Source organism: Streptomyces sp. NPDC051286 (assembly GCF_044455345.1).
Taxonomy (GTDB): Bacteria; Actinomycetota; Actinomycetes; order Streptomycetales; family Streptomycetaceae; genus Streptomyces.
The window spans coordinates 1-178,851 of sequence record NZ_JBITER010000012.1 but is presented as its reverse complement, the minus strand read 5'-3'; the positions used below and the strand labels follow the sequence as shown (position 1 = coordinate 178,851).

The following is a 178,851-nucleotide window of genomic DNA, read 5'->3' as shown; positions in this document are numbered from 1 at the left end:
ACCCGGCTCCGGGGGGGGCGACTGCAACCGCCCGGCGGGGCAACCCGCCCGCCACACCGACGTCCCGTTGGACGCCGCCCCCTTCACCGGCCCCCGCCAAAACCCGGAACTTCGATGCGTTTGGGCCGGGCTGGCCAGACATCGTCATACCGCCATGACCTGCATGTTCACGTATTCACCAGGACTTTACAGTCACCCCGGGAACCGATACCTCGTGGGGGAATGTATTATTAAATCCTATTTTGCTGCCTTGATTTGCCGCCGATTGGGGAGACCCGTTGCAGCCTTGGAAGTTGATCGGTAGGATCAATTCCCAAGATTGTGAAACTGGAGGTTATTCATGGGTTTCATTCGTAAGTGTGCAGCTGTGGCAGTATCCCTGCCGCTCATAGCTGCCGCTGCAGTTGCGACGGCTTCTAATGCGGCAGCGGCTTCAGGAAACTATTGTGGCCCCAATTGCCTTGCCTTCACTTACAACAGCAACACAGCGGGCTCGCGCATCTACTTCTGGGGCACTGATGTTCCAGACCTGGCGCCTTACAAGTTCTTGACCTCAGGTGCCGGGCAGGGGCAGGCGCTTAAGAATAATGCGGCTTCCGCGTTGAATGATTCACCCAACCCTGCCACTATTTTCTACAACAGTAATTATGGCGGATCTTGCGACACCATTTCATGGTTCGGAATCGCAGACCGACTGCACAATACTTACAATAATAACGCGTCCTTCAAGCTCGGCTACAGCAATTCTAAGTGCTACCAGTTCTAACGGGGTTGCCGCAGCCATGCCTACGCAATTTTAGCGTAGGCATGGTTATCCGTGCATTGAAATATTTTGCGGGTAAGTACTGGAGTGGTTCACGGGTGAAAAATCACAATGCCGCGATTAGGCTGCACAGATTCTGGACGCCTGCGGCGTATACACTCACCTTCGCAGCCCTTGCCAGCTGCACCGCCGAGCCCAGTTTCCCTGAGGCCAGTACGGTCAAACCCAGGCCATCCATGAGTGCGACCAATTCAGTGGAATCCAACGCTTCGGTGGGCTATACGTTCAGACTTCCCATCGCGAAGTATTCCTACTCCGACTTGCAGATTGCCGAAATTAACGCCGCTGAGAATCTATTGACAGAGCGGTGCATGCGGAAATTTGGAATTGAGTATCGAGTTCCGCCAGCGCCTCGACAGACGTCGGGTTCCGACCGGAGGTACGGTCTGTCGAGCGCTGCTGACGCGGATCGATATGGCTACCACCTACCACCGAATCTCCCTGCGTACAATCCGGCACAGGATCTTGGTGTAGATGAAGCCTCCGTACTTCTCGGGGTGTCGGGCGGGACCGCTAAAACTAAAAAAATCACCTACCACGGAACGGAAGTTCCGGCGGGAGGTTGCTGGCGGACGGCCGCACGCTCACTGGCGTCAGGACATGAGGACAAAAACGCTGCCCAAGTGGCAAGCGATATCGCGTACCGCAGTTACCAGGAATCCGCCAATGACGCGCGAGTCCAGACTGCTGTCAGTGAATGGTCCTCTTGCATGAAGATCCATGGCTTTGATTACTCCAGCCCGATGGCCGCTCTGGGTGACTCGAAGTTTTTCGAGAAAAGGCTGTCCGCTGGCGAGATAAAGACAGCCAAGGCGGATATGGGATGCAAAAAGGAAACAAACTTGCTAAACGTCTGGTTCTCTATTGAATCGAGCATCCAAAGGGGAATGATCGTCAAGCAATCAAAAATACTGGAAAGACTTCATAACCTTCACTTGTCGAAAGTTGCCGCTGCCCAGAAAATTACATCCGGCAATCATTGATCAGAAGCTCAAATGGTTCTCTTCGGGGGTGTAGCGGGCGTGGGGGCCGCCGAAGTAGCCGCAGACGATCTGGGGCTGGCGTTCAGGGCTGATTCAGTCCGAGTGATCAGGTATGGCCGCTGGTCAGGGCATCGTGAAGGTGTCGTCGGTGCCCGTCACGAACGCATCGGAGCTCAGGTTGAACCAAGTCACGGTCTACCGGCCCGACGTGAATCTATGAGTTGCTGCTAGCGTCCTGCGCCGGAGATCCGTCGTTAGTTCCCGTACGGGCGATTCTTCGAGTGTGCCCGCACCGCGTCGTGGTCCGAAGCTGGAACCTTGGCCGACCACGCGTGGTCAAGGAGGCCGCCGCACCACTCGGTGCGGCGGCCCTCGCCGTTTCCACAGTCCCGTACGGCAGGATGTGCGGCATGCCAAGCGCAGAACACACGAGCGTGCATCAGGAACGGGCCGTCGTTCGGCCCACGCACCAGGACGAGGTCGCCGCGGCCGGCAGCGAGCTGATCGGCGGGCGGTCGGGGCTCTGGGCGCGACTCGGCTCCGGCCCCCTCACGCCTGTGCGTGTCGTTGCCCTGGTGGCGATCGGCATGTTCGCGCTCGGCATGGTGCAGAAAGTGCCCTGTTACAACTGGGCGTGGTTCAGGGGCGCCAGCTCGCAGTACACGCATGCGTGCTACTCCGACATTCCGCATCTTTTCGTCGGACGTGGTTTCGCGGACGGTCTCGTACCGTACTTCGACCGGCTGAGCGACACCATGCAGTACCTGGAGTACCCCGTCCTGACCGGGGTGTTCATGCAGGTCGCGGCCTGGCTGACGCCCGGCGGCTCCATCCAGTACCGCGAGCAGATGTACTGGATGGTCAACGCGGGCATGCTGATGATCTGCACCGCGGTCATGGCGGTGTGTGTCGCCCGTACGCACCGGCGCCGTCCGTGGGACGGACTGATGGTCGCTCTCGCGCCGGCCTTCGCGCTCACCGCGACGATCAACTGGGACCTGCTGGCCGTCGCGCTGACGGCCGCGGCCATGCTCATGTGGTCCCGGCAGCGGACGCTTGCCTTTGGCATCCTCATTGGCCTCGCCACAGCCGCGAAGCTCTACCCCGTACTCCTGCTGGGGCCAGTCTTCGTGCTCTGCTGGAGGGCCGGCAAATGGCGGGAGTTCTTCGTGGCGACACTCGGCGCGGCCGCATCATGGCTGGTGGTGAACCTGCCGGTGATGGTGTTCGCGCCCGAGGGATGGAAGAAGTTCTACACGTTCAGCCACGACCGGCCGCTCGACTTCGGCTCGTTCTGGCTGATCATCTCGCAGCGGACCGGCATTTCCATCCCGGTCGACACGGTGAACACCGCATCGACGCTGTTGATGCTCTTCTTCTGTGTATGCATCCTGGTGCTGACATTGATGGCTCCGCGCCGGCCCCGCTTCGCGCAGCTGGCCCTTCTTGTCGTCGCGGCGTTCATTCTCACCAACAAGGTCTACTCGCCGCAGTACGTGCTGTGGCTGATCCCCCTTGCCGCGCTGGCCAGGCCGCGGTGGCGGGACTTCCTGATCTGGCAGGCGTGCGAGGTCCTGTACTTCCTCGGGATCTGGATGTACCTCGCGTACACGACCAGCGGTGACAAGCACCAGGGGCTGCCGACCGAGGGCTATCAGGTGGCGATCGCCCTGCACCTGCTGGGCACGCTCTACCTCTGCGCCGTCGTCGTACGGGACATTCTGATGCCGGAGCGGGACGTCGTACGCAGGGACGGTTCGGACGATCCGTCGGGCGGGGTGTTCGACGGTGCCAAGGACGTCTTCGTGCTGGGGCATGCGGCGGCGCATTCGCCGAGGTACCCGGCACCCGCGGTCGAGGGGCCGCGGGTGGAGTGGGGTGCGGCGCACGGGCCGGTCACCGAGCGAACAGGGGCACATGGGCCGGCCGCGGACTGAACAGGGCCTCGCCAAGGGCGCGAAACCCTTGGCGAGGCCCGGTTCCCATCGGTCGTGGGGGCCGGTCGTGGTGCCGTTTGGCTTGGTGTTTAGTGCCCCTCCCGGCAGGCTTTGCCCCTCGCGCCGCCCAGCACGCCCGCTCGCCGCGTTGGCCGAAAGCCCTGGTAGCTCCCTCTCAGCTTCGTTCGAGCAGGGGAGACCCCATCCAAGGACGTCCGGCCGCCTGGCGATCGCACGCACTGGACGGCGCTCCTCATGGGGCACACATGGCCGGTCACGGCACTAGCGGTCGACGAGGCGGTCGAACTGGGTGGTCGTGTGGCGCAGATGGGCCACCAGCTCGTCGCCGACCTTCGGTTCCTGTGCGTCCGCGGGCACGAACAGGATCGACACCTGCATGTGGGGCGGCTCGGCGAACCAGCGCTGCTTGCCCGACCAGACGAAGGGCGACAGATTGCGGTTGACAGTGGCCAGGCCCGCGCGGGCGACGCCTTTGGCGCGCGGCATCACGCCGTGCAGCGCCTTCGGGGCCTCCAGGCCCACGCCGTGCGACGTGCCGCCGGCGACGACCACCAGCCAGCCGTCGGAGGCGGCCTTCTGCTGGCGGTAGCCGAAGCGGTCCCCCTTGGCGACGCGCGTGACGTCGAGGACGGCACCCCGGTACTCCGTCGCGTCGTGGTCGCCGAGCCACAGTCGTGTGCCGATCCGGGCGCGGAAGCGGGTCTGCGGGAACTGCTGCTGCAGCCGGGCCTGTTCCTCGGCGCGCAGATGGCTGACGAACATGGTGTGCAGCGGCAGTCGGGCGGCGCGAAGGCGGTCCATCCAGCCGATGACTTCCTCGACCGCGTCCGAGCCGTCGGTGCGGTCCAGCGGCAGGTGCAGCGCGAAGCCTTCGAGACGTACGTCCTCGATGGCGGCGTGCAGCTGCCCCAGCTCCTCCTCCTTGACGCCGTGACGCTTCATCGAGCTCATGCACTCGATGACGACCCGGGCGCCCACCAGCGCGTGCACGCCATCCACGGAGGAGACCGACCGGATGACGCGGTCGGGCAGCGGCACGGGCTCCTCACCCCGCCGGAACGGGGTGAGGACCAGCAGATCGCCGCTGAACCAGTCCTTTATGCGGGCTGCCTCGTAGGTGGTGCCGACGGCGAGAGTGTCGGAGCCGAAGCGGGTCGCCTCGTCTGCGAGTCGCTCGTGACCGAAGCCGTATCCGTTGCCCTTGCAGACCGGGACAAGCCCGGGGAACTGATCGAGGACGGATTTCTGGTGCGCCCGCCAGCGCGCGGTGTCGACATAGAGGGAGAGCGCCATGGCCGGTCCGGAACCTTTCTGGTGGCTGCGGTGTATCAGAGGTATGTGGAGCTTGTCGAAGTGTCTGAGCCTGTCGGCCTGCTTGCCGGCGGGCCTGCTGAAGCGCTCATTGAAACGGGTGATGCCGGTTTCGTCAGCGGCGCGACATATACATGTCCAGCGCCTTGTGCAGCAGCTTGTTGAGCGGGAAGTCCCACTCGCCGACGTACTCGACGGCTTCGCCGCCGGTGCCGACCTTGAACTGGATCAGGCCGAAGAGGTGATCGGTCTCGTCGAGCGAGTCGCTGATGCCGCGCAGGTCGTAGACGGTGGCGCCCATCGCGTAGGAATCGCGCAGCATCCGCCACTGCATGGCGTTCGAAGGCCGCACCTCGCGTCCGATGTTGTCGGACGCGCCGTACGAGTACCAGACGTGCCCACCGACGACGAGCATCGTCGCCGCGGAGAGGTTCACCCCGTTGTGGCGCGCGAAATACAGTCGCATGCGATTCGGGTCCTCGGAGTTGAGGACAGTCCACATGCGCTGGAAGTAGGAGAGGGGACGCGGCCTGAAGCGGTCGCGCACAGCGGTGATTTCGTACAGCCGCTGCCATTCGGCGAGGTCCTCGTAACCGCCCTGGACCACCTCGACGCCGGCCTTCTCAGCCTTCTTGATGTTGCGCCGCCACAGCTGGTTGAAGCCCTTGAGGACGTCTTCGAGCGAGCGGTTCGCCAGCGGCACCTGGAAGACGTAGCGCGGCTGCACGTCACCGAAGCCGGCGCCGCCGTCCTCGCCCTGCTGCCAGCCCATCTTCCGCAGCCGGTCCGAGACTTCGAAAGCGCGCGGCTCGATGTGCGTGGCCTCGACGTCGCGCAGCCGCTTCACGTCGGGGTCCTGGATGCCGGACTTGATGGCGGCTGCATCCCAGCGGCGGATGACGACCGGCGGGCCCATCTTCACCGAGAAGGCGCCCTGCTGCTTGAGATGCGCGAGCATCGGCTGCAGCCACTCGTCGAGGTTCGGCGCGTACCAGTTGATGACCGGCCCCTCGGGGAGGTATGCGAGATACCGCTTGATCTTCGGGAGTTGGCGGTACAGCACCAGGGCGGCGCCCACGATCTCGCCGCTCTTGTCGAACCAGCCAAGGTTCTCCGAACGCCATTCGGTCTTCACATCCGCCCACGCCGGGACCTGGCAGTGACTGGCCGACGGCAGACTCTGGATGTATGCCAGATGCTGCTCTCGGCTGATGGTCCTCAGGGTCAGGCTCATGCGGGGCGCTCCTCGGCAGGTGTGTCCCCATCGGTCAGGGGCTCCGGCTCTCGCGCCGAAGCCTACTGCGACCGGGGAGCGCGTCGTCTGGCCCTGTCGGACCTTGTCGGCCAGGTGGGTCCCGGCTGTCCGCCCCTGGAGGGCCTGGACGACCCCCTGAGAGGGTGCGGGTGGACTTGCCGGGACCGGCGACCGGAGGCGTTCGGGACAGGCGCGGCTATAGGCCGCCGAAGAGACCGCCGTGGGCCATTCCCAGGTAGAACCCGACGGCGGACGCGCCTATACCGAGGATCAGCGGGAACCTCTCGCGGGTGGTCACCGAGATGTACTGCCCGTATGCACCTGTGAGGATCCCGATGAGCCCGGCCCATGAGCTGAGCAGATGCAGGCTGTGGAACATCGCCGTCACGAAGGCGATAAGACCGAGGGCCACGGTTACCGCCACCAGAGTGTCCTGGAGCGGATGGGGTCTGCCGTCCGTGGCGAGAAGGGAAACGGGAGGGCGGGTTCGCATTGTCTGTGCCATGGAGTACCTCCTGGCCGAAAAGGCGGCGCATCGTGGCGTCGCTCACACCCGATGTGTACAGATTGCGTCTCCTGAGCACTGGATTTCAACCGGAAGCCGGTCTGCGGGTACTCTGTACGGTCTGCGGCGGTGTCTGCCCAGGCCAGCACGGCAGCCCTCCTCGGAAGGGGGCGTTGTCAGTGGCGGCTGTTTTACTCGGAGACACTGTTGCTTACGCATCACGACCCTCCTGCCACGGAACGACCGTGGCCGCTGAGTCCAAAGGAGGTGGGTTCCACATGCGTCACTACGAGGTGATGGTCATCCTCGACCCCGATCTCGAGGAGCGCGCTGTCTCCCCGCTGATCGAGAACTTCCTCTCCGTCGTCCGTGAGGGCAATGGAAAGGTTGAGAAGGTCGACACCTGGGGCCGTCGTCGTCTCGCTTACGAGATCAAGAAGAAGCCCGAGGGCATCTACTCGGTCATCGACCTGCAGGCCGAGCCTGCGGTCGTCAAGGAGCTCGACCGCCAGATGAACCTGAACGAGTCGGTCCTCCGGACCAAGGTCCTCCGTCCCGAGATCCACTGAGCATCTAGCTCAGCGGTCATCGGGTTCGAGTAGCAGCAAGCAGCCAGAAGCAATCCCCGCCGAGAGGTTCACCCATGGCAGGCGAGACCGTCATCACGGTCGTCGGCAATCTCGTCGACGACCCCGAGCTGCGCTTCACCCCGTCCGGTGCAGCGGTCGCGAAGTTCCGCGTCGCGTCCACTCCCCGCATCTTCGACCGGCAGACCAATGAGTGGAAGGACGGCGAAGGCCTGTTCCTCACCTGCTCGGTCTGGCGGCAGGCGGCGGAGAACGTCGCCGAGTCGCTCCAGCGAGGCATGCGCGTTGTCGTGCAGGGCCGGCTGAAGCAGCGGTCGTACGAAGACCGCGAAGGCGTGAAGCGCACGGTCTATGAGCTGGATGTCGAGGAAGTCGGCCCCAGCCTCAAGAACGCCACGGCCAAGGTCACCAAGACCACCGGTCGCGGTGGCCAGGGCGGCCAGGGTGGTTACGGCGGTGGCCAGCAGGGCGGCGGCAACTGGGGCGGCGGTCCCGGTGGCGGCGGCCAGCAGGGCGGCGGCGGTGCTCCCGCTGACGACCCGTGGGCCACCGGCACGCCGGCCGGGGGCCAGCAGGGCGGCGGAGGCGGTTGGGGCGGAAGCTCCGGCGGCTCCGGCGGCGGCTACTCGGACGAGCCTCCCTTCTAGGGCAGCTCGTACCCCCACTTCTTGATCACACAGGAGAAACACCATGGCGAAGCCGCCTGTGCGCAAGCCTAAGAAGAAGGTCTGCGCTTTCTGCAAGGACAAGACCCAGTACGTGGACTACAAGGACACGAACATGCTGCGGAAGTTCATTTCCGACCGCGGCAAGATCCGTGCCCGCCGCGTAACCGGCAACTGCACGCAGCACCAGCGTGACGTCGCCACGGCCGTCAAGAACAGCCGTGAGATGGCGCTGCTGCCCTACACGTCCACCGCGCGATAAGGGAAGGGTGACCGAATAATGAAGATCATCCTCACCCACGAGGTCTCCGGCCTCGGCGCTGCCGGCGACGTCGTCGAAGTCAAGGACGGGTACGCCCGTAACTACCTGGTCCCGCGTGGCTTTGCCATCCGCTGGACCAAGGGTGGCGAGAAGGACGTGGCGCAGATCCGCCGCGCCCGCAAGATCCACGAGATCGCGACGATCGAGCAGGCCAACGAGGTCAAGGCCAAGCTTGAGGCCGTGAAGGTTCGTCTGGCTGTTCGCTCCGGCGACGCCGGCCGTCTCTTCGGCTCCGTCACCCCGGCCGACATCGCTTCGGCGATCAAGGCTGCCGGTGGCCCGGACGTCGACAAGCGTCGCGTCGAGCTCGGCTCTCCGATCAAGACGCTCGGCGGTCACCAGGTGTCCGTGCGTCTGCACCCCGAGGTTGCGGCGAAGCTCGGCATCGAGGTCGTTGCTGCCTAAGGGCATAGCTCACCAGAGCAACTGAAGGGCCGCACCCCACGGGGTGCGGCCCTTTGTCGTTTCACGTGAAACAGGGTCGACGGCCGATGCTCAGCGGGTGGCTCCGGTGACGATCCACTTACCTGAGCGCGTGCGCAGCCAGAGCGTCACCATGCGGACCGTCATCATCAGTGCCATTGCCCACCACAGAGCATTCAGGCCCCCGCCGTAGGTGGGCACGAGCAGGGCGACCGGGGCGAAGACGGCCAGGGTGATCAGCATGGCCCAGGCGAGGTACCGACCGTCTCCGGCGCCCATCAGCACGCCGTCCAGCACGAAGACCACACCGGCGATCGGCTGGCACACGGCCACCACCAGCAATGCGGGGAGCAGGGTGCTCTGCACGTCCTGGTCGCCGGTGAACAAGGGGATGAACAAGGGACGCGCGAGCACGATCAGAGCCCCGAGCATCACACCTGAGGCAATGCCCCACTGCACCATTCGGCGGCATGCCTCGCGTGCGCCCTCGGTGTCATTGGCTCCCAGGTAGCGGCCGATGATGGCTTGCCCAGCGATCGCAATGGCGTCGAGAGCGAAGGCCATCAGGCTCCACAGGGAGAGGATGATCTGGTGGGCGGCGATATCGGTGTCGCCCAGGCGTGCAGCAACGGCGGTGGCGATCATCAGGACGGCACGGAGCGACAGCGTACGAACCAGCAGGGGGACGCCTGCCTGGGCACTGGCCCTGATCCCTGCCGTGTCGGGGCGCAACGACGCGCCGTGCCGGCGTGCTCCCCGCACCACCACGACCAGATAGGCCGAGGCCATGCCGACCTGGGCGATCACGGTGCCCCAGGCCGATCCGGCGATACCGAGACCGGCGCCGTAGACAAGCCCCGCGTTGAGGGCTCCGTTGGCCGCGAAACCGCCGATGGCGACATACAGCGGGGTTTTGGTGTCCTGCAGGCCGCGGAGCACGCCGGTAGCGGCCATGACGATGAGCATGGCGGGGATGCCGAGGCTGGAGATCCGTAGATAGGTGGTGGCGTACGGCGCGGCGGTGTCGGAGGCGCCGAAGACATCGACGAACCAGGGGGCTGAGGGCAGGGCCACGGCGATGACAGCGATACCGAGGAGCAGTGCCAGCCAGATGCCGTCCATGCCCTGCCGTATTGCGGAGGCGAGATCGCCCGCACCTACGCGTCGCGCGACCGCTGCCGTGGTGGCGTAGGCGAGGAAGACGAAAATGCTCACGGCAGTGGTCAGCAGAGCCGCGGCGACGCCCAGGCCGGCCAGTTGCGGTGTGCCGAGATGGCCGACGATGGCGCTGTCGACCATGACGAAGAGCGGCTCGGCGACGAGGGCGCCGAAGGCGGGGACGGCGAGTGCGACGATCTCACGATCGTGCCGTCGACGGTTGGAATATGAGGTCGCGGTGGCCTGGGGCATGGGGGCCAATCTAATCTTCCACAGGTAACAGATGCAATGTCATATCAGTCCTTACATTTACTGGCGCTGAGTGTTCTCCTGTGTGCGGTTTGCCGTGATTTTGTGCTGGCTCGGAAAGTTTTTCTCCCCCACAGGCCGTGGATGGAGAAATCCCAGGTCAGGGCTGTGGTCGGGGCGACGTTATGAGTTTGTCCACAGTGCTGTCCCCTGCTCCGTGCACAGGTTCTGCGGGGTTCTCCACAGCATCTGGTCCGTCGTCCACATGCCCTGTGGATAACCAGATTGGCTGACGGTGCGGCGAGGCCTACCGTGGACCGGCGCCCACACCCTGTTTCAGCCCTGGAATCCCGCAGAACTCGACGTGCCGGAACCGGAGTCGAGCGTCTTGTTGTCGGTGCTGTGCCGTAAGAAAGAGTGGCACGGCGAAGGTCCGCGGAGCGGACGGGAGGAGGTGGCACGGTGAGCATTCCCGAGCCTTTGGACGACCCCTGGGCCGACACCGGTCCCGGTGACCGTCTGCCCGTTACCCGCCAGCGTCGCGGCGAAGGCCGGGACCGCGGTGAGCAGCACGACCGCGGCAGGGAGAGCGGCGGCTGGGACGGCGGCTCGCCCGGATTCGAGCGCGTGCCCCCTCAGGACCTCGACGCCGAGCAGTCGGTCCTCGGCGGCATGCTCCTGTCCAAGGACGCCATTGCCGACGTCGTGGAAATCATCAAGGGGCACGACTTCTACCGCCCCGCCCACGAGACCGTTTTCCAGGCGATCCTCGACCTCTATGCCAAGGGCGAGCCCGCCGACCCGATCACGGTCGCGGCCGAGCTGGTCAAGCGCGGCGCGATCACCAAGGTGGGCGGCGCCCCCTATCTGCACACCCTCGTCCAGTCCGTGCCTACGGCGGCCAACGCCTCGTACTACGCGGAGATCGTCCACGAGCGAGCGGTCCTGCGACGGCTTGTCGAGGCGGGCACGAAGATCACGCAGATGGGATATGCGGCCGACGGTGACGTCGACGAGATCGTCAACTCGGCACAGGCCGAGATCTATGCCGTCACGGAGCAGCGCACCAGCGAGGACTATTTGCCGCTGGGCGACATCATGGAGGGCGCGCTCGACGAGATCGAGGCGATCGGTTCGCGCTCCGGCGAGATGACGGGCGTACCGACCGGCTTCACCGACTTCGACGCCCTGACCAACGGGCTGCACCCGGGTCAGATGATCGTCATTGCGGCGCGTCCGGCCATGGGTAAGTCCACGCTGGCCCTGGACTTCGCGCGGGCCGCGTCGATCAAGAACAACCTCCCGAGCGTGATCTTCTCCCTCGAAATGGGCCGCAACGAAATTGCGATGCGACTGTTGTCCGCCGAGGCGCGGGTGGCTCTGCACCACATGCGTTCCGGCACGATGACCGACGAGGACTGGACGCGGCTGGCCCGCCGGATGCCGGACGTCTCGGCCGCGCCGCTCTACATCGACGATTCGCCGAACCTGTCGATGATGGAGATCCGGGCGAAGTGCCGTCGGCTGAAACAGCGGAACGACATCAAGCTGGTGATCATCGACTATCTGCAGCTGATGCAGTCCGGTGGCTCCAAGCGTGCCGAGAGCCGTCAGCAGGAGGTCTCGGACATGTCTCGAAACCTTAAGTTGCTGGCCAAGGAGCTGGAGCTCCCGGTCATCGCGCTGTCCCAGCTGAACCGTGGTCCGGAGCAGCGGACGGACAAGAAGCCGATGGTCTCCGACCTCCGTGAATCCGGCTCCATCGAGCAGGACGCCGACATGGTGATCCTGCTGCACCGCGAGGATGCGTACGAGAAGGAGTCCCCGCGGGCGGGCGAGGCGGACCTGATGGTGGCCAAGCACCGTAACGGGCCGACGGCGACGATCACCGTGGCATTCCAGGGCCACTACTCACGCTTCGTGGACATGGCGCAGACCTAGGAGGGCACTGAAGATCTTGGCCGGGCTCCCGACGCCTTGCACGCACATCTGCGGCGTTGCCAGAACGGCCTGATAGCTCCGCTATGAGGCCGCTTCGGCGCCTTGTAGCCGCACGCACCAGACGCCGCTCGCTGATCCGGCCAAGATCTTCAGCACCCTCCTAGTACTGACATGTTGGAGGATCTCAAGTTTCGTGTCGGAATCTCACGGCGGATGTCGGATTGCTGTCGGATACGACATCAGCTGTGAGAAAGCCCAGGTCAGATATCCCGTCGCAACCGCGGCTTGTCGCATTGATCTGCGCGCCGGGCTTGCGTGCGAGGGCCGGGGACAGGTTTGCGTGAGACGGTGTCCGCTTTGGGGCGGCTCTTGTCTCATTGCAGGTGGCATGTCTCAATCCAGATGCGGTGATCGCCCTCGCTGCCTGTCCGTGGTGATCGCCATCATGGGGATATGGCCAACCCGAACCTGACCACCGGCAGTATCTGGCGGCTCCACCACAGCGACCAGGAGATTGCCCGGCTGACCGTGACCGGCGCCGATATGCCCTGGACTCACGCCGAAGTCGAGACACTTCCTGGCTTTGAAGACTTTCGTCCCCTCTTTACTGAGCAAGAGCGGGCTGTCGACGAGGAGGACTGGGAGCGGGCCGACGCCTGCTACACCCAGATCCGCAGTGCGCTCGCCCTGACGTTTCCCGACGGCAGCCCGGTCGCTGAGTTCATGCTGCACATCCACGACGACGGTACCGCCGGCTGGCGCTGGCACGACGAGCCCTTCGACGCGGTGAACCAGTGACGCGCTGGGTTCGCTGCTTCTGGGACGAGGAGGCTGTTTGGTTCTCCTTCGAGCTGGACACCGATGGCTACGTGATCCGGCAAGTCGAGTTCCAGGAGCCCGGAAGCAAGGCTTTGGCTGCTGCCTCGCTCGCCGAGTGGCAAGAAGCCCAAAGTGCCGGTCGGTTGGCTGAATACGAGAGTGTCTACGGTCTGACCGCGGAACCGCCTATCTCTGAGTGGGAGGGGCACGAACCGCCGTGGTTGTCGGCCGATGAGTTCGAGATCGTTTGGTCGACCGCCCGTCGGCAGCTTCAGGATCGTCAGCGGCGACATCCTTCCTGAGCGCGTCCGCTGCTGCGGCCTCTGGCTAGGAAACTGCCATCTTCAGTGCGAAACCGGGCGTCAGGTGTCTCGCCATCCTGACAAGGCCCTGCTCAGGTGGCATCGCTCTCGCCATGATCAATGAGACGCGCCATCGGCACCGTCCGCAGGTCTGTCGCGGCGCCTTGCCATGTCCCCAGCAAGTCGCGGTTCAGCCTGTCACCCCGCTGGTCAACGGCCCCGCCTCTGCAAGATCTAATGAGACGGGACATCAGCTGTGAGACAGCCCAGGTCAGAGGCCCGACGGCCCGAGCCACCCATTGTGGAGGGCCGAGCAGATGCACTGCGACAGGACACAGGTCGCCACCATTAACGTTCAACCCCAGATGCATTCCGTCCTCTCGTCGTGGCCATCGTTCGGAAGGCCCACGTAGACGCGCAGAGCCGCCCGGGTGTCGGGCATCTGCCGGCTTCGAAGGGTCTCTTCGAACTTCTTCCCGTACGCGCCCCAGGGCCCGGCCTTCACCAATGCCTGGAGAAGGCGTTGTTGCCCCTCGGTGAGTTCGGCGAACGGGGGGGTGCCGTTGTGGAAGGGCTCGGCGAAGGCCACAGCTATTGCGGTCTTCGCTGTCCACCCCTTGTGGTTGCCGGGCATCGCTGTCAGGCAGTCGGCCACGCCGCGGAGCACGGATTCCCGGTCGTGGTTGGAGAGCGACAGAAGAGAGCGACTGATGTAACCGGGGGTGTCGCCTTCGTTGTAGTCGATGTCCGGCTTCGGGGTGTCGACCGCCGCCGCGGCGAGTTCGGCGATCACGTGCTCAGTCAGGTCGGTGCCGAGCCCGGTGGCGCCCTTGGTGCTGCCGATCCGGGCCAGAGCGGTCGCCGCCGCCCAGCGGATCAAGGGCTCCGTGGCGTCCAGGTGAGGGCTGAGCCGTGACGTGAGAGTGATGTCGCCGAGCAGGCCGACCGCCACCAGGGCGGTGGCGGTCACCGTCACTGAGTCCTTGACCCGGAGGCGGTCGAGGAGAAGGGGCAGGATGGCGGCCGCTTCTTCGGGGAACCAGGCCGACAGGTAGGCGGTTTTGGTCCGGATGGCGGGGTCGGGATCGTCGAGGAGTGGGAGCAGGCCGGGCAGTTCGGCGCGGACCGCGTCGTAGGAGAGCAGGGCGCTCGCCCGGGAGTCCATCAGCCGCCCAGCGGCCCACTCCGCTCGGATCTCCCTGATCCTGTTGCGCTTCTCCTCGTCCGGCTCGGCGGCTATTTGCTCGTCGTACCAGGCCAGTGCCTCATCCATGCTCAGTTCAGCGGCCGCCGCGCGCCAGGCCTTGATGTCGATGCCGCGGGGAAGGTCGTATTCGTCGTGCCAGTCGATCGCGAGTCTGGTCAGCAGCGACAGCACCCCGTCGCGGACTGTGTGGGGGCCGGCCAGGGCGATTCGGGCCAGGAAGGGCACCGCGTACGGTGACGCGGAGTATCGGGTGCCCTGGTGAAAGATGTTGCCGAACAAGGACCTCAAGGCACCCTCACGGGCGGCCTCGTCATGACTGCACAATGCGGTGAGCTGTTCGGGGACGTCCTGCGCTCTCCCGTAGGCGTGGCCCAGCTCGGCCCAATCCACCTTGTGCAGGCCTTCCAGGAGGCCGCGTTCACTGTTGATCACCGCCCGACTGTCACACACGCCACTGATAACGAGTTGGGCGAAAGCCCATGCCTGTGCTCCGTACGTCGGCCGGTCGGCCGAGGCCGTGAGGAAATGACACGGCTGGTGAGACTGAAGCCGCCCGACACGGCGTGAGACAGCTAGAGAAAGCGCAGGCCACAGCTTCTCGTGCAGTTCATCGCCGCGCAGCCGTTCCTGCTGGAGGCGACGGTCGATGGCGGGCCTTGCAGGCATGTCCCGGACTACCTGCTGATCACGGGCGAGGGACTGCCAGTGGTCGTGGACGTCAAACCGCGCGAGCGGTTGACCGACCAGAAGGTTGCCTTCACCTTCGACTGGACGGGGCGCGTTGTTGGAGTGCGGGGGTGGCGGTACGAGGTGTGGAGCGAACCGGCTGCCGCGGAACTGGAGAACGTGCGCTTCTTGTCGGGCTTACCGGCGGGGCTGGCTGTTCGACTCCACCCTGCTCGACGAGCTCCGCCAAGTCGACTTCGACGGCCTCGCCTTGGGGGATGCCGCCCGGCTCATTCAGCATCGCCCAGAGCCCTGCGTGTGGCCCCGTGGACCACTGCCCCGGTCGAACCGCCGGGTAACGGGTTGACGAAGAAAAGCATGAGTGATTAAGTACTCACATGAAGAGCGAACGCCCCCGCCAGCTGTCCACTGCCGAGGAGCGCCGAGAGACGGTGCTGCGCACCGCGATCGGCGCCTTCGCCGCCCGGGGCTACTGGGGCACCACCACCACCGAGGTGGCGAAGGCGGCCGGCATCTCACAGGCGTACGTCTACCGCCTGTTCCCGAACAAGGAACTGCTGTTCACGGCGGTGGTCGAGCACTGCTTCGTACGGGTGAGGGCCAGCCTGGAGCGGGCCGCGGCCGATGCGACGGGCAGCTCGGCGGAGGCGGTCCTGGGGGCTATGGGGGACGCGTACGCCCAGCTGATCAGCGACAACGACCTGATGCTGATCCAGCTCCACGCCCAGGCGGCGGCGGTGTCCGAGCCGGCCGTGCGCGAGGTGGTCCGACAGGGGTACGCCCGGCTGGTGGAGTACGTACGTGGCGCCTCTGGCGGGACGGAGGCGCAGGTCCAGGAGTTCTTCGCGCGGGGCATGCTGTGCCATCTGATCGTTTCCATGGGGGCCGACGAGGTGGACGCCCCCTGGACCCGGACCCTGACGGCCGGCGTCCGGCACTACTGACGCCCACGCGACCGCACGACCGCACGACCGAGCTCACGGGCGGGGCACTGGCCCCGCCCTCTCTTGGACATCAAATGTGAGTGGTTGACCACACAGGGAGCGTGTTATGAATTCCACCGGCGCCCGCCACAGCCCTGGTGCCACGCTCGCGGCCCTCGCCGGGGCGCAGTTCACCGTCATGCTGGCCACCTCGATCGTGAACGTGGCCCTGCCCCAGATCCGCGCCGGTGCGGACCTGTCGGACAGCGGCACCACCTGGGTGGTCAACGCCTACGGCCTTGCCTTCGGGGCGTTGCTGCTGGCGGGAGGCCGGGCGGCGGACCTGCTGGGGCACCGCCGAACGCTCCTGGCGGGACTCGCGGTGTTCGGTCTCTCCTCGCTGACGGCGGGCCTGGCCACCTCGTCCGCCGTGCTGATCGCGGCCCGCGTGGTCCAGGGACTGGGCGCCGCGGCGATCGCCCCCGCGGCGCTGGCCCTGGTGATGGGACTGTTTCCGCCCGGCGCCGGCCGAGGCCGGGCCCTGGGGGTGTGGGGGGCCGTGTCCGGCGCGGGAGGCGCGGCCGGAGTCCTCCTCGGTGGCGCCCTGACCCAGGCGTGGGGCTGGCCGTGGATCTTCTACGCGGTGGCGATCGGCGCGTTCGCGGTCCTGGCCGCCGCTGCCGCGACCGTGCCGAAGACGCGGGTCACCGAGGGCGGACGGTTCGACACACCGGGCACCGTCACCGTCACCCTCGCGCTCACCGCCCTGGTGTGGGGACTGACGTCGGCCCGCCGCTCGGGCTGGACCGACACCACGGTCCTGTCGGCCTTCGCCGTCACGGCCGTCCTGCTCACCGCGTTCGTCCTGGTCGAGCGCCGCCACCCGAACCCGCTGCTGCCGCCCCGCCTGTTCCGTACGGGACGGGTCGCCGCCGGCAACCTCCTGATGGCGCTGCTCGGCTCGGTGTGGATCGCCCTGTTCTTCTTCCTCCCTCTCTACCAGCAGCAGGTTCTCGGGCTGAGCCCGCTGGTCACCGGCCTCGGCCAGCTCCCGCTGGCCTTCGCCAACATGCTCGGCTCCACGCTGGCGCCGAGGATCTCCCGCCGCATCGGCTCCACCGCGACCGTCACCGGCGCACTGCTGACCGAGGCCGCCGGACTGCTGTGGCTGTCCCGGATCAGCGCCCACGGCAGCTTCGCCGCCGACGTCCTCGGCCCCAGCGTCCTCATCGGCCTGGGCCTGAGCATCGCCTTCGTCCAGCTCACCGGCCTGGCCGTCGAGGGCGTCCCCAGCCAGGACTCCGGGCTGGCCGGCGGCCTGGTCAACACCACCCGGCAGGTCGGCGGCGCGATCGGCCTCGCGGTCCTTGCCACCCTCGCCGGCACCACCACCGCCCACTCCGCCGGCCGCCAGCCGCACCTGGAAGCGCTCACCGCCGGCTACCGCACCGCGTTCGGTGTCTCCGCCGCCGTTCTCGCGGCCGCCGCCGCCCTCGCCCTGCTCCTCTCGATCGCAACACGCCGGACCGCACACCAACCGAAGGGAATCACCGACATGTTCACCATCGACGCGACCGCACCGGTCATCGTCCGCCTGTCCACCGTGATCGACGCCCCGCTGGAGCGGGTCTGGACCCTGCACACCGACATCGACTCCTGGGCCTCCTGGAACACGGACATCGACCAGGCCCAGCTCGACGGCCCGCTGCTGCCCGGCAACTCCTTCCACTGGAAGACCCACGGCCTGGACATCACCTCCACCATCCGCGAGCTCGTCCCCTGCGAGCGCCTGGTCTGGGGCGGCCCGGCGAACGGCATCGACGGCGTCCACGTGTGGACCTTCGAGCGGTCCGGCGACCAGGTCACCGTCCACACCGAGGAGTCCTGGAGCGGCGCCCCCGTCGAGGCCGCCACCGACGAACTCGGCCAAGCCCTGAACGCCTCCCTGACCACCTGGCTCGCCGCCCTCAAGGCCCGCGCCGAGCAGACCGCCTGACCCCCCGCCACCCCAGCCATCCGCGCCACGACACCCTTCACGGAAACGAGGTTCCACCCATGACCACCACCGAGAAGCCCTTCCTCGTCGGCCACTACACCCCGGCCGTCGACGAGATCACCGCCACCGGCCTGACCGTCGAGGGCGCCCTGCCGACCGAGCTGACCGGCCGACTGATCCGCAACAGCCACAACCCCAAGCCCGGCGTCACTCCCACCCACTGGTTCAAGGGCAGCGGAATGGTCCACGGCATCCGCCTGCGGGACGGCCGCGCCGAGTGGTACCGCAACCGCTGGGTGCACACCCCCGCCCTGAACGGCGCCCCCTACATGACCGAGCACGGCCCGGACCTGACCGCCAGCACCGCCGGCACCCACGTCATCGAGCACGCCGGACGCCTGCTCGCCCTGTGCGAGGCGAACTTCCCCTTCGAGCTCACCCCGGACCTGGACACCGTCGGCGCCTACGACTTCGACGGCAAGCTGCTCAGCGCGATGACGGCACACCCCAAGACCGACCCAGTCACCGGGGAGCTGCACTTCTTCGGCTCCTCGCCCTTCCCTCCGTACCTGATGTACTACGTGGCCGACGCCAAGGGCCGAATCACGCAGAGCGTCGAGGTGCCCGGCGCGACCGCCTCCCTCAAGCACGACTTCGCCCTCACCCGCAACCACATCGTCTTCGTCGAGGGCACGGTCACCTTCGATCCGACCGAGCACTCCGGCATCCCCTACGGCTGGAACGACGCGCAGCCCGCCCGGATCGGCGTGATGCCTCGTGGCCCGCAGGGCGCCGAGAAGATCCGCTGGTTCCCCATCGAGCCGGGCAATATGCTGCACACCGGCAACGCCTACGAGGATGCCCAGGGCCGCATCGTTCTGGAAGGCCCGACCGTGGACCGGGAAGGCTTCCAGCTCTCCTGGAACTGGTGGGTCGGCGCCCCCGGCCGCGGAACGGAGCCCAACGCCCGTTCCTACAATCGCCGCTGGGTCATCGATCTGGCTGTCGGCCGCGTCGACGAGCAGATCATCGACGACCTCGCCGTCGAATTCCCCACCCTCAACGAGGACTTCCTCGGAACCGAGAACCGCTACCAGTACGCGGTCTCCTTCCCCGACCAGAACGGCTACGGCGGCTACGGCGTCGTCAAGTACGACCGCACCACCGGCGCCCGTCGCATCCACCAGGCCGGCGACGCCCGCCTGCCCAGCGAGGCCGTGTTCGTACCCGCCGCCGGCGCCACCCGCGAGGACGACGGCTACCTGCTCACCGTCGTCTCCGACCTCAAGCAGGACGCTTCCCAGCTCCTGGTCCTGGACGCCTCCAGCCTCGACCGGATCGCCACAGTCCACCTCCCGCGCCGGGTCACCGGCGGCATCCACGGCTCCTGGATCCCCGACGCCGACGCATCCAGGAGCTGAACCCGCCTCCGGGCCGGGGGGCTGGACTCAGCTCCCCCGGCCCGGCCCTCGCACGAGACCATCCGCTCCCTGAAAGGCCAAGCATCATGCGTATGTCGACCCTGGCGAAGTTCGCCGCCACTACCAGCGCACTCCTCATCGCCGTCTCCGGCACCGCCTACGCCGTCACCGACGAAAAGCCCGCCACCGCCGGCACCATCCATGCCGCGCACACCGGTGACGTGCAGATCGACGAGAGCGCGCCGGTCATCACCCGCAAGAGCATCCTCATCCACGCCCCCCTGCACACCATCTGGAAGATCCAGACCGAAGTCGAGAAGTGGCCCACCTGGCAGCCCCATGTCGAGACAGTCGTCAAGGACACCCCAGGACGCCTGCGCCCCGGCTCCGTCTTCCGGTGGAGCACCGAGGGACTGGACATCACCTCCACCGTCAAGCAGACCGACCACGGCAAGCGCTTGGCCTGGGGCGGACCCGCCCAGGGCATCACCGCGATCCACGTGTGGACCTTCACCCCGACCCGCGACGGCGTCCTCGTCCACACCGAGGAGTCGTGGACCGGAGCGCCGGTCGTCGCCAACCAGGCCGCCCTGCAGGCCGCCCTCGACAACTCCCTCCACAACTGGATCAACAACCTCAAGAATCAGGCCGAGACCCAGGACCAGACCGCGGATTAGCCCCCCGGCCGGCGGTCTGGCGGAGCAATTCTCCGACACAGGGTCATCCCGTTCCTGCCACGCTCCCCGCCCCCGCGCACCAGGACGGAGATCCGCGTCCGGAGCTCCGTCCCGCGCCTCGCGGAGAGAGGAAGCAACTCGGGTGAAACATCCCGCCGCCCCCACCGCATCTAAATGGTGTAGGCGACGAGGCAAGGGGAGAGCGGCGGATGAGACGGTCCCAGGAGAGCGCCTTCCGGGAGTTCGCGGCGGCCCGCATGGGGCATCTCTTCCGTTCGGCGTGCCTGTTGACCAGCGGCGACACCTATCTCGCCGAGGATCTGGTGCAGGAGACGGTCGGGCGGATGTATGTGGTGTGGGGCCGGTCGTCGAAGCTCGGCAATCCGGCGGCGTACGCGCAGACCGTCCTTGTGCGTGTCTTTCTGGCGCACGCGCGGCGGCGTTCGGCGGGAGAGCGGCCGAGCGACGAGATTCCCGAGATCTCGGAGACGGCCGCGCAGGGTGACGCCTCGCTGCGGCTCATGCTCCTGGACGCGCTGCGGAAGCTGCCGGCGAAGGACCGGGCGGTGGTCGTGCTGCGGTACTGGGAGGACCGGTCCGTCACGGAGACTGCGGACGTCCTCAACGTCAGCTCCGCAGCCGTACGCACCCGCAGCACCCGTGCACTCGCCCGGCTGAGGGTGCAACTGGGCGGCAGCATCGGAGAGTTCGCCGCGCACTGATCAGTCCGACTGACTATTACGAGAAATGGCGGTGGTGAGGCATGTCTGGAACGCAGGAGGACCTGGACACGTTCGAAGGCGGGCTCGGTGACGCGCTACGCCGCACCGGAGAGGTCTTCTCCGTGGAGGGGCGCCCGCTGGTGGACGGCGGCGTCGTGCGCGGCCGGCGGGGGTTGCGGCGCAGGCGGGTCGCGGCCGTGACCGGCAGCGTCGCGGCGCTCGCCGCCGTGGGGTTCGGAGCGTCGTACACCACAGGGGCGTTCGGCGGCGGCTCGGGGCAGGGCGGGACGGGCGTGGCTGCGCAGCCGAAGGTGCAGGAGACCGGTCCTTCGACGAAGTCGGCGCCCGGCAAGGGGCCGCAGTTCTCGGCGCAGCAGGTGATCGAGAGGTTGGAGGGGCTGCTGCCGGAGGGTAAGGTCAGCGGGCAGACCGGGCGCGGTACGGCCGACCGGTTCGGGCCATCAGCGCACCTCGTCTTCGACGATGGCGAGGGCAAAGCTGCGATCGGCGTGAGCGTCGGCGCCATCGACCCGGACAGCACGGGGGCGGAGCAGCAGCTCGAATGCCCCGACAAGACCTTCGTGCTGTACGACTCCTGCCGGAATGAGACGCTTGCCGACGGTTCGCGCCTGATGGTGTTGCGCGGGTACGAATACCCTGACAAGCGCGTGGACACCAAGTGGTGGCACGCCTATCTCGTGACCTCCGATGGATACACGGTCGATGCCAGCGAGTGGAACGCGCCCGCAGAGAAGGACGCCGCCGTTTCACGGCCCGAGCCCCCGCTCACTGTTGGGCAGTTGAAGGGACTCGTCATCTCCGACGAGTGGCGGCCCGTGATGAACGCTCTGGGAAAGGCGGCCCCGGAGCCGGTACAGCAGCCGCCGGCGCAGAGGCAGGACGGCCAGGCGATCCTGAGAAAGCTCAAGTCGTTGCTGCCCGTGTCCGCGAAGGCAGCCTCCGAGCGTGGTGACGACGGATACGCGTACGTCGTCGTGAATGACGGCAAGGGCGCGAGCCTGGTGCAGATCAACGTGCAGCCGAGCATGTCGGACGTGGAGGGGGAGCTGTTCGGGTCCGGTGCGGAGGTGCTGTCGGACGGGACGAAGGTCGTCACGCGTCAGGGCCCGGGCGAGAAGGGCGGCGCGGGCGTGGTGATGTGGACCGCCGACACCATCCGTACGGACGGCCTCCGGGTCGTGGTGTCCGCGTTCAACTCCGGGTCCCAGAACGCGAAGGCCACACGGCAGACGCCCGCGCTGACCATGCAGCAGCTGAAGTCGATCGCCACGAGCGGTAAGTGGGCCGGAAAGTAGGTCCGTAGGCAACGCGCCTGCGCCTTGCGGTAGTTGGTGAGGCGGTTCACCCTTCGAGGTGGCCGCCTCCCTCTTCGTTTTGCGTAGGTGAGCGTTGGGCGGCGCTGTTACCTTGCCCGGGCGTCCTCGCAGCCGCTGTCGCAAACCGTCGCCACCCTGCTGGACGACATCGGAGCGCCCGCAGTTGGTACACCCGCGTGTACGCCGGCGTCCAGGAACGCCACCAGCTCGGCCGGCAGCAGGCGTCCGCCCGCCCGACGTCAGGAGCTCGTGAGGATGACGAGTTGCTGGGTGGCTCGGGTCATCGCGACATAGCGGTCGACCGCTCCTTCGATGCCCTTACCGAACGCCTCTGGGTCGACGAGGACGACCAGGTCGAACTCGAGCCCCTTCGACAGCTCCGGGGTCAGCGACCGGACGCGGGACGTCGTCCGGAATGTGGGATCGCCGATGACGCAGGCGATCCCGTCGGCATGTGCGGCGAGCCAGGTGTCGAGGATCGAGCTCAGATCCGAAGCAGATCCGTGTACGACGGGGACGTCGCTGCTGCGGATGGAGGTCGGCACGTTGGCGTCCGGGAGCACGGCCCGGATGACCGGCTCGGCTTCCGCCATGATTTCTTCCGGCGTCCGGTAGTTGATGCTCAGGGAGGCCAGGTTGATCCGGTCGAGCCCGATCCGCTCGAGCCGTTCCTGCCACGACTCCGTGAACCCGTGCCTGGCCTGGGCGCGATCCCCGACGATGGTGAAGCTCCGGGACGGGCACCGGAGCAGCAACATCTGCCACTCTGCGTCAGTCAGTTCCTGAGCCTCGTCCACGACGATGTGCGCGAACGGGCCGGCGAGCAGATCCGGTTCGGTGCCGGGCACTGCGGTCTCGTCGACCAGAGTGTTCTGTATGTCCTGTCCCCGCAGCATCGTCACTGCACCTTCACCGTCGTCATCGGCCTCAAGCAGGGCGTCGACGACCTTGGCCATGTGCTCGCGTTCGGCGGCGACAGAGGCGTTGTGCCGACGCTTACGCCGCGACGCCTCCGGGTCGCCGAGCCGCTGCCGCGCTGCGTCCAGAAGCGGCAGGTCGGACACCGTCCAGGCCTGGGCGTCCCCGCGCTGAAGCTGCGACACGTCCTCGGGGCTGAGCCAGGGAGCGCACTTCCGCAGGTAGGCGGGTACCGACCACAGGTCTCCGACGAGGTCAGCCGCTTCGAGCAGCGGCCACGCGCGGTTGAAGGCCGTGAGCAGCTCCCCGTTCTGCAGCAGCGACTTGCGGAGCAGGTCGGCCGAGACGTCGCCGTCGTGCTTGTCCACCAGGATCGTGAGCAGCTCCTCCCAGATCTGGTCGCGCGCCTCGTTGTGCGGAGTGCCGGGTTCTGCCGCTTCGAACGCCACGGCCCAATCGTCGGCGTCCAGCCGGATGTCGGACCAGTGGGTCGTGATCGTCATCGCCTTGGTGGGCGGCTCCTCGTAGAACCTGACGGCCGTCTCGATCGCCTTCACCAGGTTCGCGGACGACTTCAGGAGGGCCACGTCCGGGTCGGCCTCGATCGCTGCCGCGGCTCCCTCGGCCACGAGATCCCGCAGGGTGCAGGTCTGCACGCCCTCCTCTCCGAGGCTGGGGAGGACGTCGGCGACATAGCCCAGGTAGGGCTGGTGCGGACCGACGAACAGCACGCCGCCCCGGCGGTGACCGAGGCGAGGGTCGGAGTAGAGGAGGTAGGCGGAGCGGTGCAGAGCGACGACGGTCTTCCCCGTACCCGGACCGCCGTCGACGACGAGAGCCCCGCGGGATCCCGCGCGGATGATGGCGTCCTGGTCGGCCTGGATGGTGCCGAGCACGTCTCGCATCCGTGTCGACCGGTTGCTGCCCAGGCTGGCGACGAAGGCGGACTGGTCGTCGAGCGCGGCGTGCCCGGCAAACCCGTCCGAGGTGAACACCTCGTCCCAGTAGTCGCTGATCCGGCCGCGGGTCCAGCGATACCTGCGGCGGCTTGCCAGCCCCATCGGGTTGGCGTGGGTGGCTCCGAAGAACGGCTCGACCGCGGGGGAGCGCCAGTCGAGCAGCAGCCGACGGCCCGCGCTGTCCGTAAGGCCGAGTCGTCCGACGTACACGGGCTCGGGGTCGTCTGCGCTGACCATGTGTCCGAGGCACAGGTCCAAGCCGAAGCGGCGCAGTGCGCGCAGGCGAGCGGTCAGCCGGTAGACCTCTGTGTCCCGGTCCATTGCCTGCCGGCCGATGCCGCCGGGTGCCTTGCGCTCGGCTTCGAGGCGGTCGGTCAGCTCGGCGATCGACTGCTCGAGGCACTCCGCGATGGCTGCGAAGTGCTGCTCATCGCCGGCGATCAGCGTCGGATCGGCCTTGGGGGAGAGGCGGTCGGGAAGGTCGAACGCGCTGGTGGTCAGGGGGTTCACTCATCAGCTCCGATTTGAGGTCGCTTGCGACCATTGCGCGCGGCAAAGGGTCTGGTCCGGCGTGACGAACCTGGTGGCCATGACGAGCAACGCTCCGCCTGACGTGGGCCCCGTGGCCGTTGTCGGTTCAGGTCGCCAGGGCGTGCAGGTTCTCGTGTCTGGGTCCTCGCTCGATGATCCGGTGCGGTTCACGCGGACATGGGCGGCCTTTCTCGGCTGACCGAGTCGAGCAGCAGCTTCGCGGCCACCGTTGTCCCGTCGGTGCGGATCGTGCCGGCCACAGCCGTCGCTCGTGCGCGGGTCTCGGGGGTCAGGGCCGTCTGGAGCGCGGCCGACAGGGATTCGAAGGTCGGAGTCGGACCGTCGTGTGCCGCGCCGATGCCCAGGTCTGCCACCCGGCCGGCCCAGTACGGCTGGTCCACCATCTGGGGTACCACCACCTGGGGCGCGCCGGCCCGGGTGGCCGTCGTCGTGGTGCCCGCGCCGCCGTGGTGTACGACGGCGGCCACCCGGCCGAACAGTGCCTGCTGGTTGATCTCGCCGACGGTGAAGCAGTCGTCCTGGCCGTCGATCAGGGCCAGGTCGGCCCAGCCGCGCCCGATCAGTGCGCGGCGGCCCTGCGCGCGGATCGCCTCGACGGCCGCCCGGGCGATGTCCGTCGAGTCGCGCATGGGCATGCTGCCGAAACCCACGTACACCGGTGGTGTTCCGGCGTCCAGGAACGCCACCAGCTCGGCCGGGAGCGGGCGTTCGTCCGGCAGGATCCACGCGCCGGTCTGTACGACGTCGAGGCCCGGCGTCTCCTGCCACGGGTCCAGGACCGGGTCCGTCGCCAGCCACGGCTGGTCGCCGATGACGTAGTCGCGGACGTCGTCCACCGGTGGCAGGCCGATCGACGCCCGGTTCGTGTTGAGCGCCTCACCGAACAGCGCGTTGATGCTCTGGGCGTCCAGGTCCCACAGCACCCGGTTGTCGGTCACCTCCGGCGGGAACGGCCGGCCCGGATACGCCAGCGGCGGGTGGTGCGGCGACGGCAGGGTGAGCTGCTGGAAGGTCACGGACACGGAGCGGATGCCCAGTTTCTCTGCCACCGATCGCGCGCCGGCCGTGGCCGGCAGCGCGCCGGTCGCCACCAACACATCGCATCCCTCGGCCGCCGCGGTGACCGCGTCGAACTGGCTGGCGATCAACTCGGCCGCACGCCGGGGCAGGGATGACGGCGGCGCCGCCGCAGTCATCAGCGCGCGTGCCGACTGGCCGGCCGGCACCAGCGGCACGCCGACACCGGCCAGCAGCTCCGCGAACTCCTCGTCCGGCGGCGCGCACACCCGCACCTCCGCGCCGAGTGCCCGCAACCGCACTGCGAGTCCCACCATCGGTTCGACGTCCCCGCGCGACCCATACGTTGACAACAGCACACGCACTTCGCGACTCCCATTTCCTCAAGTTCTGGCTTCGGTCGGCGATTTTGCGGCACGACCCGGGTCTTGCCGCAAGCCCCCCGGTGCGCTATACGTTGAGAGTGGAAAGGAGTGGGTACTCCCCCTTTCCCTTTTGTCGTCCGCTGTGGACGGACAACCTCCTCGCGAAGCGGCGGCGCGCCGCGTACGGCGATACCGTCGACCCGGGTCGATTTCCCCATGGGCCTACGGATGCAGCGGGGGAACGAAAAGTTCTTCACCCTCTTCAGCAAGGCCGGCTCGAACATCGTCGAGAGCGCCGCCCTTCTCAGGTGGTTCGTCGCCGCGCCGCACGAGCGCTGGGCGGAGCCCGCCAAACGCCGGTGATCCTCGGCGGCGGTAGGAGGATCTTCCCCGGCGACGGCGAGCTGCGCCCGCCGGAGCTGGTCTCCACGCGGTCACCAGCGGGACGGGGGTACACGTCTGCACCTACCGGCCGGTCGCCGAGGGGTAGGTCGGGCGGTGGGGCGCCAGGGCCTTGCGCCGGGCCGACCCTGGTGCCGTAACGGTTCCGGGGCTTGCAGGTTCGCCTCGTTCGACCCGTCCGTCGGCGCGGCGGTCATCCGCCGGTTGCGCCGCTGCCGGCGCCGAGGTCTTGGGGGGAGGGCATGGCCGGCCCGGTGGTGCGCAGCGTCATGCGGCCAATTCCTGCCCGAATCACTCCAGGGCCGCCGGTCGGTGCCTGAGCACGACGGGGCGGGGAGCCCTCTCGACCTCGCGGGACGCCTTCCAGGGAGCGAGCCCGCTTCAGTCGGTGCGACCGACAGCCACGCGGTCAATCGTTCTTCGTTCACCCGAGCCGCAGGCCGGAACCCATGCCGACCGGACGTGCCACGGCGGGTTCGGCGACCGATAAACGCCGTTGTTGCGGACCCCGGCGATGGATACGGTTGCGCTGGGTCGTTCCTCACGCAGAGCGACGTCATCGACAGGAGGTGTGCAGCACATGCGCAGGAGCCGTCAGCACCCGAATCCGTGCACTGCCATGCCACCACTCATGACGGAGACATCTTGTCGATTCGCATCACCCCGCTGACCGACCCCGACAGCGGCCCGGCCGGCCACCGCCTGGCGTGGCTCGCATCCGGTCCCACCGGAGCTCCGACCGGATCAGCTTTTCTGCGTCTTTTCACCACCACCGGTCAGGATCACCTGGCCGAGCTCGAACTCGCCGTCCATCCGTCGGAGAGGCGGAACGGCATCGGCTCACGGCTGCTGGAAGCGGCTGTGGCCACTGCTCGAGCCGATGGCCGGAGCTGCGTCACCGCTCAGGCGGACGAGAGTTCACCCGGTGACCTGTTCCTTTCGGCGCGGGGCTTTCGCAAGGTCCTCACCCTGACCTTCGCCCGGCTCGCGTTGGCGCGGGCGGACCTCGCCTCTCTCACCGAGATCATCGGGAAGCCGCACCCCGGCTACCGGCTGGCGTCATGGGCCGGAACCGTCCCCGATGAGCTTGCCGAGACTTTCGCGGCTTCGCGGCGGGCCATGGACGACATGCCGATGGACGACACCGATTACGGCACGGTGAGCTGGGACGTGGACCGGGTCCGGGCAGTGGCACAGGTCATCGAGAAGCGCGGCGACCTTCTGTACACGGTCGCCGCCATCGACGTGTCGAACGGCACGATCGCCGGTTTTACCGAGTTGGTCGTCCCCGGCGCCGGCAGGGGTGACGGCCAGCACTACGGCACCGGTGTCCTGCCCGAGCACCGCGGACATGGCCTCGGCCGATGGATGAAGGCCGAGGCGATCCGGCAGGCCGTCGAGTATCACCCGGATCTCGGCGGTCTGCTGACCGACACGGCCGACAGCAACCGGCCCATGCGCGCGATCAACGACGCGTTCGGATATCTGCCGACCCATAAATCGCTTCTGTACCAGCTCGATCTGTAGACGCGATGCCGCAGGGCCGGGGTTGCTCCGTCGCCCGGACAGGGCTGCCCCGGCCATGCGTTGCCCTCCCCGAGCGGGTCACCCCGCAGGGATGATGCGGGTGACGACCGTCTCCACAAGCCGGTCCAGGACGGCATCGGTGTGGGGAGCGTCGACGGTCTCGCTCCCGGTGAGCACGTCGGGCAGTGTGAGGTGCTCCAGCAGCAGGCCCGTCATGGCGAGATACAGCACGAGAACGGCGTCGGCATCGCCCGGCAGCCCCGCTTCCCGGTGGAAGCGGACGCTCTCATCCAGATTGGCGCGGATGGTCCGGTTGAGCCGGTCGCGGAGGGCGGGGCGCCGGGTGGCCTCCAGGCGCAGTTCCAGCATGGCGAGGTAGCTGGTGCGATCGGCGGCCATGCGCTGCATCAGCCATCGCATCAGTTCGGTGACCAGCTCGCGCGAGGGAGCCGGACGCATCGCCTCCTCGACTCCGACCGGGTCCGGTGTCATCCGGTCGGTGATCCGGGTGCAGGCTTGCATGAACAGGTCGTCCCGGTTGGCGAAGTAGTTGGACGCCGTCCCGGCCGGTACGCCCGCCCGTGTGTCGACCGCGCGGAAGGTGAGCCCTCGCGCACCTTCGTGCGCCAGCACCTCGATGGCGGCATCGACGAGTGCCGTTCTGCGCTCCGGGTTCCTGACCATGTGTGTGTCTCCTCCTCCTTCGGCCCCTCTACGGAAAGGGGTTGCGCAACCACTACATGTGAAGCACTATAAATGAAGTAGTTCGCATGTCCGAGCCAACACCACATTGAACGGGGATCTTGTGCGAAAGCTGACCTACTTCATTGCCTGCTCCATCGACGGCTTCATCGGTGACCCGAGCGGTGATGCGTCGTCCATGTTCCGGTTCCTGGATGAGGAGTTCCTCGACTACCTCAAGTCCCAGTATCCGGAGACTGTTTCGACCGCAGGCCGCCGGCAGCTGGGATTTCACGGCGTCAGGAATCAGAAGTTCGACACCGTGATCCAGGGAAGGGCCAGCTACCAACTGGCCCTGGACGCCAACATCACCAGCCCGTATGCCCAACTGCGCGAGCTTGTGGCATCCCGGACCATGAAGGAGTCGCCGGACCCGAACGTCGAACTCGTCTCCGGCGACGTGGTCGGCAGGGTGCGGGAACTCAAGGCGGAGGAGAGCGGCCTCGGAATCTGGCTCTGCGGTGGCTCACAGCTCGCTGGGGAGCTGCTCGACGAGATCGACGAGCTCGTGATCAAGACGTATCCGCTGGTCTACGGCTCGGGTATGCCGATGTTCGGATCGGATTTTGCGGCCACGGAGTTCATGTTGGATTCGGTGGCCGCCTTCGACAGCGGAGTACTGGTCAGGACGTACAGCCGCAAGCGCTGACCCCCAGGCCCGTGGGCCGCGAAATCGGGTCGCCGCCGAGTCGATGTGCCGGTACTTGTTGACCATGACCTATTCCTCAGAAGAGTTGCTTCCTGGTACGCAGCGGGCGCTGTTGCACCGCATTGCCTCCGCACAGGTCGAAGGCCGTACGCCCTCGCTCGTCGCTGCGGTGCAGCGCCAGGGCCGGATCGTCTGGAACGGATCGCGCAGTTGCGTTGACGGTCACGCCCCCGACTCCGATACGCAGTTCAGGATCGGTTCCCTGACCAAGACCTTTACAGCCGTGCTGGTCCTGCGGCTGCGTGACGAGGGGCTGCTCGATCTCGACGACCCGCTGGAAAAGCACCTCCCAGGGACAGGCGTCGGCGGGGTCACCGTCCTGCAACTACTGGGCCACAGTGCGGGACTGAGCGCCGAGTCGCCCGCGCCCTGGTGGGAGCGGACGCCGGGGACTCTGCGCCCCGAGCTTGCCGATGTCCTCGGCGAGCAGACACGGATGCATCCTCCCGGCCGTCGTCACCATTACTCGAACCCTGGCTACTCAGTGCTCGGAGCGCTGATCGAGGCGGTGCGCGGCGCATCGTGGGCGGAGGTGCTGCAGCGCGAGATCCTGGAACCGTTGGGCATGCGTCGTACGAGCACCCAGCCACAGGCGCCGCACGCGGGTGGCTGGGCCGTCCACCCGTGGGCCGATGTCTTGCTTCCCGAACCGGCGGAGGACCTCGGTCTCATGGCACCGGCCGGGCAGCTCTGGTCGACCACCACCGACCTCCTCCGGTTCGCCGCCTTCCTCGTCGAGGGGGATGACCGTGTGCTCGGTGCCGCCTCCGTGGAGGAGATGCGTGCTCCGTCGGTGCCGTCCGCGTCCGGTCCCGGGGAGGGCGCTTACGGTCTCGGCCTGCAGGTCGTACAACAGAACGGCCGCACCCTGCTCGGGCACACCGGCTCGCTGCCGGGGTTCCTGGCCACGCTCTGGTTCAGCATCGAGGACGATGTGGCCGCCGTGGTGCTCACCAATGCCACTTCTGGGCCGCCCGCCGCAACGATCGCCGCGGACCTCGTGGAGATCGTCGCCAAGGCCGAGCCACGCATCCCTGAGCCCTGGCGCCCGCTGCCCGAGGCCGACCCGGGACTCCTCGCGCTGACCGGACTCTGGTTCTGGGGCACACGCCCGAATGTCCTGCGCCTGACTGCAGACCGGGGGCTGGAACTGGGGCCGCTGCGTGGCGACGGCCGCGGTGCCCGATTCGTCGCGCAGCCGGACGGCACCTGGACCGGCCTCGACGGTTATTACGAGGGGGAGACGCTCCGTGTCGTCCGGGACTCCGACGGAAGCGTGAGCCACCTCGACCTGGGGTCGTTCGTCTTCACACGTGAGCCGTACGATCCCGCGTCGGCCGTTCCCGGTGGGGTCGACGCGGAAGGCTGGCGGGGCCTCGGCGCCTGAGCGTCACGGCGTCCGGCGTCTCGTTTCACGTGAAACGAGACGCCGGAGCCCACTTATGCCGTCAACTCCCTCTCCAGCGGCGTGCGGAAGCGTGGAGTGATCCGTGTTTTCCCCACCCACTCCGACAGTCGGGATGCCTCAGCCTCGATCGCGCCGGTGGCATCCCGGCCGATGTCGGACAGCAGCCGCCAGACCGGCTCGCCATCGGCTCGCTGTGCCCAGCCACCCACGATCTCGCCGTTCCACCACACTGTCGGGCCGATGTTGCCGGCCCGGTCGAAGAGTGCCGCCCGGTGCTCGGCCGGAAGATGGAAACCGCGATCGGCCCAACCCATCGCGCTCGGGTCGAGGGCGGGAAGCAGTGCCGCCGACGGCTCGAGGGACGGTTCGGGCTCCGTGTCCCCCGGGGAGACCCAGCCCGTCGCGCCGCTGTCGAGCCGCACCTCCTCGGCCCCGGTGGCTGCCAGCGCACTGCGTACCTGGCCGAGGCCCCAGCCCGTCCACCACTTCAGGTCGGTCTCGGTCGCGGGGCCGTACGAGCGGAGATAGCGCAGGGCCAGTTCCGCCTGTGCCTCTGCGGGCTCCCGGGCGGGCCATGGCTCGCCTGCCGTCCAGCGGAACTGGCTGGAGGTCCAGGAGCCGCGCGGCCGGTCCCGGCGGATCAGGCCTTCGGCTGCCAGTACCCGCAGGACACGGGTGGCGACTCCCTGAACTGTCTCCTGTTTCTTGCCGGGGAAGATCGTGATCTTCGTGCGCAGCGCCGGCACGGCGGCGGACAGCTCGCTGCCGGTGGCGGAGCCGCGCGCTGTGAGGGCGGTCAGGGTCGCCTTTTCTGTCTCAATGAGCCAGCTCTCGTCCAGTCCGTTCCCGTCGGCCTGCAGGTGCTTGAGGAAGGTCCGGCGCTCCTTGGCGGCCACGGCTCGGGCGTTCGACGCATCGACATACGGGGCGAGCCTGCTCGACACCGTGAAGAGGGTGTTGCGCATGGAGAGCAGCCGGACCAGCGAGACGTCCTCGTAGAGAGCCCGCTCCACCGTGTCCACGTCTGCCTCGGCGAGCCGGGCGCAGGTGGAAACAAAGACAGTGGCCGCGTCGGTGGCATGCAGGGCAACGACCGCGTCGGCCACGGCCACCGCGGATGCGGCCCGCACGGAGGGCGCCAGGAGGTGACGTCGGCCGAGTCTGATCCGGCGCTGTGTGTCGCTTATGGCGTGCATCGAGCGCTCCTTCGGTCCGTCGGATCCTGTCGATTCCGGGCTGCGGTCACAGAGCGAGCTTGAAACCTACGTGACTGGCGGTGAAGCCGAGCCGCTCGTAGAAGCGATGGGCATCAGTCCGGGTCGCATCGGACGTCAGCTGGACCAATTGGCAGTTCTGGCGTCGGGATTCGTCCACGGCCCACTGGATCAGCCGGGTGCCGAGGCCGCTGCCGCGCTCGTCGGCATGGACGCGAACACCCTCGATGATGGAGCGGGTCGAGCCGCGCCGGGAGAGCCCGGGAACCACTGTCAGCTGCAGAGTCCCGACAACACCGCCTTCGCGGACGGCGACGACCAGGTGCTGGTTCGGGTCATCGGCGAACCGCTGGAACGCGGCGTGGTAGGGGGCGAGATCGTCCGGCGACTCGCGCTGCGCGCCCAGCGGATCGTCCGCGAGCATGGCCACGACGGCCGGGATGTCGGTGGGAGCCGCCGGGCGTATTTCCAGATTGCTCATGACCGGCAGACTACGCATTTCAGGTGGCCTACGCGGGGACCTTCAGCTCTTCGACCGCCGTGACGAGCGGGGCCAACTCGGGGTTCCTGGCCGCCTCGTCGAGGGCGGCGCGCAGAGAGATCCCGGCAGCCGTCACCATCGGCGCCTTCAACCTCGGCAACGCGCTGTCGGCGTGGCGCGGCGGCCTCGTCATTGCCGCCGGTCTCGGTTACACCGCAGCCAACTGGGTCCGTGCCGCGCCGGCTGCTTCGCTCTGGTCCTCGCCGTCCTCTCCAGCGCCCTGGAGCGCCGGACGCCCGTAGCCACGACGGCCCCCCACCCCCGTCGGCATGGGGCCTCCGGGCTTGGGATCAGCCCAGGTCCGGCGCGTGCATCGCCCGGACGCCCTCGATGTTGCCGTCCAGGTAGTGCCGCAGCGACAGCGGCACGAGATGGACGGCGGCGATCCCGATCCGGCTGAACGGCACCCTTACGACGTCGTACTCGCCGCACGGATCGTCGATCTCGGGGCCGTGCCGCCGGGAAAGGTCCATTGAGTCCAGCCGGCAGACGAAGAAGTGCTGGACCTTGACACCCTTCACCCCACCGCCCTCGATGTGTTCCACGGTGTCGACGAAGCAGGGGACCACATCGGTGATCTTGGCGCCGAGCTCTTCGTCCACCTCGCGGTGGAGTGCGTCGACGACGGTTGCGTCCTCGGGCTCGACCCCGCCGCCCGGCGTGAGCCAGTACGGATCCACCCCCGGCTTGGTGCGCTTGATGAGGATGAGGTCGTTGCCGTCGAGCAGGATGGCGCGTGCGGTGCGCTTGACCACAGGACGTTCGGTCATGGCAAGAGAGTGGCCCACAGAACCCTTTCTGAAACACCCGCCCTGCCGTCGGGTCACCAATCGACGGCGGCGCGCACCAGCCACTCGTGCGCCCGCGCGATATGCGACAGCGCGAGTGTGCCGGTCCGCGCGGCCAGGAAGTAGGTGCGCAGCGGTGGCACGGGCGGGTCCAGGAGGGCCACCACCTCGCCGCGCTCCAGTGCCCCCTCGCACAGATAGCGCGGCAGTACAGCGAGTCCGGCGCCCGCCACGGCGCACTCCAGGACCGCGCGCAGATCCGGCGCGATGACGGTGCCCGCTGCGGCCGGCCGCCCGTCGAACACGGCGGCCCAGTAGCGGAAGACGAGCGGAAGGCTCTCATGCACCTCCACCACGGGCAGCTGCTGAAGCAGCACCGGACCCTTGTGCCGCAGCGCTCCGGGTCCGAGGCGTGCCGCCCAGCGCGGGGCGGCGACCAGCACATGCTCTTCGTCGCAGAGCGGAGTCGCGGTGAGCAGATCACCGCGCGGACGGGCCGTCGCAATGGCCAGATCGTGATGTCCGGCGGCGAGCCCCTCCAGCGCCTCCTCGGAATGGGCGAGGAACGTGCTGCGCAGGGCGAGGCCCTGGGAGACGAGGGGGGTGAGCGCGGGCAAGGCTCGCAACGAGGTGAATTCCGGCGGACCGGCCAGATGCAGCGTCCGTACGATCGACTCCTCGTCGAGGCCCGTCTCGGCGATCTCGACCAGTGCGTCCAGATGGGGAGCCGCCCGGTGCGCGAGCTCGTCGCCCATGGTGGTCGGGGTGACGCCGCGGGCCCTGCGCAGGAAGAGCGGACGGCCCAGCTGCCGTTCCAGCGTGCGTATCTGCGAGGTGACCGCGGGCTGGGAGAGACCGAGCAGCGCGGCGGCCCGGGTGAAGGAACCGGCCCGGTGCACCGTGACGAATGTGCGCAGCAGGGCCAGGTCCATGTCCGGTTCCCTCCCGCCCTTTTGACGTGTCCGACCCGAACAACCATAAATACGTCGATAGGTCGCTGTCGCTACCGTGATTGGACTCTGACGTAGAGTCAATTACCCTTGTCCGGACGGTTCTTCGCGCGTGGAACCGGGACGGTCCGAGCCACGAGGGGGGAGGCTCGGACCGTCCGTACCGCTGGTTCTCCGCTGTCCTGACCCGGCCCCCAGGTGCCCCTCCCGCCCTAGGGCCTGTTCTGAGTTCCCCGCCTGCGCCCCGACGCCCGGCACGCACGCTCGCCGCACGGCCCCGCAGGACAGGTGGCTCCGCCACATGACCTGCGACACCGCACGCCGATCGCACGCACCGACCACCGCTGCGCCCGCGCTTCGCGCGAACGACGGGGAACTCAGAACAGGCCCTAGCCCATCGCCTCGTCCAGGGCCCGCTCCACGTCGGCGATCAGATCGTCCGCGTTCTCGGCCCCGACCGAGAATCGGATGAAGCCCTCCGGTACGGCGTCGCCGCCCCAGCGCGCCCGACGTTCGGCGGTGGAGCGCACGCCGCCGAAACTGGTGGCGTCGTCGACCAGCCGCAGCCCGGCAAGGAAGCGCTCCGCGATCTCGCAGTCGGGCAGCACGAACGACACCACGGAGCCGAAGCGTCGCATCTGTCGCGCGGCGACAGGGTACGAGGGGTCGGTGGGCAGCCCGGGATACCGCAGTCCGGTCACCTCCTGCCGTTTGCCCAGCGCCTCGGCGAGAGCCAGCGCGGTCGCGCACTGCCGGTCGACGCGCAGCTCCAGCGTGGCCAGCGAACGGTGCGCGAGCCAGGCCTCCATCGGGCCGGGGATCGCTCCGGCCACCTTGCGCCAACGCCGGACACCCACCGCGAGCTCCGGATCCCGGCACGTCACATGGCCGAGCAGGATGTCACCGTGCCCGGTCATGCCCTTGGTGTCACTGGCCACGGAGAAGTCGGCGCCCCATTCCAGAGGGCGCTGGCCGAGCGGAGTGGCGAGCGTGTTGTCCACGGCCACCAACGCGCCGGCCGCGTGCGCGGCGTCGATGACCCGCCGCAGGTCGCAGACGTCGAGTCCCGGATTGGACGGCGTCTCGATCCACAGCAGCCGGGCCCCTTCCAGGACCGCAAGCTGTCCGTCGCTCCCGGTCGGCGCGGTCCGCACCTCGACCCCGTACGCCTCCAGCTGCTCACGTACCAGAGGCAGCGCCTGATAGCCGTCGTCGGGCAGGACGACGGTGTCACCGGTACGCGCCCGCGACAGCAGCACTGCCGATATCGCTGCCATTCCGGAGGCGAACACCGTGGTCTCGACGGCCTCTCCCGGCGCTTCGAGCTCGCCGATGGCCCGTTCCAAATGGGTCCAGGTCGGATTGGTGTCCCGTCCGTAGGTGTACGGACCGGTCGGCTCGCCGGAGAGATGGAAGTGCGCGGCGAAGACCGGACCGGGCAGGGTGGGTTCGTACTGCTCCGGTTCGGGAAGGCCTGCCCGTACCGCCCGGGTGCCGTCGCCCATGGTGCTCATGTTGCTCTCTCTGTTCTCTCTGGCCTGCGCGGCTTCGGATCAGTCCTCGTCGGGCAGGACCACGTTCAGTGCCCACGACACGATCGAGATGATGAGACCGCCGAGCACGGCGGTCCAGAAGCCGTGGACATGGAAGCTGAGATTGAACTGGCCCGCCAGCCAGGAGGTCAGCATCAGCATCAGTGCATTCACCACGAGGGTGATCAGCCCCAGTGTGAGGATGAACAGCGGCAGGGTGAGCACCTTCACGATCGGCTTGACCACGAAGTTCACCAGCCCGAAGAGCAGGGCGACCAGGATCAGGGTGAGTACCTTGCGACCGGTGCTGCCGCCCGACAGCGTGATGTCGTCCAGCAGCCAGATGGCCACGGCCAGCGCACCCGTGTTGGCGATCGTCTTGACTACGAAATTCTTCATGTGTCTGATCGTGGCAGACACGATCGGTGGCGGACACCGGCTGAACAGAAGCAGGGAGCGGACGGGCCATGAAGGCATTCAGGCTGGACGAACTGGAGGCGGAACGTGCCGCCAACGACGGCGCGTATCTGCAGTTCCTGCGGGAGCGGAACATGTCCGTCGGCCTGTACGCGCTGGACGCCGGCGAACTCGACCCCCAGCAGCCACACCAGCAGGACGAGGTCTACTTCATCGTCAGCGGTCGTGCCTCGATCACCGTGGGCATGGAGACCACGCAGGTGGGCAGGGGAAGCGTGGTGTACGTACCGGCCGGGGTGGCCCACAAGTTCCACCACATCACCGAGGATCTGCGGGTCATGGTGGTCTTCTCTCCACCCGAGAGCTGAGCCCGGCTCTCAGGGATCCCTCGGGGTTCGATCAGGGGACATCAAGGGCTGCGGAGCCCCCGCCGGCGACCCCCGCGCCTCTAGCATCGAGTCAGGTACTCACAGGAATGAGGTAGGGACGATGGCTGTGCGGGAGATATTCGCGGGGATGCCCTGGTGGGTGAAGTGGGTCGCAGTGCCCGTCATCGCGATCGTGGTGTTCGGCGGTCTGATCGCCAGCGTGATCGGGTTCGTGATCGGTCTGCTCTTCAAGGTCCTGGTGTTCGTCATCCTGGTCGGTGGCCTCGTTTTCGTCGTACGGAAGTTCATGTCTTCCTCGTCCTCGCGCGGCGACTGGTAGGAGCGGGCGGTCACCAGCCGGGCCAATTAGCCCAGCTGAGCTAAGCGCAGGACGAAACGACGCCCCCTGCTTATGCGGCCTATACAGTGGCAGTCCGCTGCCGCCGCCTGGGAATTAACTGCCCGTCACCGCTGTGCCCAGTGGTTTGTGCATACGTCCGGTCTCCGGACCTCAGGTTTGCGGCAGGACCGTGGGGGCGGCCCCCACGGACGGGCCGACCGCCCGTCGCCATGCCTGGGGGTGACTTTTGACCACGGCATCGAGCACCGCTGTTCCGACGTTGATCGGTTCGGTTCAGCGGGCGTTGAGGCTGTTGGAGGCTGTGGGCGCCCATCGGGACGGGGCGCCCGCGAAGCAGCTCGCACGGGAAGCGGGACTTCCTCTTCCTACCGCCTATCACCTGCTGCGCACCCTCACCCATGAGGGCTACCTGCGCCGCGCGAACGGTGTTTTCCTCTTCGGTACTGCCGCAGAGAGGCTCGTCGACGACGGCTGTCTGCAGAATCGTCGCAGCAGAATGACCCAGTCGCTGGCCCGCTGGCGCGACATCATCGGCGCACCGGTCTACTGCGCCGTCTACCGCGACGGTGAGATCGAACTCATCGCGGTCGCCGACACTCCTGCGGCTCCCGCGGTGGACGAGTGGGCCTCGTTCCGGGAGACCGGACATGCCCATGCGCTCGGACAGTGTCTGCTCAGCCAGCTCGACGAGAAGGCCCGTGAGGACCATCTGGACCGTCACCCCGTGCGGCCTCTCACCCGCTATTCGGTGCGGGACCGACCGGCGCTTCTTGAGCGTTTGAGGTCGTTGGAGCGGATGGAACCTGTCGTCGAACGACAGGAGTACGCCCTGGGGACGGTCTGCGCGGCCATCCCGATCACGGCCGGATTCACTGCAGCCGCCATGGCGATTTCCATGCCTCTCGAGCAGGAAGATCGATTGCTCCCCGCAGTCGAACGACTACGCGGCGAAGTGGCAAGCCTCTTGCGTTCGTTCGTGTTCTCTATCAGTATCTGAAAAATCACTCCTTGTGATCTGCTATCGCGTGCACCACGATGGCGTCAATAGGGCCATGGGGGATCATTCCTGGCCAGATTCAACTACTGCGGGGTTGGACGATGCGCGAGTCGGTTCAAGCTGAGGTCATGATGAGCTTTCTCGTTTCCGAGGAGCTCTCATTCCGTATCCCGGTGGAACTCCGGTACGAGGTGTGCGATCCGTATGCGATTCGGATGACCTTCCACCTGCCCGGCGACGCCCCCGTCACCTGGGCTTTCGGCCGTGAGTTGCTGCTGGACGGCCTCAACAGCCCCAGCGGCGACGGCGATGTGCACATCAGTCCCACGGAGCCCGAGGGACTCTCCGACGTACACATCCGGCTGCAGGTCGGGACGGATCGCGCCCTGTTCAGGGCCGGTACAGCGCCACTCGTCGCGTTTCTCGACCGTACGGACAAGCTCGTGCCCCTCGGGCAGGAGTGCACGTTGAGTGACTTCGAGGGCAGCCTGGAAGAGGCGCTGGGCCGGATCCTGGCCAAGGAACAGAACGCCGGCTGAGGAAGAACTGCGCGGACGGCCTACTGGCCGATCGAACGCCGTATCTGCCGAACGGGTGATTTGTGCTTCGCGTCGAGGTGCTCAATGCCTCGCCCTGCGACGCCGGCCCCTCCCGCCCCGTACGGGTGCCGAAGCTCCTGCTTCCGCGCCGAGCCCTGTACGGTCCGCGGAGACGACCAGTGCCGCGAGCACCGTCGTCACCGGTACCGAGGCGACCAGTCCGATCGAGCCGACCAGCGTCCGGACGATCTCCTCCGCCACGAGCTCGCTGTTGGCCACCGTCCCCACGCTGCTCTGCGCGATCGAGAACAACAGCAGCAGGGGAAGCGCGGCGCCTGCGTAGGCGAGCACCAGCGTATTGACCACCGAGGCGATATGGTCGCGACCGATCCTGATCCCTGCCCGGTACAGCTTTCGCGCACCCATGGTCGGGTCCGCCTGGTGCAGCTCCCAGACCGCCGACGTCTGGGTGACCGTCACGTCGTCGAGCACACCGAGCGAACCGATGATGACACCGGCCAGCAGCAGGCCGCTCATGTCGATGTGGGGGTAGAGGCCGTGGATCAGGCCGGTGTTGTCGTCGGTGTTCCCCGTCAGGCTCGCCCAGCCGATGAAGAGTGAACCGAGCAGGCCGATCAGCAGCAGTGAGATCAGAGTGCCGATGACCGCGACCGAGGTACGTGCGGTCAGGCCATGGCACATGTAGAGCGCGATGAGCATGATCGCGCTGGCCCCGACGACCGCGACGAGCAGCGGATTCGACCCCTGAAGGATCGCGGGGAGGATGAACAGGGTCAGTACGGCGAACGACACCGCGAGCGCGACCAGCGCCATCAACCCACGCATTCTGCCGACGACGACCACTGCGAGAGCGAAGATCCCGGCCAGCAGCGCCATCGGGAACTTCCGGTTCACATCCGTCACGGAGTACTGCAGGTCATGGGGCGCGTCAGGGGCGTACGCCACGACCACGCCCTGATCCTTGCGCAACTGCCGAGGGGCGTCGGGCTGAACGATCTCGACGAATGTGCGCCCCTTGTCGTGCCCGGTCGTCACCTCGACCGTGACCCTTTCGCACAGTCCCGGTTCCTGACCGGCGCCCCCGTCCCCCAATGGCGTCGTGGCGCCGCCCGTGACCGGCGTCTGCGAGGCATTCACGTCCTTGCAGTCGACCTTGTCGACACTCACCACCTTGCCCTGCTGGGTCTGCCGGTCGAAACCGACACCGGTGCGCTCGTGCGCGGGCGCACCGCCCGGCCAGAGAGCCACCAGGCCGACAACGACCGCGGTGGCGAACGGGATCAGCACGGCCGCGATGACCTTGCGCAGATGTGCGGAGACCGGCGCAGCAGGGCCGTGGCTGTGCGAATGCCCGTGCTGATGGTCCTGCGATCCGGGGGCGCTCTGTAGGGACGTCACCAGGCGATCATCGCAACAAGGAACAGGCCCTCTGTCCAGCACGCCGGAACAGGCGCTAGCGTGGTGGCACCTTTGCACACGCGGGAGCTCGGAGCACCGGGCTGAGAGGGCGCTGATATCCGTACATCCGTACGGGACAGGCTGCGCCGACCGCCGAACCTGTTACCGGGTAATGCCGGCGTAGGGAGTAGGTCTCATGACCACATCGGACGCACGCACGCCTGCCTCGAACCAGAGCGACGAGGCCGGCACGTCCATCGGCTGGCACAAGGGATACGTCCAGGGCTCGCGCCCGGACCTCCAGGTGCCGGTCCGAAAGGTGCACCTCACCAACGGCAAGGACGTGACGCTGTACGACACGTCGGGGCCGTACACCGATCCCGCCACCGAAACCGACGTACGGCGCGGTCTCGCACCTCTGCGGGAGAACTGGATCACCGCCCGCGGCGACACCGAGGAGTACGTCGGCCGCCCCGTCCGCCCCGAGGACGACGGGCTGGGGCACACCTCGCCGCGCGGCGGACTGCGTAACCTCGACGCCGTTTTCCCTGGCCGTCCGCGCCGTCCGCGCCGCAGCCGCGACGGGCAGCCCGTCACCCAGCTCACGTACGCCCGCCGCGGCGAGATCACCCCGGAGATGGAGTACGTGGCGATCCGGGAGGACGTCGAACCCGAGGTCGTACGCGAGGAGATCGCGGCCGGCCGGGCGGTCCTGCCGGCCAACGTCAACCACCCGGAGACCGAGCCGATGATCATCGGCAAGCGGTTCCTGGTGAAGGTCAACGCCAACATCGGCAACTCCGCGGTCACTTCCTCCATCGAGGAGGAGGTCGAGAAGATGACCTGGGCGACGCGCTGGGGCGCCGACACGGTCATGGATCTCTCCACCGGCCGCAACATTCACACCACCCGCGAGTGGGTACTACGCAACTCCCCTGTGCCGATCGGCACCGTGCCCCTCTACCAGGCCCTCGAAAAGGTCGACGGCAGGGCGGAGGAGCTGACCTGGGAGATCTACAAGGACACTGTGATCGAGCAGGCCGAGCAGGGCGTCGACTACATGACGGTCCACGCCGGCGTGCGGCTGCCGTATGTCCCGCTCACCGCCCGGCGCAAGACCGGGATCGTCTCCCGCGGCGGGTCGATCATGGCCGCGTGGTGCCTGGCGCACCACAAGGAATCGTTCCTGTACGAGAACTTCGAGGAGCTCTGCGAGATCCTCGCGACGTACGACGTGACGTACTCGCTGGGCGACGGACTGCGCCCCGGCTCGATCGCCGACGCCAACGACGAGGCGCAGTTCGCCGAACTGCGCACGCTGGGCGAGCTCAACTCGGTCGCCAAGCGGTTCGGCGTCCAGACCATGATCGAGGGCCCGGGCCATGTCCCCATGCACAAGATCAAGGAGAACATCGACCTCCAGCAGGAGATCTGCGAGGAGGCGCCGTTCTACACGCTCGGCCCGCTGACCACCGATATCGCCCCGGCCTACGACCACATCACCTCGGGCATCGGCGCGGCGATGATCGCCTGGTGGGGGACGGCGATGCTTTGTTACGTCACGCCCAAGGAGCACCTGGGCCTGCCCAACCGGGACGACGTGAAGACGGGCGTCATCACCTACAAGATCGCGGCCCACGCTGCGGACCTCGCCAAGGGGCACCCAGGGGCGCAAGACTGGGACGACGCACTGTCGGACGCGCGGTTCGAATTCCGCTGGGAGGACCAGTTCAACCTGGCACTCGACCCGGACACGGCACGGGAGTTCCATGACGAGACGCTGCCGGCCGAGCCGGCGAAGACGGCCCACTTCTGCTCGATGTGCGGCCCGAAGTTCTGCTCGATGAAGATCAGCCGAAGCATCTCGGAGCAGTTCGGCGGCGACGAGCCCTCGGCGACCGAGGCCGAGATCGCCGAGGGCATGATGAAGAAGTCCGCGGAGTTCGCGGCTGCGGGCAACCGGGTGTACCTCCCGCTCACCGACTGAGTACGCCGTACTGGAACGGCCCGCGCCCCCGGAAACCGCCGGGGGAGCCGCGGGCCGCTCCACCGGCCACCGCCGGGTGTCGGCCTGCGCTGTCCGGCGGGCACGGACATGCGGCAGGCCACAACTCCTGGTGAGCCGAGGGGGCTGATCCCACGGCCCATGGCGCCGCGGCTGGTGATTCCCCACCACTCACGAGGCATGCCGGGCCGCGGCGGCCGGTCAGTCCGGTTCGTGTTCCGGGCCGCCGAAGTCCGGGCTGGTGAAGTCCGGGCTCGTGAAAGACGGGCGGGGTCCCGCCGCCGGACCCTCGTCCGGCCCCGTGAAGTCCGGTCGGCTGTAGCCGATTTTTGGGATGCGGTGGGCCGATGGGTGCGGTGTACGCGGCGCGGCGCCTGCGGTGGGATCGGCGAGTGCATCGCGCAGGAACGGCAGGATGCCGCGCTCCAGCAGCGCATGGCGCCAGGCCTCCCGTGCGCGCGCAACCTCCTCCGGCAGCTCGTCCTCGGCGTCCTCGGCGGGCAGCGCGGTCGATCCGTTGCGCAGGGCCGTGATGAGCAGCCCGACGGCGGCGGCCAGTATCGCGGCCGCCGTCGCCGCCGCGAAGAACCACCCGGCGGTGACCATGGTGTCGGCGAACGAAGGGGGCCGGCTGAGCATCTTCAGTAGATAGCCGACCAGCAGGAAGATCAGTGCGGCGGTGCCCGCGAGCATCGGCGCCAGGACCGTGACGACCGCCCCTATCCCGGCGCCCGGCCGGTCCGGATCGTCCGCGTCGGAGCCGAGGCCCGAGCCCTGGGCGGAGTCGGCAGCCGGTCCGCGCAGCTCTTCGCGGGCCTTCACATAGTGGTCGTACTCGGTGGCCGCCGCCGTGGTGATCAATGCCGTGGCGTTCAGTGCCATGGTGCGCAGCTGTTCCGCGTTGAGCCGTTCGCCGACTCCGGCGAGATCCGGTCGTTCGTGAGCGTGACGCAGCGCGTCGCCGAGGATCCGCTCGTACTCGGGTCGGTCCTCGGCCAGCAGGTGCGGAGCGCTGTTCATGTGCATCCCCCGATGCTCCGTTGGGCCTGACTACCCGCACTGGCCGGGCAGTTGGGCGGAAACGGAGGAGATCCTGCTACTGATACGCCGATGGTAGAGCGCCCACGGCACGGGGTGACAGGGGGTTTCCGTAAATAGGCCCAGCGGTCGGCGTGGTCAGGTCGTTGATGCGTCTTCCCCGAAGACCGTCAGTCATGCAACGGCAGCTGGACGACCAGTAGCTTTCCGGCCATGGTCACGCCGCCGTCCATGGCGATAGCGAGCCCGTCCGCGTATACGTGCGGGCCCTCCACCACGGGGCCGGCGCTGTCCTCGCCGTCCTCCGAGCCGACCTCGCCGAGGAGATACGGAATCGGGCTGTGACCATGGACGATGCGCTGTCCGCCGTAGGCCGCCATCAGTTCCTGGACCGCTTGCGGACCCGCCTCGTCGCGGAAGGCGAACCGCTTGGTGAGCTTACGGAAGAGGTCCCAGCACTCGTCGGCGTCGTTACGCGTGAGAATGGCGTGCACAGTGTCATTGACGTCCTCGATGGTGGAGCCGTAATCGAGGTACGCCGTCGTGTCGGAGTGCAACAGCAGATGCCCGTCCTCCTCGACGACCGCGTCGAGCCGGGACATCCACTGGAGGTGGTGGTCCTGGAGCCGCTCCATGTCGTTCTTCTGGCCGCCGTTGAGCAGCCAGGCAGCCTGGAACGTGGCGGTGCCGGCCCCGGAGTTCACCGGTGTGTCGCCGAACCGCTTGGCGCCGATGAGCAGCAGTTCATGGTTGCCCATCAGGGCCTTGCAGTAGCCGCCTGCGGCCGCGGCCTCGGCGGACAGGCGCATGACGAGTTCGATGACGCCGACGCCGTCCGGACCGCGGTCGGTGAAGTCGCCGAGGAACCAGAGCCGGGTGTTGCCCGCGGCCCACTGCCCCTCCGCGTCGATGAGCCCCTGTTCGGCCAGGGCGGCGTGGAGTTCGTCCAGATAGCCGTGTACGTCGCCGACGACGTACAGCGGTCCGAGCCCCGGGTCCTGGGCGGGCCGAGGGTCGGGGCCGGTCTGCACCTGGACGGTGTCACGGTTGATCACGGGAAGATCGCGCGCGGTGGGCGTGTAGCCTTCCGGCTCGTCCGCCGGAACGGCACTGTCCGGATGCGGCGCCGTGGGCGGCACCGGAGTCTGCGCATAGGGCGGCACGCGGAAGTCACGCAACGTCGCCGTCCGCACCACGGGTTCCTGACCGGCCCCCTGTGTCATCGACCCCTCCACCACCGTCGCGCCGCCGTACACCTGACGGGCCCTGCTGGTGGGGTGGTCCGCGGTGTCGTGCGCCCATCATAGGAATGCGCATCGTGTTGTGTGACGCACCAGGGGTGGTGAATCCGGGCGCACGCGGGGTTCACCGGTTGATTTGTCTTAATTGCGCTGATCAGTCCCCTGACGGGGACCGCGGGGCGCTGACCGTGGTGCGGGGCGGACGGCGTTGCGAGGACGTCCGCACGATGAGTTCTGTCGGTATGACCTGTTCCACCGGGCCGTCCTGGTCGACGCCTTCGATGGCGTCGATGAGGAGCTGGACGACCGCCGTACCGATCCGGCGCGGTTTGAGCGAGAGCGTGGTGATGGGCGGTTCGGTCGTCGCGTACACGGTGGACTCGCTGCAGCAGACGAGCAGGAGGTCCTCGGGGACGCGCAGACCGTACCGGCGGGCGGCCGCCAGCAGATCGGTGCCATTGGGATCGAAGAGCCCGTAGACGGCGTCGGGCCGGTCCGGGCGGGCGAGCAGACGGTCGGCGGCGACCGCCCCCGCGCACGGGTCGTGGGCGGGATAGGACTCGTAGACCGGGTCCTGGCCCACGCGCTCGCACCAGTGGAGGTATGCGGTGGTGGAGAGGCGGGTGTACGTGTCGGTGGTGGTGCCGGTGAGCAGGCCGATGCGGCGGGCCCCGGCGGCGGCGAGATGGTCGAGGAGGTCGAGCACGGCGGCTCGGTGGTCGTTGTCGACCCAGGCGGTGACCGGGAGGGTCCCGGCTGGGCGGCCGTCCGAGACGACGGGCAGCCCCTGCCGGACGAGTTCGGTGACGACCGGGTCCTGGTCGGAGGGGTCGATGACGATAGTGCCGTCGAGAGCGACGTTCGACCAGACGTCATGGCGTGAGGTGGCGGGGAGGATGACGAGGGCGTACCCGCGGGCGAGCGCGGCGGAGGTGGCCGCCCTGGCCATCTCCGCGAAGTAGGCGAATTCGGTGAAGGTGAAAGGTTCATCCCCGTACGTCGTCACGGTCAGGCCGATGAGGCCGGACTTGCCGGTACGGAGGGTTCGGGCCGCGGCGGACGGGCGGTAGCCCAGGCGCTCGGCGACCTCGCGGACATGGCGGCGGGTGGCGTCCGGGAGCCTGCCCTTGCCGTTGAGCGCGTCGGAGACGGTCGTGATGGAGACCCCCGCGGCGGCGGCCACATCCCGGATTCCCGCTCGTCCCTGCCGGCCGCCGCGCCGGGGGGTCTCCGTCCGGCTCACCTGGTGCTTCCCTGCTGCTGTCATGGCGAGCCGATAGTAGGGCTCGCGCGGACGGTTGGTCCGGTCGCATATTCACACCTCCACAGGCACGTTTCTGCATGGTCACGTGGCCGTAAATGCCTTGCAAAACAAGGGTGTTGGCGGTGTGGGCCGTAGCGTGTCATGCACTGAGGAGGATGGGCCTACTCAACGGTCGATGTTTCGAAGACGTCTCAACTCACCTCTTCGAGGGATGCGCGCCACGGAGTGAGCCACCGGCGCGCGCCGGTACGAGGAACGCTCCCCCCATTCCTGAGCCCACCGGACGATTCCTCCGCTCAGCCATTCGCAGCAGCGCGCAATCCTCATAAGGTGAGCAGTATTGATGTGTGCGACGGTCGAGGAGGACCTGCGGTGAGCGAGACGAGCCCCAAGCTGCGCGCCGAGCTGGACGGCGTCCCTGCCTATGTGCCGGGCAGGCCGGCGGCGGCCGGCGGACCGGTCGCGTTCAAGCTGTCCTCCAACGAGAACCCGTATCCGCCGCTGCCCGGGGTGATGGACTCCGCGCTGGCCGCGGCCGCGAACTTCAACCGCTACCCGGACATGGCGTGCACCGGTCTGATGAACGAGCTGGCCGACCGGTTCGGTGTGCCCGTCTCGCATCTCGCCACCGGCACCGGTTCCGTCGGGGTGGCGCAGCAGCTACTCCAGGCCACCTCGGGCCCGGGCGACGAGGTCATCTACGCCTGGCGCTCCTTCGAGGCGTACCCGATCATCACCCAGGTCAGCGGAGCTACCTCGGTGAAGGTTCCACTCACCGACGGCGAGGTGCATGACCTCGACGCGATGGCGGACGCGATCACGGACCGCACGCGGATGATCTTCGTCTGCAACCCGAACAACCCGACCGGGACCGTGGTGCGCAGGGCCGAGCTGGAGCGGTTCCTGGACCGGGTACCGGGCGATGTGCTTGTAGTGCTGGACGAGGCATACAAGGAGTTCATCCGCGACGTCGACGTGCCGGACGGCATCGAGATCTACCGGGACCGGCCCAATGTGGCGGTGTTGCGGACGTTCTCCAAGGCCTACGGTCTGGCCGGTCTGCGGGTCGGGTTCGCGGTGGCCCACGAGCCGGTGGCGGCGGCGCTGCGCAAGACGGCGGTGCCGTTCGGGGTCAGCCAGCTGGCGCAGGACGCGGCGGTCGCCTCGCTGCGCGCCGAGGACGAACTCCTCGGCCGGGTCGGCTCGCTGGTCTGCGAGCGCGTCCGGGTGCACAAGGCTCTCGTGGACCAGGGCTGGACCGTTCCGGAGTCCCAGGCCAATTTCGTCTGGCTGCGGCTGGGTGACCGTGCGGTCGACTTCGCCGGGTTCTGCGAGCGGGCCGGCGTGGTGGTCAGGCCGTTCGCGGGCGAGGGCGTGCGGGTCTCGATCGGTGAGGACGAGGCGAACGACGTGTTCCTGAGGGTGGCGGAGGCGTACCGCAAGGAGTTGTAGCGCGGCGCATCCGGCCCGGGTGTATCCGGAAGGCCCCGTACCTCTCGTTTCTCGGAGGTGCGGGGCCTTCGCGTGGAGCGTCCCGATAGGGGACCCCCCTCGAACATCCCGAAAGCCTGTGCGTCATAATGCTTGTGAATGTGAACGCGTTCACAAGCGTGTCCTGTTCCTCCAGTCATCAGTCGGATTAACAGGGCAAACTGCCGCTGCGGTTACGGCGATGTAAGGAGAGACGACGTGGAGCTGGCTCTGGCGCCCGAGACCCTCGCGCGATGGCAATTCGGTATCACCACCGTCTACCACTTCCTTTTCGTTCCTCTGACGATCTCGCTCGCCGCGCTCACCGCCGGCCTGCAGACCGCCTGGGTGCGGACTGACAAGGAGAAGTACCTCAAGGCCACCAAGTTCTGGGGCAAGCTCTTCCTGATCAACATCGCCATGGGCGTCGTCACCGGCATCGTCCAGGAGTTCCAGTTCGGCATGAACTGGTCCGACTACTCACGGTTCGTCGGCGACATCTTCGGCGCTCCGCTCGCCTTCGAGGCGCTGATCGCCTTCTTCTTCGAATCCACCTTCATCGGACTGTGGATCTTCGGCTGGGACAAGCTGCCGAAGAAGATCCACCTCGCCTGCATCTGGATGGTCTCGATCGGAACCATCCTCTCCGCGTACTTCATCCTTGCGGCCAACTCCTGGATGCAGCACCCGGTCGGCTACCGGATCAACAAGGAACGCGGCCGGGCCGAGCTCACCGACTTCTGGCATGTGCTCACCCAGAACACCGCTCTCGCCCAGTTCTTCCACACCATCACGGCGGCCTTCCTGGTCGGCGGCGCGTTCATGGTCGGCATCGCCGCCTTCCACCTGGCGCGCAAGAAGCACATCCCGGTGATGCGCACCTCGCTCCGGCTCGGACTGGTCACCGTCGTGATCGCCGGTCTGCTCACCGCTGTCAGCGGTGACCTCCTCGGCAAGGTCATGTTCAAGCAGCAGCCGATGAAGATGGCCGCGGCCGAGGCGCTGTGGGAGGGGCAGCACTCGGCACCCTTCTCGATCTTCGCGGTCGGAGACGTGGCCAAGGGCCACAACACCGTGGAGATCTCGATCCCGGGGCTGCTGTCCTTCCTCGCGGACGACAACTTCACTTCGTACGTCCCCGGCATCAACGACATCAACAAGGCCGAGCAGGAACAGTTCGGCCCCGGCGACTACCGGCCCAACATCCCGGTTGCCTTCTGGGGCTTCCGCTGGATGATCGGCTTCGGCATGGCGTCCTTCGGCCTCGGCCTGCTCGGACTGTGGCTGACGCGGAAGAAGTTCATGCTGCCACCGGGGCTGCGGACCGGCGAGGACGAAGTGCCGCACCTGGTTCTCTTCAAGAACAAGGCACTGAGCCCGAAGCTCACCAGGCTCTACTGGATCGTCGCCCTGTGGACGCTCCTCTTCCCGCTGATCGCCAACTCCTGGGGCTGGATCTTCACCGAGACGGGCCGCCAGCCCTGGGCCGTCTACGGGGTGCTGCAGACGCGCGACGCGGTCTCCCCCGGCGTCTCGCAGGGTGAGGTAATCACCTCGATGATCCTCTTTACCCTTCTCTACGCGGTGCTCGCCGTGATCGAGGTCAAGCTGCTCGTGAAGTACATCAAGGCCGGACCGCCGGAACTCACGGAGTCCGACCTCAACCCACCCACCAAGATCGGCGGCGACCACGACGACGCCGACCGGCCGATGGCCTTCTCCTACTGAGAGCAGAGGAGCTGAGAGATGGAACTCCACGACGTCTGGTTCGTACTCATCGCCGTCCTCTGGATCGGCTACTTCTTCCTGGAGGGATTCGACTTCGGGATCGGTGTCCTTACCAAGCTGCTGGCTCGTGACCGCAAGGAACGGCGGGTCCTGATCAACACGATCGGGCCCGTCTGGGACGGCAACGAGGTGTGGCTGCTCACCGCGGGCGGCGCGACGTTCGCCGCCTTTCCCGAGTGGTACGCGACGCTGTTCTCCGGTTTCTACCTGCCGTTGCTGATCATCCTGCTCTGCCTGATCGTGCGCGGTGTCGCCTTCGAGTACCGGGCGAAGCGGCCCGAGGAGCGGTGGCAGACCAACTGGGAAAACGCGATCTTCTGGACCTCGCTGATCCCCGCCTTCCTCTGGGGCGTGGCCTTCGGGAACATTGTCCGCGGCGTCAAGATCAACGCCGACATGGAGTACGTGGGCAACTTCTGGGACCTGCTCAACCCGTACGCGATCCTCGGTGGACTGGTCACGCTCTTCCTCTTCACCTTTCACGGCGCGGTGTTCGCGGGGCTCAAGACTGTCGGGGACATCCGGGACCGGGCGCGGACGCTGGCACTCAAGCTGGGGCTGGTCACCGCGGTGCTCGCCCTCGGCTTCCTGATCTGGACCCAGGCCGACCACGGCGACGGCTGGAGTCTGCTCGCGTTGATCATCGCCGTGGCGGCGCTGGTCGGAGCGATCGGTGCCGTCGCGGCGGGGCGCGAGGGCTGGTCTTTCGCGCTCTCCGGGCTGACCATCACGGCCGCGGTCGCGATGCTCTTCCTGGCGCTCTTCCCGAACGTCATGCCGTCCTCGCTGGACGACGCCTGGAGCCTCACGGTCACCAACGCCTCGTCCACCCCGTACACCCTGAAGATCATGACCTGGTGCGCGGGGATCGCTACTCCCGTGGTGCTGATCTACCAGGGCTGGACGTACTGGGTGTTCCGCAAGCGGATCGGTACGCAGCACATCGCCGAAGCGCACTGACGCACCGAGGACGCGTCCCGGCGGATCACGGCCGGGCCCGATCCTCCGGACACGTCCTGGGGGCGGTCCGACACGTCCCGCCTGGTCCACCGCCCGAGCTCATTGGGGATGTTTCACGTGAAACCGATCGACCCGCGCCTCCTCCACTACGCCCGCGCCACCCGCCTCTTCCTGGCGGCCGTGGTAGCACTCGGAGTGGCTGGGGCGGCGCTGGTCATCGCCCAGGCCATGCTCATCGCCGAAGTGGTGGTGGGCGGGTTCGAGGACGGGCTGACCGTTGGCGAGCTGCGGACCCCGCTGATACTGCTGGCGGTGGTCGCGCTCGGCCGGGGGCTGGTCACCTGGTTGACCGAGCTCGCCGCGTACCGGGCCAGTGCGGCGGTCAAGTCCGAGCTCCGCGGCCGGCTGCTCGACCGCGCCGCGGCGCTCGGACCGGACTGGCTGAGCGGGCAGCGCACCGGTTCTCTGGTGGCGCTCGCCACCCGCGGTGTCGACGCGCTGGACGACTACTTCGCGCGCTACCTGCCGCAGCTCGGGCTCGCGGTCGTCGTGCCCGTGGCAGTCCTCGCCAGGATCGTTACCGAGGACTGGGTCTCGGCCGCGATCATCGTCGTCACGCTGCCGCTCATCCCGCTCTTCATGATCTTGATCGGCTGGGCCACCCAGTCCCGGATGGACCGCCAGTGGCAGCTGCTCTCCCGGCTCTCCGGACACTTTCTCGACGTGGTCGCCGGACTGCCGACACTGAAGGTCTTCGGCCGGGCCAAGGCCCAGGCCGAGTCCATCCGCACCATCACGTCGCAGTACCGCCGGGCCACTCTGCGGACTCTGCGGATCGCGTTCCTGTCCTCCTTCGCCCTGGAACTTCTCGCCACCCTGTCGGTGGCGCTGGTCGCCGTCACCATTGGCATGCGGCTCGTGCACGGCGAACTGGACCTCTACACCGGCCTGGTGGTGCTGATCCTCGCGCCCGAGGCATACCTGCCGATCCGGCAGGTCGGGGCGCAGTACCACGCCGCCGCCGAGGGGCTCTCGGCCGCGGAGGAGATCTTTGCGGTCCTGGAGACCGAGGTGCGGGCGGACGGTACGGCGGACGTCCCGCAGTCGCTGAGGCTGGAGCTGGAGGGGGTGACGGTACGGCACGAGGGCCGTACCGCTCCGTCACTGGACGGGGCCTCGCTGGTGGTCGAGGAGGGGGAGACCGTCGCCCTGGTCGGCCCGAGCGGTGTCGGGAAGTCCACACTGCTCCACGTGGTGCTGGGGTTCGCGGAGCCCGACGCAGGGCAGGTGCGGGTCGGCGGCGTGGATCTGGCGGCACTGGCGCCCGAGCGCTGGCGGGAGCGGATCGCCTGGGTTCCGCAGCGCCCGCATCTCTTCGCGGGCACGATCGCGGAGAACGTACGGCTGGCCCGACCGGACGCGGACGACAGCGCGGTCACGGCGGCGCTGCGGGACGCGGGGGCGTACGACTTCGTGGCGGACCTTCCCGACGGTGCGCAGACACTGCTTGGCGAGGACGGCGCGGGACTCTCCGCCGGCCAGCGGCAACGGCTCGCGCTTGCGCGGGCGTTCCTCGCCGACCGGCCGCTGCTGCTGCTCGACGAGCCGACCGCGAGCCTGGACGGCGAGACGGAGGCCGGGATCGTCGACGCGGTACGGAGGCTGGCAGCGGGGCGGACCGTGCTGCTCGTCGTGCACCGGCCGGCGTTGCTCGCGGTCGCCGACCGGGTGGTGACACTGGAACCGCGCGTGGCGCCGGAACACGCGGCGGCCACGGAGCCGGTCGGGATGGACGGACCGACGCGCGCCTCCGACGCCGTACCCCAGGGAACCCGGGAACCCGAGACACTGCGGGAGACCGCGGCACGGTCCGGCCAGGTGCTCGCCCGGGTCCGGGAGGCCGCAGGGGCACACCGTGGGCAGCTGGCGCTCGCGCTCCTGCTGGGCAGCCTCGCCCTGGGCTCGGCCGTCGGGCTCATGGCCGTCTCCGGCTGGCTGATCTCCCGCGCCTCCGAACAGCCCCCGGTGCTCTATCTGATGGTCGCCGTGACCGCGACCCGTGCTTTCGGGCTCGGCCGCGCCGTCTTCCGCTACGCCGAGCGTCTCGTCTCGCACGACGCGGTGCTCAAGATGCTCGCCGAGCTGCGCGTCGCCGTGTACCGCGGACTGGAACGCATCGCGCCGGCCGGGCTGGCCCGGACCCGGCGCGGAGACCTGCTGTCCCGGCTCGTCGCCGATGTGGACGCGCTGCAGGACTACTGGCTGCGGTGGCTGCTGCCCGCCGGGACCGCGGCGGTCGTGGGAGTGGCGGCCGCCGGGTTCACCGGCTGGATGCTGCCCCAGGCGGGCGTCGTGCTCGCTGTCGGGCTGCTGCTGGCCGGGGTCGGGGTGCCGCTGGTGACCGGCGCCTGCGCCCGCCGCGCGGAACGTCAACTGGCGCCCGCGCGAGCCGACCTGGCCACCCGGATCACCGACCTGCTCGGCGGGACCGCCGAACTGACCGTCGCGGGGGCCCTGCCCGCGCGTTCGGCGCGGACCCGCGAGGCCGACGGCGTGCTGACTGGGATCGCGGCCCGGGCGGCAACGGCCACCGCGCTCGGGGGCGGGCTCTCCGCCGCGATCTGCGGTCTGACGGTTGTCGCTGCCGCACTCGTCTCCGTGCCGGCGGTTCTCGACGGGCGGCTGGCCGGAGTGGAGCTCGCAGTGGTGGTGCTCACGCCGCTCGCCGCGTTCGAGGCCGTGACCGGCCTGCCGCTCGCCGTGCAGTACCGGCAGCGGGTCAAGCGGAGTGCGGAGCGGGTGTACGAGGTGCTGGACGCCCCGGTGCCGGTGCTCGAACCTGCCGCCCCGGCCGATCCACCCGCCTCTCCCTTCCCGCTGGAGGTACGCGGGCTGGCGGCCCGGTACGCAGGAGCGCCGCGGGACGCCCTGGGCTCCGTCGACCTGACGCTGACCGCCGGGCGGCGCATCGCCGTCGTCGGCGCTTCGGGCTCAGGGAAGACCACCCTCGCGCAGGTCCTGCTCCGCTTCCTGGACGCGCGGTCGGGGACGTACCGCATCGGTGGTGTGGAGGCCTCCGCACTGGACGGCGACACTGTCCGGCGTTTCGTCGGGCTTTGCGCCCAGGACGCCCATGTCTTCGACAGTTCCATCCGGGAGAACCTGCGGCTGGCCCGCACCGGCGCGACGGACGACGACCTGCAGGGCGCCCTCGCGCAGGCACGGTTGCTCGACTGGGTGCAGGCGCTGCCCGACGGGCTCGACACGCTCGTCGGCGAGCATGGCGCCCGCCTCTCCGGCGGGCAGCGTCAGCGGCTCGCGCTCGCCCGGGCGCTCCTCGCCGACTTCCCCGTACTCGTCCTGGACGAGCCCGCCGAGCATCTCGACCTGGCGACGGCGGACGCCCTGACGGCGGATCTGCTGACCGCGACCCGGGGCCGCACAACGGTTCTGATCACCCATCGGCTGGTGGGGCTCGAAGCGGTCGACGAGGTGGTCGTGATGGACGCGGGCAGGATCGTGCAGCGCGGTCCGTACGCCGATCTTGCGACGGTGGAGGGACCGTTGAGCCGGATGCTGGAGCGCGAACAGGAGACCGTACGGATCCCGGCTCCCGCAGGACGGGCGTAGAAGCACTCGGGCAGGCCCGTCGGGCAGGGGCCGGAGCGGTGTGCCGGACCATCGGCCGACTTTCCTCCCCAAAAGGGGCTAATTAGGCTCTGGGTATGCCAGAGCCGGACCCGAAGGACTCACTCGAAGCCGCAACGCAGGCGACCCGCAGCCTGCAGGGCCTGTCCACCGAGCTCACCGCCCGCGTCCCGCAGCTGCTGGAAGCCATGCGCTCCGTCGGCACCGGTCTCGAACTGCACTCCACCCTCGACCGGATCTGCGAGACCGCTGCCGAACTCGCCCACGCCCGCTACGCCGCCATCGGCGTGGTCGACACCCAGGGCAAGGGACTCTCCGACTTCCTCACGTATGGGGTGCCGGAGGCGGTGGAAGCCGAGATCGGACACCGGCCCGACGGTCAGAGGGGACTGCTCGGCGCACTCATTCACGACCCGGCACCGGTGCGGCTCGCAGATCTGACAGCCGATCCGAGGTTCGCCGGATTCCCCGCCGGCCATCCATCGATGCGGACTTTTCTCGGGGTCCCCATCCGCGTACAGGGAGAAATCTTCGGCAACCTCTATCTGGCCGAGAAGGAGGGTGGGCGCGAGTTCAACGACTACGACCTGCACATGGTGCGGGTGCTCGCCACGGAGGCAGGGATCGCCATCGGCAACGCCCGGCTCTACGAGGCGGCGCGCCACCGCGAGCGGTGGATCGACGGATCGGTGGCCGTGACCACCGCGCTGCTCTCCGGCGGGGACGCGGACGACGCGCTTGCCGTCGTCGCCGAACAGGCCCGCCACCTCGCCGCATCCGCTGCCGGGATCGTGCTTCTGCCGGCGAAGGAGGGCGGTCTGGAGATCGTTGCCGTCTCCGCCGACAGCCCGTCCGCCTCGCTCGGGATGATCATCGGTCCGGAGAGCCCGGTGGCAGCGAAGCTGCTGGCCGGCGAGGCGGTCCTCATAGACGACTCGGCCACCGACTCCCGCGTGATCACCAGGCTGGCCCACCAGTTCGGCCCGAGCATGCTGCTGCCGCTGCACAGCGGTGGGCGGGTGCTCGGTGCGCTCGCTACCCCCCGCGCCCGGGGCGACCGGCCGTTCACCGAGACCGAGCGGACGCTGGCCGCACAGTTCGCCTCGCAGGCCGCACTCGCGCTGATCATGGCCGAGGCGCAGCGGGACCGGGAGCGGCTCGCGGTCTACGAGGACCGCGACCGAATCGCCCGCGATCTGCACGACCTGGTCATCCAGCGGCTGTTCGCCACCGGGATGATGCTGGAGAGCGCCCAGCGCGGGTCGGTCGTACCCGAGGTGCAGGCCGGAGTGGGGCGGGCCGTGGACGAACTGGACGTGACGATCCAGGAGATCCGCACCGCGATCTTCGCGTTGCAGCAGGAACCGGCCGAGGCGCCGCCCGGGCTGCGGGCCCGCGTCCTGCGCGAGATCAATATGGCGGCCGTCCCGCTGGGCTTCAAGCCCTCGCACCGCTTCCTCGGCCCGGTCGACTCGCTGGTCGGCGAGCTGACCGGCAAGAACCTGATCGCGGCGCTGCGGGAGGCGCTCTCCAACGCCTTCCGGCACGCCGAGGCGTCCTTGATCGACGTGGTCGTCGACGCGACCGTCACGCTGCCCGACGGACGCGACGCGGTGCGGCTGTCGGTCGCAGACGACGGCGTGGGCATTCCGGAGGGCGGGCGGCGCAGCGGGCTGCGGAACCTGGCGCGCAGGGCGGAGTCGCTGGGCGGGTCGAGCTGGTTCGGGCCGGGCCTCGGCGAGGACGGGGGCGGTACGACTGCGGTGTGGGAGGTGCCGCTCTGAGGTCCACGTCGGAGTTCGGGCCGGGGATCGTTCAGCTCTGGCTGAGGTACTTCCGGCGCTCGGCCACGAGCCGCTCGATGACGATCGCGACGCCGTCCTCCTCGTTGGTGACGGTCCGCCCGGAGGCGGCGGCGACCGCGGCCGGGTGGGCGTTGCCCATCGCGTACGAGGTGCCCGCCCAGCTCAGCATCTCCACGTCGTTCGGCATGTCCCCGAAGGCGACGACCTCGGCGGGCGAGATGCCACGCTCGGCGCAGCACAGCGCGAGGGTGCTGGCCTTGGAGACACCGAGTCCGCTGACCTCCAGCAGGGCCGTCGGGCTGGACCGGGTGAGGGACGCCCGGTCACCGGCTGCCGTGTGTGCGACGGCGAGGAAGTCGTCCGGGGCCAGTTCGGCGTGGTGTGCGAGGAGCTTCAGTACAGGGGCTCCGGCGCCCGGCGTCTCTTCGTGGAGGAGCTTCTCGGCAGTGGCGACGGTGGCGCCCGGGTCGAGATGGAACGGCGGGTAGGCCGGTTCGTAGTGGATGCCGGTGGCCAGCTCGACAGCGAACGAGGTGCCCGGAGCGGCCGCGCGCAGGGCGTGGACGACATCGAGGGCGGCGGCGCGTTCCAGCGGGCGGACCTTGAGCAGCCTGCCGCCCGCGTGCAGGTCGGCGATCGCGGCGCCGTTCGCGCAGATCGCCAGGCCGTGGCCGTGGACATGGTCGCTGACGACGTCCATCCAGCGGGCCGGGCGGCCGGTGACGAAGAAGACCTCGATCCCGGCCTCCTCGGCCGCGGCCAGCGCCGCGACCGTGCGGTCCGAGACGGTTTTGTCGTCGCGCAGCAGAGTGCCGTCCAGGTCGGTGGCGATCAGCCGGGGAGCGGCAGGCAGAGGCGAGTCGGTAGCTGAGGTCACCCGGCCATTCTCCCGTACAGGGGTGCACGGGTGTGCGGAGGGGCGCGCATTTGAGGGTGCGCGCCCCTGACCAGGAGAACACCCCTGACGCCATATGTCAGGGGTGATGAGAGGGCAGCCGGTGGTGCGCGCGTGGGTGCGCGGGTCAGCCGAGCTGGGACAGCCCCTCGATGGCGATCCGTTCGAAGACCTTCTCGTCCGCCGCGAAGTCGGAGTCCGGGATCGGCCAGTGGATGACGATCTCCGTGAAGCCCAGCTCGAAATGGGTGCCCGCGAAGTCGACGAACGCGTCGAAGGACTCCAGAGGGCGGTCCGGGGTGAATCCGGTGAGCAGGATCTTGTCCAGCTCGGCGACATCCCGGCCGATGGCTTCGCAGGCCGTGCCGAGCTTGCTGATCTGCCCGCGGATGGCTGCCACGGACTGCTCCGGGGTACCCGTCTCGAACAGTTTGGGGTCGCCGGTGGTGACCCAGGCCTGACCGTACTGCGCGGCGAGCTTCAGCCCGCGCGGACCGGTCGCGGCCACCGCGAAGGGCAGCCGGGGCAGCTGCACACAGCCGGGCACGTTCCGGGCCTCGTTCGCCGCATACAACTCGCCCTCATAGGTGACGGACGGCTCCCGCAGAAGCTGGTCGAGGAGCGGTACGAACTCGGCGAAGTGGTCGGCCCGCTCGCGCGGCGTCCACGGTTCCTCGTCGCTCCTGCGCAGCGTGGTGGCATCGAAACCGTTGCCGCCCGCGCCGATGCCGAGGGTGATCCGCCCGTCGGAGACGTCGTCCAGCGTGATGAGGTCCTTGGCCAGGGTGACCGGGTGCCTGAAGTTGGGGGACGTCACGAGCGTACCCAAACGGATACTCTGCGTCACCGCTGCCGCGGCCGTGAGCGTGGGGACGGCACCGAACCACGGCCCGTCCCGAAAGGTCCGCCAGGACAGGTGGTCGTACGTGTATGCGGCATGGAAGCCGAGGTCCTCGGCCCGCCGCCAGATCTTCTGTCCTTCGACCCACCGGTGGATGGGGAGGATCACCGTGCTCAGACGCATGCCCCCGACCATACGCGGGCTTCTCGCTGCCACGGATATGCCGGCGGAGCAGATTCGGGAAGCCGCGCCGACGTCGCGATGGGGGCCGCTACCGTGGCGTCATGGGCACGTTGGGTAGGGCCGAGCTCGAGACCATGATCGAAGAGGCGACGGTGGACGCCTATGGCGAGGACGAGCAGCGGACCGGTCTGTTCGCCATGCTTGAGGAGCACCTCGACCTGCCCTTTGCCACCGCGGTTCTGGGCGTCGAGGTAACTGTGAGCGGCATCGACCTCACGCCGGACGGCAGGATCGTCGCCCTGTGCTCTCGTGGCCGCGTCCGGCAGTCGATCGGCATCCTGGAGCTGCCGTTGCCCAGCCCGGCGCCCGAGGGGGCGGAGTGGATCGAGGCGTACCGCCACTGGGCAGGTTGAGGCCGGGTACCTCTCATTCATGCGGAACCGGCTCGTACGAAAGGACTGAACGTGGCTGAGGCCGTACAGCGCGCGCATCAGGGTGCTGCTGAACCGGCGCTGACCGATCTCATCGAGCGTAGCGCCGAGTTGAAGGGGAAACTGGTCACCTTCGCTCAGAGCGCGCGCTTCGACCGGTGGTTGACGCCCCTCCTGCTGGAGGCCGCTGGGCCTGCACGGCAGCTGGACGAGGGTGAGGCGATCCGGATCACCGACCGATTCATCCTGCGGTACCGGTTGCCGGACGGTTCGACGGTGGTGGACCGGTTTGTTGCCGGGCGGAAGGGCTTGACCACGGCCGACCGGGAGATGTTGCTCGGCTGGCGTGACCCGGTCGAGGGCATCTTCGAGATCCAGCGCAAGGACGGGGATGCCGTCGTCCTGCTGAACCTGGTCGACGACCTGGAGTACCGCACCTACTCGAATGTCGGGCGGGCGGCGTTCCGCGGAGCGTCCAAGGGGGGATTCCTCCACACCTGCCTGGTGCCCCTCCGCTCGGCCGACGGGGCGTGGCTGGTGTCCGGGGCGATGTCGTACTACCCGAGGTCCAGTGCCGCCGACATCGCACAGGCGGCACTCGAACTGGCCACCAGCCAACCCGAGCTGGTCTTCCGCAACCCCCAGAAGATCGAGCAGGGGTGGCAGCGGATGCGGGAGGACCGGGCCGCGTTCGTCGAGTTCTGCGGCGGCGACGAGTTGGTCCTTCCGCCTGCCGAAGCCGAGGACCTCCTCAACGCCTACTACCGCCACTGCCAGGAGGCCGCCGTCGCCGCACAGCCCGGCCGTGCCCGGCGCAAGCGGCTCCCTGGCCTGGACCTGCCCTTCTTCGAGTTTCCGCCGGAACTGGTGGACTCGGACACCATCGGTGTCATCTACGACCAGGTCGACGGGCTCAACTTCTACGCCGACTACGGGATGCTGCGGGACCTCTTTGCGGACCCCGCCCGCACGGGCCGCAGGCGGCACCAGGATCTGCTGCGCACCTACCTGCGCGAGGAGTCGATCGCGCCACTGCCGATTCGCCGTCTGGCCGCCGCCCACCCGGAAACCGCTGATGAGGTGTTCCGGAAGCTCCTGCGGAAACCCGGATTCACCTGGAGCGAGCACGGTGAGACGCTGCTGCGCCGACGCAAGCCCTGGTACTACGAGAACGAGCCCCGTCCGGGCGTCTCCGTGATCGGCGACCGCCTCGGCGCGCTCCTCACCGGCCGTCGGTAGTCACCATTCACACGGGCAGCGACTGCTGGCAACACTGCGCAGCCGCGCGGGGCCGCGCCAGTGGCGATCCGGCAGTGGCATCGGCAATGATCAGCGCTCGCGGTAGCGTGCGATGACGCGGGCACGCTCCTGCTCCCAGGACCAGTCCGCGCCCGTCCGGTAGAACGGTGCCCCTTTGGCCAACTCGAAGAACTGGCCGGCGGGCCTGCCGGTTGCCTTGAGGATCACGAGGGACGAGAGCATGGGCTCAAGCCCCTGGTTGCCCCGGCGGCAGGTGTCAGCCAGTAGGAGGCTGATGATCGGGCAGCGGTAGTGGACGTTGTGCCCCTTCGCCCTCAGTTCTTCGCTGAGGGACCTGGACCGGCAGTCGGTGCGGCCTTCTCGCGCCCAGCGCCGAAGGATTTCGATCGTCTCGTCCAGCGCGGACAGGTACACGGCATCGCCCTGCAGGAACCGCAGAGCAGTAGACCCGGGCGTGCGCATACCGCAGTATGCTCAAGGTATGGCGGAAACGACACGCATCACGGTTACGCTGCCGACGGACCAGGTCGCCGAGCTGAGGAAGCTCACAGACAACGTCTCCGGGTATGTCGCCGAGGCGGTGGCACGGCAGCTACGGCACCAGTTGCTCGGCGCCGACCTGCTGCGTCACCAGGAGGAGCACGGGGAGTTCACCGAGGAGGAGCTGGCCGAGGCCCGCTCAAGGATCTTCGGTATGGCGCAAGTCGGCGGATCGGCGAGCGCCGCGTGATCGAGCACGTCGAGACCGTCGTCCTGGACTCGGAGGGGCTCTCCGCCTGGATCGCTCAGGACCGAAAGATCCTCGCGATGTTCCAGGTGTTCCACACCTTGGGCGCCGACTGCGTCATCAGCGCCAACACCATCGTGGAGGTCAGCCATGCGCGGGTGAACATGCCTCGACTGCAGTGGGTGCTCTCCCGCGTCAAGGTCGAGCCGGTGACCGAGAGCGCAGCGAAGGCGTCTGCGGAACTGCTCAAGGCCGCCGGTCTGCACGGCCACAAGTACGCGATCGACGCGACCGTCGCCGAGGTGGCACTGCGCCAGCCGGGCCCGGTGGCCATGCTGACCTCAGACGTCGACGACATGGCCCGGTTGTGCGGCGACCGCGTCCGGCTCATCGGCATCTGAACGGTCAACCGCGCTCTCCGGCCAAGGGGAATCTTCGCAGGTCAGGACGCGATAGGTGAAAAAGGCTTGACCGAGGTGACGAGGGTGCCCAGGCGCAGCCGCTCGGTGGCGGCCGCCGCGGCGGTCAGGGTCGGCACCGCGCCGAACCACGGCCCGTCGCGGAAGGTCCGCCAGGCCAGATGGTCATACGTGTACGCGGCGTGGAATCCCAGTTCCTCGGCGTGCTGCCAGACCTTCCGGCCCTCGCTCCAGCGGTGAATCGGCAGAATTACAGTGCTCAGACGCATACATACGACCATACGGCGGGAGAGCTGCGGAGCAGAGGCGCGTCAGCGGCCGCTGCGGCCGGGCCGCAGCGGCCGTGTGCCGCGCGGGACGAGCGTCTTGTACGTCCTGTCGCCGGGCAGAGGCAGCCACCAGCAGGGCGGGAAGATCGCGCCCTTCGCATGAGCCGTGCCGGGCGGCTCGGGTTCAGCCGGGAAAGCGGAGGAACTCCGGCGGTACGGAGTCGGTCAGCCAGACCCCGTTCGCGCTGACGTAGAAGAGGTGGCCGGCGCGGTGCATCGCGCCCGCATCCACGGAGAGGATCACGGGCCTGCCGCGGCGGGCGCCGACGCGGGTAGCCGTCTCGCGGTCGGCCGAGAGGTGGACGTGGAGCCGGTTCATGGGGCGCAGCCCCTCGGTGCGGATCGCGTCGAGGGCGCGGCCCACCGTGCCGTGGTAGAGGTACGCGGGCGGCTCGGACGGAGACAGACCGAGGTCCACCGGGACGGTGTGGCCCTGGCTCGCCCGAATACGGTCGCCTTCGATCGCGTAGCGCTGTTTGTCATTGGCGGCGACGACATGGTCGAGCTCGGCACGGGTGATGGGGAAGCCGTGCCGAGCCGCGGCCCGGAGCAGCTCGTCGATCGTCACCCAGCCGTTTGGGTCGAGACGGATCCCGATCCGCTCGGGCTGGTGCCGCAGATACTTTGCGAGGTACTTGGACACCTTGACGGTGCGTCTCTCATCCATCCGGACAGAGTGCCTGTGGCGATCTCGCCGGCGCACCAGAATTTGCTCACGCTTCACACCGACGATTTTCGTCCACAGGTTTGATCCACAAGCAACTGCAGTTATACACAGGCTAATTGGCGAATCTGTGGACAAGTAGCGCCACAATCAACCCATTTGGTCAAATTGCTTTGATTTGCGGGGTGATGTAGCAAGTGCGTCCAATGTCCTTTTCTTTAGCTCGCGTTCAGTGGCGGCGGCGACAAAGGCGGCGACGTTCTGTGGACCAACCAGACGCTGTACGGCCTGCATTGTTTCCTGCGGCAGTGGTACGGAATGCGGCCGGCTCGTCGAGGGGCCCGGAGTGAGCGATGTGTCCGCGACGAGATGGTGCTGCAGATGACGTGTGGCGAACGTCCGCATGGCTCGGGCCAGTTCCGCGTCCACTGTCTGCTGGGCGAGCGGGCGGAGCCGACGGACCAACGAGGCGGCCTCGGCCGCATCAGCGTCCGTCGGTGGACGATGGCCGAGGTAGCGCGCGAACACATGCTCCGTGGTGAACTCCAGGAAACGGGAGGCGATGTGCTCGACCTGGCCGCGAAGTTCCCGCAGATGTCCGGAGATTGCAGTGATGGGCACCCCTGCGGCATGCAACTCGACTGCTACGGCGAGCTCTTGTGGGCTCGGGACCAGGAACTCGTCGTCCCGGTCCGGGATGCACTCCAGTACGCCGAGCTCGACGGCCTCGGCGACCGCCTGATCGTCCTGCGCGCCGCCGAACTTCGCATGCAGCTCGTCCCGGGTGATCCGGTCGGCCTGCTCGTCCGTCCACGGGCCGTGCACCTCGGCGACGAGCCCGAGCACTCCACCCAGCCCGCGTCCCGCGTCCCACGCCTCCAGCAGTTCCTTGATGCTGGCCAGCGTGTAACCGCGGTCCAGCAGGTCGGCGATCTGCCGGAGCCGGGCGAGATGCGTGTCCCGGTACACATTGGCCCGGCCGCGCCGCTCCGGCGTCGGCAGCAGCCCCCGGTCTTGATAGGCCCGGATCGTGCGGACCGTGGCACCGCTCGCATGTGCCAGGTCCTCGATCCGGTACTCGGCGGCGGAGCGCGTCGTTGCCGCGGACGGTCCGGTCCCGCTCACAGCGGCGGCTTCAGCCGGGCGATCCCGCGCAGCGCGCCGGGACTGAGCCGGGACAGGAACCGGGCGGCTCGTGCCTCCGGCGTCACCGGCACCACGGCCCGGTTGTGTGCCACGGCCGCGAGGATTGCGTCGGCGACCTTCTCCGGTGGGTAGTTGCGGAGCCCGTACAGCCGGCTGGTCCGCTTCCGCAGACGCTTCTCCTCATCGGCGTCGGCCCCGGCGAAGTGCGTGGTCGCTGTGATGTTGGTGTTGACGATGCCGGGGCAGATGGCGCTGACCCCGATTGACCGCTCGGCCAGTTCGGCCCGCAGGCACTCGCTGAGCATCAGCACGGCCGCCTTGGAGGTGCTGTACGCGGGCAGCGCCCGGGACGGCTGATACGCGGCGGCGGAGGCGGTGTTGACGATATGGCCGCCCTGGCCGCGCTCGGCCATCTGCCTGCCGAAGATCCGGCAGCCGTGGATGACACCCCACAGATTGACGTCGAGGACGTTCTTCCAGTCCTCGCTCGTGGTTTCCAGGAAGGAGCCGGACAGACCGATCCCGGCGTTGTTGACCAGGACGTCGACGATGCCGTACTCGGCGGCGACCTTCTCGGCAAGCTTCTCCATCGCCTGCTCGTCGCTGACGTCCACCGCCTCGCCCCAGGCGGCGGGCGAGCCGATCAGACGGGCCATCTCCGCCGTTCTGGCCGCCCCTTCCGCGTCACGGTCCACGGCCACCACCCGGGCCCCCGCCTCCGCGAACGCGAACGCGGTGGCCCGCCCGATCCCGCCCGCCGCGCCCGTCACCAGGACCAGCTGACCGCCGAACCGGTCGGCGTACGCACCGGTCGGTGCGGTGTCCGGTGCAGGCCGCCCGTCTTCCATCGCCGACTCATTGGCGGCGACGAACTCGCTGATCCAGGAGGCAAGCTGGTCCGGGCGAGTGCGCGGCACCCAGTGCTTGGCCGGCAGGGATCGCTGTACCAAGTGCGGCACCCACAGCTCCAGTTGGTCGTACAGCTTCTCCGAAAGGAAGATGTCACCCGTCGGCGTGATCAGCTGGACCGGCACATGTGCGTACGCGTCGGCACGCGGTCCGCGCAGCCGGGCGCGGACGTTGTCCCGGTAGAGCCAGGCGCCGTGCACCGCGTCGTTCGGCAGGGACGGCGTCGGGTAGTCGCCCGCAGGCACCTTCTCCATCCGCTGGAGTATCCGCGGCCACTGCTTGCCGAGCGGGCCTCGCCAGGCGAGCTCCGGCAGCACCGGTGTGTGCAGCATGTACACGTACCAGGACTTGGCCCCCTGGCCGAGCAGCTGACCGACCCGGCGCGGGGTGGGCCGCGTCATCCGCTGCTTGATCCAGTGACCGAAGTGGTCCAGGGAGGGACCCGACATCGACGTGAAGGAGGCGATCCGGCCCTCGGTGCGTCTGACCGTCGCGAACTCCCACGACTGGACCGAACCCCAGTCGTGCCCGACCAGGTGCACCGGCCGGTCCGGACTCACCGCATCGACGACGGCAAGGAAGTCGTCGGTGAGCTTCTCCAGGGTGAACCCGCCGCGCAGCGGCTCCGGAGCCGTTGACCGGCCGTGGCCGCGCACGTCGTACAGGACAACGTGCCACTGCTCGGCCAACTGCGCCGCGACCTGCGTCCAGACTTCCTTGCTGTCCGGATAGCCGTGCACCAGTACGACCGTCGGACGCGTCTCGTCGCCCAGCTCGGCGACGCACAGCTCGATCCCGCCCGTACGCACCCGGCGTTCGCGGAACCCCGGCACATCCTGCAGCCTCACGCCGCCACCCTCTCCTCGGCCCAGCGCCGCACATGCGGCAGATCGTCGTCCAGCCAGAAGGCGCTCTGCCCGGGGTCCTTGGAATCGGTGACGACCAGGATCTCCTCGAACTTCGCGCCTGTACACCGGAATCCGAGATGGGGCTCGACCGCCCACAGCCCCGGCTGCGGTGGGTGGTCGGAGAAGCGGTACGGACTCCACAGCGGAGACCAGCCGGCCCGGTGGCCGTGCACCGCATCGCTGACGAGGCCCTTGAGCGACTGCGTACCGAACCCGAACACCTGCGGTGACCAGCGGCGCTCAGCCACGCGGTCGACCTTGTGGGCGATGACGCCGAAAGGATAGGCGCGGTGCCTGTTGGCGTACCCCTGCTTGATCATCAGGCGCTCGACGTCCTCATAGATCTCGCGCAGCGAGCGTCGCTCGCGCACCTCGTCCAGGATCAGCGCGCGGTGGACCTCAAGATCGGCAAGGAGCCTGTCGTGCAACGGGTTGAGCCCGAGACAGCCGGAATATCCGATGTCCGCCGTGAACCCCTTGTACACCGGAGCCATGTCGAGGATGAACGGCATCCCGGGCTCCAGCTTCCGGTTGGTCGGGAAGAACTGCAGCGGCACTTTGAAACCGGCGAACGCCGTGCGGTCCCCGAACCAGGCGAACGGGAGATGGAACCAGTCACGGACCCCTCGCTCGCGCAGCCACTCCCGCTGCATCCGGGCCGCCTCGCGCTCCGTCACCCCCGGTTCGAGCCGTGCGGCGACCGCCTCCGCGCAGGCGTACGCGAGGCGTTGCACCTCTCTGAACCCCTGGAGCGCCTGGGGCAGTCCTTCCTTCACCGGTGAGGCCATGCCACCGTCCGTCCCATGCCGTGTGCGGTACGTGCTCGTAACGTGACACTGATGAATGTGACAATGGCCGGCGGCTGCGTCAAGAGGTGCGCAAGACCTGTGGACAACTCCCCGAGCTCTCCCCTCCGGCCCTGCTCCCGGCCACCACCCCATACCTTCGTCGTCCTCCCTCGCGGGGTTCCCCTACGGGGCCGTACGACTGAAGACTGACGCGGATCCAACCGCCTGGTCTGACGACCGGTGTGGCCCGCGCCACTACCGTCGAAGATGTGACTGTGATCGCGACCGAAAGCCTGAGCAAGCGGTTCCCCCGGGTGACCGCGCTTGACCGGCTCTCCCTGGACATCGGGCCTGGTGTGACCGGCCTGGTGGGCGCCAACGGAGCCGGCAAGTCCACACTGATCAAGATCCTGCTGGGTCTGTCCCCCGCCACGGAAGGCCGGGCCTCGGTGCTCGGGCTGGACGTCGCCACCAGTGGTGCGGCCATCCGGGAACGGGTCGGCTACATGCCCGAGCACGACTGCCTGCCGCCGGACGTCTCGGCCACCGAGTTCGTCGTCCACATGGCGCGGATGTCCGGACTGCCGCCGACGGCAGCGCGCGAGCGCACCGCCGACACGCTGCGACACGTCGGTCTGTACGAGGAGCGCTATCGCCCCATCGGCGGCTACTCGACCGGCATGAAGCAGCGCGTGAAGCTGGCCCAGGCGCTGGTCCACGACCCGCAGCTGGTCCTCCTCGACGAGCCGACCAACGGCCTGGACCCGGTCGGCCGCGACGAGATGCTCGGCCTGATCCGCCGCGTCCACACCGACTTCGGCATCTCGGTCCTGGTGACCTCCCACCTTCTGGGAGAACTGGAGCGCACCTGCGACCATGTCGTCATCATCGACGGCGGCGCGCTGCTGCGCTCCAGCTCCACCAGCGACTTCACCCAGACCACCACGACCCTCGCGGTCGAGGTCACCGACAGCGACGCCCACCCCGACGGCACGGACGCACTGCGCCGGGCGCTCACGGCAGCCGGTGTCAGCCTTCTGGGCCGCGACGGAATCGAGGCGGACGGTCTGCCGGGCGCCGGTCACATCCTGCTGATCGAGGCCACCGGCGAGGAGACGTACGACGTCGTCCGCGACAGCGTCGCCGGGCTCGGACTCGGTCTCGTACGGATGGAACAGCGACGCCACCACATCGCCGAGGTCTTCCGTACCGAAGGCACCGCAGAGACCGCAGAGACGGTCCTGACCGGAGCCGCACAGCAGAAGGGGAGCGGTCGCGATGAGCACTGAGACCGGGGCCGTGACCGGGGGCGACAACACCCGGATCCACAACATCGGGTACCGCGCCTACGACGGCCCGCGCCTGGGCCGCGGGTATGCCCGCCGTTCCCTCTACTCGCAGTCGCTGCGGGGCTCCTTCGGACTGGGCCGTTCCGCCAAGTCCAAGGTGCTGCCGATGCTGCTCTTCGGCGTGATGTGCCTGGTCGCGCTGATCATCGTGGCCGTCGCGATGGCCACGCCCAACGCGACCAAGCTCGCGATCAAGTACACGGACTTCGCGATCTATCTGCAGGCCGTCATCGGCCTCTTCATCGCCTCGCAGGCACCGCAGTCCGTGTCCCGGGATCTCCGTTTCAAGAGCGTGCCCCTCTACTTCTCGCGCCCCATTGAGCGGGTCGACTACGTGGTCGCCAAGTACGCCGCCATGGCATCCGCCCTGTTCATCCTCACCGTGACGCCGCTGCTGGTGATGTACGTGGGCGCCCTGCTGGCGAAGTTCGACTTCGCCGACCAGACCACGTCGTTCGGGCAGGGGCTGGTGTCGGTGGCGCTGCTCTCCCTGCTCTTCGCCGGGCTCGGCCTGGTCATGGCCGCACTGACTCCGCGCCGCGGTTTCGGCGTCGCCGCGGTGATCGCCGTCCTGACCATCTCGTTCGGAGCGGTCTCCACGGTCCAGGCCATCGCCTGGGAGACGGGCTCGGCGGGCGCCGTGCAGTGGCTGGGGCTCTTCTCCCCCCTCACGCTGATCGGCGGCGTCCAGAGTGCGTTCCTCGGTGCCACTTCCCACTTCCCCGGAGGGGAAGGACCGGGCGCCGGGGCAGGTGTGGTGTATCTGATCGTTGTTCTCACGCTCGTCGCCGGCTCGTACGCCGTACTGATGCGCCGCTACCGGAGGGTCGGGCTGTGACCACCATCGAGATCGACCACACCTCGCGCTGGTTCGGCAATGTGGTCGCCGTCAACGACGTGAGCATGACCGTGGGACCCGGCGTGACCGGGCTGCTCGGCCCCAACGGTGCGGGGAAGTCCACGCTGATCAACATGATGGCCGGGTTCCTCGCACCGTCGACCGGCAAGGTCACCCTCGACGGAGCGCTGATCTGGCGCAACGAGGAGGTGTACCGGCAGATCGGCATCGTCCCGGAGCGGGAGGCGATGTACGACTTCCTCACCGGCCGCGAATTCGTCGTCGCCAACGCGGAACTGCAGGGACTCGACGAGGCTGCCGCGCAGAAGGCGCTGGCCACGGTCGAGATGGAGTACGCGCAGGACCGCAAGATCGCCACGTACAGCAAGGGCATGCGGCAGCGCGTGAAGATGGCGTCCGCGCTGGTCCACGAGCCGTCCGTGCTGCTGCTCGACGAACCGTTCAACGGGATGGATCCCCGCCAGCGGATGCAGCTGATGGAGCTGCTGCGGCGGATGGGCGCCGAGGGCCGTACGGTCCTCTTCTCCTCCCACATCCTCGAAGAGGTCGAGCAACTCGCCTCGCACATCGAGGTGATCGTGGCCGGACGGCATGCAGCGTCCGGTGACTTCCGGAAGATCCGCCGGCTGATGACGGACCGTCCGCACCGCTATCTCGTCCGGTCCAGTGACGACCGCGCCCTCGCCGCCGCGCTCATCGCCGACCCGTCGACGGCCGGGATCGAAGTCGACCTGAGCGAGCAGGTCCTGCGCATCCAGGCGGTCGACTTCGGACGGTTCACCGCGCTGCTGCCGAGGGTCGCGCGGGAACACGGCATCCGTCTGCTGACTGTCTCGCCGTCCGACGAGTCCCTCGAATCAGTCTTTTCCTATCTCGTAGCGGCCTGAGTAGTGGCCTGAAAGGAGCTGTGAAGCGTCATGTACAACCCCACAGTCGCCCGGCTCACCTACCGGGCCCTGCTCGGCCGGCGCAGGGCTGCGATCCTCTTCGTCCTGCCCGCCCTGCTGATCGTCATCGCCGTCGCGGTACGGGCGTTCGCCGGGGCCGATGACCAGGTCGCCGCCGATGTGCTGGGCGGTTTCGCCATCGCCACGATGGTGCCGCTGATCGGTGTGATCGCCGGTACGGGGGCCATCGGCCCCGAGATCGACGACGGTTCGATCGTCTATCTGCTGGCCAAGCCGGTGAAACGGCCGACGATCATCTTCACCAAGCTGATCGTGGCGATCGCCGTGACCATGGTCTTCTCCGCCCTGCCGACTTTCGCCGCAGGCATGATCCTCAACGGCAACGGCCAGCAGATCGCGGTGGCGTACACGATCGCGGCGCTGGTCGCCTCCATCGCGTACAGCGCGCTGTTCCTGCTGCTCGGCACGGTCAGCAGGCATGCGGTGGTCTTCGGCCTGGTCTACGCGCTGGTGTGGGAGGCGCTCTTCGGCAGCTTCGTGCCCGGGGCGCGCACGCTCAGCGTGCAGCAGTGGTCGCTCGCGCTTGCCGAAAAGGTCGGCGGGGAAGGTGCGATCACCTCAGAGGTCGGACTGCCGCTCGCGACGGTTCTGCTGGCGGCTGTCACGGTGCTCGCCACTTGGTACGCGGGTCAGAAACTGCGCACGCTGAAGCTCGCCGGCGAGGAGTGAGCCGAAGGGCTCTGCTGTCCCCTGCGTCTGTCAACCCCTGCCCGTCGGGCGGGGGTTGACGTATGAATGGACAGTCGTGCGCGTAACTGTACGTTTATCGGCTCGTTGTTCAGGGTGCGTGGAGGCAATTGGGATCCGTGGCGTCGTAGCGTTCGTGAAATTTGGGGATTGCCGACTCCGGCGAGACAGCGCCGGCCGGGTCGGTCATTGGGTGAGTGGCAACCGTGAGCGACCTCCGCCCCTGAAGCCCGGGGAGAGGGCCGTTCATCGTCGTTTTCGCGAACGGAAGACATGCTCATGCCCACGGAAGTCGCCCTGCTCGAATCGCGCGCGCTGCGCGTCGAGCAAATGGGGCGCGTCGATGTCCTCGACAAGGTGAAGAGCCTTGTCATGCTCCCTGACGGAATTCACGTCCGCACAGAGGACGTGGTTCGTTACTTCGAAGTATCCACAGCCTCTGTCAGAAGGCTGACCGACCGGCACCACAAGGAGTTCGCGGAGAACGGCATGTGCGTGCTACGCGGTGCTGAGCTGCGATCTTTCCATAGCGACATCGAGTCGCTATGGGGCGGCGAGAGGTGAAGAGTTATCCACAGGCTGCCACTCAGCTGAGACTGTTCACCCGTAGGACCGTACTCAATGTCGCGATGCTTCTTCGCGATAGCGACATCGCTCGATGTGTCCGCACCCATCTGCTCGACGCGGAGGAGGATTTGCGGGCGGGGTACGCCTCGCTCGATCGGCGTGTCACCCGGGTCGAGTGTTGCCTGGCCGGAGTCGGCGTGGCGCTCCAGGAACTTGGACCGGTGCTCAACCGGATGTCGCACCGGCTCGACAGTCTCGACCGGAGGCTCGAGGCCACGAACCGGGTTGTCGGGGCCATGAGCGTCCGGCTCGGAGACATGTCCGAGGACATCGTCCGTATCGATGCCCGGATGGACGACTTCGTCCTTCAGCTCAAGGATCTGCGACGCCGTCGTAAGCGCCGCTGGTCCCTGACCTATGCTCGCGGTCCGCCCCGCCCCGGTCCGAACGGGCGGTCGTGGGCCGCGAGCAACCACGTCGGCCGGGGCCCTGGTCGACGCTCGAAATAATGGGTGGCGGACAAGGGCCGCCCCGGGCACAGTGGTTGAGGAAGTGCACGCCACAGGGACCGGGAGAGGAGCGCGACGATGACCGAGAGTACGAGTCCGTCGAGTTCTCACCAGGGCGGCCCGGAGCAGGCGCCGGAGTAACCATCACCTCACTCCGCTGAGCCGCTCCCAGCAGGACGCCCGGGGCGGCTTTTTTGCGCGCATCGCGCGGCCGCCCACCCGGAGGATTGGCCGAGTGGTAAGGCAGCGGCTTGCTAAGCCGTGGTCGGGGCCGTTGACCCCGCGCGCGTTCGATCCGCGCATCCTCCGCACAGATACGCAGACGACTCCGTGCGCTGAGGCCGCACACGATCACGGGCCCGGTGCATGCCTGCACCGGGCCCGTGATTCTCCGCATGCGCGTGGCCTGCGGCTGCCTAGAGCAACTGCTCCAGCACCACAGCGATGCCGTCGTCCTCGTTCGAGGCGGTGATCTCGTGCGCGACGGCCTTCAGGTCGTCATGAGCGTTGGCCATCGCGACCCCGTGCTGCGCCCAGGCGAACATCGGAATGTCGTTCGGCATGTCACCGAAGGCGAGTGTGTCCGCCGCCTTCACACCCAGCCGGCGTGCCGCCAGCGAGAGCCCGGTCGCCTTGCTCAGCCCCAACGGCAGGATCTCCACCACGCCCGGGCCTGCCATGACCACGTCCACCAGGTTGCCGACGGCCCCACGCGCTGCGTCCGCCAGTGCGTCGTCGTCGAGTTCCGGGTGCTGGATGTAGACCTTGTTCAGGGGCGCGGACCACATCTCGGTCGTGTCCTTCACCAAGACGGCCGGCAGGGACCCTTCCTGTCCGCGGAAGCCGGGACCGACCAGCACCTCACCGTCGAGCCCGTCGCGGCTCGCGGCCAGCGCCAGCGGCCCGACCTCCGCCTCGATCTTGGAGAGCGCGAGGCCGGCGAGCTGGCGGTCCAGCGTCAGCGACGTCAGCAGCTTGTGCTCGCCCGCGTGGTAGACCTGCGCGCCCTGGCCGCAGACCGCGATGCCCTGGTAGCCCAGGTCGTCCAGGATGTGCCGGGTCCACGGGACAGCCCGCCCGGTGACGATGATGTGTGCGGCACCGGCCGCGGTGACGGCGGCCAGTGCCTCGCGAGTGCGCTCGGAGACCGTGTCGTCGTTACGCAGCAGCGTCCCGTCGAGGTCAGTGGCGACGAGCTTGTACGGGAAGGTCACTTGGCGACCGGTTCCAGGACCTCGCGCCCGCCCAGGTACGGACGGAGCACCTCGGGCACCCGTACCGAACCGTCTGCCAACTGGTGGTTCTCCAGGATCGCCACGATCGTGCGCGGTACGGCGCAGAGCGTGCCGTTCAGCGTGGCGAGCGGCTGGAGGACCTTCTTGCCGTCGCGGGTGTCGCGCATCCGGACGGAGAGGCGGCGCGCCTGGAAACCGTCGCAGTTCGATGCGGACGTCAGCTCGCGGTACTTGCCCTGGGTCGGGATCCACGCCTCGCAGTCGAACTTCCGGGAAGCCGAGGCCCCCAGGTCACCGGTGGCGACATCGATCACCTGGAACGGCAGCTCGAGGGCAGTGAGCCACTGCTTCTCCCAGTCCAGGAGACGCCGGTGCTCCGCCTCGGCGTCCGCCGGGTCGACGTACGAGAACATCTCGACCTTGTCGAACTGGTGGACGCGGAAGATGCCCCGGGTGTCCTTGCCGTACGTACCGGCCTCGCGGCGGTAGCACGGCGAGAAGCCCGCGTAGCGGAGCGGCAGCTTGTCCGCGTCGATGATCTCGTCCATGTGGTACGCGGCGAGCGGGACCTCGGAGGTGCCGACCAGGTAGTAGTCGTCCTTCTCCAGGTGGTACACGTTCTCCGCGGCCTGGCCGAGGAAGCCGGTGCCCTCCATGGCGCGCGGGCGGACCAGCGCGGGGGTCAGCATCGGGATGAACCCGGCCTCGGTGGCCTGCGCGATCGCGGCGTTGACGAGGGCGAGCTCCAGCAGCGCGCCGATACCCGTCAGGTAGTAGAAGCGCGAGCCGGACACCTTGGCGCCGCGCTCCATGTCGATCGCGCCGAGCGCCTCGCCGAGTTCCAGGTGGTCCTTGGGTTCGAAGCCCTCGGCGCCGAAGTCGCGGATGGTGCCGTGCGTCTCCAGGACGACGAAGTCCTCCTCGCCGCCGACCGGCACGTCCTCGTGGACGATGTTGCCGAGCTGTAGCAGCAGGCTCTTGGCCTCCGCGTCGGCCTCGTCCTGCGCCGCGTCGGCCGCCTTGACATCGGCCTTCAGCTGCTCGGCCCTCTTGAGCAGCTCGATGCGCTCCTCGGGAGAAGCCTTGGGGATGAGCTTTCCGAGCGACTTCTGCTCGGAACGGAGTTCGTCGAAGCGGACACCGGACGACCTGCGCCGCTCGTCGGCGGAGAGAAGGGCGTCGACGAGCGCGACGTCCTCTCCACGGGCGCGCTGGGAGGCGCGAACACGGTCGGGGTCCTCACGGAGCAGGCGAAGGTCAATCACCCCTCCAGGCTACCGGTGTGCGCTTCCCTAGCTCGAACCGATATTGCCAAGCGTGTCACTTTGCCCGAATTGCCTGAATTGGTAAAAGGGGGAGAATCATCGCCTGTGATCGATTCCGGTCGTCAGTAGGGAGCTCCTATTCCCCTAAATGGGGCAGAAAGGGCTTTCGCTCTTGACGTATCAGCCATGCGTGCAGGGGGAGTTGAGGGTGCTTGTCCACAGGGGTGGGAAGTCCTCCATAGTTATCCACAGGCTGTGGGGGAGATCTGTGGACACGGGGAGAGATCATTCCGAAAGCCGCATGAGGGCGCATGGATTCCCCGTTCAAACTCACTTCACACGCTCATTCGGGTGGGAATTCCTCACCCTAAGGAGTTGATCAATGGAATTGAGATGACACGGGCAGCCTGTGGCTCTGTGGGCGGATACGGGGCGACTGGGGTGATTTGTCGACCTTGCCATGTTGAGGTGTCGACTTGTCCCCAGGTCGAGAACCAGCCCTGTGGATAACTCTTGTGGATTGCGAAAATCGGCAGGTAATACCGGCAATGTGCGCGTGCAGCCGTTGGCAGGAAACCCAACCCCGCCATCGGCCCAGGGCTTCGGCGCCGGCCGTCACCCCAGGCCATCAGGCCCGATCGTCCGGTTCCCGGTCAGGCGCGGCCGTCCGGTTCCCGGTCAGGCGCGGCCGTCCTGGACCCGGGCCAGCCAGTCCGAGGCGTCCGTGAACTCCCTGTCCGACGTCCCGTCGCGCAGCGGTCGCACGTCCTCCGGCGCCACCCCCGCACGCGGATACGAACCCAGGAACCGCACCTTCGGGCAGATCCGCTTCAGCCCCATCAGCGCCTCCCCGACGCGACGGTCCGCGATGTGTCCCTCGGCGTCGACCGCAAAGCAGTAGTTCCCGATGCCCGCCCCGGTCGGCCGAGACTGGATCAACATCAGGTTCACCCCGCGCACCATGAATTCCTGAAGGAGTTCGAGCAGTGCGCCGGGGTGGTCGTCGCCCAGCCAGATGACCACCGACGTCTTGTCCGCGCCGGTCGGCGCCGCGGGCCGGGCAGGACGCCCCACCAGCACGAAGCGCGTCTGTGCGTTCTCCGCGTCGTGGATCTCCGTCACCAGCGGTTCGAGGCCGTAGGTGGCCGCCGCGAACTCACCGGCGAAGGCGGCGTCGTACCGCCCTTCCTGCACCAGCCGCGCACCGTCCGCGTTGGACGCGGCCGACTCCCATACGGCCTCCGGCAGATGGGCCGCCATCCAGTTGCGTACCTGTGGCTGTGCCGCCGGGTGCGCGGTGACGGTTTTGATGTCGTGCAGCTTGGTGCCGGGCCGCACGAGCAGGGCGAAGGTGATGGAGAGCAGCACCTCGCGGTAGATCATCAGTGGTTCACCGGCGGTCAGCTCGTCGAGGGTCGCGGTGATGCCGCCCTCGACGGAGTTCTCGATCGGTACGAGGGCGGCTGCGGCAGCCCCGCTCCGTACCGCGTCCAGTGCCGCCGGTACGGAGACCATCGGTACGAGTTCCCGAGTGGCGGCTTCCGGGAGCGTACGGAGGGCGACCTCGGTGAAGGTGCCTTCGGGACCGAGATAGGCGTAGCGCGTGGCGGACATACCGTCACCCTAGTGCGCCTTGCCCGCTCAGGACTCCAGGAGCCGCTGCCCCACGTATTCCCCTTTTGCCGCACCGCCCGGCACCGCGAAGAGGCCGCTCGCCTCGTGCCGGACGAACGGCGACAGCGCATCGCCCCGGTCGAGTTTGCGCTGCACCGGTACGAATCCCTTCAGCGGATCCGCCTGCCAGCAGATGAACAGCAGCCCGGCGTCGGGAGTGCCGTCGGCTGCGATGCCGTCGTGGTAGGAGAAGGGGCGCCGCAGCATCGCAGCCCCGCTGTTCCGCTCGGGAGAGGAGATCCGGGCGTGGGCGTTGTCCGGGATCAGCAGCCTGCCGTCGGGGCCGGCCTTGTCGAGGTCCATCGGGGTGGTCTCGGTGCCACCGCTCAGCGGCGCGCCGTCCGACTTGCGCCGCCCTATGACCCGCTCCTGCTGCTCCACCGGGAGTTTCTCCCAGTCGTCGAGCAGCATCCGGATCCGCCGTACGACCGCGTAGGAGCCACCGGCCAGCCAGGCGTACTTCGCGTCGTCGCCGGCCTTCGGCTGAGACGGTACGAAGATGCGCCGGTCGAAGTCGCTCTCCGAGGGCTTCGGGTTCCCGGTGCCGTCGATCTGCCCCATCAGATTGCGGGCGGTTGCCGGCGCGGCCGTGGCACCGGGGGTGCGGTTGAAGCCGTTCATCTGCCAGCGGGCCCGGGCCGTCGTGGCGGCCTCCTTCTGGACGGCGCGCAGGGCGTGGAAGGCGACGAGCGCGTCGTCGGCGCCGATCTGCACCCAGAGGTCGCCGTGGGAGCGCTTGGCGTCGAGCCGGTCGGCGGAGAACGGCGGCAGGGGATCCAGCCCGGGCGGCCGGTGGTCCGCCAGGCCCGTGCGTTCGAAGAAGGTGTGCCCGAAGCCGAAGGTGATGGTCAACGAGGAGGGGCCAGCGTCCAGCGCTATCCCGGTGTCGTGTTCCGTGCCGTCCGCGCTGCCCCCACGGGTGGGTTCGCCGGCCATCAGGCGCTGGGCCACGGCCGACCAGCGGCGCATCAGGGCGGCGGCTTCCTTCCGCCCGGTGCCGGGTGCCAGGTCGAAGGCGATGAGATGCCCACATGCCTGAAGCGGAGTGGTGATCCCCGGTTGATGTTTCCCGTGAAACATTTCCTCGGTCGAGCCGACCGTCGTCAGTGCTGTCGGCTCGTCGGGGCGGGCTGCGGCGTAACCGATCGCACCACTTGCCGCGCCCAGCACCACTCCGGTCGCCCCGGCCGCACCCATGGTGCCGAGCAACCGCCGCCGGGAGATCTCGCCGGTGGAGTTCTCCCCGTTGTTTCCACTCTTCTTGCTGTCTGTGCTCACGATCCCGCTCAGCCGATCTTCACGTTCTTGCCCATAGTGGTCTGGTCGATGTCCGACGTACGGACCGTCACCGCGACCGTCCAGTCGCCTGCCATCGGGATCTGGACGCCGCTCGCCGTCCAGTGCCCCTCGGTGAGCCGGTCGGGGAGGACGGGCAGCGGCCCGATGCCCTTGGACTTCAGGGTGAAGGCGAGCTTCACCTCGGGGACGTCCATGGGCTGTCCGTCGGGTCCGTCGATCCAGAGGTGAACGCCGTTGGCGCCAGTACGGCCGGGGTCGATGTCCATCCGGACCGTTCCCTTGCCGTTTTGGCCTCCGGTGTCGAACGGCAGGCTCAGCGTGACGGGTCCTTCGGCCGCGGGCGCGGATGCGCCGGTCGAGGCCCGGGCTGCTTCCTCCTCGGTACGTCCCGGCTCGGTCGAGGTCAGTACGGTCGTCACTGCCAACAACGCCACCGCGACGCCCACTTCCGCCAGCACGGAGCGGCGGAGTCCGGACCGCTCGCGGTCGGCATCGCGGATCCGCTTCTTCGTGGCGGTTGCCACAGCGGCTTTCTGCCGGGCGAGCTGGGCGGCCCGTGACGGGTCCTCGGACTCGTCCGCCGGTTCGCTCTCCGCCTCGGCGGAGGCATCCGCGTTCATCTGGGGGGCCACCGCGGTCCCGACCTCGGTCGGGACCGCCGTCAGCCGAGCCGTCCATTGCCGCGAGATCCATGCGACCCCGACCAGTACGGCGACGAGTCCCACCTTCACGAGCAGCAACTGCCCGTACCCCGTGCCCGTGAGCGCGGACCAGGAGCCCACCTGGCGCCAGGACTGGTAGAGCCCGGTCGCGGTGAGTACGAGCACGCTGCCGAACGCGATACGGGAGAAGCGCCGTACCGCCGTGGCTCCGATGTCCGGCGTCCGGTACAGCGCGACCAGGAGCGCTGCGAGTCCGCCCAGCCAGGCGGCGACGGCGAGCAGGTGCAGCACGTCGACCGGCATGGCGATGCCGGGCTGGATCCCGGTCGAGGCGTGCTCGGCGAGCGCCCACGTTCCGGCGATCCCGGCGGCGATGACCGCGCCGCCGATGGCCAGTCCGAACGTGAGGTCCTTCTTCTCCCGCTCGTCCTCGCGCTTCGCGTACGTCCCGAACAGGACGGCGATGAAGAGTGCGGCGGCCCCGAGCAGCAGCAGCCGTGAGACCAACGCGGCCCCGGGCTTGGTGTCGAGCACGGCCTTCAGGCCGCCCAGGTCGAAGGCGTCCGCGAGCTTCCCGGAGCCGGTGTACGGGCTCCGCAGGAACAGCATGGCCAGGGTGGCCGCGGTGAGGGTCAGCCAGCCGCGCACGACCAGGCGCTGCAGCGGGCGCGCGCCCGCCCCGCGCTGCCAGCAGGCCAGGATGAAGGCCGCGCCACCGGCCAGCACGATGAACCCGGCGTACGCGGCGTACCGCGCGATGTCGTAGAGCGTGCCGACCAGGCCACCGCCGGCTTCGTCCGACGGGAGGGCGACGGTGGTCTCGGAGGGGGCCCCGATGGAGAAGGTGAAGGCACCGGAGACCGGGTGGCTGTCCGCGGAGACTGCCTGCCAGGCCACGGTGTATGTACCGTCGGGCAGCCCGGAGTGGAGCGTGATGCCGTACTTCACGGTGGAGCCGCTCTGCAGATCACGCGGAGGCGCACCGGTGTCGGCGCGCTTGCCGCCGGGGTCCAGGACCCGGATGGAACCGTTGCCCATGGCGACCTGCTCGGAGAAGGTGAGCGTGACCTCCTTGGGTGCGGAGGCGACCACCGCCCCGTCCTGCGGATCGCTCCCGGTGAGCGCGGCATGTGCGGACGCGGGTGCCGCGCCGCCCAGCAGCAGGCCCGCCACCATGGTGACGAGCGCGGCGAGGAGTGCGGCCGCGGCGAGTGGCCGGCGCACCGGGGGCACGGACGGGGACGGCCCGAAGGGCGGGGCGGTGGCTGTCATGGTGTGTCAGTCCCTCACTGCTTCTTCGGGTTGTGGGTGGTCTCCTTCACAGGAAGGTCGACCGCTATCGGGTCGGCCTTCTCGAAGTGCAGTTCCACGGTCACCGTCTCGCCCTGCTTGGGCCGCTCCTTGAGCGCGGTGAACATGATGTGGCTCCCGCCGCGCTCGAGATCCAGCTCGCCGCCGGCGGGCACCTCGAAGGACGTCACCATGCGCATCGTCTGGTTCTTCGTCTCGTGGATCGTGACGTGGTCCGAGAGCGGGCTGGTGACCGACGTGAGCCGGTCGGAGCTGCCGCCGGTGTTCCGCACGACGAGGAAGCCCGCCGCCATGTCGCTGACGGGCTGCGGCATGAACGCGCCGGTCACCTTCAGCTCGGGCTTGCTGTCCGAGGCCGAGCATCCCGCAAGCGCCAGCCCGGTGGTGAGGGCGACGGCGCCGGCGAGGGTGGTGCGGCGGTTCACGGAGTCTCCCCCTTGATGATCTTGGGGAGGTCCTTGGCGTAGTCGTCGGGCGAGGTGTCCTCGCTGTACAGCACGTACCCCTTGTCTGTCTTCGGGGAGAACGCGATGACCTGCGACCCGTGCATCGAGACGACCGTGCCGTCCTTCTCCTTCTTCGGCGGGTCGATGCCGATGCCGATCTGGCGTGCGCCCGCCTGGATGGCCGGGAAGTCGCCGGTGAGGCCGATGAAGGAGGCGTCCTGGGCCTTGAGCCAGCTGCCCAGCGAGGACGGGGTGTCCCGCTCGGGGTCGGTGGTGACGAAGACGACCCGCAGCTTGTCCTGGTCGGCCTTGGGCAGAGACTTCTTGGCGATGGCGATGTTGCTCATGATCAGCGGGCAGACATCGGGGCAGTTGGTGTAGCCGAAGTAGATGAGCGTCGGCCTGCCCTTGGTCTCCTCACGCAGGTCGTACTTCTTGCCGTGGGTGTCGGTCAGGACCAGATTCGGCTTGGTGAACGGCTGGTCGAGCACCGTCGCGGCCTTGGTCTTCGCCTCGGCGGAGACATCGGCGATGGGCTTCTTGGCACTGTCGTCGCCGCTGCCGCAGGCCGACAGGGTGAGTGCGGCCGTGGCGACGAACGCCGCGACCAGCACATTTTTCTTACGCATGGATCGCTGATTCCTGATGGGTCGGTGAAAACGGTGGGGTGTGGGGCCCTCTTCCGGATCGGTCCGGGCTCCTGGGCCCGGTCCGATCCGAAAGAGAGGGCCGGGGGTCTCAGACGTTGCGGCGGCGGCCTGCGAGGAAGCCGAAGGCCACCCCCGCGATGCCGATGGCGATGCCGACCACTCCGAGGACACGGGCGGTCGTGTCACTGGAGGACGAGGCGGAGGCAGCTTCCGTGTGCTCGTCCTTCTTCTCATCAGCGGTCGCCGCACCGCTCTTGTCGTCGGCGGTGCTGCCGTGCTCGTCGGCGGTCGCGGCGGTCAGCCTGAGGACCGGCGCCGGGCTCTCGGGCTCCTCGGCGCCGTCCTTCTGCTCCTCGATCCAGCGGACGACTTCCTTGTTGTCGTACGTCTGGATGGCCTTGAAGACCAGTTGGTCGGCGTCCTCGGGGAGCTGGCCGACGGAGAGCGGGAACTGCTGGAACTCGCCCGGGCGGATACCGAGATCGTTCTTGTTGCCCTCGGCGGTCCAAGTGACCTTGGAGACGGCCTCGTTGATCTTCTGGCCGTGCATGTCCAGCGGCTTCGCCAGCTTGCTCTTGGTGACGTCGATCTTCCAGCCGGGCACCGGCTGCGGCATCACCGAGGCCAGCGGGTGGTCGGTCGGGAAGCTGACCTCGAGCTTGGTCGTCGAGGCGTCGTCGCGCTCGTTGGGGACCTTGAAGTTGATCGTGGCGTAGCCGCCCTTGGCTGCCTCCCCCTGGGGTTGCACGCTGACGTGCGCGGAGGCAGTACCGGCGAGGATCAGCACGGTGGAGGCGGCGACGCCGCCGACCAGGGCGATGCGGGAAACGTTCATGGCAGGAATCACTCCACAGAAGCACGAAGGAAGGGTGGTCCGCCGCACAGGTGCGCGACGGCATCGCGACACCTCTTCCTCACGTGCGGCGTGCGTGCACCGTGCCGGGCGGGCGCCACCAGGCATGGGCCGGGTGATGACCGCGAACGGTTCGTGCGTGCTACGAGCGGAGGGTGTCGCGTCAGGCTGCGAGGGTGAATGCGGGCGGCGGCCCGCGCCTGATCACCTGGTGCTGCAGTGGATCGCCGGGGACCGGAGCCGGCGCGTCGGCTGCGGTACGGGGGGCGCGCGGCCCGGTCGCCGCCTCAACCAGGAGACCGGCCCGCAGCGCTCGTACGAGAACGAGCGCGGCCCGCAGCGCGCGCAACCGGGCCTCGGCCGCGAGCTGCTGGGCGCCGTGTGCGGACAGCCTGGCCAGCTTGAACAAGGCGATCTCGCCGCGCCGCAGCAGCCAGCCCGTGGCCAGCGCGGCCAGCAGATGGCCGAGCAGCATGGGCAGGCTGGGCAGCAGACTCGTGAGCGTCGGGTCGGTTCCGGCGGCGGCCATGGACTGATGGTCCATGCCTGTCACCGTCGCCGGATCGATGCCCGCGTTGCTGACGATGCGGTGGGCTTCGGCGGCGTTCAGCTGCGCCGGTCCGGCGCCGCACACCAGGCTTGCGGCGAACCTGACCAGGGAGCCGTTATCCGCCGCTGCTTGCGTCGGCGTACCGGACGCGATGTGCGTGCCCAGCCCGAACAGGGTGTGCAGGGCGAGCTGCCCACCGGCCAGGGTGGTGGCGATGGACGGCAGGGAACGCTCGCGTCCGGCGAGCGCCACCACCACTGCGAAGACTCCGAGGAAGCCTGCGAGCAGCGTCCACCAGGGGACGTCGGCGCAAGAGGCCAGTGCATGCCCTGCCGCGGACAGCGCGACACAGACCGCGGTGAACACCGCGGCCCTCAGGAGCCGCAGACCGGCTCCGGCGCGTGCGACAGGCGTAGACATGGCCGGGCCATCATCGCACTGCGCCCCGGGAATCGGTACGGCAGGCCCGGAAGGTCGCCTTCCGGGCGATTGGTGCGCGGCGTTCCTGCTGTCGGGCCTGGCATACACGGGTGCCCCAAGTGCGGGTATCCGCCGAATGAGCGGTTTCACATCAGGTCTGTGCTTACGAACCGCCCAGTGCGGCAATACGTATCGGTATGTCGAGCCGCAGCCAGGAGGCTGGAGCATGAGCATGTGGTGGTCACTCCATCTGCGGCGCGAAGCTGCGAGCGTTCCGCTCGCCCGTCGTTTCCTGCTCGGCACCATGGAGACCGCCGGCGTGGATCCGGACATCTCCTTCGACTTGTCGGTCGCGCTCAGCGAAGCCTGTGCGAATGCCGTCGAGCACGGCGGGGACCGGAGAGACCTCGACGCCCCCGGGGCCCCATGGGACACCTGGGACGCCTGGGACGAGCAGTCCGGTTCGGCCTCCGGGCAGTACCGGGTCACCGCGTATCTGGACGGCGAGAAATGCCGTATCGAAGTCGCCGACTCGGGGCCCGGTTTCCCCGCGCGGTGCGCGCTTCGCACTGCTGATCAGCCGCAGTCGGATCAACAGCAGCAGTTCCTGCCGCCCGTCGGCGCCGAGGACGGCCGGGGGCTCTGTCTGATCGAGCAGCTCGCCGACCATGTCCACTTCGGCAACCGGCCGGGCCGTGGCGCGGTGGTGAGATTCGACAAGGTTCTGAAATGGCGGGAGGGCGCCCTGCTCATGGTGTCCTGAGCAGGGCGCCCTCCGGCGCATGGGTGCGGACTTCCGGTGGTCAGCCCTTGAGCTGGGCCATCCAGGCCTCGATCTCGTCGGCCTGGCGCGGCAGCTTGTCGGAGAGGTTCCGGTTGCCGTCCTCGGTGACGAGGATGTCGTCCTCGATCCGGACGCCGATGCCGCGGTACTCCTCCGGCACGGTCAGGTCGTCGGCCTGGAAGTACAGGCCCGGTTCGACGGTGAGGCACATGCCTGCCTCCAGCGTCCCGTTCACGTACGTGTCCGTGCGCGCGGTGGCGCAGTCGTGGACATCCATGCCGAGCATGTGGCCCGTGCCGTGCAGGGTCCAGCGGCGCTGGAGACCCAGCTCCAGGACCTTCTCCACGGAGAGGTCGCCCAGCAGGCCCCAGGCGACGAGCTTCTCGGCGAGCACGCGCTGCGCAGCGTCGTGGAAGTCGCGGAAGGCCGCGCCCGGCTTGACGGCAGCGATGCCCGCCTCCTGGGCCTCGTACACCGCGTCGTAGATCTTCCGCTGCAGCGGCGTGAACGTGCCGTTGATCGGAAGGGTCCGGGTCACGTCGGCGGTGTAGAGGTCGTTGGTCTCGACACCGGCGTCGAGGAGCAGCAGCTCACCGGAGCGCACGGGGCCGTCGTTGCGCACCCAGTGCAGGGTGGTGGCGTGCGGGCCGGCCGCGCAGATCGAGCCGTAGCCGATGTCGTTGCCCTCGACGCGGGCGCGCAGGAAGAACGTTCCCTCGATGTAACGCTCGCTGGTGGCCTCGGCCTTGTCGAGGACCTTCACGACGTCCTCGAAGCCGCGCGCCGTGGCGTCGCAGGCCTTCTGCAGCTCTGCCGTCTCGAAGGCGTCCTTGATCAGTCGCGCCTCGGAGAGGTAGATCTTCAGTTCCTCGTCGCGCTCCGCGGTGACCTTGTCGGTGAGCGCGGCCTCGATGCCCGCGTCGTGGCCGCGGAGGTTGCGGACCGGGCCGGTGGCCTCGGCCAGCGCGGCCGGGAGCTCGCGCACATCCTTCGCCGGGAGGCCCAGCAGCTGCTCGGCCTCGGTGAGGGAGTGGCGGCGGCCGACCCACAGCTCGCCCTGGCCGTCGAGCCAGAACTCGCCGTTCTCCCGGTTGGAGCGCGGCAGCAGGTAGATCGTCGCCTCGTGGCCGTCGTCCTTCGGTTCCAGGACGAGCACACCGTCCTGGGTCTGGTCGCCGGTGAGGTACGCGTACTCGGTGGACGCGCGGAAGGCGTACTCGGTGTCGTTGGCGCGGGTCTTCAGCTTGCCTGCGGGAATGACCAGACGCTCCCCGGGGAAGCGGGCGGACAGGGCGGCGCGGCGGTCGGCGGTGTGACCGGCCTGCGCGATCGGCTCGAGACCGTGCAGCTCGGTGTCGGCCCAACCCGACTTCATGCCGGCGGCGAGCTCATCGGAGACGCCCGGGTACAGGCCGTTCTTCCGCTGCTTGACGGTCTCGGCCTCTTCGGTCTCCGGGTTCTCCGGGATGAGCTCCTCAGACACGGCTTGACTCTCCTTGATACGACACTGGATCTCGTCCATCGTACGGGCGCACGGAAGGGGGCCCAGGGCCGTAGGACCTCTTACACGCGGAAGCCGGGAGACACCACTCAGCCGAAATGATCGGTTCAGTCGAAGCGTGCGGCGAGGATCACGACGTCCTCCGTGCCGTCGGCCAGGTCGAGCCCGTCCGGAAGGACGGTCCGCAGGACGTGGTCGGCGACGAACCCGGCGTCGTGGCGCAGCGCCCTCGGCACGCTCGCGGCTGCCGAGTGCAGCCGTGCGAACGCCCGGTCCATCGAGTCGCCGGTACGGCGCAAAAGTCCGTCGGTGTAGAGCAGAACGGTCTCGCCGGGCACCGGGGCGATTTCCACGCTCGGCGCTTCCCAGCAGGCAAGCATGCCCAGCGGTGCGGACAATGAGGTCTCGACGAACTCCGTGCGCCGGTCGCCGATCACCAGCGGCGGGGTGTGCCCTGCGCCGGCCAGCAGGATCCTGTGGCGGGCGGGTTCGCAGTAGGCGAAGAGCGCGGTCGCGGACCGGGCGGGTTCGGTCAGCCGCAGCAGCAGTTCCAGATCGGACAGGACGGCGACCGGATCCTCGCCCTCCATCACCGCGTACGCCCGCAGGCCCGCCCGCAGCCGGCCCATGGCGGCCAGGGCGCTCGGCCCGGAACCGCCCACCGAACCGACGGCGAGACCGAGTGCGCCCTCCGGCAGCGTCAGCGCGTCGTACCAGTCACCGCCGCCGCGCGGTGCCGTGCGATGGCGGGCGGCCAGTTGTACGCCGGTGACCCGGGGCAGTCGGCTGGGCAGCAGCTCCTCCGTGATGGTGGCGACGTCGGCCCTGGCCCGTTCCAGCTCCAGCAACCGGGCCAGATGCTCACTCGCGTAGCCGGCATACAGGCCGACGAGATGACGTTGGCGCTCCAGCGGCTCGGCGGGCTCGTCGTACAGCCAGACGGCTGCGCCGAGTCGTCCGGTCGCGTCGGTGGTGATCGGCAGGGCGTAGCTGGCGGCGTATCCGAGCCGGGCGGCGACCTCGCGGTGGTGGGGGTCCACGCTTGCGTCGCCGAGAAGGTCAGGGCTGGTCAGCGGGGTTTCGGTGGCCGGAAGACCGTCCAGGATCCGTCCGTACGAGGTGGCGCTGCGCGGCACTGTCTCGATGTGCCCGAGCTCGGCATGGGCGAGCCCGAGGCCGATGGTGGAGACCGGGCCGCGACGGTCGGAGGGTTCGAACACGATCAGCCCGCGGCGGGCGCCGACGAGAGCCGCGCCGGCATCCAGAAGTTCGTGCAGTGCGTCGTCGAGGGTGCTGGTTCTGGCCAGTCGCTCGGTGAGTTCATGGAGCGTCGTGAGGTCGGACACCCAGCCGGCCAGACGGTCCTGGATGAAGGCTCCCGGTGCGGCGGCCACATCGGCCAGGGGCCCAGCAGTGTGCGCTGAAACAGGAACCATGGGATCGATTCCAGCCACTTTCGGTAGGTGAGGGGCGCTCATGGCAACCGGCTTTCCGACCAGTGCGTTTCGTCGAATAGCATCGCAAACCCCCATGTCATTCTGCGCCGCTATCAGTGCATCCACATGTACACGCACAAGTGAGCCGATGTCCAGCATTGTCCCTACGGCATTTGTGGTGTCCGTGGGACCAGCAAGTTGGCCAAAAAATGCACCCTATGGCGGCTAATTGCGGTCGACTGGGTCTGGCTCGACAGGAGGCGCCCGCGGGGTGAAGACCCGGCGGGAGCGTCATTCCGGGCCTGCGGGGGTACGTAATCGGTGAGGAACCAGGGGCAGTTCCGGTCGCCCCGGAACCTGGCAGAGAGCCCGGGCGTCCTCACTACGACGACCGCGCCCCACCCCCGAGTGGCGGGGTTGTGCACCATCGGACGGCAGGCGCGATGCGCGCTGCCCCTTGCCATGCTTTTGGCTGGACCTGGCTCAGCTCGACTCGGCTCACGCTCGGTACCGACGGGTGACCCCGTACCGCAGATATAGAGAGCATGTACGCACGGTGAAGTAGTGCGTACGCGATGTGACGTACGCGTGATGTGATGTGGCCCTCGGCGTTCAACGGAAAGGAACGAGCGCTCATGCGCGAGATCCTCGGAAGGCGACGCAGGCTCCGGCGCAAGGCAAGGCCCGCTCAGCTCGACGCGGCCCTGACCTGTGCCACTGCATGGCAGTGGCCCGTGCTCCCCGGAGTGGGACTGGACGCAGCCAATGGCCGCGGTGACCGTGGCCGTGGCTGTGCCTGCCCCGATCCCGAGTGCGCCGTACCCGGCGCACACCCCTTCGACCCCGGTCTCCTCGCGGCGACCACCGACGAGCGCATGGTGCGCTGGTGGTGGAACAACCGGCCGACCGCGCCGATCGTGCTGGCCACCGGTGGCCGTGCCCCGTGCGCGCTGAGCCTGCCGGCTGTGGCCGGTGTCCGGGCGCTGGCCGAGCTCGACCGCATGGACATGCGGCTGGGCCCGGTGGTGGCGACACCGACGCGGTGGTCGCTGCTGGTCGCCCCGTACACCCTTGAGCGGCTGGGTGAGCTGTTGCATGCCAAGGACTGGGTCCCCAGTTCGCTGCGCTTCCACGGCGAGGGCGGCTACCTCGTCCTTCCCCCGTCGGGGGTGGGTGCGGGACAGGTGCGCTGGGAGCGGGCTCCGCTGCCCGGCTCGGCGACGCCCTGGCTGCCGGACGTCGAAGCCGTCCTGGACGCACTGGTCGAAGCGAGCACCAGCGCTCCCGGCGGCGGCAGTCGGCTTGCTTACTGACGGGCGCGGCTGCCAGGGCCGGTGTACGAGCGGTTCGGTGGACGGCCCGGGGCGGGTCGGCTCACTCCTTCGGGTGTGAGCCGGTCCGGGTTCTGCGGTGCGCGGGCGTGGTCCACCCGGGTACCTCCATGACGCCGATATCTTCGGCGCAGCGTCAGGAATTCCCGTCGGCCGACAGGTGGGACCACCGTGAATCTCCGCATGATCGTTATGGCGGGTGTGGTGGTGTCCGCCGCCGTGCTTCCGCTTGTTGCTTCCGCCGAACCCACGGAAAGTCCCGATTCCGTAGCCGGCCATGCAAAGTCTGCCTATGCAAAGTCTGATGTCGACGGGCTTTCTGATGCACCTTCCGAAAAGGGTTAGGAGGGCATGAGGGGCACTGTCGCAAAAGGATCTTCGGGCGGGAGTTTCGGTAGGGGACTTCTGTCCTATACCGACCGCTCCCGTGAGGTCGGTGAGACCAGGGTGGTCCCCGGATTCGGCGTCGCCACCGGCCCAGGCGCTGCCGGTTCCGCTCCGCGGACCGTTACCCGCTGCGGCCCCGAGCTGATGTCCCCCGAGGGAGTCCAGGCGCAGACCTGCGTCATGACCGAAGGAGGGGATATCTGGGCGCGCAGCTCCTACCGCAATACGACGGGTGGCGAACTCCGCTCCGTACTCACCCTGATGGGGCCCGGCGGCTGGACCGTCGAAGTGCGCTGCACGGTGGACGCACAGGATGAGCCGGGAGTCTGCGAGACGCCTCGCCACTCGTCGCACGGAGGCCTCGACGCGTACACGGCAGTGGCTGAGTACGCGGGTGAGGGGGCGGCCGATGAGGCGCCGCTTCTGCTGAGGGCCGGTTCCAATCCGGCGTACGCTGCGGCGGGTTGACGCCGGTCCGCAGGTGCTGTGCGCCGGGCGCCGTCCGCTCCGTGGACCGCGTCGCGCGCCGAATCAGGGCATGAGAATGCCCGGTCGCTGGCGACGGGGGATGCACCAGCGACCGGGCTTCTAGAACGGTAACAAGAGATCTGCCGTTCGCAAATTCGATCTCACGTATTCGGACAGCGGTTTACCTGCGGGTATGACAGATGTGACGCGAGTCACCTGGCGGCCCGCAGGGGTCGTCACGTCCGCACGGTCAGCTGAGCGTCACCTGGCGGTTGGTGAGCCCGCCACGGGCCCGGCGCTCCTCGGCGGTGAGCGGGGCGTTCGAGGCGAGTGCCGTCGTCAGCCGCTCCGCGAACTCGGCTGCGGGCTTCTCGCACTCCTTTGCCCCCATCGCGCTCGGCAGGTCCCAGACCGGAACCATCAGCCCGTGCGCGCGGAAGGAGCCGACCAGCCGGGTCCCTTCGCCGAGCGAGGAGGTGCCGGCGGCGTGCAGCCGGGCGAGCGCGTCGAGCAGCTGCTCCTCGGGGTGCGGCATGACCCAGCGCAGGTGGTTCTTTTCCGGGGTCTCGCACCAGTACGCGGCATCCACCCCGGAGAGCAGGACGGTCGGGATCGCCGCTTCGTTCGCGCGTTCCAGGGACGCGGACACCTCGGGCGTGGCGTTCTCCGCGTCCGGGACCCAGAACTCGAAGCCGGAGTGGACGACCGGCTCGAATGCCGCTTCCGGGTCGAGCAGGTCCTGCAGGCGCGGACCGTCGGCCGGCGCGCGGCGGGCGGCGACGGGCGAGCCGGGCTCGGCGGTCAGTGCTCGCTGCAGGGTGTCCGCGAGGTCTCGGCTGAGGTCACCGGAGGGGGTGTCGTTCTGCAGGGCGACGAGGACGGAACCGTCGTCGCGGCGCAGTGCCGGCCAGGCCATCGGCAGCACGGTCGCGAGCGTCACGGACGGCACACCCCCGGGCAGCCCGCCCTTGAGTGTCAGTTCGACGGTGGCGGCGGGCACCAGCTCGCGCAGGGCAACCCAGTCGCACTCGCCCGCCAGGCCCTCGAAGGGGCGGTGGACCAGCTCGGTCACGGCCTGGACGGCGGCGCGGCCGTGACACGCCTTGTAGCGGCGGCCCGAACCGCACGGGCAGGGCTCACGAGCCCCGACCACCGGGATCTCTCCGGCCTTGAGTTGCTGCTTCCCGGCCTTGGTCTGAGGGCGCTTCTTGGCCATGGTGGGCTTTCTCCCGATTGCGACAGTGCGGTCTGGGCCGCGAGCCTAGCGGCCCGTGTCGGGTACGGGGCACAGACGCCCGGGCGCCTGCGTGTACATACGCCGGAAGGTCGGCCGGGGCATGGGCCGGGGCACCGGTTGGCACGCGGTCCGCCTGCCGGCCCGTACGGGGGTCTGTCCGCAGGGTGGCGCCTCTGCCTTGCGTCCGGCCGGTGTGCAACGGGTGTGTCGGCGTCAGCCCGCGTCGTCGAAGTCCAGCCCGTCGAGCCTTGGCGCGTGTCCGTTCCCGGCCCCATGACCCTCGCTGACCACCACCCAGACGGTGACCTCGCCGGACGAGCCGTCGCGTACGCCCCACTCCTCGGCGAGGGCGCTGATGATGTTGAGCCCGCGTCCGCCGCGCGCCGTCACCGAGGGAGTGGCCGGAATCGGTCTGGTGGGACCGCCTCCGTCGGTCACTTCGACAGTCAGTCCGCCTGTTCTGTCGACGCGCCATGCGGCGTGGACGTCACCATCACCCACATCCGTGTGTCGCCCCAGCGGCCTGCCGTGTCGACAGGCATTGCTGAGAAGTTCGGAAAGGATCAATACAGCATCGTCGACGACCGAATCCGACACCCCGTAGCTGCGCAATTGCTCGCGCATCCGGTGCCGCGCCTGGCCCACGCCCGCAGGGCCATGGGGTACGGCCATGCTCGACGACGTGGGCACTTCCTGTGCCACCACCAACGCCACCCCCGAGACCTCCTTTGCCCCACGCCACGGAGTGAATGCCCTCCTGGACTGGGCCGGAAACCGGCCATTGGTCTGCCAGTGACGCACTTGTAACGGTCGAATACAGATCGAATGCGCCGGTGTACTCCCTGTAACTGATGTTAAAGATGACCCAGTTGCGACAGGACCTGTTTTGGGCGATTCGTGATGATTGCCTCGACGCCCAGATGGGTGCAGAGCTCGACGTCTTCCGGTTCATCGACCGTCCAGACGTGCACGCGGTGGCCCGCGCGGTGCAGTCGCTCGATGTAGCCGGGGTTACTGCGTACGATCCGCAGGCCCGGACCGGCGATCCGGGCACCGGCGGGCAGCCGTCCGTCGCGCAGTCGCGGCGAGACGAACTGCATCAGATAGACGGTGGGCAGGGTGGGTGAGGCCGCCTGGATGCGGTGCAGGGAGCGCGCCGAGAAACTCATGATCCGTACCGGTGAGGGGCCGTCCGCCGGTGGTGTGTCGAACCCGTACCGCTTCAAGAGGTGCAGCAGCCGTTCTTCCACCTGTCCGGCCCAGCGCGTGGGGTGCTTGGTTTCGATCGCCAGTTGCAGGGGGCGCCCGGCGGCGCGCGTCTCGACGACCAGTTCGAGCAGTCGTTCCAGAGTGAGTACGGAGGTGAGCTCGCCCGGCACCGGGTCCCAGTCCGGAGACTCCTCGCGGTCCTTCCAGGAGCCGAAGTCGAGTGCGGCGAGTGCGGAGAGCTCCAGGGCGGAGACGGCACCCCGCCCGTTGGACGTGCGGTTCACCCGGCGGTCGTGGACGCAGACGAGGTGGCCGTCGGCGGTGAGACGTACATCGCACTCCAGGGCGTCGGCACCGTCCTCGATCGCCTTCCGGTATGCGGCCAGGGTGTGCTCGGGTGCGTCGTCGGACGCTCCGCGGTGTGCGATGACCTGAATGGGGTGGTGCGGGGTGTGCTGCCGTGCGTGGGTCACCACGTCATCGTGTCACCGTGGGGCGACGGGCGCGTGCACCTCGCGACGAGGGACCGTTTTGCCGGATATAAAGATTGGTGTGCGGACGCACAGGTCCTGCTTACAGTGGCCTGACAGGTCATGGGAAAAGCTGGATCCAGGCACGTGTACAGCGGATCTCTTGCCGAAACTGATGAGGAACCGAGGAGTAAAGAGCTGTGAGCACAGAGAACGAGGGCAACGAGGGCACCGCGGCTCAAGCCGTTCCGTCCGTTCCGTCCGCACCTCCCGTGCCGGCCGCTGCTCCTGAGGGCACGCCTGCCTCCCCGCCGGCGCCCGCGAGCCCGGAATCGTCGGAGGGGACGGCAACGGAGCAGTTCCAGCAGGCGGAGCAGCCGTCTCAGCAACCCCAGCGCTCGAATGACTGGCCGCCGCCGCAGCCGCCGCAGTCCCAGCCTGCGGGTACCTGGCCGCCGCCCCCGGCCGCTGTTCCCACGTACGCCCACGGTGCGGGTGGTGACGGTGGTCCCGTGTGGGGCGCCCCCGGCCAGCTGCAGACGCCCGGAGCCCCGCGCAAGCGGCGAGGTGGCGGCCTGGTGGCGGCGGTGGCAGTGGCGGCGCTCGTGGCGGGCGGTATCGGCGGCGCCCTCGGCTTCTGGGCGGCCGACCGGAACGACAACAACTCCTCCGATTCGACCACGGTGACGGCGTCCAACCCTCAGGTCCTCAAGCGCGATCCCGGTACGGTCGCGGGTGTCGCGGCCAAGGCGCTGCCGAGTGTGGTCACCATCAACGCGCAGAGCGGCGACGGCGAAGGCGGCACGGGCACCGGTTTCGTGTACGACAAGGAAGGCCACATCCTCACGAACAACCACGTGGTGGCCTCCGCGGCGAACAGTGGGCTACTCACGGCGACGTTCTCCAACGGCAAGAAGTACGACGCCGAGGTGGTCGGCCGCGCGCAGGGTTACGACGTCGCAGTGCTGAAGCTGAAGAACGCACCGTCGGGTCTCACGCCCCTCGCCCTCGGAAACTCGGACCAGGTTGCGGTCGGTGATTCGACGATCGCGATCGGTGCGCCGTTCGGTCTGTCCAACACGGTCACGACGGGCATCATCAGCGCCAAGAACCGCCCGGTGGCCTCCGGCGACGGTTCCGGTGGCAGTAACTCGTACATGAGCGCACTGCAGACCGACGCCTCGATCAACCCGGGCAACTCCGGCGGTCCGCTGCTCGACGCGCGCGGTGCGGTCATCGGCATCAACTCGGCTATCCAGTCCACCGGCAGCAGCGCCCAGTCGCAGGCGGGGTCCATCGGCCTCGGCTTTGCGATCCCGATCAACCAGGCGAGGAATGTCGCCCAGCAGCTGATCAAGACTGGTCAGCCGGTCTACCCGGTGATCGGTGCCACGGTCACGATGGACGAGCAGACCGCCGGAGCCGTCATCTCGGACCAGGGTTCGGGCGGCACCCCGGCCGTCTCGCCGGACGGTCCGGCGGCCAGGGCCGGTCTCAAGGCGGGCGATGTCATCACGAGGTTCAACGACTCGGTGATCGATAGCGGCCCGACCCTGATCGGCGAGATCTGGACCCACAAGCCGGGCGACAAGGTGACGCTGACCTACAAGCGCGACGGCAAGGTGTCGACCGCCGAAGTCACCCTGGGACAGCGCAAGGGCGACAACTGACCGGACCGGCTGTCCGCAGTCAGGAAAAGTACAGGTGAGGGGGGGTGCCGAGCGATTCGGCGGCCCCCCTCGTGCCGTTTCACGCGTTCCGGCCGGCGCGTACCCAGCTGGACCAAGGCGAGCTCGACCAGGCGTGCCACACCGCCACGCAAGCTCTGGGGCCCGCGTCGGTGGTGGCTTTGAAGTGAGTGTCGGGCCATCTCGGGGAGTTCTGCGATCAGTTGGCCCCGCACAGGCAGGAACCCGTAGCCCTGGCCTTCGAGGCGAGCCTACGGGAACTCCTTCCACCGGTCAGCGGATCGCTTCATCCATATGGTCTTACGGCACCGTTCCCGCCGCTGCGGCCCACCGGGTTTCACCCCTATGCTCAGGGGCATTTCCCAGCGCTGACGCGAGGTCCTCATGAAGTTCCTTCCTCAGATCGCGGCTACGACGGCCGCCTTATGGGTGACGGCAAGCGCCGTTCCCAGCGTCGGCTCAGCCCCCATGGATGCAGATCACACTGCAGCTGAGGCCGCAGCGGCTGGTTGGCCGCTGGCATATGAGGCGGACCCCAGGGCAGGGGACTACACGCCTCTGGGGTTCGTGGGACCAAACGGCCGAGTGGTACCGCTCTCCATGGGGCAGCAGGGCTACATTGCTGATCCGCGTACCGGCAAGCTCGCGCCCGTAAGGGAGGGGCAGACCTTCTCCGCAGCGCTGGCCGACGAGGCCCAGCAGCCAAGGCAGTGAAAACAGCGATGTCCCACCGTCGGTGGGGCATCGGCTATTTGTGGCGCGTGCCAGACGAACTGGCCTTGGGTAATTGGGTACGGGGGTCACTCCCCCCAGTGCGGCATCAACGAGCTCGTTGGCCTTGTGGAAGCCGGCCCGAGGGGGGCCGGAATGAGAGACTGCACCGAGGCGCGGATCCGTTCCGGCGGAACCCGTCTTCAGCGGGTCAGCTATGCCGCTGAAGGGGTCGTAGCCATCCTCTGGCCAAGGTTCCACGGCCGAAACGATGAGCCGGTACGCTGTAAGCGCTCCGCCCCAGGTGGGACGGGGCAGGGGTGGGTTGCCCGAGCGGCCTAAGGGAACGGTCTTGAAAACCGTCGTGGCGCGAGTCACCGTGGGTTCAAATCCCACACCCACCGCAGATGAACGGCCCCTGACCTGGGATTGAGGTCGGGGGCTTGTTCATGCCCGAGTACCGCAAGGCACCGTGATTCCCCGCTCTGTCGGGCACGGAGGGGGCACGGAGCTTCAGCGACTCCAAGGGGGGCTGAGTTGAACGAGGACGAGATCGCAAGAGGCGTCGCGCGCGGCATGCGGCACTGCCCGAGTTGCCGGCCAGCGTACGGCCCCCTGAACATGCCCGACCCCAACCCGAACAGGACACCGGCCAAAGCCGCTCCGGCCGACCGCGATGCACAGCCGCTCCAGCCGTTACCAAATGCCACAGACGGAGCGGGAGTTAACGCACGCGAGCCCCAGCGCGGAGCGGTGCGCTGGGGCTCGTATCGGAGGCGCCAATCAGGCGGTCGGATGGTGATGGCGCTCTTTGAAAAAACGGCCACCCCCCGCTCGGGAGTCACCCCATTCCTGCTCGATGGATCTCCCTAGGCATGGCACCTGACCTACCGCCGGGCGCCACAACGGAGAGGCCGCCATGGGCAACCGGCTCCCCCGGGGGAGGGGGGCTGTCCAGCGTGGCCTAAGGCCAGCGCGTAGCGCCGCCGTAGGCGCCGGAGCGTACGGGCACCGTCGACGACTACGGCCCCCTCGTGGCCTTCTTGCCTCCAAGGACGCGTGCTGGCTCACCGGGGATGCCATCCCCGTCTCCGGCAGCCTGGGCTGACACCACGCGGTCTTCGCCGCTGCACTGGAACCAGCCGGAGTCGTTGCTCACGGTCAGCGAGGTGTGAGGAGGCAGAACTCGTTGCCTTCCGGGTCGGCCAGAACCGTCCAGGAGATTGCGGACTGATCGATATCAGGGTCGGTGGCGCCCAGGGCGCGCAGCCGGGCTGCCTCTGCGGCCAGGTCGTCACCGGGGTAGGGGCAGACGTCGAGGTGGACGCGGTTCCACACGCTCTTGGTGTCGGGGGTGCGGAGGAACTCCAGGTAGGGGCCGATGCCTTTGGCGGAGCGCATGGTCGCGTGGTCGTCGGCGACCTCGTGCAGCGTCCAGTCCATCGCCTCGCCCCAGAACCGGGCCATCCGTCGTGGGTCGGTGCAGTCGACCACCACCGCGGCGATCGGCCCGGTGTCCTGGTAGATCGGACGGGGCTCCAGGACGCAGAACTCGTTGCCTTCCGGGTCGGCCATGACCGTCCAGGGGACGTCGCCCTGCCCCACGTCGGCGAGCGTCGCGCCGAGATCCTTCAAGCGCGCGACCAACTCCGCTTGATGGGCAGCCGAGGTGGTGGCCAGATCAAGGTGCACGCGGTTCTTGACCGTTTTGGGTTCCGGGCGGGCGACGATGTCGATGCATACGGCCACGGGGTCGGGGTAGGCGAAGCCCACGGGTTCGAGGTTGGTCACGCCGGGTCCCTCGCTGTCGACACCCCAACCGAGTGCCTCCGCCCAGAACCGGCCGAGCGCGGAGTCGTCCTGGGCCTTCATATTGATCTGCACGAGTCGTGTTGCCATGCCGCAGATCCTAGAAGCTCCGCCAGCCCAGGCCGCCGCGATCAGACATGTGCTCGACCAGGTGCTGACTGTGGTCGCGCTTGCCGAGACTTCCGACCGGGGCGAGTCCTTGCGAACGAAGGCAAGCCCCGACGCCGACGCCACTGACCGATCGAATGCTGCTCAAGCATGCGCCGGCCGACTCAACCCGCACCCTCCCCGAGCGGGCAACCCCAGCCGACAACACGCGCGACGCCGGCTGAAGCTACGCCACTCCGTTGAACTCCGGACCAAGTGGGGCGACGAGCGGGGGCAGGAGGCCGCAGCGAGGAGACAGGCGGTGCCCGGCGAGGCCCCCGGGCGGATGAACTCGGCGAGTTCGGGAGTGACGAGGCCGGGCAGCTCGCCGCCGTGCAGGGGCGGCGAGGGGCCCGGAGGGCGGGGAACGAGCAGGTCAGCCACGGTGAGGACGCTTCCCGCAGCACTCTCATGAAAACCGTCGTGGCGCGAGTCACCGTGGGTTCAAATCCCACACCTACCGCCTCACCTGTGAAGGGGCGTCCGAGAGGGCGCCCCTTCTGCGTGCCTGTCCGGCATGTCGGGTCAAGGCGAGAGGTCGGGGCTGCCCTCCGGGCCGACGGGGCGGCCGGAGGTGAGGCGGGCGGCCGAGGCGATGGTGGCGCGGGCTTCGTGTTCGGTGAGGCCGGTGCGGACGGCGGCCCCGGTGAGCGCATCCGCGAGGGCGTCGCCGAAGCCGTGTTCGTACGCACGGCAAGCTGCCCAGAACAGGCGGGTGTTGCGCTGTCCTTCGTGTGCCGCGAGGACGAACTGGACCAGGCCTCGGCCGTGGTCGGGGCGGGGTGAGGTGCGGCGAGGGCGCGCGGGGGGTGTGAGCAGCCGCAGGAGTGCGCGGGGGCAAGGAGCCGGGGAGAGATCGGCGGCGCCAGGGGCGAGTCGGTAGGTGCCGCCGGTGGTGACCGAGCCGGGGCCGACCAGGTAGCCGCCGGCGCCGCGGATGTCGATGCCGGGGGCGAGGCGGCCGGCGGAGTTCGGCACGGGCACCCCGGGCGGACCGGTGAGCCAGATGTGGCGCCCGCCGCTCGGTGTGATGACCGTGACGGTCGGCGGGATGGTGAACCGATGGTGCAGCGCCAGCTGCTGGAGGGCCGCCGCGGAGTCGTTGCGGCCAGAGGCGTCGATGTCGAGGTCGATGCCGATGAGGTGGTGCGGGGCGCGTCCGCAGGCGATGCCGTAGCCGGTGGCCCACGGAGCGGCGGCGAACAGGGCTCGTACGGCGGCGGGGTTCGTGGTGGCGTCATGGACCCCGTGTCCGGGAAGGCCGCAGGCGCCCCGGCAGCTGACCGGCCGGCCGTCGCCACGGTGGGGGGAACGCAGGGCGGGGAGCTTGGTGGTGGACAGCGGGATGACGGGGAGCCCGTGCTCGGCGGCGGAGAGCGCGTGGGCGAGGGCCAGGGTGGCGGACTGCCGGTCGGTGATGGCCATACTCGTTTTTCGTACAGTTGTTCGAGAAAAGGAAGGGGGTGAGGTGGGATCGACGTGCCGATGGGTGGGCTTGGGGGCACCTGGGGGCCGATGGGGAGGATTGTCGGGAAATGTATTGAAATGCTTTTCCTCCGGGGGTGCGCGGGATCGCGTGATGCGGATCCATGCGTAGGGGTGTGAGCCGGAGCTTTGGAGGGCGCGCGGGAGGTTTATCAGGTGTTCCTCATGCTTGCGGGGGAATCGTGGATCATGGGTGGTTCATGGAGGATTCGGTGGGCAATTTTGGTCTCGCGACGTCGTGACCCACACCGGGGCGGTCGGCCAACCGCCTTGGGAAAAGCTGCACTTCCGGTTCCTGGAGGAATTGACATGGCAAGCATTCGTACCGCTCGCGTCCTCGCCGCTGTTGCCGCACTGCCTCTCGCCACCGCACTCTTCAGCGGCGTGGCCCAGGCGGACAACGGCTCGTCCGCGAGTGATGGATCGAACGCCGGTGTTGCGACGATCAGCGGCAGCGGAGTCGGTGGGGACAACGTCGGTAATTCGTCCACGTCGCAGCAGCAGGCCACCGGCTCCGGGGCGTCGGACCGGAGCAACTCGGCGCAGGTGAACGGCTCGGCCTTCACCATGATCGATCAGTCCAATAGGAGTATCACGGTGAACTTCACCAATCTCTGGTGAGCCTGGGGCTGCCGCGGGCCGGTCGGGGGGCGGGGGCGGCGGGGTGAACAGCGGCCTGTGCGAGGACACTTCGGTCTCCTTGCGCAGGCTGTTCGCGTTCCGGAGGTGCGGGGCGGGAGTGTTCGGGCGCCGTCGGCCTTGACAGCGATCAGTAATCTGACGGACAGTCAGAAACCCCTGATCCGTACGCCCGCGTCCGGGAGGCCGCCGCCGTGCACCTCGCCCCGACGGAACGTCAGCAGCAGCTGCGCGCCGAAATCCGCACGTATTTCCGCGATGTGATCTCCGGGACGGATCCGACCGCTCGAGCCGACGCGGCCCCCGCGACGGACGGAACTCCTGGAGCGGAAGGGAAGCCCAAGCCCCGGACGGCGCCAGAGGACCCGGTTGAGCAGCGTCGGCTGTTGCGGCGTATCGGTGCCGACGGGATGCTCGGGCTCGGCTGGCCCGTCGAGTACGGAGGGCAGGGCCGCGGACCCGACGAGCAGTTCGTCTTCTTCGACGAGGCGTACCGGGCGGGCGCACCCGTGTCCATGGTCACGCTCAACACCGTCGGCCCGACGCTGATGAGGTACGGGACCGAGGCGCAGAAGGAGTATTTCCTCCCGCGGATCCTGAGCGGGAGCCTGGTTTTCGCGATCGGCTACAGCGAACCCGAGGCCGGCACGGACCTGGCCGCGCTGCGGACCAGGGCGGTGCGGGACGGAGGGGGCGCCTCCCGCTCGAGCGAAGCCGGGAGTGGGGGCGACTGGGTGATCGACGGGCAGAAGATCTTCACCAGCAATGCGCAGAACGCGGACTGGATCTGGCTCGCCTGCCGTACGGATCCGGAGGCGCCGAAGCACAAGGGCATCTCGATCATCCTGGTTCCGACGGACGCGCCGGGCTTTTCCTGGACCCCGATCGAGACCGTGGGCGGACTGACCACGACGGCCACCTATTACGACGGGATCCGGGTGCCCGCCACGAACCTGGTCGGCGAGGAGAACGGCGGCTGGGGACTGATCACCAACCAGCTGAACCACGAGCGGGTGGCGCTCGCAGCGATCGGGATGCAGGCCGAGGACTTCTACGAGGCGGCGCTCGCCTTCGCCCGTACCCCCGATCCGGTGACGGGGCGGCGTCCGGTTGACGTGCCGTGGGTGCGGTCCCGGCTGGCTGAGGCGTATGCCCGGCTGGCCGCAACCCGCCTGCTCAACTGGCGTCTGGTGGGGGACGTCGGGGCAGGCTCGGTGGCCCCCGGGGACGCGAGCGGCGTGAAATTCGTGGGAACCGAATCGGCCGTCGAGGTGTATCGAATGTGCCAGGAAATCACCGGCGAGGCCGGGATGGTCAGGGGTGGATCGCCCGGCTCCTTCGGGGATGGAGAGCTGGAGCGGATGAACAGGGCGGCGCAGATCAACACCTTCGGGGGCGGGGTGAGCGAGGTGCAGCGGGAGATCGTCGCGACCATGCGGCTCGGCATGAAGAGGGGGAAGCGGTGACGGACGCAGGGGACCAGTTGTACGGGAGGCTCAAGGCGTACGAAGGGCACGCGGCCGCCACAGCCGGCGTCGGCAAGGACCTGGTCAACGAGGCGATGATCAGGCACTGGTGCGAGGCGATGGGGGACGGGAATCCCGCGTACGTGGGGCCGGGGGCGATCGCGCCGCCGACGATGCTGCAGGCGTGGACGATGGGCGGCCTGTCGGGGCACACCGACCGGTCCGGGGCGTACGACGAGCTGTTCGGCTTGCTCGACGGTGCCGGGTACACCTCGGTGGTCGCGACCGACTGCGAGCAGGAGTACCTGCGGCCGCTGCGGCCCGGGGACCGGATCACTTTCGATGCGGTGATCGAGTCGGTGTCGGAGCGGAAGACGACGAAGCTGGGGACGGGCTATTTCATCACGACGCGGATGGACGTCCGAGCGGCCGGCGAACCGGCCGGGACGCATCGCTTCCGGATCCTGAAGTACACGCCGGCAGGGGGAAAAGGGGGACAGAGCGGTGGAGGACGCGGGTTGAGGCAGAGCGGCCGGAGTCTGCGGCCGAGACCGGTGATCAACCGGGACAACGCCGGTTTCTGGCAGGGCGTTGCCGAGCACAGACTGCTCATCCAGCGGTGCCGGGAGTGCGGGACCCTGCGTTTTCCCTGGCTCCCCGGGTGCAATGAGTGCGGCTGCCAGGAGTGGGACACGGTCGAGGCGAGCGGCGAGGGCACAGTCTTCAGCCACGTCGTGATGCATCACCCGCCCTTCCCTGCCTTCAGTACCTCCAGGGACGCCGGGCCGTACGCGGTGGCGCTGATCGAGCTGGCGGAGGGCGTGCGGATGGTCAGCAATGTGGTGGGCGTGCCCTACGACAAGGTGCGGACGGGAATGTCGGTGAGGCTGGAATTCCTGCGTACGGACCCCGAGTTGGAGCTTCCGGTCTTCCGGGGGAGCGAGGGCTGACATGGACTTCACGCCCACGGAGGAGCAGGGCGCGGCACAGGGGCTCGCCGCGCAGATCTTCGGTGACCTGGCCACGCACGAGCGACTGGCCGCCGCAGGGTCGGGGACGGATGCCGAGCTGTGGAAGGAGCTGTGCGCAGCCGGGCTCACCGCCGCCGTCGAGGAGATCGGGCTGCTGGGCCTGGTGCTGCTGTTGGAGGAACAGGGCAGGACGACAGCGCAGGTGCCGTTCGCCGCGAGCTGTGTGTACGGGCTGCTCGCCGTCGCCGACCACGGTACGGACGAACAGCGGGAGCGACTGCTGCCACCCCTGCGGGACGGCACGGCCGTGGCCACCGGAGCGTTTCCGGCACACTCCGGTCTGCGGACCGACGGGGAAGGGCGGCTGAGCGGCGTCGTGCCCTATGTGCCCTGGCTGCGGGACGCCACCCTGGTGCTCGTGGCGGATGCGGACCGGGTGCTGTGGGTCGTGCGGACTGCCGATCCGGGCGTGGTGGTCGTGCCGGTGGAGACGACGGCGCCGTGGTCGGCGGCGCGGCTCGTCCTGGACCGGGCTCCCGGCGAACGGCTCGGCGGGCCGGAGCCGAGCCCCGAGCCGAGCCCGGAACCAGAAGCAGAGGCAGAGGCAGAAGCAGAAGCAGAAGCAGAAGCAGAAGCAGAAGCAGAAGGGCGAATGGGTCGGGAGCCGGAAGCGGAGACAGGACAGACAGCGGCAGCCGGGATGTACGGGGCAGTGCTGGCCACGAGCCGGACGGCATTCGCGGGATTGCAGGCTGGGGTGTGCGCCGGGTCGCTGACCCGAGCGGTCGCCCACACCACCACCCGGGAGCAGTTCGGGCGCCCGCTCTCCACCAACCAGGGGGTGCTGCTGCGCGCAGCCGACGCCCATATGGACACCGAGGCGATACGGGTCACGGCGTACGAGGCGGCATGGCGCCACGACCAGGGTCTGGCCTATGGCGCCCAGGCGCTCACCGCGGCCTGGTGGGCCTCGGAGGCCGGCAAGAGAGTCGTACACGCCGGACAGCATCTGCACGGCGGTACGGGCGCCGACCTCGACCACCCCGTCCACCGTCACTTCCTCTGGGGCCGTCAGCTCGACTCCTATCTGGGATGCGGCAGTGAAGTGCTCGAGGAACTGGGTGAGTTTCTGGTGAAGGAGGGATCGCAATGAAAGTCGGCGAGGAGCTGGCACCCCTGGAGATCGCGGTGACCCGCACCCTCATCGTCGCGGGCGCCGTCGCCTCCCGCGACTATCAGGACGTGCACCATGACGCGGAGCTCGCGCAGCAGAAGGGTTCCCCGGACATCTTCATGAACATCCTGACGACCAACGGCCTGGTGGGGCGGTACGTCACCGACCACTTCGGGCCGTCTGCGGTACTCCGTAAGGTCGCCATCAGGCTGGGGGCACCCAACTACCCCGGGGACACCATGGTGTTGAGCGGCACCATCACGGCCCTCGATGACGCTGGGACGGCCGAGGTGACGGTCGTCGGCGCCAACGGGCTCGGCAGGCATGTCACCGGCACGGTGACCGTCAGCGTTCCGGAGGGATCGGCATGAGCGTGCGCAGGGCCGATTCGCTCGGCGGCCGGGCAGCGATCGTCGGGATCGGAGCGACCGAGTTCTCCAAGGATTCCGGGCGCAGTGAACTCAAGCTGGCCGTCGAGGCGGTGCGAACCGCCCTCGACGACGCCGGGCTGACCCCCGCCGATGTCGACGGTCTGGTCACCTTCACCATGGACACCAGCCCCGAGATCACGGTGGCCCAGGCGGCCGGTATCGGAGAGCTGTCGTTCTTCTCCCGCATCCACTACGGCGGCGGGGCGGCCTGCGCGACCGTGCAGCAGGCGGCGCTCGCCGTGGCGAGCGGGGTGGCCGATGTCGTGGTCTGCTACCGCGCCTTCAACGAACGCTCGGGGCGGCGTTTCGGATCCGGGGTGCAGCACCGGGAACCCACCGCCGAGGGGACGGCGCTCGGCTGGAACCTCCCCTTCGGGCTCCTCACCCCCGCCTCCTGGGTGGCCATGGCCGCCCAGCGTTATCTGCACACCTACAACCTGACCCCGGAAGCCTTCGGCCATGTCGCGGTCACCGACCGGCGCCATGCGGCGCGCAACCCGGCGGCGTACTTCTACGAGAAGCCGATCACCCTCGCCGACCACGCCGCGTCGCGCTGGATCGTCGAACCTCTGCGGCTGCTCGACTGCTGCCAGGAGACCGACGGCGGACAGGCGATCGTCGTGACCAGCGCCGAGCGGGCCAGGGACCTTCCGCGTCCACCTGCGGTGATCGTCGCCGCCGCACAGGGCGCAGGGCGGGCGCAGGAGCAGATGACCAGTTTCTATCGTGACGGGCTGACCGGGCTGCCGGAGATGGACGTCGTCGCCAGGCAGCTCTGGCGTACTTCCGGACTCACCCCGTCCGACATTGATGTGGGCATTCTCTACGACCACTTCACCCCGTTCGTGCTGATGCAGCTGGAGGAGTTCGGCTTCTGCGGGCCGGGCGAGGCCGCCGACTTCGTGGCGGACGACGCGCTGCCCCTGAACACGCATGGAGGTCAGCTGGGGGAGGCATATCTGCACGGGATGAACGGCATCGCGGAGGCGGTCCGGCAGGTCCGGGGCACGTCGGTGAACCAGATATCCGGGGCGGCCCGAACCCTGGTCACAGCGGGCACAGGGGTGCCTACCTCCGGACTGATTCTGGGCACCGACGATTGACCGTGGCGCAGGAGAGAGCCCGTTGTCTCAGGGGGAGACCCTGAGTCCTGATGGCGAGCTCTACTCCTCCAGGAGGTGGGGTCGGCCCTACCCCTACAACCTGAGGCGGACGCGGCTTCGGGACCTGGGGCCGATCCCCCGGGTAGCACCCGCTCCTAGCGTGGACCTATGACCACGCCAGTCTGCACGGGCGCCTCCAGGGGAGCCACTGCCGCCACCGGACACGCGCCGCTCACCTTGCCGGCGTCGCACACGCAGCATGCGTCGCATGGTTCACCGGGATCGCACGGTTCGTATGCAGGGCGGGCGCCCTACGTTCCCTACCCGTCGTTCTCGTCGTTCGTGCGGGCGCGGGGGCCCGTGCTGCTGCGTACCGCGCGCTCGCTGACCGCGAACCCGAGCGATGCCGAGGATCTGCTGCAGACCGCGCTCACCAAGACGTACGTCGCGTGGGAACGGATCGAGGATCACCGGGCGCTCGACGGCTATGTCCGCCGCGCCCTGGTGAACACCCGCACCTCGCAGTGGCGCAAGCGGAAGGTGGACGAATTCGCCTGCGACGAGTTGCCCGAGCAAGAGACGGCTCCTGCGCCCGATCCGGCCGAGCAGCAGTCGTTGCACGATGCGATGTGGCGAGCCGTGCTGAGGCTCCCGGACCGGCAGCGGGCGATGGTCGTCCTGCGCTATTACGAGGATCTCAGCGAGGCGCAGACGGCCGAGGTGCTCGGGGTGTCCATCGGTACGGTCAAGAGTGCGGTGTCACGGGCGCTCGGCAAGCTGCGCGAAGACCCGGAGCTGACCCCCGTCCGCTGACTCCGCGAGCCAGTCCGTCCGCGATCCGGCTCACACCCGCGAGACCGCCGGCCTGTGAGCCCCCCCGGTGAGTTCCTCTGAGCCCGCACACGCCGGTGAGCCCGCGTGACCCGCACACGCCGGTGAGCCCGCGTGAGCCCCCGATCCCGCCAGTCCGTGAGTTCGTGAGTTCGTGCCCCCGCTCGTCGGCGACCAGACCCGTCGAAGTTGACGAGTGCATGGAAGACATCCGGGTCACCGGCGGATCCCGGTCCTCAATCCCGGGGATTCCGTGCCCAGGGCGCTCCGCCGATGCGGGCAGGGAGAAGCCGACGCACACCGATTCGTATGCCCGGGACTAGTGACATACCACTTGGTATGTGCGCAGAATCAGCGGAACCTTACTGCCGCGTAGCGCCCACCGGGAGGACGCCGTGCTGAGCACCATGCAGGACGTACCGCTGACTGTCACCCGCATCCTGACGCATGGGATGACGATCCACGGGAAGTCGCAGGTCACGACCTGGACCGGCGAGCCCGAGCCACAGCGGCGAAGCTTCGCCGAGGTGGGGCGCCGTGCCACACAGCTCGCCCACGCCCTGCGCGACGAGCTCGGTGTCGTCGGCGACATGAGGGTCGCGACCCTCATGTGGAACAACGCCGAGCATGTCGAGGCGTACCTGGCGATCCCCTCCATGGGAGCCGTGCTCCACACGCTCAACCTGCGGCTCCCCGCCGAGCAGCTGATCTGGATCGTCAAGCACGCCGACGACAAGGTCGTCCTCGTCAACGGCTCGCTGCTGCCGCTCCTCGCGCCGCTCCTCCCGCAGCTGACGTCGATCGAGCACGTCGTCGTCGCCGGGCCCGGCGACCGTTCCGTGCTCGACGGCGCCGCGCCGCGGGTGCACGACTACGAGGAGCTGATCGTCGGCCGCCCGACCAGCTACGACTGGCCGGAGCTGGACGAACGTCAGGCCGCTGCCATGTGTTACACCTCCGGCACCACCGGCGACCCCAAGGGCGTCGTCTACTCCCACCGCTCCGTCTACCTGCACTCCATGCAGGTCAACATGTCGGAGTCGATGGGGCTGACCGACAAGGACACCACGCTGGTGGTCGTCCCCCAGTTCCACGTCAACGCGTGGGGGCTGCCGCACGCGACGTTCATGTCCGGCGTCAACATGCTGATGCCGGACCGGTTCCTGCAGCCCGCCCCGCTCGCGGACATGATTGAGCGCGAGAAGCCGAGCCACGCCGCCGCCGTTCCCACCATCTGGCAGGGTCTGCTCGCCGAGGTCGCCGCCAACCCGCGCGATCTGACCTCGATGGCCCGCGTCACCATCGGCGGCGCCGCCTGTCCGCCCTCCCTCATGGAGGCGTACGACAAGTTGGGCGTCCGTCTCTGCCACGCCTGGGGCATGACCGAAACGTCGCCGCTCGGCACGATGGCCAACCCGCCCGCCGGGCTGACGGCGGAGCAGGAGTGGCCGTACCGCATCACCCAGGGACGATTCCCGGCCGGAGTCGAGGCGCGACTGGTCGGCCCCGGCGGCGATCATCTGCCCTGGGACGGGGAGTCGGCCGGTGAGCTGGAGGTCCGCGGTCCCTGGATCGCCGCTGCGTACTACGGCGGCGCGGACGGCGAGGCGCTGCGCCCCGAGGACAAGTTCAGCGAGGACGGCTGGCTGAGGACCGGTGATGTCGGCGTCATCAGCGAGGACGGTTTCCTCACCCTCACCGACCGCGCCAAGGACGTCATCAAGTCCGGCGGCGAGTGGATTTCCAGCGTCGAGCTGGAAAATGCCCTGATGGCGCACCCGGATGTGGCCGAGGCCGCCGTCATTGCGGTCCCGGATGAGAAGTGGGGCGAGCGTCCGCTGGCGACCGTCGTGCTCAAGGACGGCGCAGTCGCGGAATACGAGGCGCTGAAGGCGTTCCTCGCCGAGTCCGGCATAGCCACGTGGCAGCTGCCGGAGCGCTGGTCGATGATTCCGGCGGTGCCGAAGACCAGTGTCGGGAAGTTCGACAAGAAGGTGATCCGCAAGCAGTACGCGGCGGGCGAGCTGGACATCACGCGGCTCTGAGCGGTGCGCTGACGGCGAGGGCGGTGCGGGAAGTCCCGTACCGCCCTCGTCCGTCGGCGACGACAACCGCCTCAGTTCGTGCCGATCTTCGCCAGCAGGTCGACGATGCGGGACTGGACCTCTTCGCTCGTCGAGCGTTCCGCCAGGAAGAGCACGGTCTCGCCGGAGCTGAGCCTCGGCAGCTCCGCCCGGTTGATGTCGGCCGAGGTGTAGACGACCAGCGGGGTCCGGTTGAGTTGGCCGTTCGCGCGCAGCCAGTCGACGATCCCGGCTCGGCGGCGGCGCACCTGCAGCAGATCCATCACCACCAGATTCGGCCGCATCCGGGTGGCGAGGGAGACTGCCTCGCTGTCGGTCGAGGCGCACGCGACCTGCATGCCGCGGCGTTCCAGCGTCGCCGTCAGCGCCACCGCGATTTCCTCGTGCTCCTCGATCAGCAGCACCCGCGGCGGGTGCTGCTCGCTGTCGCGAGGGGCGAGCGCCTTGAGGAGCACCGCGGGGTCGGCACCGTACGCCGCTTCCCGCGACGCCTGTCCCAGACCGGCCGTCACCAGCACCGGAACCTCGGCCGCCACGGCCGCCTGGCGCAGCGACTGAAGCGCCGTACGCGTGATCGGCCCGGTCAGCGGGTCCACGAAGAGCGCGGCGGGGAACGCCGCGATCTGGGCGTCCACCTCCTCGCGGGAGTGCACGATCACCGGTCGGTAGCCGCGGTCGCTCAGCGCCTGCTGGGTGGAGACGTCGGGCGCGGGCCAGACGAGCAGTCGGCGCGGGTTGTCCAGCGGTTCCGGGGGGAGCTCGTCGTCGACCGGCTGCGGCGACGGGCGGTTGGCGACCTCGACCGCGCCGCCCGGGCCGTCCAGCGGCTCCGGACCCTCGGCTCCGGCGTCGGGCGCCCCTATGGCGTACGCACGCCCCTCGGCGGCCGGGGTGGAGAGGAGCTGCCCGGAGGCATTGGTGGTGGGCGCGGTGCCGGGCTGGGGGGCGGCGGTCGATGCGGTGGCCGACTGCGGCAGGGCGGGGTCCGCGGCGGGCTCGTCCTCGGGCGGGGCGGCGAGCTTACGCCGACGCCCGGCACCGCCGAGCGTCTGGTTCTGCTGGTGCGTGAGTTGCTGGGCGAACGGCACGCCCTGTCCGAGGGTCCGCACGCTGAACGCGCGCCCTTGCGTCGAGTCGGCGGAGGCGGGTGCGGCAGCAGACACCGGCGCCGGCGCGGGCATCGGCGCCTCGGCGGGCAGCGGCTGTCGCCGGGGGTCCGGCGCGCGCTCGGCCACGGCAGCGGGCTCGGGTGCGATGGCGCCCGGACGGCTATCCGCCGGGCCGGCAGGGGCAGTGGTGGCCGTGGTGCCGGTGGTATGCCCCGTTCCGGGCCGGGTCAGGTCGTCACCGGGGGCGTTCAGGGCGGCCAGGCCCTGTCCCGAGGTGCCGTTCTCCGGCCGGTCGGAGGGCTGCTGGGGCTGCTGCGCGGGTTCCGGCTGTTCAGGCTGCTGCTCGGGCGCGTCCGGGGCGTGACGGGCTCGGCGGCGGCCGGTCGGTGCGGGGTGTTCCCGCGGCGGCGTGTGGTGGTTGCTCTGGGGCGTTCCCGCGGCGTCATGGCGTCCGGGCAGTGAGGCATCCGCCTCACCGGCCGTGGGCGGGATCCGGTCGGCATCGGCGGGTGGGAGGGCGAATGCGGTACGCGGCCCCACCGGTTCGGCCGCGGCGGCTCGGTCCTGCGCGGCCGCCAGCGCCCGGCGGGCCCGTCGCCCGGTCGGCTGATGCTGGGCCTGCTCGGTCTGCTGGCCCTGTGGTGTCGGCGGTCGGCCGGTCCGGGACGCGGTCCGGTCCTGCGCCGGGGCAGATGCGAGGGCCGGGAGGGCCAGCTGGTTCTCGTTGCCCTGGCGCGCCCGGCCGCCGCCTGCGGGCACCCGCACGGGCGCGTCGGCGGGCACGCCCTGCGGCGGCACGGTCTGCCCAAGCTGCGGACGGTTGCCCACGCCCTGAGCGCCCTCGGCCGCCGTCACCACCGACCCCTCGGACGTCGCCGCGGCCGCGGGCAGCGCCAACGCCTGCCCAGGCAGCTCCACCAGCTGACCGGTGCCCGCCTCGGCCGGGCTGGGCCGTCCCCGCCTGCGACCGGATCCCTCGCCCTGCTGCGCCGGGATGAGGTCGTGGGGCGACTGCTGGGGCTGCTGCCCGCCGTACTCGTCCTGCGCCGCCGCTTCACGACGCGCCCTGCGCCGCCCCGTCGGCTCCGCCGCAGCGGTGTCACCGGACTCGGCCCCCGCAGCGGCCGTCCCACCGCCCACCGGGCTCTCCAGGAAGGCGTCCGTCGACGCGCGTCGCGCCCTGCGCCGTCCTCCGCCCGACGTCCCCTGCTGCTGCCCGATCTCCTCGGGCACAGCCGGAACGGGAGGCGTCGGCGGCGCCATTACGGTCCCCGCCCCCGCGCCCAGCGGCACTTCGAGGACGTACGCGCTGCCGCTCATCCCCGGCATCTCGTGCGTCTGCAGCACGCCGCCGTGCGCCCGTACGATCCCGCGCACGATCGGCTCGTGCACCGGGTCGCCCCCGGCGAACGGTCCGCGCACCTCGATCCGTACGACCTCACCGCGCTGAGCCGCCGCCACGACCACTGTCGAGTCGACGTAGCCGCCGCCCGGCGCCACCCGCGCCCTGCCGGTCGAGTCGACCCCGGCGACGTCCGCGACCAGGTGGGCGAGCGCCGTCACCAGCCGCCCCGCGTCCACCTCGGCCTCGATCGGCGGCGCGTGCACCGCGAACTGCGCGCGCCCCGGGCCGATCAGTTCCACAGCGCCGTCGATACCGGCCGTCACGACCGAGTCGAGCAGCACCTTCTCCTTGACCAGCGCTTCCGCTCCGCTGTCGAGACGCTGGTAGCCGAGCACGTTGTCGACGAGCGTCGTCATCCGGGCGTAGCCGGCGGCCAGGTGGTGCAGGATCTGGTTGGCCTCGGGCCACAGCTGGCCTGCCGGGTCGGCGGCGAGTGTCGAGAGCTCGCCGCGCAGCTCCTCGAGCGGCCCGCGCAGCGACTCGCCGAGGACGGCGGTCAGCTGTGCGTGCCGAGCGGTCAGTTGTGCGAGCCGCTCGGTCAGCTCCTCCGACTCGGCCGCGGACCGCTCGGTCCGGTCGGCCAGCTCGGCGGCATGCCGTTCGGTCAGCCGGGTGACCTCGGCGGTGTGCTGCTCGGTCAGCCGGGTGACCTCGGCGGTGTGGCTCTCGGTCAGCTCGGTCAACCGCGTCGTGTGCTGGTTGGTGAGTTCCTCGTACGGCCGACGGTCGGTGAACGTCATCACCGCACCGACCAGCTGGTCCCCGTCCCGGACGGGCGCGGTCGTCAGGTCGACCGGCACCTGCGCCCCGCTCTTGGACCACAGCACCTGCCCGCGCACCCGGTGCTTGCGACCGGACTTGAGCGTGTCGGCGAGCGGCGACTCCTCGTACGGGAACGGCTCGCCCTCCGCACGCGAGTGCAGGATCAGCGGATGCAGCTTCTGGCCGCCCAGGTCGCTGGCGCGGAAGCCGAGGATCTGCGCGGCGGCGGGGTTGACCAGGACGACCCGGCCGTCGGTGTCCGTGCCGACGACCCCCTCGGCCGCGGCCCGCAGGATCATCTCGGTCTGCCGCTGCGAACGGGCCAGCTCGGCCTCGGTGTCGACGGTGCCCGACAGGTCCCGTACGACGAGCATCAGCAGCTCGTCGCCGGTGTAGCTGCCGTTGTAGCCGGCCTGGAAGTCGTTGTACGCGGCCTGCCCGTCCTCCAGGCTGGCGCTGGTGACCTCGACCGGGTACTCATTGCCGTCGGTCCGCCGCGCGATCATCCTCGTCGGCTTCGTCCGGCCCCGCTCGTCCGCCGCCTCGGGCCTGCGCATCGACCCCGGGATCAGCTTGGAGTCGAACTCCGGAAGCAGATCGAGGAGTCCGCGACCGACGAGTGCGGTGCCCGGCGTCTCGAACATTTCGAGGGCGATGGTGTTGGCGTTGACGACCGTGCCGTTGCAATTGACGAGCAGCAGCCCGTCAGGGAGAGCGTCGAGTATGGCTGCGAGGCGAGCAGCGCCTCGGGATGGCCTGCTGCTCACGACGACGCTTCCTCCCTGGTTACCGCACCTTGCCGGACAGCGGGCCCCATCTTGCCCCTCGGGCCGCAGGCTGTCACTGGAGGAGTCTAAAGGCAGGGGAGGGGCATCCGGTGGCGGATACGCGCGGAGCTCTCACCAAGGTTCTGTGCATACCGCGTACGACCCCTGCCCCCGACATGTCCCGTGACGGCCCCGGCTACCCCGGGTCACCGGACATTCGGCAGCACGGGCCGCAGGTTGTTCCAGCGTGCGATCTCGCATCCGTTGCTCCGGTCGAAGGCGGCGTCGACACGCTGCCCGTGCCAGGTTCCGGTGACCCGGGCCGTGGCCGATCCGCCGAACTGCTGGGTGCACAGGGTGCCGGCGGGCACCGGACGGAAGGGGTTTCTGCCGTCCCTCGTGGGCTCCCCCAGCTCCGCGAGCCGGTCGCACGCCTGCTGCGCCACCGGGTGGCTGCCACCGGCGGGTAGGCACTTCAGTTCGTACACGCCGTCGGCGGCGCGGTCTCCGGAATCCGAGACCGTGACCGTCAGCTGGGTCTTTTGCGCGCCGTCGTCGCCCTGGAGCGCCGGTACCGGCAGCGGGAGGGGCAGCGGAAGGTGGCCGGTGGCCGCGGTCGCGGCCGGTGCGGCGGCGGACAGCACGGCGAAGGATGTGACAGCGGTGAGGGCGAGACGGCGCAGCATGCGGGCTCCTGTGGACGTGTGGAAGACAGCGAGGCGGTACCCCGTCATCACTAACGCTCCGCATGCCCCGGCGTTGCGCAACCCGAAGGCTTTGCCCTGGCGGCCGTAGGCCTAGTACCGTAGGCGGCGATTGGTGAGGCAGTGCTCAGCTGTGTCATCATCTGCACGCACCACTCGCGTTCGCGCGGGGTGTGCTGGAGGCGTCGCCTAGTCCGGTCTATGGCGCCGCACTGCTAATGCGGTTTGGGTCTTAAAGCCCATCGAGGGTTCAAATCCCTCCGCCTCCGCTTGATCACTGAAGCCCCGTGCCACTGGCCGGGGCTTCAGTCGTATCCGGAGGGGGCGCGCGTCCGTGACGGCGCGTGCAGAGGTGGCCCAACATGACGTTTTCGCAGGTCAGGGGCGGTTTGGGTAATGGATTTCGCGTGACGGCGCAGGTCATGTAATGTTGTTCCCGCAACGCCGACCAGGCAGAAAAGCCCGGAACGCCAAGCACTCGTAGCTTAACGGATAGAGCATCTGACTACGGATCAGAAGGTTGCAGGTTCGAATCCTGCCGAGTGCACACAGCTCAGAAGCCCCTCGGGATCATCCCGAGGGGCTTCTGACATCAACGGGTGACATCAACATCGTTTGCGGAAGTCGTGCTCGATGCGCCATCGGAGCTTGGCGAGCCGGACCAGCGTGGTCAGCGGGGTGTCTGCGGGAAGGTCGGACAGAAACCGAATCAATCCCGATGCCGTCGTCCGGCCGAAGGGCGGGCACGCGGTAGACGGCAGCTTGCCGCGCCAGTCAGGGGAGTTCGCGGTATTCGGTGATGAGGTAGTCGGCCTCGTCATCGATGGCATTCTCCAGCCAGTCGATGTGAATCTCAGCGGGGTGTCCATCTGCGGCAAATACCGTCTCCGCGACTTCAGCCTGGCCTGCACGGGCCTTCTGGACATCAGTGAGGAGACCGCCAAGCGTCGGGACATCCTGCGGATTCTCCTCGACCGTGCGCCGGGCCGGCTCGTCGAGGCCGATCGCTTTGACGACCTTCCCGTTTCCCACGGTGATCCGGTACTCCCCAAGGCCGCCCCGCTCTCCGGACTCGGAGAGAAGCCGGAAGGAATACCGATTCGGTTCGGACCATCGGGCTGCCTTTGCTTGGACGCCGCCTCCGGCGGTGGCCGGTGTGGACCCTGCGCCGCAGCCGACCACGGCGAGGGCAAGCGCAGAGGATGCGACGAGCAGGTACATGCTCGATTTCGTCACGGTTAGGCCTTTCAGAGCTAAATTGCCCCTTCGACGGCATCGCGATTGATTCGGTTCCCCTAGCCAGTCTCCTCGTTAGCGTCCTCGAGTCCCAGTGCGTCGTCCATGCGCTCGGCAGCCGCGCGCAGGGGTTGTCTGCATCACGTGGGCGTAAGTGTCCAGCGTCATGGTGATCGTGCTGTGACCGAGGGTTTCCATGATCGTGCGGGCGTCTACACCCTGGGCGAGCAGCAATGAGGCGCATGTGTGCCGCAGGTCGTGTACCCGGACGCGCCGCACCTTGGCGTTCCGGCACAGGATCGTCAGCATGCGGTTTAGGCTGCGCGGGTCGGTGGCGCGGCCGGTGGCAGTGGTGAAGACCAGCCCCTTGGGTTGGCCCGCCGGCGGCTGCCACTTTTCCCCGGTGACCTTCTGTTCCTGCGCTTGCATCGCCTGGTGGGTGCGGAGTGCGTCTACGCAGCGCTTCGGCAGAGAGACGGTTCGGATGGACCGTGCGGTCATAGGTGTTCCGAACAGCAGCTCCCGTTTGATTCGCTGGAGGATGCGACGTCTTCAAGCAGCCGCCGGACTGTCCGCCAGCGCGGTGCCTGGTCATCCGGGACATCCGGGGAAGCGAAGTGAAACGGCACGCCAAGATAGCCGGCCAGCGCCCGGCCTGCCTTGGCGGCAGCAACGCCGGGCGGAGAACCGCCAGGGTGGTGGTAGACGGTCGCCAGGTGGCTCTCCCCGTCTGGGGAGTCCAGGACCGCGACCAGGTCCACGAACCAGTCATGCACGGTGTCGCCGTCCCAAATCGCCTCTACCGCCGCCACACGGCCCCGGAGGGCTGCGGCGCGAGCTGTGAGTGAAGGGAGGTCGAGCAAGTCGGGCAGCGTGCGCTGCACGCGATCGTCGAGGGCCTCGTATCGCGCGTGGACCACTCGCTCGGCCTCGTGGAGGCCCACCCCCAGCGGACGCAGTGCTTCCCAGACGGACCTGACCGCCGACAGCCGACGATCCCGCAGCACGTCGGCGTCGACCTCCCGACAGGTCCGTTCCTCCAGGTAGGCCCACCAGCCACTCACTGGACCACCAGCCGGGATTTCAGGGCGTGCCTCATAAGCCCGAACGTACGTCAGGGCGCGGAGCCCGACCCAGCCGCCCCTTGAGCGGATCTGGAGCGGGAATCCCAACACGATGCTGGTCCGTGAGGTGGAAGGCCCCGGGCGCGCCCTGGACCTCGGATACGGTGAGGGGGCCGACGCGGTGTGGCTCGCCCGCTGGGGGCTGGCAGGTCACCGCCACCGACATCTCGCGCGTCGCCCTGGGCCGGGCCGCCGAGCATGCGGCGGAGGCGGGGGTCGCCGACCGGATCGACTGGCAGTTCCACGACCTCGGGGTCTCGTTCCCCGAGGGGGAGTACGACCTGGTCTCCGCCCAGTTCCTGCACTCGATGGGCGACCTGCCGCGCGAGCAGATGCTGCGCCGGGCCGCGGCGGCGGTCGCCCCCGGCGGGGTGCTCCTGATCGTCGGCCACGCCGGCTTCCCGGCCTGGGAGCACGACCACGCGGACGTGGAGCTTCCCACCACGGACGAGGTGCTCGCCTCCCTCGAACTCCCCTAGGGGGAATGGGAGGTGCTGCTCAGCGCGGAGCACGAGCGCACCCGGAAAACCCGGAGCGGAACCCCACCATCCGTACCGAAAACGCGCTCAAGGTGCGCCGCCGCTGACGGCGGATGTGGTCCGGCGAGAGCGAGGGCCTTCGCCCGGAAGCGGAGGCCCTCGCGGCAGGTCGGAAGCGGTAGGTCAGAAGGGGCTGCTGTCCAGGCCCCACCAGCCGGCGTTCTCCCACTCCCCGGGTCGCAGACCGCCCGTACCCAGCCCCCGGTACTGGACCAGCCAGAAGCCGCTCGTCGCGAGCAGGTCGGGGTGGCCGTCGGCCGACCAGTCGCCGACGGCGACGAGAGAACTCATGCCGTTCCAGCCGCCGGAGCCGATCAGCACGCGGGAGCCGACGGAACCGGACCTTCCGGGGTAGAGCCAGAGCTTGCCGGTGGACGCCTCGCGCGCGATCAGGTCGGCGCGGCCGTCACCGTTCATGTCGCCGGCGCCTACCAGAGCGTTCATGCCGTTCCAGCCGCCCGAGCCGATCAGCTTGCGGGTGCCGAGACCGCCGGTGCCGGTGCCGGGGTACAGCCAGAGCTTGCCAGTGGACTTTTCCACGGCGACCAGATCGGAGCGGCCGTCCCCGGAGAGGTCACCGAAGGCGGTGACCTTGGACATGCTGTTCCAGCCGCCGCTGCCGATCAGCTTGCGGGTGCCGAGACCGCCGGTGCCGGTGCCGGGGTAGAGCCAGAGTTTGCCGGTGGACGCCTCGCGGGCGATCACGTCCTCGCGGCCGTCCCGGCTGAAGTCACCGTGCCGGGTGACGGCGTTCATCGCGTTCCAGCCACCGGTGCCGACCAAGCGGCCAGTGGAGTCCCCAGGCAGAAACCACAGGCGCCCGATCGGGTCGCGGAGCAGGAGGTCCGATGTCCGGTCGGCGTTCATGTCGCCGAAGCCGGACGGCTTGGGCGCGGGATCCGTGTACCACTCGGGGTAGGGCTGCCCCTCGCACTCCCGCATGGTGCGGGCGAACTTCACCGAGCTGTAGCTCGGGTCCATGCTGGTGGGGTAGGTCTCCCGGGGATCGTGGATCCTGTAGCCCTTGGTCAGACCGTAGTTCGGGTCGTCGAAGAGGCAGGCGATCAGGGACGAGCGGTTGATGACCAGGCGGATCTTGTTGTCCCAGGTGCCCAGCGTCGCCTTGTTCGTTTTCGTCTTGAACATCGAGCCTGTGCCGTTGTCGTACTTCCAGGCACAGAGGTATCCCGACGGGCAGTCGCTGACCGCGGCTTGTGCGGGCGCAGCGCCCGCACCGGCCAGGCCGAGCGAGAAGAGCCCCAGTGTCGCGGCCACGGAAGCCACACGCCGAAGCAGTGATGTGCGCATTCTTCCCCCTCCCTGTCGCGGCGCTCCCGGCATAGGGGCCGCGCCGCGAGGAGGACCGTACCGCTGCCATTCCTCGCCCCGCCGCGCGGGTCACCCGGTCCGCACGTACACGTCGCCGCGAACGGCCGCCGAGGCGGGCGCCGTTCAGGTCGGGGCCCCAAGTCAGCGACCTGGGGCTTGTTCGCTGTTCGCACCTCTCACCTCCGCGTGCCATTTCGGCTGGTCAGAGGAGCGGGTCCAACCCGGTAATGCGGGCACCGGGGGGCTCGGTAGCGGGAAACGGGGCCTTCCACTGACCCGTGCCGTAATAGAACCTCATGTATGTGGAGGGGCCGCTGTCGCTCCCGGGGACGGTGACCAGGTCGCTCCAACCGTCACCGTCGACGTCCCCCGGGCCGACGATCCGGTACCCGCTCCAACCGCTGCCGATCCGTGTCCGGGGCGCGAACGTGCCGTCGCCCTTGCCGAGGTAGAGCCATAGCACGCCGGACCTGTCGCGGGCGACGAGGTCACCGGCCGGGGCGCCAGCGAGGTTGCCAGTCGCGGTCAGCTGGTTGTAGATGCCCCAGCCGCCGCCGATTCTCTTACGAACGGCGAAGGTTCCGTCTCCCTTGCCGGGGTAGAGCCACAGCACGCCGGCCTTGTCCGTGGCGAGGAGGTCGTTCCGGCCGTCGCCGGTCAGATCGGAGCCGCTGGTGAGCTTGTCGTAGATGTTCCACCCGCCGCCGACGCGCTTGCGGGGGGTGAGGGTGCCGTTGCCGTTGCCCACGTACGACCAGAGGATGCTGGCCTTGTCGCGGGCGACGAGGCCGGTGGCGGCGGGGACGATCCGGTCGTACATGTTCCACCCGCCGCCGATCCCGGTCCGGCGCGGCGTCTGGTCGTACGTCAGATGTTGGAGCTGGCCGACGTCATACAGGGACAGAACGCCGGTCGAGGAGCGGCTGAAGATGTCCGGCGAACCATTGCCGTCGAAGTCGTGCGGACGGGGCGCGCGAGTGACGGTGAACGAACCGGTGCGTTCGACGGCCGGGCCGATGTCGTTGGCGGGCTCGGCCCTCATCGTCCACGTGTACGCGCCCCGGTACGCCGGAAACGTGTCGAGGAGGCCGTCCCAGTCCAGGCGGAAGTCCGTCGTGTCCGTCACGGGCGCCCAGGCCATGACGGTGCCGGACGTGCCCGTGGCGGTGTGGACCAGCTTTAGGGTGACGCGCGCGTTGGAGCGGCTGAGCGTCCAGCCGGCCGGTACCTTCCCGCGCGCCTGGTCGAGGTCGATCACGCCGGACGGAGCCAGGGGCTCGGACAGGGCGGTGAGTGCGGTGGGGACTCCGGTGGTCGCCAGGACGGACACGGTCGGTCGACCGCCGTTCGCGCCGGGTGTGATCTGGTACAGCCCCTCGCCGTGCTCGATCGTACCGCCGGTCGCGATCAGACCGCCGTCGGCGGTCGGGACGACGGAGGTGGCGTGCGCGAGGAGTTGGATGGTCTCGCCCGTCATCAGCGATTGAGCGGTCAGCCCGGGCAGACCGAACGGGCGCAGCGCGGTGAAGGCACCGGGGTCGCTGTACACGGCCCAGTCGCCCGCGAGGCCGAGCGTCAGCGTGGTCTCGTTCGCCCTCTCCACCCACTTGCTGCGGCTGATCCCCTCGGAGCCTCGCCGTGCCACGGCCAGGACGGCCTTCCCCTCGGCATCCCGCTCCTGCCAGACCACGTGGGTCCGCGACCCGCTGACGGCACGGACGACGTTCTTGTTGTTCAGGATGTCGTACGCCGCCGTCACCGAGGCCGAGGCGAGGTCCACGACGGCCAGCCGCTGCTCCCATGTCCCGTCCGTGAGCTTGAAGCCGCGGAGCAGCAACGCGTCCGGGTCAGAGTTCTGCGCGGCCTGCCACGCCACGCCCTCCGGCAGGCCGGTCACCGTCCGGTCCACGACCCGGCCCTGGTCGTCCTCACCGAGCAGGTGCAGCTCCTGCCGAGTGTCCACGCGCTTCGAGGCGACGAGCGTGGTCCCCTGGTACCCGATCGCGCCGTAGACCCCGCCGAGGTCGTAGGAGACCAGCTCCTCGCCTGTGGCCATGTCGAGGAAGGCGCGTGTGGTGCCGTCGGTCCGGACGACGGTGTCCGTGCCCGGGTTCGCCCCGTACGGGCCGCCTGGCAGCGGGGTCCGGGTGCCGTCGTACCGCGTCCACGTGTAGACGTCGGTCTCGCCCTCCTTGTGACGCGACAGGAAGCCCGTGGGCCCGCCGGAGAGGGCGACCGTGCCGGGCGGCACGGAGATCGCCTGCTGCTGGGTCGCGACGGATGCCGTCACCACCGGGCCGGCCGCGAGGGCCGGAGTGGTCAGGGCGCCGGCCGTCACAGCGAGGGCGACGGCGGCGGCAACGGCGAGGCGCCGACCGGCGGGGCTGAGGTGGTTCAAGGGAAGTCCTCCCGAGCGCTGTGGTCGTGGCGCCTCTAGGTGCCACGACCACAGCGACTCACGACAGCCGTTCAGGGTTGTACAGCCGTTCGGAAGTTCGCGGGTCAAGTGATGGGAGCGTATGCGGATGCGGCAGCCGTTGTGGCCTTGCTGGCCGCAGCCGTCGCACAGCAGCGGCGTACCGCAACCCCAGCAACCGACCCCGTCCGATAGCGTCCCTCCGGGGCCTCGGCGCGGCCGGTATGACCGTCGCTGACCAAACCGGCCAGAGCTACGGATCAGAAGATTGCAGGTTCGAATCCTGCCGAGTGCACAGCAGCCAGAGGCCCTGTGGAGTAATCCACAGGGCCTCTGGCTTTTGCTTTGACGCCAGTGCTTGACGGCAACCGCCTGAGCGGGGTGCGGGGCGGATCAGACCGCTACGAGGGCGGCCGCCACGCTGTCCTCCTCATCGGGATCGTTGTGATCCTGCGAGTGTCGGCGCCCTGCTCGTGGAGCAGGGACGTGAACATGTGGCGCAGGTCACGGAAGCAAACCTTATGGACCCCGGTGCGGGCGCACAGGGCCTCGAAGGGCCGGTTCAGGTTGCGCGGCTCTATGGGGGTCCCCTTCTTCGCGGTGAGGACGAGGCCTTGGCCGGTCCCCTTCCAGTTCGTGTCAGCGGCCTTCCGGTCGGCGATCTGCTGGGCACGGAGCAAGGTCACGCACTTGGCCGGCAGGGCCACGCGGCGGGCCGAGCGCTGGGTCTGCGCCCATGTTTGTACCGGTTGTCGACTGCGGTGCTCTTCCATCCGTATGGGCCGGAGTGCGGCCGAGCTCCCGCGGCGTGGTGGGAGCTGCGCAACCTCGGGCGGGGAGGAAGGGGCTGGGGGTGACCGGCTTTATCCCGCGCGGGGGCGGTGCCGGCCATGACCGAGGTGCCGCCTGATGCCCCCCCGGCTCCGGGTGATCCCGGGCCCCGGCGTCCTCGCTGCGCATCGCGTGGGTGACCGCGGACGTGCTCTGCAGGTGGGCCTCCGGTGTGTGGGAGGCCCCTCGCCGCCTGTGCTCGGGGTGCTGCCTGTTCGCCTACTGGTGACTGGTGTCGCGGGCCGCGCTCACGATGAGATCGGTGACCGCCTGGGGGTGGGAGATCAGGGACACGTGCGAGGAGTTGATCTCCACCGTCTTACGCGCGTGTGCGCGCTTGGCCTCGTACCGCTCGAGGCTCGGGTCTATGGCCCGGTCCTGCGTGCCGACGAGCACGTAGACCGGCTTGTCCCGCCAGGCCGCTGCGGTGAGCTTGTCGGCGAACGCCGACTGCGCGATCGGGCGCTGCGTCGACGCCATGACGGACGCCTGCTGCTGCGGGAGGTCCTGGGCGAAGGTCGCGTGGAGCTTGGCGGCCTGGATGTACACGTCCGTGCCCGTGGTGCCGTCGCCGTTGCGGAACGGCACTTGCCTGAGCGCCTTGGTGAGCGGGGCGGCCGGGAACTTGCCGGAGAGGCTGGCGAACGACTCACCTTTGTCCGGCATGATCGCGTTGACGTACACCAGCGCCTTGACGTTGTCGAGCCCGGCGGCCGCCTGCGAGATCACCCCGCCGCCGTAGGAGTGTCCGACGAGGACGATCGGCCCCTTGATGGTCTTCAGGAGGCTGTTCAGATACGTCGAGTCCTGGGGTATGCCGCGCAGCGTATTGGGTGGGGCGATGACCTGGTAGCCGCCCCGCTGCAGGCGCTGCACCACTCCATTCCAGCTGGACCCGTCGGCGAATGCTCCGTGTACGAGCACCACGGTCGGCTTCTGGTCCCCCGGGGCCGTGCCGAGGTCGTCTGCGGCATGAGTCGGCACCACGGTCAGGGCGGAGAACATCGCCACTCCGAGGGCCAGTCTTCCCCCGCCTGATTTCAAGATCCCAGAGATGGTCATGTGCTTCCATTTCGTCGGCGTGCAAGGTGAAATCGGCCTTTTCGGCGACTGAGAACGGCAAGGATCGTGCGGAAGGAGTCGGCCATAGCTGCCGCGATTGCCGTATCCGGTCGGCGACGTGAACCCGGAGGGGGAGTCTCCGGCGCGGAAAGCGGAGAGCCGGCGCCACGTGCTTAGTGCCGTGACCGGCCATGTGTGCCCCATGAGGAGCGCCATCCGGTGCGTGCGATCGCAAGACGGCCGGACGTCCTTGGACGGGGTCTTTCCTGCTCGAACGGAGCTGAGAGCTTGGGGAAGGAGCTACCAGGGATTGTGGCCGACGCGGCGAGCGGGCGTGCTGGCCAACGCTAGGGGGCAAAGCTTGCCGGGAAGGGCACTAGATCAGCGTAGCCATGAATCGACTGCGGGCAAGCCGAGCGGTTACCCAGAGATCGGTGAATGACACCCACTCGCATATCGAATTACTCGTTGATCTGTCTCACATAATCTTCAAGACCGTGTCCGGTGTGGTGAGGCGGACGAGTCGCATGTGGCAGCAGATGGCGGCTGCCAGGCCGAGAAAGACACTTCTTGCCGGAGGCCTGGTGAGGGGTCAGGCGCCAGCGCAGGCCTTCAGGCCGCGGGCGTCTGCGAAGCGTTGGCGGTCGTCACCGATCTCGGCCGACACCCGGGCGCTCGCGAGCCGCGTGCCCACCTGTGGGTGCAGGAAGCCGAACCCGCCACGCCGACGGCTGCGCCTCAGGCCCGACCCTGGAGCGTCTTCTGGCGCGCGCTGCCCGCAGCGGCGCCGTCGCGGACCACTCGACTGGACGCAACAGAGGTGCAGATCGAAGCTCCCAGATTGACTCTGGGACAGGGGACGCCGTGAGTATCCAGGCCAAGTACTGGTCTTCACAGTGCTGGTGGTTCGGATTCGGGGCTTGTGATGGGGCTGCACACCAATAAAGGCAACCGGCACGATGGCTTTCACGAGGCCCGAGCAGGTCTGGATCAGGTGTCATTTCCAGGTGGGCGAACGTTCCGACCTGGAAACGTGAATGGCATAGCTGGGCGAGTTGGGGATCAAGCACACTCCGATCAAGAGCGAAACGGAACCGTTCGTGTACTCGACGGTCGATTCCGCGACGCAGACAACGTCCAACTCGAGTTCGTCGCCGTCGACTAGAAGACGGAACTGCGCGAGGCGTCCCCCACTCGGCGGCCAGAGCCTCGATGACCGCTGAACCAGCAATATGAAAGGAAGCACATCAACATGGCGAGTGCAGCACTCAAGAAGGTCCTCATCACAGGGGCGGGTACCGGCTTCGGGTATGAAACCGCCATGCGCTTGGCGGAAAAGGGCTTCGTCGTGATCGCCGCGGTGGAGATCTACGCCCAGGTCCAGACGCTGAAGCGGCAGGCGACCGAGCGAGGGGTAAGCCTGCAGGTCGAGAAGCTCGATGTCACCAACGACGGTGATCGTCGCAAAGCTCTCAACTGGGGTGTGGAGATCCTCGTGAACAACGCAGGAGTCGGCGAAGGTGGCTCAACAGTTGACATTCCCGCACCGAACATCCGGCACCAGTTCGAGGTCAACGTCACCGGACCGCTGCTTCTCACTCAGGGGATCGCCAAGCAGATGGTCAAGCGCGGCGCCGGAAGAATCGTTTGGGTCTCATCCCGAGAGGGCCTGAACGTCAACCCCTTCACCGGCCTCTACTCCGCCTCCAAGCACGCGGTCGAGGCGATCGCCGAAACCATGGCCTACGAGCTGCAGGAGCACAACATCGAAGTCGCCACGGTCAACCCCGGGCCATTCCTGACCGGCTTCAACGACCGGATGTTCCAGACCTGGGAAAGCTGGGAGGACGATCCGTCTCAGCGGCTTTTTGACTACTCCAAGCTCGCCTTCCCCCGAGCACAGTTCGATCCTGAAGCGGTCTATGCGACGTTGACGTCCGTCGCGGCCGGAGAGGTCGACAGTTTCCGTAATCTGGAGCCCACGTCGATGCTCGAAGAGACCAAGCGCCTCCAGCAGATTCCCTGGGAGCGTAAGGTCACGGATGGCCTCGGGACCCAGCATCAGGCCATCCAGCACTCCTACGAGATGCAGCCTGAGACTCCCGTCGCCGGCTGACCGCTTCCCAACGGACATAAGCAGTCCGGCCTGAGATGCGCTGGAGCAGATCACAGCCGGACGACGGTGATCGCAGACGGCGGCTACCGAGGCAGCAGTCTGGTCATCCGCGGCGGCGAGAATGGCCAGGCCGAAACTGCCGCCCTGGAAAGAGGAACACAACGCCTCCTACCGGTACACGCACACGTCGAACACGCTTTTGTCCGCATGAAGAACTGGAGGATCATCCGGCCGCAGGTTGCGGTCTCCAAGCTGCCCGCCCACACTTTCTGTAGACGTTTATTCCCTATGTCCTTTCGAGGGCAACGGCTTCCACAGGAGCGTCCTATGGCCAAGATCCTGTGTGTGCTGACAGGCGCGAGCTACTGGACCCTGAAGGATGGGCACCGACACCCCACCGGGTACTGGGCCGAGGAGTTCGTGGCGCCTTACAGCGTGTTCACCGACGCCGGACACGAGGTCACCGTGGCAACTCCGCGTGGGGTCGTCCCCGTTGTGGACACGATGAGCCTGGAGCCCCGCATGGCGGGCGGCGAGGAGAACGCCCTCCGGGAGGAGGCCGTCATCGAGTCGGCGGATGAGCTTCGGCATCCCATCTCCCTCAAGGAGGTGCGCCTCGAGGACTACGACGCCGTCTACTACCCCGGAGGTCACGGCCCGATGGAAGACCTCTCGGTCGACACCGACTCCGGGACACTGCTGCGAAAGGCACTCGCTTCCGGCAATCCACTCGGCATCGTCTGCCACGCCCCGGCCGCTCTCCTCGCGACCCGTGACGCAAAAGGCAACACGCCCTTCGCGAACTACCGTCTGACGGGTTTCTGCAACGAAGAGGAGGCCGGTGTCGGTTTCGCCGACAAAGCCAAGTGGCTGCTGGAGGACGAACTGAAGAAGCTGCCCACCCAGTATTCGCGAGGTCCTGCCTGGGAGCCCTATACGGTCGTGGACCGCAAACTCTTCACAGGGCAGAACCCCGCTTCCTCGGGCCCTCTTGCCAAAGAGCTCGTCAAGGCGCTGTCCTGACGGAAGACCAGGTCAGGGGAGATGTCAACTACCCTCCCGCCCCTGCACTGCGGGTGCGGTTCGGTCCGCCGAATACCCTAACCGGCGCTGGTCGGTCTTCCGGGAATGTCAATCCAGCGGGCGGCTGCGTCGAAGGTCCCCGCCGGGGTGCTGTTGAACGCGATCGCCGCGTCGGGAGCGTGTCGTCGAATCAGATTGAGCACCTGCTCGAACAGCTGGAGCTGGTCTTCGGCCTTCCGCACACCGCCGCCGACAACTACGCACTCCCAGGGTCGGGCAGCCAAGGCAGCGGCGACGACCGCCTCCACGTTGTCGCTGCCGTCGAGGCCGAACAGACAAGTCTCAACGCCGACGCCGTGCTCAGCGAATCGAGCGATCCCCACCTCGATTGCGTCGGCTACCGGCTTGGGGTCCCAAGGTCCGGGAACCCGGTACGGATCGAGCCCAATCACGAGGACGCGGGGTGTCGGGGCCGTTGTGTCCACCCCTGGACCCTACGTCGCAGTAATCGGAAGGAGTAGTCAAAAACGCGGATCCGCGTGTCGAGAGACTTGAGCGTCTACCCCCGATTCGTGCTGCTCGGGTCGCTCCCGGTGATCTTCTCGCCTCCCTCCGTCAGGAGCGATCCACAGGTACTGAGCATTGCTCGTTCGAATCCTGCCGGGTGCACAGCAGGCCAGAGGCCCCCGGGAGGAATCCCGGGGGCCTCTCGCGTTGTCTATACGGGAGTGCGTTCGGCAGTCCGTACGGCAGTGAGCTGCGTCAGTTTCGGTGGGAGTTGTTTGCGCATGGGGTCGCAGGACCAGCGGGGCAGGCGGCACCCGGATACGGCGTGGACGCGGCCGGGGAGCGTGGAGGGCTTGTCCGGGTCTGTGGTTTCCACGGGGGGCTGGCGGTGCAGTGGGCTGCGGTGGCCCGAGGGGGCCGACGCGCCCGTGCTCGGGTGGCTGGGGAACGCGGCGCGGGTGAGTGTCCTCGGGTACGGGAAGGAGCTCGGGTTCCGGGCAGCGGGTGAGCGGCACTGTGTGGGGGCGCGGGGAAACGTGTGTCCGCTGGGCGCCCTGGTGTCCGGGCGGAGTACGGGGGCGCGGTGCCCGGAGTGTGCGCGGCTGGACCGGGCGCATTCGGTGGCCGCCGACACGATCGCCGACGACCCCCGGACGTACCGCGTCTATCTCGCCTGGTTCGGGCCCGGGATGGTGAAGGTCGGCATCACCGCGGAGGAGCGGGGTGCGGCGCGGCTGCGGGAGCAGGGAGCCGTGGTCTTCAGCTGGCTGGGGCGCGGCCCGTTGATGGCGACGCGGCGGACCGAGGAGCTGCTCCGGGCGGCGCTGGGGGTACCGGACCGGATCCCGTACGCACGCAAGCGCGCCGTGCGGGCCGTGCTGCCGGGTGCCGCCGAGCGGGTCGCGGAGGTCGAGGAGCTGTACGGGCAGGCGGCGGCGCTGGAGACGGGGGCGGGATGGCCGCAGTCGCTGGAGCGGCTGCCGTTCGATCCCGTCGACCACACAGGGGTGTTCGGACTGGACGGGCCGGTCGAGGTGGGGCGGGCGGTGACCGGGCTGGTGGACGGCGGGGTGGTCGGCGGGCGGCTGGTCGCGGCCGCCGGGCCCGATCTGCATCTGGCGACCGCGGACGGGGTGGTCGTGCTGGACACCCGGCTGATGACCGGCTGGGAGCTGGTGGGGGCCGATGCGCGGTCGGGGGTGACCGTGCCGGTGGTCGGCATCGGGGGCGGCGGCGTGCAGGACGGGCTGTTCTGAGATCGTCGGTGCTCCGGGCGGGCCGGATGAGGAGTGCGCGATGAGTGGCGAGAACAATGACGTGGTGCGGTTCTGGGAGCGCCTCGGGCTGCCGGGGCTGATCGACGTCCATACGCACTTCATGCCGGAGCAGGTGCTCCGCAAGGTGTGGGCGTACTTCGACTCCGCCGGACCGCTGACCGGCATGGAATGGCCGATCGCCTACCGGCACGACGAGGACGAACGGCTCGCGCTGCTCCGGTCCTTCGGGGTGCGGCGGTTCACCTCGATGCTCTACCCGCACAAGGCGGGGATGGCGGCCTGGCTGAACGGCTGGGCGGCCGACTTCGCGCGCCGGGTGCCCGACTGCCTGCACACGGCGACCCTCTTTCCCGAGGAGGGCGTGGAGCGTTATGTCCGCGAGGCGGTCGAGGCGGGGGCGCGCGTCTTCAAGTCGCACCTCCAGGTCGGGGCGTACGACGCCAACGATCCGCTGCTGGAGCCCGTGTGGGGGCTGCTCGCCGACGCCGGGATCCCGGTGGTGATGCACTGCGGGTCGGGGCCCGCGCCCGGCGCGTACACCGGGCCCGAGCCGGTCGGCCGGCTGCTCGCCCGGCATCCGCGGCTGCGGCTGGTGGTGGCGCACCTGGGGATGCCCGAGTACACGGAGTTCCTGGCGCTGGCTGAGACCTACCCCGAGGTGCGGCTCGACACGACGATGGCGTTCACGGACTTCTCGGAGGGGTTCACGCCGTTCCCGGTGGCGGAGCGGGGGCGGCTCGCCGGTCTCGGGGACCGGATCCTGCTGGGGACGGACTTCCCGAACATTCCGTACCCGTACGTGCATCAGCTGCACGCGCTGGAGCGGCTGGAGTTGGGCGACGACTGGTTGCGCGCGGTCTGTTACGGGAACGCGCACGCGCTGTTCGGCCGGGGCTGAGCGCTCCCGGGCACGTCCGCATTCTTAGGGAATTCACAGAATCGGGAAAGGACCCTCTCAGAGGCGTGCCGCATCGTCGGGGCATGACGACGACCTCGCCCCAGGGGCGTACCGAACTGCTGAGTCCGGACCGCAGTCCCGTCCGTGTGCTGGTCGTGGACGACGAGGCTCCGCTTGCCGAGCTGCTCTCCATGGCCCTGCGCTACGAGGGCTGGGAGGTGCGCAGTGCCGGAGACGGTGCGAATGCCGTCCGGGCGGCACGCGATTTCCGGCCCGACGCCGTGATCCTCGATGTGATGCTGCCTGATACGGACGGGCTCTCGGTCCTCGGTGACCTGCGCCGGGAGCTCTCCGAGGTCCCTGTGCTGTTTCTGACCGCGCGCGACTCGGTGGAGGACCGGATCGCCGGGCTCACGGCGGGCGGCGACGACTACGTGACGAAGCCGTTCAGCCTGGAGGAGGTCGTGGCGCGGCTGCGCGGGCTGATCCGGCGGTCCGGGACGGCGGCGGTACGAAGTGAGTCGACGCTCGTCGTCGGTGACCTGGTGCTCGATGAGGACAGCCACGAGGTGAGCCGGGGCACGACGTCCATCCACCTCACCGCGACCGAGTTCGAGCTGCTGCGCTTCCTGATGCGCAATCCGCGAAGGGTGCTGAGCAAGGCGCAGATCCTCGACCGGGTGTGGAACTACGACTTCGGCGGGCAGGCGAACGTCGTCGAGCTGTACATCTCGTATCTGCGCAAGAAGATCGACGCCGGACGGACGCCGATGATCCACACCCGGCGCGGGGCCGGGTATCTCATCAAGCCCGGTGAATGACCCGGTGAGCGGTCGGGCGCGGCGGCGGTCGGAGCGGAGAGGGCGGCGGTCGTGGACGCTGCCTCGGGTCGCCGCAACCGCCACCCGGGATTCCGAACTCCGTGTGCACAGTGGCGAGGTGGCGCCCCTGGAGCGGGTCCCGGACGCCGAGGTCCGTCCGCGGACCGAGGCCGGGCAGGTGGCGGTGGCGGCGACAAGGGCGCCTCGTCCCGGATAACTTCATGGGTGGAGGACACCTTCACGAAGGTCACCGTGGGCAGTTCGACCTTCTCTGACCTGACCCGGCCGACCGGCTGACTTCGCAGTCCCTCAGCGCCGGAGCAGCAGCAGATCTGCGACGACCGGGCGGTGGTCCGAGGCAAGTGTCTCGGCCACCGCCGCGTCGCGTACCCGCACGCCGTCCTTCGACACCGCCACGAAGTCGATCCGTTTCACCGGGTTCAGTGCGGGGAAGGTCGGCGCATTCGGGTCGGCATCGGTCAGGTCCTCCCACAGCGGGGCCAGCTCCGGGGCGCCCGGTTCCGCGTTGAAGTCGCCGAGAAGCACCTTCCGCCCCTCGTCCTCCGCCATGATCCGCCGGGTGTCGGCGACCTGTGCGATCCGTACGGACGGGTTGCCGCGGTAGTCGAGGTGCGTCACATACACATGCACGGGCATCCCCTTCACCCGTACGACCACTTCACCGAACCCGGGTGCGGGCTCCGGCACGGGGTTGGGGACCTGGGTGGAGAGCCGGGTGATCTCGTGGTTCTCGGCGCTGAGGATCCGGTACTTCGACAGCACCGCGACCCCGAACTCACGCCGGGACGCACCGGGAGTCTCCGGATCGAGGCTGTAGATCGGGGCGAACGACACCTGCATGTCGAGCCGTTTTGCCAGCTCGCCCGCGACATCGCGCCACTCGCTGCGCGTGCCCCAGTGGACGTCGACCTCCTGAAGCCCGATCACATCCGCGTCGAGCGAGCGGAGGTCCGCCGCCTGCCGGTCCAGATCGAAGACGTTGTCCATGCCCGAGCCGGCATGGATGTTGTACGTGGCGACGCGCAGAGGCACCGGATGCCCCTGCCCGGCAGCTCCGGCGGGCGGGGCGGCGACCGCCCCCAACAGACCCGCCGCAATCAGGACTTCCACCGTACGACGACGCAGTGACATGCCACTCCAGCCCTAGTCGGCTCCCTGTTGATCAGCGTCGAGCACCGTACCCAGCGAAAGTAACTTGTACACCGTATGGGGCTGCTTTACGGTGTACAACGCTTTCCCTTGTACACCGTAAAGGAACCTCAGGAGCTCAAGGAGCCCGCATGACGGCGACCGCCGCCGAGCAGAACCACCTCTCGTCACCGAGCCACCCGCAACGCTGGCTGATCCTCGGCGTCATCTGCCTCGCCCAGCTCACCGTGCTGCTCGACAACACCGTCCTCAATGTCGCGATCCCCTCCCTCACCCGGGAGCTGGACGCGTCCACCGCCGACGTGCAGTGGATGATCAACGCCTATTCACTGGTCCAGTCGGGTCTGCTGCTCACGGCCGGAAGTTCCGCCGACCGCTACGGCCGCAAGAAGATGCTGGTCGCCGGCCTCGCCCTGTTCGGCATCGGCTCGCTGGTGGCCGGACTGGCCCAGACCTCCGTGCAGTTGATCGCCGCCCGGGCCGGCATGGGCATCGGCGGTGCGCTGCTGATGACCACGACCCTTGCTGTCGTCGTCCAGATCTTCGACGAGACCGAACGGGTCAAGGCGATCGGCGTCTGGTCGACCGTCAGCTCGCTCGGCTTCGCTGTGGGACCGCTGATCGGCGGAGTGATGCTCGACCACTTCTGGTGGGGTGCGATCTTCCTGATCAACATTCCGGTCGCCGTCATCGGCCTGGCCGCGGTGATCCGTCTCGTCCCGGAGTCCAAGAACCCGCACGGCGAGCGCCCCGACCTGCTCGGCGCGCTGCTGTCCACCATCGGCATGGCCTCCGTCGTGTACGCGATCATCTCCGGCCCGGAGCACGGCTGGACCTCGGGCCAGGTGCTGCTGACCGCGTTCATCGGGGTCTCGGTCCTCACCGGATTCGTGCTGTGGGAGCTGCACATTCCGTACCCGATGCTGGACATGCACTTCTTCCGGAACCAGAAGTTCGTCGGGGCGGTCGCGGGCGCGATCCTGGTCGCCTTCGGGATGGGCGGCTCGCTCTTCCTCCTCACCCAGCAGCTCCAGTTCGTCCTCGGATACGAGCCGCTGGAGGCGGGTCTGCGTACGGCTCCGTTGGCGCTGAGCGTCGTCGCGCTCAACCTCACGGGCCTGGGCGCCAGGCTGGTGCCCAAGCTGGGCACGCCTGCCACGATCGCCGCCGGGATGAGCCTGCTGGCCGCGGGTCTCGCCGCGATCGCCCTGCTGGGCGGCAACGGCTACGGCGGCATGCTGCTCGGCCTGGTCGTCATGGGCGCGGGCATCGCACTCGCGATGCCGGCCATGGCCAACGCGATCATGAGCGCCATCCCGCCGGCGAAGGCGGGGGTGGGCGCCGGGGTCAACGGCACGCTCGCCGAGTTCGGCAACGGTCTGGGGGTCGCGGTCCTCGGCGCGGTGCTGAATTCGCGGTTTGCGGCGCTCGTGCCGGCGGCCGTCGGGGCCGCCTCGCTTCCCGCGGCGCTCGCGGCGGCGACCGACGACGGCGAGCGGCAGCGGATCACCGACGCCTTCGCCTCGGGACTGGAGACCAGCCAGCTGGTCGGGGCGGTGGCGGTGCTGGCGGGCGGGCTGCTGGCTGCCGTGCTCCTGCGCCGGGCGGAGCGGGCAGAATCTGTTCAGGCAGACTCGGCCGCGGCAGCGGCATAGCATCAGGCGGGGGCGTACCGGACTGTACGAATCCGGTTCGTGCGCACGGGGCACGGATCCGGTTCGGTCATCCCGTCCGTCCCGCAGGCAAGACGAGGAGAGTGCGCCATGGTGTCCGCGGCCGACCGTGCGAAGAACCCTGTCAGGACCAGTGTGTGGCTGGATCAGCGGGCACCGTCGCGCACCCGTAAATCGGACCAGCCGGCCGGTCTCGACCGAGACAGGATCACCGAGGCGACGGTCCGGCTGCTGGACGCCGAGGGTCTCGCCAAGTTCTCCATGCGCCGGCTCGCCGCCGAGCTGGACGTCACCGCGATGTCCCTCTACTGGTACGTCGACACCAAGGACGACCTGCTGGAGCTGGCCCTCGACTCGGTCTACAGCGAGATCGCGCCTCCCCGGGAGGAGGCGCACTGGCACGACCGGCTCCGCGAACTGGCCACCAGCTACCGGGAGCTCCTGGTCCGGCACGTCTGGGTGTCGCCGCTCGCCGGATACTTCCTCAACATCGGCCCGCACTCGATGCTGTTCTTGTACGCCGTCCAGGACGTGATCCGGGCGACCGGGCTGCCGCTGCACCAGCAGACGGGTGCTCTCTCGGCGGTCTTCCAGTTCGTGTACGGATTCGGCACCATCGAGGGCCATATCGTGCAGCGTTCCGCGGCGGCGGGGCTCAGCCAGGACGAGTTCTTCCAGCAGGCGTTGGGCACCATCCGGTCCCAGCCGCGGCTCAGCCGGATCGTCGAGTCGTCGCAGGATCTGATGGACGCCCGCGGCGGTGACACGGTCGAGGAGATGCGCGAGCGGGACTTCACCTTCGCCCTGGACCTGCTGATCGCGGGGATCGAGGCGATGCGGGGCCGCTAGTTTCGAAAGGGGCGTCGTCCGCCTGTAGGGCGGGCCTGGCGGCGTCTGGTGCGTGCGATCGCAAGGCGGAGGGTCGCCCCGCTACTGGGCGTATCGGGGCGAGCCTGACAACGCAGCGAGCGTGCGTGCCGGGCGGCGCGACGGGGCAAAGCCTGCCGGGAGGGGCATTTGTGTCCCTCCCGGCAGGGAACCACACCAGCGGCCCGCCCCGCGGCGCATCCGGCAGGGCTGCCCCTGCACGGATGAAGGGTTTCTCCGGCGGCCCGCCGGAGAAACCCTGTTCCACCGGGCGGCCGGTGATCCGCTCCAGACCGCGGACGACGGAGGCGCCGACGGCCGGTGCGGCCTGCAGCCGGGCCCGCGTGAGCAGGCCCGGCGCCGGAAGGACGTTCCCACTCATCCTGGAACAGCGGTCAGCTGCCGGGCGCCAGGCGGGCGGGGAAACCGCCCGTGGCAATGGGCCCCCACCGCTCCGGGGTGATCCGGATGATCGACTTGCCCTGCTTCACCATCGCCGCCCGGTACTCGTCCCAGTCCGGGTGCTCTCCCGAGATGTTCCGGAAGTACTCGACGAGCGGTTCGACCGAGTCCGGTGCGTCGATCACCTCGGCCGACCCGTCGATCTGCACCCACGGCCCGTTCCAGTCGTCCGACAGGACGATCACGCTCACGCGCGCGTCCCGCTTCGCGTTCCGGGTCTTCGCCCGTTCGGGGTAGGTCGAGACGACGACCCGACCGGCGTCGTCGACGCCGCACGTCAGCGGGGATCCCTGAGGGCGGCCGTCGGCCCGGGTGGTCAGCAGGATCGCCCGGTGCCGGGGCCGTACGAACGCCAGCAACTCATCGAGGTCCACGGCGGTGTTGGTCGCGATGTGGGGTGCCATGGCCGCAGACTACGACGGCAGGGACTCGCCCTGCACGGCCTGGATGTCCAGCTCCACCCGCAGCGTCGTGCCGATCGCCGAGATCCCCGCCTGTACCACCTGGTTGTAGTTCATGGCGAAATCGTCGCGGCGCAGCTCCGCCGTTGCGCTGAATGCCGCGCGCACCCCGCCCCACGGGTCGGGGCCGGTGCCGAGGTAGCTCAGGTCCAGGTCGACCGGGCGCTCGACGCCGCGCATCGTCAGCAGGCCGTGCACGGTCCAGCGGTCGGGGCCGGCCGGAGTGAGCCCGTCCGAGCGGTACGTGATCTCCGGGAACCGGTCCGCGTCGAGGAAGTCCGGCGAGCGCAGGTGCTTGTCCCGCATGCCATTGCCCGTGTCGATGCTGGCCGCGCTGATCACGGCGTCGACGCGGGAGCGGTGGACCTCCTCCGCGATCTCGATCCGGCCGCCGAACTCGGTGAACCGGCCGCGCACGCTGGAGATCCCCAGGTGCTGCGCGACCGCCCCCACCGAGCAGTGGGCCGGGTCCAGCGACCAGGGACCCGGCGGCGGCAGTTCCACGCCGCCCTGGCGGGCCAGCACCACTGTGCCGACCTCGACCCGTCCGCTCGCCGTGACGAGGGCGGTCGACGCGGCGGGGGCGTACCCGACCGCGGTCACGATCACCGTGTACGCGCCGGCCGGGAGCAGGGCGTCGGTCCGTACCGCCCCGTCCTCGTCGGCGGTGGCTCGCAGCACCTGGGTGCCGGTCATGTCGGTCACCGTCACGACCGCGTGCTGGACGGCCCAGCCGTCCCGCGTCCGTACCTGTGCGCGAAGTCCCATCCCGTTTCTCTCCTTGCTCCATGACTCAATGAGTCGGCCCCGGGGCGGGGACGGCAGGCCGTCCCCTGCCTGCCGTACCCGCCACCGGGGCCCATTTCCACCGGGGGCAGCGTCTCCGCTCGAAGCGCTGCCCGCCAGGGGTCTGTGTTACTCGATCACTCGCCGGGGTGGGCGAGCTCGATGTCGTGGCCGTCGACCCCGCGACCGGCCACGGTCAGCGCGCCGGCCATCGGCGGGTAGCCGGTCGCGATGACCGAGTACTCGCCCGCGTCCAGGTCGGCGAAGGCGTACGCCCCGTCCTCCCCGGTCGTCGAGGTGGCGACCACATTGCCCGCCGCGTCGACCAGCGTGACGCGGGCGTCCGGCAGCGGCCGCCGGGCCGAACCGGCCCGCACGACACCCTGGACCAGCGCACCGGACTGCAGGACGGCGTCGACCCGGGTGACACCCTGGCCGCCGATCTCCACCGGCAGCGCCAGCGGACGGAAGCCGACGGCGTTCACCGCGACGGTCACCGCACCGGGCACCAGTTCGGCGAAGGTGAACTCGCCGGTCTCGGCGGACGTGCCGGTGGCCAGCACATCACCGCGCACATCGGTCACGATGACCATGGCCCCGTCGACCGGATCACCGCTCTCGGCGGCCCACACGGTCCCGGCCAGGCCGCTCGTACCGGCGAGCAGGATGTCGTACGACAGCTGCCGGTCGCCGATGACCACGGTGGACGCCTGCGGCTGGAAGCCGTCGGCGGACGCGATCAGGACGTAGCTGCCGGCGCCCGGGGCGTCCAGACGGTAGCTGCCGTCGGCCTGGGCGACGGAGCGCCCCAGCTGCCGGCCGCCCAGCGAGATCAGCGTGACCGCGGCCTGGGCGACGGGTGCGCCCTCGGCGCCCCGCACCACACCGCTCACCGGGGTGCCCTGCACGGTTGCCACCGGAGCTTCGAGCGTGTCGGCCGAGGTGACCTGGGCCGCGCCCTCGGAGACCAGCGCGGCTGCACCGGACGGAACCTCGGCGAGCACCGCGGAGGGAACCGCGGCGGGAGCCTCGGCCTCCGCCGGGGCGGCGTTCGCCGCGTTCGTCTTCAGCGCGACCTCCTTGATGAAGATCGTGATGAGGAAGGCCATCAGCGCGGCCGGAGCGGCGTACAGGAAGACGTCGCCGACACCGTGCCCATAGGCGCTTTCCATGACCGTGCGGAACGGTGCGGGCAGCTTGTCCAGGTCGGGGATGCCCCCGCCGCCGGTGCCGCCGTGGCCCAGGGCCGCGCCCTTCGGACCGAGGTCCGCGAGGCCGTCCTTGACGTAGTGGGTGACGCGGTTCGCCATGACGGCGCCCAGCGCCGAGACGCCGATCGCGCCACCGAGGGAACGGAAGAAGGTGACGACGGAGCTGGCCGCCCCGAGGTCGGACGGGGCGACCTGGTTCTGCGCGGCGAGCACCAGGTTCTGCATCATCATGCCGGTGCCGAGACCCATCACGAACATGAAGATCGCGATGTGCCAGTACTCCGTGTCGTACCGGATCGTGCCGAGCATCCCGAGCCCGGCGGTGACCAGGAAGCCGCCGCTGACCAGCCAGGCCTTCCAGCGGCCGGTCTTGGTGATGATCTGACCGGAGATGGTCGACGAGAGGAACAGGCCGGTGATCATCGGGATCGTCATGACGCCGGACATCGTCGGCGACTTGCCCCGCGCCAGCTGGAAGTACTGGCTGAAGAAGACGGTGCCCGCGAACATCGCGATACCGACGAACAGCGAGGCGACCGAGGCCAGCGTGATGGTGCGGTTGCGGAAGAGGCGCAGCGGGATGATCGGCTCGCTGGCCCGGTACTCCGTGTAGACGAAGAGCAGGGCGAGCACCAGGGAGCCGGCCAGCATCACGCCGGTCTGCCAGGACAGCCAGTCGTACTTGTCACCCGCGAAGGTCACCCAGATCAGCAGCAGCGATACGGCGGCGCTGATGAAGAACGCGCCCGTCCAGTCGACCTTGACGTCACGCTTGACGACCGGGAGCTTCAGGGTCTTCTGGAGCACGATCAGCGCGATGACCGCGAACGGCACACCGACATAGAAGCACCAGCGCCAGCCCATCCAGCTGGTGTCGGTGATGACACCGCCGAGCAGCGGACCACCGACGGTGGCGACGGCGAAGACCGCGCCGAGGTAGCCGCTGTAGCGACCGCGCTCACGCGGGGCGATCATCGCGGCCATCACGATCTGGGCGAGGGCGGAGAGACCGCCGACGCCGATGCCCTGGACGACACGGCAGGCGATGAGCATGCCGCTGCTGGTCGACATACCCGCGACGACCGAGCCCAGGACGTAGATGACGAGCGCTATCTGGACCAGCAGCTTCTTGCTGAACAGGTCGGAGAGCTTGCCCCACAGCGGAGTGGTGGCGGTCATCGCGAGCAGCGAGGCCGTGACGACCCAGGTGTACGCGGACTGGCCGCCGCCGAGGTCCGAGATGATCTGGGGGAGAGCGTTGGAGACGACGGTCGACGACAGGATCGCGACGAACATGCCGAGCAGCAGCCCGGTCAGTGCTTCCATGATCTGCCGGTGTGTCATCGGCGCGCCGTCGGAGGAAGGATGACCTCCGTGCTTGGCGTGGCCGCCCCGCACACCGGTTGGTGTGGTCGTAGCCATTGAGTTCCTTTGCTTTGCTTCTGTTACACGGGTGTACGGGTGTGCGAGTCGTGGTCGCTGTCGGCGGGCCGCGTGCGGCACTCGTGGCTGTGCCTTCCGGGGGCGCACCCACCGGAACCGCGACAGGCGAAACTGTCACGCAGCCGGGCCAACAACGTGTTGAGCTGTCCGACCTCGTCGTCGGACCATTCCTGAAGGTTGTGGGCGAACAATTCGGCGGTCCGCCGGTTGAGGTCGCCGAGTACCGCGCTTCCCGCGGGGGTCAGCCGCAGGATGCGGGACCGCTTGTCCGCCGGGTCCGGAGACCGTTCTATCCAGCCTCGCTCGGCCACATGGGCGACATGCCGGCTCGTCACCGACATGTCGACGGCCATCAGCTCGGCCAGTGAGCTGATCCGCATTTCGCCGTGCCGGCAGAGCAGGGCCAGCACGGCGGCGGATCCGCCAGGACATTCAGCAGGGAGGATGCGGGCGAGTTCGCGCTTGACGGCCCCGATGGCGCTGAGTTGCCGGGCCAGTTCTTCGTACTGTCTCCGTGCGGCCACAGGACCCCCTTGCATCTTGTTGCTTAGGGCAACCATATAAGTGTTGGTTGCCGCAGGCAAACGAAAGTTCCCTTGCAGAAGTAAAGGAACGTAAAAGGCCGTGTAGGGCCGGCATCAAGGGCCCAGCGTGCGCCGGGTGGATTTCGTGGGTGTGTGTCTTGTGCCACATGTCGGGGTGGGGGGGGGGGCCGCGGGGGGGCCCCCCCCCCCCCCCCCCCCCCCCCCCCCGCGAGGGGCGGGCGGTGGCCCCGAAACGGCAATAAACCCCGAGCGTTACTCGGGGCCCGGCCGTCGCCCCGTAGGGGCATAAGGTGCCGCCGGACCGCTAGGGTCCTGCCCCATGGCACACAACCGTTCCTTGGCGCCCGGCGCGAGGTGCTGTGCGTCTGGCGGGTCATCCCGAACGGTCCTGGATGACCTGGTTCTCCGCTTTCGCACCCCGGTGGCGGCACGCGTCATGCGCGTGATCCAGTCCGTGGCGGACAGAGTCCCTGGTGCGAGAGGGGGCGAGCGTTGGCCGCAGGACACTCTCCCACGTGGCGACGCTAAAGTTCCACAGGCTTCATATCGCAGTATCCGACGAGCACTTCACCCGATCGAGTGGGAATGCATTCATGCGCAATCAGCCGCCGGTAAATGGCAACCCCCAGGGCCCCGAGGGCAACCACGACCCCGCGGGCAGCACCCAGATGTTCCGAGCCTTCGTCGACGAGGGCGAGCCGCAGCGTCGGCAGCAGCCGGCCGCGTCGTCCGGACCGAAGACCGGAGTGATCGTCGCCGTCGTCGCGGTGATCGTCATCCTCGGGGCGGTCGGCTGGCTCGCGCTCGGCTGACCCGACCCCGCCCCTTCCATCCGTCACTTCCAGACGGCGGTGATGTCCCGGGTCTCGACGTGCATGCCCAGGGGCACCCGCCAGGCGTCCACACAGACGGTGTACGTCTTCTCGCGCGCCGCTCCCGCGTCGATCGGCGCGGGCAGCGGCGCGGGCGTTTCCACGGTCGTCCAGTCGACCCCGAGCCCGCCGATGATGTGCGTGGCGAAGGTGACCGTTCCCGACCGGGCCGGTGAACCGCCGGTATTGCGGAACTCGACAGTCACCTTCTCGCACCAGCGGTGATCGGCCGCCGCCCGCTCGGGTGCCCCCAGGGTCAGCACGGCAGGTCCCGCGGGCGCGGTGGGCCCCGGTGCGGACGGGGAGGGAGTCGCGGAGCCGCCCCCCGCACCGCCCGATGCCGTGCCACCGGTACCGCTGACATCTGTACTGCCGGCGGAGCCCGTGCCGCCCGCGGAACCCGCAGCGCCCCCGGTGGTGCCGGCGGAGGTGCCGCCGGATCCGCTGGAGGACTGCGCGCCGCCGCTCGTGCGGTCGCCCGCACGACTGCCGGTGCCGCGCGTGTCACCAAAGTCGCCGCTCGCCACGGAGGAGCCCGGCTTCGGCCCCGTACCCCCGCTGCCGCCGCCCTCCCCGTCCAGCGGAATCAGCGTCACCCTGCCCGAAGGCGCGACCGGGCCCTTGGGTGCCTTCTCCGGGCCGGTGCCGGCCGCGCCGACTGCCGCATAGCCGTCTCCGCCGCCCGCTCCGGCGCCGCAGGCGGCGAGTGCTCCGCCCAGGCACAGCACGGCCGCCGAGGCGGCGATCACGGTGCCCCGGCGGCCGGTCGGGCCGAATGTCTGACGTCGCATCGCGCAAGTGTGGCTGACGGTCCGTCAATGCGGAACCCTCGCGCGCCTGGGTGTGGGTCAGTCGGCGATGAGCCCCTCCCTGAGCTGGGCGAGCGTCCGGGTCAGCAGACGTGAGACGTGCATCTGCGAGATGCCGACCTCCTCGCCGATCTGCGACTGGGTCATGTTGGCGAAGAACCGCAGCATGATGATCTGCCGCTCCCGGGGCGGGAGTTTGGCCAGCAGAGGCTTCAGCGATTCGCGGTACTCGACGCCTTCCAGCGCGGAGTCCTCGTAGCCGAGCCGGTCCGCGAGCGAGCCCTCGCCGCCGTCGTCCTCCGGGGAGGGCGAGTCCAGTGAGGAGGCGGTGTACGCGTTGCCGACGGCCAGGCCGTCGACCACGTCCTCCTCGGAGACCCCGAGCGCCGCCGCCAGCTCCGGCACGGTCGGCGAACGGTCGAGCTTCTGGGCCAGCTCGTCGCTCGCCTTCGTCAGCGCGAGCCGCAGCTCCTGGAGCCGGCGCGGCACCCGCACCGACCAGGAGGTGTCGCGGAAGAAGCGCTTGATCTCGCCGACGACGGTGGGCATGGCGAACGTCGGGAATTCCACGCCCCGTTCGCAGTCGAACCGGTCGATCGCCTTGATCAGGCCGATCGTGCCGACCTGGACGATGTCCTCCATGGGTTCGTTACGGCTCCGGAACCGCGCCGCGGCGTACCGCACCAGCGGGAGGTTGAGCTCGATGAGTGTGTCCCGCACGTAGGCACGCTCCGGGCTGTCCGGTCCGTCGGGCCCCAGTGCGGGACCCAGGGCGGCGAGCCGCAGGAACAGGGAGCGGGACAGCGTGCGGGTGTCGATGGCTTCCGATGAGCTGGTGAGCACAGCGGGTGCGGGTGCGCTCTTCGCGAGCGTGAGCACCTTCGAGCTGCCCTGTTCTGCGGACATGCCACCCCCTTGAGGTCGCGGACGGTCGCGGTAGCCACGACCATCGGAGGAACGCAGCCTCCACCTGAATACCGGAGGTGGGGCTGCGGCAAACGCGGTTCACGCAGAATGTCACATGTCGGCAACACGCTGTAGTGACATGTCGACAAGTCAAGGTGACATATGTGCAGTTAGCAGGGGGTGTGCGGCATTCTGGCTGCTGAAGAGGGGTTTTGATCGGTTTACCCGATCCGGTTACGCCTCGATCCTGTTTGCGGATCGAAGTCGCGCGAAGCTTCTGGCCAGCAGTCTTGACACATGCATCTGGGAAACGCCCAATTCGGCGCTGATCTGTGACTGCGTCAGGTTGCTGTAGTAGCGCAGCAGCAGGATCCGCTGCTCGCGCTCGGGTAGCTGGACGAGGAGATGGCGGACCAGGTCGCGGTGCTCGACCCCGGCGAGAGCGGGGTCCTCGTAGCCGAGCCGGTCGAGCAGTCCGGGCAGCCCGTCGCCCTCCTGGGCGGCTTCCAATGAGGTCGCGTGGTAGGAGCGTCCCGCCTCGATGCAGGCCAGCACCTCCTCCTCGGAGATCTTCAGGCGCTCGGCGATCTCCGCGGTGGTGGGCGAGCGGCCGTGCGCGGTCGTCAGGTCCTCGGTGGCGCCGGTGACCTGCACCCAGAGCTCGTGCAGTCGCCGCGGCACGTGGACAGTCCGCACGTTGTCCCGGAAGTACCGCTTGATCTCGCCGACGACGGTGGGCATCGCGAAGGTCGGGAACTGGACGCCGCGTTCGGGGTCGAACCGGTCGATGGCGTTGATCAGCCCGATGGTGCCGACCTGGACGACGTCCTCCATGGGTTCGTTACGGCTCCGGAAGCGCGCCGCGGCGTACCGCACGAGGGGGAGGTTCGCCTCGATCAGCGCAGCCCGCACTCTGCCGTGCTCCGCACTTCCCGGTTCCAGCTCCTTGAGCTGGTCGAAGAGGACCCGGGTGAGCGCCCTGGTGTCCGCGCCCCGGGTCCTGGCGGGCGTCGTGCCGTCGGGCGTCTCGGTCTGGACGGTCTCGGCCACCGAGGCGGCCCGGGTTGCCGGGGCGGGCTGATCGGACTGGGCTGTGTGGGTGGCTTGGGCATCGTCGTTCTGGACGATCTGGGGAGGCACTTGAGGCGCTGTACTGGCCGGCACGGTGAGGCCACCCCTTTGCGGTCAACTTCGGTCAACTCATCCGTCAAAAGCGGTCATAGCATCACAAGACATGTCCACTGTGTGCAAGCACCGCAAAGTTTCGTGTTGAGGGCGTATTGGTTTAAACCTATGGAAAAGCCCCTCACCGGAAGGGTGAGGGGCTTGTGGGTTCCGGGACCGCGGAGGTCAGAAGGGGTAGTCGGCAATCACCCAGGTGGCGAAAGCCTTCCACTGTTCGGCGGCGGCCTGATGGGCCGGGTGTGCGACGTAGCGCCCCAGGGCGTCCTCGTCGGCGACCGCGGAGTTGATGGCGAAGTCGTACGCGATCGGCCGGTCGGTGATGTTCCAGGCGCACTCCCAGAACTCCAGCTCCGGGATCTGCCCTCCGAGCTCCTGGAACGCCTTCGCCCCGGCGACAACACGCGGATCGTCACGCTTCACGCCGTCGTTCAGCTTGAACAGGACCAGATGACGGATCATGGGGTACTCCTACTTCACGAGCTCGGTCATGAAATCGCCGACACCCTGTGCGGCACTCGAGATGCCCTCGAACCCTACCTGGACAAGATCCGCGGCCCGTTTGGGGGAGTGAATGATCGTGTACAGCACGAAGACGACGATCATGTAGAGCGCGATCTTCTTCGCTTGCACCATCAGCCCCTGCCTCCCCCTCGATCACCAGTGCAGTCGCGCGATTCTATCCGCACGAATGGCCGTATCCGAGGGAGGTTTCGATGGGGGTTCCGATCACACTCCGACCCGATGCCCTGGTATGTGTGGCCTGACCGAAGGATGGCGCTAGGAGCGGGCCGCGCTCACGCGCGCACGGACCACCCCGAGCGTCAGGGCGCCGACTGCCTGCAACCAGGTGATCGATGCCGCGGCACCGAACCCACTGGGCTGTCGGACCATCACCTCCTGTGCGGAGCCGCTGCCGGCGAGCGCTGAACCAAGGGGGCTGCCGCGCCTCTCGGACGGCCTGCCGGGCGTAGCCGGAGTCCGCTTTTCGCACCGCTTCCTGTTCGTACGGTTACGGCTGCTCCGTTGTCCGTGATGGAGCGCGACCGTCCGCCGCCGGCGTTCTAGCGTCTTCCGAACCACCCGAGGCGAGGAGCGGCATGTGAACTGGCTTATCCATGACTACCGTGAGGACGACCTGGCGGCGGTCGTGCATCTCATCGACACGACCGCGGATCTCGGCCAGGAATCCGTCTTCTCGCTGGCTGAATGCATCAGCGCCCTGACGTCCCGCCAGCCCGCGGTGGTCGCCGTCCACCGAGGCGAGCCCATCGGCGCGGCGCTCGCCCAGGTGTCCGAGGGCCGGGCCTGGGTGATGCGGATCGCCATTTCACCGGCGTGGCGCGGCCGGGGCCTGGCCAGCGCCCTGCTGATGGAACTGGAACGCCGGCTGATCGCGGCCAGGGTGCGCCGCATCGCTTACGTGCTGCCGGAGGAGGAACTGCTCGGCGAGGGGCTGCAGAAGGCTGGTTACACGCGAAGGCCGGCCGTCGCCTACTTCGAGAAGACCGAACCGGCCACCGGCACCGCGGCGAACCTCCTGGAGGAGCTGGGTGGCCGGGTGCTGTCCGGTGATCTGTGGGGCAAGGTCGCCGGCATGGAGGCGGAGAAGAACCTGATCGAGCGTCGCATCGTGCTGCCGCTGGCCGAACCCGAGCGCGCTGGCCGGCACGGGGTCATACCGCCGCGCGCCATCACGCTGTTCGGTCCGCCCGGGACGGGCAAGACCACCTTCGCCCGAGCCATCGCCTCCCGCCTCGGCTGGCCCTTCGTGGAACTGCTGCCGTCCCGACTGGCCGACGAAGGGAACCTCGCCGCTGCTCTGCGCACGGCCTTCGCCCGGATCGCGGAACTGGAGCGGGTGCTGGTCTTCATCGACGAGGTCGAGGAGATCGCTCCCGTACGCGGCGCACGCCCGGAGCCCGGCATGCACGGTGTCACCAATGAACTCCTCAAACTCATCCCAGGCTTCCGCGAGCGCGACGAGCGGCTGCTGGTCTGTGCCACCAACTCCATCCGCTCCCTCGACCCGGCCTTCCTGCGTCCCGGCCGGTTCGACTACCTGATCCCCATCGGGACCCCGGACCCGGCCGCCCGCGCAGCGATCTGGTCGCGCCACTCCGGCCGGCGCGGCGATGTCGACCTGGACGCGCTCGTCGCGGCCAGCGAGCTGTTCACCCCGGCCGACATCGAGCACGCGGCCCGGATCGCCGCCCAGGCTGCCTTCGAACGCGACTTCGCCGAGGCAGGCGCGGACACCGACGACTACCTCGCCGCGCTCCGCCAGTGCCGTCCGACGGTGACCCCTGCCGTCATCGCGGAGTTCACCGCCGACATCACCACGCACGCCCGGGTCTGAACCCGCAGCGCCCTCCCGCACCACCTCTTCCGAGGGCGCTCGGTTGTCAGGACGTGCTGCGTCCTCGCTCTTGGGCGAGGGCGGGGAGGCCAGCGTGGTCAGGTAGTCGTCAAGGAGCTCGGCCTGGCGGTGGGCGGGAACGCCAGGGGTCGAACAGGGCCTGTACTACCAGGCCGAGCACGAAGGACTGGGTGTCGGCCGCGATGCGCGCCGGATCTCCGGCGGGCAGTTCGCCGAGCTGTTGGGCCGCAGCGACCAGGTCGCGCAGCTTGTGGCGGCTGCGCGCGTACGTGCGGGCGTAGTCGCCGCTCAACCCGGGGTCGCCCGGGTCGAGCGCAACGCACGCGCCCTGGCGACGGTGGCACAAGAGCTCGCCCCGCTTCTGGACGGAGCCGTGGGCCGAACCGACGCGCCCTGACTGTCCCCGTCGGTGCCGAGCCCATGCGCACACCGGTCAGTTCGACCTCGCGAGGGAGTACCCGACGGGCGAGAACGGGCGGCGCCCGGCAGGACTCCTCCGGCCGGCCGGGGTCGGTGACACATTCATCCGCCCTCGTACCGGCAGGAGACGTTTCGCCGGCGTTTCGTCTTCGGAGTTCTCGTCGCTCCACGCGCCGCCGCGCGTGCCCCCTCGCTCCGAACGGCGGTGAAGGTCACGCCTCCATCCACCCGCTTGCGGGCTCTGAGCGGACATCCATGTGGACGTGAGAGGAACAAAAAAAACCGTCTCTGATCTGTTCGCACAGGTCAGAGACGGTTTCTTATGGCGGTAGCGGAGGGATTTGAACCCTCGGTGAGTTTCCCCACACTCGCTTTCGAGGCGAGCTCCTTCGGCCGCTCGGACACGCTACCGAGAGAGAGCTTAGACCATTCAGGCCGTGGGTTGAAATCCGATTCTCCCGCGGGTGTGGAAGCCGGGGCGGAGGCTGGGCGCACCGCCGGGTCAGCGGTCGCGGAAGAAGGCCGTCAACTGGGCGGAACAGGCGTCCTCCAGTACTCCGTGGATCACTTCGGGGCGGTGGTTGAGCCGCCGGTCCCGTACCAGGTCCCAGAGCGAACCGGCCGCGCCCGCCTTCTCGTCCCGTGCCCCGTAGACGACCCGGGCCACCCGGGACTGCACGAGTGCGCCCGCGCACATGGTGCACGGCTCCAGGGTGACCACCAGCGTGCAGCCGGTCAGCCGCCATGCGCCGAGCGCCTCGGCGGCCCGGCGGACGGCAAGGATCTCGGCGTGCGCGGTCGGGTCGCCGGTCGCCTCGCGTTCGTTGTGTCCCGTGGCGAGCAGGGTGCCGTCCGGGCCGAGGACGACGGCGCCGACCGGCACGTCACCGGCCTGCGCCGCGTGTGCGGCCTCGTCCAGGGCGCGGCGCATGGCCGCCCGCCATGGGTCCCGTACGGGATCGTTCGTCGGGTCGTGGGGTTCTTGCGGTCCGTGCGGGCCCGGTGGTGCGGTCACCCGCGGACCTTAACGGACGGTCTCCAGGACCTCGGCCGCGCCCAGCGCGTCCGCGATCTCCACCAGGGCGTCCGTGCGCAGCATCAGCAGCTCCTTCTCGGGAAGTCCGAGATCGGACAGGATCCCGGTGTCTCCGAGCGGACCCGTCGGTACGGCGTCGGCGTCGAGTCCGTCGTCGTCGTTGTCGTCGTGGTCGGTCTGATTGTCGGTGGTGTGATCCGGCTCGCCGTCCTCCGTACCGTCGAGGCCGACGAGCTCTTCGAGGGCGGCAATCGAGTCCTCGGCCTCGGGTTCGCGGCCGAGCAGTTCATCGGTGAGCAGGATCTCCCCGTAGGAGGAGCGGGCGGCGGCGGACGCGTCCGAGATGTAGATACGGGGGTCCTCCTCACCGTCCACCCGGATGACGCCGAACCAGGCGTCCTCCTGCTCGATGAAGACGAGCACCGTGTCCTCGTCCACCGAGGCCTCACGGGCCAGATCCGTCAGATCGGACAGGGTCTCCACATCGTCAAGCTCCGTGTCGCTCGCTTCCCACCCGTCTTCGGTGCGCGCGAGCAGTGCGGCGAAGTACACCGTGACTCTCCCACTGGTCATAGGGGTGTCGGTCCGGCGGGAGGGCATCCGGTGATCCGGCTGTCCTGCGTCCCGCCCATCGGAATCGTGGCAGAAACCTAGCGTTCGCGAGAGTAGTTCGACCGTTGCGTCGTGGATCAGTTGTCGCGGGCACTGCTCCGAAGGGGCCGTCCGGCTGCTCGGAGCGCTACCAGCGGAAGGTCCGCATCCGCATGGCTTGGCGCATTCGGGCGGCCCGGGCGCGGCGCGGCTGGACCCGGTCGCGCAGCGCCTTCGCCTCATGAAGCTCACGGAGGAAGTGGGCGCGCCGTCTGCGGCGCTCCGCTTCGGTCTCGGTCTCCGGCGCGTCCTGCGCGTCGGGCGGGGCCGGCTGGTCCCGCTTCCGCTGCTTCCCGTCCGCCATCCGCACATCACCCCAAGCCTGGGTCCGTATGCCCCCACCTTCCCTCCGAACGTGTGGTTGATGCCAGCGCACAGGTGCGGGAGAGCCCGGTTACTGTTGAACCCATGCGGATCCACGTCGTCGACCACCCGCTGGTCGCGCACAAGCTCACCACCCTGCGCGACAAGCGCACCGACTCCCCGACCTTCCGGCGGCTCGCCGACGAGCTGGTCACCCTGCTCGCGTACGAGGCCACCCGGGACGTGCGCACCGAGCAGGTCGACATCGAGACGCCGGTCACACCGACGACCGGGGTCAAGCTGTCGCACCCGCGGCCCCTGGTCGTGCCGATCCTGCGAGCCGGTCTCGGCATGCTCGACGGCATGGTGCGGCTGCTGCCGACCGCCGAGGTGGGCTTCCTGGGCATGATCCGCGACGAGGAGACGCTCCAGGCGTCCACGTATGCGACGCGCATGCCGGAGGACCTCTCGGGCCGACAGGTCTACGTCCTGGACCCGATGCTGGCCACCGGCGGCACGCTGGTCGCGGCGATTCAGGAACTGATCAAGCGCGGTGCGGACGATGTCACCGCCGTCGTGCTGCTCGCGGCGCCCGAGGGCGTCGAGGTGATGGAGCGCGAGCTGGCGGGTACGCCGGTGACCGTGGTCACCGCCTCGGTCGACGAGCGGCTGAACGAGAACGGCTACATCGTGCCGGGGCTGGGCGACGCGGGCGACCGGATGTACGGAACCGTCGACTGAGTCCCGGTTCCGGCCAGGGCTTTCGGCCCGTGCGCCCGAGGTCCCTGTCGTCGAACCGGCGCCTGCTGCGCGGCGTGACGACGGGACAGCCCTCAGCGGCAGGAGGAGGGCGCCGGGGCCGGCTTGTTGAGGGCGGCGAGGGCCGCGGTGGCTTCCTTCGGTGTGTTCAGCCTCTTGAACGCCGTACCGAGGATCAGATCGACATCCGCCGTCCTGCGCGCGTCGGTCTTCGGTGTGGCGCCCGTCAGTTGCGTACCGAGGACCGGGAACGCGCCGTTCGCGGCCGTCGGCGCCCCCAGCAGTACCCCGGGCCCGGGGACCTTCTTGTCGTACGCGGCCGAGGCATTGCCCACCTTGCCGATACGGAAGCCGCGCTTCTTCAGCTCGTCGGCGGCGGCCTTCGCAAGCCCGCCGCGTGGCGTCGCGTTGTAGACATTGACGGTGATCTTCGCCGGTGCCGGCAGTGCCCTGGCGGGCGTGGACGGCGTGGGCGTGGGGCAGTCGGCCCTGCGGTCCGCGGCGCTGGCCTGCTTGTCGCCGCCCGTGAAGACGTCGATGAGCTGCATCGTGCCCCAACCGGCCAGCCCTAGGGCCACCACGGAGGCAATGGACGCGAGGACCAGTGTGCGACGGTGCCGGGGGCGGCGCATACGCGGGTACTTGTCGCCCGTGATGCGGTACTTTCCGCCCATACCGGGGGGAGTGAGCATGCTCATGGGCGCAGCGTAGTGCGACCTGGTGAAGATGCGTACTAAATGATCAACGGATGGCACCCGTCCGAGTGCGAATGCACCCAAAAGCACCCGGCGCGGCGAAGTGCGCGGGCCGTCTGCTCACCGAGCTGCCGGACTGTCAGCCGAGTTCGAGTACCCGGGCGTGCAGCACCTGGCGCTGCTGGAGCGCCGCGCGGACCGCGCGATGCAGCCCGTCCTCCAGATAGAGGTCGCCCTGCCACTTCACGACGTGGGCGAACAGGTCGCCGTAGAACGTCGAGTCCTCGGCGAGGAGGGTTTCGAGGTCCAGCTGACCCTTGGTCGTCACCAGCTGGTCGAGGCGGACCGGGCGCGGCGCGACATCCGCCCACTGCCGGGTGCTTTCCCGGCCGTGGTCGGGATATGGCCGCCCATTTCCGATGCGCTTGAAGATCACACGGAAAGCCTACCGGTCAAGAGCCTCCGGGCGCAGCCATGGAGCGGTACTGCGATGCTGGCCAAAACGTCATGAATGCAGGCATTTCGGAACCCATGCCGCGATGAGTGGCAGCGACAGCACGGTCGGAGGTACCGAAGCGGGCACGGGAGCAGGCGTCGGCGAGGGCGTCGGCGTACTGCCGCAGCAGGCCCAGGAGATCGCCGACGGGTACGCCGTCGGCGCGGCCACGCTCGATCTGCGTGCGCTGCTCTGGGACGGTGCGTGCCTGCCCGGCGCGCAGCTCCGGATCCCGCTGCCCGCGACGGAGCTGGACGCGGCGGGGAAGGGGTCCTCGTTGTACGGGCGTTACGCACACGCGGTGGACCGGGAGTCGGTGTACGAGAAACTCACCGCCGAACACGGGGCCGAGCAGGGGGCCGCCGCGGAGGCTGCGGCGGTGGATACGGTGACGAGCTGACGCGACAGCGTGGCCGCGTCCTTCGCGGGGTCGTGCCCGGACGGGTGCCCGTGGTTCGGGGAAGCGGCGAGGAGGAGGGGTGCAGCCAGAACGGTGGCGGCCACAACAGCCTTGGCCCTGCGACGGGTTGCGTGCACAAGAGTCCTTCCGGTGCAAACGGTTGTGCAGGAAAGCTAGCGATCGCAGTGACGTCTGTGAACAGTTGCGGATCCTCCTTCATCTCGTCTTCTTCGCGGCCGCCTTCGCTTCCTGCTTGTGCGCGCGGACGAGGGCGAGCGAGTCGGGGCCGGTGATGTCGGCGACCGACCGGTGCGAGCCCGCCTTCCCGTACGGACCCGCCGCGGCGCGCCAGCCGGTCGGCAGCGGTCAGGGGCGGCCTCGGCGGGACCACCCCTGACATGCCACTGTTTCGGCTGACTCGGAGCCTGGCTCCCGGTGGTGAGTACCCGGGCCCTGGTGGAGGCTCAGAAGCCGCAGTACACACTGCTCCCGTAGTCGCTCAGGAGGTCGTCACGGACCCACCCGTAGGTAGCCGTGCTGGCGTTCCTGAGGTACGTCCAGGTGTAGTCGCCGGCCAGAGGCGGTGTCCGGGCCCGCATCGCCTGGACGCGGACCCGGATCCTCGTCCATTCCTGTATTACGGTACTGGAGTGCGTGGGCCTTGCTGGGGGAGAGTTGTTGAACGCTCGAATTCTGGTCGCGGAAGATGACGAAAAGCAGTCTCGACTGATCCGGATCTATCTGGAGCGCGAAAGCCACGCGGTGCAGGTCGTGGCCGACGGCCGTGCGGCGCTGGAACGGGCCCGTTCGATGCAGCCGGATCTCATCGTTCTCGATGTGATGCTGCCCCTGGTCGACGGACTGGATGTGTGCCGCATCCTACGTACCGAATCGGATGTTCCGATTCTGCTGCTCACCGCGCGCTCGACCGAGGAGGACATGCTTCTCGGCCTCGACCTCGGCGCCGATGACTATCTCACCAAGCCGTACAGTCCGCGTGAACTGACCGCACGGGTACGGGCGTTGCTGCGCAGGTCCAAGAGGGGCGGCGGCGCGGTGGAGCCCGCTGTGCTGCGGGTGGGCGAGGTGGAGCTGGACACGGCACGCTTCGAAGTCCGGGTGGCGGGGCGGCCGGTGGCACTGACCGCGAAGGAGTTCGCCGTCCTGGAGACGCTGGCCCGTGAACCGGGCCGGGTCTTCACCCGGGCGCAGATCATCGAGCGCGTCTTCGGTTTCGACCGGGATGTCCTGGAGCGGACCGTCGACGCGCACGTGATGAACCTTCGACGGAAGCTGGAGACGGACCCGAGGCGGCCCTGCCATCTGGAGACGGTGTACGGGCGGGGCTACCGCCTCGCGGACGGTGGCGGCTCAGCCTCCTCCTGACCTGCCGCCATGGCCCGAAGCCGCGGGCAGGGTGATCGTGAACGTCGTACCCAGCCCGACCGTGCTGTGCACGTCGATCCCCCCGTCGTGGTCGGTGACGATCTGACGCGCGATGGACAGCCCCAGCCCGCTGCCGCCGGTCGCCCGCCCCCGTGACGGATCCGCCCGCCAGAAGCGGTCGAAGAGATGCGGCAGGTCCTGTGCCGATATCCCTTTGCCGGTGTCCCGGACTTCTACGACGGCCTGCTCGCCGCGCCGGATCAGAGCCAGGGTCACCGTGCCACCGGGCCCCGTGGCGTGCAGCGCGTTTCCGATGAGGTTGCCGACGACCTGGCGCAGCCGGTCCGGGTCGGCGGTCACGTACACCTGGCACGGCGCCTCCAGCTCCACCGCGACGCCCGCCGTCTCGGCCTGGGCACGATGGGCGGTGCGGCCGGCGTCGAGCAGCTCGCGCAGGTCGACCTCGCGGCGGTGGTACGTGAGCGCCCCGGCCTCGGCCAGGGCCAGGTCCTGCAGGTCGTCCACGATCCGTTGTTGGAGCAGCGCCTCCTCGTGGAGGGAGTCGAGCAGGTCGGGCGTCGGTTCGACGATCCCGTCCCGCAGGGCTTCCAGATAGCCGCGCAGGTTGGCCAGCGGGGTGCGCAGCTCGTGCGCGATGTCCCCGGTGAGGCGGCGCTGGCGCTCCTCGCCGGCCTGGATGGAGTCGGCCATGCGGTTGAAGGCGCGGCCGAGCTGTGCGATCTCGTCCCGCCCGGAGACGGGGACGCGTCGCCCCAGATCGCCCTCACCGAGCCCCTTGGCGGCGTGCGTCATGGCCCGGACCGGGCGAAGGACCGCCCGGCTCAGGAGCAACGCGCCGAGGACGGCTGCAAGGGCGACTCCGATCGCGACGGCGACGGTGGGTGCGGCGGCGAGGCTGGGCGGGGACTCGTTCCGGTAGCCGAGGTGGATTTCCAGGCGGGGCGGGGCGACGGAGGCGGTCCGCTCGTTGAAGACCCGCTGGAGGCAGGGGGTGAGGGGCTGTGCGGAGTCGCAGGCGCGGAGCGCGTCGAGATCCTGCGGAGTGTGCGGGTCGGCCCCGCGGGGCGGCTCTGTGCAGTGCGCGGGCCGGCCATCCGTGCTGATCCGGGGAATGCCCAGGTCGTCCTGCCGGGCCGTCACCTCGGCGCCCACCCGGGTCAGGCAGGCAGCGTACGCGGCCGAGGAGCGGTAGTTGGCGATCGCGGTGGCCGCCAGCTTGACCGAGAGCCGGGGTGTCTGCCCGTCGGGGAACCGCAGGACGGGCCGCGCGTCGACCAGTACCGGGGGCCGGCTGCTCAGTGGGCGGGGCCCGCGGCCCGCGAGGGCGTCGGAGTCGGCGAGCGGGGCGCCGGTCTCGGTCACGACCCGGATGCGCTGCCCGGTGGCCTTGGCGAGTTCGCCCACCGTCGGTGCGAGCCCGTCCCAGGTGCCGTGCGCGAATCCGTACGTGCGGAGTTCACCGGTGATCAGGGAGACCTCCCGCTGTCCGGCGCTGACGGTCTCCTGGACCTGACGGTTCGCCTGACGCAGGGTGAGCCAGGCGGTGGCGGCGGTGGCGGTCAGGGCGACCAGCATGAGCAGGCCCAGGACCCGCAGCCGGAAGCTCATCGCGTTCCCCTTGTCCTGGCTGTCGGGACGCGTGCGCTCAACGGGGCTCCTTCGGTCGGGTTTCCCCAAGTGCGGGATGACGGGATATCTCGGCGTGCGGCTGGGGCCTGCTCGGCAAGAGCGCCGATTTGGCCGGTACGCCGCAGGAATGGCCGATTCCGCCCTGAAATCAATTTTGGTCCCCAATGGAAGGAAAGTGGCCAGTTGGCTGCGGAATGCTTACTTCAGCACTGTCGGCCTGTGAGGGTACTTACACCTCTCGCATCCCGATGGATGCGGTGGCAGCACCATTCGCTCTGGTGCCTCCCGGTACCGGGGTCGCACTGCTAACGAAACGACACATGGGGGTACAACTTGAAGCGTCGACTCGCAGCGATCATCCCTGCCGTCGCCGTGGCTGCCCTGGCCGTCCCGATGGTCACCGCCACCTCGGCCTCCGCGAACGCGTCCTGCGGTACCACGGTCAGCGACAAGGACGGTTCGGCCTGGGGCGTCTACGCCAACGGTGCCAACGAGCGCAGCGGCTCCAGCACTGGCTGCGGGATCAATGGCCTCGCCGACAGCAACGACAGGCTCGACTACCACTGCTACACCGTGGGCAGCGACGGCCACACCTGGACGTACCTGCGCGACGACAACGGCACTAACGCCGATGTATACGGCTGGGTCCGTGACGACCTGCTGAGCAACGGCGGCAGCTACGTCTACTGCGGCTTCTAGCAGCACCGGGGAACTGCCGGCCGAGCCGGAGCAACAGCACACCAGGGGCGGTCTCGTGCGAGGCCGCCCCTGCCTCGTGCGGCACCGGAACGGACACGGGCCCGCCGCCGTTCCGCCCACACCCGCGGTGGTGGCCCCGCCCATCCCGCTCACCTCTCTCCCCACCCGCCGCGGCCGGGCCTGTGGCCGGCGTTCCCGTGGCCGTACGGCTCAGGAGCTGGACAGCGCCTCCGTCGGCGACAGCTTGCTGGCCCGCACCGCCGGATACAGTCCGGCGGCCATGCCGATGAGCAGGGTCGATCCGATGCCGGCCGCGCTCGCCCAGGCCGGGACGACCGTCGGCCAGCCGCGGCCGACGGCGTACCCCGCCGTGATCAGGGTTCCGAGCACCGTACCGCCGAGCCCACCGATGAGGGACAGCAGCAGCGACTCCGTCACGAACTGCGTGCGGATCTGACCCCGGGTCGCCCCCAGGGCCCGGCGCAGACCGATCTCCGGCCGGCGCTCCAGGACCGAGATGACCATCGTGTTGCCCACACCGACCCCGCCGACCAGCAGAGCCACTGCGCCGAGGCCCAGCAGCAGGCCGGTGAGCGCCGACTCGGTGGCTTCGCGGGCCGCGAGGGCGTCGGAGGGCCGCGAGACCCGGACCTCGCTCGGCTTCTCGGGGTATGCCGTGGTCGGCAGCACCGCCCGTACCGCCGCGACCTCACTGTCCTCGGTGCGGACGTAGACCATGGAGGGGTGGCCGTCGAAGCGGAGGTATGTCCGGGCCGCCGACCAGCCGACCAGTGCCGCGCTGTCGAGTTCCGGCGCGAGCGGTACGGGATCGAGGACGCCGATCAGCGAGAACCAGCGGCCGCCGATCAGGACCCGGGTTCCGGAGGTGTACACGTCGAGCCGCTGGGCGGCCGTGGCACCGAGCACGACAGCCGGGTACTTCTCCGTCGCCGCGTCCAGCCAGCGGCCCTCGCGGACCTTGCCGCCGACGGCCGGGAGCAGGTCCTGGTCGGCCGCGAGGACGTCGAGGGAGCCGGTGCGGCCGATGGCGATGTGGTCGTTGCGGTAGATGTGCGCGCCGGTCGCGCCGGTGGCGGCGACCTGCTGCGCGGGCGGGATCCGGCGGATCATCGGCACGGCCTCGTAGGGGAGTCTGGCTTTCTCGCCGGCCAGGCTCTGGCCCGGTGCGACCCGCAGGAGGTTGGTGCCGAGCGCGTCGAGGCGGCGGTTTACCTCGGCCTGCCCGGAGCCGGAGATGCCGACCACCGCGATCATGGCGGCGACGCCGATGGCGATGCCGAGCGCGGAGAGAAAGACCCGCAGGGGCCGGGTCCGCAGTCCGGTGCCGCCGAGGCGTACGACGTCGGCGGGCCCGAGGCGTGCGGCGCGCAGCCGTGACCGTGACCGCTCCGGGACCGGAGCCCCGGCGTCCGAGGACTCGGGGCCCGGGGAACGGAACGGCGGGGTCTCCGGGGCCGGACCCCGGGCGTCCAGGGAGCCAGCCGCTGTGGGACGGGAGTCCGGGGTCTGCCAGGAGGAGTTCGTCGTACGGTCCTTCACCGGGGTGCCCCGATCGTCGTGCTGCGGGCCGTGTCGGCGACCAGGCGTCCGTCGCGCATCTCGATACGGCGGGGGAGTTCGGCCGCGATCTCGCGGTCGTGGGTGATGATCACGACCGTGGTGCCGGCCGCGTGCAACTCGCGTAGCAGGGTCAGTACGGCGGCACCCGACGCGGAGTCGAGGTTGCCGGTCGGCTCGTCCGCCAGCAGGACGGACGGTTCGCCGACCACCGCGCGAGCGACCGCGACCCGCTGCCGCTCGCCGCCGGAAAGCTGCTGCGGCAGGTGGTGGACACGGTGGCTGAGCCCGACCCGGGCCAGCGCGGCGGCCGCCCTGGCCCGGCGGCGGCGCATCGGGACGCCCGCGTAGAGCAGCCCGTCTGCCACCGCGTCCAGCACGGGCACGCCGACCGCCAGGTGGAACTGCTGGAAGACGAAACCGATCCGCGTGGCCCGCAGCGCGGACACCTCCCGGTCGGACAGCTTCGCCACGTCGTGGCCGTCGACCAGCACCCGCCCCGAGGAGGGGCGGTCGAGGCTGCCCATCAGGTTCAGCATGCTGGACTTTCCTGAGCCCGACGGGCCGACGACGGCGACGAGTTCCCCGCGCCCGATCCGCAGACTCACGTCGCGGACCGCGGCAACGCCGCCCGGATACGTCTTGCAGACCGCGTCGAACTCCAGAACCGCCGGGGACACACCGCTCACGCGATCCTCACCTTCATGCCCTCGCGGATCGCTGTGCCGCTCACTTCCACGTTGCCGTCCGCGAACAGCCCCGTCTTCACGGCGAGGAACCGGCCGTCCTCGGTTTCCAGGCCGTACCCGCCCTCGGCGAGGGCGACCAGCGCGGAGACCGGAACGCTCAGTACGTCCTTGGCCTCGCGTCCCACGTACTCGACCGTCACAGGGCCGCTCTCCAGCCGCCCCAGGGCCTTCTGGTCCTGGACGGTGATGGTCACGGGGATCGTCGCGTCGGCCTCTCCCGATCCGCCCTCGCTGCCACCCCCCTCGGGCGTGCTCGCTTGCTTCCCCACCGACGCCACCTTGGCCTGCACGGACTTGCCATTGGGCAGCTTGACCCGGACGTTCGTGCCGCGCACCGCCCAGGCGGCGTCCGCGGCCGAGGCGCTCACGACGACCTTCCGCGACGTACCGGTGTAGGCCAGGGTGTTCTCGCCGGCCGCGGAGCCCAGGCGTGCCCCCGCATGGCCGATCCGCACCTTGCCGGAGGAAGAGATGACGTCCCCGACGCCGACGGTCCCGGTCTGGGGCAGCCCGAGCGACTTCTGCCAGCGCTTGACCGCCCGGGCGGTGGCGGCGGTGAACCTCTCGTCCACGGTGAAGCCGGTGTAGCCCAGAGCCGCCAGGTTGGACTCGAACTGCATGACGTCCATGCCTCTGAGCTCACGCGGGGCCTGAGTCGAGCCGGTGTCCCCGCCGGTTCCGGCGCCCCCCGGCGCCGGTGACCCGGAGGGGCTCGGGGACGTGCCGTCCGCGTTCTTCTGCTGCTGGTCGACGGAGCCCTTCTGCTGCTGGGCGTCCGAGCCCTGGTCACCCTCCTGGGCGGTCAGGCCGAGGTCCCGGTACATCGGCAGCGTCCCGTACATGAGCACGACCGGCCGGTCGTCGACGCGCAGCAGCGTGCCGCCGCGCTCGACCGTCGCGCCCTGCTCGGGCAGCCAGGTCACGGTACCCGTCGCCTTGACCGGCAGCGGGACCTCCGTTCCGTAGCTCAACTTGCCGTCCACCGCGGTCCGTTCGGCCAGTGTGGTCCGGGTCACCGGGACGACGGAACCGGAGCGGGGCGGCGCGCTCGGGCCCTTGCCCTGGCCGCCGCCGAGCCCCAGTGCGCCGACCACGGCGACCGCCGCCACGCCGACCACGGCCGAGGCGATCAGCGCCGTACGCCGGCGTTGCCGGCGGCGCGGCGGAGGCGGCAGTGGGGCCGTCCCGTGCGCGTCATCGATGTGCGTCACCGTCTCGGCCATGATCAGCCCTTGCCGGCCGGCGGGTTGGTCGGTTCACCGATGATCGGGGCGCAGACGCGGGTGGCTCGCCGGGCGCCGGCCGAGCTCTGATCCCATCCGGGTTCACCGGAGTTGTCGTCGCGGCTCCCGTTCGGATCCGGGTCCGGGAAATCGGGGGCGCCGTTCTTCTGCATGCAGGCGGCATAGTCCCGCTGCTTCTTCATCTGCGCGGGAGTGAGTTTGGGCTCGCTGGGCTCCAGGTCCTGGGGGACCGTAGCGTTGAACTTGGCACACTTCTTGCTCGCGTTCATGAACTTCGGGTCCTTCTTCAGGGCAAGGCCCTGGCCGGACATGTCGACCTGTCCCTTGGAGTCCGGGTCGGGGAGGTCGACCCCGTTCGTCCGCATGCACGCGACCCACTTGCGCTGGCTCTCGACGTACGCCGCCACATCGTTCCCGCCACCCTGACCGCCCGTTTTACCAGCCGATGCGGCCGAGCCGCCACCACCGGCCGTCGGGAGCTTCGAACCGCCGTCGTCGCTCCCGCAGCCGGTCAGCGCGAAGACCATGACCGACGCCGCCGAGGCCAGCAGTACCCAGTTCGTCCTCATCGCTTTCCCCGCTCCTCCTGTCGGGCCCGGCCGCGGACACGGCGGGCAGGCCGACCGTAAGCCGGAGATGATGAAGAACCTTTGAAGAACCTGTCAGCCGATCATGCGCACTGCAGCTCTTCCGGATCCCCGGGCGCCGCCGCGTTCGGGAACAGAACTGAGACCAGGGCGCCGGTCATACCCGCGACCGTCGGTACCGCTCGCTCCGGTACCGACTGCCATGCCGGCTTGCTCACGCCTGGCCGTAGAGGCTTGTCAGGTCGACGAGTTGAATGCTCGGTGAGGTCTCATCGGCGGCGTATGCCTTGTCGTTGAAGCCTGCTCGCGTCCGCGATGACCGCGGCGTCCTTCGCGTCGGTCTTGGCCTAGCCCGGGTAGAGGTCGCTGAGCGTAGTTGTCGAACCACCCTGCAGCATCAACCCTCTTGAGATGGAGCAGCGGGTTGGCGCTGGCCGGCTGGCCCCAGACATGTGGGTTGACTAGTACTCCAGTGCAGTTTCGTGATCTACCCGCTGGCTGCGCGGGCGAGCGGTCGTCGGTAGTCGCTGCGTCGGGCCGTGGCATGGCGGCGCGCGAGGCTGCGGCGGCCCCGAAAATGACGGTGGTCGGCGGTTCCGATGCGTACCCAGGACGAGTTGCAGTGGATGCCACATTCCGATGGTTCAGTGCGCCGGGGGGAATGTAGCGTCACGATCATGGAATCACTGATCGGAACCACCACCGACCAGGCGCCGGCAAACCCGGCCGCCACCGATGACATGCTGGCCACTCAGCCGGTCGGCTACTGGTGCGGCCTGACCCATACGGCCGTCACCCAGCATCTGCGTGACGCCATGGCCAAGATCGACGTCACGCAGCCGCAGTACTGGGTACTCAACCGCGTGAACGGCGGCCCCACGGCGCCGAGCCGTGAGGAGGTCGTCGCGCAGCTGACGCACCTTGCCGACGGGCCGCACGAGATCGCCAGGGTCGTCGACCAGTTGCTCCACCGCGAATGGCTCCGGATCGATGATGGGCAGCGCCTGCACCTCACGGATGCCGGGGAGGCCGCCAGAGCGCGGCTACGTGAGCTGGCGACCGAGGTACGCGCCGTAGTCCACAAGGGCATCAGCGACGAGGAGTACGTGGCCGCACTCAAGGTACTGCGCAAGATGGTGGCCAATGTCGAGGGCGACGGGACTCCTGGTAATCCGTTCTGATTTCGCGATCTAGTGACGGACCCGGCTGGGAACGGGTGCGGCCATCGCGTGATCATCGGACACCAAGAACACCGGCGATGCGCTGCTGACCGGGGCGATCCAGCGCCGACGCGCCAAGGCGGACATCCCCGACAGCGAGCGGCACAAGGAGAAGTGGCGCCTGGCCCTGGACATGCTCGACGAGGTCCGAGGGGACTGGGAACTGCCCGGCCTGCCGGTGGTCGCCGACGCCGGATACGGCGACGCGACCGGCTTCCGCGAGGGCCTGACCGAGCGCGACCTGGCGTACGCCGTCGCGGTCAAGGGCACCACCACCGCCTACCCGGGCGACGCCGTCCCCGAGCGCCCGCCCTACAGCGGCCAGGGCCGCCGGCCCGGACCGGCCTACCCCGGCCAGCACAGCACTCTGCGCCAACTCGCCCTGGACGCAGGGCGATCGGCGGCACGAACCGTGACCTGGCGCCAGGGCAGCAAGGCTACGAAGCACAACCCCCGTGCCGAGATGCGCTCGCGGTTCCTGGCGCTGCGGGTCCGGCCCGCAAACCGGACGATCCGCCGCGCCGCCGACGGCTCCCTGCCCGAGTGCTGGCTGCTGGCCGAATGGCCGCCCGGCACCACCGAGCCCACCGACTACTGGCTTTCCACCCTGCCTGCCGACACCCCGCTGCGCGAACTCGTCCGCATCGCCAAGATCCGCTGGCGCGTTGAACACGACTACCGAGAGCTCAAGGACGGTCTGGGCCTGGACCACTTCGAGGGCCGCAACTTCCCCGGCTGGCACCGCCACGTCACCCTCGCCTCCCTCGCCCAGGCGTTCTGCACCATGCTCAGGCTCGACCCAAAAGCGCCTGCGCCGGCCTGACCCTCTACGCGGTCCTCCGCACCCTTCAGGCCCTCCTGGCCACCTGGACCGGCGCCTGCTCGATATGCGGCCAACCCGCACCGACACCAGAACCACACCACAGGACCTAACAAAGCCCTACCAGGTGTTCTTTCCTGGGAGGTTGTGGACGGGTGATGCAGGTCTCGGCTGAGGGATCTTGAACGGGTGAGGGCGGGCCTGGCAGCGTCGAGGCCACGATTTTGTGGCTGCTCTCCGCGGCCGCGTACAGGGTGGCACCGTCGTCGGACACCGCCAGACCGGAGCCCCCGCTGACGCCGCTCACCGAGTCGACGAGGGTGCGTCACACGCGAGTGGTGTGCTGGTCCAGGATGGCCCGCAGCCGGTCGAGGTCCCCGGCCTCATGCACCTCCCGCTTGGGCAGGACACCGACGTACATGATGTTGGGGTCCCGGCTGAGCAGGACGAAGTGGCCGGCCGTCTCCCGGTACCCCTGGAAGACGGACCACTTCTGGACCAGCGTGCTGTGGTCGCTGCGGCAGGTGATCCCGGCCGGAGACACGGTGACGCGGTACTCGCCCTGCCATCCGATGAGCCGTTGAACGCTGGTGGCCTGTAGCCGCGGGTACCCCCACACCACCAGGATGACGAACACGACCAGAACGGTTGAGACCACGTCGACACTCCCACGGCCCACGGTGGAGAGCAGCCACTGCCCTACCCACAGTGTCAGGAAAACGCCCCGCAGCAGCAGCCCGATCCGCTTGATCCGATTGCGGACCCGCAGGCCGACCAGTGTGTCGGCAGGCTGGGGCCGGTACACCAGATGGACCGCAGTCTGTTCGTCCACGACGACATCGGAGTATTCCGCGCCGTTGTCGGTGCCTTCGGCGCTGTGGCCCTCGGCCATGAACCCTCCCCGGTACGACGACCTGCGGATCTTACCGAACCTCAGTGCCGGGGCAGACGGCCGCCGTGGCGGGGCAGGTGGCGGTCGAGTACCAACCGCTGACCTCGGATCAGGTTGCGGACTGTGCCTTCCACAACCATGCCGAGGCGGAGGGTTCAGGGCTGGGTGAGCCGCTGGAAGAGCCCATCGATCTTGGCTTTGTCGGCGATCAGTGGCAGCGTGTCGAAGGAGGCCGCGCGTTCCGGGATAGCCGCCCTGCCCGGCTCGGGCCGCGAAGGCATCAGGGAACGGGGGCGGCCGCGGCCTCGAGGGTCCGCCGGATCACCCGGATCCCCTCGTCGACCATCGCGGCGATGGGCCCCGCCAGGCCGTGCGGCTGGACGTCGATGATCCAGACGAAGCGGCTCCGACCGCCGGCCTCAGTGAATACCTGCATGGAGGCGTGGTGGTGGACGACGTCCGGGAATCCGCCGACCACCGCGTAGGCGATGCGCCGGGCGTCGTCGTCGAGCGAGACGATGAGCTCGTGCGCCACCGTGCGGTCCGCGAAAGTGACCACCCGGACGTCGCCCTCGACGCGGGTGTCGGTGACGAAGCCGGGGGCGAGCCTGTGATGGACCTCGCCCCAGTCGCGGATCGCCGCCCAGACCTCTTCGGGGCCGGCCTCGATCAGGGCCTCGCGGTTGATGGTTGCCATGTGCTGTGCTCCGTTCCTGTCAGTCGGTCGTGGCCGGGATCAGGCAGAAGGGGTGGCCCTGCGGGTCGAGCAGGACGACCCACTGGCCGTCGCCCGGCTGGAAGGCGGGCCGGGTGGCCCCGAGGGCGAGCAGTTCCTCGACCGCGCGGGCCGGGTCGGGGGTGGTGAAGTCGAGGTGCAGGTGCTTGCTCCCCTCCGGCCACTTCGGCGCCTGGTAGCCCTCGACGCGGACGAAAGCCAGTCCCGCCCCCGTGCCGGCCGCGCCGAGGGAGGCGAAGTCCTTGTCGCTGTAGGTGAGTTCCCAGCCGGTGGCCTGCTGGTAGAAGGTGGCGAGCGCGACCGGGTCGGCGCAGTCGACGACCACGGTGGTGAGCTGTTCGAGAACGGGCATGAGAGGACTCCAGAATCGTGAACGACCGGAAGCCGAACGGGCTTCGGTGAGGAGCCTCGCCCGGCAGCCCCGCCCGGGTCTTGAACATCCTTGCGCGGATGTCAGACCCGGCGCGTAGCGTTCGAAGGGTGCTCATCGCCGTTCCTGTCGCCACGCGCCCCGACTTCGGCATCAGCGCGGTGTCCTGCCGCGCCGACCACACCCGCTGGTCGGCGCCGGAGGTACGTGCCGACTACCGGGTGGTGCTCGTGCGCCGCGGGCGGTTCCGCAGGATGGCCGCAGGCGTTCCCGCCGACATCGACGCGACCCTGGCCTACGTGGGCGTTCCCGGCGAGGAGGAGAGCTTCGCTCACCCCGCCGGGGGCGACGTCTGTACATCGATCAGCGTGACGCCGCAGCTGTGGCGTTCTCTGGCCGGGGACAGCGCGGGACCGACTGTGCAGACGCTCTGCACCGACCCGAGGCTTGACCTGGCTCACCGGCGTCTCCTCGTTGCCGCCCGCTCGGACGACACCGACTACGCGGTCGCCGAGGAGCTGCTGGGTCTGCTGTCGACGGCGATCGGCCGCACTGCCGCAGGACCGACTCCGCTCGGAAATGCGTCAGTCGAGCGCGATCGGAGTCTCGTGGCGGCTGCCCGCGAGGCGATCGCCGAAGGAGACCCGGCCGCGGACACGCTGTTCGCGCTGGCCGAGTCGCTCGGTGTCTCCCCGTACCGCTTGAGCCGGGCGTTCCCGCGCCAACTCGGCGTCTCGGTGACTCGCTACCGCCACCGCGTTCGCATCGGCCGCGCCCTCGACCGCCTGGAGGCCGGCGAGACCAGCCTCAGCAACCTCGCCGCCGATCTCGGCTACGCCGACCAGGCCCACCTCACCCGGACCATGCGCCAGTACCTCGGCCACACACCGACCACCCTGCGACGGCTTCTGGCTCCCGCCCCCTGACCGCGCGTATCCCGGGGCGACAGCGATGCCCGAGGCACGGGGGCAAGACGAAGGCCCGGACCGCCAGGCGACCACACGTCCGCCTCGGGGGCCTTCTGGTCCGCGGGGGCGGGCAGCCCACAGCGAGGGAGGCGGGCAAGCATTCTGCACACGTGCGGGCTTCAGCGACCGATGGAGCGAAATCCCCGAGGACAGCGCATGTCCGTGTGCACCGAATCTCATCATCAAATTTAACGTGACGCCTATGAGAACTAACTTTCTGTCACCAATGGTGCGAGGGCTGTCCGCGTTGGCGGCCGCCGTGGCCATCGGAGTAACGGCTGCCGCAGGTACTGCCGCAGCCGACGGGACGTTCCTCGGCCGCCTGCACACCGTGCGTGAGATCTCCTCCACGGTCCCTGAGAACGGCGACGTGAACCCCTATGGCACGGCCGTGGTCCCGCGCGACCACGGGAAACTCCACAGAGGCAACGTGCTGGTCAGCAACTTCAACAACAGCCAGAACCAGCAGGGCACGGGTACCACCCTGGTCCAGATCAGCCCGCGCGGCACCGCCAAGCTGTTCGCCCGGATCGACCCGAACCATCTGCCCGGCCCATGCCCCGGCGGTGTGGGGCTCACCACCGCCCTGAGCATCCTGCCCGGCGGGTGGGTGGTGGTCGGCAGTCTGCCGACCGCCGACGGCAACTCCGCAACCGCCCAGGCAGGTTGCCTGCTGGTGCTGGACAGCCACGGCAGGGTCCGCGAGACGCTCGCCGGACGCGGCATCAACGGACCGTGGGACATGACCGCCACGAGCAGCGGCGACCGTACCGACCTGTTCGTCACCAACGTGCTCAACGGCACCGTGGCCGGCGGCGGCGACGAGGTGGACCAGGGCACCGTCCTGCGCATCACCCTCAGGCGCCATGGCAACCAGCCGCCGAAGCGGGTGCGGACCACCATGATCGGCTCGGGTTTTGCCCAGAAGACCGACCCCGCCGCGCTGGTGATCGGCCCCACCGGCGTCGGCCTCGCCAAGGACGGCTCGCTCTACGTCGCCGATACGGTCAAGAACCGCATCACCGTCATCCCGCGTGCGCTGACCCGGGAATCCGACGCCGGCACCGGCCGGGTCGTCAGCAGCGGCGGCAAGCTCAACGGCCCTCTCGGCCTGGCCATCGCACCCAACGGCCACATCCTGACCGTCAACAGTGGTGACGGCAACATCGTCGAGACCACTCGCAGGGGCCGCCAAGTGGCCTTCCGGGAACTCGACAACAGCGGCTCCCCGCCCGGCGCGGGCGCGTTGTTCGGCCTGGCGGTGGACTTGGACTGTGACGCCGTGTACTTCGTCGACGACGCCACCAACTTCCTCAACGTCCTTCAGTGATCCACGAACGCGCACACGCACCGGGCCGACCCTGCTGTGCGCCCTGAAACGCAAGGGGCCCCGGATCACTCCGGGGCCTCCCCGGTGGTCCCGGTGGTGACCGCGACGAGAGTGGCAACGGACTCGGTAGGGAGGTGCCGAAGGCAGCCAGGATCGTGCCAACCGTTGGGAGCCAGGGGGAGCGGCGCGGATGCGCGCCCGGCGCACCACCGGACCCGGGAGGTCCGAGCGCTGCCGGCTGACCGCACCGGACGAAGGCGAATGCAACCAGAACTGCAACCGGAGGAGCTCGGAACGGGAGCGGTGGCCCGCTGCGGCCGGGCTTTGCCGATGCGGACCGTGCTCTCGGCCGTCTCGGCGACAGGGGCGTATCGGAGTGGTGGGCTGCCCCCGGACTGCTGAGCACACCGTCCGTTATCGGGTGGCGGACACGTTGGGGGTGTGAGTCTGTGGGGCGGTTCGCCGCCGAACGGAGCCGCCGGAAGTGCCTTGCCAAGGGCATGGCGGACGGCACCCACCGGGGTCCGTCACCCGGAAGTGACGCCCCTGGACCTGACCCTTCCGTTGGCCGCACGACGGTCCGCGCGACGTCGCCTGACGGACGCCATGTACGTGACCAGGGACACGGCCACGACCGTCAGGGTGATACCGAGCACGATCTGGTCGAGGGTCGCCACCTTGGTCACTGCGTAGGCTATGCCCGCGAGCACCGCGCACGCCCCCAAGCCCCTGAGGGTGTTCATCTCTCTCCCTGATCTGGTTCCACGACTTACGGCCGGGTGCACGATAGCGAGCGGGCTCCCGGCGTCATGCGACTCCGCCTCCGGCGTTGTCGTCGGTCGACGACGCTCCGCGTCGCCTCCCTCCTCCGCCTTGGATTCGAAGCCCCATGACGCCGCTCGCTGATCCACTCTCTATCGCGCACCCGACCGTTACTTCCACGCGGATACACGGGTCACGTAGGACTTCACGATGGACGAAATCAGCCAGTAGGCCCGCACCACGGTGTACACGAGCTCGGGAAGCAGCAGGGCTTCGACGAGCATCGCCTTCCAGCCGAGGTTCCGTACCCGGAGTGCGGGATAAATGATCCAGAAGGCGAAAAGTGCCCAAAGGAGCGGTTGGTGGTAAAAGCCGTACGCTGCGAGCAGTACGAGCTGCTTGGAACCCCACCCCAGGATGTAGGCGAAGCCGATGACCCCCATGACCATGGTGGTGATGGAATGCCAGGTGAACTTCGTCCAGCCACGGCGCCTCAGCGTGTCCACGGTCCCGCGGCTCCACCGTTCGCGCTGCTGGATCAGCTCGCGCAGCGTGGGCATGAGGTCGGTGTAGGCGATGCAGAGTTGGTTGGCCGTCACCTTCCACCCGGACTCCTTGAGGGCGAGCGTGGTCTCGTAGTCCTCGACCAGGTTCCTGTGGTCCTCCCAGAAGACCTCGCCCCGCCAGTCGATCAGACTCTGGAGGGCCTCGGCCCGGTAGAAGGAACCGGCTCCCGACATGGTGTGGACATCCCGGCGGTAACGCGCGTTGGCGGCTCGGCCGTACTCGATGATCTGCATGCCGAGCAGGAAGCGCTGCCAGGGGTTGCGCCACAGGTCGGTGCGGCCGAAGCAGGCGGCGCTGACGCCGCCGAGTTCCGGGTCGGACGCGATGACGTTGCAGGCTCGCTCGATGAACCTCGGGTGCAGTTCGGTGTCGGCGTCCATGACGAGGACGTGCCGCACCCTGTTGTTCAGCCGCCCGCCGACGGCCTCCCTGAGCCAGCGGAGGCCGAGGTTGAGGGCGCCCGCCTTCTTGTGGGGGTTGTCGGCGAAGTTCAGGACGACCGTCAGCGGCGTGCGCTCGTCGTTGGCGAACTGCCGCGCGTATTCCTCGGTGCGGTCGGTCGAGTTGTTGACCACCACGATGATGAGGTCGGGCCGTCGCGTCTGCGCGGCCAGGGACTCCAGCGACGTGAGGACCCCAACCTCCTCGTTCCGTGCTGGAACGAGGACGACGGTCTCATGGACCACCCCGCTCTGCGCCTCGGCGTACGAGGCGCGGCCTCTTCGGTGCCTGCTGTGTGATGCACGCCCCGATTCGACACGCGCACGGCGCGCCGTTGTACCCCCCACTGACGATCTCCCCACCCGATGCATTCACACAACGCCCCATGTTGTGCTCATGGCATGAAAAAGCCCTCGGAAATTACCGCATTTAAGCCCGGCTTCCCATATCCGATCACCGAGCATCGCCTCCACGGTGGTGACTTAGTTGAACTACAGACGAACATTAAGAGTCCTGTTTGCGCGACAATGCCGCAGTAATTCGGACACTGGTGACCTATAAGGGACACAAGGGGGCGGTGGAGGGAGGTGACGGAAACCATGCCATCAGGGTGGAGGAAGTCGGACTCTGGAGCGTATGGGGTGAGTTGAGTACGATGCGCCGCGACGATCATCCATGGAACCCATGCGCGGCGCGTGGCTCGACTGCACGCCGGCGACCCACCGGGGAGCTTTTGTGAGCAACCGCCGACGCGACTCTCCTCGCCGCTCGCGGAATGCGGTCATATTCGTACTCTTCATGGGCATTCTTGCCGCGGGTGGCACCGTGCTCTATTCCAGGTGGCGGTCCGCCCATCCCGCGCCCGCCGTGCTCACGGTCCGCTATCGCACCGATGCCCCGGCCATGACCGCCGTGGCGAAACCATGGCTGGAAATCATCAACACGTCGGGGAGGAGCGTCGATCTGAGTGACGTGACGCTGCGGTACTACTACTCGGCGGACGACAACTCCGCGTACGGTTCCAATTGCGTCCAGACGTCCCTCGGCTGCTCCAACGTCACCCAGAGGACCGGCCGCGCCGACGATCCGGCCCCGAACGCCGACCACTACCTCCAGATCGGCTTCACGGCGGCGGCGCGTAGCCTGGCACCGGGCAGAAGCACCGAGGGCATCGGGCTTCAGCTCTACCGCGTCGACCACAAGAAGTTGAACCAGGCGAACGACCGCTCATTCGACGCCAAGGACAACACGTACACGCCGTCGAAGCTCGTGACCGCGTACGTCGGCGGCGCGCTCGTCTGGGGGCAGGAACCGAACGGCGACACCCCCGCGCCCGCGCAGGGCGCCTCCTCCACGTCGAAGCCGGCCGTGGCCTCGCCGCCCACGGGCGTCCTCTTTGACGATTTCGACTACACCGGTCCCGACGACCCCGCGCTCTCCGCCAACGGCTGGGAGGTCCGCAGCGGCGGAGGCGGCCCGGGGATCAAGGACACCTGGTCGAAGGACGGCGTCAGCTTCCCTGCCGGGGAGGACGGCAAGGGGGGGCAGGCCCTCCAGTTGCGGGCCGAGACGGACGGGACCGAGCATGGCACCCGTCAGTCCGAGTTCCACCGCACCGAGCCGACCGTCTTCACCGGCACCCTCGTCGCCCGGGTGTACCTCAGCGACAAGCCGGCGAGCGGCAGCGACGGCGACCACATATCGGAATCCTTCTTCACCATCTCCCCCGACCACTCGTCGTCGAAGTACAGCGAACTCGACTACGAGTACATGCCGAACGGCGGATGGGGCGCATTGGGGCCCCGGCTCGACACCACGAGCTGGCGTGGCAACGACCTGACCGACCTGGGGAACCGGGTCACCAGCTCGCACATCAAGAAACTCGGCGGCTGGCACACCATGGTGATCACCGCGAAGGACGGGGTGACCACCTACTCCGTGGACGGCCAGAAGCTGTTCAGCAGCGGCAGCGGGTACTTCCCGCGCGAGCGTATGAGCATCAACTTCAGTGCGTGGTTCATCGACCTTCCCTTCAAGGGCTTGCGCACCTGGGACATGCGGGTCGACTGGCTCTACCACCAGGACGGCCGGGCCGTGTCCGTGAAGGACGTCCAGAAGGCTGTGGCCGGCTTCACCGCCGACGGGACCCACTACGTCAACACCTTGCCCAAGTCCTGACGGGACCGCCCGGCGTCGTGGCGCACCGTCCGCCGGCCCGGTTCAGGCCGGGATGTGGAGGCTCACGTGCGCGGCACCGATCAGGATGCCGTGGAGGCCGCCTTCGCCGAGGCCGGCCTACAGGCTGCGGGCCGTGCCCGGAACCCGGGGAAGTACGACGACACCGACGAGTGGTAGCCGGGGAAGACCCGCCTCGCCAAGCCGGGCGACGGAGATTCGTCGCCCGGCTTCGTGCTGCCTGTCCTCGTTGCCCTTCGGAAGCAATTCCGCCCGGAGCAGGCGCACCCGGCGCCAGACGTAACACCGACGCAGGTCCACCTGCGGGTTATGGCACGGCAGCGCGCCAAGGCTTTCGCCGCAGCGCTGCAGAAGCCCGGAGCGGACACAAGAAGTCCCGCACTGTCCGAGTCCAGGGTCGCCGGGGCGGCCTACCATCTGGACATCCGCCAGCCGATGGCAGCGGCTGACCGAATCGTCATCGCCGTAGAAAGCCACTCCCGCGCCATGGACATCAACACCAGGCAGTTGCGCTACTTCGTCGCTGTCGCCGAGGAGCTGAACTTCACCCGCGCGGCAAGCCGGCTCCATCTCGCGCAGCAGTCACTGAGCACTCAGATCAGACAGCTGGAGCAGGCCGTCGGCGTGACGCTGTTCCGGCGGACGACCCGCAGCGTCGAACTGACGTCCGCGGGCGTGGCGTTTCTCGATGAAGTGCGGTCGACGCTGACAGCGCTCGATCGCTCCGTCCGCGAGGCACGGCAGATCGAGGCCGACGCATCGCGGGTACTGACGATAGGCACCGGCGAGGGCGGGGCGCTGACGCTCACCGAGGCGATTCTCGCCGAGTTCCGGGCGCGTCATCCGGATGTGCGGATCGACCTCAAGGTCTACAGCTACGCCGACCCGTCCGCCGGGCTCGCGGACGGGTCCGTCGACGTCGCCTACCTGCGGTTGCCGATCACTGGCGGGGACTGGCTGCGCAGCGAAACGCTGTTCGTCGAGCCCCGAGTGGTGATGTTGCCGACCTCGCACCGGCTGGCCGAGCGCAGCGTGCTGGGCGTGGCCGAGCTGGTCGACGAGCCGATCATCGGGCACATCTGCACCGATCAGGAGTGGATCGACTTCTGGTCGCTGACCGAGTACCGGAACGAAACGCCGGCGGACTTCGTGGGCGCGGCAGCGTCGGTGCTCGAGGAATCACAGTGCGTCGGAGCCGGCCTGGGGTGCGTCGTCACCGTGGCGTCGGCACGGTGGATGCCTTCGGTCGGCGTGACACTCGTGCCGCTCGCCGACGCGCGCGGCAGTGAGCTGGCCGTCGGCTGGCGCGCCGATCACGAGACCGACCTGATCCGCTCGTTCGCCGCCGTCGCGCGCGCGGTCCGCGACGCGAACCCGAAGGCCGTGAACGCGCTAGTGCGTCCGGACATGAACGACCGGATGCCGCCGATGACTTCGGGCCTGATTCACAGTCAGAACGAGTGAGTCCGCGCGAACTGAGTGTTTCCGTCGCCGGGTGCCGCGCTCCTACGGTCGGCGCATGCAGAGTTCGATCCTCGACACAGCGTCCGTACGTCCGAGTGGCACCGACCTGATCGGAGGGGCTCCCGATGTGGCGTAACTGGGCAGGCAATCAGACGTGCCGGCCGACGGTCATGGCCGACCCCGCGACGAGAGCGGACGTGGCGCAGGCAGTGGTGCAGGCGGCCGCGGCCGGTCATGTGGTGCGCGTCGCGGGAGCAGGGCATTCGTTCACCGACGCGGTCGTCACGGACGGCGCGCTGCTGTCACTGCGGCACTGCAATCGCGTGCTGGACGTCGACCGCGCCACTCATCGGATCAGGGTCGAAGCAGGCATCACGCTGCGCGAACTGAACCAGGTGATGGCCGAGCACGGTCTGGCCTTCCCGAATCTCGGCGACATCGACAGCCAGTCGATCGCGGGCGCGACGGCCACGGGCACCCACGGGACCGGCGCACGGCTGCAGAACCTCTCGGCCGCCCTGCACTCGATCGAACTGGTCACCGCCGACGGCACGACGATCGAGGTCAACGCCGAACAGGATCCGGACATCTGGCGTGCCGCGCGGGTCGGCGTCGGCGCCCTCGGCATCGTCACCGCGGTCACGATCCAGGCGGTACCCGTGTTCACACTGGAGGCGGTCGACCGGCCGATGGCGGTCGAGGAGGTGCTCGGCAATCTGGACGAACTGCTCGCGGTGAACGATCACTTCCAGCTGTTCACCTTCGCGCACAGCCCGCTGGCGATGACATCCGCGCGCAACCGGACCGGCCTCGAACCGCGGCCGATCTCCCGCGCCCGTGAGTGGGTCGAGGACGAGTTCGTGCAGAACCACCTGCTGCGCGCCGTGTGCGAAATCAGCAGGATCGCTGCGCGGACGAACGCCCCGCTGCAGCGTCTGGGTTCCCACCTCGCGGGCTACTCACACCGGATCGACCGCTCCGACCGGATCCTCACGACGCCGCTGCGGGTGCGGTTCGTCGAGATGGAGTACGCCATACCGCGTGAGCACACCGCCGAGGCGGTGCGGGCGGTGCGGGAGCTGGCGCGGCGTCCCGAATTCCACGTGACCTTCCCGATAGAGGTGCGGTGGGTCGCCGCTGACGACGCGTACCTGTCTCCGGCTGCCGGGCGCGAGACCTGCTACATCGCGCTGCATCAGTACCACAAGCTTGCCTGGGAGCCGTACTTCCGTGCCGCGGAAGCGATCTTCGACTCCTTCGGCGGTCGGCCGCACTGGGGCAAGCAGCACTTCCAGACTCCGGAAACGCTGCGCCTGCGGTACCCCGAATGGGACAGCTTCGCGGCGGTGCGCAGGTGGCTCGACCCCGACGGGCGGTTCGCGAACGCCTATATCCGTCGCGTGCTGGGAGAGGTATGAACACGGCACTGCTGCACAGGCGTTGTCCCGCACTCGAGCGAACGCTGCCGTTCCTCCGGCTCGGGGGCGGCCCGACTCCGGTGCGAGAGCTCACCGGGACCGGCCGGAACGACCTGTGGTGCAAGGACGAAAGCGGATACGGCTCGGGCGGCTGGGGCGGCAACAAGGTCCGCAAGCTGGAGTGGCTCCTGCCCGAGGTGCGACGGCGCGGGGCGCGCACCGTCCTGACTGTCGGCGCGACCGGGACGAACTGGGGCCTGGCGGCGACGCTGTACGCGCGCGAGCTCGGCATCGACACCGTCCTCGCCCTCATCGACCAGCCCGAGGACGAACATGTGCGCGAGCAGCAGCGCAGGCTTCGGGCGTCCGGCGCGACCATCCACCTCACCCGCACCAAGCTGTTGACGATCGCCGCCGCACCGTGGCTGTTCCTGCGACACGCCCACGGACTGCGGCTGCCCTACTACCTGCCCGCCGGCGGCTCCGCACCGATCGGTGTGCTCGGCTACGTCGAGGCGGGACTGGAACTCGGGGAGCAGGTGGCAGCGGGCGAACTGCCGGAGCCCCGGCATATCGTCACCGGCGTCGGCTCGGGCGGGACCGCCGCGGGTCTGGCCCTGGGCTGCGCGCTGGCCGGACTGCGGTCGCAGGTGCTCGGGGTCGTGGTCAACGACACCTTGCCGCTCGCCGCGAGCGATCTGACCCGGCTCGCCGACCGGGCCGCGACCGTGCTGCGCAAGCGCGGAGCAGCATGCGACCTTCCACCGCTGCGGCTCGCCACGACCCGCTCCTACCTGGGCAACGGCTACGGCCACCCCACACCCGAAGCCACCGCCGCCGCGGACGTCGCCGCGGCCGCCCGCCTGCGGCTGGACCCCGTGTACAGCGCCAAGGCGTTCGCCGCCGCGCTGACAGCCAACCTGGACGGCCCGGTGCTGTTCCTGAACACCTACGGCCCACGGCAGTAACGGCCTGGTGCACGATAGAGAGTGGATCAGCGAGCGGCGTCATGCTGCTTCGAATCCAAGGCGGAGGAGGGAGGCGACGCGAAGGGGGCCTTCCATGCCTTCAAGGCCATGGGGGAGTCGTCGACTGACGACAACGCCGGAGGCGGAGTCGCATGACGCCGGGAGCCCGCTCGCTATCGTGCACCAGGCCGTAAGCGAGCGGATCACCGCACCGTCGACCTTCGCAGGGCTTCAGAGCCACCCGCGACGGCGGCGTCGTACCGAAGGCCGGCCAGGGCTGGACCGTGAAGACGTGGCTGACCCACTGGATCACCGAGGTCGTGCCCGGCACCGTCGGCGAGAACACGCTCGCCGGTTACGAGGTCGCCATGTGCCAGGTGCTCGGCGCAAGGGAGGCAGAGTCCGAGCCCCAGCCGCAACCGCCCTACCAGGGCACACAGCCCCTCCGGGATCTTCCGGAGGGGCTGTTCTCGCCGGGTACGCAACCAGTACGCCAACGGGTCTCAGGAGAGAGTGCCGCCCAGCTTCCGGGGTGCCTTCCGCTGCTTGTCGAGGGACGCGTGCGAGACCGACTCCACAAGACGTGCGTAAGTGCCGCCCGGCTGAGAGTTGTCCGTGCCTCAGCCGGCGGCGGTCTTCGTACGGCCGAGCTCGACCGTGCCCGTGACCTTCAGGGCGGCGCCGCTGCCGTCCGCGGGCGTGCCGGTGAGCTCCCAGGTGTAGGTGCCGTCGGTGACGTACCGACCGTCGCCGGTCCGGCCGTCCCACGAAAAGGCGACGGCGGCGGCGTACTCCTTGGCCGACCCGGTGAACACCGTGCGCCCGGCCTTGTTCCGGATCGTCACCTGGGCGCCGGTGACCGGCTTGGACAGCTGCCAGTCGGCATCCCACACGGCGTCGGTGGCCGATGCGAGGTTCACGGACTGCTCGGCCCGCGACTCGATCTCGGCCACCGGGGAGGTGGCGACGCCCGAGTCGACCACGGTGATCCGGGCGTTCTTCTCCTTCGCGTACGCGATAGCGCCGCCGAAGCGGTCGGCCTCCACGAGCGGGCCGTTGTACTGGAAGGTGAACGCCTCGATGGTGCGCGGCGCGTCCCCGATCGGCGTGAGGTTGAGCTGGCCGCGGCCGTATTCGTACGCCACCACATAGCCGTCGCCCAGGGTGCCGCGCGGGGCCCACGACCACTGCTGGGTCTGCGTGTTGTAGACGCCGTGATCGGAGCTGGTGGACCCCGCGGGGTCGCAGTCCCAGTACACCCATGGCCCGACGGCCTGCATCTCCTGCGGCAGACAGCCGTTGTCGGTGATCGGCTCCGTTTCCGTCGCCACGCCGGTCTTCAGGTCGACTGCCTGGAGCGTGCCCTCCGTGTCACCGGGCATCCACAGCTTGGTGCCCCAAGCCGCGAGCCCGCTCTGGCCCTGACGGACCCGGATCACCTTCGGCCCGCCGGACGCGTCCAGGTCGACGACGTACTGCCGGTCCTCCAGACCGCGCCCGCTGTCGCCGAACACCACATAGCGGCCGGAGGCAGAGCGCACGGTCGAGTAGTGGTCGGAGCCCGTCGGCATCTTCTCACCGGTCTGCGGGTCCACGGCGGGTACGACCGTCTTCGTGCCGTCCGCCGCCAGCACGACCAGTATCTGGGCGCCGTCCGCGTCGGTGGTGGCGACGACCGTGCGGCCGTCTCCGGTGCCGACCGGCTGCCGGGAGTCGTAGACGCGCTGTGCCGTCTCGCCGGTCGTCTGCGCGTCCGGGCGCGCGAGCAGCGACCGCTCGCCCGCCGACGGGGCGGCGCCCAGGGCGATGTCCCGCTGGAAGAGTGCCGGCAGGTACGTGGTGTCGGACTCGGCCGTGACGAGGTGCCCGGCCGTGAGCGACAGCCGTGTGAGCTTGCCCTCCTTGGGCGCCACCTCGCGCACCGTCCGCAGCGCGGGCGCCCCGTCGTCGCCGATGAAGACCCGGCGCACGGCCCAGTCCCGGGCCGAGGCGCCGCCGGTGACGGCCACGCCGCCGCCCGGGACCTGCGCCATACGCCGACCGGCGTGCGCCAGCAGGGTCTTCGGCTCGCCGCCGGCGATCGGCAGGGCGGTGAGCGGGGCGCCCTCGCGGGCGAGGAAGTCGCCCGGGGCCTGCTCGATCTGGCGCGTGGTCAGCAGCCAGTCGCCGACGAGCCCGATCTGCGGGGTGCCCTCGCCGCCCGAGCCGAGCTCGATCTTGGTATCGGCCGCCTCCGGGGTGGCGCGGGGCACCACGCGGGCTGTGGTGTTGCCGCCCTCGGGTGAGTACCAGGCGACGTACGCGTCCGCGAACACGACCTGGGCGTTCGTGCCGGTGGCGCCAGGAAACACCGGGGTGACCTCGGCCGTCGCCAGGTCCAGCAGACCGACACCGCGGCTGCCGTCGGGGTGCGCGTACCAGAGCGCCACCGTGCGGTCGTCGCCGCCGAGCGTCATGTCGTCTTCCGCGACCCAGCCGTTCAGACCGGTGACGGGGGTGTCGGTGAGCTGCCCGTCCGCCATGCGCAGCACGTGCAGGACATTCTTGTTGCCGTTCGCGTCCCGGGTGGCGGTGAGCACGGCGGAGCCGAAGACGCCCCGGTAGAAGTGGCCGTCCGGCAGCGTGTACTTGGTAGTGGTGCCGGACTTCATGTCCTTCAGCTGCACCCGGTTCGGGAAGTCGTAGATCGCGACGACGTCCCCGCTGGTGACGGAGACGTGGCTCGCTCCGTCGATCGTGTTGACGTCGTCGTACGGGGACGAAGCGGGCAGGTCGACCGGGGTACCGCCGTCCGGGGTCCAGCGGTAGTAGCCGAGCGCGCTCTGGTCCTTGACCTCCGTGCGCTCCACGACACCGCCGGGCCCCGCCCCGTACACGGGGTTGGCGACCGGCTTGAAGCGGTCGGGGGCCGGCACCGTCAGCGGGGCGGGCTCGGCGTGGGCATCCGACAGGAGGAAGGGCAGGGCTCCGCTGGCGGCCGTCAGGGCCACCGCAGCGGCGAGTCCACCGCGTGCGAGCGATCGTTTTCGGTTCGGCTTGTGTCGTGCGGTCACACAGCACCTCCAAAAGGCAACGGGTGAAGGCCGTCCGACGCTGACACGCGGGAATCGACGCGGAACGGCCCTCCGGAGCGGCGGCAACGTAGCACAGCGGACGTACAGAATTCGAACACCTGCACGAAAAGGTCGTGGGCGGTCAAATTGGACCTTCTGAGAGCCGAAAGGGCCGGAGCCCCTTCGGGTGGCCGTGCCGCCGGGCTGTCTCACGAAAGGCTTCGCGGATGAAAGGCCGCCCAGCGGCCGGCTCACCTCGCGGTGGGACTCGCAGGGGTTGACGCGGGCCGTCTCCAGCCGTCCGACGGCGGTCGGCAGCAACCGTTGACGACCCATTGGCAGCTATGTCGCGACCCTGTGGGCCGTGCGTCTGCACGCCGGCCTCCAGGACACGCCGCATCGGGCGGTCGTGCTCGGGCCGGTACTGGCACAAGTCTGGCGGCCCAGCCCCGCCACGGTGCATGCCCTGGCCGCGGTGATGAAGGACTGCACGGTGCCGCAGGCTCGTAGTTCGACCCCGGCCATGCGCCCCACCAGCATGGGGCAGACCGGCCTGCATCATGTGCACCACCGGCCCGGACATCACGGAATGGCAGCGCATCGGCAGCGCCCTCGGGGAGGCAGAGCTGCCCCCGAAGAAGTGGCCGGATGCGGTGGATGCCCTGGTGGCTCTGACGGCGGCCCGCCATGGCAGTGCTGTGGTCTTCACCAGCGACCCGGCCGATCTCCATGCCCATCTGAAGGCATTGGATGCCCAGGACGTGCACGTAGTGCAGATCTGAGGAGCCGGTCAGCGGTCGCGTCGCGGTGCGAGGGTGCGGGCAATGGCGGTGACCTGCTGCTTCTTCGACCAAGCCAGCACGCTCGGATGTGCTTCCATGCGTGAGTGCGTCTTCTGAGGCACGAGGGGCGGCCACCGTGGACGGTCCGCCCCAAGGCCGCGCCCTGCGTGGTTGCTGCTATCACCGGTTTCCTGCGGTCGCGGGGCGATCCGTAGCGGTGCAGTGTGGAAGGCGTGGACTCCAGGCAGGAACGTGTGGGTCTCGGGCAGCCGTGGCAGCCGGGCCGCCTGCTGCTACTGATCCCCGTTGCGCTCATCGTTGTGATCACTGCCGCGGACATGGCGACTGGGCCAAACATCATTCTCAGCCCCCTGCTGGTGGTCGCGCCCACGCTCACCGCGTGGTTCGCGGGTCCCTGGACGACGGCCGGTATCGGGGCCCTGGCCATGGCGGGCGAGGTGGTCAGCAGCTGGCGCACCGGAACGCTGTCTTCACGGAACGTGATGGTGGAGGTGATCGCCATCGCGGTGATCACCTCGTTGATCGTGTTCCTGTGTGCGGTGCGCGACCGGCGCGCACGCCAGATGGCCCGGGTCCGGTCGGTCGCCGAGGCCGCCCAGCAGGTGCTGATGTGGCCGCTGCCGAGCCGGCTCGGCCCGCTGCGGCTCGCCTGTGTCTATCTGGCTTCCGAGGAGGAGGCCGAGATCGGCGGCGACCTGTATGCCGCCGCCCGCACCGGCAGCGCGGCCCGCGTGATGATCGGCGACGTGCGGGGCAAGGGCCTGCCCGCCCTGGGCGAGGCCGCCCTCCTGCTCGGCGCCTTCCGCGAGGCCGCCCACCAGCACGCCTCCCTGCCCGGCCTGGCCGCTTCCCTGGAACGGACCATGACCCGCTACCTCCCCGACTTCGAACCGGAGGACGAGGCGGGAGAACGCTTCGTGACCGCTCTTCTGGTCGAGATCGCCGACGCCGAGCCCCTGGTCCGCATGACCAGCTGCGGCCACCCGGCACCCCTGCTGCTCGGCCCGGACAACACCGTCCACGTGCCCCGCCTCCACCCCGCGCCCCCACTCGGCGTCGGCGTCACGGATCCCGACAACCACGCCGTCGATGTCCTGCCCTTCGGCCCTGGGGACACGCTGCTCCTGTACACCGACGGTGTCATCGAAGCCCGTGACCACAACGGCGTCTTCTACCCACTCGCGGAACGTGCAGCCCAGTGGACCGACCACTCTCCAGAGGCGCTGCTCCACCGCATCGAACGCGACCTGCTCGCCCATACCGGCGGACGCTTCGGCGACGACGTCGCCCTCCTCGCCATCCACCGGGCCCCATCCCCCACCCCGGCAACCACCTTCAGCGCGTCCAGCGCGGACACGCCGACGTCAGCGGGCAAATAGTTGTGGGACATAGCCGCCGAGCGCCTGGAGCGCTTCTACCGGAGTATGCAGGCGTCCGGGAACTCCGCCGGCACAGCTCACCACGTCCACTGGAGATCCGGGTCGCCCTCGGTGAAGCGGTGCGGCGTGGGCACGCCCCCACCCATGTGGCCGAGATCGCGAAGGCTCCGCGTCTCGAAGGGCGCTGGACGGCCCTGTACAGGGGTGAATGCAACCAGAACTGCAACCTGATCCCAGGCGTCGTGCCTGGTCGACGTCTTGTTCGAGCATGGCTGAGAGACTCGGATCTGTTGAGGTGGCTCGAAGCGTCTTTTGCGGAAGCAGAGGGAACGCCTCCTGGTCGTCCGACGCAAATTCCTACTTGTTTGATAATGTCGGTTCCGTGAGTGAAATTCCTTACAGCGTCGGCGAAGGACCGGCCACCAGGGTCAGTCTCTCCCTCCCCGAGGGGACTGCGGAGGCGATTCGCCGACGGGTCGGCAAGCGTGAGTTCTCCGCGTTCATCACCGAAGCGGTTGAGCGCGAGCTGCGCGGTCAGATCTTGGATGAGTACCTGGCCGACTACGAACGCCGTCAAGGGCCGATCTCCGAGCATGAGCAGGAGCGGGCACGCCGGGTCTTCGACGAGGTGTTCGCCGAGGAGGGGCAGTGGCCCGCCGCAAGCTGAGCCACGAAGGCACCCTCGTTCTCGACTGCGAGGGCCTGTCGAAGTTCGTCAGTGATCACGAGCCCGTCGTCGCCCTCATCGCCGAAGCCCGCAAGCGGGGCATGGAGGTGGTCATCAGCGCACTCACCATCATCGAAGCGGTGCATCGCCGGACAGACAAGGCGCGGCTCGCCTGGGTCCTGTCCGGCGTTCGAATCGTGCACATCGGCGACGAGGAGGCCAAGGCCGCCTCAGCCATGCTGATCAACGCTGGGCTGCAAGGTCACAAATACGCCATCGACGCTGCCGTGGCCGAGACGGCGCTGCGTCAGCGCCGTCCGGTCGTCATGCTCACCTCGGACATCGACGACATGGCGAAGCTCTGCGGCGACAGAGTGCGCCTCGTCGCCGTGTAGTCGACGTCCAGGACCCGAACGCCGGGGACGGAAGGTCGGCCCGTATGTCCTTGTCCGAGCACGGCAGGGCCGGTGGATCAGTCGGCAGCACCCAGGGCCGTGAACGGCTGCGTGGTCCTCGGGCGGGCACGCCCCGGCACCGTCCACGCAGTGCGGACAGTGCAGCCTGGCCGAGGCTGTCTGCAACTGTTCCACGGTGATGACATGCCGCGCGCATGTCGGCGTGTGCGTACGCTCCGCCGGGCTTCGCGGCGGCCCCGCACGCCCCGCAGCCCCTATACGGCGTGCAGACCTCTTCCAGCCGGCGGACGGCTCCGTCGTCACTTACGTGAACACGGGAACGGGAAAGGCCCCGGGCACGATCGCCCGTGCCCGGGGCCCTGGTCGCGCTCATCGCCCGTGCGTCAGGCGACGACCACGGCCGTCGCTTTGCTGTACGCGTAGCCGCTGGAGTGGCCCGTGCGGAGGGCGGTCACCTTGACGGTGATCCGCAGACTGCGCTGCGCCCGGGTGAGGACGAACGTGGACTTCGTCGCGCCCGTGACGGCCTTGCCGTTGGCGTACCACTGGTAGCGGTACGACGTCGGCGTGGGCGTCCACGTGCCGCGGTTCGCGGTGAGCGTGCGGCCCACCTTCGCCGTGCCGGAGACCGACGGCAGTGTGGTCGCCTTCGGGGCGACACCACGGGCCACGGCGATCGCCGTCGTCCCGGCCGTGCCGCTCGCGTGGCCGGTGCGGTTTGCCTTCACCGTGACCGACAGCTTCTTGCCGAGCTGGGAGGCCGTCGGGAGGTACGAGGAGGCGGTGGCGCCCGCGATGGCGACGCCATCGAGCTTCCACTGGTAGGTGTACGACGTCGGCGTCGGCGTCCAGACGCCGGCCTTGGCGTACACCCGGGTGCCGACCCGGGGGGTCGCGCCGAGCGCCGGCGGTGTCGTGGCCTTCGGCGCGACGCCCAGGGCGACCGTGGTGGCCGTCGAGGTCGCGGTGCGGGACGGGGCCCCGGTGAGGTGCGCGGTGACGGCGACCGACAGCTTCTTGCCCAGCTGGGCGGCGGTCGGGACGTACGAGGAGGCGGTGGCGCCCGGGACGGCGACGCCGTCGAGCTTCCACTGGTAGGTGTACGACGTCGGCGTCGGCGTCCACGTGCCGGTCCGGGCGACCAGACCGGTACCGACCCGGACCGTGCCCGCGATGGTGGGGGCGGCGGTGTTGGCCGGCGGCTGGGGCGCGGTGACCGTGAACTGACCGCTGGAGTACTGCCATCCGTTGGTCGTGATGACGCTGAGCGCCCACGAGCCCGTGGCCGCGTTCGTCAGGTCGAGCGTGGCCGTGAGGGTCCGGCGGTCGGGTGCCACCGAGACGGTGGTCGACTCGATCGTCGTGCCGCCGGAGCTGATGCGGACCTTGTCGCCCTCGTGCAGGGCCGAGCCCGACACCTTGACGGTCACCTTGGTGCCGGTGACGCCCGTGGTCGGGGTGACGCCGGTGACGCTGTGCTTCTCGGTGCCACAGGTCGTCGAGCAGACCAGCTCCGCCTTGTAGGACGTCCGGGACGCCTTCTCGGGCAGGCCGAGGACGAAGAGGGCCGGGACGACCTGGGTGCTGTACGCCCCGTTCAGACTGCAGCGGCTCTCGCCGCCGGACGCGGCGGCACAGGTGTTGTCCAGGTCGGTCTCGTACAGGGCGGGCACGGCGGTAGTGGTCGCGCCGTTCGTGTCGCTCACCTTGACGGTGAAGGCGTCGTGGTACGAGGTGGGCAGCTGGGCGCAGAACGCCGTGTGCTGCTCGTCCAGCGTGCCGGCGAACGGCCCGTATCCGTACGTGATGTTCGGGACCTTCACGCACTCCGGCGACGGGCCGGCGGCCGTGGCGATGCGCAGGGCGTCGAGCCGGTACGAGTCGGCGGCCTTCAGGGACGACGGGACGGTCAGCAGCACCTGGTACCGGGTTGAGCCGGTGACCGCGCAGCTCCTGTTCCGGTTGGTGCACGTGGTGACGGCGCCGTCGGCGCCGTGCGCCAGGATGTTGGTGGTGCCGAGCGCGTCGCGCACATCGAGGTGCAGGACGTCGGCCGGGTCGGCCGTGGTGACCTGGTGGCACACCAGGGTGCCCGGCTCCCCGGGGACGCCCGGCGTCGCGGGGCCGTTGACGGTGGTTGCCGGAGTGGGCGTGCAGCCCTTGGCGGTCCCGGTGACGTCACGGCGGACCAGGGTGTGTTCGGCGGCGGCGTCACGGCCCCGGAAGAGCGCGGTGTACGCGGCCCCGGGGGTGAGGCGGCAAGTGGTCCAGGTCGCGGGGGCCGAAGCGGCCGAAGCGTTCATGGAGCAGACCTGCTTGCCCGCGGCGTCGAGGACCCAGAACATGGCGCCGTTCGTTTCGGCGACGGTCCGCATCTGGAAGTTCTCGACGGCGCTGTGCCTGTCCGCGGGGATGGCCAGACAGTACGAGAACCCGTCGGCGCCGGCGCCCGTGCGCAGCCGCGCGGTCGCGGTCGCGGCGGTGAAGTCACCTGCGGGGAAGACCTGGCAGCCGCTCCCGGCCGGGTCCGTGCGGTGGAACGCGACGCGGTACGTCTTGTTTCCGGCGTTGCCGTCGTCGTGGGACACAAGGGCGCGGTACGGCGCCGGTCCGGTGAGGGCGCAGGAACCACCCGCGAGGCTGGAGCCGGAGCACAGGGTGTCGCCGTCGGCGTTGACGACGGTGACGTCCGGGGTCGCCGCGAAACCGGTGTACGCCGTGAGAGCAGCCATGCGGGCGCCCTGGGGCAGAGGCAGTGTCAGGCAGTCCACCGCGGCGCCCGAGGCCCACGCTCCGTCGTTGACGCCGAGGCGCGCGGGCCGGCAGCCGGCGGTGGACCTCCGGTCGAGGACGAGCGTCGCCTCGTCGGTCAGGATCGTGTAGTCACCGTCGGCCGGAACGGTGCAGGTGTTCCCCCGGCAGACCGTGCGCCCGGCGCTGTCGTACAGGAGGGTGGCGGACCGGTAGCCGTTCGGCCCCACGCCGTACACGTCGTAGCGGCCGGCCGTCGAGGCCCTGAAGACCTTGCAGTCGACGGCCGGGTCCACGACGGTCGCAGCGGAACCGTAGGCGTTGACGGGCACGGTGGCGCAGCCGACCGGGTCCGACAGCCTGCGCGCCCCGAGGGCGTACGCGGCGGGGTAGCCCTGCGGCGACTTCGCGACACGCACCAGCACCCGGTACGGGCCGTCACCGGGCAGGACGCAGCCCGGATTGTCGTCCCCGCTGAAGGCCGGGCAGAGCGGGGCGCCGCTCTCGTCGGTGATCCACGCTTCGACGGCCGTGTCGTACGTCTGCGGATCGAGGCGGATCCGCTCACCGGCCCTGGCCACGAGCCCGTGGCACCGGACCGTGAACGGGTCGGGAACGGTACCGGTGACGTCGGGCGAGGTGAAGGGCGTGTGGATCGCTTCCCCGGCGCAGTCGGCGGTGGCGGCGCCGAGGGGCACGACGACGAGGGTGCTCGCCTGGTCCTCGTCCCAGTAGTTGGGGATCCGGATCGTGTACGCGCCCGTCCGGGGCAGGTTGCACCAGCCGCTGTAGTACGAGACCGTCTGGTCCTCGCACTGGACTTCCTGCGCACCGTCGTAGACGTGCGCGTACAGCCGGTCGTTGCCGGTGAGGACGCGGTGCATACCGGGCTGCTGGACATCGACGGTGAAGCAGACGGACCCATTGGCCGGAACCGTCGCCTTGCCCATGGCCTCTTCCCCGGTGCCGCCGATGGAGGCGAGCGGGAGAGGTGCGCATTCCTCGGTTCCGGCGGCCCACGCGGTGCCGACGCCGACCGGCACCAGCAGCGAGAGCAGGATGGCCAGCGTGGCCATCAGAGCGGTTGCGTGCGGCCATCCGGTTCCGGATCTGCCTTCCGCACGCGGGCGGTACGACATGAAACCCCCAGGAGATCACAGGTTCGGGGTGCATGACCGCCCAAAGGCCCAGATGGTTGTATGACACATGGCGTAGTCCGACCAATCCGTGACCGGAGGTCACCGGCTTCGGTGACGCGACGGCCAGCGCCTGGATGACGCGGCACACCGCGGCGACGGTGCTCCTCATCCTCGGTGTCCCCGAACGAGTCGTGATGCAGATCATGGGCTGGTCGTCCACGGCGACGGCAGCCCGGTACCAGCATGTGACGGGCGGCATCCTCGCCTACGTCGCGCAGCGGGTCGGGGGACTCGTCTGGGAAGTGGCCAAGGACCCCGAGGAGAGCGGCCCGGAGGGCTCTGAGAAGTCTCGTTGAGACTGCAGATGAGACTAGGAACGTCGAAGGGCCCCACCGCAAGCGGTGGGGCCCTTCGACGTATTGCCCGGTGAGAGCAATGGCGGAGGATACGAGATTCGAACTCGTGAGGGGTTGCCCCCAACACGCTTTCCAAGCGTATCGTCCAAATGCTGCGACACACCTAGTCTGACCAGCGGAAACGTGCTGGGTCAAGCGTCTTGCGGCTATCGAAGCGTCTTGCGTAGAAGCCATGCGGAGACGGCTCCATATCGCGCGCAGGTGCGAGAACGGGGACAGGGCACAGAGCGCACTCCTGGCGGTTGAGGCAGTGGAGACGGGGCGTGTACGGACAGATGGATCTACCACACCAGCCCGGCCCTGCGGTCCGGTCTTGCGTGCGCCCTAGGCCACTAGGTCGCTGTCCTGCTCACCCACCTACCGTCGCTCACGCATCCGCTTGTTCCGCTCCCTCATCTCCTCCGGCGTCATCTCCGCCAGCTCCACTTCCTGCGCATCCGCGATCCCTGCGAACCCCTTCACCCCGCAGGCAGGCACCAGGGTTCCCGCGTCAGCGTCCAGCACGAACGCCCTGTACTCCTCGCCCTCGTCATACAGGCCCCACGCGATCACTGGCAGGTACTCGAACTCTCCTTCCTCCCCATCTCGCGTGAACCGCGCGAACCACTTACCGCGCTCGGCATTGATCAACGACATATCTCCCACACCAGCCTTTCGCTTCGCTGTCCGTTCATTTCGTATCGCTGAGCTGAGCGTTTCTAAAGAAACGCGCTCAGCGCTGAGTGATCGCCGATCTTGTTCAGCGATACTCAGCGATCCATAACGTGCGGCGATGCGTCGCTCAGCGATACTCAGCCCGGATCCACCGGCTTGATTGTGGTGTGATCGGTTCGGGGTCGTGCAGGGTGTATCGGGGCTGAGTTGTGGATTCGGGGCGTGGGGTGGCCGCTGGTCTGCCCAGCCTTTCCACTTTTCCGCAGGTCTCGGGCCCTTTCGGGCAGGTCGGTCAGGGAGTGTCAGAGGGCTGGTGGCGCGTGCACGATGCTGAAGAGCTGGGTGAAGTCCGCGCTCCAGGGCCAGCGTTCGGGCAGGTGCAGGGTGAGGCGGCGGGCCGAGCGGGCCAGGCGGGCGGGCACGTTGATCAGGTGGTCACGGATGGTGGCGGTGGTCGCTCTGGCATGGAACGCGTCGGCCAGGGCGCCGGCGGCGCGGGTCAGGTTGTGCGCCAGCGCCGCCAGGGCCAGCCACGCGGCATTGGCCTGGAAATGCCCGGAGGGCGCGTGGGCGAAGGCGCTGTTCTTGACATCGGCGATCACCTGCTCGACGACAGCGTGCCGTCGGTGATCACGCTCGGCATCGTTCAAGGAGAGCGGGGAGTCGGTGAACGCGGCGTGGTAGCGCCAGGTGTCAAACAACGTGCCCTGCCCAGCGGGGACGGCGCCGGCGCTCAGGCGTTTGACGCGGCGCACGATCAGACGGGCGGTGACCTGCTGCTTCTTCGGCTTGGAAGTGAAGGCGGTGTAGCCGGTCTCGGCTATCTCGGCGTCGGAGATCCAGCACTGGCCTTCCTCGTCCCAGACCGCCTTGGGGTACTTGATCGGCGTCCAGGCGTCCTCGTCGATGCGGGCGATGGCGGCCTTGACGGAGGCGTTCATCCGCACCGTGATGGAGAACCGCGCGCCCAGTGCCCGGCAGGAGTTCACGACATCGGCGCCGTAGAACGCCGAGTCCGCGCGCAGCACCAGCAGGCCACTCGCGCCGCAGGCGCGAGCGGTGCGGATGGTCTCGGCGACGAACGCTGCCGCCCCGCGCGCGGAGTTCGATGGTCCCTTGCGCAGCCTCGTGGCGGCGATCACCGGGGCGGCCAGGGGTGTGGAGACGATACCGAGCAGCGCGTTCAGGCCCTTGACCTTGCTGTATCCGTAGCCGGCGCCTTGTTTGGCGTAGCCGTAGGTGCGGCGGATGGTGTCATCGATGTCCACGTAGGCGACCTGGCTCGCGCCGGGCAGCAGCGGGGTATGACGGGCCAGTTCGGGAAGGAACCGGCGGGCCACAGCGTGCAGTTGCTTCACATGCCCGTGCGTGAAGGAACGCAGAAACGACCCCAGCGTGGACGGGGCCCGCACACCGGAGAACAGGCGGCTCATCGCGCCGTGCCGCAGCCGGTGCATGTCATCGATGCTGTCGGCGCCCGCGACCATGCCGCCCACCAGCGACATCACTTTCGCCGCGGGGAAGGCACCGGTGCCGTCCTTCGAGGCCGGCAGACGGATGTACTCCCCGACCAGTGCGGGCAGACCGCACCGCTCAGCCAACCGCACCACCGGCTCCAGGCCGCCGTACGCGATCAGGTTCGGGTCGTCGAACGCGGATGAGACCGCCGCTGCGGCATGGGAAGATTGCATCTCGGAAGTGCCTTGCTGATCGTGCCTGATGTGGTCCTAGAGAAACCCCATCATCGCAGGTCACAAGGCACTTCTTCGTTCCGAGAGAAGCCGTCCACAGACATCAAACCGGTGGATCCGGGTGAAGTCTGACAATCTCGTGGGCGAGTGGATGTCAGGAGAATCTCGCTTGCTACTCAAAGAGGGTGGGAAATTCTCGGCAGCAGGACTGGTGAGCGAATATTTTGATTGCCCCATCGCTGAGAACAATGGAATTCGTGAGAAAAGTGGGGATGGTGACTGGCATAGTCGGGAAAGCCTTGGTGCAAGCACGGTCTTCTTGGACTTCGGGGACCGGTGTTACACGACCCTCACTGTAGGAGGCGTTGAGAGTGGAATCGTCCTGTGGAACTCGGCTGAGGATGCTGATGGTCGACCAGTCCAACTTTCTCCGCCCCAGCACCGTTGACCTCGACTTCAGCGGTGATCGCTGCCGTGTGGGGCGGTGACTTCACCCCGTTTGTCCCGATGGTGATCGGGGCGGGTCTTCAACCTGGATCCACCGTGTGAATCCTGATCTTCGTTTTCGGGTGGGATTCCGGTGATGTTTTTGCGTTTGGGTAGCACATCTTGCCGGGTGGCCGTCCCGGTGGCGGGTTCTCCGAAGGCTCTTCCTGGTCGTGGGCGGGCGTCGGGCAGCTGGGTCAGGTGCGCAGACGCTGTCCGGTGGCGGTCCACAGATCGGTGAAGTCCGCTTCCCAGCGCCAGCGTTGTGGCAGGTGCAGGGTGAGCGTCCGCGCCCGGGTGGCGATGCGGGCCGGGATGTGGATCAGGTGGCGGCGGATGGTTCCGGTCCTCGCTTTGGCGTGGAAGACGGAGGCGAGGTGGCCGACGGCGCGGGTGAGGTTGTATGCGGCTGCCGCCAGGGTCAGCCAGACATCCGATGCGGTTGATCTGTCAAGCTGCTGCGGGGCGTTGCTGCTGGGCGAGGTCGGGAAAGGCGACGTTTTCGTCGTAGAGCACGT

General features: G+C 68.8%; 159 protein-coding genes, 5 tRNA genes, 10 pseudogenes and 1 riboswitch. Of the genes and pseudogenes, 85 read left to right on the top strand and 89 right to left on the bottom strand.

The window, feature by feature from the left end:
- Window positions 1-367 precede the first annotated feature (367 nt).
- The 3 genes from ACIBB8_RS15485 (at window position 368) to ACIBB8_RS15475 (ending at window position 3,743) form a co-directional block, all read left to right on the top strand.
- Window positions 368-766, top strand: coding sequence for a peptidase inhibitor family I36 protein (locus ACIBB8_RS15485; protein ID WP_398952236.1), 399 nt, complete (start codon window positions 368-370; stop codon window positions 764-766).
- A gap of 41 nt (window positions 767-807) precedes the next feature.
- On the top strand, window positions 808-1,806 hold the full coding sequence (locus ACIBB8_RS15480) for a hypothetical protein (RefSeq protein ID WP_366693280.1): 999 nt from the start codon (window positions 808-810) through the stop codon (window positions 1,804-1,806).
- Window positions 1,807-2,216: 410 nt separating this feature from the next.
- Window positions 2,217-3,743, top strand: coding sequence for a glycosyltransferase family 87 protein (locus ACIBB8_RS15475; RefSeq protein WP_398952234.1), 1,527 nt, complete (start codon window positions 2,217-2,219; stop codon window positions 3,741-3,743).
- A gap of 282 nt (window positions 3,744-4,025) precedes the next feature.
- Here ACIBB8_RS15475 and ACIBB8_RS15470 read toward each other — a convergent pair whose 3' ends face one another.
- The 3 genes from ACIBB8_RS15470 to ACIBB8_RS15460 all read right to left on the bottom strand — a co-directional run bounded on the left by ACIBB8_RS15470 (window position 4,026) and on the right by ACIBB8_RS15460 (window position 6,835).
- The gene (locus tag ACIBB8_RS15470; protein WP_398952232.1) at window positions 4,026-5,057 is read right to left on the bottom strand and encodes an alanine racemase; all 1,032 of its coding nucleotides are present in this window, start codon (window positions 5,055-5,057) and stop codon (window positions 4,026-4,028) included.
- A gap of 133 nt (window positions 5,058-5,190) precedes the next feature.
- On the bottom strand, window positions 5,191-6,309 hold the full coding sequence (locus ACIBB8_RS15465; RefSeq protein ID WP_398952230.1) for a lipid II:glycine glycyltransferase FemX: 1,119 nt from the start codon (window positions 6,307-6,309) through the stop codon (window positions 5,191-5,193).
- Between the two features lie 217 nt (window positions 6,310-6,526).
- A complete protein-coding gene (locus tag ACIBB8_RS15460; protein ID WP_398952228.1) occupies window positions 6,527-6,835 on the bottom strand; it encodes a hypothetical protein in 309 nt (102 codons plus the stop codon).
- Window positions 6,836-7,113: 278 nt separating this feature from the next.
- Between ACIBB8_RS15460 and rpsF the strand changes: the two genes are divergently transcribed.
- From rpsF to rplI, 4 genes are all read left to right on the top strand, one after another.
- Window positions 7,114-7,404 (top strand): 30S ribosomal protein S6, encoded by a 291-nt coding sequence (gene rpsF, locus ACIBB8_RS15455; protein ID WP_015609864.1) that lies wholly within the window; start codon window positions 7,114-7,116, stop codon window positions 7,402-7,404.
- A 74-nt stretch (window positions 7,405-7,478) separates the two neighbouring features.
- Window positions 7,479-8,069, top strand: a complete 591-nt coding sequence (locus ACIBB8_RS15450; RefSeq protein WP_398952225.1) for a single-stranded DNA-binding protein — start codon at window positions 7,479-7,481, stop codon at window positions 8,067-8,069.
- Window positions 8,070-8,112: 43 nt separating this feature from the next.
- Window positions 8,113-8,349: a 30S ribosomal protein S18 gene (gene rpsR / locus ACIBB8_RS15445; protein ID WP_003967857.1), complete on the top strand. Its 237-nt coding sequence runs from the start codon at window positions 8,113-8,115 to the stop codon at window positions 8,347-8,349.
- Between the two features lie 18 nt (window positions 8,350-8,367).
- A complete protein-coding gene (rplI, locus tag ACIBB8_RS15440) occupies window positions 8,368-8,814 on the top strand; it encodes a 50S ribosomal protein L9 (RefSeq protein WP_358856630.1) in 447 nt (148 codons plus the stop codon).
- 90 nt (window positions 8,815-8,904) lie between these two features.
- Here rplI and ACIBB8_RS15435 read toward each other — a convergent pair whose 3' ends face one another.
- A complete protein-coding gene (locus ACIBB8_RS15435) occupies window positions 8,905-10,242 on the bottom strand; it encodes an MATE family efflux transporter (RefSeq protein WP_398952222.1) in 1,338 nt (445 codons plus the stop codon).
- A 477-nt stretch (window positions 10,243-10,719) separates the two neighbouring features.
- On the opposite strand from ACIBB8_RS15435, the gene dnaB reads away from it, so the two are divergent.
- The 3 genes from dnaB to ACIBB8_RS15420 all read left to right on the top strand — a co-directional run bounded on the left by dnaB (window position 10,720) and on the right by ACIBB8_RS15420 (window position 13,301).
- Window positions 10,720-12,180 (top strand): replicative DNA helicase, encoded by a 1,461-nt coding sequence (gene dnaB, locus ACIBB8_RS15430; RefSeq protein WP_398952266.1) that lies wholly within the window; start codon window positions 10,720-10,722, stop codon window positions 12,178-12,180.
- Window positions 12,181-12,633: 453 nt separating this feature from the next.
- On the top strand, window positions 12,634-12,978 hold the full coding sequence (locus ACIBB8_RS15425) for a hypothetical protein (RefSeq protein WP_398952220.1): 345 nt from the start codon (window positions 12,634-12,636) through the stop codon (window positions 12,976-12,978).
- A complete protein-coding gene (locus ACIBB8_RS15420) occupies window positions 12,975-13,301 on the top strand; it encodes a hypothetical protein (protein ID WP_398952218.1) in 327 nt (108 codons plus the stop codon). The genes ACIBB8_RS15425 and ACIBB8_RS15420 overlap by 4 nt, the downstream gene beginning before the upstream one ends.
- Before the next feature lie 355 nt (window positions 13,302-13,656).
- On the opposite strand, the gene ACIBB8_RS15415 is transcribed toward ACIBB8_RS15420, so the two are convergent.
- On the bottom strand, window positions 13,657-14,940 hold the full coding sequence (locus ACIBB8_RS15415) for a HEAT repeat domain-containing protein (RefSeq protein WP_398952216.1): 1,284 nt from the start codon (window positions 14,938-14,940) through the stop codon (window positions 13,657-13,659).
- A gap of 632 nt (window positions 14,941-15,572) precedes the next feature.
- On the opposite strand from ACIBB8_RS15415, the gene ACIBB8_RS15410 reads away from it, so the two are divergent.
- The 6 genes from ACIBB8_RS15410 to ACIBB8_RS15385 all read left to right on the top strand — a co-directional run bounded on the left by ACIBB8_RS15410 (window position 15,573) and on the right by ACIBB8_RS15385 (window position 22,250).
- Window positions 15,573-16,139 carry a TetR/AcrR family transcriptional regulator gene (locus tag ACIBB8_RS15410; RefSeq protein WP_398952214.1) on the top strand — a complete coding sequence of 189 codons (567 nt, stop codon included), beginning with the start codon at window positions 15,573-15,575 and terminating at the stop codon, window positions 16,137-16,139.
- A 106-nt stretch (window positions 16,140-16,245) separates the two neighbouring features.
- Window positions 16,246-18,114 carry a DHA2 family efflux MFS transporter permease subunit gene (locus ACIBB8_RS15405; RefSeq protein WP_398952212.1) on the top strand — a complete coding sequence of 623 codons (1,869 nt, stop codon included), beginning with the start codon at window positions 16,246-16,248 and terminating at the stop codon, window positions 18,112-18,114.
- A gap of 59 nt (window positions 18,115-18,173) precedes the next feature.
- On the top strand, window positions 18,174-19,535 hold the full coding sequence (locus tag ACIBB8_RS15400; protein WP_398952210.1) for a carotenoid oxygenase family protein: 1,362 nt from the start codon (window positions 18,174-18,176) through the stop codon (window positions 19,533-19,535).
- An 86-nt stretch (window positions 19,536-19,621) separates the two neighbouring features.
- Window positions 19,622-20,212, top strand: coding sequence for an SRPBCC family protein (locus ACIBB8_RS15395; RefSeq protein WP_398952208.1), 591 nt, complete (start codon window positions 19,622-19,624; stop codon window positions 20,210-20,212).
- Between the two features lie 209 nt (window positions 20,213-20,421).
- Window positions 20,422-20,934: a SigE family RNA polymerase sigma factor gene (locus ACIBB8_RS15390; protein WP_398952206.1), complete on the top strand. Its 513-nt coding sequence runs from the start codon at window positions 20,422-20,424 to the stop codon at window positions 20,932-20,934.
- Between the two features lie 41 nt (window positions 20,935-20,975).
- Window positions 20,976-22,250 carry a hypothetical protein gene (locus tag ACIBB8_RS15385; RefSeq protein WP_398952204.1) on the top strand — a complete coding sequence of 425 codons (1,275 nt, stop codon included), beginning with the start codon at window positions 20,976-20,978 and terminating at the stop codon, window positions 22,248-22,250.
- A 260-nt stretch (window positions 22,251-22,510) separates the two neighbouring features.
- Here the strand turns inward: ACIBB8_RS15385 and helR are convergent, their stop codons facing one another.
- Window positions 22,511-24,658 carry an RNA polymerase recycling motor ATPase HelR gene (gene helR / locus ACIBB8_RS15380; protein WP_398952202.1) on the bottom strand — a complete coding sequence of 716 codons (2,148 nt, stop codon included), beginning with the start codon at window positions 24,656-24,658 and terminating at the stop codon, window positions 22,511-22,513.
- 188 nt (window positions 24,659-24,846) lie between these two features.
- On the bottom strand, window positions 24,847-26,082 hold the full coding sequence (locus ACIBB8_RS15375) for a glycosyltransferase (protein WP_398952200.1): 1,236 nt from the start codon (window positions 26,080-26,082) through the stop codon (window positions 24,847-24,849).
- A gap of 228 nt (window positions 26,083-26,310) precedes the next feature.
- Here ACIBB8_RS15375 and ACIBB8_RS15370 point away from each other — a divergent pair, with 228 nt between their 5' ends.
- The 3 genes and pseudogenes from ACIBB8_RS15370 to ACIBB8_RS15360 all read left to right on the top strand — a co-directional run bounded on the left by ACIBB8_RS15370 (window position 26,311) and on the right by ACIBB8_RS15360 (window position 28,011).
- The gene (locus ACIBB8_RS15370) at window positions 26,311-26,445 is read left to right on the top strand and encodes a hypothetical protein (protein WP_398952270.1); all 135 of its coding nucleotides are present in this window, start codon (window positions 26,311-26,313) and stop codon (window positions 26,443-26,445) included.
- Window positions 26,439-26,572 (top strand): annotated as a pseudogene (locus ACIBB8_RS15365) (dihydrofolate reductase); the annotation flags it as partial. The gene ACIBB8_RS15370 and the pseudogene ACIBB8_RS15365, both read left to right, overlap by 7 nt.
- A 557-nt stretch (window positions 26,573-27,129) precedes the next feature.
- Window positions 27,130-28,011: a GNAT family N-acetyltransferase gene (locus tag ACIBB8_RS15360; RefSeq protein ID WP_398952198.1), complete on the top strand. Its 882-nt coding sequence runs from the start codon at window positions 27,130-27,132 to the stop codon at window positions 28,009-28,011.
- Window positions 28,012-28,089: 78 nt separating this feature from the next.
- On the opposite strand, the gene ACIBB8_RS15355 is transcribed toward ACIBB8_RS15360, so the two are convergent.
- A complete protein-coding gene (locus ACIBB8_RS15355) occupies window positions 28,090-28,695 on the bottom strand; it encodes a TetR/AcrR family transcriptional regulator (protein WP_398952196.1) in 606 nt (201 codons plus the stop codon).
- 121 nt (window positions 28,696-28,816) lie between these two features.
- On the opposite strand from ACIBB8_RS15355, the gene ACIBB8_RS15350 reads away from it, so the two are divergent.
- Together ACIBB8_RS15350 and ACIBB8_RS15345 are read left to right on the top strand one after the other, a co-directional pair.
- Window positions 28,817-29,401: a dihydrofolate reductase family protein gene (locus ACIBB8_RS15350; RefSeq protein WP_398952194.1), complete on the top strand. Its 585-nt coding sequence runs from the start codon at window positions 28,817-28,819 to the stop codon at window positions 29,399-29,401.
- Window positions 29,402-29,465: 64 nt separating this feature from the next.
- Window positions 29,466-30,848, top strand: a complete 1,383-nt coding sequence (locus ACIBB8_RS15345; protein WP_398952192.1) for a serine hydrolase domain-containing protein — start codon at window positions 29,466-29,468, stop codon at window positions 30,846-30,848.
- 53 nt (window positions 30,849-30,901) lie between these two features.
- Here the strand turns inward: ACIBB8_RS15345 and ACIBB8_RS15340 are convergent, their stop codons facing one another.
- The 3 genes and pseudogenes from ACIBB8_RS15340 to ACIBB8_RS15330 form a co-directional block, all read right to left on the bottom strand.
- Window positions 30,902-32,065 carry a winged helix DNA-binding domain-containing protein gene (locus ACIBB8_RS15340; RefSeq protein WP_398952190.1) on the bottom strand — a complete coding sequence of 388 codons (1,164 nt, stop codon included), beginning with the start codon at window positions 32,063-32,065 and terminating at the stop codon, window positions 30,902-30,904.
- Window positions 32,066-32,111: 46 nt separating this feature from the next.
- Complete coding sequence (locus ACIBB8_RS15335) at window positions 32,112-32,564, bottom strand: GNAT family N-acetyltransferase (protein WP_398952188.1); 453 nt, start codon at window positions 32,562-32,564, stop codon at window positions 32,112-32,114.
- A 28-nt stretch (window positions 32,565-32,592) separates the two neighbouring features.
- Window positions 32,593-32,682, bottom strand: a pseudogene (locus ACIBB8_RS15330) (MarR family transcriptional regulator); the annotation flags it as partial.
- Between the two features lies 1 nt (window position 32,683).
- On the opposite strand from ACIBB8_RS15330, the pseudogene ACIBB8_RS15325 reads away from it, so the two are divergent.
- A pseudogene (locus tag ACIBB8_RS15325) lies at window positions 32,684-32,856 on the top strand (MFS transporter); the annotation flags it as partial.
- Between the two features lie 58 nt (window positions 32,857-32,914).
- Here ACIBB8_RS15325 and ACIBB8_RS15320 read toward each other — a convergent pair.
- The 4 genes from ACIBB8_RS15320 to ACIBB8_RS15305 form a co-directional block, all read right to left on the bottom strand.
- Window positions 32,915-33,394 carry an NUDIX domain-containing protein gene (locus ACIBB8_RS15320; protein WP_037702185.1) on the bottom strand — a complete coding sequence of 160 codons (480 nt, stop codon included), beginning with the start codon at window positions 33,392-33,394 and terminating at the stop codon, window positions 32,915-32,917.
- A 53-nt stretch (window positions 33,395-33,447) separates the two neighbouring features.
- Window positions 33,448-34,344: a LysR family transcriptional regulator gene (locus ACIBB8_RS15315; protein WP_398952186.1), complete on the bottom strand. Its 897-nt coding sequence runs from the start codon at window positions 34,342-34,344 to the stop codon at window positions 33,448-33,450.
- Window positions 34,345-34,751: 407 nt separating this feature from the next.
- The gene (locus ACIBB8_RS15310; RefSeq protein ID WP_398952184.1) at window positions 34,752-35,876 is read right to left on the bottom strand and encodes a cystathionine gamma-lyase; all 1,125 of its coding nucleotides are present in this window, start codon (window positions 35,874-35,876) and stop codon (window positions 34,752-34,754) included.
- A 39-nt stretch (window positions 35,877-35,915) separates the two neighbouring features.
- A complete protein-coding gene (locus ACIBB8_RS15305) occupies window positions 35,916-36,293 on the bottom strand; it encodes a phage holin family protein (RefSeq protein WP_366133104.1) in 378 nt (125 codons plus the stop codon).
- 68 nt (window positions 36,294-36,361) lie between these two features.
- On the opposite strand from ACIBB8_RS15305, the gene ACIBB8_RS15300 reads away from it, so the two are divergent.
- The 4 genes from ACIBB8_RS15300 (at window position 36,362) to ACIBB8_RS15285 (ending at window position 38,576) form a co-directional block, all read left to right on the top strand.
- Window positions 36,362-36,679: a cupin domain-containing protein gene (locus ACIBB8_RS15300; RefSeq protein WP_037702197.1), complete on the top strand. Its 318-nt coding sequence runs from the start codon at window positions 36,362-36,364 to the stop codon at window positions 36,677-36,679.
- A gap of 127 nt (window positions 36,680-36,806) precedes the next feature.
- Complete coding sequence (locus ACIBB8_RS15295; RefSeq protein WP_345512737.1) at window positions 36,807-37,019, top strand: DUF5326 family protein; 213 nt, start codon at window positions 36,807-36,809, stop codon at window positions 37,017-37,019.
- A gap of 247 nt (window positions 37,020-37,266) precedes the next feature.
- Window positions 37,267-38,037, top strand: coding sequence for an IclR family transcriptional regulator (locus ACIBB8_RS15290; RefSeq protein ID WP_398952181.1), 771 nt, complete (start codon window positions 37,267-37,269; stop codon window positions 38,035-38,037).
- A 101-nt stretch (window positions 38,038-38,138) separates the two neighbouring features.
- A complete protein-coding gene (locus tag ACIBB8_RS15285; protein WP_037702202.1) occupies window positions 38,139-38,576 on the top strand; it encodes an SsgA family sporulation/cell division regulator in 438 nt (145 codons plus the stop codon).
- A gap of 81 nt (window positions 38,577-38,657) precedes the next feature.
- On the opposite strand, the gene ACIBB8_RS15280 is transcribed toward ACIBB8_RS15285, so the two are convergent.
- Window positions 38,658-39,995 carry a YibE/F family protein gene (locus tag ACIBB8_RS15280; RefSeq protein ID WP_398952179.1) on the bottom strand — a complete coding sequence of 446 codons (1,338 nt, stop codon included), beginning with the start codon at window positions 39,993-39,995 and terminating at the stop codon, window positions 38,658-38,660.
- A gap of 70 nt (window positions 39,996-40,065) precedes the next feature.
- Window positions 40,066-40,199, top strand: a riboswitch (TPP riboswitch).
- On the opposite strand from ACIBB8_RS15280, the gene thiC reads away from it, so the two are divergent.
- On the top strand, window positions 40,192-41,982 hold the full coding sequence (gene thiC / locus ACIBB8_RS15275; RefSeq protein ID WP_398952177.1) for a phosphomethylpyrimidine synthase ThiC: 1,791 nt from the start codon (window positions 40,192-40,194) through the stop codon (window positions 41,980-41,982). Its footprint overlaps the riboswitch before it by 8 nt.
- 219 nt (window positions 41,983-42,201) lie before the next feature.
- On the opposite strand, the gene ACIBB8_RS15270 is transcribed toward thiC, so the two are convergent.
- The 3 genes from ACIBB8_RS15270 to ACIBB8_RS15260 form a co-directional block, all read right to left on the bottom strand.
- Window positions 42,202-43,026, bottom strand: a complete 825-nt coding sequence (locus ACIBB8_RS15270) for a hypothetical protein (RefSeq protein WP_398952175.1) — start codon at window positions 43,024-43,026, stop codon at window positions 42,202-42,204.
- 182 nt (window positions 43,027-43,208) lie between these two features.
- Entirely contained in the window at window positions 43,209-44,276 is a 1,068-nt protein-coding gene (locus ACIBB8_RS15265; RefSeq protein WP_398952263.1) for a metallophosphoesterase, read from the bottom strand.
- Window positions 44,277-44,433: 157 nt separating this feature from the next.
- Window positions 44,434-45,546, bottom strand: coding sequence for a LacI family DNA-binding transcriptional regulator (locus ACIBB8_RS15260; protein ID WP_398952173.1), 1,113 nt, complete (start codon window positions 45,544-45,546; stop codon window positions 44,434-44,436).
- Window positions 45,547-45,915: 369 nt separating this feature from the next.
- Between ACIBB8_RS15260 and hisC the strand changes: the two genes are divergently transcribed.
- The 5 genes from hisC (at window position 45,916) to ACIBB8_RS15235 (ending at window position 55,193) form a co-directional block, all read left to right on the top strand.
- Window positions 45,916-46,995, top strand: a complete 1,080-nt coding sequence (gene hisC / locus ACIBB8_RS15255; RefSeq protein ID WP_366692823.1) for a histidinol-phosphate transaminase — start codon at window positions 45,916-45,918, stop codon at window positions 46,993-46,995.
- A 237-nt stretch (window positions 46,996-47,232) separates the two neighbouring features.
- Window positions 47,233-48,741, top strand: coding sequence for a cytochrome ubiquinol oxidase subunit I (locus ACIBB8_RS15250; RefSeq protein ID WP_398952171.1), 1,509 nt, complete (start codon window positions 47,233-47,235; stop codon window positions 48,739-48,741).
- Window positions 48,742-48,759: 18 nt separating this feature from the next.
- Window positions 48,760-49,761 (top strand): cytochrome d ubiquinol oxidase subunit II, encoded by a 1,002-nt coding sequence (cydB, locus tag ACIBB8_RS15245; protein ID WP_398952169.1) that lies wholly within the window; start codon window positions 48,760-48,762, stop codon window positions 49,759-49,761.
- A 117-nt stretch (window positions 49,762-49,878) separates the two neighbouring features.
- Window positions 49,879-53,391: a thiol reductant ABC exporter subunit CydD gene (gene cydD / locus ACIBB8_RS15240; protein ID WP_398952167.1), complete on the top strand. Its 3,513-nt coding sequence runs from the start codon at window positions 49,879-49,881 to the stop codon at window positions 53,389-53,391.
- 95 nt (window positions 53,392-53,486) lie between these two features.
- Window positions 53,487-55,193 carry a GAF domain-containing sensor histidine kinase gene (locus ACIBB8_RS15235; RefSeq protein ID WP_398952165.1) on the top strand — a complete coding sequence of 569 codons (1,707 nt, stop codon included), beginning with the start codon at window positions 53,487-53,489 and terminating at the stop codon, window positions 55,191-55,193.
- Window positions 55,194-55,224: 31 nt separating this feature from the next.
- On the opposite strand, the gene ACIBB8_RS15230 is transcribed toward ACIBB8_RS15235, so the two are convergent.
- Window positions 55,225-56,091, bottom strand: coding sequence for an HAD hydrolase family protein (locus ACIBB8_RS15230; RefSeq protein WP_398952163.1), 867 nt, complete (start codon window positions 56,089-56,091; stop codon window positions 55,225-55,227).
- A 145-nt stretch (window positions 56,092-56,236) separates the two neighbouring features.
- Window positions 56,237-57,145, bottom strand: a complete 909-nt coding sequence (locus tag ACIBB8_RS15225) for an LLM class flavin-dependent oxidoreductase (protein ID WP_398952161.1) — start codon at window positions 57,143-57,145, stop codon at window positions 56,237-56,239.
- Window positions 57,146-57,234: 89 nt separating this feature from the next.
- Between ACIBB8_RS15225 and ACIBB8_RS15220 the strand changes: the two genes are divergently transcribed.
- Together ACIBB8_RS15220 and ACIBB8_RS15215 are read left to right on the top strand one after the other, a co-directional pair.
- Window positions 57,235-57,546, top strand: coding sequence for a calcium-binding protein (locus tag ACIBB8_RS15220; protein WP_398952159.1), 312 nt, complete (start codon window positions 57,235-57,237; stop codon window positions 57,544-57,546).
- Window positions 57,547-57,597: 51 nt separating this feature from the next.
- On the top strand, window positions 57,598-58,803 hold the full coding sequence (locus ACIBB8_RS15215) for a hypothetical protein (protein ID WP_398952157.1): 1,206 nt from the start codon (window positions 57,598-57,600) through the stop codon (window positions 58,801-58,803).
- A 90-nt stretch (window positions 58,804-58,893) separates the two neighbouring features.
- On the opposite strand, the gene ACIBB8_RS15210 is transcribed toward ACIBB8_RS15215, so the two are convergent.
- Window positions 58,894-59,286, bottom strand: coding sequence for a hypothetical protein (locus tag ACIBB8_RS15210; RefSeq protein WP_398952155.1), 393 nt, complete (start codon window positions 59,284-59,286; stop codon window positions 58,894-58,896).
- 19 nt (window positions 59,287-59,305) lie between these two features.
- Between ACIBB8_RS15210 and ACIBB8_RS15205 the strand changes: the two genes are divergently transcribed.
- On the top strand, window positions 59,306-59,554 hold the full coding sequence (locus ACIBB8_RS15205; RefSeq protein ID WP_398952153.1) for a hypothetical protein: 249 nt from the start codon (window positions 59,306-59,308) through the stop codon (window positions 59,552-59,554).
- Window positions 59,551-59,952, top strand: a complete 402-nt coding sequence (locus ACIBB8_RS15200) for a DNA-binding protein (protein ID WP_398952152.1) — start codon at window positions 59,551-59,553, stop codon at window positions 59,950-59,952. The genes ACIBB8_RS15205 and ACIBB8_RS15200 overlap by 4 nt, the downstream gene beginning before the upstream one ends.
- 41 nt (window positions 59,953-59,993) lie before the next feature.
- On the opposite strand, the gene ACIBB8_RS15195 is transcribed toward ACIBB8_RS15200, so the two are convergent.
- From ACIBB8_RS15195 to ACIBB8_RS15175, 5 genes are all read right to left on the bottom strand, one after another.
- Window positions 59,994-60,239 (bottom strand): LLM class flavin-dependent oxidoreductase, encoded by a 246-nt coding sequence (locus ACIBB8_RS15195; RefSeq protein ID WP_398952151.1) that lies wholly within the window; start codon window positions 60,237-60,239, stop codon window positions 59,994-59,996.
- A gap of 184 nt (window positions 60,240-60,423) precedes the next feature.
- Window positions 60,424-60,966, bottom strand: a complete 543-nt coding sequence (locus ACIBB8_RS15190) for an RNA 2'-phosphotransferase (protein ID WP_398952150.1) — start codon at window positions 60,964-60,966, stop codon at window positions 60,424-60,426.
- Between the two features lie 147 nt (window positions 60,967-61,113).
- Entirely contained in the window at window positions 61,114-62,088 is a 975-nt protein-coding gene (locus tag ACIBB8_RS15185; RefSeq protein WP_398952149.1) for a MerR family transcriptional regulator, read from the bottom strand.
- Entirely contained in the window at window positions 62,085-63,866 is a 1,782-nt protein-coding gene (locus tag ACIBB8_RS15180; RefSeq protein WP_398952148.1) for an SDR family oxidoreductase, read from the bottom strand. Before ACIBB8_RS15180 ends, ACIBB8_RS15185 begins: the two co-directional genes overlap by 4 nt.
- Window positions 63,863-64,714: a M24 family metallopeptidase gene (locus ACIBB8_RS15175; RefSeq protein WP_398952146.1), complete on the bottom strand. Its 852-nt coding sequence runs from the start codon at window positions 64,712-64,714 to the stop codon at window positions 63,863-63,865. Before ACIBB8_RS15175 ends, ACIBB8_RS15180 begins: the two co-directional genes overlap by 4 nt.
- 275 nt (window positions 64,715-64,989) lie before the next feature.
- On the opposite strand from ACIBB8_RS15175, the gene ACIBB8_RS15170 reads away from it, so the two are divergent.
- From ACIBB8_RS15170 to ACIBB8_RS15145, 6 genes and pseudogenes are all read left to right on the top strand, one after another.
- Window positions 64,990-66,003: an ABC transporter ATP-binding protein gene (locus ACIBB8_RS15170; protein WP_398952261.1), complete on the top strand. Its 1,014-nt coding sequence runs from the start codon at window positions 64,990-64,992 to the stop codon at window positions 66,001-66,003.
- Window positions 65,993-66,901 carry an ABC transporter permease gene (locus ACIBB8_RS15165; RefSeq protein ID WP_398952144.1) on the top strand — a complete coding sequence of 303 codons (909 nt, stop codon included), beginning with the start codon at window positions 65,993-65,995 and terminating at the stop codon, window positions 66,899-66,901. Before ACIBB8_RS15170 ends, ACIBB8_RS15165 begins: the two co-directional genes overlap by 11 nt.
- Entirely contained in the window at window positions 66,898-67,809 is a 912-nt protein-coding gene (locus ACIBB8_RS15160; RefSeq protein ID WP_398952142.1) for an ABC transporter ATP-binding protein, read from the top strand. Before ACIBB8_RS15165 ends, ACIBB8_RS15160 begins: the two co-directional genes overlap by 4 nt.
- A 30-nt stretch (window positions 67,810-67,839) precedes the next feature.
- A complete protein-coding gene (locus ACIBB8_RS15155) occupies window positions 67,840-68,559 on the top strand; it encodes an ABC transporter permease (RefSeq protein ID WP_398952140.1) in 720 nt (239 codons plus the stop codon).
- Window positions 68,560-68,856: 297 nt separating this feature from the next.
- A pseudogene (locus tag ACIBB8_RS15150) lies at window positions 68,857-69,548 on the top strand (hypothetical protein); the annotation flags it as partial.
- 326 nt (window positions 69,549-69,874) lie between these two features.
- Window positions 69,875-69,962 (top strand) — tRNA-Ser (locus tag ACIBB8_RS15145).
- Window positions 69,963-70,069: 107 nt separating this feature from the next.
- On the opposite strand, the gene ACIBB8_RS15140 is transcribed toward ACIBB8_RS15145, so the two are convergent.
- The 9 genes from ACIBB8_RS15140 to ACIBB8_RS15100 form a co-directional block, all read right to left on the bottom strand.
- On the bottom strand, window positions 70,070-70,867 hold the full coding sequence (locus ACIBB8_RS15140) for an HAD family hydrolase (protein ID WP_398952138.1): 798 nt from the start codon (window positions 70,865-70,867) through the stop codon (window positions 70,070-70,072).
- Window positions 70,864-72,153, bottom strand: a complete 1,290-nt coding sequence (gene serS, locus ACIBB8_RS15135; protein WP_358856590.1) for a serine--tRNA ligase — start codon at window positions 72,151-72,153, stop codon at window positions 70,864-70,866. Before serS ends, ACIBB8_RS15140 begins: the two co-directional genes overlap by 4 nt.
- A 678-nt stretch (window positions 72,154-72,831) precedes the next feature.
- Window positions 72,832-73,767 (bottom strand): prephenate dehydratase, encoded by a 936-nt coding sequence (gene pheA, locus ACIBB8_RS15130; protein ID WP_366133127.1) that lies wholly within the window; start codon window positions 73,765-73,767, stop codon window positions 72,832-72,834.
- 27 nt (window positions 73,768-73,794) lie between these two features.
- The gene (gene efeB / locus ACIBB8_RS15125; RefSeq protein ID WP_398952259.1) at window positions 73,795-75,024 is read right to left on the bottom strand and encodes an iron uptake transporter deferrochelatase/peroxidase subunit; all 1,230 of its coding nucleotides are present in this window, start codon (window positions 75,022-75,024) and stop codon (window positions 73,795-73,797) included.
- Window positions 75,025-75,113: 89 nt separating this feature from the next.
- Window positions 75,114-77,060 carry a copper resistance protein CopC gene (locus ACIBB8_RS15120; RefSeq protein WP_398952136.1) on the bottom strand — a complete coding sequence of 649 codons (1,947 nt, stop codon included), beginning with the start codon at window positions 77,058-77,060 and terminating at the stop codon, window positions 75,114-75,116.
- Window positions 77,061-77,074: 14 nt separating this feature from the next.
- On the bottom strand, window positions 77,075-77,524 hold the full coding sequence (locus ACIBB8_RS15115; RefSeq protein ID WP_398952134.1) for a copper chaperone PCu(A)C: 450 nt from the start codon (window positions 77,522-77,524) through the stop codon (window positions 77,075-77,077).
- Window positions 77,521-78,174 (bottom strand): SCO family protein, encoded by a 654-nt coding sequence (locus ACIBB8_RS15110; protein ID WP_398952132.1) that lies wholly within the window; start codon window positions 78,172-78,174, stop codon window positions 77,521-77,523. Before ACIBB8_RS15110 ends, ACIBB8_RS15115 begins: the two co-directional genes overlap by 4 nt.
- A gap of 109 nt (window positions 78,175-78,283) precedes the next feature.
- Complete coding sequence (locus ACIBB8_RS15105; RefSeq protein WP_398952130.1) at window positions 78,284-79,030, bottom strand: YcnI family protein; 747 nt, start codon at window positions 79,028-79,030, stop codon at window positions 78,284-78,286.
- A gap of 181 nt (window positions 79,031-79,211) precedes the next feature.
- A complete protein-coding gene (locus tag ACIBB8_RS15100; RefSeq protein WP_398952128.1) occupies window positions 79,212-80,018 on the bottom strand; it encodes a hypothetical protein in 807 nt (268 codons plus the stop codon).
- A gap of 226 nt (window positions 80,019-80,244) precedes the next feature.
- Here ACIBB8_RS15100 and ACIBB8_RS15095 point away from each other — a divergent pair, with 226 nt between their 5' ends.
- Window positions 80,245-80,781, top strand: coding sequence for an ATP-binding protein (locus ACIBB8_RS15095; RefSeq protein WP_398952126.1), 537 nt, complete (start codon window positions 80,245-80,247; stop codon window positions 80,779-80,781).
- Between the two features lie 40 nt (window positions 80,782-80,821).
- Here ACIBB8_RS15095 and ACIBB8_RS15090 read toward each other — a convergent pair whose 3' ends face one another.
- Window positions 80,822-82,285, bottom strand: coding sequence for an aminopeptidase P family protein (locus ACIBB8_RS15090; protein WP_398952124.1), 1,464 nt, complete (start codon window positions 82,283-82,285; stop codon window positions 80,822-80,824).
- A gap of 125 nt (window positions 82,286-82,410) precedes the next feature.
- The gene (locus tag ACIBB8_RS15085; protein ID WP_398952122.1) at window positions 82,411-83,898 is read right to left on the bottom strand and encodes a PP2C family protein-serine/threonine phosphatase; all 1,488 of its coding nucleotides are present in this window, start codon (window positions 83,896-83,898) and stop codon (window positions 82,411-82,413) included.
- 476 nt (window positions 83,899-84,374) lie between these two features.
- On the opposite strand from ACIBB8_RS15085, the gene ACIBB8_RS15080 reads away from it, so the two are divergent.
- Complete coding sequence (locus ACIBB8_RS15080) at window positions 84,375-85,052, top strand: bifunctional DNA primase/polymerase (RefSeq protein ID WP_398952120.1); 678 nt, start codon at window positions 84,375-84,377, stop codon at window positions 85,050-85,052.
- Window positions 85,053-85,637: 585 nt separating this feature from the next.
- The gene (locus ACIBB8_RS15075) at window positions 85,638-85,925 is read left to right on the top strand and encodes a hypothetical protein (RefSeq protein WP_398952118.1); all 288 of its coding nucleotides are present in this window, start codon (window positions 85,638-85,640) and stop codon (window positions 85,923-85,925) included.
- A 250-nt stretch (window positions 85,926-86,175) separates the two neighbouring features.
- On the opposite strand, the gene ACIBB8_RS15070 is transcribed toward ACIBB8_RS15075, so the two are convergent.
- The 3 genes from ACIBB8_RS15070 to ACIBB8_RS15060 all read right to left on the bottom strand — a co-directional run bounded on the left by ACIBB8_RS15070 (window position 86,176) and on the right by ACIBB8_RS15060 (window position 88,844).
- Entirely contained in the window at window positions 86,176-87,141 is a 966-nt protein-coding gene (locus tag ACIBB8_RS15070) for a DUF5926 family protein (protein WP_398952116.1), read from the bottom strand.
- A 234-nt stretch (window positions 87,142-87,375) separates the two neighbouring features.
- Window positions 87,376-87,963: an ATP-binding protein gene (locus ACIBB8_RS15065; protein ID WP_398952114.1), complete on the bottom strand. Its 588-nt coding sequence runs from the start codon at window positions 87,961-87,963 to the stop codon at window positions 87,376-87,378.
- 53 nt (window positions 87,964-88,016) lie between these two features.
- A complete protein-coding gene (locus tag ACIBB8_RS15060; RefSeq protein ID WP_398952112.1) occupies window positions 88,017-88,844 on the bottom strand; it encodes a glycerophosphodiester phosphodiesterase in 828 nt (275 codons plus the stop codon).
- Between the two features lie 197 nt (window positions 88,845-89,041).
- Here ACIBB8_RS15060 and ACIBB8_RS15055 point away from each other — a divergent pair, with 197 nt between their 5' ends.
- Both ACIBB8_RS15055 and ACIBB8_RS15050 read left to right on the top strand, forming a co-directional pair.
- Window positions 89,042-90,511: a S1C family serine protease gene (locus ACIBB8_RS15055; protein ID WP_398952110.1), complete on the top strand. Its 1,470-nt coding sequence runs from the start codon at window positions 89,042-89,044 to the stop codon at window positions 90,509-90,511.
- A 1,048-nt stretch (window positions 90,512-91,559) separates the two neighbouring features.
- Window positions 91,560-91,644: transfer RNA gene (locus ACIBB8_RS15050), tRNA-Ser, on the top strand.
- 757 nt (window positions 91,645-92,401) lie between these two features.
- On the opposite strand, the gene ACIBB8_RS15045 is transcribed toward ACIBB8_RS15050, so the two are convergent.
- A complete protein-coding gene (locus ACIBB8_RS15045; RefSeq protein ID WP_398952108.1) occupies window positions 92,402-93,139 on the bottom strand; it encodes a VOC family protein in 738 nt (245 codons plus the stop codon).
- Between the two features lie 582 nt (window positions 93,140-93,721).
- Entirely contained in the window at window positions 93,722-94,621 is a 900-nt protein-coding gene (locus ACIBB8_RS15040) for a bifunctional DNA primase/polymerase (protein ID WP_398952106.1), read from the bottom strand.
- A 369-nt stretch (window positions 94,622-94,990) separates the two neighbouring features.
- On the opposite strand from ACIBB8_RS15040, the gene ACIBB8_RS15035 reads away from it, so the two are divergent.
- From ACIBB8_RS15035 to ACIBB8_RS15000, 8 genes are all read left to right on the top strand, one after another.
- On the top strand, window positions 94,991-95,302 hold the full coding sequence (locus ACIBB8_RS15035; RefSeq protein ID WP_398952104.1) for a hypothetical protein: 312 nt from the start codon (window positions 94,991-94,993) through the stop codon (window positions 95,300-95,302).
- 212 nt (window positions 95,303-95,514) lie between these two features.
- Window positions 95,515-96,786: an acyl-CoA dehydrogenase family protein gene (locus ACIBB8_RS15030; protein ID WP_398952102.1), complete on the top strand. Its 1,272-nt coding sequence runs from the start codon at window positions 95,515-95,517 to the stop codon at window positions 96,784-96,786.
- Window positions 96,783-97,736: a bifunctional MaoC family dehydratase N-terminal/OB-fold nucleic acid binding domain-containing protein gene (locus tag ACIBB8_RS15025; protein ID WP_398952100.1), complete on the top strand. Its 954-nt coding sequence runs from the start codon at window positions 96,783-96,785 to the stop codon at window positions 97,734-97,736. The genes ACIBB8_RS15030 and ACIBB8_RS15025 overlap by 4 nt, the downstream gene beginning before the upstream one ends.
- A gap of 1 nt (window position 97,737) precedes the next feature.
- Complete coding sequence (locus tag ACIBB8_RS15020) at window positions 97,738-98,910, top strand: acyl-CoA dehydrogenase family protein (RefSeq protein WP_398952098.1); 1,173 nt, start codon at window positions 97,738-97,740, stop codon at window positions 98,908-98,910.
- Window positions 98,907-99,302 carry a MaoC family dehydratase gene (locus ACIBB8_RS15015; RefSeq protein WP_358856569.1) on the top strand — a complete coding sequence of 132 codons (396 nt, stop codon included), beginning with the start codon at window positions 98,907-98,909 and terminating at the stop codon, window positions 99,300-99,302. The genes ACIBB8_RS15020 and ACIBB8_RS15015 overlap by 4 nt, the downstream gene beginning before the upstream one ends.
- On the top strand, window positions 99,299-100,465 hold the full coding sequence (locus tag ACIBB8_RS15010; RefSeq protein ID WP_398952095.1) for a lipid-transfer protein: 1,167 nt from the start codon (window positions 99,299-99,301) through the stop codon (window positions 100,463-100,465). The genes ACIBB8_RS15015 and ACIBB8_RS15010 overlap by 4 nt, the downstream gene beginning before the upstream one ends.
- Before the next feature lie 168 nt (window positions 100,466-100,633).
- Window positions 100,634-101,278, top strand: a complete 645-nt coding sequence (locus ACIBB8_RS15005) for a SigE family RNA polymerase sigma factor (RefSeq protein WP_398952093.1) — start codon at window positions 100,634-100,636, stop codon at window positions 101,276-101,278.
- A 413-nt stretch (window positions 101,279-101,691) separates the two neighbouring features.
- Window positions 101,692-103,341, top strand: a complete 1,650-nt coding sequence (locus tag ACIBB8_RS15000; RefSeq protein WP_398952091.1) for a long-chain fatty acid--CoA ligase — start codon at window positions 101,692-101,694, stop codon at window positions 103,339-103,341.
- Window positions 103,342-103,412: 71 nt separating this feature from the next.
- On the opposite strand, the gene ACIBB8_RS14995 is transcribed toward ACIBB8_RS15000, so the two are convergent.
- The gene (locus tag ACIBB8_RS14995; RefSeq protein WP_398952089.1) at window positions 103,413-107,423 is read right to left on the bottom strand and encodes a PAS domain-containing protein; all 4,011 of its coding nucleotides are present in this window, start codon (window positions 107,421-107,423) and stop codon (window positions 103,413-103,415) included.
- A 206-nt stretch (window positions 107,424-107,629) separates the two neighbouring features.
- Window positions 107,630-108,109, bottom strand: a complete 480-nt coding sequence (locus ACIBB8_RS14990; protein WP_398952257.1) for an SSI family serine proteinase inhibitor — start codon at window positions 108,107-108,109, stop codon at window positions 107,630-107,632.
- A 196-nt stretch (window positions 108,110-108,305) separates the two neighbouring features.
- Between ACIBB8_RS14990 and ACIBB8_RS14985 the strand changes: the two genes are divergently transcribed.
- Window positions 108,306-108,396: transfer RNA gene (locus ACIBB8_RS14985), tRNA-Ser, on the top strand.
- A 205-nt stretch (window positions 108,397-108,601) separates the two neighbouring features.
- Window positions 108,602-108,674: transfer RNA gene (locus ACIBB8_RS14980), tRNA-Arg, on the top strand.
- Between the two features lie 227 nt (window positions 108,675-108,901).
- Here ACIBB8_RS14980 and ACIBB8_RS14975 read toward each other — a convergent pair.
- The 3 genes from ACIBB8_RS14975 to ACIBB8_RS14965 all read right to left on the bottom strand — a co-directional run bounded on the left by ACIBB8_RS14975 (window position 108,902) and on the right by ACIBB8_RS14965 (window position 110,427).
- Complete coding sequence (locus tag ACIBB8_RS14975) at window positions 108,902-109,348, bottom strand: DUF6174 domain-containing protein (RefSeq protein ID WP_398952087.1); 447 nt, start codon at window positions 109,346-109,348, stop codon at window positions 108,902-108,904.
- 90 nt (window positions 109,349-109,438) lie between these two features.
- Window positions 109,439-109,864 (bottom strand): site-specific integrase, encoded by a 426-nt coding sequence (locus tag ACIBB8_RS14970; RefSeq protein ID WP_398952085.1) that lies wholly within the window; start codon window positions 109,862-109,864, stop codon window positions 109,439-109,441.
- Window positions 109,861-110,427 carry a hypothetical protein gene (locus ACIBB8_RS14965; protein WP_398952083.1) on the bottom strand — a complete coding sequence of 189 codons (567 nt, stop codon included), beginning with the start codon at window positions 110,425-110,427 and terminating at the stop codon, window positions 109,861-109,863. Before ACIBB8_RS14965 ends, ACIBB8_RS14970 begins: the two co-directional genes overlap by 4 nt.
- A gap of 82 nt (window positions 110,428-110,509) precedes the next feature.
- Here ACIBB8_RS14965 and ACIBB8_RS14960 point away from each other — a divergent pair.
- Window positions 110,510-111,073, top strand: a pseudogene (locus ACIBB8_RS14960) (SAM-dependent methyltransferase); the annotation flags it as partial.
- A 76-nt stretch (window positions 111,074-111,149) separates the two neighbouring features.
- On the opposite strand, the gene ACIBB8_RS14955 reads toward ACIBB8_RS14960, so the two are convergent.
- From ACIBB8_RS14955 to ACIBB8_RS14940, 4 genes are all read right to left on the bottom strand, one after another.
- Entirely contained in the window at window positions 111,150-112,334 is a 1,185-nt protein-coding gene (locus ACIBB8_RS14955; protein WP_398952081.1) for an FG-GAP-like repeat-containing protein, read from the bottom strand.
- A gap of 223 nt (window positions 112,335-112,557) precedes the next feature.
- On the bottom strand, window positions 112,558-114,753 hold the full coding sequence (locus tag ACIBB8_RS14950) for an FG-GAP repeat domain-containing protein (protein ID WP_398952079.1): 2,196 nt from the start codon (window positions 114,751-114,753) through the stop codon (window positions 112,558-112,560).
- A gap of 419 nt (window positions 114,754-115,172) precedes the next feature.
- Window positions 115,173-115,457, bottom strand: a complete 285-nt coding sequence (locus ACIBB8_RS14945) for a hypothetical protein (RefSeq protein ID WP_398952077.1) — start codon at window positions 115,455-115,457, stop codon at window positions 115,173-115,175.
- A gap of 364 nt (window positions 115,458-115,821) precedes the next feature.
- Window positions 115,822-116,607, bottom strand: a complete 786-nt coding sequence (locus ACIBB8_RS14940) for an alpha/beta fold hydrolase (protein ID WP_398952075.1) — start codon at window positions 116,605-116,607, stop codon at window positions 115,822-115,824.
- Between the two features lie 1,309 nt (window positions 116,608-117,916).
- Here ACIBB8_RS14940 and ACIBB8_RS14935 point away from each other — a divergent pair.
- From ACIBB8_RS14935 to ACIBB8_RS14925, 3 genes and pseudogenes are all read left to right on the top strand, one after another.
- Complete coding sequence (locus ACIBB8_RS14935; RefSeq protein WP_398952073.1) at window positions 117,917-118,780, top strand: SDR family oxidoreductase; 864 nt, start codon at window positions 117,917-117,919, stop codon at window positions 118,778-118,780.
- Between the two features lie 66 nt (window positions 118,781-118,846).
- Window positions 118,847-119,020 (top strand): annotated as a pseudogene (locus ACIBB8_RS14930) (IS5/IS1182 family transposase); the annotation flags it as partial.
- An 87-nt stretch (window positions 119,021-119,107) separates the two neighbouring features.
- On the top strand, window positions 119,108-119,803 hold the full coding sequence (locus ACIBB8_RS14925) for a type 1 glutamine amidotransferase domain-containing protein (RefSeq protein ID WP_398952255.1): 696 nt from the start codon (window positions 119,108-119,110) through the stop codon (window positions 119,801-119,803).
- Between the two features lie 77 nt (window positions 119,804-119,880).
- Here the strand turns inward: ACIBB8_RS14925 and ACIBB8_RS14920 are convergent, their stop codons facing one another.
- Window positions 119,881-120,288 carry a hypothetical protein gene (locus tag ACIBB8_RS14920; protein ID WP_398952071.1) on the bottom strand — a complete coding sequence of 136 codons (408 nt, stop codon included), beginning with the start codon at window positions 120,286-120,288 and terminating at the stop codon, window positions 119,881-119,883.
- Between the two features lie 387 nt (window positions 120,289-120,675).
- Between ACIBB8_RS14920 and ACIBB8_RS14915 the strand changes: the two genes are divergently transcribed.
- From ACIBB8_RS14915 to ACIBB8_RS14905, 3 genes are all read left to right on the top strand, one after another.
- A complete protein-coding gene (locus ACIBB8_RS14915; RefSeq protein ID WP_398952069.1) occupies window positions 120,676-121,566 on the top strand; it encodes a DUF2797 domain-containing protein in 891 nt (296 codons plus the stop codon).
- Between the two features lie 40 nt (window positions 121,567-121,606).
- A complete protein-coding gene (locus ACIBB8_RS14910) occupies window positions 121,607-122,485 on the top strand; it encodes an amidohydrolase family protein (protein ID WP_398952067.1) in 879 nt (292 codons plus the stop codon).
- Between the two features lie 83 nt (window positions 122,486-122,568).
- Window positions 122,569-123,306: a response regulator transcription factor gene (locus tag ACIBB8_RS14905; RefSeq protein WP_398952065.1), complete on the top strand. Its 738-nt coding sequence runs from the start codon at window positions 122,569-122,571 to the stop codon at window positions 123,304-123,306.
- Window positions 123,307-123,615: 309 nt separating this feature from the next.
- Here the strand turns inward: ACIBB8_RS14905 and ACIBB8_RS14900 are convergent, their stop codons facing one another.
- On the bottom strand, window positions 123,616-124,458 hold the full coding sequence (locus tag ACIBB8_RS14900; protein ID WP_398952063.1) for an endonuclease/exonuclease/phosphatase family protein: 843 nt from the start codon (window positions 124,456-124,458) through the stop codon (window positions 123,616-123,618).
- A gap of 149 nt (window positions 124,459-124,607) precedes the next feature.
- On the opposite strand from ACIBB8_RS14900, the gene ACIBB8_RS14895 reads away from it, so the two are divergent.
- Both ACIBB8_RS14895 and ACIBB8_RS14890 read left to right on the top strand, forming a co-directional pair.
- Window positions 124,608-126,131 carry an MFS transporter gene (locus ACIBB8_RS14895; RefSeq protein WP_398952062.1) on the top strand — a complete coding sequence of 508 codons (1,524 nt, stop codon included), beginning with the start codon at window positions 124,608-124,610 and terminating at the stop codon, window positions 126,129-126,131.
- Window positions 126,132-126,239: 108 nt separating this feature from the next.
- Window positions 126,240-126,998 carry a TetR/AcrR family transcriptional regulator gene (locus tag ACIBB8_RS14890; RefSeq protein WP_398952060.1) on the top strand — a complete coding sequence of 253 codons (759 nt, stop codon included), beginning with the start codon at window positions 126,240-126,242 and terminating at the stop codon, window positions 126,996-126,998.
- A 413-nt stretch (window positions 126,999-127,411) separates the two neighbouring features.
- Here the strand turns inward: ACIBB8_RS14890 and ACIBB8_RS14885 are convergent, their stop codons facing one another.
- The 4 genes from ACIBB8_RS14885 to ACIBB8_RS14870 all read right to left on the bottom strand — a co-directional run bounded on the left by ACIBB8_RS14885 (window position 127,412) and on the right by ACIBB8_RS14870 (window position 131,903).
- Window positions 127,412-127,882, bottom strand: coding sequence for a PPOX class F420-dependent oxidoreductase (locus tag ACIBB8_RS14885; RefSeq protein WP_398952058.1), 471 nt, complete (start codon window positions 127,880-127,882; stop codon window positions 127,412-127,414).
- A 9-nt stretch (window positions 127,883-127,891) separates the two neighbouring features.
- Entirely contained in the window at window positions 127,892-128,707 is an 816-nt protein-coding gene (locus ACIBB8_RS14880) for a YceI family protein (protein ID WP_398952056.1), read from the bottom strand.
- Window positions 128,708-128,862: 155 nt separating this feature from the next.
- Window positions 128,863-131,358 (bottom strand): MFS transporter, encoded by a 2,496-nt coding sequence (locus ACIBB8_RS14875; protein WP_398952054.1) that lies wholly within the window; start codon window positions 131,356-131,358, stop codon window positions 128,863-128,865.
- Window positions 131,359-131,381: 23 nt separating this feature from the next.
- Window positions 131,382-131,903, bottom strand: a complete 522-nt coding sequence (locus ACIBB8_RS14870; protein WP_398952052.1) for a MarR family winged helix-turn-helix transcriptional regulator — start codon at window positions 131,901-131,903, stop codon at window positions 131,382-131,384.
- Window positions 131,904-132,517: 614 nt separating this feature from the next.
- Between ACIBB8_RS14870 and ACIBB8_RS14865 the strand changes: the two genes are divergently transcribed.
- A complete protein-coding gene (locus ACIBB8_RS14865) occupies window positions 132,518-132,736 on the top strand; it encodes a hypothetical protein (protein ID WP_398952050.1) in 219 nt (72 codons plus the stop codon).
- Window positions 132,737-132,759: 23 nt separating this feature from the next.
- Here the strand turns inward: ACIBB8_RS14865 and ACIBB8_RS14860 are convergent, their stop codons facing one another.
- The 5 genes from ACIBB8_RS14860 to ACIBB8_RS14840 all read right to left on the bottom strand — a co-directional run bounded on the left by ACIBB8_RS14860 (window position 132,760) and on the right by ACIBB8_RS14840 (window position 136,329).
- Window positions 132,760-133,587, bottom strand: coding sequence for a hypothetical protein (locus ACIBB8_RS14860; protein ID WP_398952048.1), 828 nt, complete (start codon window positions 133,585-133,587; stop codon window positions 132,760-132,762).
- A gap of 57 nt (window positions 133,588-133,644) precedes the next feature.
- Window positions 133,645-134,511: an RNA polymerase sigma factor SigF gene (locus ACIBB8_RS14855; RefSeq protein WP_398952045.1), complete on the bottom strand. Its 867-nt coding sequence runs from the start codon at window positions 134,509-134,511 to the stop codon at window positions 133,645-133,647.
- 234 nt (window positions 134,512-134,745) lie between these two features.
- Window positions 134,746-135,675, bottom strand: coding sequence for an RNA polymerase sigma factor SigF (locus tag ACIBB8_RS14850; protein ID WP_398952043.1), 930 nt, complete (start codon window positions 135,673-135,675; stop codon window positions 134,746-134,748).
- A gap of 186 nt (window positions 135,676-135,861) precedes the next feature.
- Window positions 135,862-136,155: a Dabb family protein gene (locus ACIBB8_RS14845; RefSeq protein ID WP_366691933.1), complete on the bottom strand. Its 294-nt coding sequence runs from the start codon at window positions 136,153-136,155 to the stop codon at window positions 135,862-135,864.
- Window positions 136,156-136,164: 9 nt separating this feature from the next.
- On the bottom strand, window positions 136,165-136,329 hold the full coding sequence (locus tag ACIBB8_RS14840; protein ID WP_366691934.1) for a hypothetical protein: 165 nt from the start codon (window positions 136,327-136,329) through the stop codon (window positions 136,165-136,167).
- Window positions 136,330-136,795: 466 nt separating this feature from the next.
- Here ACIBB8_RS14840 and ACIBB8_RS14835 point away from each other — a divergent pair, with 466 nt between their 5' ends.
- Window positions 136,796-138,052 carry an ATP-binding protein gene (locus ACIBB8_RS14835; protein WP_398952040.1) on the top strand — a complete coding sequence of 419 codons (1,257 nt, stop codon included), beginning with the start codon at window positions 136,796-136,798 and terminating at the stop codon, window positions 138,050-138,052.
- A gap of 109 nt (window positions 138,053-138,161) precedes the next feature.
- Here the strand turns inward: ACIBB8_RS14835 and ACIBB8_RS14830 are convergent, their stop codons facing one another.
- The 5 genes from ACIBB8_RS14830 to ACIBB8_RS14810 all read right to left on the bottom strand — a co-directional run bounded on the left by ACIBB8_RS14830 (window position 138,162) and on the right by ACIBB8_RS14810 (window position 140,484).
- Window positions 138,162-138,365 carry a TetR family transcriptional regulator C-terminal domain-containing protein gene (locus ACIBB8_RS14830; protein ID WP_398952037.1) on the bottom strand — a complete coding sequence of 68 codons (204 nt, stop codon included), beginning with the start codon at window positions 138,363-138,365 and terminating at the stop codon, window positions 138,162-138,164.
- Between the two features lie 451 nt (window positions 138,366-138,816).
- Window positions 138,817-138,904: transfer RNA gene (locus ACIBB8_RS14825), tRNA-Ser, on the bottom strand.
- 91 nt (window positions 138,905-138,995) lie between these two features.
- Window positions 138,996-139,424, bottom strand: a complete 429-nt coding sequence (gene tadA, locus ACIBB8_RS14820) for a tRNA adenosine(34) deaminase TadA (RefSeq protein WP_327249476.1) — start codon at window positions 139,422-139,424, stop codon at window positions 138,996-138,998.
- A 93-nt stretch (window positions 139,425-139,517) separates the two neighbouring features.
- Entirely contained in the window at window positions 139,518-140,081 is a 564-nt protein-coding gene (locus tag ACIBB8_RS14815) for a hypothetical protein (RefSeq protein WP_398952253.1), read from the bottom strand.
- Window positions 140,082-140,268: 187 nt separating this feature from the next.
- Window positions 140,269-140,484: a hypothetical protein gene (locus tag ACIBB8_RS14810; RefSeq protein WP_398952034.1), complete on the bottom strand. Its 216-nt coding sequence runs from the start codon at window positions 140,482-140,484 to the stop codon at window positions 140,269-140,271.
- A 104-nt stretch (window positions 140,485-140,588) separates the two neighbouring features.
- Between ACIBB8_RS14810 and upp the strand changes: the two genes are divergently transcribed.
- Window positions 140,589-141,224 carry a uracil phosphoribosyltransferase gene (gene upp / locus ACIBB8_RS14805; RefSeq protein WP_037695091.1) on the top strand — a complete coding sequence of 212 codons (636 nt, stop codon included), beginning with the start codon at window positions 140,589-140,591 and terminating at the stop codon, window positions 141,222-141,224.
- 92 nt (window positions 141,225-141,316) lie between these two features.
- Here the strand turns inward: upp and ACIBB8_RS14800 are convergent, their stop codons facing one another.
- Both ACIBB8_RS14800 and ACIBB8_RS14795 read right to left on the bottom strand, forming a co-directional pair.
- On the bottom strand, window positions 141,317-141,916 hold the full coding sequence (locus ACIBB8_RS14800; RefSeq protein ID WP_398952251.1) for a LytR C-terminal domain-containing protein: 600 nt from the start codon (window positions 141,914-141,916) through the stop codon (window positions 141,317-141,319).
- Between the two features lie 160 nt (window positions 141,917-142,076).
- Window positions 142,077-142,373: a type II toxin-antitoxin system VapB family antitoxin gene (locus tag ACIBB8_RS14795; protein WP_003955420.1), complete on the bottom strand. Its 297-nt coding sequence runs from the start codon at window positions 142,371-142,373 to the stop codon at window positions 142,077-142,079.
- Window positions 142,374-142,476: 103 nt separating this feature from the next.
- On the opposite strand from ACIBB8_RS14795, the gene ACIBB8_RS14790 reads away from it, so the two are divergent.
- Window positions 142,477-142,833, top strand: coding sequence for a hypothetical protein (locus tag ACIBB8_RS14790; RefSeq protein WP_398952030.1), 357 nt, complete (start codon window positions 142,477-142,479; stop codon window positions 142,831-142,833).
- Window positions 142,834-143,049: 216 nt separating this feature from the next.
- Here the strand turns inward: ACIBB8_RS14790 and ACIBB8_RS14785 are convergent.
- Window positions 143,050-143,193 (bottom strand): annotated as a pseudogene (locus ACIBB8_RS14785) (Fe-S cluster assembly protein HesB); the annotation flags it as partial.
- 318 nt (window positions 143,194-143,511) lie between these two features.
- Here ACIBB8_RS14785 and ACIBB8_RS14780 point away from each other — a divergent pair.
- On the top strand, window positions 143,512-144,219 hold the full coding sequence (locus ACIBB8_RS14780; protein WP_398952027.1) for a response regulator transcription factor: 708 nt from the start codon (window positions 143,512-143,514) through the stop codon (window positions 144,217-144,219).
- Here the strand turns inward: ACIBB8_RS14780 and ACIBB8_RS14775 are convergent.
- Window positions 144,205-145,848, bottom strand: a complete 1,644-nt coding sequence (locus ACIBB8_RS14775; protein WP_398952026.1) for a sensor histidine kinase — start codon at window positions 145,846-145,848, stop codon at window positions 144,205-144,207. The two genes, ACIBB8_RS14780 and ACIBB8_RS14775, sit on opposite strands and share 15 nt — an antisense overlap.
- Before the next feature lie 354 nt (window positions 145,849-146,202).
- Between ACIBB8_RS14775 and ACIBB8_RS14770 the strand changes: the two genes are divergently transcribed.
- Window positions 146,203-146,568, top strand: a complete 366-nt coding sequence (locus tag ACIBB8_RS14770; RefSeq protein ID WP_398952025.1) for an SH3 domain-containing protein — start codon at window positions 146,203-146,205, stop codon at window positions 146,566-146,568.
- A 210-nt stretch (window positions 146,569-146,778) separates the two neighbouring features.
- Here the strand turns inward: ACIBB8_RS14770 and ACIBB8_RS14765 are convergent, their stop codons facing one another.
- The 5 genes and pseudogenes from ACIBB8_RS14765 to ACIBB8_RS14745 all read right to left on the bottom strand — a co-directional run.
- Window positions 146,779-147,960 carry an ABC transporter permease gene (locus tag ACIBB8_RS14765; protein ID WP_071365005.1) on the bottom strand — a complete coding sequence of 394 codons (1,182 nt, stop codon included), beginning with the start codon at window positions 147,958-147,960 and terminating at the stop codon, window positions 146,779-146,781.
- Window positions 147,961-148,124: 164 nt separating this feature from the next.
- Window positions 148,125-148,835, bottom strand: a complete 711-nt coding sequence (locus tag ACIBB8_RS14760; RefSeq protein WP_245766674.1) for an ABC transporter ATP-binding protein — start codon at window positions 148,833-148,835, stop codon at window positions 148,125-148,127.
- Window positions 148,832-150,118 (bottom strand): peptidoglycan-binding protein, encoded by a 1,287-nt coding sequence (locus tag ACIBB8_RS14755; RefSeq protein WP_398952022.1) that lies wholly within the window; start codon window positions 150,116-150,118, stop codon window positions 148,832-148,834. Before ACIBB8_RS14755 ends, ACIBB8_RS14760 begins: the two co-directional genes overlap by 4 nt.
- Window positions 150,119-150,120: 2 nt before the next feature.
- A complete protein-coding gene (locus tag ACIBB8_RS14750) occupies window positions 150,121-150,708 on the bottom strand; it encodes a hypothetical protein (RefSeq protein ID WP_359109523.1) in 588 nt (195 codons plus the stop codon).
- 255 nt (window positions 150,709-150,963) lie between these two features.
- Window positions 150,964-151,194: pseudogene (locus ACIBB8_RS14745) on the bottom strand (hypothetical protein); the annotation flags it as partial.
- 209 nt (window positions 151,195-151,403) lie between these two features.
- On the opposite strand from ACIBB8_RS14745, the gene ACIBB8_RS14740 reads away from it, so the two are divergent.
- A complete protein-coding gene (locus ACIBB8_RS14740; protein ID WP_366691941.1) occupies window positions 151,404-151,907 on the top strand; it encodes a MarR family winged helix-turn-helix transcriptional regulator in 504 nt (167 codons plus the stop codon).
- Window positions 151,908-151,989: 82 nt separating this feature from the next.
- Window positions 151,990-152,769, top strand: coding sequence for an IS701 family transposase (locus ACIBB8_RS14735; protein WP_398952248.1), 780 nt, complete (start codon window positions 151,990-151,992; stop codon window positions 152,767-152,769).
- 322 nt (window positions 152,770-153,091) lie between these two features.
- Here ACIBB8_RS14735 and ACIBB8_RS14730 read toward each other — a convergent pair whose 3' ends face one another.
- The 4 genes from ACIBB8_RS14730 to ACIBB8_RS14715 all read right to left on the bottom strand — a co-directional run bounded on the left by ACIBB8_RS14730 (window position 153,092) and on the right by ACIBB8_RS14715 (window position 154,746).
- Window positions 153,092-153,658, bottom strand: coding sequence for a YcxB family protein (locus ACIBB8_RS14730; protein ID WP_398952018.1), 567 nt, complete (start codon window positions 153,656-153,658; stop codon window positions 153,092-153,094).
- A 155-nt stretch (window positions 153,659-153,813) separates the two neighbouring features.
- A complete protein-coding gene (locus tag ACIBB8_RS14725; RefSeq protein WP_398952017.1) occupies window positions 153,814-153,939 on the bottom strand; it encodes a hypothetical protein in 126 nt (41 codons plus the stop codon).
- A complete protein-coding gene (locus ACIBB8_RS14720) occupies window positions 153,939-154,355 on the bottom strand; it encodes an SRPBCC family protein (RefSeq protein ID WP_398952014.1) in 417 nt (138 codons plus the stop codon). Before ACIBB8_RS14720 ends, ACIBB8_RS14725 begins: the two co-directional genes overlap by 1 nt.
- 19 nt (window positions 154,356-154,374) lie before the next feature.
- A complete protein-coding gene (locus tag ACIBB8_RS14715) occupies window positions 154,375-154,746 on the bottom strand; it encodes a VOC family protein (protein WP_398952013.1) in 372 nt (123 codons plus the stop codon).
- Window positions 154,747-154,874: 128 nt separating this feature from the next.
- On the opposite strand from ACIBB8_RS14715, the gene ACIBB8_RS14710 reads away from it, so the two are divergent.
- Both ACIBB8_RS14710 and ACIBB8_RS14705 read left to right on the top strand, forming a co-directional pair.
- A complete protein-coding gene (locus ACIBB8_RS14710) occupies window positions 154,875-155,690 on the top strand; it encodes a helix-turn-helix domain-containing protein (RefSeq protein ID WP_398952011.1) in 816 nt (271 codons plus the stop codon).
- 244 nt (window positions 155,691-155,934) lie between these two features.
- Window positions 155,935-157,062: a hypothetical protein gene (locus ACIBB8_RS14705; protein ID WP_398952009.1), complete on the top strand. Its 1,128-nt coding sequence runs from the start codon at window positions 155,935-155,937 to the stop codon at window positions 157,060-157,062.
- Window positions 157,063-157,589: 527 nt separating this feature from the next.
- Here the strand turns inward: ACIBB8_RS14705 and ACIBB8_RS14700 are convergent.
- Together ACIBB8_RS14700 and ACIBB8_RS14695 are read right to left on the bottom strand one after the other, a co-directional pair.
- The gene (locus tag ACIBB8_RS14700; RefSeq protein WP_398952007.1) at window positions 157,590-157,805 is read right to left on the bottom strand and encodes a hypothetical protein; all 216 of its coding nucleotides are present in this window, start codon (window positions 157,803-157,805) and stop codon (window positions 157,590-157,592) included.
- A gap of 189 nt (window positions 157,806-157,994) precedes the next feature.
- Window positions 157,995-159,077, bottom strand: a complete 1,083-nt coding sequence (locus ACIBB8_RS14695; RefSeq protein ID WP_398952005.1) for a glycosyltransferase family 2 protein — start codon at window positions 159,075-159,077, stop codon at window positions 157,995-157,997.
- 553 nt (window positions 159,078-159,630) lie between these two features.
- Here ACIBB8_RS14695 and ACIBB8_RS14690 point away from each other — a divergent pair.
- From ACIBB8_RS14690 to ACIBB8_RS14675, 4 genes are all read left to right on the top strand, one after another.
- Complete coding sequence (locus ACIBB8_RS14690; protein ID WP_398952003.1) at window positions 159,631-161,010, top strand: cellulose binding domain-containing protein; 1,380 nt, start codon at window positions 159,631-159,633, stop codon at window positions 161,008-161,010.
- A 504-nt stretch (window positions 161,011-161,514) separates the two neighbouring features.
- The gene (locus tag ACIBB8_RS14685) at window positions 161,515-162,492 is read left to right on the top strand and encodes a LysR substrate-binding domain-containing protein (protein ID WP_398952001.1); all 978 of its coding nucleotides are present in this window, start codon (window positions 161,515-161,517) and stop codon (window positions 162,490-162,492) included.
- A 125-nt stretch (window positions 162,493-162,617) separates the two neighbouring features.
- The gene (locus ACIBB8_RS14680) at window positions 162,618-163,910 is read left to right on the top strand and encodes a D-arabinono-1,4-lactone oxidase (RefSeq protein ID WP_398951998.1); all 1,293 of its coding nucleotides are present in this window, start codon (window positions 162,618-162,620) and stop codon (window positions 163,908-163,910) included.
- The gene (locus tag ACIBB8_RS14675; RefSeq protein WP_398951996.1) at window positions 163,907-164,878 is read left to right on the top strand and encodes a pyridoxal-phosphate dependent enzyme; all 972 of its coding nucleotides are present in this window, start codon (window positions 163,907-163,909) and stop codon (window positions 164,876-164,878) included. The genes ACIBB8_RS14680 and ACIBB8_RS14675 overlap by 4 nt, the downstream gene beginning before the upstream one ends.
- A gap of 620 nt (window positions 164,879-165,498) precedes the next feature.
- Here the strand turns inward: ACIBB8_RS14675 and ACIBB8_RS14670 are convergent.
- Complete coding sequence (locus tag ACIBB8_RS14670) at window positions 165,499-167,931, bottom strand: FlgD immunoglobulin-like domain containing protein (RefSeq protein WP_398951994.1); 2,433 nt, start codon at window positions 167,929-167,931, stop codon at window positions 165,499-165,501.
- A gap of 560 nt (window positions 167,932-168,491) precedes the next feature.
- Between ACIBB8_RS14670 and ACIBB8_RS14665 the strand changes: the two genes are divergently transcribed.
- From ACIBB8_RS14665 to ACIBB8_RS14650, 4 genes are all read left to right on the top strand, one after another.
- Window positions 168,492-168,713 (top strand): hypothetical protein, encoded by a 222-nt coding sequence (locus tag ACIBB8_RS14665; protein WP_398951993.1) that lies wholly within the window; start codon window positions 168,492-168,494, stop codon window positions 168,711-168,713.
- 233 nt (window positions 168,714-168,946) lie between these two features.
- Window positions 168,947-170,113 carry a PP2C family protein-serine/threonine phosphatase gene (locus tag ACIBB8_RS14660; RefSeq protein WP_398951991.1) on the top strand — a complete coding sequence of 389 codons (1,167 nt, stop codon included), beginning with the start codon at window positions 168,947-168,949 and terminating at the stop codon, window positions 170,111-170,113.
- A 382-nt stretch (window positions 170,114-170,495) separates the two neighbouring features.
- Window positions 170,496-170,780 (top strand): hypothetical protein, encoded by a 285-nt coding sequence (locus tag ACIBB8_RS14655; protein ID WP_030973973.1) that lies wholly within the window; start codon window positions 170,496-170,498, stop codon window positions 170,778-170,780.
- Entirely contained in the window at window positions 170,762-171,175 is a 414-nt protein-coding gene (locus ACIBB8_RS14650) for a DNA-binding protein (RefSeq protein WP_398951988.1), read from the top strand. The genes ACIBB8_RS14655 and ACIBB8_RS14650 overlap by 19 nt, the downstream gene beginning before the upstream one ends.
- 108 nt (window positions 171,176-171,283) lie before the next feature.
- On the opposite strand, the pseudogene ACIBB8_RS14645 reads toward ACIBB8_RS14650, so the two are convergent.
- Window positions 171,284-171,499 (bottom strand): annotated as a pseudogene (locus tag ACIBB8_RS14645) (hypothetical protein); the annotation flags it as partial.
- 80 nt (window positions 171,500-171,579) lie between these two features.
- Complete coding sequence (locus tag ACIBB8_RS14640) at window positions 171,580-175,023, bottom strand: hypothetical protein (RefSeq protein ID WP_398951986.1); 3,444 nt, start codon at window positions 175,021-175,023, stop codon at window positions 171,580-171,582.
- Window positions 175,024-175,220: 197 nt separating this feature from the next.
- Here ACIBB8_RS14640 and ACIBB8_RS14635 point away from each other — a divergent pair, with 197 nt between their 5' ends.
- Window positions 175,221-175,442: a tyrosine-type recombinase/integrase gene (locus ACIBB8_RS14635; RefSeq protein ID WP_398951984.1), complete on the top strand. Its 222-nt coding sequence runs from the start codon at window positions 175,221-175,223 to the stop codon at window positions 175,440-175,442.
- Window positions 175,443-175,859: 417 nt separating this feature from the next.
- Here ACIBB8_RS14635 and ACIBB8_RS14630 read toward each other — a convergent pair whose 3' ends face one another.
- The 3 genes and pseudogenes from ACIBB8_RS14630 to ACIBB8_RS14620 all read right to left on the bottom strand — a co-directional run.
- Complete coding sequence (locus ACIBB8_RS14630) at window positions 175,860-176,132, bottom strand: hypothetical protein (protein WP_398951982.1); 273 nt, start codon at window positions 176,130-176,132, stop codon at window positions 175,860-175,862.
- A gap of 326 nt (window positions 176,133-176,458) precedes the next feature.
- Complete coding sequence (locus tag ACIBB8_RS14625; protein WP_398951980.1) at window positions 176,459-177,847, bottom strand: IS1380 family transposase; 1,389 nt, start codon at window positions 177,845-177,847, stop codon at window positions 176,459-176,461.
- Window positions 177,848-178,530: 683 nt separating this feature from the next.
- A pseudogene (locus tag ACIBB8_RS14620) lies at window positions 178,531-178,851 on the bottom strand (hypothetical protein); the annotation flags it as partial.

Excerpts from the sequence above, each read along its gene's own strand:
- ACIBB8_RS14720 (WP_398952014.1), bottom strand. The coding sequence starts at position 154,355 with ATGGCAACCATCAACCGCGAGGCCCTGATCGAGGCCGGCCCCGAAGAG.
- ACIBB8_RS14885 (WP_398952058.1), bottom strand. The coding sequence starts at position 127,882 with ATGGCACCCCACATCGCGACCAACACCGCCGTGGACCTCGATGAGTTG.
- ACIBB8_RS14880 (WP_398952056.1), bottom strand. The coding sequence starts at position 128,707 with ATGGGACTTCGCGCACAGGTACGGACGCGGGACGGCTGGGCCGTCCAG.
- ACIBB8_RS14905 (WP_398952065.1), top strand. The coding sequence starts at position 122,569 with ATGACGACGACCTCGCCCCAGGGGCGTACCGAACTGCTGAGTCCGGAC.
- ACIBB8_RS15260 (WP_398952173.1), bottom strand. The coding sequence starts at position 45,546 with ATGACAGCAGCAGGGAAGCACCAGGTGAGCCGGACGGAGACCCCCCGG.
- ACIBB8_RS14910 (WP_398952067.1), top strand. The coding sequence starts at position 121,607 with ATGAGTGGCGAGAACAATGACGTGGTGCGGTTCTGGGAGCGCCTCGGG.
- ACIBB8_RS14860 (WP_398952048.1), bottom strand. The coding sequence starts at position 133,587 with ATGCGACGTCAGACATTCGGCCCGACCGGCCGCCGGGGCACCGTGATC.
- ACIBB8_RS15190 (WP_398952150.1), bottom strand. The coding sequence starts at position 60,966 with ATGGATGAGAGACGCACCGTCAAGGTGTCCAAGTACCTCGCAAAGTAT.
- ACIBB8_RS15475 (WP_398952234.1), top strand. The coding sequence starts at position 2,217 with ATGCCAAGCGCAGAACACACGAGCGTGCATCAGGAACGGGCCGTCGTT.
- ACIBB8_RS14675 (WP_398951996.1), top strand. The coding sequence starts at position 163,907 with ATGAACACGGCACTGCTGCACAGGCGTTGTCCCGCACTCGAGCGAACG.
- ACIBB8_RS15345 (WP_398952192.1), top strand. The coding sequence starts at position 29,466 with ATGACCTATTCCTCAGAAGAGTTGCTTCCTGGTACGCAGCGGGCGCTG.
- ACIBB8_RS15395 (WP_398952208.1), top strand. The coding sequence starts at position 19,622 with ATGCGTATGTCGACCCTGGCGAAGTTCGCCGCCACTACCAGCGCACTC.
- ACIBB8_RS15105 (WP_398952130.1), bottom strand. The coding sequence starts at position 79,030 with ATGAACGTTTCCCGCATCGCCCTGGTCGGCGGCGTCGCCGCCTCCACC.
- ACIBB8_RS15195 (WP_398952151.1), bottom strand. The coding sequence starts at position 60,239 with ATGCGTCTGAGCACTGTAATTCTGCCGATTCACCGCTGGAGCGAGGGC.
- ACIBB8_RS14990 (WP_398952257.1), bottom strand. The coding sequence starts at position 108,109 with ATGCTGCGCCGTCTCGCCCTCACCGCTGTCACATCCTTCGCCGTGCTG.
- ACIBB8_RS14790 (WP_398952030.1), top strand. The coding sequence starts at position 142,477 with ATGAGTGGCAGCGACAGCACGGTCGGAGGTACCGAAGCGGGCACGGGA.
- ACIBB8_RS15465 (WP_398952230.1), bottom strand. The coding sequence starts at position 6,309 with ATGAGCCTGACCCTGAGGACCATCAGCCGAGAGCAGCATCTGGCATAC.
- ACIBB8_RS15110 (WP_398952132.1), bottom strand. The coding sequence starts at position 78,174 with ATGCGTAAGAAAAATGTGCTGGTCGCGGCGTTCGTCGCCACGGCCGCA.
- ACIBB8_RS15155 (WP_398952140.1), top strand. The coding sequence starts at position 67,840 with ATGTACAACCCCACAGTCGCCCGGCTCACCTACCGGGCCCTGCTCGGC.
- thiC (WP_398952177.1), top strand. The coding sequence starts at position 40,192 with ATGACCACATCGGACGCACGCACGCCTGCCTCGAACCAGAGCGACGAG.
- ACIBB8_RS14940 (WP_398952075.1), bottom strand. The coding sequence starts at position 116,607 with ATGTTCTCCGCCCTGACCGTGGTGCCGACTCATGCCGCAGACGACCTC.
- ACIBB8_RS15165 (WP_398952144.1), top strand. The coding sequence starts at position 65,993 with ATGAGCACTGAGACCGGGGCCGTGACCGGGGGCGACAACACCCGGATC.
- ACIBB8_RS15435 (WP_398952222.1), bottom strand. The coding sequence starts at position 10,242 with ATGCCCCAGGCCACCGCGACCTCATATTCCAACCGTCGACGGCACGAT.
- ACIBB8_RS15340 (WP_398952190.1), bottom strand. The coding sequence starts at position 32,065 with ATGCACGCCATAAGCGACACACAGCGCCGGATCAGACTCGGCCGACGT.
- ACIBB8_RS15305 (WP_366133104.1), bottom strand. The coding sequence starts at position 36,293 with ATGAAGAATTTCGTAGTCAAGACGATCGCCAACACGGGTGCGCTGGCC.
- ACIBB8_RS15225 (WP_398952161.1), bottom strand. The coding sequence starts at position 57,145 with ATGGTCGGGGGCATGCGTCTGAGCACGGTGATCCTCCCCATCCACCGG.
- ACIBB8_RS15470 (WP_398952232.1), bottom strand. The coding sequence starts at position 5,057 with ATGGCGCTCTCCCTCTATGTCGACACCGCGCGCTGGCGGGCGCACCAG.
- ACIBB8_RS15385 (WP_398952204.1), top strand. The coding sequence starts at position 20,976 with ATGTCTGGAACGCAGGAGGACCTGGACACGTTCGAAGGCGGGCTCGGT.
- ACIBB8_RS14740 (WP_366691941.1), top strand. The coding sequence starts at position 151,404 with ATGGAATCACTGATCGGAACCACCACCGACCAGGCGCCGGCAAACCCG.
- ACIBB8_RS14775 (WP_398952026.1), bottom strand. The coding sequence starts at position 145,848 with ATGAGCTTCCGGCTGCGGGTCCTGGGCCTGCTCATGCTGGTCGCCCTG.
- ACIBB8_RS14625 (WP_398951980.1), bottom strand. The coding sequence starts at position 177,847 with ATGCAATCTTCCCATGCCGCAGCGGCGGTCTCATCCGCGTTCGACGAC.
- ACIBB8_RS15070 (WP_398952116.1), bottom strand. The coding sequence starts at position 87,141 with ATGGCCAAGAAGCGCCCTCAGACCAAGGCCGGGAAGCAGCAACTCAAG.
- ACIBB8_RS14925 (WP_398952255.1), top strand. The coding sequence starts at position 119,108 with ATGGCCAAGATCCTGTGTGTGCTGACAGGCGCGAGCTACTGGACCCTG.
- ACIBB8_RS15270 (WP_398952175.1), bottom strand. The coding sequence starts at position 43,026 with ATGCACATGAACAGCGCTCCGCACCTGCTGGCCGAGGACCGACCCGAG.
- ACIBB8_RS15035 (WP_398952104.1), top strand. The coding sequence starts at position 94,991 with ATGGCAAGCATTCGTACCGCTCGCGTCCTCGCCGCTGTTGCCGCACTG.
- ACIBB8_RS14890 (WP_398952060.1), top strand. The coding sequence starts at position 126,240 with ATGGTGTCCGCGGCCGACCGTGCGAAGAACCCTGTCAGGACCAGTGTG.
- pheA (WP_366133127.1), bottom strand. The coding sequence starts at position 73,767 with ATGTCCGCCACGCGCTACGCCTATCTCGGTCCCGAAGGCACCTTCACC.
- ACIBB8_RS15080 (WP_398952120.1), top strand. The coding sequence starts at position 84,375 with ATGCGCGAGATCCTCGGAAGGCGACGCAGGCTCCGGCGCAAGGCAAGG.
- ACIBB8_RS15480 (WP_366693280.1), top strand. The coding sequence starts at position 808 with ATGGTTATCCGTGCATTGAAATATTTTGCGGGTAAGTACTGGAGTGGT.
- ACIBB8_RS14840 (WP_366691934.1), bottom strand. The coding sequence starts at position 136,329 with ATGGTGCAAGCGAAGAAGATCGCGCTCTACATGATCGTCGTCTTCGTG.
- ACIBB8_RS14895 (WP_398952062.1), top strand. The coding sequence starts at position 124,608 with ATGACGGCGACCGCCGCCGAGCAGAACCACCTCTCGTCACCGAGCCAC.
- ACIBB8_RS15355 (WP_398952196.1), bottom strand. The coding sequence starts at position 28,695 with ATGGTCAGGAACCCGGAGCGCAGAACGGCACTCGTCGATGCCGCCATC.
- ACIBB8_RS14755 (WP_398952022.1), bottom strand. The coding sequence starts at position 150,118 with ATGGCCGAGACGGTGACGCACATCGATGACGCGCACGGGACGGCCCCA.
- ACIBB8_RS15015 (WP_358856569.1), top strand. The coding sequence starts at position 98,907 with ATGAAAGTCGGCGAGGAGCTGGCACCCCTGGAGATCGCGGTGACCCGC.
- ACIBB8_RS14685 (WP_398952001.1), top strand. The coding sequence starts at position 161,515 with ATGGACATCAACACCAGGCAGTTGCGCTACTTCGTCGCTGTCGCCGAG.
- ACIBB8_RS15450 (WP_398952225.1), top strand. The coding sequence starts at position 7,479 with ATGGCAGGCGAGACCGTCATCACGGTCGTCGGCAATCTCGTCGACGAC.
- upp (WP_037695091.1), top strand. The coding sequence starts at position 140,589 with ATGCGGATCCACGTCGTCGACCACCCGCTGGTCGCGCACAAGCTCACC.
- ACIBB8_RS15205 (WP_398952153.1), top strand. The coding sequence starts at position 59,306 with ATGGCGGAAACGACACGCATCACGGTTACGCTGCCGACGGACCAGGTC.
- cydB (WP_398952169.1), top strand. The coding sequence starts at position 48,760 with ATGGAACTCCACGACGTCTGGTTCGTACTCATCGCCGTCCTCTGGATC.
- ACIBB8_RS14725 (WP_398952017.1), bottom strand. The coding sequence starts at position 153,939 with ATGCCTTCGCGGCCCGAGCCGGGCAGGGCGGCTATCCCGGAACGCGCG.
- ACIBB8_RS15285 (WP_037702202.1), top strand. The coding sequence starts at position 38,139 with ATGCGCGAGTCGGTTCAAGCTGAGGTCATGATGAGCTTTCTCGTTTCC.
- ACIBB8_RS15120 (WP_398952136.1), bottom strand. The coding sequence starts at position 77,060 with ATGACAGCCACCGCCCCGCCCTTCGGGCCGTCCCCGTCCGTGCCCCCG.
- ACIBB8_RS15300 (WP_037702197.1), top strand. The coding sequence starts at position 36,362 with ATGAAGGCATTCAGGCTGGACGAACTGGAGGCGGAACGTGCCGCCAAC.
- ACIBB8_RS14730 (WP_398952018.1), bottom strand. The coding sequence starts at position 153,658 with ATGGCCGAGGGCCACAGCGCCGAAGGCACCGACAACGGCGCGGAATAC.
- ACIBB8_RS14800 (WP_398952251.1), bottom strand. The coding sequence starts at position 141,916 with ATGGGCGGAAAGTACCGCATCACGGGCGACAAGTACCCGCGTATGCGC.
- ACIBB8_RS14975 (WP_398952087.1), bottom strand. The coding sequence starts at position 109,348 with ATGTACCTGCTCGTCGCATCCTCTGCGCTTGCCCTCGCCGTGGTCGGC.
- ACIBB8_RS14810 (WP_398952034.1), bottom strand. The coding sequence starts at position 140,484 with ATGGCGGACGGGAAGCAGCGGAAGCGGGACCAGCCGGCCCCGCCCGAC.
- ACIBB8_RS14680 (WP_398951998.1), top strand. The coding sequence starts at position 162,618 with ATGTGGCGTAACTGGGCAGGCAATCAGACGTGCCGGCCGACGGTCATG.
- ACIBB8_RS15335 (WP_398952188.1), bottom strand. The coding sequence starts at position 32,564 with ATGAGCAATCTGGAAATACGCCCGGCGGCTCCCACCGACATCCCGGCC.
- ACIBB8_RS14845 (WP_366691933.1), bottom strand. The coding sequence starts at position 136,155 with ATGATCCGTCATCTGGTCCTGTTCAAGCTGAACGACGGCGTGAAGCGT.
- ACIBB8_RS15040 (WP_398952106.1), bottom strand. The coding sequence starts at position 94,621 with ATGGCCATCACCGACCGGCAGTCCGCCACCCTGGCCCTCGCCCACGCG.
- ACIBB8_RS15085 (WP_398952122.1), bottom strand. The coding sequence starts at position 83,898 with ATGCTGGACATCGGCTCACTTGTGCGTGTACATGTGGATGCACTGATA.
- ACIBB8_RS15175 (WP_398952146.1), bottom strand. The coding sequence starts at position 64,714 with ATGGCCTCACCGGTGAAGGAAGGACTGCCCCAGGCGCTCCAGGGGTTC.
- ACIBB8_RS15410 (WP_398952214.1), top strand. The coding sequence starts at position 15,573 with ATGAAGAGCGAACGCCCCCGCCAGCTGTCCACTGCCGAGGAGCGCCGA.
- ACIBB8_RS15095 (WP_398952126.1), top strand. The coding sequence starts at position 80,245 with ATGAGCATGTGGTGGTCACTCCATCTGCGGCGCGAAGCTGCGAGCGTT.
- ACIBB8_RS15235 (WP_398952165.1), top strand. The coding sequence starts at position 53,487 with ATGCCAGAGCCGGACCCGAAGGACTCACTCGAAGCCGCAACGCAGGCG.
- ACIBB8_RS14900 (WP_398952063.1), bottom strand. The coding sequence starts at position 124,458 with ATGTCACTGCGTCGTCGTACGGTGGAAGTCCTGATTGCGGCGGGTCTG.
- ACIBB8_RS15220 (WP_398952159.1), top strand. The coding sequence starts at position 57,235 with ATGGGCACGTTGGGTAGGGCCGAGCTCGAGACCATGATCGAAGAGGCG.
- ACIBB8_RS14955 (WP_398952081.1), bottom strand. The coding sequence starts at position 112,334 with ATGCGCACATCACTGCTTCGGCGTGTGGCTTCCGTGGCCGCGACACTG.
- ACIBB8_RS15005 (WP_398952093.1), top strand. The coding sequence starts at position 100,634 with ATGACCACGCCAGTCTGCACGGGCGCCTCCAGGGGAGCCACTGCCGCC.
- ACIBB8_RS15210 (WP_398952155.1), bottom strand. The coding sequence starts at position 59,286 with ATGCGCACGCCCGGGTCTACTGCTCTGCGGTTCCTGCAGGGCGATGCC.
- ACIBB8_RS15020 (WP_398952098.1), top strand. The coding sequence starts at position 97,738 with ATGGACTTCACGCCCACGGAGGAGCAGGGCGCGGCACAGGGGCTCGCC.
- ACIBB8_RS15370 (WP_398952270.1), top strand. The coding sequence starts at position 26,311 with ATGCAGCGGGGGAACGAAAAGTTCTTCACCCTCTTCAGCAAGGCCGGC.
- ACIBB8_RS14690 (WP_398952003.1), top strand. The coding sequence starts at position 159,631 with ATGGGCATTCTTGCCGCGGGTGGCACCGTGCTCTATTCCAGGTGGCGG.
- rpsR (WP_003967857.1), top strand. The coding sequence starts at position 8,113 with ATGGCGAAGCCGCCTGTGCGCAAGCCTAAGAAGAAGGTCTGCGCTTTC.
- ACIBB8_RS15405 (WP_398952212.1), top strand. The coding sequence starts at position 16,246 with ATGAATTCCACCGGCGCCCGCCACAGCCCTGGTGCCACGCTCGCGGCC.
- ACIBB8_RS14635 (WP_398951984.1), top strand. The coding sequence starts at position 175,221 with ATGACGCGGCACACCGCGGCGACGGTGCTCCTCATCCTCGGTGTCCCC.
- ACIBB8_RS14665 (WP_398951993.1), top strand. The coding sequence starts at position 168,492 with ATGTGCACCACCGGCCCGGACATCACGGAATGGCAGCGCATCGGCAGC.
- ACIBB8_RS14700 (WP_398952007.1), bottom strand. The coding sequence starts at position 157,805 with ATGAACACCCTCAGGGGCTTGGGGGCGTGCGCGGTGCTCGCGGGCATA.
- rpsF (WP_015609864.1), top strand. The coding sequence starts at position 7,114 with ATGCGTCACTACGAGGTGATGGTCATCCTCGACCCCGATCTCGAGGAG.
- ACIBB8_RS15390 (WP_398952206.1), top strand. The coding sequence starts at position 20,422 with ATGAGACGGTCCCAGGAGAGCGCCTTCCGGGAGTTCGCGGCGGCCCGC.
- ACIBB8_RS15400 (WP_398952210.1), top strand. The coding sequence starts at position 18,174 with ATGACCACCACCGAGAAGCCCTTCCTCGTCGGCCACTACACCCCGGCC.
- ACIBB8_RS15320 (WP_037702185.1), bottom strand. The coding sequence starts at position 33,394 with ATGACCGAACGTCCTGTGGTCAAGCGCACCGCACGCGCCATCCTGCTC.
- ACIBB8_RS14855 (WP_398952045.1), bottom strand. The coding sequence starts at position 134,511 with ATGTCCGCAGAACAGGGCAGCTCGAAGGTGCTCACGCTCGCGAAGAGC.
- ACIBB8_RS14970 (WP_398952085.1), bottom strand. The coding sequence starts at position 109,864 with ATGACCGCACGGTCCATCCGAACCGTCTCTCTGCCGAAGCGCTGCGTA.
- ACIBB8_RS15100 (WP_398952128.1), bottom strand. The coding sequence starts at position 80,018 with ATGTCTACGCCTGTCGCACGCGCCGGAGCCGGTCTGCGGCTCCTGAGG.
- efeB (WP_398952259.1), bottom strand. The coding sequence starts at position 75,024 with ATGGGTGCGGCCGGGGCGACCGGAGTGGTGCTGGGCGCGGCAAGTGGT.
- ACIBB8_RS14640 (WP_398951986.1), bottom strand. The coding sequence starts at position 175,023 with ATGGCCACGCTGGCCATCCTGCTCTCGCTGCTGGTGCCGGTCGGCGTC.
- ACIBB8_RS15010 (WP_398952095.1), top strand. The coding sequence starts at position 99,299 with ATGAGCGTGCGCAGGGCCGATTCGCTCGGCGGCCGGGCAGCGATCGTC.
- ACIBB8_RS14750 (WP_359109523.1), bottom strand. The coding sequence starts at position 150,708 with ATGAGGACGAACTGGGTACTGCTGGCCTCGGCGGCGTCGGTCATGGTC.
- ACIBB8_RS15075 (WP_398952118.1), top strand. The coding sequence starts at position 85,638 with ATGACCGAAGGAGGGGATATCTGGGCGCGCAGCTCCTACCGCAATACG.
- ACIBB8_RS14935 (WP_398952073.1), top strand. The coding sequence starts at position 117,917 with ATGGCGAGTGCAGCACTCAAGAAGGTCCTCATCACAGGGGCGGGTACC.
- ACIBB8_RS15425 (WP_398952220.1), top strand. The coding sequence starts at position 12,634 with ATGGCCAACCCGAACCTGACCACCGGCAGTATCTGGCGGCTCCACCAC.
- ACIBB8_RS14715 (WP_398952013.1), bottom strand. The coding sequence starts at position 154,746 with ATGCCCGTTCTCGAACAGCTCACCACCGTGGTCGTCGACTGCGCCGAC.
- ACIBB8_RS15310 (WP_398952184.1), bottom strand. The coding sequence starts at position 35,876 with ATGAGCACCATGGGCGACGGCACCCGGGCGGTACGGGCAGGCCTTCCC.
- ACIBB8_RS15460 (WP_398952228.1), bottom strand. The coding sequence starts at position 6,835 with ATGGCACAGACAATGCGAACCCGCCCTCCCGTTTCCCTTCTCGCCACG.
- ACIBB8_RS14705 (WP_398952009.1), top strand. The coding sequence starts at position 155,935 with ATGAGAACTAACTTTCTGTCACCAATGGTGCGAGGGCTGTCCGCGTTG.
- tadA (WP_327249476.1), bottom strand. The coding sequence starts at position 139,424 with ATGCGCCGCGCCCTGGACGAGGCCGCACACGCGGCGCAGGCCGGTGAC.
- ACIBB8_RS14865 (WP_398952050.1), top strand. The coding sequence starts at position 132,518 with ATGCGCAATCAGCCGCCGGTAAATGGCAACCCCCAGGGCCCCGAGGGC.
- ACIBB8_RS14875 (WP_398952054.1), bottom strand. The coding sequence starts at position 131,358 with ATGGCTACGACCACACCAACCGGTGTGCGGGGCGGCCACGCCAAGCAC.
- ACIBB8_RS15315 (WP_398952186.1), bottom strand. The coding sequence starts at position 34,344 with ATGGACCTGGCCCTGCTGCGCACATTCGTCACGGTGCACCGGGCCGGT.
- rplI (WP_358856630.1), top strand. The coding sequence starts at position 8,368 with ATGAAGATCATCCTCACCCACGAGGTCTCCGGCCTCGGCGCTGCCGGC.
- ACIBB8_RS15045 (WP_398952108.1), bottom strand. The coding sequence starts at position 93,139 with ATGGCAACACGACTCGTGCAGATCAATATGAAGGCCCAGGACGACTCC.